This is a genomic window from Streptomyces sp. NPDC045678 (assembly GCF_056432085.1).
The window spans coordinates 57,672-282,206 of record NZ_JBWKJS010000011.1 but is presented as its reverse complement, the minus strand read 5'-3'; the positions used below and the strand labels follow the sequence as shown (position 1 = coordinate 282,206).

General features: G+C 70.9%; 201 protein-coding genes, 5 tRNA genes, 5 pseudogenes and 1 riboswitch (1 of these 212 cut by a window edge). Of the genes and pseudogenes, 66 read left to right on the top strand and 145 right to left on the bottom strand.

The annotated features are described in order from the left end of the window. Nucleotides 1-237: 237 nt before the first annotated feature. Together AC07DO_RS34090 and AC07DO_RS34085 are read right to left on the bottom strand one after the other, a co-directional pair. The gene (locus tag AC07DO_RS34090) at nucleotides 238-1,932 is read right to left on the bottom strand and encodes a PucR family transcriptional regulator ligand-binding domain-containing protein (RefSeq protein WP_479065309.1); all 1,695 of its coding nucleotides are present in this window, start codon (nucleotides 1,930-1,932) and stop codon (nucleotides 238-240) included. Between the two features lie 235 nt (nucleotides 1,933-2,167). Next, nucleotides 2,168-4,369, bottom strand: coding sequence for an ATP-binding protein (locus AC07DO_RS34085; RefSeq protein ID WP_479065307.1), 2,202 nt, complete (start codon nucleotides 4,367-4,369; stop codon nucleotides 2,168-2,170). A 241-nt stretch (nucleotides 4,370-4,610) separates the two neighbouring features. Here AC07DO_RS34085 and gabT point away from each other — a divergent pair, with 241 nt between their 5' ends. Both gabT and AC07DO_RS34075 read left to right on the top strand, forming a co-directional pair. Continuing rightward, nucleotides 4,611-5,945 (top strand): 4-aminobutyrate--2-oxoglutarate transaminase, encoded by a 1,335-nt coding sequence (gene gabT, locus AC07DO_RS34080; RefSeq protein WP_479065305.1) that lies wholly within the window; start codon nucleotides 4,611-4,613, stop codon nucleotides 5,943-5,945. A gap of 434 nt (nucleotides 5,946-6,379) precedes the next feature. Continuing rightward, nucleotides 6,380-7,063: a phosphatase PAP2 family protein gene (locus tag AC07DO_RS34075; RefSeq protein WP_479065303.1), complete on the top strand. Its 684-nt coding sequence runs from the start codon at nucleotides 6,380-6,382 to the stop codon at nucleotides 7,061-7,063. Here the strand turns inward: AC07DO_RS34075 and AC07DO_RS34070 are convergent. From AC07DO_RS34070 to AC07DO_RS34035, 8 genes and pseudogenes are all read right to left on the bottom strand, one after another. Next, nucleotides 7,017-8,024, bottom strand: a pseudogene (locus tag AC07DO_RS34070) (chitinase); the annotation flags it as partial. The gene AC07DO_RS34075 and the pseudogene AC07DO_RS34070 sit on opposite strands and share 47 nt — an antisense overlap. 357 nt (nucleotides 8,025-8,381) lie before the next feature. Then, the gene (locus AC07DO_RS34065; RefSeq protein ID WP_479065302.1) at nucleotides 8,382-8,858 is read right to left on the bottom strand and encodes a bifunctional DNA primase/polymerase; all 477 of its coding nucleotides are present in this window, start codon (nucleotides 8,856-8,858) and stop codon (nucleotides 8,382-8,384) included. Between the two features lie 118 nt (nucleotides 8,859-8,976). Next, nucleotides 8,977-10,395: an NAD(P)/FAD-dependent oxidoreductase gene (locus AC07DO_RS34060; protein ID WP_479065300.1), complete on the bottom strand. Its 1,419-nt coding sequence runs from the start codon at nucleotides 10,393-10,395 to the stop codon at nucleotides 8,977-8,979. A 20-nt stretch (nucleotides 10,396-10,415) separates the two neighbouring features. After that, a complete protein-coding gene (locus AC07DO_RS34055) occupies nucleotides 10,416-11,219 on the bottom strand; it encodes an ABC transporter permease (RefSeq protein WP_479065298.1) in 804 nt (267 codons plus the stop codon). After that, nucleotides 11,219-12,154, bottom strand: coding sequence for an ABC transporter permease (locus AC07DO_RS34050; protein WP_479065296.1), 936 nt, complete (start codon nucleotides 12,152-12,154; stop codon nucleotides 11,219-11,221). The genes AC07DO_RS34055 and AC07DO_RS34050 overlap by 1 nt, the downstream gene beginning before the upstream one ends. Then, entirely contained in the window at nucleotides 12,151-13,311 is a 1,161-nt protein-coding gene (locus AC07DO_RS34045; RefSeq protein WP_479065294.1) for an ABC transporter ATP-binding protein, read from the bottom strand. The genes AC07DO_RS34050 and AC07DO_RS34045 overlap by 4 nt, the downstream gene beginning before the upstream one ends. Nucleotides 13,312-13,349: 38 nt before the next feature. Next, a complete protein-coding gene (locus AC07DO_RS34040) occupies nucleotides 13,350-14,600 on the bottom strand; it encodes a polyamine ABC transporter substrate-binding protein (protein WP_479065291.1) in 1,251 nt (416 codons plus the stop codon). Nucleotides 14,601-14,669: 69 nt separating this feature from the next. Then, complete coding sequence (locus AC07DO_RS34035) at nucleotides 14,670-16,172, bottom strand: gamma-aminobutyraldehyde dehydrogenase (RefSeq protein ID WP_479065289.1); 1,503 nt, start codon at nucleotides 16,170-16,172, stop codon at nucleotides 14,670-14,672. 177 nt (nucleotides 16,173-16,349) lie between these two features. On the opposite strand from AC07DO_RS34035, the gene AC07DO_RS34030 reads away from it, so the two are divergent. Next, complete coding sequence (locus AC07DO_RS34030) at nucleotides 16,350-16,928, top strand: NADAR family protein (RefSeq protein ID WP_479065287.1); 579 nt, start codon at nucleotides 16,350-16,352, stop codon at nucleotides 16,926-16,928. Nucleotides 16,929-17,003: 75 nt separating this feature from the next. Here AC07DO_RS34030 and AC07DO_RS34025 read toward each other — a convergent pair whose 3' ends face one another. Continuing rightward, the gene (locus AC07DO_RS34025; RefSeq protein WP_479065285.1) at nucleotides 17,004-18,326 is read right to left on the bottom strand and encodes an MFS transporter; all 1,323 of its coding nucleotides are present in this window, start codon (nucleotides 18,324-18,326) and stop codon (nucleotides 17,004-17,006) included. A 90-nt stretch (nucleotides 18,327-18,416) separates the two neighbouring features. On the opposite strand from AC07DO_RS34025, the gene AC07DO_RS34020 reads away from it, so the two are divergent. Next, nucleotides 18,417-19,736, top strand: a complete 1,320-nt coding sequence (locus AC07DO_RS34020) for an aminotransferase class I/II-fold pyridoxal phosphate-dependent enzyme (RefSeq protein ID WP_479065283.1) — start codon at nucleotides 18,417-18,419, stop codon at nucleotides 19,734-19,736. Here the strand turns inward: AC07DO_RS34020 and AC07DO_RS34015 are convergent. After that, complete coding sequence (locus AC07DO_RS34015) at nucleotides 19,720-20,523, bottom strand: DUF4190 domain-containing protein (RefSeq protein WP_479065281.1); 804 nt, start codon at nucleotides 20,521-20,523, stop codon at nucleotides 19,720-19,722. The genes AC07DO_RS34020 and AC07DO_RS34015 overlap by 17 nt on opposite strands. Nucleotides 20,524-20,661: 138 nt before the next feature. Between AC07DO_RS34015 and AC07DO_RS34010 the strand changes: the two genes are divergently transcribed. The 4 genes from AC07DO_RS34010 (at nucleotide 20,662) to AC07DO_RS33995 (ending at nucleotide 24,427) form a co-directional block, all read left to right on the top strand. Beyond that, on the top strand, nucleotides 20,662-21,723 hold the full coding sequence (locus tag AC07DO_RS34010; RefSeq protein WP_479065279.1) for an adenosine deaminase: 1,062 nt from the start codon (nucleotides 20,662-20,664) through the stop codon (nucleotides 21,721-21,723). A gap of 39 nt (nucleotides 21,724-21,762) precedes the next feature. Continuing rightward, the gene (locus tag AC07DO_RS34005) at nucleotides 21,763-22,452 is read left to right on the top strand and encodes a glycerophosphodiester phosphodiesterase (RefSeq protein ID WP_479065276.1); all 690 of its coding nucleotides are present in this window, start codon (nucleotides 21,763-21,765) and stop codon (nucleotides 22,450-22,452) included. 182 nt (nucleotides 22,453-22,634) lie between these two features. Beyond that, nucleotides 22,635-23,843, top strand: coding sequence for a serine hydrolase domain-containing protein (locus AC07DO_RS34000; protein WP_479065274.1), 1,209 nt, complete (start codon nucleotides 22,635-22,637; stop codon nucleotides 23,841-23,843). Between the two features lie 95 nt (nucleotides 23,844-23,938). Beyond that, nucleotides 23,939-24,427, top strand: coding sequence for a hypothetical protein (locus AC07DO_RS33995; protein WP_479065272.1), 489 nt, complete (start codon nucleotides 23,939-23,941; stop codon nucleotides 24,425-24,427). Between the two features lie 49 nt (nucleotides 24,428-24,476). Here AC07DO_RS33995 and AC07DO_RS33990 read toward each other — a convergent pair whose 3' ends face one another. Then, entirely contained in the window at nucleotides 24,477-25,166 is a 690-nt protein-coding gene (locus AC07DO_RS33990) for a nitroreductase (RefSeq protein ID WP_479065270.1), read from the bottom strand. 107 nt (nucleotides 25,167-25,273) lie between these two features. Here AC07DO_RS33990 and AC07DO_RS33985 point away from each other — a divergent pair, with 107 nt between their 5' ends. Next, entirely contained in the window at nucleotides 25,274-25,969 is a 696-nt protein-coding gene (locus tag AC07DO_RS33985; protein WP_479065268.1) for a TetR/AcrR family transcriptional regulator, read from the top strand. Between the two features lie 6 nt (nucleotides 25,970-25,975). Here the strand turns inward: AC07DO_RS33985 and AC07DO_RS33980 are convergent, their stop codons facing one another. The 3 genes from AC07DO_RS33980 to AC07DO_RS33970 all read right to left on the bottom strand — a co-directional run bounded on the left by AC07DO_RS33980 (nucleotide 25,976) and on the right by AC07DO_RS33970 (nucleotide 31,525). After that, nucleotides 25,976-27,151 carry a polyamine ABC transporter substrate-binding protein gene (locus AC07DO_RS33980; protein ID WP_479065266.1) on the bottom strand — a complete coding sequence of 392 codons (1,176 nt, stop codon included), beginning with the start codon at nucleotides 27,149-27,151 and terminating at the stop codon, nucleotides 25,976-25,978. Between the two features lie 156 nt (nucleotides 27,152-27,307). Continuing rightward, complete coding sequence (locus AC07DO_RS33975; RefSeq protein WP_479065264.1) at nucleotides 27,308-29,911, bottom strand: MXAN_6230/SCO0854 family RING domain-containing protein; 2,604 nt, start codon at nucleotides 29,909-29,911, stop codon at nucleotides 27,308-27,310. A 174-nt stretch (nucleotides 29,912-30,085) separates the two neighbouring features. Then, nucleotides 30,086-31,525: a gamma-aminobutyraldehyde dehydrogenase gene (locus AC07DO_RS33970; RefSeq protein ID WP_479065262.1), complete on the bottom strand. Its 1,440-nt coding sequence runs from the start codon at nucleotides 31,523-31,525 to the stop codon at nucleotides 30,086-30,088. 165 nt (nucleotides 31,526-31,690) lie between these two features. Between AC07DO_RS33970 and AC07DO_RS33965 the strand changes: the two genes are divergently transcribed. From AC07DO_RS33965 to AC07DO_RS33940, 6 genes and pseudogenes are all read left to right on the top strand, one after another. Next, nucleotides 31,691-32,236 (top strand): Lrp/AsnC family transcriptional regulator, encoded by a 546-nt coding sequence (locus tag AC07DO_RS33965; RefSeq protein WP_479065260.1) that lies wholly within the window; start codon nucleotides 31,691-31,693, stop codon nucleotides 32,234-32,236. Next, complete coding sequence (locus AC07DO_RS33960) at nucleotides 32,221-33,600, top strand: aspartate aminotransferase family protein (RefSeq protein WP_479065258.1); 1,380 nt, start codon at nucleotides 32,221-32,223, stop codon at nucleotides 33,598-33,600. Before AC07DO_RS33965 ends, AC07DO_RS33960 begins: the two co-directional genes overlap by 16 nt. A 143-nt stretch (nucleotides 33,601-33,743) precedes the next feature. Continuing rightward, nucleotides 33,744-34,439 (top strand): annotated as a pseudogene (locus tag AC07DO_RS33955) (ABC transporter ATP-binding protein); the annotation flags it as partial. Nucleotides 34,440-34,750: 311 nt separating this feature from the next. Further along, nucleotides 34,751-36,016: a hypothetical protein gene (locus tag AC07DO_RS33950; RefSeq protein ID WP_479065256.1), complete on the top strand. Its 1,266-nt coding sequence runs from the start codon at nucleotides 34,751-34,753 to the stop codon at nucleotides 36,014-36,016. A 157-nt stretch (nucleotides 36,017-36,173) separates the two neighbouring features. Beyond that, nucleotides 36,174-36,578, top strand: coding sequence for a VOC family protein (locus tag AC07DO_RS33945; protein ID WP_479065254.1), 405 nt, complete (start codon nucleotides 36,174-36,176; stop codon nucleotides 36,576-36,578). A 37-nt stretch (nucleotides 36,579-36,615) separates the two neighbouring features. Then, on the top strand, nucleotides 36,616-37,800 hold the full coding sequence (locus tag AC07DO_RS33940; RefSeq protein WP_479065252.1) for an LOG family protein: 1,185 nt from the start codon (nucleotides 36,616-36,618) through the stop codon (nucleotides 37,798-37,800). A gap of 169 nt (nucleotides 37,801-37,969) precedes the next feature. Here AC07DO_RS33940 and AC07DO_RS33935 read toward each other — a convergent pair whose 3' ends face one another. The 9 genes from AC07DO_RS33935 to rpsB all read right to left on the bottom strand — a co-directional run bounded on the left by AC07DO_RS33935 (nucleotide 37,970) and on the right by rpsB (nucleotide 47,836). After that, nucleotides 37,970-38,998 carry an ABC transporter ATP-binding protein gene (locus tag AC07DO_RS33935; protein WP_479065250.1) on the bottom strand — a complete coding sequence of 343 codons (1,029 nt, stop codon included), beginning with the start codon at nucleotides 38,996-38,998 and terminating at the stop codon, nucleotides 37,970-37,972. Further along, the gene (locus tag AC07DO_RS33930; RefSeq protein ID WP_479065248.1) at nucleotides 38,998-40,689 is read right to left on the bottom strand and encodes an ABC transporter permease; all 1,692 of its coding nucleotides are present in this window, start codon (nucleotides 40,687-40,689) and stop codon (nucleotides 38,998-39,000) included. Before AC07DO_RS33930 ends, AC07DO_RS33935 begins: the two co-directional genes overlap by 1 nt. After that, complete coding sequence (locus AC07DO_RS33925) at nucleotides 40,665-41,750, bottom strand: thiamine ABC transporter substrate-binding protein (protein WP_479065246.1); 1,086 nt, start codon at nucleotides 41,748-41,750, stop codon at nucleotides 40,665-40,667. The genes AC07DO_RS33930 and AC07DO_RS33925 overlap by 25 nt, the downstream gene beginning before the upstream one ends. Before the next feature lie 217 nt (nucleotides 41,751-41,967). Then, on the bottom strand, nucleotides 41,968-43,074 hold the full coding sequence (gene rlmN, locus AC07DO_RS33920; protein ID WP_479065244.1) for a dual-specificity RNA methyltransferase RlmN: 1,107 nt from the start codon (nucleotides 43,072-43,074) through the stop codon (nucleotides 41,968-41,970). 92 nt (nucleotides 43,075-43,166) lie between these two features. Beyond that, the gene (locus tag AC07DO_RS33915; protein WP_479065242.1) at nucleotides 43,167-44,276 is read right to left on the bottom strand and encodes a phosphatidate cytidylyltransferase; all 1,110 of its coding nucleotides are present in this window, start codon (nucleotides 44,274-44,276) and stop codon (nucleotides 43,167-43,169) included. Nucleotides 44,277-44,313: 37 nt separating this feature from the next. Next, nucleotides 44,314-44,871 carry a ribosome recycling factor gene (frr, locus tag AC07DO_RS33910; RefSeq protein ID WP_150186465.1) on the bottom strand — a complete coding sequence of 186 codons (558 nt, stop codon included), beginning with the start codon at nucleotides 44,869-44,871 and terminating at the stop codon, nucleotides 44,314-44,316. Nucleotides 44,872-45,027: 156 nt separating this feature from the next. Further along, nucleotides 45,028-45,789, bottom strand: coding sequence for a UMP kinase (gene pyrH / locus AC07DO_RS33905; RefSeq protein WP_150215952.1), 762 nt, complete (start codon nucleotides 45,787-45,789; stop codon nucleotides 45,028-45,030). A 185-nt stretch (nucleotides 45,790-45,974) separates the two neighbouring features. Then, nucleotides 45,975-46,811: a translation elongation factor Ts gene (gene tsf, locus AC07DO_RS33900; RefSeq protein ID WP_471086568.1), complete on the bottom strand. Its 837-nt coding sequence runs from the start codon at nucleotides 46,809-46,811 to the stop codon at nucleotides 45,975-45,977. 101 nt (nucleotides 46,812-46,912) lie between these two features. Next, nucleotides 46,913-47,836 carry a 30S ribosomal protein S2 gene (gene rpsB, locus AC07DO_RS33895; RefSeq protein ID WP_479065239.1) on the bottom strand — a complete coding sequence of 308 codons (924 nt, stop codon included), beginning with the start codon at nucleotides 47,834-47,836 and terminating at the stop codon, nucleotides 46,913-46,915. A gap of 403 nt (nucleotides 47,837-48,239) precedes the next feature. Between rpsB and AC07DO_RS33890 the strand changes: the two genes are divergently transcribed. After that, nucleotides 48,240-48,875, top strand: coding sequence for a peptidoglycan DD-metalloendopeptidase family protein (locus AC07DO_RS33890; RefSeq protein WP_479065237.1), 636 nt, complete (start codon nucleotides 48,240-48,242; stop codon nucleotides 48,873-48,875). On the opposite strand, the gene AC07DO_RS33885 is transcribed toward AC07DO_RS33890, so the two are convergent. From AC07DO_RS33885 to proS, 18 genes and pseudogenes are all read right to left on the bottom strand, one after another. Further along, the gene (locus tag AC07DO_RS33885; RefSeq protein WP_479065423.1) at nucleotides 48,829-49,386 is read right to left on the bottom strand and encodes a TetR/AcrR family transcriptional regulator; all 558 of its coding nucleotides are present in this window, start codon (nucleotides 49,384-49,386) and stop codon (nucleotides 48,829-48,831) included. The genes AC07DO_RS33890 and AC07DO_RS33885 overlap by 47 nt on opposite strands. A 105-nt stretch (nucleotides 49,387-49,491) precedes the next feature. Beyond that, nucleotides 49,492-50,334, bottom strand: a complete 843-nt coding sequence (gene whiG / locus AC07DO_RS33880; protein WP_479065235.1) for an RNA polymerase sigma factor WhiG — start codon at nucleotides 50,332-50,334, stop codon at nucleotides 49,492-49,494. Between the two features lie 370 nt (nucleotides 50,335-50,704). Continuing rightward, a complete protein-coding gene (gene dprA, locus AC07DO_RS33875) occupies nucleotides 50,705-51,907 on the bottom strand; it encodes a DNA-processing protein DprA (RefSeq protein WP_479065233.1) in 1,203 nt (400 codons plus the stop codon). Beyond that, nucleotides 51,904-53,523: a YifB family Mg chelatase-like AAA ATPase gene (locus AC07DO_RS33870; RefSeq protein WP_479065231.1), complete on the bottom strand. Its 1,620-nt coding sequence runs from the start codon at nucleotides 53,521-53,523 to the stop codon at nucleotides 51,904-51,906. Before AC07DO_RS33870 ends, dprA begins: the two co-directional genes overlap by 4 nt. Beyond that, complete coding sequence (locus tag AC07DO_RS33865) at nucleotides 53,523-53,927, bottom strand: YraN family protein (RefSeq protein WP_479065229.1); 405 nt, start codon at nucleotides 53,925-53,927, stop codon at nucleotides 53,523-53,525. Before AC07DO_RS33865 ends, AC07DO_RS33870 begins: the two co-directional genes overlap by 1 nt. Nucleotides 53,928-54,048: 121 nt before the next feature. Beyond that, on the bottom strand, nucleotides 54,049-54,357 hold the full coding sequence (locus AC07DO_RS33860) for a DUF2469 domain-containing protein (RefSeq protein WP_055510545.1): 309 nt from the start codon (nucleotides 54,355-54,357) through the stop codon (nucleotides 54,049-54,051). Nucleotides 54,358-54,412: 55 nt separating this feature from the next. Continuing rightward, a complete protein-coding gene (locus tag AC07DO_RS33855) occupies nucleotides 54,413-54,901 on the bottom strand; it encodes an NUDIX hydrolase (protein WP_479065227.1) in 489 nt (162 codons plus the stop codon). Continuing rightward, a complete protein-coding gene (gene lepB / locus AC07DO_RS33850) occupies nucleotides 54,891-55,649 on the bottom strand; it encodes a signal peptidase I (protein WP_479065225.1) in 759 nt (252 codons plus the stop codon). The genes AC07DO_RS33855 and lepB (AC07DO_RS33850) overlap by 11 nt, the downstream gene beginning before the upstream one ends. 80 nt (nucleotides 55,650-55,729) lie before the next feature. Continuing rightward, nucleotides 55,730-56,584, bottom strand: a complete 855-nt coding sequence (lepB, locus tag AC07DO_RS33845; RefSeq protein ID WP_479065223.1) for a signal peptidase I — start codon at nucleotides 56,582-56,584, stop codon at nucleotides 55,730-55,732. 4 nt (nucleotides 56,585-56,588) lie between these two features. Beyond that, nucleotides 56,589-57,674, bottom strand: a complete 1,086-nt coding sequence (gene lepB / locus AC07DO_RS33840; protein ID WP_479065221.1) for a signal peptidase I — start codon at nucleotides 57,672-57,674, stop codon at nucleotides 56,589-56,591. After that, on the bottom strand, nucleotides 57,667-58,389 hold the full coding sequence (lepB, locus tag AC07DO_RS33835) for a signal peptidase I (RefSeq protein WP_479065219.1): 723 nt from the start codon (nucleotides 58,387-58,389) through the stop codon (nucleotides 57,667-57,669). The genes lepB (AC07DO_RS33840) and lepB (AC07DO_RS33835) overlap by 8 nt, the downstream gene beginning before the upstream one ends. Before the next feature lie 45 nt (nucleotides 58,390-58,434). Further along, the gene (gene rplS / locus AC07DO_RS33830; RefSeq protein WP_479065217.1) at nucleotides 58,435-58,785 is read right to left on the bottom strand and encodes a 50S ribosomal protein L19; all 351 of its coding nucleotides are present in this window, start codon (nucleotides 58,783-58,785) and stop codon (nucleotides 58,435-58,437) included. A 131-nt stretch (nucleotides 58,786-58,916) separates the two neighbouring features. Beyond that, a complete protein-coding gene (trmD, locus tag AC07DO_RS33825; RefSeq protein WP_479065215.1) occupies nucleotides 58,917-59,738 on the bottom strand; it encodes a tRNA (guanosine(37)-N1)-methyltransferase TrmD in 822 nt (273 codons plus the stop codon). Next, nucleotides 59,738-60,280 carry a ribosome maturation factor RimM gene (rimM, locus tag AC07DO_RS33820; protein WP_150215964.1) on the bottom strand — a complete coding sequence of 181 codons (543 nt, stop codon included), beginning with the start codon at nucleotides 60,278-60,280 and terminating at the stop codon, nucleotides 59,738-59,740. Before rimM ends, trmD begins: the two co-directional genes overlap by 1 nt. Before the next feature lie 110 nt (nucleotides 60,281-60,390). Continuing rightward, nucleotides 60,391-60,630: an RNA-binding protein gene (locus tag AC07DO_RS33815; RefSeq protein WP_014176063.1), complete on the bottom strand. Its 240-nt coding sequence runs from the start codon at nucleotides 60,628-60,630 to the stop codon at nucleotides 60,391-60,393. A 2-nt stretch (nucleotides 60,631-60,632) separates the two neighbouring features. Next, nucleotides 60,633-61,070 (bottom strand): 30S ribosomal protein S16, encoded by a 438-nt coding sequence (gene rpsP, locus AC07DO_RS33810; RefSeq protein WP_150186450.1) that lies wholly within the window; start codon nucleotides 61,068-61,070, stop codon nucleotides 60,633-60,635. A gap of 190 nt (nucleotides 61,071-61,260) precedes the next feature. Continuing rightward, nucleotides 61,261-61,857 carry a hypothetical protein gene (locus AC07DO_RS33805; RefSeq protein WP_479065209.1) on the bottom strand — a complete coding sequence of 199 codons (597 nt, stop codon included), beginning with the start codon at nucleotides 61,855-61,857 and terminating at the stop codon, nucleotides 61,261-61,263. A 262-nt stretch (nucleotides 61,858-62,119) separates the two neighbouring features. After that, nucleotides 62,120-63,550, bottom strand: a pseudogene (gene proS, locus AC07DO_RS33800) (proline--tRNA ligase). A gap of 216 nt (nucleotides 63,551-63,766) precedes the next feature. Between proS and AC07DO_RS33795 the strand changes: the two are divergent. Next, nucleotides 63,767-64,627 carry a class I SAM-dependent methyltransferase gene (locus AC07DO_RS33795; protein WP_479065208.1) on the top strand — a complete coding sequence of 287 codons (861 nt, stop codon included), beginning with the start codon at nucleotides 63,767-63,769 and terminating at the stop codon, nucleotides 64,625-64,627. 92 nt (nucleotides 64,628-64,719) lie between these two features. Here AC07DO_RS33795 and ftsH read toward each other — a convergent pair. The 6 genes and pseudogenes from ftsH to nsdA form a co-directional block, all read right to left on the bottom strand. Beyond that, a pseudogene (gene ftsH / locus AC07DO_RS33790) lies at nucleotides 64,720-66,655 on the bottom strand (ATP-dependent zinc metalloprotease FtsH). A 163-nt stretch (nucleotides 66,656-66,818) separates the two neighbouring features. After that, nucleotides 66,819-68,372 (bottom strand): signal recognition particle protein, encoded by a 1,554-nt coding sequence (ffh, locus tag AC07DO_RS33785; RefSeq protein WP_479065206.1) that lies wholly within the window; start codon nucleotides 68,370-68,372, stop codon nucleotides 66,819-66,821. A 170-nt stretch (nucleotides 68,373-68,542) separates the two neighbouring features. Further along, nucleotides 68,543-71,011 (bottom strand): [protein-PII] uridylyltransferase, encoded by a 2,469-nt coding sequence (locus AC07DO_RS33780; protein ID WP_479065204.1) that lies wholly within the window; start codon nucleotides 71,009-71,011, stop codon nucleotides 68,543-68,545. A gap of 74 nt (nucleotides 71,012-71,085) precedes the next feature. Further along, the gene (locus tag AC07DO_RS33775) at nucleotides 71,086-71,424 is read right to left on the bottom strand and encodes a P-II family nitrogen regulator (protein WP_150172692.1); all 339 of its coding nucleotides are present in this window, start codon (nucleotides 71,422-71,424) and stop codon (nucleotides 71,086-71,088) included. Then, nucleotides 71,421-72,788 (bottom strand): ammonium transporter, encoded by a 1,368-nt coding sequence (locus tag AC07DO_RS33770; protein ID WP_479065202.1) that lies wholly within the window; start codon nucleotides 72,786-72,788, stop codon nucleotides 71,421-71,423. Before AC07DO_RS33770 ends, AC07DO_RS33775 begins: the two co-directional genes overlap by 4 nt. A gap of 267 nt (nucleotides 72,789-73,055) precedes the next feature. Next, on the bottom strand, nucleotides 73,056-74,528 hold the full coding sequence (gene nsdA / locus AC07DO_RS33765) for a transcriptional repressor NsdA (RefSeq protein WP_479065200.1): 1,473 nt from the start codon (nucleotides 74,526-74,528) through the stop codon (nucleotides 73,056-73,058). Nucleotides 74,529-74,948: 420 nt separating this feature from the next. Between nsdA and AC07DO_RS33760 the strand changes: the two genes are divergently transcribed. Continuing rightward, entirely contained in the window at nucleotides 74,949-75,611 is a 663-nt protein-coding gene (locus AC07DO_RS33760) for a bifunctional DNA primase/polymerase (RefSeq protein WP_479065198.1), read from the top strand. Between the two features lie 94 nt (nucleotides 75,612-75,705). Here AC07DO_RS33760 and ftsY read toward each other — a convergent pair whose 3' ends face one another. Beyond that, entirely contained in the window at nucleotides 75,706-76,926 is a 1,221-nt protein-coding gene (ftsY, locus tag AC07DO_RS33755) for a signal recognition particle-docking protein FtsY (protein ID WP_479065197.1), read from the bottom strand. A 198-nt stretch (nucleotides 76,927-77,124) separates the two neighbouring features. Between ftsY and AC07DO_RS33750 the strand changes: the two genes are divergently transcribed. Next, entirely contained in the window at nucleotides 77,125-78,573 is a 1,449-nt protein-coding gene (locus AC07DO_RS33750; RefSeq protein WP_479065195.1) for a cytosine permease, read from the top strand. 114 nt (nucleotides 78,574-78,687) lie between these two features. Continuing rightward, nucleotides 78,688-79,671 carry an LLM class flavin-dependent oxidoreductase gene (locus AC07DO_RS33745; protein WP_479065193.1) on the top strand — a complete coding sequence of 328 codons (984 nt, stop codon included), beginning with the start codon at nucleotides 78,688-78,690 and terminating at the stop codon, nucleotides 79,669-79,671. A 52-nt stretch (nucleotides 79,672-79,723) separates the two neighbouring features. Here AC07DO_RS33745 and AC07DO_RS33740 read toward each other — a convergent pair whose 3' ends face one another. The 4 genes from AC07DO_RS33740 to AC07DO_RS33725 all read right to left on the bottom strand — a co-directional run bounded on the left by AC07DO_RS33740 (nucleotide 79,724) and on the right by AC07DO_RS33725 (nucleotide 86,062). Further along, nucleotides 79,724-81,148: a sugar porter family MFS transporter gene (locus AC07DO_RS33740; protein WP_479065192.1), complete on the bottom strand. Its 1,425-nt coding sequence runs from the start codon at nucleotides 81,146-81,148 to the stop codon at nucleotides 79,724-79,726. A 209-nt stretch (nucleotides 81,149-81,357) separates the two neighbouring features. Then, nucleotides 81,358-84,918, bottom strand: coding sequence for a chromosome segregation protein SMC (gene smc, locus AC07DO_RS33735; protein ID WP_479065191.1), 3,561 nt, complete (start codon nucleotides 84,916-84,918; stop codon nucleotides 81,358-81,360). A 256-nt stretch (nucleotides 84,919-85,174) separates the two neighbouring features. Then, nucleotides 85,175-85,378 carry a hypothetical protein gene (locus tag AC07DO_RS33730; protein WP_055551056.1) on the bottom strand — a complete coding sequence of 68 codons (204 nt, stop codon included), beginning with the start codon at nucleotides 85,376-85,378 and terminating at the stop codon, nucleotides 85,175-85,177. Nucleotides 85,379-85,780: 402 nt separating this feature from the next. Then, entirely contained in the window at nucleotides 85,781-86,062 is a 282-nt protein-coding gene (locus AC07DO_RS33725) for an acylphosphatase (protein ID WP_479065189.1), read from the bottom strand. Nucleotides 86,063-86,190: 128 nt separating this feature from the next. Here AC07DO_RS33725 and AC07DO_RS33720 point away from each other — a divergent pair, with 128 nt between their 5' ends. After that, nucleotides 86,191-87,078 (top strand): CAP domain-containing protein, encoded by an 888-nt coding sequence (locus tag AC07DO_RS33720; RefSeq protein WP_479065188.1) that lies wholly within the window; start codon nucleotides 86,191-86,193, stop codon nucleotides 87,076-87,078. A gap of 101 nt (nucleotides 87,079-87,179) precedes the next feature. Here AC07DO_RS33720 and AC07DO_RS33715 read toward each other — a convergent pair. Further along, nucleotides 87,180-87,949 (bottom strand): annotated as a pseudogene (locus tag AC07DO_RS33715) (helix-turn-helix domain-containing protein). Nucleotides 87,950-88,298: 349 nt separating this feature from the next. Between AC07DO_RS33715 and AC07DO_RS33710 the strand changes: the two are divergent. Beyond that, a complete protein-coding gene (locus AC07DO_RS33710; RefSeq protein ID WP_479065186.1) occupies nucleotides 88,299-88,646 on the top strand; it encodes a DUF7848 domain-containing protein in 348 nt (115 codons plus the stop codon). 149 nt (nucleotides 88,647-88,795) lie between these two features. Next, complete coding sequence (locus AC07DO_RS33705; RefSeq protein ID WP_479065184.1) at nucleotides 88,796-89,194, top strand: winged helix-turn-helix transcriptional regulator; 399 nt, start codon at nucleotides 88,796-88,798, stop codon at nucleotides 89,192-89,194. Here the strand turns inward: AC07DO_RS33705 and mutM are convergent. The 9 genes from mutM to AC07DO_RS33660 form a co-directional block, all read right to left on the bottom strand. Beyond that, complete coding sequence (mutM, locus tag AC07DO_RS33700) at nucleotides 89,167-90,027, bottom strand: bifunctional DNA-formamidopyrimidine glycosylase/DNA-(apurinic or apyrimidinic site) lyase (RefSeq protein WP_479065182.1); 861 nt, start codon at nucleotides 90,025-90,027, stop codon at nucleotides 89,167-89,169. The two genes, AC07DO_RS33705 and mutM, sit on opposite strands and share 28 nt — an antisense overlap. Nucleotides 90,028-90,095: 68 nt before the next feature. Then, entirely contained in the window at nucleotides 90,096-90,914 is an 819-nt protein-coding gene (gene rnc, locus AC07DO_RS33695; protein ID WP_479065180.1) for a ribonuclease III, read from the bottom strand. 7 nt (nucleotides 90,915-90,921) lie between these two features. Continuing rightward, nucleotides 90,922-91,095, bottom strand: coding sequence for a 50S ribosomal protein L32 (gene rpmF, locus AC07DO_RS33690; RefSeq protein ID WP_026165248.1), 174 nt, complete (start codon nucleotides 91,093-91,095; stop codon nucleotides 90,922-90,924). 2 nt (nucleotides 91,096-91,097) lie between these two features. Next, nucleotides 91,098-91,781, bottom strand: coding sequence for a YceD family protein (locus AC07DO_RS33685; RefSeq protein ID WP_150172663.1), 684 nt, complete (start codon nucleotides 91,779-91,781; stop codon nucleotides 91,098-91,100). A gap of 121 nt (nucleotides 91,782-91,902) precedes the next feature. Then, nucleotides 91,903-92,973, bottom strand: coding sequence for a cell division initiation protein (locus AC07DO_RS33680; RefSeq protein WP_479065177.1), 1,071 nt, complete (start codon nucleotides 92,971-92,973; stop codon nucleotides 91,903-91,905). 111 nt (nucleotides 92,974-93,084) lie between these two features. Next, on the bottom strand, nucleotides 93,085-93,564 hold the full coding sequence (gene coaD, locus AC07DO_RS33675; RefSeq protein WP_190329651.1) for a pantetheine-phosphate adenylyltransferase: 480 nt from the start codon (nucleotides 93,562-93,564) through the stop codon (nucleotides 93,085-93,087). Between the two features lie 26 nt (nucleotides 93,565-93,590). After that, the gene (rsmD, locus tag AC07DO_RS33670) at nucleotides 93,591-94,184 is read right to left on the bottom strand and encodes a 16S rRNA (guanine(966)-N(2))-methyltransferase RsmD (RefSeq protein ID WP_479065175.1); all 594 of its coding nucleotides are present in this window, start codon (nucleotides 94,182-94,184) and stop codon (nucleotides 93,591-93,593) included. A 53-nt stretch (nucleotides 94,185-94,237) separates the two neighbouring features. Beyond that, entirely contained in the window at nucleotides 94,238-96,439 is a 2,202-nt protein-coding gene (gene recG, locus AC07DO_RS33665) for an ATP-dependent DNA helicase RecG (protein ID WP_479065174.1), read from the bottom strand. Between the two features lie 50 nt (nucleotides 96,440-96,489). Continuing rightward, a complete protein-coding gene (locus tag AC07DO_RS33660) occupies nucleotides 96,490-98,166 on the bottom strand; it encodes a DAK2 domain-containing protein (RefSeq protein WP_479065172.1) in 1,677 nt (558 codons plus the stop codon). A gap of 238 nt (nucleotides 98,167-98,404) precedes the next feature. Here AC07DO_RS33660 and rpmB point away from each other — a divergent pair, with 238 nt between their 5' ends. After that, nucleotides 98,405-98,590, top strand: coding sequence for a 50S ribosomal protein L28 (rpmB, locus tag AC07DO_RS33655; RefSeq protein WP_016642993.1), 186 nt, complete (start codon nucleotides 98,405-98,407; stop codon nucleotides 98,588-98,590). Between the two features lie 82 nt (nucleotides 98,591-98,672). Here rpmB and thiD read toward each other — a convergent pair whose 3' ends face one another. Both thiD and AC07DO_RS33645 read right to left on the bottom strand, forming a co-directional pair. Beyond that, the gene (gene thiD / locus AC07DO_RS33650) at nucleotides 98,673-99,479 is read right to left on the bottom strand and encodes a bifunctional hydroxymethylpyrimidine kinase/phosphomethylpyrimidine kinase (RefSeq protein WP_479065170.1); all 807 of its coding nucleotides are present in this window, start codon (nucleotides 99,477-99,479) and stop codon (nucleotides 98,673-98,675) included. Next, nucleotides 99,476-100,444 carry a thiamine-phosphate kinase gene (locus AC07DO_RS33645; protein ID WP_479065169.1) on the bottom strand — a complete coding sequence of 323 codons (969 nt, stop codon included), beginning with the start codon at nucleotides 100,442-100,444 and terminating at the stop codon, nucleotides 99,476-99,478. Before AC07DO_RS33645 ends, thiD begins: the two co-directional genes overlap by 4 nt. Before the next feature lie 212 nt (nucleotides 100,445-100,656). Here AC07DO_RS33645 and AC07DO_RS33640 point away from each other — a divergent pair, with 212 nt between their 5' ends. Both AC07DO_RS33640 and AC07DO_RS33635 read left to right on the top strand, forming a co-directional pair. Next, the gene (locus AC07DO_RS33640; protein WP_016642988.1) at nucleotides 100,657-100,890 is read left to right on the top strand and encodes an Lrp/AsnC family transcriptional regulator; all 234 of its coding nucleotides are present in this window, start codon (nucleotides 100,657-100,659) and stop codon (nucleotides 100,888-100,890) included. A 20-nt stretch (nucleotides 100,891-100,910) separates the two neighbouring features. Further along, nucleotides 100,911-101,417, top strand: coding sequence for a DUF3515 domain-containing protein (locus AC07DO_RS33635; protein ID WP_479065167.1), 507 nt, complete (start codon nucleotides 100,911-100,913; stop codon nucleotides 101,415-101,417). Between the two features lie 24 nt (nucleotides 101,418-101,441). Here AC07DO_RS33635 and AC07DO_RS33630 read toward each other — a convergent pair whose 3' ends face one another. Genes AC07DO_RS33630 through AC07DO_RS33620 form a run of 3 tightly spaced genes read right to left on the bottom strand, consistent with a single transcriptional unit; the run spans nucleotide 101,442 to nucleotide 104,446 of the window. Further along, entirely contained in the window at nucleotides 101,442-102,599 is a 1,158-nt protein-coding gene (locus AC07DO_RS33630) for a D-alanine--D-alanine ligase family protein (RefSeq protein WP_479065165.1), read from the bottom strand. A gap of 45 nt (nucleotides 102,600-102,644) precedes the next feature. Then, nucleotides 102,645-103,652 carry an NAD(P)H-dependent glycerol-3-phosphate dehydrogenase gene (locus tag AC07DO_RS33625; protein WP_479065420.1) on the bottom strand — a complete coding sequence of 336 codons (1,008 nt, stop codon included), beginning with the start codon at nucleotides 103,650-103,652 and terminating at the stop codon, nucleotides 102,645-102,647. 17 nt (nucleotides 103,653-103,669) lie between these two features. Further along, nucleotides 103,670-104,446, bottom strand: a complete 777-nt coding sequence (locus AC07DO_RS33620; protein WP_479065163.1) for a lysophospholipid acyltransferase family protein — start codon at nucleotides 104,444-104,446, stop codon at nucleotides 103,670-103,672. 155 nt (nucleotides 104,447-104,601) lie between these two features. Here AC07DO_RS33620 and cofC point away from each other — a divergent pair, with 155 nt between their 5' ends. Both cofC and AC07DO_RS33610 read left to right on the top strand, forming a co-directional pair. After that, entirely contained in the window at nucleotides 104,602-105,237 is a 636-nt protein-coding gene (cofC, locus tag AC07DO_RS33615; protein WP_479065161.1) for a 2-phospho-L-lactate guanylyltransferase, read from the top strand. Nucleotides 105,238-105,251: 14 nt separating this feature from the next. Then, nucleotides 105,252-105,455, top strand: coding sequence for a hypothetical protein (locus tag AC07DO_RS33610; RefSeq protein WP_030787468.1), 204 nt, complete (start codon nucleotides 105,252-105,254; stop codon nucleotides 105,453-105,455). Between the two features lie 105 nt (nucleotides 105,456-105,560). Here the strand turns inward: AC07DO_RS33610 and AC07DO_RS33605 are convergent, their stop codons facing one another. The 4 genes from AC07DO_RS33605 to leuC form a co-directional block, all read right to left on the bottom strand. After that, on the bottom strand, nucleotides 105,561-106,250 hold the full coding sequence (locus tag AC07DO_RS33605; protein ID WP_479065159.1) for an HU family DNA-binding protein: 690 nt from the start codon (nucleotides 106,248-106,250) through the stop codon (nucleotides 105,561-105,563). 161 nt (nucleotides 106,251-106,411) lie between these two features. Then, entirely contained in the window at nucleotides 106,412-106,648 is a 237-nt protein-coding gene (locus AC07DO_RS33600; protein ID WP_150172638.1) for an SCO5555 family protein, read from the bottom strand. 247 nt (nucleotides 106,649-106,895) lie between these two features. Next, on the bottom strand, nucleotides 106,896-107,489 hold the full coding sequence (gene leuD, locus AC07DO_RS33595; protein ID WP_150172636.1) for a 3-isopropylmalate dehydratase small subunit: 594 nt from the start codon (nucleotides 107,487-107,489) through the stop codon (nucleotides 106,896-106,898). 5 nt (nucleotides 107,490-107,494) lie between these two features. Then, the gene (gene leuC, locus AC07DO_RS33590; RefSeq protein WP_479065157.1) at nucleotides 107,495-108,919 is read right to left on the bottom strand and encodes a 3-isopropylmalate dehydratase large subunit; all 1,425 of its coding nucleotides are present in this window, start codon (nucleotides 108,917-108,919) and stop codon (nucleotides 107,495-107,497) included. A 180-nt stretch (nucleotides 108,920-109,099) separates the two neighbouring features. Between leuC and ndgR the strand changes: the two genes are divergently transcribed. Continuing rightward, nucleotides 109,100-109,819 (top strand): IclR family transcriptional regulator NdgR, encoded by a 720-nt coding sequence (ndgR, locus tag AC07DO_RS33585; protein WP_055564460.1) that lies wholly within the window; start codon nucleotides 109,100-109,102, stop codon nucleotides 109,817-109,819. Nucleotides 109,820-109,931: 112 nt separating this feature from the next. Here the strand turns inward: ndgR and AC07DO_RS33580 are convergent, their stop codons facing one another. Further along, nucleotides 109,932-110,417 carry a DUF4188 domain-containing protein gene (locus AC07DO_RS33580; protein WP_479065155.1) on the bottom strand — a complete coding sequence of 162 codons (486 nt, stop codon included), beginning with the start codon at nucleotides 110,415-110,417 and terminating at the stop codon, nucleotides 109,932-109,934. A 106-nt stretch (nucleotides 110,418-110,523) separates the two neighbouring features. On the opposite strand from AC07DO_RS33580, the gene AC07DO_RS33575 reads away from it, so the two are divergent. Then, nucleotides 110,524-111,180 (top strand): MerR family transcriptional regulator, encoded by a 657-nt coding sequence (locus tag AC07DO_RS33575; RefSeq protein WP_479065153.1) that lies wholly within the window; start codon nucleotides 110,524-110,526, stop codon nucleotides 111,178-111,180. Between the two features lie 42 nt (nucleotides 111,181-111,222). Here AC07DO_RS33575 and AC07DO_RS33570 read toward each other — a convergent pair. The 9 genes from AC07DO_RS33570 to AC07DO_RS33530 all read right to left on the bottom strand — a co-directional run bounded on the left by AC07DO_RS33570 (nucleotide 111,223) and on the right by AC07DO_RS33530 (nucleotide 115,206). Further along, a tRNA-Glu gene (locus AC07DO_RS33570) sits at nucleotides 111,223-111,295 on the bottom strand. Between the two features lie 28 nt (nucleotides 111,296-111,323). Further along, nucleotides 111,324-111,395: transfer RNA gene (locus AC07DO_RS33565), tRNA-Gln, on the bottom strand. Between the two features lie 32 nt (nucleotides 111,396-111,427). Then, nucleotides 111,428-111,500: transfer RNA gene (locus AC07DO_RS33560), tRNA-Glu, on the bottom strand. 62 nt (nucleotides 111,501-111,562) lie between these two features. Continuing rightward, a tRNA-Glu gene (locus AC07DO_RS33555) sits at nucleotides 111,563-111,635 on the bottom strand. A 60-nt stretch (nucleotides 111,636-111,695) separates the two neighbouring features. Continuing rightward, nucleotides 111,696-111,767, bottom strand: a tRNA-Gln gene (locus AC07DO_RS33550). A gap of 87 nt (nucleotides 111,768-111,854) precedes the next feature. Continuing rightward, nucleotides 111,855-112,583 (bottom strand): HAD family hydrolase, encoded by a 729-nt coding sequence (locus AC07DO_RS33545; protein ID WP_479065151.1) that lies wholly within the window; start codon nucleotides 112,581-112,583, stop codon nucleotides 111,855-111,857. An 83-nt stretch (nucleotides 112,584-112,666) separates the two neighbouring features. Beyond that, nucleotides 112,667-114,145, bottom strand: a complete 1,479-nt coding sequence (gene gltX, locus AC07DO_RS33540) for a glutamate--tRNA ligase (RefSeq protein WP_479065149.1) — start codon at nucleotides 114,143-114,145, stop codon at nucleotides 112,667-112,669. Continuing rightward, nucleotides 114,138-114,926 carry a fumarylacetoacetate hydrolase family protein gene (locus AC07DO_RS33535; RefSeq protein WP_479065147.1) on the bottom strand — a complete coding sequence of 263 codons (789 nt, stop codon included), beginning with the start codon at nucleotides 114,924-114,926 and terminating at the stop codon, nucleotides 114,138-114,140. Before AC07DO_RS33535 ends, gltX begins: the two co-directional genes overlap by 8 nt. A gap of 79 nt (nucleotides 114,927-115,005) precedes the next feature. Next, entirely contained in the window at nucleotides 115,006-115,206 is a 201-nt protein-coding gene (locus AC07DO_RS33530; RefSeq protein WP_479065145.1) for a hypothetical protein, read from the bottom strand. Between the two features lie 574 nt (nucleotides 115,207-115,780). On the opposite strand from AC07DO_RS33530, the gene AC07DO_RS33525 reads away from it, so the two are divergent. The 8 genes from AC07DO_RS33525 (at nucleotide 115,781) to AC07DO_RS33490 (ending at nucleotide 126,416) form a co-directional block, all read left to right on the top strand. Further along, nucleotides 115,781-119,770 carry a sensor histidine kinase gene (locus tag AC07DO_RS33525; protein WP_479065144.1) on the top strand — a complete coding sequence of 1,330 codons (3,990 nt, stop codon included), beginning with the start codon at nucleotides 115,781-115,783 and terminating at the stop codon, nucleotides 119,768-119,770. Between the two features lie 9 nt (nucleotides 119,771-119,779). Further along, complete coding sequence (locus AC07DO_RS33520; RefSeq protein WP_030787430.1) at nucleotides 119,780-120,193, top strand: roadblock/LC7 domain-containing protein; 414 nt, start codon at nucleotides 119,780-119,782, stop codon at nucleotides 120,191-120,193. A 140-nt stretch (nucleotides 120,194-120,333) separates the two neighbouring features. Next, nucleotides 120,334-120,735, top strand: coding sequence for a DUF742 domain-containing protein (locus AC07DO_RS33515; protein ID WP_150172620.1), 402 nt, complete (start codon nucleotides 120,334-120,336; stop codon nucleotides 120,733-120,735). Next, complete coding sequence (locus tag AC07DO_RS33510; protein WP_479065141.1) at nucleotides 120,716-121,306, top strand: GTP-binding protein; 591 nt, start codon at nucleotides 120,716-120,718, stop codon at nucleotides 121,304-121,306. Before AC07DO_RS33515 ends, AC07DO_RS33510 begins: the two co-directional genes overlap by 20 nt. A gap of 339 nt (nucleotides 121,307-121,645) precedes the next feature. Next, on the top strand, nucleotides 121,646-124,741 hold the full coding sequence (locus tag AC07DO_RS33505; RefSeq protein WP_479065139.1) for a sensor histidine kinase: 3,096 nt from the start codon (nucleotides 121,646-121,648) through the stop codon (nucleotides 124,739-124,741). A gap of 10 nt (nucleotides 124,742-124,751) precedes the next feature. Next, nucleotides 124,752-125,165, top strand: a complete 414-nt coding sequence (locus AC07DO_RS33500; RefSeq protein WP_055564496.1) for a roadblock/LC7 domain-containing protein — start codon at nucleotides 124,752-124,754, stop codon at nucleotides 125,163-125,165. A gap of 95 nt (nucleotides 125,166-125,260) precedes the next feature. Continuing rightward, nucleotides 125,261-125,851: a DUF742 domain-containing protein gene (locus AC07DO_RS33495; protein ID WP_479065137.1), complete on the top strand. Its 591-nt coding sequence runs from the start codon at nucleotides 125,261-125,263 to the stop codon at nucleotides 125,849-125,851. Continuing rightward, the gene (locus AC07DO_RS33490; protein WP_030361923.1) at nucleotides 125,832-126,416 is read left to right on the top strand and encodes a GTP-binding protein; all 585 of its coding nucleotides are present in this window, start codon (nucleotides 125,832-125,834) and stop codon (nucleotides 126,414-126,416) included. Before AC07DO_RS33495 ends, AC07DO_RS33490 begins: the two co-directional genes overlap by 20 nt. Before the next feature lie 65 nt (nucleotides 126,417-126,481). On the opposite strand, the gene AC07DO_RS33485 is transcribed toward AC07DO_RS33490, so the two are convergent. Continuing rightward, the gene (locus AC07DO_RS33485) at nucleotides 126,482-126,871 is read right to left on the bottom strand and encodes a tautomerase family protein (RefSeq protein ID WP_479065135.1); all 390 of its coding nucleotides are present in this window, start codon (nucleotides 126,869-126,871) and stop codon (nucleotides 126,482-126,484) included. Nucleotides 126,872-126,987: 116 nt separating this feature from the next. Between AC07DO_RS33485 and AC07DO_RS33480 the strand changes: the two genes are divergently transcribed. Further along, the gene (locus AC07DO_RS33480; protein WP_479065133.1) at nucleotides 126,988-127,872 is read left to right on the top strand and encodes a LysR family transcriptional regulator; all 885 of its coding nucleotides are present in this window, start codon (nucleotides 126,988-126,990) and stop codon (nucleotides 127,870-127,872) included. A gap of 129 nt (nucleotides 127,873-128,001) precedes the next feature. Here AC07DO_RS33480 and AC07DO_RS33475 read toward each other — a convergent pair whose 3' ends face one another. The 7 genes from AC07DO_RS33475 to AC07DO_RS33445 all read right to left on the bottom strand — a co-directional run bounded on the left by AC07DO_RS33475 (nucleotide 128,002) and on the right by AC07DO_RS33445 (nucleotide 136,649). Further along, nucleotides 128,002-128,193, bottom strand: coding sequence for an acyl-CoA carboxylase subunit epsilon (locus AC07DO_RS33475; RefSeq protein ID WP_055564440.1), 192 nt, complete (start codon nucleotides 128,191-128,193; stop codon nucleotides 128,002-128,004). A gap of 21 nt (nucleotides 128,194-128,214) precedes the next feature. Beyond that, on the bottom strand, nucleotides 128,215-129,807 hold the full coding sequence (locus tag AC07DO_RS33470) for an acyl-CoA carboxylase subunit beta (RefSeq protein ID WP_055564439.1): 1,593 nt from the start codon (nucleotides 129,805-129,807) through the stop codon (nucleotides 128,215-128,217). A 184-nt stretch (nucleotides 129,808-129,991) separates the two neighbouring features. Next, entirely contained in the window at nucleotides 129,992-132,319 is a 2,328-nt protein-coding gene (locus AC07DO_RS33465; RefSeq protein WP_479065130.1) for a polysaccharide lyase 8 family protein, read from the bottom strand. Nucleotides 132,320-132,492: 173 nt separating this feature from the next. After that, a complete protein-coding gene (locus AC07DO_RS33460) occupies nucleotides 132,493-133,347 on the bottom strand; it encodes an ABC transporter permease (protein WP_479065128.1) in 855 nt (284 codons plus the stop codon). Then, nucleotides 133,344-134,348 (bottom strand): ATP-binding cassette domain-containing protein, encoded by a 1,005-nt coding sequence (locus AC07DO_RS33455; protein ID WP_479065127.1) that lies wholly within the window; start codon nucleotides 134,346-134,348, stop codon nucleotides 133,344-133,346. The genes AC07DO_RS33460 and AC07DO_RS33455 overlap by 4 nt, the downstream gene beginning before the upstream one ends. Before the next feature lie 723 nt (nucleotides 134,349-135,071). Continuing rightward, entirely contained in the window at nucleotides 135,072-135,917 is an 846-nt protein-coding gene (locus AC07DO_RS33450; RefSeq protein WP_479065125.1) for a DUF4097 family beta strand repeat-containing protein, read from the bottom strand. Nucleotides 135,918-136,088: 171 nt separating this feature from the next. After that, entirely contained in the window at nucleotides 136,089-136,649 is a 561-nt protein-coding gene (locus tag AC07DO_RS33445) for a hypothetical protein (RefSeq protein ID WP_479065123.1), read from the bottom strand. 299 nt (nucleotides 136,650-136,948) lie between these two features. Here AC07DO_RS33445 and AC07DO_RS33440 point away from each other — a divergent pair, with 299 nt between their 5' ends. Further along, nucleotides 136,949-137,554: a YceI family protein gene (locus AC07DO_RS33440; protein WP_479065122.1), complete on the top strand. Its 606-nt coding sequence runs from the start codon at nucleotides 136,949-136,951 to the stop codon at nucleotides 137,552-137,554. A gap of 40 nt (nucleotides 137,555-137,594) precedes the next feature. After that, entirely contained in the window at nucleotides 137,595-138,143 is a 549-nt protein-coding gene (locus tag AC07DO_RS33435; RefSeq protein WP_479065119.1) for a hypothetical protein, read from the top strand. A 1-nt stretch (nucleotide 138,144) separates the two neighbouring features. Here AC07DO_RS33435 and AC07DO_RS33430 read toward each other — a convergent pair whose 3' ends face one another. From AC07DO_RS33430 to AC07DO_RS33405, 6 genes are all read right to left on the bottom strand, one after another. Beyond that, nucleotides 138,145-139,044, bottom strand: a complete 900-nt coding sequence (locus AC07DO_RS33430) for an alpha/beta fold hydrolase (RefSeq protein WP_479065114.1) — start codon at nucleotides 139,042-139,044, stop codon at nucleotides 138,145-138,147. A 93-nt stretch (nucleotides 139,045-139,137) separates the two neighbouring features. After that, nucleotides 139,138-140,487 carry a hypothetical protein gene (locus AC07DO_RS33425; protein WP_479065113.1) on the bottom strand — a complete coding sequence of 450 codons (1,350 nt, stop codon included), beginning with the start codon at nucleotides 140,485-140,487 and terminating at the stop codon, nucleotides 139,138-139,140. 44 nt (nucleotides 140,488-140,531) lie between these two features. Then, the gene (gene cimA / locus AC07DO_RS33420) at nucleotides 140,532-142,136 is read right to left on the bottom strand and encodes a citramalate synthase (protein WP_479065111.1); all 1,605 of its coding nucleotides are present in this window, start codon (nucleotides 142,134-142,136) and stop codon (nucleotides 140,532-140,534) included. Between the two features lie 354 nt (nucleotides 142,137-142,490). Beyond that, nucleotides 142,491-143,753 (bottom strand): TolB family protein, encoded by a 1,263-nt coding sequence (locus AC07DO_RS33415; RefSeq protein WP_479065109.1) that lies wholly within the window; start codon nucleotides 143,751-143,753, stop codon nucleotides 142,491-142,493. Between the two features lie 140 nt (nucleotides 143,754-143,893). Then, entirely contained in the window at nucleotides 143,894-144,502 is a 609-nt protein-coding gene (locus tag AC07DO_RS33410) for a TetR/AcrR family transcriptional regulator (RefSeq protein ID WP_479065107.1), read from the bottom strand. Nucleotides 144,503-144,516: 14 nt separating this feature from the next. Further along, the gene (locus AC07DO_RS33405) at nucleotides 144,517-145,554 is read right to left on the bottom strand and encodes an agmatine deiminase family protein (RefSeq protein WP_479065105.1); all 1,038 of its coding nucleotides are present in this window, start codon (nucleotides 145,552-145,554) and stop codon (nucleotides 144,517-144,519) included. A gap of 172 nt (nucleotides 145,555-145,726) precedes the next feature. Here AC07DO_RS33405 and AC07DO_RS33400 point away from each other — a divergent pair, with 172 nt between their 5' ends. Further along, nucleotides 145,727-147,139: a cytosine permease gene (locus AC07DO_RS33400; protein WP_479065103.1), complete on the top strand. Its 1,413-nt coding sequence runs from the start codon at nucleotides 145,727-145,729 to the stop codon at nucleotides 147,137-147,139. 4 nt (nucleotides 147,140-147,143) lie between these two features. After that, nucleotides 147,144-147,314, top strand: coding sequence for a hypothetical protein (locus AC07DO_RS33395; RefSeq protein WP_479065101.1), 171 nt, complete (start codon nucleotides 147,144-147,146; stop codon nucleotides 147,312-147,314). 221 nt (nucleotides 147,315-147,535) lie between these two features. On the opposite strand, the gene AC07DO_RS33390 is transcribed toward AC07DO_RS33395, so the two are convergent. Together AC07DO_RS33390 and AC07DO_RS33385 are read right to left on the bottom strand one after the other, a co-directional pair. Further along, nucleotides 147,536-148,633, bottom strand: coding sequence for a branched-chain amino acid aminotransferase (locus tag AC07DO_RS33390; protein WP_479065099.1), 1,098 nt, complete (start codon nucleotides 148,631-148,633; stop codon nucleotides 147,536-147,538). Between the two features lie 246 nt (nucleotides 148,634-148,879). Further along, on the bottom strand, nucleotides 148,880-149,929 hold the full coding sequence (locus tag AC07DO_RS33385; protein WP_479065097.1) for a 3-isopropylmalate dehydrogenase: 1,050 nt from the start codon (nucleotides 149,927-149,929) through the stop codon (nucleotides 148,880-148,882). A gap of 128 nt (nucleotides 149,930-150,057) precedes the next feature. Between AC07DO_RS33385 and AC07DO_RS33380 the strand changes: the two genes are divergently transcribed. Further along, nucleotides 150,058-151,668 (top strand): purple acid phosphatase family protein, encoded by a 1,611-nt coding sequence (locus AC07DO_RS33380; RefSeq protein ID WP_479065095.1) that lies wholly within the window; start codon nucleotides 150,058-150,060, stop codon nucleotides 151,666-151,668. Between the two features lie 33 nt (nucleotides 151,669-151,701). Here the strand turns inward: AC07DO_RS33380 and AC07DO_RS33375 are convergent, their stop codons facing one another. Beyond that, nucleotides 151,702-151,830: a hypothetical protein gene (locus AC07DO_RS33375; RefSeq protein ID WP_263398816.1), complete on the bottom strand. Its 129-nt coding sequence runs from the start codon at nucleotides 151,828-151,830 to the stop codon at nucleotides 151,702-151,704. A gap of 203 nt (nucleotides 151,831-152,033) precedes the next feature. Further along, complete coding sequence (locus tag AC07DO_RS33370) at nucleotides 152,034-152,942, bottom strand: LysR family transcriptional regulator (protein WP_479065093.1); 909 nt, start codon at nucleotides 152,940-152,942, stop codon at nucleotides 152,034-152,036. Between the two features lie 99 nt (nucleotides 152,943-153,041). On the opposite strand from AC07DO_RS33370, the gene AC07DO_RS33365 reads away from it, so the two are divergent. Then, complete coding sequence (locus tag AC07DO_RS33365) at nucleotides 153,042-154,043, top strand: NADP-dependent oxidoreductase (protein ID WP_479065091.1); 1,002 nt, start codon at nucleotides 153,042-153,044, stop codon at nucleotides 154,041-154,043. Between the two features lie 26 nt (nucleotides 154,044-154,069). On the opposite strand, the gene AC07DO_RS33360 is transcribed toward AC07DO_RS33365, so the two are convergent. Further along, on the bottom strand, nucleotides 154,070-154,621 hold the full coding sequence (locus AC07DO_RS33360; RefSeq protein ID WP_479065089.1) for a GNAT family N-acetyltransferase: 552 nt from the start codon (nucleotides 154,619-154,621) through the stop codon (nucleotides 154,070-154,072). A 52-nt stretch (nucleotides 154,622-154,673) separates the two neighbouring features. Here AC07DO_RS33360 and AC07DO_RS33355 point away from each other — a divergent pair, with 52 nt between their 5' ends. The 4 genes from AC07DO_RS33355 (at nucleotide 154,674) to AC07DO_RS33340 (ending at nucleotide 158,152) form a co-directional block, all read left to right on the top strand. Continuing rightward, nucleotides 154,674-155,255, top strand: a complete 582-nt coding sequence (locus tag AC07DO_RS33355) for a CDP-alcohol phosphatidyltransferase family protein (protein ID WP_479065087.1) — start codon at nucleotides 154,674-154,676, stop codon at nucleotides 155,253-155,255. Further along, entirely contained in the window at nucleotides 155,252-156,127 is an 876-nt protein-coding gene (locus tag AC07DO_RS33350) for a phosphatidate cytidylyltransferase (protein WP_479065085.1), read from the top strand. The genes AC07DO_RS33355 and AC07DO_RS33350 overlap by 4 nt, the downstream gene beginning before the upstream one ends. A 167-nt stretch (nucleotides 156,128-156,294) precedes the next feature. After that, nucleotides 156,295-157,389, top strand: a complete 1,095-nt coding sequence (locus tag AC07DO_RS33345; protein ID WP_479065083.1) for a lysophospholipid acyltransferase family protein — start codon at nucleotides 156,295-156,297, stop codon at nucleotides 157,387-157,389. Between the two features lie 55 nt (nucleotides 157,390-157,444). Next, nucleotides 157,445-158,152: a nitroreductase family protein gene (locus AC07DO_RS33340; RefSeq protein WP_479065081.1), complete on the top strand. Its 708-nt coding sequence runs from the start codon at nucleotides 157,445-157,447 to the stop codon at nucleotides 158,150-158,152. On the opposite strand, the gene AC07DO_RS33335 is transcribed toward AC07DO_RS33340, so the two are convergent. Beyond that, complete coding sequence (locus AC07DO_RS33335; protein WP_479065079.1) at nucleotides 158,131-159,249, bottom strand: alkene reductase; 1,119 nt, start codon at nucleotides 159,247-159,249, stop codon at nucleotides 158,131-158,133. The two genes, AC07DO_RS33340 and AC07DO_RS33335, sit on opposite strands and share 22 nt — an antisense overlap. A 71-nt stretch (nucleotides 159,250-159,320) precedes the next feature. Here AC07DO_RS33335 and AC07DO_RS33330 point away from each other — a divergent pair, with 71 nt between their 5' ends. Beyond that, nucleotides 159,321-159,692, top strand: coding sequence for a MerR family transcriptional regulator (locus tag AC07DO_RS33330; protein WP_479065077.1), 372 nt, complete (start codon nucleotides 159,321-159,323; stop codon nucleotides 159,690-159,692). A gap of 22 nt (nucleotides 159,693-159,714) precedes the next feature. Further along, a complete protein-coding gene (bla, locus tag AC07DO_RS33325) occupies nucleotides 159,715-160,638 on the top strand; it encodes a class A beta-lactamase (RefSeq protein WP_479065075.1) in 924 nt (307 codons plus the stop codon). 79 nt (nucleotides 160,639-160,717) lie between these two features. Here the strand turns inward: bla and pruA are convergent, their stop codons facing one another. Together pruA and AC07DO_RS33315 are read right to left on the bottom strand one after the other, a co-directional pair. Next, nucleotides 160,718-162,349, bottom strand: a complete 1,632-nt coding sequence (gene pruA / locus AC07DO_RS33320) for an L-glutamate gamma-semialdehyde dehydrogenase (RefSeq protein WP_479065073.1) — start codon at nucleotides 162,347-162,349, stop codon at nucleotides 160,718-160,720. A gap of 57 nt (nucleotides 162,350-162,406) precedes the next feature. Further along, the gene (locus AC07DO_RS33315; RefSeq protein ID WP_479065071.1) at nucleotides 162,407-163,333 is read right to left on the bottom strand and encodes a proline dehydrogenase family protein; all 927 of its coding nucleotides are present in this window, start codon (nucleotides 163,331-163,333) and stop codon (nucleotides 162,407-162,409) included. A 201-nt stretch (nucleotides 163,334-163,534) separates the two neighbouring features. On the opposite strand from AC07DO_RS33315, the gene AC07DO_RS33310 reads away from it, so the two are divergent. Further along, on the top strand, nucleotides 163,535-164,695 hold the full coding sequence (locus tag AC07DO_RS33310; protein WP_479065069.1) for a PucR family transcriptional regulator: 1,161 nt from the start codon (nucleotides 163,535-163,537) through the stop codon (nucleotides 164,693-164,695). Nucleotides 164,696-164,790: 95 nt separating this feature from the next. Further along, the gene (locus tag AC07DO_RS33305; RefSeq protein WP_479065068.1) at nucleotides 164,791-165,141 is read left to right on the top strand and encodes a hypothetical protein; all 351 of its coding nucleotides are present in this window, start codon (nucleotides 164,791-164,793) and stop codon (nucleotides 165,139-165,141) included. Between the two features lie 60 nt (nucleotides 165,142-165,201). Here the strand turns inward: AC07DO_RS33305 and AC07DO_RS33300 are convergent, their stop codons facing one another. Further along, nucleotides 165,202-165,786 (bottom strand): TetR/AcrR family transcriptional regulator, encoded by a 585-nt coding sequence (locus AC07DO_RS33300; RefSeq protein ID WP_479065066.1) that lies wholly within the window; start codon nucleotides 165,784-165,786, stop codon nucleotides 165,202-165,204. A gap of 84 nt (nucleotides 165,787-165,870) precedes the next feature. Here AC07DO_RS33300 and AC07DO_RS33295 point away from each other — a divergent pair, with 84 nt between their 5' ends. Next, complete coding sequence (locus tag AC07DO_RS33295) at nucleotides 165,871-167,397, top strand: MFS transporter (protein ID WP_479065065.1); 1,527 nt, start codon at nucleotides 165,871-165,873, stop codon at nucleotides 167,395-167,397. A gap of 119 nt (nucleotides 167,398-167,516) precedes the next feature. Here the strand turns inward: AC07DO_RS33295 and serA are convergent, their stop codons facing one another. From serA to AC07DO_RS33265, 6 genes are all read right to left on the bottom strand, one after another. Further along, nucleotides 167,517-169,121, bottom strand: coding sequence for a phosphoglycerate dehydrogenase (serA, locus tag AC07DO_RS33290; RefSeq protein ID WP_479065063.1), 1,605 nt, complete (start codon nucleotides 169,119-169,121; stop codon nucleotides 167,517-167,519). A 224-nt stretch (nucleotides 169,122-169,345) separates the two neighbouring features. Beyond that, entirely contained in the window at nucleotides 169,346-170,347 is a 1,002-nt protein-coding gene (gene ilvC, locus AC07DO_RS33285) for a ketol-acid reductoisomerase (RefSeq protein WP_479065062.1), read from the bottom strand. Nucleotides 170,348-170,440: 93 nt separating this feature from the next. Next, a complete protein-coding gene (gene ilvN, locus AC07DO_RS33280; protein WP_055568881.1) occupies nucleotides 170,441-170,968 on the bottom strand; it encodes an acetolactate synthase small subunit in 528 nt (175 codons plus the stop codon). A gap of 29 nt (nucleotides 170,969-170,997) precedes the next feature. Further along, entirely contained in the window at nucleotides 170,998-172,845 is a 1,848-nt protein-coding gene (locus AC07DO_RS33275; protein WP_479065059.1) for an acetolactate synthase large subunit, read from the bottom strand. A 234-nt stretch (nucleotides 172,846-173,079) separates the two neighbouring features. After that, nucleotides 173,080-176,295: a putative bifunctional diguanylate cyclase/phosphodiesterase gene (locus AC07DO_RS33270; protein ID WP_479065057.1), complete on the bottom strand. Its 3,216-nt coding sequence runs from the start codon at nucleotides 176,293-176,295 to the stop codon at nucleotides 173,080-173,082. Between the two features lie 206 nt (nucleotides 176,296-176,501). Then, nucleotides 176,502-177,455: a 2-hydroxyacid dehydrogenase gene (locus AC07DO_RS33265; RefSeq protein WP_479065055.1), complete on the bottom strand. Its 954-nt coding sequence runs from the start codon at nucleotides 177,453-177,455 to the stop codon at nucleotides 176,502-176,504. A gap of 118 nt (nucleotides 177,456-177,573) precedes the next feature. Between AC07DO_RS33265 and AC07DO_RS33260 the strand changes: the two genes are divergently transcribed. Together AC07DO_RS33260 and AC07DO_RS33255 are read left to right on the top strand one after the other, a co-directional pair. Then, entirely contained in the window at nucleotides 177,574-178,608 is a 1,035-nt protein-coding gene (locus tag AC07DO_RS33260; protein WP_479065418.1) for an aldo/keto reductase, read from the top strand. A gap of 144 nt (nucleotides 178,609-178,752) precedes the next feature. Then, on the top strand, nucleotides 178,753-179,880 hold the full coding sequence (locus AC07DO_RS33255; protein WP_479065416.1) for a PQQ-dependent sugar dehydrogenase: 1,128 nt from the start codon (nucleotides 178,753-178,755) through the stop codon (nucleotides 179,878-179,880). Between the two features lie 9 nt (nucleotides 179,881-179,889). On the opposite strand, the gene AC07DO_RS33250 is transcribed toward AC07DO_RS33255, so the two are convergent. The 7 genes from AC07DO_RS33250 to AC07DO_RS33220 form a co-directional block, all read right to left on the bottom strand. After that, nucleotides 179,890-180,135: a DUF6191 domain-containing protein gene (locus AC07DO_RS33250; protein WP_479065053.1), complete on the bottom strand. Its 246-nt coding sequence runs from the start codon at nucleotides 180,133-180,135 to the stop codon at nucleotides 179,890-179,892. 81 nt (nucleotides 180,136-180,216) lie between these two features. Continuing rightward, entirely contained in the window at nucleotides 180,217-183,315 is a 3,099-nt protein-coding gene (locus AC07DO_RS33245; protein ID WP_479065414.1) for a helix-turn-helix transcriptional regulator, read from the bottom strand. Between the two features lie 67 nt (nucleotides 183,316-183,382). Then, nucleotides 183,383-183,562: a hypothetical protein gene (locus AC07DO_RS33240; protein ID WP_479065051.1), complete on the bottom strand. Its 180-nt coding sequence runs from the start codon at nucleotides 183,560-183,562 to the stop codon at nucleotides 183,383-183,385. A 196-nt stretch (nucleotides 183,563-183,758) separates the two neighbouring features. Then, nucleotides 183,759-184,442, bottom strand: coding sequence for a hypothetical protein (locus tag AC07DO_RS33235; RefSeq protein ID WP_479065049.1), 684 nt, complete (start codon nucleotides 184,440-184,442; stop codon nucleotides 183,759-183,761). 35 nt (nucleotides 184,443-184,477) lie between these two features. Beyond that, complete coding sequence (locus tag AC07DO_RS33230) at nucleotides 184,478-185,044, bottom strand: GNAT family N-acetyltransferase (protein ID WP_479065047.1); 567 nt, start codon at nucleotides 185,042-185,044, stop codon at nucleotides 184,478-184,480. Next, the gene (locus AC07DO_RS33225; protein ID WP_479065045.1) at nucleotides 185,013-187,274 is read right to left on the bottom strand and encodes an MMPL family transporter; all 2,262 of its coding nucleotides are present in this window, start codon (nucleotides 187,272-187,274) and stop codon (nucleotides 185,013-185,015) included. Before AC07DO_RS33225 ends, AC07DO_RS33230 begins: the two co-directional genes overlap by 32 nt. Nucleotides 187,275-187,487: 213 nt before the next feature. Then, nucleotides 187,488-189,617 (bottom strand): phosphocholine-specific phospholipase C, encoded by a 2,130-nt coding sequence (locus tag AC07DO_RS33220; RefSeq protein WP_479065043.1) that lies wholly within the window; start codon nucleotides 189,615-189,617, stop codon nucleotides 187,488-187,490. A gap of 227 nt (nucleotides 189,618-189,844) precedes the next feature. On the opposite strand from AC07DO_RS33220, the gene AC07DO_RS33215 reads away from it, so the two are divergent. Further along, nucleotides 189,845-191,128, top strand: coding sequence for an SMI1/KNR4 family protein (locus AC07DO_RS33215; protein WP_479065041.1), 1,284 nt, complete (start codon nucleotides 189,845-189,847; stop codon nucleotides 191,126-191,128). Here AC07DO_RS33215 and gatB read toward each other — a convergent pair. The 9 genes from gatB to AC07DO_RS33170 all read right to left on the bottom strand — a co-directional run bounded on the left by gatB (nucleotide 191,115) and on the right by AC07DO_RS33170 (nucleotide 201,910). Then, nucleotides 191,115-192,629, bottom strand: coding sequence for an Asp-tRNA(Asn)/Glu-tRNA(Gln) amidotransferase subunit GatB (gene gatB / locus AC07DO_RS33210; protein WP_479065039.1), 1,515 nt, complete (start codon nucleotides 192,627-192,629; stop codon nucleotides 191,115-191,117). The genes AC07DO_RS33215 and gatB overlap by 14 nt on opposite strands. Before the next feature lie 16 nt (nucleotides 192,630-192,645). Further along, a complete protein-coding gene (locus AC07DO_RS33205; protein WP_150216050.1) occupies nucleotides 192,646-192,885 on the bottom strand; it encodes a hypothetical protein in 240 nt (79 codons plus the stop codon). Further along, a complete protein-coding gene (gene gatA, locus AC07DO_RS33200) occupies nucleotides 192,882-194,375 on the bottom strand; it encodes an Asp-tRNA(Asn)/Glu-tRNA(Gln) amidotransferase subunit GatA (RefSeq protein WP_479065037.1) in 1,494 nt (497 codons plus the stop codon). The genes AC07DO_RS33205 and gatA overlap by 4 nt, the downstream gene beginning before the upstream one ends. Nucleotides 194,376-194,380: 5 nt before the next feature. After that, nucleotides 194,381-194,677 carry an Asp-tRNA(Asn)/Glu-tRNA(Gln) amidotransferase subunit GatC gene (gene gatC, locus AC07DO_RS33195; RefSeq protein WP_135333574.1) on the bottom strand — a complete coding sequence of 99 codons (297 nt, stop codon included), beginning with the start codon at nucleotides 194,675-194,677 and terminating at the stop codon, nucleotides 194,381-194,383. 109 nt (nucleotides 194,678-194,786) lie between these two features. After that, nucleotides 194,787-197,114: a putative bifunctional diguanylate cyclase/phosphodiesterase gene (locus AC07DO_RS33190; protein ID WP_479065035.1), complete on the bottom strand. Its 2,328-nt coding sequence runs from the start codon at nucleotides 197,112-197,114 to the stop codon at nucleotides 194,787-194,789. A 314-nt stretch (nucleotides 197,115-197,428) separates the two neighbouring features. Next, on the bottom strand, nucleotides 197,429-199,612 hold the full coding sequence (gene ligA / locus AC07DO_RS33185) for an NAD-dependent DNA ligase LigA (protein ID WP_479065033.1): 2,184 nt from the start codon (nucleotides 199,610-199,612) through the stop codon (nucleotides 197,429-197,431). A gap of 30 nt (nucleotides 199,613-199,642) precedes the next feature. Then, nucleotides 199,643-200,662, bottom strand: coding sequence for a methionine synthase (locus AC07DO_RS33180; protein ID WP_479065029.1), 1,020 nt, complete (start codon nucleotides 200,660-200,662; stop codon nucleotides 199,643-199,645). Beyond that, the gene (locus tag AC07DO_RS33175; RefSeq protein WP_479065027.1) at nucleotides 200,659-201,348 is read right to left on the bottom strand and encodes an SDR family oxidoreductase; all 690 of its coding nucleotides are present in this window, start codon (nucleotides 201,346-201,348) and stop codon (nucleotides 200,659-200,661) included. The genes AC07DO_RS33180 and AC07DO_RS33175 overlap by 4 nt, the downstream gene beginning before the upstream one ends. Before the next feature lie 16 nt (nucleotides 201,349-201,364). Beyond that, nucleotides 201,365-201,910 carry an LOG family protein gene (locus AC07DO_RS33170; RefSeq protein WP_479065025.1) on the bottom strand — a complete coding sequence of 182 codons (546 nt, stop codon included), beginning with the start codon at nucleotides 201,908-201,910 and terminating at the stop codon, nucleotides 201,365-201,367. 62 nt (nucleotides 201,911-201,972) lie between these two features. Between AC07DO_RS33170 and AC07DO_RS33165 the strand changes: the two genes are divergently transcribed. After that, entirely contained in the window at nucleotides 201,973-202,302 is a 330-nt protein-coding gene (locus AC07DO_RS33165) for a DUF427 domain-containing protein (protein ID WP_479065023.1), read from the top strand. A gap of 16 nt (nucleotides 202,303-202,318) precedes the next feature. Here AC07DO_RS33165 and AC07DO_RS33160 read toward each other — a convergent pair whose 3' ends face one another. Continuing rightward, the gene (locus AC07DO_RS33160; RefSeq protein ID WP_479065021.1) at nucleotides 202,319-203,314 is read right to left on the bottom strand and encodes a GlxA family transcriptional regulator; all 996 of its coding nucleotides are present in this window, start codon (nucleotides 203,312-203,314) and stop codon (nucleotides 202,319-202,321) included. A 116-nt stretch (nucleotides 203,315-203,430) separates the two neighbouring features. Here AC07DO_RS33160 and AC07DO_RS33155 point away from each other — a divergent pair, with 116 nt between their 5' ends. Further along, entirely contained in the window at nucleotides 203,431-204,366 is a 936-nt protein-coding gene (locus tag AC07DO_RS33155; RefSeq protein ID WP_479065412.1) for an NADP-dependent oxidoreductase, read from the top strand. Nucleotides 204,367-204,371: 5 nt separating this feature from the next. On the opposite strand, the gene AC07DO_RS33150 is transcribed toward AC07DO_RS33155, so the two are convergent. Then, on the bottom strand, nucleotides 204,372-204,872 hold the full coding sequence (locus AC07DO_RS33150) for an ATP-binding protein (protein ID WP_479065019.1): 501 nt from the start codon (nucleotides 204,870-204,872) through the stop codon (nucleotides 204,372-204,374). A 272-nt stretch (nucleotides 204,873-205,144) separates the two neighbouring features. Here AC07DO_RS33150 and AC07DO_RS33145 point away from each other — a divergent pair, with 272 nt between their 5' ends. The 4 genes from AC07DO_RS33145 (at nucleotide 205,145) to AC07DO_RS33130 (ending at nucleotide 206,768) form a co-directional block, all read left to right on the top strand. Further along, a complete protein-coding gene (locus tag AC07DO_RS33145; protein ID WP_479065017.1) occupies nucleotides 205,145-205,999 on the top strand; it encodes a helix-turn-helix domain-containing protein in 855 nt (284 codons plus the stop codon). Between the two features lie 13 nt (nucleotides 206,000-206,012). Beyond that, nucleotides 206,013-206,198 carry a DUF397 domain-containing protein gene (locus AC07DO_RS33140; RefSeq protein ID WP_479065015.1) on the top strand — a complete coding sequence of 62 codons (186 nt, stop codon included), beginning with the start codon at nucleotides 206,013-206,015 and terminating at the stop codon, nucleotides 206,196-206,198. A gap of 104 nt (nucleotides 206,199-206,302) precedes the next feature. Beyond that, entirely contained in the window at nucleotides 206,303-206,488 is a 186-nt protein-coding gene (locus tag AC07DO_RS33135; RefSeq protein WP_479065013.1) for a DUF397 domain-containing protein, read from the top strand. Between the two features lie 85 nt (nucleotides 206,489-206,573). Further along, entirely contained in the window at nucleotides 206,574-206,768 is a 195-nt protein-coding gene (locus AC07DO_RS33130) for a DUF397 domain-containing protein (protein WP_479065011.1), read from the top strand. Here the strand turns inward: AC07DO_RS33130 and mnmA are convergent. Further along, entirely contained in the window at nucleotides 206,765-207,895 is a 1,131-nt protein-coding gene (gene mnmA, locus AC07DO_RS33125; RefSeq protein ID WP_479065410.1) for a tRNA 2-thiouridine(34) synthase MnmA, read from the bottom strand. The genes AC07DO_RS33130 and mnmA overlap by 4 nt on opposite strands. A gap of 67 nt (nucleotides 207,896-207,962) precedes the next feature. Between mnmA and AC07DO_RS33120 the strand changes: the two genes are divergently transcribed. Continuing rightward, nucleotides 207,963-208,679, top strand: a complete 717-nt coding sequence (locus AC07DO_RS33120) for an N-acetylmuramoyl-L-alanine amidase (RefSeq protein WP_479065009.1) — start codon at nucleotides 207,963-207,965, stop codon at nucleotides 208,677-208,679. A gap of 14 nt (nucleotides 208,680-208,693) precedes the next feature. Here AC07DO_RS33120 and AC07DO_RS33115 read toward each other — a convergent pair whose 3' ends face one another. The 3 genes from AC07DO_RS33115 to AC07DO_RS33105 form a co-directional block, all read right to left on the bottom strand. Then, the gene (locus AC07DO_RS33115) at nucleotides 208,694-209,863 is read right to left on the bottom strand and encodes a cysteine desulfurase family protein (RefSeq protein ID WP_479065007.1); all 1,170 of its coding nucleotides are present in this window, start codon (nucleotides 209,861-209,863) and stop codon (nucleotides 208,694-208,696) included. Nucleotides 209,864-209,911: 48 nt separating this feature from the next. Continuing rightward, on the bottom strand, nucleotides 209,912-210,226 hold the full coding sequence (locus AC07DO_RS33110) for a hypothetical protein (protein WP_479065005.1): 315 nt from the start codon (nucleotides 210,224-210,226) through the stop codon (nucleotides 209,912-209,914). A gap of 82 nt (nucleotides 210,227-210,308) precedes the next feature. Beyond that, nucleotides 210,309-210,461, bottom strand: coding sequence for a hypothetical protein (locus AC07DO_RS33105; protein WP_190329448.1), 153 nt, complete (start codon nucleotides 210,459-210,461; stop codon nucleotides 210,309-210,311). A 119-nt stretch (nucleotides 210,462-210,580) separates the two neighbouring features. On the opposite strand from AC07DO_RS33105, the gene AC07DO_RS33100 reads away from it, so the two are divergent. Beyond that, nucleotides 210,581-211,219 carry a TetR family transcriptional regulator gene (locus AC07DO_RS33100; protein WP_479065003.1) on the top strand — a complete coding sequence of 213 codons (639 nt, stop codon included), beginning with the start codon at nucleotides 210,581-210,583 and terminating at the stop codon, nucleotides 211,217-211,219. A 53-nt stretch (nucleotides 211,220-211,272) separates the two neighbouring features. Beyond that, on the top strand, nucleotides 211,273-212,136 hold the full coding sequence (locus AC07DO_RS33095) for an alpha/beta fold hydrolase (RefSeq protein WP_479065001.1): 864 nt from the start codon (nucleotides 211,273-211,275) through the stop codon (nucleotides 212,134-212,136). Here AC07DO_RS33095 and AC07DO_RS33090 read toward each other — a convergent pair whose 3' ends face one another. The 11 genes from AC07DO_RS33090 to AC07DO_RS33040 form a co-directional block, all read right to left on the bottom strand. Next, nucleotides 212,137-213,024, bottom strand: a complete 888-nt coding sequence (locus AC07DO_RS33090; protein ID WP_479064999.1) for a thioesterase family protein — start codon at nucleotides 213,022-213,024, stop codon at nucleotides 212,137-212,139. 83 nt (nucleotides 213,025-213,107) lie between these two features. Then, entirely contained in the window at nucleotides 213,108-213,782 is a 675-nt protein-coding gene (locus AC07DO_RS33085; protein WP_479064997.1) for a trimeric intracellular cation channel family protein, read from the bottom strand. A 9-nt stretch (nucleotides 213,783-213,791) separates the two neighbouring features. Beyond that, the gene (locus AC07DO_RS33080; RefSeq protein ID WP_479064995.1) at nucleotides 213,792-215,192 is read right to left on the bottom strand and encodes a M1 family metallopeptidase; all 1,401 of its coding nucleotides are present in this window, start codon (nucleotides 215,190-215,192) and stop codon (nucleotides 213,792-213,794) included. 125 nt (nucleotides 215,193-215,317) lie between these two features. Then, the gene (locus AC07DO_RS33075) at nucleotides 215,318-216,541 is read right to left on the bottom strand and encodes an ABC transporter ATP-binding protein (protein WP_479065408.1); all 1,224 of its coding nucleotides are present in this window, start codon (nucleotides 216,539-216,541) and stop codon (nucleotides 215,318-215,320) included. A 23-nt stretch (nucleotides 216,542-216,564) separates the two neighbouring features. Next, nucleotides 216,565-217,662, bottom strand: coding sequence for an ABC transporter ATP-binding protein (locus tag AC07DO_RS33070; RefSeq protein ID WP_479064993.1), 1,098 nt, complete (start codon nucleotides 217,660-217,662; stop codon nucleotides 216,565-216,567). Continuing rightward, the gene (locus tag AC07DO_RS33065) at nucleotides 217,659-218,660 is read right to left on the bottom strand and encodes an ABC transporter permease (protein ID WP_479064991.1); all 1,002 of its coding nucleotides are present in this window, start codon (nucleotides 218,658-218,660) and stop codon (nucleotides 217,659-217,661) included. The genes AC07DO_RS33070 and AC07DO_RS33065 overlap by 4 nt, the downstream gene beginning before the upstream one ends. A 149-nt stretch (nucleotides 218,661-218,809) precedes the next feature. Beyond that, entirely contained in the window at nucleotides 218,810-220,564 is a 1,755-nt protein-coding gene (locus AC07DO_RS33060; RefSeq protein WP_479064989.1) for an ABC transporter substrate-binding protein, read from the bottom strand. 102 nt (nucleotides 220,565-220,666) lie between these two features. Next, nucleotides 220,667-221,671, bottom strand: a complete 1,005-nt coding sequence (locus AC07DO_RS33055) for an ABC transporter permease (protein WP_479064987.1) — start codon at nucleotides 221,669-221,671, stop codon at nucleotides 220,667-220,669. A 297-nt stretch (nucleotides 221,672-221,968) separates the two neighbouring features. Continuing rightward, on the bottom strand, nucleotides 221,969-222,745 hold the full coding sequence (locus AC07DO_RS33050; protein ID WP_479064985.1) for an enhanced serine sensitivity protein SseB C-terminal domain-containing protein: 777 nt from the start codon (nucleotides 222,743-222,745) through the stop codon (nucleotides 221,969-221,971). 87 nt (nucleotides 222,746-222,832) lie between these two features. Continuing rightward, complete coding sequence (locus tag AC07DO_RS33045; RefSeq protein ID WP_479064983.1) at nucleotides 222,833-223,615, bottom strand: enhanced serine sensitivity protein SseB; 783 nt, start codon at nucleotides 223,613-223,615, stop codon at nucleotides 222,833-222,835. 60 nt (nucleotides 223,616-223,675) lie between these two features. Next, nucleotides 223,676-224,377: an AAA family ATPase gene (locus tag AC07DO_RS33040; protein ID WP_479065406.1), complete on the bottom strand. Its 702-nt coding sequence runs from the start codon at nucleotides 224,375-224,377 to the stop codon at nucleotides 223,676-223,678. Between the two features lie 149 nt (nucleotides 224,378-224,526). Then, nucleotides 224,527-224,535: riboswitch (glycine riboswitch) on the top strand; it runs 101 nt beyond the window's last position.

The window sequence follows — 224,535 nt, the reverse complement described above, 5'->3', positions numbered from 1 at the left end:
CGCAGTTCCCCGCGCCCCTGGTAGGACACCCCCCGCCGCCTTCGCGGTTGACCTGCGCCGGGGCGGGTCTTCTTTCACCGCGGGCCGGTGGGGGCTGGTCGCGCAGTTCCCCGCGCCCCTGGTGGGGTGCCCCCCCCCGGCGCCTTCGCGGTTGGACTGTGCCGGGGCGGGTCTTCTTTGACCGCGGGCCGGTGGGGGGTGGTCGCGCGGTTATCCGCGGCCCTGGCGAACCGCGCCCTAGTCCGAGTTCGTCGTCGTTGCCTTCAGGGAGAGCCATAGCTCCATGCGGACGTCTGGGTCGTCCAGGGAGCGGCCGAGGATTTCTTCCACTCGGCGCATGCGGTAACGCAGGGTGTGGCGGTGGACGCCCAGGTCCGCCGCTGCCGCGTCCCACTGGCCGTGGCGGGAGAGCCAGGCCCGCAGGGAGGCCACCAGGTCGCCGCGGCCGGTCGCGTCGTGTTCGTGCAGGGCGCGGAGGAGACCGTCCGCGAACGCCCGCACCGCGTCGTCCGCGAGGAGCGGCAGGACGGATCCCGCGGCCAGTTCCTCGTGCTCGACGAGCGCGCGGCCGCGCCGCCGCGCGACGGACAGCGCCTGTTCCGCCTGCTTGTACGCCGTGGCCGCGGCGATCGGTCCGGCCGGCGCGGACAGGCCCATCACCAGTTCACCCTCCTCACCGGAGGTGGGCGCATCGCGTCCCGCCGTGGCACGGCCCGCCTCCAGCGCCGCCGCGTACTCCCCGCACGCCCGCACGCCCGCGCCCCCGTCCACGACGAGCAGCACGAGCCGCTCCCCGTACGGGACGACGAGCAGTGCCTCGCCGGAGCGCGCGGCCGCTGCCTCGACGACGTCGACGAGTCCGGCGAGCGGGTCACCGTTCCCGGAGGCGTCGGCCACCGCGGCGAGCACCGCGGCGGACGCGGTGCCCGGCACCGCGTCGCCCGCGCCCTCGCCGTTCCCCTCCGCGCCCGCCCGCACCCGCGCCGCGGACGCCGACGCCACCTGTGCGACGACGAGGCGAAACGGTGCGTCGAGGAGTCCGCCGTACAGCTCGCCGGCGACCGTTCGTGCGTGGTCGGGCTCCCCCGCGAGCAGCATCCGCAGCACCGCCGCGCCGATCCGCTGCTCGGCGGCGTGCAGGGAGCGGGAGCGCTCGGTGGTCAGGGTGAGGAGGGCGATGGCGGAGTGCACCGCGTAGCGCTCGGCGGTGCCCAGGGTCGACGCCGTGCCGACGGCGAGCGCGGCCCGCGGCCTGCGTCCCGTGCCGAGCGAGTGCAGTTCCACGCGGTCCTCGGCGCCCGCGACGACGGAACTGGCGGGCGCCGGACGCTCCCTGAGGCGTTCGACGTCGGCGGTGACCCGGGCGGCCCTGCGGTTGGCCCACTCCGGCGCGGCGGCGGCGACGGCGCCCGACGCGTCGTACAGCGCGGCCCATCCGTCGACCTGCCCGGCGAGCGCGCGCAGCAGTCCCTCGGGGCCGTCGCTCAGCGCCTGCTTGGTCAGCTCGCGCTGGGCGGCGAAGCCCGCCGTCACGGCGCGGTACTGCTCGGCGGCGATGGCGGCGGACACGGCCTTGCTGATGGCGAGGAACGGGGTGCGCCGCGGCACCTCGATGAGCGGCAGGTCCGCGTCGGTCGCGGCGTCGACGAGGGCCTTCGGGATGTCGGGGTAGTGCACGCCGACGGCGAAGCCGAGCCCGACGACTCCGGCGCCGGCCAGCCGCTTCACGTACCGCCGCATGGCGTCCGGGTCCTCCGCGTCCAGCTTGAGCGCGGTGATCAGGAGGAGCTCGCCGCCCTCCATGTAGGGGACGGGGTCGGCGAGCTCGCTGGCGTGCGCCCAGCGCACGGGGGCGTCCAGGCGTTCCTCGCCCGCGCGCACGGTCAGCTTGAGCGCGGAGTGGTGGACGAGCGAGGCGAGCGTGGGCGGCATGGGACCTTCAGGTCTGCGGCAGGTGGGGTGGGTGGGTTGCCCGGCCCCCGGTTCGCGGGCGCCGGATGTGGATCTTTTGGCCGGTCCGTATGAACGACCTGTGTCGATTCTGCCTCACTGTATGGTGCGCCAGAGACAGAACTCCCCGTACGTGTGATCCGGCGCCTTCCCGTTCTCCGCGCCGGAACTTCCGGGTGCCCCGTCCACGCCGCTTCAGGCCGGGCCCCGTGCCGCTTCAGGAGCGCAGGTCCACCAGGAGCGGGGGCGCGTGCTCCCCGCCTACGTCCGTCAGGGACAGCACCGCGTGCCCCGGCGGCACCCCGTGTGCCAGCTCGGAGGCGGACCACCGCTCACGCTCGACCTGACGGACGGTGACGGCGCGGGCCGTCGGCGCGTTGCCGGTGATGACGCGGCGCAGCATGTGCACGGTTTTACCGAGCGGGGTCTCGGCGATGATCTGCCGGTCGGTCACATCGCGCGCCTCTGTCCACTCCTTGCCCCAGACCTCGGCGAAGTCCTGGCCGTCCCACGGCGTGAGCCCGGAGAGCGCCATGCGGCAGCCGATCGCGCCGAGCAGCGGTGTGCGCAGCGGACGGGGTACGTCGTCGAGCGTACGCAGGGTCATGACGACGCCGGCGTTGGCGGACCGCAGCCGCTGGACCCGGCGTACGGATTCCGGGGTGATCGTGCCCGACGCGTCGTCCAGGACGAGGCAGGCGAAGAGCGAGCGGTCCTCGCGTCCGGCGGCGACCGCCGTGAACTGGGCGAGGACGAGGCGGGCCAGGATCCGCGAGGCGTCGGCGTGCCCGCGCTCGGGGAGGTCGATGCGGACCCGTACGGGATGGTCGAGGGCGCGCAGCGAGAACGGGGTGCTGCGGCCCGAGGTGTCGAAGAACGGCGCGAAGGCGGGGCGGTCCAGGAGCGCGATGCGGTCGGCGAGGACCGCGCCCGGGTCACCGGGGTGGCCCAACTGACGTTCGCGGGCGTCGAGTTCCCTGATCATCGCGTCCTGCCCCGCCGACTGCAGCGCCTTGCGCAGGGCGCCGAGCGGGCCGGGCGATCCGTCGAGCAGGGCGCGCAGCTCCGGCACCGAGGGGAAGCGCCGGTGGACGGCGAGGAAGGGGCCGAGGAGCTGGGCGAGACAGGTCGTGGAGCGGCGGCTGTCACCGCTGGGGTGCGGGTCGACGAGGTCCCCGACGAGGGCCTCGGCGAGCACGGCCGCGGCCTCGTCCGGGTCGTTGGTGCCGCCGTACAGGTCGAGGTCGTACACGGAGTCGGGCTGCCCGATCCGGACGATCACGTCGTAGTCCTCGGTGGGCCCGAGCCCCGCGCCCGCCGCGCCGACGACCACCACGGCCGCCTGCCCGGCGAGTGCTCCCAGGCACAAGGACTCGGCGATCGGCCACACCACGCGGCCCGTCTTGCCGGAGCCGCCGGGACCCACGGCGAGCAGGGAGGTGCCGAGCAGGTCGGGGCCGAGGGCGAGCCCGGTGCCGCGGTACGCGTAGGGGTTGCGGGGGTCGTCGGCCGTCGTCCCGAGGCGCACCTGCGCCGTGGCGAGGTCGTGGCGGGCGGCCCGCGCGGGCAGGTCCCGGTCCCCCGAAGGGTGCGGGCAGGCGCGGGCGCCGTCGCGTACGACGGCGTCGGTGAAGACGTGCAGCGGGCTGCGCCCGGTGCGCACGGACCGCCAGGCCCGCGCGATCCGCGCGTGGTCCACGTCCCGCATCAGTCCGGCCCGCGCGTCGGCGGCGAGCCGGTCGGCGGCGGCCTCCGCGCCGGCGGCCCGCAGCTGCGGCCAGCGGGCGGGGTCGTCCTCGGGGGCGGGCGGCGGCGGGGGCGCGTCGGGGCGGCGCAGCCGGGGGGCGACGAAGCGGCGCCAGACCTCGCCCCAGCGGCCGAGCCTGCCGACGCCGATCATGATGGCGAACGCGATGAGGGTGTAGTAGCCGTACCAGACGACGGCGTTGCCGACCTTGTCGCCGGTGTAGAGCCAGGCGTCGGGCAGGAACAGCTCGATCGGCAGCACCCACCAGCCGCCCAGGTACCCGTTCCACAGCAGCGACCAGATCAGCCAGCCGACCAGGAACGAGATCAGGGCGCCGCTCAGCAGTTGCCGGGTCGGCACGGTGTCGGGCTCCTGGGCGGGCCGCGGCTTGTGCGCGAACCGCCAGATGCCGGGCGGGGCGGCGGGGCGCGGCGCGCGCACCCAGGCGAGGAAGGCGGCCCCGTCGGTCAGCGGCGGCGCTCCGGGGGCCTGCGCGGGCCGGGGCGGCAGACCGGCCGACGGACCCCGCCCCCCCTGCGGAGGCGTCGCGGCCCCCTGCGCGGGCGGTACGGGCCCGTGCGGAGGCGGTACGGACCCGTGCGGAGGCGACGCCGGGCGCGGCACCGGCGTGGCATGGGTGCCCTGCGCGTCCTGCGTGCCGTCGGAATCCACGATTCTTGCCCCCTGGCCAGCCGCTCTCTTGTTTCGCGGGTCAATCTAGTGCCCCTGCGGGGCGAGCTCACCGGATACGCGCCCGGCGATGAGCGCTCCGCTATGTCCACCACGGACAACCGCCACGCCGAACGACTCCCCCATGGAGCATGCCCACCCCCTGGCCCCGCCCCTAACCTGCGAAGAAAGCAGTAGAGCGTCCGTACCGTCGCCCCACCCCCGTCAGCAACAGGAGCCCCTCATGACTGCCCTTCCGCAGGAGCGCCGCGTCGTCACCGCCATCCCCGGTCCGAAGTCGCAGGAGCTGCAGGCCCGCCGTACCGCCGTGGTCGCCGGTGGCGTGGGCTCCGTGCTGCCCGTGTTCGCCGCGCGCGCGGGCGGCGGCATCATCGAGGACGTCGACGGCAACCGTCTGATCGACTTCGGTTCCGGTATCGCCGTGACCTCCGTGGGCGCCTCCGCCGAGGCGGTCGTCCGCCGGGCGAGCGCCCAGCTGCAGGACTTCACCCACACCTGTTTCATGGTCACGCCGTACGAGGGCTACGTCGCCGTCGCCGAGGCGCTGGCGGAGCTGACGCCGGGTGACCACGAGAAGAAGTCGGCGCTGTTCAACTCCGGCGCCGAGGCCGTCGAGAACGCCGTCAAGATCGCCCGTGCGCACACCAAGCGCCAGGCCGTCGTCGTCTTCGACCACGGCTACCACGGCCGCACGAACCTGACGATGGCGCTGACCGCCAAGAACATGCCGTACAAGCACGGCTTCGGCCCGTTCGCCCCCGAGGTCTACCGCGTCCCGGTCGCCTACGGCTACCGCTGGCCGACCGGCGCCGAGAACGCGGGCCCCGAGGCCGCCAAGCAGGCGATCGACATGATCGGCAAGCAGGTCGGGGCCGAGAACGTCGCCGCGATCATCATCGAGCCGGTGCTCGGCGAGGGTGGCTTCATCGAGCCGGCCAAGGGCTTCCTGCCGGAGATCGTGAAGTTCGCCAACGACAACGGCATCGTCTTCGTCGCCGACGAGATCCAGTCGGGCTTCTGCCGTACGGGTCAGTGGTTCGCCTGTGAGGACGAGGGCATCGTCCCGGACCTCATCACCACCGCCAAGGGCATCGCGGGCGGTCTGCCGCTCGCCGCCGTGACGGGCCGCGCCGAGATCATGGACGCCGCGCACGCGGGCGGCCTCGGCGGCACCTACGGCGGCAACCCGGTGGCCTGCGCCGGTGCGCTCGGCGCCATCGAGACCATGAAGGAGCTCGACCTCAACGCCAAGGCGAAGAGCATCGAGGCCACGATGAAGGCCCGCCTCTCCGCCATGGCCGAGAAGTTCGACATCATCGGCGACGTCCGCGGCCGCGGCGCGATGATCGCCATCGAGCTGGTCAAGGACCGTACGACCAAGGAGCCGAACCCCGAGGCGACCGCCGCGCTGGCCAAGGCCTGCCACGCGGAGGGCCTGCTGGTGCTGACCTGCGGCACGTACGGCAACGTCCTGCGGTTCCTGCCGCCGCTGGTCATCGGCGAGGACCTGCTGAACGAGGGTCTGGACATCATCGAGGGCGCGTTCGCCCGTGTCTGAGCGCGGCATGTGAAGAAGGTGTGCGGGCCCCATGACGGGTTGCCGATCCGTCTGTCGGCCCGCCATCCACTGCCGTACGGTTTCTGCAGATGAGAGAAACACCCCGCCCACAGGGGACTGTGGGCGGCGCCACGGCGGAGCCTCCCCAGCCCCGTCCTGGCAGTGCCTTCGCGCACAGACCCGGAGCCCTGGGCTCCGGAACTCCTCACCGATCGGACGGCCGCTCGCCCCACACCCCCCGGGGCGCGCGGACCCCCGATCCGGAAGACCGCTTCGGAGACTCCCCCGACGGACCCGCGTGAGCAGGTCCCCTCGGACAGTCCGGGCCGGTCGGCCACCGAAGGGCCGACGCACTCCCCCCCCCTTGCGCCGGCCCTTCGGCATGTCCGGGCCTTCGGCATGTCCGGGCCTTCCGCCGTGCCAGGCTGTAGCGCATGTCCGCAACCCCGGCCCCGCGGCGGCCGGCCCTCACCCTCTCGCTGTGCGTCGCCCTCTTCGCGCTGCTGACCTGGCAGGTCGTCGCCGACGGGCCGCTGCGCCGCGCCGACGAACGCGCGGGGCGCGCCCTCACCGGGAGCCGGCTGCCGGACGGTGCCGCGGAGTTCCTCGCCGACCTCGGCAACGCCACGGTGGCCGTGCCGGTGCTGGTGGCCGTGGCCGCGTACACCGCCTGGCACGCGCGGCGCAGCGGTACGTTCCGGTGGTGGCTGCCCGCGGTCGCCGCGCTGGTCGCGATGGCCGCGGTGCCCGTGCTCGTCGCACCGCTCAAGGCGCTGATCGACCGCCCCGGTCCGCCGGGCACGGCGGGGGACGGCGGCTTCTACCCCTCCGGCCACGCGGCGACGGCCGCCGTCGCCTACGGAGCGGCGGCCCTGCTCCTGCTGCCGCTGCTCCGTGGCGCGTACGGCCGCCGCGAACTGGTCATCGGGTGCTGCCTGTTGAACGTGGCGGTCGGGTTCGGGCTCGTGCGGCGGGGCTACCACTGGCCGCTCGACGTGGTGGCGAGCTGGTGCCTGACCGCGGTGCTGCTGCGGGCGGTGGTGCTGGTGGTCAGCGGAAAGACGGCGCCGGTCAGCCGAAGTACCGGTCGAAGTTCTTCGAGAACTCCCCGTTGTTGAAGCGGTCCCAGTTGATCGACCACGTCATCAGGCCGCGCAGGTCCGGCCAGATCCCGTGGGTCTTGTACGAGCCGCAGTTGCTGCCCTGGGTGAGGCAGTCCAGGGCCTTGTTGACCTCGCCCGTGGACACGTGGCCGTTGCCCGCGTTGACGGAGGCGGGCATGCCGATGGCGACCTTCCTCGGCGGCAGCGGCGGGAAGACGTTGTTCTTGTCGCCCGCCACGGGGAAACCGGTGAGCAGCATGTCGGTCATCGCGACGTGGAAGTCCGCGCCGCCCATGAAGTGGTACTGGTTGTCCAGGCCCATGATCGGCCCCGAGTTGTAGTCCTGGACGTGCAGCAGCGTCAGGTCGTCGCGCAGGGCGTGGATGACCGGCAGGTACGCGCCCGCGCGCGGGTCCTGGCCGCCCCATTTGCCGGTGCCGTAGAACTGGTACCCGAGCTGCACGAAGAAGGTCTCGGGCGCCATGGTGAGCGTGAAACCGGCGCCGTACTTGGCCTTGAGGGTCTTGACGGCCGAGACGAGGTTGACGATCACCGGGGTCTTCGGGTTCTTGAAGTCGGTGTCGTCGGCGTTGAGCGAGAGCGAGTGGCCCTCGAAGTCGATGTCCAGGCCGTCGAGCCCGTATTCGTCGATGATCTTCGAGACCGAGGCGACGAAGGCGTCGCGGGCCTGCGCCGTCTTGAGCTGGACCTGTCCGTTCTGACCGCCGATGGAGATCAGGACCTTCTTGCCCGCCGCCTGCTTGGCCTTGATCGCGGCCTTGAACTCGTCCTTGGTCTCGACGTTCGGGCACTCCGTCTTCGGACAGAGGCCGAAGCGGATGTCGCCCGAGGTCGCGGAGGTCGGTTCGCCGAAGGCGAGGTCGATGATGTCCCAGCTGTCGGGGGTGTCGGCGAGCCGGGTGTAGCCGGAGCCGTTGGCGAAACTGGTGTGCAGATAGCCGACGAGGGCGTGGTCGGCGACCGCGGCCGGTCCCGCGGCCCGCGGTCCGGCGTCCCGGGGTTCGGGGGCCGCCGTCGCGCGGGTCGAGAGCAGGCCGGACGCGGCGAGCGCGCAGGCCGCGACGGCGACCACGGCGGCGCGTCTCACACGGCTCGCGGGGCTTATGGGGGGCAACGAAGAGCGATCCACAACTGCCTCCGGGCACGGGGGGATTGGAGGGCGGGTCGCGCATAACTTGGTCCAGACCAATCAAGTTGTCAAGGTTTCCGGCAGCGCACGGACCGCCGCCTCCGGCAGCGCACGCATCGCCGTCTCCGGCAGCGCACGCATCGCCGTCTGCGACAGCTCACCTCTTGCCGTCTCCGGCGGCTCTCACGTCTCACCGTCGTGGCCGTCGCCCGCCAGCCGCGCGGCCGCCTCGTGCATCGCGAGTTCGAGGACTCCGGGGTCGGTCAGCGTCCCCGAGCCGTCCGGCGGGACCAGCCAGCGGACGCCGCCCGCGGCCCGGCCCGGATAGGGCACGACCACCCAGGTGCCGCGGCCCGCGCCCCGCACCCCCGTGCCGAGCCAGCGCGAGACCGTGCCCGGCGGCACGAAGAACCCCGTGCGCGCGTCGCCGAAGTCGGCGAGCACGGGACCGGGGCGGTCGACGCAGCGGGCCAGCACGTCGAGGGTGGGACAGCCGAGTTCGCCGGGCAGGATCAGCACGTCCCAGCGGCGGCCCGCCGGCAGGAGCGCGACCCCCTGGGGGTTGCGCTCCCACTCCCAGCGGCAGGCCTCCGGATCCGGCGCCGCCGACACCAGCCATTCGAGCGCCGACCTCGCCCCCGAGTCACGCGAGCCAGTCATGGCACAACCTTCCTTCCCTGTGCGGCAACATGCGTGTCACAGGGGAGAGAGGCCACGGGCCGGAGCATTACGCGGGTTTCGGCGACGAATCGAAGCGGCGACGACGGCGCCGTACGCCTCAGCTGTCGAAGCCGAGACCCAGCTTGTCCATCGTCTTCAGCCACAGGTTCCGCCTGCCGCCGTTGGCGTCGGACCTGGCCAGCGACCACTTGGTCAGCGCCACACCGGTCCACGCGAACGGCTCGGGCGGGAACGGCAGCGGTGTCGTCCGCACCATCTCCAGGGCCGTACGCTCCGTCCGCTCGCCCGAGAGCAGGTCCAGCATGACGTCGGCGCCGAACCGGGACGCCCCGACACCGAGGCCCGTGTAACCCGCCGCGTACGCGACGCGCCCTTTGTGGGCCGTGCCGAAGAACGCCGAGAACCGCGAGCACGTGTCGATCGCGCCGCCCCACGCGTGCGTGAAACGGACCCCCTCCAGCTGCGGGAAACACGTGAAGAAGTGTCCGGCGAGCTTCGCGTACGTCTCGGGCCTGTCGTCGTACTCGGCGCGCACCTTCCCGCCGAACGGGTAGATCGCGTCGTAACCGCCCCACAGGACGCGGTTGTCGGCGGAGAGCCGGAAGTAGTGGAACTGGTTGGCGCTGTCGCCGAGGCCCTGCCGGTTCTTCCAGCCGATCGCCGCCAGCTGCTCGTCGGTCAGCGGCTCGGTCATCAGCGCGTAGTCGTACACCGGCACGGTGTACGGGCGCAGGCGCTTGACCAGCGAGGGGAAGACGTTCGTGGCGAGGGCGACCTGGCGGGCGAAGACCCTGCCGTACGGCGTGCGGACCGCCATGCCGGCGCCTGAGGAGGCCAGTTCCAGCGCGGGCGTGTGCTCGTGGATACGTACGCCCTTCTCCAGGCAGGCCCGCTTCAGGCCCCACGCCAGCTTCGCCGGGTGCAGCATGGCGACGCCCTCGCGGTCCCAGAGGCCGCCGAGGAAGGTCGGCGAGTCGACGTGCTCGCGCAGCGCGTCCGCGTCCAGGAGCTCGGAGCCTCCGGCGAGGCCGTGCTCGGCCATCTCCGCGTGCAGTTCGCGGAGTTCGGCCAGCTGGTGCGGTTCGGTGGCGACGTCGATCTCGCCGGTGCGCTCGAAGTCGCAGTCGATGGCGTACCGCTTGACGGCCGCCTCGATCCCGTCGAGGTTGCGGGCGCCGAGCTCCTCCAGCTTCTCGATCTCGCCGGGCCAGCGGGACAGGCCGTTGGCGATGCCGTGGGTGAGGGAGGCGGCGCAGAATCCGCCGTTGCGGCCGGACGCGGCCCAGCCCGCCTCCCGGCCCTCGACGAGGACGACGTCGCGGTGCGGGTCGCGCTCCTTGGCGATGAGCGCGGTCCACAGGCCGCTGTATCCGCCGCCGACGACGAGCAGGTCGCACCGCTCGTCGCCGGTGAGGGCGGGTTCGGGGGCCGGCCTGCCGGGGTCGTCGAGCCAGAAGGACCCCGGCTTGGCGTCGGAGAGGGACTTGGTGAAACGGGTCATGGCACCAGGGGCCATGATTTCCACTCCTTCAGGTGTTACCGGGACTGCTTGTTGCGGCGTTTGCCGATGAGCATTCCGGAGAGTACGAGCAGGACGGCGACGAGGAACATCGCCGTACCGATCACATTGATCTGAACGGGCGTGCCCCGCTGCGCCGATCCCCAGACGAACATGGGGAAGGTCACAGTCGAGCCCGCGTTGAAATTCGTGATGATGAAATCGTCGAAGGAGAGCGCGAAGGCGAGCAGCGCGCCCGCCGCGATGCCGGGTGCGGCGATCGGCAGCGTCACCCGCAGGAACGTCTGCACGGGACCGGCGTAAAGGTCCTGCGCGGCCTGTTCCAGGCGCGGGTCCATCGACATGACGCGCGCCTTGACGGCGGTCACCACGAAGCTGAGGCAGAACATGATGTGGGCGATGAGGACCGTCCAGAAGCCGAGCTGCGCGCCCATGTTGAGGAAGAGCGTGAGCAGCGAGGCGGCCATGACGACCTCAGGCATCGCCATCGGCAGGAAGATCAGCGAGTTGATGGCGCCGCGCGCGCGGAACCGGTAGCGCACGAGTGCGAAGGCGATCATCGTGCCGAGCACGGTCGCGCCGATCGTCGCCCAGGTGGCGATCTGCAGGCTCAGCGAGAGCGATCCGCACATGTCGGCGACGCCGCACGGGTCCTTCCACGCGTCGAGCGAGAATTCCTGCCACGAGTAATTGAAGCGGCCCTTCGGTTTGTTGAAGGAGAAGACCGTGACGACGATGTTCGGGAGGAGCAGGTACGCGAGTGTCAGCAGGCCCGCGATGACGACGACATTGCGCCGGAGCCAGCGGAAGAAGGCGGCCATCAGACGAGATCCTCCGTCCCCGACTTGCGGATGTAGAGGGTCACCATGAAGAGGATGGCGGCCATGAGGATGAAGGAGAGCGCCGCGGCCGTCGGGTAATCCAGAATGCGCAGGAACTGCGTCTGGATGACGTTTCCGACCATGCGGGTGTCGGTGGATCCGAGCAGGTCGGCGTTGACGTAGTCACCGGCCGCGGGGATGAAGGTGAGCAGCGTTCCGGAGACGACGCCCGGCATGGAGAGCGGGAAGGTCACCTTGCGGAAGGTGGTGGACGGCTTGGCGTAGAGGTCGCCCGCGGCCTCGTGCAGCCGGCCGTCGATGCGCTCCAGCGAGGTGTAGAGCGGCAGGATCATGAACGGCAGGAAGTTGTACGTGAGTCCGCAGATCACCGCGAGGGGTGTGGCGAGGACCCGGTCGCCGGCCGTGACGCCCAGCCAGCTGGTGACGTCGAGGACGTGCAGGGAGTTGAGGGCGCCCACCACCGGGCCGCCGTCGGCGAGGATCGTCTTCCACGCCAGCGTACGGATCAGGAAGCTGGTGAAGAACGGCGCGATGACCAGGACGAGGATGATGTTGCGCCAGCGGCCCGCGCGGAACGCGATGAGGTAGGCGAGCGGGTAGCCGAGCAGCAGGCACAGGACCGTGGCGGCGCCCGCGTAGAGCACCGAGCGCAGGAACTGCGGCCAGTAGTCGGCAGCTGCGTCCCAGTAGGTCGCGAAGTGCCAGGTGACCTTGAAGCCCTCTTCGAGGGAGCCGGTCTGCACGGAGGTCGACGCCTGGTAGACGAGCGGCAGGGCGAAGAAGACGATCAGCCAGAGGATGCCGGGGAGGAGCAGCCAGTAGGGGACGAGCCGCCCGCGCTTGCGCGGCTTCCGTGCGGGTGGCTCCTTCGGAGCGGGCGCTGTCGGCGGTGGTGCGTCGGTGACGGTCGTCATGCGGAGGCGTCCTCCTCGACCTTCTCGACGCCCGCCTGGACGTCCTGGGCGGCGTCGAGGCCGAAGGTGTGCGCGGGGTTCCAGTGCAGGACGACCTCGGCGCCGGGAGTGAGGCGGGTGTCACGCTCGACGTTCTGCGCGTACACCTCGAAGGACGGGCAGACCGGGCTGTGGACGACGTACTGCGTCGACACTCCGATGAAGCTGCTGTCGGCGATGCGTCCGGTGATGCGGTTGCGGCCCTCGGGGATCCGCCCCGCGTCGTCGGCGTGCGTGAGGGAGATCTTCTCGGGCCGTACGCCGACCAGGAGCTTGCCGCCGGTGGCGGTGGGGCCGGTACATCGGGCGACGGGCAGCGTCAGCTTGCAGTCGCCCGCCTTGACGACCATGTCGTCACCGCTCCGTGCGTCGACATCGGCCTCGATGAAGTTCGACGTGCCGAGGAAGTTCGCGACGAACGTCGTCCGCGGGTTCTCGTAGAGGTCGGCGGGGGCCCCGAGCTGCTCGACGCGGCCGCCGTTCATCACGGCCACGGTGTCGGCCATGGTCATGGCCTCCTCCTGGTCGTGGGTGACGTGCACGAAGGTGATGCCGACCTCGGTCTGGATGCGCTTGAGCTCCAGCTGCATCTGGCGGCGCAGCTTCAGGTCGAGGGCGCCGAGCGGTTCGTCGAGGAGGAGGACCTTGGGGTGGTTGATGAGGGCGCGGGCGACGGCGACGCGCTGCTGCTGACCCCCGGAGAGCTGGTGCGGCTTCTTGCGGGTGTGCTCGCCGAGCTGCACCAGGTCGAGCATGTCGCCGACGCGGCCCTTCACGGACTTGATGCCGCGGCGGCGCAGCCCGAAGGCGACGTTCTCGAAGATGTCCAGGTGCGGGAAGAGCGCGTACGACTGGAAGACGGTGTTCACGGGCCGCTTGTACGGCGGCAGGGCCGTGACGTCCTGGTCACCGAGGTGCACGGTTCCCGAGCTCGGCTCCTCCAGGCCCGCGATCATGCGGAGCGTGGTGGTCTTGCCGCAGCCGGACGCCCCGAGCAGGGCGAAGAAGGAGCCCTGCGGCACGGTGAGGTCGAGCGGCCGCACGGCGGCGAAGGAGCCGTACGTCTTGCTGATCCCGGAGAGACGGACGTCGCCGCCGGTTTCTTGAGCAGAGGTCATGGTGGGTCCAGGGGAAGTCGAGGGGATGACGAGAGGGACTAGGCCCCGGTGAGGCGCGCGAACTTCTCTTCGTACGCGGTCTCTTCCTTCGGCGTGAGCGACCGGAACGCCCGGGACTTCTCCTTCATCTCCTGGTCGGGGATGATCAGCGGATTCGACGCGGCGTCCTTGTCGATCCTCGCGAGCGCGTCCCGTACCCCGTCGACCGGGCAGACGTAGTTGATGTACGCGGCGAGGCGGGCCGCGGGCTCGGGCTCGTAGTAGTGGTCGATGAGCCGCTCGGCGTTCTTCTTGTGCCGCGCCTTGTTCGGGACCAGCAGGTTGTCCGTGGACGTGATGTAGCCCTGGTCGGGGATGTGGAAGCCGACGTCGGGGCTGTCGGCCTGGAGCTGCACGATGTCGCCGGCCCAGCCGAGGCAGGCCGCGATGTCGCCCTTGGCCAGGTCGGACGTGTAGTCGTTGCCGGTGAAGCGCCGGATCTGCTTTCGGTCGACGGCCTTCTGGAGGCGGGCGATGGCCGCGTCGAAGTCGTCGTCGGTGAAGTCCGCGGGGTCCTTGCCCATGTCGATGAGCGTCATGCCGACGGTGTCGCGCATCTCGGACAGGAACCCGACGCGCCCCTTCAGCTTCGGGTCGTCGAGCAGCTGGGACACCGAAGTGATCTCTTTGCCGCCGGTCGCCTTCTTGTTGTACGCGATGACGGTGGAGATACCGGTCCAGGGATACGAGTACGACCTGCCCGGGTCCCAGTCGGGGTCACGGAACTGGGCGGAGAGATTCGTGTACGCGTGCGGCAGGTTGGCCGGGTCCAGTTTCTGGACCCACCCGAAGCGGATGAGCCGGGCGGCCAGCCAGTCGGTGACGCAGATGAGGTCGCGTCCGGTCTCCTGGCCCGCGGCGAGCTGCGGTTTGACCTTGCCGAAGAACTCGACGTTGTCGTTGATGTCCTCGGTGTACTTGACCGTGATCCCGGTGCGTTTCGTGAACGCGTCCAGGGTGGGCCGCCGGTTCTCGTCCTTCTCGTCGACGTCCATGTACTCGGTCCAGTTGGAGAAGCTGACGCGCTTCTCCTTCGCCGAGTGGTCGTCGGACGAGACCTCGCCCCGGCTCTTGCCCGCCGCGGGGATGCCGCAGGCGCTGAGTGCCCCGAGGCCGCCGATCGCGAGCGCGCCGCCCGTGGCGGCGCGCAGCGCACTGCGCCGGGTCAGGGCGGCCCTGCCGTTCCTGTAGCTGCGGTGCACGGCGGCCAGTTGGGCCGGGCCGAGGCGGTGGGGCTCGTACTGCTCCATACGCGTGGTTGCCCTTTCGGGAGGAAGGCGGCCGCCGGTCACGCGGCCTGTGACGACGTGGCTGCGTGACTACCGGTCCCCGAAGATCGTGCGGTGCCAGTCCTTGCGGACGACCGCCGTGTTGTCGAACATGACGTGCTTGACCTGCGTGTACTCCTCGAATGAGTACGCGGACATGTCCTTTCCGTAGCCGGATGCCTTGTAGCCGCCGTGCGGCATCTCGCTGAGGATCGGGATGTGGTCGTTGACCCACACGCAGCCCGCCTTGATGTCGCGGGTCGCGCGGTTGGCGCGGAACACGTCGCGGCTCCAGGCGGAGGCGGCGAGGCCGTAGGGGGTGTCGTTGGCGAGCCGGATGCCCTCGTCGTCGCTGTCGAAGGGCAGTACGACGAGGACGGGTCCGAAGATCTCGGACTGCACGATCTCGCTGTCCTGCGCGGCGTCCGTGATCAGGGTCGGCTTGTAGTACGCGCCGGGGTGCTGGAGCGCCTCGCCGCCGGTCACCACGCGCGCGTAGGAGCGGGCCCGGTCGACGAACCCGGCGACGCGGTCGCGGTGCGCGTGCGAGATGAGCGGCCCCATGTCGGTGCCCGGGTCGAACGGGTCGCCGAGCCGCACGCTCTCCATGAGGTCGGCGACGCCCTGCACGAAGGCTTCGTAGAGCGGCCGCTGCACGTACGCGCGCGTGGCGGCCGTGCAGTCCTGCCCGGAGTTGATGAGCGCGCCGGCGACCGCGCCGTGCACGGCGGCGTCGAGGTCGGCGTCGTCGAAGACGACGAAGGGAGCCTTGCCGCCGAGCTCCAGGTGCAGCCGCTTGACGGTGGCGGTGGCGATCTCGGCGACGCGCTTGCCGACGCCGGTGGACCCGGTGAAGGACGTCATGGCGACGTCGGGGTGGCCGACGAGGTGCTCCCCCGCGTCCTTCCCCGCGCCCGTGACGATGTTGACGACGCCGTCGTGGATGCCCGCCTCGGTGGCGGCCTGCGCGAAGAGGAGGGAGGTGAAGGGGGTGAGCTCGGCGGGCTTGAGGACGATGGTGTTGCCCGCGGCGATCGCCGGCAGGACCTTCCAGGCGGCCATTTGCAGCGGGTAGTTCCAGGGGGCGATGGACCCGACGACGCCGATGGGCTCACGGCGTACGTACGAGGTGTGGTCACCGGTGTACTCGCCGGCCGACTGGCCCTGGAGGTGCCGGGCCGCGCCCGCGAAGAAGGCGGCGTTGTCGACGGTCCCGGGGACGTCGAACTCCCGGCTCAGCTTGATCGGCTTGCCGCACTGCAACGACTCGGCCTGCGCGATGTCCTCGGCACGCTCCGCCAGGACGCCCGCGAACCGGTGCAGGGCGTCGGAACGCTCGCCCGGGGTGGCGCCCGCCCAGCCGGGGAACGCCTCGGCGGCCGCGGCGACGGCGGCGTCGACGTCGTCGCTCCCGGCCAGCTCGTACGTGTGGACCTCGTCGCCCGTGGCGGGGTCGACCACCGCGTGGGAGATGCCGGACGTCCCCTTGGTCAGCCGCCCGGCGATGTACTGCGCACCGTCCGCGAAGTGGTCCCGCGCCTGGAAGTTGTGCATGACGCTCTCCTCCGCCGCCCGCCCCGTCCCGCGGGGGTCGGCGTAGCTCCGGATCGATTTGAGTGCCGATCCTGACAGAGCAGTGATAGTCCAACAAGTGATTCCGTTGTTGCCTTTTGGTTACGCGACGGAATCTGTCGACCAGGTGTCGAGTCGACCCGGAAAACCCAGGACGGAATGTCAGTGGTGCGTGCCAGACTCGCGTGCATGACGAAGATCGACTCGGTGGAGGCGCTGGTCGGCGCGGTGCGCGCGGGCGAGCAGGTGACGTACCTGCACTTCTGGGGCCACACCCCGCGGGGGGACGGCACGCTCGGCCGGAGTTGCCTGAGTCAGTGGTGGCCGTCGCCGTTCACGGTGGACGGCGTGGAGTACGCGACGGCGGAGCACTGGATGATGGCGGCCAAGGCCCGCCTCTTCGGCGACGCGGACGCGGAGCGGGCGATCCTCGCGGCCAGGACCCCGGCGGAGGCGAAGAAGGCGGGACGGCTCGTCCGGGACTTCGACGACGCGATATGGGCGCGCGAGCGCTTCGGCATCGTGGTCGCGGGCAGTACGCACAAGTTCGCGTCGGACCCCGCGCTGCGGGACTTCCTCGTGGGGACGGGGCGGCGCGTTCTGGTCGAGGCGAGCCCCATGGACCGCGTCTGGGGCATCGGCCTGGCGGCCGACGACCCCCGGGCGGAGGACCCCGCGAAGTGGCGGGGGCCGAACCTGCTGGGTTTCGCGTTGATGGAGGCGCGGGACCGGCTCTGACCGGCGGTGGGCTCAGGACCGGCTCTGACTGGGCCGGGGGGGGGCTCAGGACCGGCTCTGACTGGGCCGGGGGGCTCAGGACCGGCCCCGACCGGCCGGAGGTGCTCCCACCGCGTGGTCGGTCGGGACCTGCTCCGCCTCGGCACCCTGCCGGTTCAGCCGTCTCCGTACGAGACGGCTCTGCGCCGCGACCGTCACGATGACACCCGCCCCGAGGACCGGCCAGGCGAGCGGCCCCGCCGCGATCACGCCGGTGATCAGGAGCGGTCCGCCGCTGCGCTGGGCCGATGAGGACAGGCCGTGGACCCCGAGGTAGGCGCCCTGGGCGTCGCCGGACGCGAGCGCTATCGAGAGTTCCCAGGACGCGATGGCGTGGAGTATCTCCGCGAAGGTGAGGGCGATCGCGGCGACCGTGAGCGCGGCGACGGCGAGCCCCGTACCGCCGAGCGCGGAAACGGTCAGGGCCGCACACCCGACGACGAAGCAGGCCGCGAGGGGGACGAGGAGCGCGCGGGCCCGCTCCGGGGTGCTGCCGAAGCGGGACAGCGGGACCTGGCAGCAGACGACCAGCACGCAGTTGAGCACCATGAGGAGCGGCGCGAGACCGTGCGGGGCGTCGGTGGCGTGCACGATCCACAGGGGGATGCCGACCTGGAGCACCGCGTCGTCGAGGAAGAGGGCCGCCTCGGTCACGGTGAAGAGCAGGAAGGAGCGGTCGCGCCAGGGGTTGGACGGCGGGGTGCCGGGGGCGGCTTTCGGTCCGCGGGTGGTCGCGGAGGCGGTGACCACGCGGGACGGCGACGGGGGTTCGGCGCAGCGCAGGGTGAGGGCCGCGGCGGCGAGGAAGCTGACCACGTTGCCGAGCAGCAGCGCCTGGTAGGCGTGGGTGGTGCCGACGGCGAGGGCACACGCGCCGGCCAGCCCGCCGATGGCCCAGCCCGCGTTGGAGACGGTGCGCTGCACGGCCTGGTACCTGGTGCGGTCCGGGCCCGCGATGCGGGCGGCGTACAGCTTGGTGAGGACGTTGGCGCCGCGGTCGGCGACGCTGTTGACGGCCGAGTACAGCAGGAGCAGCGCGAAGTTGTCCGTCGTGAGCAGCGCCAACAGCGCCACCGCCTGCTGGAGTTGGGCTCCGACGAGGATGCGGGTGACCGGGAAGCGGTCGGCGAGGTGGCCCGCGAGCGGCGCGCCCGCGATGCCGACAGCGCCCGAAACCCCCAGGAGCACGCCGACTTCGGTGACGGAGAGACCGGTGATCAGGGTGAAGTAGAGGGCGGCCGCCCCCATCCAGAGGCCGGTCCCCATTTTGTTGATCAGGGCGATCCAGAGCATGCGACGGCCGTCGGCACCCCCTGGTATCCGTGCGTACAGCGCGGACCGCTTACGGCTCAGGCTCACCCATCCCCCTTGTCCGGCAGGCGTTCTGCCGAGGCCGGTCGACCGACGCCGGCTTGACGCGCTCTTTTGTACCGGTACATAATTCCTTACGTGGCAGCACAATATGTGATCAGCGGTTCGACCGCCAAGGGAATTACCGCATCGGTCGAACAGGCCGTCACCGACGGCGGATTGGCGCCGGGCGCCGCGCTGCCTCCGGTGCGCAGGCTCGCCGACGAGCTGGGGGTCAGCGCCGGCACGGTGGCGACGGCCTACAAGGAACTTCGACAGCGCGGAATCGTCGTGACGCGCGGCCGGGGCGGAACGGTCGTCGCGCAGGCCCCGGCGGTCGGGACCCGCAGGCCGCCGAAGGCGCCGCGAGGGGTGCGCGACCTCGCGGGCGGGCATCCGGATCACGAACTGCTGCCGGCCCTGCTGCCGCCTGCCCGAGTGGAGCCCGTGCACGGTTCGCACCGCGGGTCGCCGCGCCTCGCCGGTCTCGAGCAACGGGCCCGGGAGTGGTTCGCGCGGGACGGCGTGCCCGACGGCGGGGTGACCTTCGCGCACGGCGCGCTGGACTGCATGGCACGGCTGCTCTCGGTGGAGCTGAAGCCGGGCGACACGGTGGCCGTGGAGGACCCCGGTTTCCACCATCTCCTGGACCTCGTACCGGCGTTGGGGCTGCACATGGTGCCGGTCGCCGTGGATGACGAGGGCATCAGGCCGGAGGCGTTGCGCGGGGCGCTGCGGGCGGGCGCCAAGGCGCTGGTGTGCAGCCCCCGGGGGCAGAACCCGGTGGGCGGCCGCTTCACCGCGGAGCGGCGGGACGCGCTGCTCGACGCCCTCGCCGGGCACCCGGACGTGCTCGTCGTCGAGGACGACCACAACGCGGAGATCGCGGGGGCGGCCCCGCACTCACTGGCGACCGGCGGACTCCCGCGCTGGGCGCAGGTGCGCACCGTCTCCAAGCATCTGAGCGTCGACCTGCGATGGGCGGCCCTCGCGTGCGACGCCACCACGCTGGCCAGGCACGAGGGGCGGATGCTGCTCACCTCGGGGTGGGTCAGCCACGTCCTGCAGGAGACGGTCGAGCGGACGATGGCCGACCCGGCGGCCCGTGCGGTGGTGCGGCGGGCCGAGCGTGTCTACGGGGAGCGACGCGAGGCGCTGATCCGCGAGCTCGCGGGGCACGGGATCGCGGCGCGGGGGGCGAGCGGGATGAACGTGTGGGTGCCCGTGCGGGACGAGTCCGCGGTCGTCAACGGGTTGCGGTCGCACGGGTGGTGGGTGGCGGCGGGGGCGCGGTTCCGCATCGCCGCGCCCACGGGCGTGCGCATCACCACGTCCGCGCTCGGGCCGGCGGACGCGGGCCGTCTCGCCGCGGACTTCGCCGCGGTGCTCGGCGATTCGGAGGCTACGTACGGGGGGTGAGTCCGACGGCTGCGGCGGCCGGCGTGACCGACGCGGCCGAACGGCCCGGGTCGCCCCGCGTGGTCCCCGCGTCCGAGTCCTCGTCCGGCACGACGACGAGGATCACGAGCAGCGCCACGCCCAGGGCGATGCCCACGGCTCCGCAGATGATCCCGGCGAGGGCCTGCCCGCCGTTCGTCGCCTCGCCCCGCCGCGCCTTGCCGCGTCCCACCGCGCCGAAGACCACCGCGAGGATGCCGAGGACGATCGCCAGCGGCCACAGGCAGAAACCGGCGGCGGCGATGATCCCGAGGACCAGCGCGGCCACGCCCATGCCGTTCGCGGGGGCCACGGGCATGGCGGGCCAGCCGTATCCGGGATAGTTCTGATAGCTCTGATAGTTCTGATGCCCCTGGCCCGGGTACCCGTAGGGCAGCTGGCCGGGTGGCCCGTACGGGATCTGCCCGGGCCCGTCCGGCGAGACGGGCGGCGGCGGCACCGGCTCACCGGGCGCGGCGAAGGGGTTGCCGACGCCGGGCGGCACACCGACCTGCGCACCGGGCTGCGCACCGGCCGTCGGAGGCACGGGCGGCTGCGGCGCGGGAGCCGCGCCCGGCATCGACGTGACCGTCCACTGATCGTGCACGGAGGGCAGCGGCCCGGGCGCGTGCGCCGACCGGTTCTCCGACCGGTTCTCCGGCCGGCTCTCCGGCCGGCTCTCCGCAGGCGGCGCCCAAGGGTCGCGTTCCTCCGGCGCCCCCGCGCCACCCGCTCCGGGCACGGCGTCGTCCTCGGACTTCGCGGACATGACGGGTCACCTCTTTCGTACGTTCCGTCATGCTACGGCCCCCGCTTTCCCCGCGCCGACCGCCGCCTCCCCACCGCCGCCTACGATGATCCCCGACCCATCGATCAGCCGATCAAACCCGTTCCTGGGGAGGAAACCGTGACCGAGCAGCACACCGCAGCCGCGACCACCAGAGATGTACACGCCTTCATCGCCGGACTGCCCAAAGCGGAACTGCACGTGCACCACGTCGGCTCTGCCTCCCCCCGCATCGTCTCCGAGCTGGCCGCCCGGCACCCCGACTCCTCGGTGCCGACCGACCCCGAGGCGCTCGCCGACTACTTCACGTTCACGGACTTCGCGCACTTCATCCAGGTCTACCTGTCCGTCGTGGATCTGATCCGCACCCCGGAGGACGTGCGCCTCCTCACCTACGAGGTGGCCCGCGACATGGCGCGGCAGAACGTCCGCTACGCCGAGCTGACCCTCACCCCGTTCTCCTCCGTGCGCCGCGGCATCGACGACCGCGCCTTCATGGACGCCATCGAAGACGCCCGCACGGCGGCCGAGAAGGAATTCGGCACCGTGCTGCGCTGGTGCTTCGACATCCCCGGCGAGGCCGGGCTCGTGTCGGCCGAGGAGACGCTGCGGCTCGCCATCACCGACAGCCTGCGCCCCGAGGGCCTGGTCTCCTTCGGGCTCGGCGGGCCCGAGATCGGTGTGCCGCGCCCGCAGTTCAAGCCGTACTTCGACCGGGCGATCGCGGCGGGCCTGCACTCGGTCCCGCACGCCGGCGAGACGACGGGCCCCGAGACCGTCTGGGACGCCCTCGTCCACCTGGGCGCCGAGCGCATCGGCCACGGCACGACCTCCGCGCAGGACCCCAAGCTCCTCGCCCACCTGGCCGAGCACGGCATCCCGCTGGAGGTCTGCCCGACCTCGAACATCGCGACCCGCGCGGTCAGCACCCTCGACGAGCACCCGATCAAGCAGTTCGTCGAGGCCGGGGTGACCGTCACGATCAACTCCGACGACCCGCCCATGTTCGGCACGGACCTGAACAACGAGTACGCCGTCGCGGCCCGTCTCCTCGGCCTCGACGAGCGCGGCATCGCGGCCCTCGCGAAGAACGCCGTCGAGGCGTCCTTCCTCGACCCGGCGGGCAAGGCGCGGATCGCCGCCGAGATCGACACGTACACGGACACGTGGCTCGCGCCGTAATCCACGCGTCCGTCCGCATCCCGTGACCACAATGGGCCCATGCGCACCGTGACTGCTGTGGCCCACCGAGGCGATCCCTACCGTGTCCGCGAGAACACCCTCCCATCCCTGCGCTCCGCGTTCGACCGGGGCGCGGACGCGGTGGAGATCGACGTCCGTCTGAGCGGCGACGGCGTACCCGTCCTGCTGCACGACCCGACCCTCAAGCGCCTGTGGGGGTACGAACGGCCGCTCGCCGCCCTGTCCTCGGCGGAGGTCGACGGCCTCACCGAGGGCGGCGTCCCGACCCTCGCCGCTGCCCTCGCGGCCACCGAGGGGCGCCGGCTCATGATCGACCTGCCGGGCGCGACGTACGACGCCGTGCGCACGGTCGTCGGGGTCGTCGCGGAGTGCGGCGCGGCGGAGCGGGTGTACTACTGCGCGGGCGGGCGGACGATGCTCGCCGTACGCGAGGCGGATCCGGCCGCGGAGATCGCGCTGACCTGGACGACCCTGGCCCCGCCCCGCCCGGTCCTGCTGGACGCGGTGAAGCCGCGCTGGCTCAACCTCCGCTTCCCGCTGGTCGACCGCGAACTGACGCTCCACGTGCACCGGCAGGGCCTGCTCGTCTCGGCCTGGACCCCGGACACGCGCCGCTCGATGCGGCGCCTGATCGACGCGGGCGTCGACGCGATCACCACGAACCGCATCGAACTCCTGCGAAGCCTGCCGGGCATCCGGCCCGCGTGACGCCCCCTAGGGGGCTCCCCCAGCAACACCCCTGACTCCGAAGCCCGTTGACCCCTATGACTTCCCGGGGCCGAGCCCTCCCCGCCGACGATTCCCCGCGGCCGGGCGGACGCCAGGATGTGATCACCACACGTCGCACCACCGCGTCATCGCATCCCGTCGAAGCCGTCCCAGGAGTCACCGTGAAGGTTCCCGCCCGCGCCGCCGTCGCCGCGGCCCTCGTCCTCGGCCTGACCGGCGCGGCGGCCGCCCCGGCGCTCGCACACCCCTCGCACACCCCGGCCACCCCGGGAGCCACCGGAGCCACGGGAGCCACCGGAGCCACGGCCGGCGCTCCGTCAGCCCCCTCGTCGTCGAGCAGCCCGAACGGCAAGGCCCTGCGTGACGCGATCAAGGGGCTGCCGGACACCGACGCGACCGCCGCGCTCGTACGGGTCGGCGGCACGGACGGGTCCTGGCGGGGTAGTTCAGGCGTGCACGACCTGGTCACGCACCGCAAGGCCGACCCGCACGGCCGGCTCCGCGCCGGCTCCACGACCAAGATCGTGACGGCGGCCGTGGTGCTGCAACTGGCCGCCGAGGGCACGCTCGACCTCGACCGTCCCGTGCAGCACTACATGCCGGACCTGTTCACGGCGGAGTTCGCCCCCATCCCGGTCCGCAGCCTCCTCAACTACACGAGCGGTCTCAAGTCCGGCGACGGATTCGACGACGCGTTCGCCCACCGCTACGACACGTTGGACCCCCGGACCGTCCTCGACTCCGCCATCGCCAAGGGCCCCGAGCACGCCCCGGGCGCCGAACAGCACTACCGCAACATCCACTACACCGTGCTGGGCCTGCTGATCGAGAAGGTCACCGGAGACACGTACGCCCACCAGGCCGCCCAGCGGATCTTCCGCCCGCTCCACCTGCGCGACACCTACTTCCCCGGCAAGGACCTCCACATCCGCGGCCCGCACAACCGCGGCTACCAGAAGAGGGAGCAGGCGGACGGCACCACCCGCCTCGTCGACGCCACCGTGTGGACCCAGTACGACCGGTTCGCGGCCGGCGACATGATCTCCTCCACGGCCGACCTGGAGACGTTCACGCAGGCACTGTTCGCGGGGAAGGTCGTGCCGCAGCCGCAGCTGAAGGAGATGTTCACCCTCCCCCGCCTCGGGCCGGACGCTCCCGCGCAGCCCACCTTCGGAGCGGGCCTGCAGACCACGAAGATCAACGGAAGGACGTTCTGGTTCAAGACGGGTGCGCGGTACGGCTACACGAACATCATCGCCTCCACCGAGGACGGCTCCCGCACCCTCGTCTACTCGGTCAACGCGACCGACGCCAAGGGCGAGGACCACAACCCTGTGACGCAGCGCATCATCGCGGCCGCACTCGGCTGAGCCCGTCCGCCCGTCCGCCCGTCCGCCCGTCCGCCCGTCCGCCCCTGGCTACGATGGCCGCCGCTGTTCGAACACGCGCGAGTACGAGGTCACGCATGGCATCCACGTGGAACTGGGAGACCGCCGAGGGCCTGCTCGGCATGGACGACCCGGCCGAATGGGACGCCGCCCACGAACGCGGGGAGAGGTCGCTCGGCACCGCCGTCATCGGGCTCGCCCTCAACTGCACGCTGGCGGAGGCCTCGCCGCGCATCCTCAAGGGGATGCGGCTCGCGGACCGCGGACAGCGCGGGTTCGCCTTCACCGCGGCGGGCCACGCGGCGCGGCTCAACGGCGCGCTGACCCCGGAGCTGTACGCCGCGCTGCGCACGGAGGGCCACCGCGGCTTCGCCGAGACCGCCGTCGACGACACCCTGACGTTCGTGCCGTTCCGGGACCTGCCGCCGTGGTTCAGGTGGCGGAAGGTCGCGTCGCGGGTGGAGGACAAGCTGGAGACCTGGCGGCTGCGTCTCGCCTACGCCGCCGAGGACGTCCAGCAGGCCCTGCGCAGCCGCCGACGACGCGGCCGCCGTTCCTCCGACTGACGGACCGGAGGGGCTGGAGAGCATCCGCGAGGAGCGGTCGGCGGCTCACCTAGCCGTGGAAGGCGACGGTCGACGCGACCGGGGCCCGCCCGGTCCTCACCCGGTTCACCGGTGCGGCCTCGTCGGCATGGCCGAAGGAGATGCCGACCAGCAACTTGCCCGCCGTGACGCCGAGTTCCGCGCGGACGGTGTCGGCGTAGAAACTGAGCAGCCCCTGGGGGCAGCTGTCCACGCCGTACGCGGTCATCGCCAGGAGCAGCGTCTGCATGTACGCCCCGACGTCGGCGGCCAGCCGCGCCGACCCGTCCCCCTGGACGAACAGGAACGCCACGTGGGGCGCGCCGTAGAAGCGCAGGCTCTCCGCGTCGTAGGCCGCGCGAGCCGCGTGGTCCTCGCGGTCGATGCCCAGCGCCCCGTACAACTCGGCGCCGAACGCGGCCCGGCGCTCCTGGTGCGCCTGCTCGTACATCGCGTCGGAGTACGGGAAGTCCACGGAGGTGCGCCCGGCCGCGTGGGCCGCCCGCAAGGCGCCGGCCAGCCGCTCGCGCGCCGCACCGCTCGCCACCTCCACCCGCCACGGCTGCGCGTTGGAGTTGGAGGGCGCGGCACCGGCCAGCGAGAAGATGCCGCGCATCGTCTCCTCGGGTACCGCTCGCGGACCGAACGCGCGGGTCGTGTGACGGGCGCGCAGCAATTTCTCCGCGCTGCCACTCAGCTCGGTGAGGTCGGACCTGTCCATGGATGACTCCTCGACGAGAGACGCTCAAGTAAACGGAAACGTTTACCTGCGACCTCACCCTAACCACCACCCCCGCACGAAGTAAACGGAGGCGTATACTTGCTCGCATGGCGACGACCGCGAAGACGACAGCTGCGGGATCCCGGCAAGCAGGGCGCGGCGGGCGGGAGCGCATCCTCGCCGCCGCGGCCCACCTGTTCGCGGCTCGGGGCATCAACGCGACCGGCATGGAACAGATCGCGGACGAAGCGCCGGTCTCCAAACGGACCCTCTACGCGCACTTCCGCACCAAGAACGATCTGGTCATGGCCCACCTCCGGGGCCTCGCCGAGTCCGGAGCCACCCTGGAAGCCGTGCTGACCCGCGAGGACATCCCGCCGCGGGACCGGATCCGCAAGCTCTTCGACCCGCCGAGCGCGGACGCCTCACCGGCCCGCGGGTGCCCGTTCATCGACGCCGCCGTGGAGTTCCCCGACCCGGCCGACGCGGTGCACTCCTACGCCCGGGAGCAGAAGCTGCGCATGGTGGAGCTGATCGCCGCACTGGTGACGGAGCTCGGCTGCCGCGAACCCCTCGCACTGGCCGAACAGCTGGCCACCCTCGCGGACGGAGCGGCCAGCCGCGCCATGGTGCTCGACGAACCGGACTACGGCCGGCACGCACGCGCGGCGGCAGAGATCCTGCTCGACCGGGCACTGCCCACAACGGCAGGAACGATCAGAACGACCCAAGCACCCCAAAAGACCGAAACGACCGAAACCACTGGAACGACTGGAACGACTGGAACGACTGGATCGACCTGACGCCCGCTACAACCCCGCCAGCGCGTTCCACCGCTTCGCGAATTCCGTGCGCTCCTTCGACGTGATGTCCCGCGCGATGACGAGCCGCTCGCGCATCGCGTCGTCGGGGAAGATCAGCGGGTCCTCGGCGAGGGCGGCGAGCTCCTTGTCCTTGGAGGAGGCGAGGACGTCGCGGGCGGCCGGGACGGGACAGACGTAGTTGACCCAGGCGGCGAGCTCCGCGGCGACCTCGGGGTCGTAGTAGTAGTCGATGAGCCGCTCGGCGTTCTGCTTGTGGCGGGCCAGGTTGGGCACCATCAGGGACTCCGCCCACAGCTCCGCGCCCTCCTCGGGGACGACGAACTCGATGTCCGGGTCGTCGGCCTGGAGCTGGATGACGTCGCCGCTGTAGGCCTGGCAGGCGAGGACGTCGCCGCTGGAGAGGTCCTTGATGTAGTCGTTGCCGGTGAAGCGGCGGATGTGGTGGCTGTTCACCATCTTCTCGACCTTGTCGCACATCCGGTGGAAGTCGTCCGCCGTCCAGTCCCTGATGTCGACGCCGTCGCCCTGGAGGAGCAGCGCGAACGCCTCGTCGAGGCCGGAGAGGAGGGTGACGCGACCCTTGAGGTCGTCCGCCCACAGGTCGGAGACCTGCTTGATCTCGCGGCCGACCTTGCGCTTGTTGTACGCGATACCGGTGATGCCCGACTGCCAGGGGACGGTGTACTTCCGCCCCGGGTCGAAGTGCGGCGAACGCAGCAGCGGATCGAGGTACTTGGAGACGTTGGGCTGTCGGGCGCGGTCCAGCTCCTGCACCCAGCCGAGCCGGACGAAGCGCGCGCACATCCAGTCGCTGATGACGATGAGGTCCCGGCCGGTCTCCTGGTGGTTCATCAGGGACGGGCTGATCTTGCCGAAGAACTCGTCGTTGTCGTTGATCTCCTCCGTGTAGCGGACGTCGATGCCGGTCCGCTTCTCGAAGGCGTCCAGCGAGGGGCGCTTCGTCTTGTCGTGGTCGTCGGTGTCGATGTACAGCGGCCAGTTGGCGAAGGCCAGCGCCTTGTCCCTGCGCGAGCGGTCGCCCGCCGCCCGCTCCCCCGGCCCGATGTACGCGGCGGGCACCCCGCAACCGGCGAGCGCGCCGGCGGCCGCACCGCCGCCCAGGACGCGGAGCAGGGAACGGCGGGACACGGAGGAGGTCATGGGGTTCGCTCGCACCCCGGCAGCATGCGCCCTCGCTCCGCGGCGCGGCAATGGACGCAGCGTCGAGCCCCGACCCGAGGAGCCGACACCTTGTCGATCACCCCGGCGCGCGCACCCTTCCGGCTGCCACCCCCTCCGGACGACGCCCCGGCCACCTCACGCGGGCTCCAGCCACCCCGCGAGGTCCCCCGCGGTGACCCGCTCCAGCGCCCCCTCGTCGGCCGGCCCCGGGTAGAGGCGGTACGCCGTGCCGGACGCCGCGTCCCGCGCACCCGGCAGGTCGCCGTGCAGCAGCGCGAGCAGAGCCGCGCGGCCCGAGAGCTCCGGCTCGGCGCACAGCGCGTCCGGCTCCCAGCCGTCCCGTATGCGCAGCGCGAAGTCGGCGCGCGGCTCGCCCTCCGCACGGCGGTAGCCCCACAGGACGTGGCCGCGGCCGCGCACGTACACGTCGCCGTCGGTGCGGGCCGCCGCCGTCCAGCAGGCCAGGTCCCAGAGCGTGGCCCGGCCGCACGGCTGGAAGGTGTCGAGGAGGTCGTTGCCCATGCGGCCGATCTGCTTGCGGTAGCCCCACACGGCGTGGTGCGTGCCCGTCGTGGCGAGGGTGACGTCGGTCCACCAGGCGCGCCGCGCCCGGAGGTCGACGATCATGGGCACGGTCAGCTTCGCGTCGCCCGCGAGGTCGAAGCGCTGCCGGACCCCGCGCGGGTCGTAGACGGCCCGCTCCTTGCCCCGGACCGCCATGAACCCCGTGAAGGCGTCCCGGAGTTCCTCGAAGGGCACGTCGTTGTACGAGAACACCGCGGGCACCACGAACCGCACCCCGGTGTTCGCGAGCCGCGGCAGGTCGAGGTCCAGGTACTCGGTGGCGCCCTGCGGGGCGGGCGCGGAGGTCAGGTCCCCGGAGTGCCGGGCGGCGCCGCCCGCGTACTCCAGCTGTGTGTAGTCGCAGAGGCCTATGAAGCGCCACAGGTCGTCGTAGAGCGCGACGGACAGGTCGAGGTCGACGCGTACGCCCTTGGGCTGCGTCCAGTGCAGGAAGAGCCGCACGGTCTCGCTGTCCGTGGGCATGGGCAGGGAGCTGCCGCGCGGCACGGCGACCAGTGAGGCGGCCGACGCGCGCTCGGCGAAGGGCAGGGGCAGGTCGGCGAGCGCGGCGTCCAGGACGGCCACGTCGTACCGCTCCCCGTCCCGTTCCGTGAGGCGTCGCACCGCCTCGGCCTCGATCAGCTCACCGGCGCGACCCGCCACCCGGGCGGGCAGCGGCGGACGGTGGTCCTGGACCGCGTACGCCTTGGTGACACGGCCGCGCGGGAAGAAGACGCGGCGGTGCCCCGGCACGGCACGGATCTTCATGCGGCCGTACGCACCGAGGAGCGGCCCGGGGCCTGCGTGCGGCAGGGCGTCGGCGAGGGCCTCGCCGACGGTGTCCGGGAGCGTCGTCGAACCCGAGCGGGCAAGGAGCAGGTCGAGGCGGCGCAGGAGTTCGCCGGGGCGCTCGCGCAGCAGCCGCACCGCGGCCTCCACGTCCCAGCGGCCGAGGGCCTCCTCGACGCGGGCCTGCCAGGTCACGATGTGCAGTCGGTCGCCGGTGAGGCGGACGTCCTCGTGCCGTGCGGCCTCGGCGAGCAGGACCTCGCCGAGCGGGCCGTCGCCGACGCGGGTGCCGCGCAGGGCGGCGAAGGCGAGGGCCACGCGCGCGTGGCGGTGGGCCTGCTCGAAGGGGTGCAGGATTTCACCGACGTGCTTCCACGCGCGCGGGTGGCGTGCCATGTCCTCCGCGAGGCGCCGGAAGTCGAACCCGTCGAGCAGGGCGAGGAGTTCGCGGCGCACGGGACGTGGCAGGCCGCGCAGGCGCGGGAGTTCGAGCAGGTCGGGGTCGCCCCCGGAGCGTACGACGAGGATGCGCAGCACGTCGGTGGCCGTGTCCGCGTAACGCCCGACCAGCGGGCGCACCTCGGGCAGGTCGAGGAGCGGCGCGAGGGCGAGCGCCTTGCTCTCGCGCAGCGGGACGGCGGCCGGCAGCCACTCCGCGGCGGCGGCCGGGTCCAGGTGGCCGAGGAGCAGGACGAGGTCGTCGTGGTCCTGCGGGTTCAGAGGCGTGCGGCGGGCGAGCAGCGCGGCGAGTTCGGCGGCGGCGTCGCCGGGCGCGCCGAGGGACAGGGCGCGCAGGACGGGGCCGCCGTCACCGCCGAGGTCGGCGCCGGTGTCGAGCCAGGGGTCGACGGGGCCGTCGGTCTCGTAGCGCTTGTCGCAGATCGGGCACTCGTACCATTCGCAGCACTGGTCGCAGCAGTACCAGCGGTGCCTCTTCGCGCCGAGGCAGTCGTCACACAGGAGGTGGGCGCAGGGGGCGACCGCGCGGACGCTCGCCTTGGTGCCCGCGCAGTTCATGCAGGGCTGGTGCGGCTGGGCGGCGAGGTACTCGGCGACGACGGAGGTGTAGCGCTCGTACGCGGGCTGGTACGCGGTCTCGGCGGGGAACCGCGCGAACAGCGGCTCGTGGTGCCGGTCGGAGCCCATCAGGGCGTCGACGTCGGCGAGCAGCTTGCGCCCGGCCGTCGCGAGGTCGTCGGCGGACAGCGCGGTCAGCGCGCGGCGCAGCGGGGCGGTCAGCAGGTGCCCGCGGTCGGCGAGTTCGGCTTCGAGGACGACGACGCCGGCGTCCGTCACGGCGGACCGTCCGGCACCTTCGGGAACGTACACACTCTGCCGGCGGCGCAGCAGCATCCCCGTGAGGTCGTCGGTCGTTGTCGTCGCCATCAGGTCCCACCCCCGTCGTGCAGAAAAAAGGGCGGGGGCGGGGAGTGGGTGCGCTACGGATCTTTTGCAGAGAAGAAAAAAGAAGGAAGCACACCGCGGAGCCGCCCCCGCGTTCGCAACGGTACGCGGGGGCGGCGGGGCCCGGCATCCCAATTGGCCCGGGCCAAAGAGGTACTAACCCTCGATGGACGTCATGACGTGCTTGATGCGCGTGTAGTCGTCGAAGCCGTACGCCGAGAGGTCCTTGCCGTAGCCGGACTTCTTGAAGCCGCCGTGCGGCATCTCGGCGACCAGCGGGATGTGCGTGTTGATCCAGACGCAGCCGAAGTCGAGGACCTTGGACATGCGCATCGCGCGCGCGTGGTCCTTCGTCCAGACGGAGGAGGCGAGGGCGTACTCGACGCCGTTCGCGTACGCGACGGCCTGCGCCTCGTCCGTGAAGGACTGGACGGTGATGACCGGGCCGAAGACCTCGTTCTGGATGATCTCGTCGTCCTGCTTGAGGCCCGAGACGACGGTCGGGGCGTAGAAGTAGCCCTTCTCGCCGACCCGCTGGCCACCGGCCTCCACGCGCGCGTGCGCGGGAAGCCGCTCGATGAAGCCGGAGACCTGCTTCAGCTGGTTGGCGTTGTTCAGCGGGCCGTAGAGCACGTCCTCGTCGTCCGGCTGACCGGTCTTCGTGTCGGCGGCCGCCTTGGCGAGCGCGGTCACGAAGTCGTCGTGGATGGACTCGTGGACGAGCACGCGCGTGGCGGCCGTACAGTCCTGGCCCGCGTTGAAGAAGCCCGCCATGGAGATGTCCTCGACGGCCTTGGCGATGTCGGTGTCCTCGAAGACCACGACCGGCGCCTTGCCGCCGAGCTCCAGGTGGACGCGCTTGAGGTCCTTGGAGGCGGACTCGGCGACCTGCATGCCCGCGCGCACCGAACCGGTGATGGACGCCATCGCCGGGGTGGGGTGCTCGACCATGGCACGGCCGGTGTCGCGGTCGCCGGTGACGACGTTGAAGACGCCGGGCGGCACGATGGAGCCGATGATCTCGGCCATCAGGACGGTCGAAGCGGGCGTGGTGTCGGACGGCTTGAGCACGACCGTGTTGCCGGCCGCGAGCGCCGGGGCGAACTTCCAGACGGCCATCATCATCGGGTAGTTCCACGGCGCGACCTGCGCGCAGACGCCGATCGGCTCGCGGCGGATGATGGAGGTCAGACCCTCCATGTACTCGCCCGCGGCGCGGCCTTCGAGCATCCGGGCCGCCCCCGCGAAGAAGCGGATCTGGTCGACCATGGGCGGGATCTCCTCGGACCGCGTGAGCCCGGTCGGCTTGCCCGTGTTCTCGACCTCGGCGGCGATGAGGTCCTCGGCCCGCTCCTCGAACGCGTCGGCAATCTTGAGCAGGGCCTTCTGCCGCTCGGCGGGGGTGAGGTCGCGCCAGGCGGGGAACGCGTCGGCGGCGGCCTTCATGGCGGCGTCCACGTCGGCCTGGGCGGACAGCGGCGCGGTCGCGTAGGCCTCGCCGGTCGCCGGGTTGATGACCTCGGTGGTCCGTCCGTCGGCCGCGTCCCGGAATTCTCCGTTGATGTAGTTGCGCAGACGGCGCAGCTCGGTGGTCACTTCCGCGGCCCTCCAAGTCAGATGTCCAGTGGATGAGACACCCACCCTAGTCGCTGTACCGACGCTTTCAACATACCCAGCGGCCCAGAACTGCGGAATCCGTGAGGATCGGAGTCGTAGACAACGAATTTCATCGATTGAGCCTTGCGGAAGTGACGAGACGTCGTGCACAGTGAGTCTGTGGCCAGTCGCAGCGCAGACCCCAGCACCCCTCGCAGCTCCCGCACCGGAAACCCTGGCGGGAACGGCAGTGGGAACGGCACCCCTCCCGTGGACGCCGTATCCCTGGCGATCATCGAACAGCTTCAGGAGGACGGACGCCGTCCGTACGCCGCCATCGGCAAGGCCGTCGGCCTGTCCGAGGCGGCCGTGCGCCAACGCGTCCAGAAGCTGCTCGACCAGGGCGTCATGCAGATCGTCGCCGTCACGGACCCGCTCACCGTGGGCTTCCGCAGGCAGGCGATGGTCGGCATCGACGTCGAGGGCGATGTGGATCCGGTCGCGGACGCCGTGGCCGCCATGCCGGAGGCCGAGTACGTGGTGATGACCGCGGGCTCGCACGACCTCCTCGTGGAGATCGTCTGCGAAGACGACGACCACCTGCTCGAAGTCATCAACAAGCGCATCCGCGCCCTCCCCGGCGTGCGCTCCACCGAGAGCTTCGTCTACCTCAAGCTCAAGAAGCAGACCTATATGTGGGGAACCCGATAGCCGTGAGCAAGGACCTCAGCCAGACCGCGTACGACCACCTGTGGATGCACTTCACCCGCATGTCGGACTACGAGAACGCGCCCGTCCCCACCATCGTGCGTGGCGAGGGCACCTACATCTACGACGACAAGGGCAAGAAGTACCTGGACGGCCTGTCCGGTCTCTTCGTCGTCAACGCGGGCCACGGCCGTCACGAGCTCGCGGAGACCGCCTACAAGCAGGCGCAGGAGCTGGCCTTCTTCCCGGTGTGGAGCTATGCCCACCCGAAGGCCGTCGAGCTGGCGGAGCGCCTCGCGAACTACGCGCCGGGCGACCTCAACAAGGTCTTCTTCACCACCGGTGGCGGCGAGGCCGTCGAGACCGCGTGGAAGCTGGCGAAGCAGTACCACAAGCTCACCGGCAACCACACGAAGTACAAGGTCATATCCCGCGCGGTCGCCTACCACGGCACCCCGCAGGGCGCCCTGTCCATCACCGGCCTGCCTGCCCTCAAGGCCCCCTTCGAGCCGCTGGTCCCCGGCGCGCACAAGGTGCCGAACACCAACATTTACCGCGCCCCGATCCACGGCGACAACCCCGAGGCCTTCGGCCGCTGGGCTGCCGACCAGATCGAGCAGGAGATCCTCTTCGAGGGCCCGGAGACGGTCGCCGCCGTCTTCCTTGAGCCGGTGCAGAACGCGGGCGGCTGCTTCCCGCCCCCGCCCGGCTACTTCCAGCGCGTGCGCGAGATCTGCGACAAGTACGACGTGCTGCTCGTCTCCGACGAGGTCATCTGCGCCTTCGGCCGCCTCGGCACGATGTTCGCCTGCGACAAGTTCGGCTACGTCCCGGACATGATCACCTGCGCCAAGGGCATGACCTCGGGCTACTCCCCGATCGGCGCCTGCATCATCTCGGACAAGCTCGCCGAGCCGTTCTACAAGGGCGACAACACCTTCCTGCACGGCTACACCTTCGGCGGCCACCCCGTCTCGGCCGCGGTCGGCATCGCCAACCTCGACATCTTCGAGAAGGAGGGTCTCAACCAGCACGTCCTCGACAACGAGGACGCGTTCCACCAGACCCTCAGCAAGCTGCTCGACCTGCCGATCGTCGGCGACGTCCGCGGCAACGGCTTCTTCTACGGCATCGAGCTCGTGAAGGACAAGGCCACCAAGGAGACGTTCAACGACGAGGAGACCGAGCGCGTCCTGTACGGCTTCCTCTCCAAGGCGCTGTACGACAACGGCCTGTACTGCCGTGCCGACGACCGCGGCGACCCGGTCGTCCAGCTCGCCCCGCCGCTGATCTCCACCCAGGACACCTTCGACGAGATCGAGGGCATCCTGCGGCAGGTGCTCACGGAGGCGTGGACGAAGCTCTGACCTCATGACGTGATCTGGCGTGATCCAGTGTGATCAACACCGGCCCGGTCCGCCCGTATCCCTACCGTGCCCAGTGACCGATCGGCCCCGCCTTCGTTCCCCCGTACGGGGGAGTCGAGCTGATCTGAACCGAGGTGTACGCCATGGTGGCCCCGCCGGACAACGACGTGCTGTGGGCACGTGCCCTACATGTCACACACAACGGCTCTCCCGCCCTCACCGGCGTCTCGCTCGGTGTCCGCGAGGGCGAGATCCTCGCCGTCAACGGCCCCCGCGGCAGCGGCAAGACGACCCTCCTGCAGTGCCTCTCCGGCCAGCTGCTCCCCCAGCAGGGCGAGGTGTGGTTCAACAGCACGCCCGTCCACACGATGGGGCCGCTCGTACGCGAACGGCTGCGCCGCGACCGCTTCGGCTGGATCGACCCCGAGCCGCACCTCGTCCCGGAGCTCACCGCCTGGGAGAACGTCGCCCTGCCGCTGATGCTGCGCGGCGCCTCGCATCGGGTCTCCAAGCCCGCCGCCCAGGAGTGGCTGGACCGCCTCGACATCGGCGGCTGCGCACGGAAGCGGCCGCACGCGCTCCTCCAGTCGGAGCGTCAGCGCGTCGCCATCGCCCGCGCCCTGGTCACCACGCCGTCCGTGCTCTTCGCCGACGAGCCCACCGCTCCCCTGCACCGCGCCGACCACACGCTCGCGCTGCGCACCCTGACGACGGCGGCCCGCTCCCACGGCATCACGGTCGTCCTCGCCACGAACGACCAGGCCGTCGCCACGCTGGCGGACCGCACGGTCAACCTCCTGGACGGGCGGCGGGTCAGCACGGTGCATCTGCCGGGGGCGGAGGCATCGACGGCCGGGCCCGTGGGAGGCGAAGGGGCGACGGCCCAGAAGGCGGACGCGGAGGCGCGCGCGGCCTCCGCGGACCCTGCGACGCCCTCCCCGCGCCCCGCAGGGACCACGATCACGGCGAGCACGACGACCGCGCCGAGCACCACAACCACTCCAAGCACCGCGAGCACCCCGAGCACCACGAGCACGCCGAGCCCCACGAGCACGCCGGGCACGCCGAGCACGCCGAGCACGCCGGGCACCACCGCCGGAGCCAGTCGTTCCGTCGGCGTCACCTCCCCCACCCGGACGGAAGGGGCCGCGTGCTCGCTTTCCGTCTAGCCCGGGGCGCCCACCCCGTCGTCCAGCTCCGACGGCTCCTCGTCGCCGCCGCGTCCGCCGGCACCGGCTTCCTGCTCCTCTGCACCCTGGCGTACGCGATGGAGCACCCCGGAGCGGGTGCCGGGCTGCGCCTCGCGTGGTGTGCCGCACCGGTCGCCGCCACCGTCTACTTCGCCGTCGCCGTCGCCCGTACCGACCCCGGCACCCGCCCCCGCAGCGGGCTCTCCGCGGTGGGCCTCGGACCCGGGCGCCTGATGGTGCTCGCCGCCATCTCCACGGCCGTCGCCTGCACGCTCGGCTCCATGCTCGCGCTGCTCTTCTTCCTGCACCTGCGCGGCGACGTCGCGGGCCTCCCCTTCGACGGGGCGTCGGCCGATCTGCTCGCCGCCGGCCGGCCGCTGCCGGTCGCCGCCGCGCTCACGCTGCTCGCGCTGATCCCGATCGTCGCGTCCGCGGCAAGTGCCTTCGTACTGCGGCCGCGCTCCACGAAGACCACAGCCGCGGCCGGAGCCGCGGGCACCACCCGCGCGGCCAAGGCCGCCGCGACCGCGACCCGGCGGCCCGGCACCGAGGCGGACACCGGATCCGAGCCCCCGACCCGCCCGGAGCCCGGCACCGAACCCGCCGCCCCCACCCCGCCCCCGAGCGGACTCCCCTGGGGCGTCGCCCTGCTCGCCGCGGGCCTCGCCGTCGAGACGTACACGAGCCGCTCCGGTGCCACCCCGCGCACCGGCTTCCCCCTGCCCGGCAGCGCCGAAGGCAGCCCCGCGGGCGTGCTCGCGGGATGGGCGCTGACCGCGCTCGGCCTCGTCCTCGCGGGGCCCGGCCTCACCTACCTCTGCGGACGGCTGCTGCAGGCGGTCAGGCCCGGCGCGCTGCGCCTGCTCGCGGGGCGCGTGCTGCAGGAGGAGGCGCGGCGCATCGGACGTCCGCTCGGCGTGCTGTGCGCCGTGGCGTCGGGCGCGTACGCGTCGATCGTGCTGTACGCGGGGCCGCGCCCCGAGGCCGGTCCGCTGACCACGCTCGGCGCGCTGCTCGTCTCGGGCTGCGCGGTCCTGACCCTGGCCACGGCCTCCGTGGAGGCCCGGCAGGCCCGTTCGGACACGACGTCCGCGCTGCTGCGGCTCGGTGCGCCCGCGACGATGCTGCGCGGTTCGGCGGCGCTCCGCGCGGGCGCGCTGCTCGCCGTGTTCGGCCCGCTGACCTGGGTCGTCGCACAGCTGGCAGCCCTGCCGCTGACGCCGTGACAGGACATCGGGGAGAGTCCGCGGAAGTAGCTCGATGACGAGCGCGAAAAGAGATCGGAAGAAAGTTCGCGACGAGCGATGAGTTCCGAGTCGAACGGATGTCTATCCCCCTGTAAGCACACGCGCTGACAGCGCACACACACCGGGAGAGACACCCATGTACCAGCAGATGATCTTCGTGAACCTGGCCGTGTCCGACGTCGCCGCGTCGAAGAAGTTCTTCACGGAGCTCGGCTACACGATCAACGCACAGTTCTCGTCCGACGATTGCGCGTGTGTGACGATCAGCGACACCATCGTCGCGATGATGCTGAGCAAGGAGCACTACGCGAACTTCACGCAGAAGGAGATCGCGGACGCCACCAAGGTCAGCGAGACGCTGATCTGTCTGAGCGCCGAGAGCCGCGAGAAGGTCGACGAGCTCGTCGACAGAGCGATCGCCGCGGGCGGCACGGCGGGCAAGGTCCAGGACTACGGAACGATGTACGGCCGCGCCTTCGACGACCTGGACGGCCACACCTGGGAGGTCATGTGGATGGACCCGTCCGAGGTCCAGGGCTGACCGAGGCCCCGGTGTCCGCCCTGCTTAGCATGGACGGATGCAGCCCACTCCCGAACCCGCGTCGCCGTCGCCCGTGTCTCCCGCGACACCCGGGTCCGCCCCGCAACTCCCCGGCGAGGACCGTGAGATCGAGACCCTCGCCGAGTTCGACGAGGTCGCGGGACGCGGCGCCCTCGCGGGGTGCCGGGTCCAGGCCGTCGACCTGACGGAGCGCACCTCCGCCCTCCTCGCGGCCGACGTCGCGGGCGCCGTCTTCCTCGGCTGCCCGATGCGGGAGGACGCGGCGGCGAAGGTGCGGGCGGGCGGTGCGCTGGTCTTCCCGCCCGTCCCCGGACTGCCGTTCAACCCGTACCGCGGTCTGCTCTACTCCGCCGACGACCTGTTCGCCGGCCTGGCCGAGGGCGGGTACGACGCGACGCCGGACGCGCACGCGTACGACTGGTTCCAGCGGACCAAGGCCGACGGCGACGTCTTCTCGTCGATGCTGCGCGCCATACACGACGACTCCATCTCGGACGCCCTCGACGAACTCCTCGTCGGGGCCGGTGTCGTCGGCGTCATGGGCGGTCACGCGATGGCCCGCGGCACGGAGGCCTACGCGGGAGCGGCCCGGCTCGGCCGCGCGCTGGCCCGCGCGGGGTTCACGGTCGCGACGGGCGGCGGCCCCGGCGCGATGGAGGCGGCGAACCTCGGCGCCTACGCGGCACCCCACGGCGACACGATGCTGGACGACTCCCTCGCGCTCCTCGCCAAGGCCCCGTCGTTCACGCCCTCCGTCACGGAGTGGGCGCGGGCGGCCTTCGCGGTCCGCGAGCGGTGGCCCGACGGCGGCGCCTCCGTCGGCATCCCCACCTGGTTCTACGGCCACGAGCCGCCGAACGCGTTCGCCTCCCACCTCGCCAAGTACTTCGCCAACGCCACCCGCGAGGACGGCCTCCTGGCCCGTTCGAACGCGGGCGTCATCTTCCTCCCCGGCGCGGCGGGCACCGTCCAGGAGGTCTTCGACAACGCCACCCCCAACTACTACGAGTCCCGCGGCGAGCCCACACCCATGGTCCTGGTCGACCGCGCCCACTGGACCGACCACCTGCCGGTGTGGCCGCTGCTCAAGTCGCTCGCCCGCGACCGCTCGATGGAGTCCCGGATCGCCCTGGTGGACCGGGTGGAGGACGCCCCTGACGCCCTGCGAAAGCTCGGGGCGACGCCGTCCCCCACGGCCTGACGGGTCCGTACGGCCGCACGAGCCCCCGCACCGGCTCACCCGTCACCACACACGACTCACCCGCCACCGCACACGACTCACCCGCCACGTCACCGGCTCACCCGCCACGTCACCGGCTCACCCGGACGAGGCGACACCTTTAGGGCGCCGCCCGAGTCTCGTCGGGCACTCAGCCGAGGACCACCACATCCTCCGCGTCGAATCCGAGGCCCACCGTCTCCCCCACCTCCGGCGCCCGGCGCAACGCACACGCCGCCTCCAGGCGCGGCCCGTCCACCGGCTGAAGGTGGACGGCGACATGCGTGCCGCGGAAAGTGCGCGCCGTGACGAGGCACGGCAGCCCCTCCTCGGCGGAGACGAGCCGCACCCCGGCCGGCCGCACCAGGATCGTGCACTGTCCCGCCGGAGTGCCCTCGGGGACGGGGATCTTGCCCCACACCGTGTCGGCGGCCTCCCCCGCCACGGTCGCCCGCACCACGTTGTCGAAGCCGAGGAAACGCGCCACGAACTCGTCGGCCGGGTGCTGCCAGACCTCCAGCGGCGTGCCGGACTGGGCGATCCGTCCGTCCCGCATGACGACGACGCGGTCGGCGAGCGCGAAGGCCTCGCCCTGGTCGTGCGTGACGGCGAGGACGGTCGTACCCAACTCGTCGAAGAGTTCCCTGAGTTCGACGACCAGACGCTCCCGCAGCGAGCGGTCGAGCTGGCCGAGGGGCTCGTCGAGCATCAGCAGCCGGGGCCGCGGCGCGAGCGCCCGCGCCAGCGCCACGCGCTGCTGCTCACCGCCGGACAGCGCGGCCACCGCGCGCCGCTGTGCCTTCGGGAGGCCGACGAGTTCCAGCAGCTCGGCGACCCGGTCGGCCTGTTCGCCGCGCGACGCGCCGTGCATGCGCAGCCCGAAGGCGACGTTGCCCGCCACGTCCCGCTGCGGGAAGAGCTGGTGGTCCTGGAACATGAGGCCGACGCCCCGCTTGTGCGCGGGCACCCCGCGCTGATCGCGCCCGCCGAGGACGACCTGCCCCGAGTCGAGCCCCTGGAGCCCGGCGACCGCCCGCAGCAGCGTCGACTTGCCGCTGCCGCTCGGCCCGAGCACACAGACGATCTCGTGCTCGGCGACATCGAGGTCCACGGCGTCGAGCACGGCCCGCGCCCCGAAACGTACCGTCGCGTCCCGCAGGCTCAGCAGCGCGTCCGTCATCAGAACTCCCCCGTGGTGCGCTCGGTCCGTACGCGTTCCAGGAGCAGCAGGGACACCGCGCACACCACCATGAGAATCGTCGAGAGGGCCATCGCCTGGCCGTAGTTGAGGTCGCCCGCGCGTCCGAGGAGGCGGGCCACGGCGACCGGCAGCGTCGGGTTGTCGGGCCGTGCGATGAAGACCGTCGCCCCGAACTCGCCGAGCGAGACGGCGAAGGCGAACCCGGCGGCGATCAGGAGCGCCCGCCGCACCATCGGCAGGTCGACCTCGCGCCACGCCCGCAGCGGCGACGCCCCGAGCACGGCCGCCGCCTCGCGGAGTCTGCCGTCCACCGCGCGCAGGACGGGCAGCATGGTGCGTACGACGAACGGCACACCGACCAGGGCCTGGGCGAGCGGCACCAGGATCCAGGAGGACCGCAGATCCAGCGGCGGCTTGTCGAGCGTGATCAGGAACCCGAAGCCCACGGTGACCGCGGAGACGCCGAGCGGCAGCATGAGCAGCGCGTCGAAGCCGCGCACGAGACGGCCCGCGCGCCGGGTGAGGGCGGCAGCCGCGAGCCCTCCGATCAGGACGGCGATGGCCGTGGCCACCACCGCGTACCGCAGTGAGTTCCCGATCGCCTCGATCGGCGGTACGAGGAAGGCGCCGCCGTCCGCCGAGGTCAGCTCCTTGTAGTACGTGAACCCGAAGCCTTCAGGACCGTCGAAGGACCGCTGCACCAGCACGCCGAGCGGCAGCAGGATCAACAGCACGACCGTCACCATGACGAACGCGAGCAACGTCCACTGCCCGGCGCCGCGCGGCCTGCGCGCCACGGCCGAGGCGTCGACGAGCTTCAGCGCGCTCTCGCGCCGCCGTACCGTCCACGCGTGGATCGCCAGGATCAGGCCGACCGCGGCGAACTGCACGAGGGTCAGGACGGCGGCCGTCGGCAGGTCGAGGAGCTGCGCGGTCTGCCGGTAGATCTCCACTTCGAGCGTCGAGTACGCGGGACCGCCGAGGATCTGCACCACGCCGAAGGAGGTGAAGGTGAAGAGGAAGACCATGAGCGCGGCGGCGGCCACGGCGGGCGCGAGCGCGGGCAGCGTCACCGTCCGCCAGGCCGTCCACCGGGAGGCGCCGAGCATCCGCGCGGCCTCCTCCTGGCGTGGGTCGAGCTGCGACCAGAGGCCGCCCACGGTGCGTACGACGACCGCGTAGTTGAAGAAGACGTGCGCGAGCAGGATCGCCCAGACCGTGGTGTCCAGGCGTACGCCCCACAGCTCGTCGAAGAGCCCGCCCCGCCCGATCAGCGCGAGGAACGCCGTGCCGACGACGACCGTCGGAAGCACGAACGGCACGGTGACGACGGCCCGCAGCACTCGCTTCCCCGGGAAGTCGAAGCGCGCGAAGACGTACGCGCCGGGGAGCGCGATCAGCAGGGTGAGCGCCGTCGACGCGAGCGCCTGCCAGGTGGTGAACCACAGCACGTGGCGGATGTCGGACTGCCCGAGCACGTCCGTGATCCGCCCGAACTGCCACACGCCGTCGATGCGCAGCCCGCGCGCGACGATCGCCGTGACCGGATAGGCGAAGAAGAGCGCGAAGAACGCGACGGGCACGGCCATCAGGCCGAGCCGCGCCGCGCTCCCGCGACCGGACCCCGCGCGCGGGCGGGACTTCGCTACTTCAGTACGAGCGAGGTCCACGACTTGATCCACGGCTCGCGGTTGTCGGCGATCTTCTTCGGGTCCATGGTCTGCGGCGCGTCGACGGTCACGCCGTGCTCGGTGAACAACTTCGGCAGCTTGGTGCCCTCGCGCACCGGGTTCACGAACATGGTGAGCGGCATGTCCTCCTGGAACTCCCGGCTCGTGAGGAAGTCGAGGAGCGCCTTGCCGCCCTTCTCGTTGCCGGCGTTGCTGAGCAGGCCCGCGTACTCGACCTGGCGGAAGCACGTACTGGTCGCGACGCCGGTCGGCGCCTGCTTGGGCTGCGGCTCGCCGTACAGCACCTCGACAGGCGGCGAGGAGGCATAGGAAACGACGAGCGGCCGGTCACCCTTGGCCTTCTTGCCGCCCGCGGACCCGGAGAACTCCTCGTTGTACGCCTGCTCCCAGCCGTCGACGACCTTGACGCCGTTGGCCTTGAGCTTCTTCCAGTAGTCCGTCCAGCCGTCGTCGCCGTACTTGGCGGCGGTGCCGAGCAGGAAGCCGAGGCCGGGCGACGAGGTCGAGGCGTTCTCGGTCACGAGCAGGTTCTTGTAAGCGGGCTTGGTGAGGTCCTCGAAGGACTTCGGCGGCGCGAGCTTCTTGTCGGTGAAGTACTTCTTGTCGTAGTTGACGCAGATGTCACCGCTGTCGACGGGCGTGACCCGGTGCTTGCCCCCATCAACCCGGAACTCCGGCTTGACCTCGTCCGAGCCCTTGACCTCGTACGACTGGAAGAGCCCATTATCGAGCGCCCGCGAGAGCAGCGTGTTGTCGACGCCGAAGAAGACGTCGCCCTGCGGGTTGTCCTTGGACAGGATCGCCTTGTTCACGGCGGCGCCCGCGTCACCGTCCTTGAGGACCTTGACCTTGTACCCGGACCGCTTCTCGAAGTCCTTCAACACGTCCTTGGAGACATTGAAGGAGTCATGGCTGACGAGCGTGACGCTCTTCGAGTCGGCCGTCCCCGACCCGCCGTCGGAGCTGCCGCACGCGGAGACGGCGACGAGCCCGATGCCCACCGCCACGGCGGTGAACGTGACCTTCTTCGTGGTGCTCACTGACTTTCCTCCTGGGTGACCAGGAGAAGACGCGGCCCTGCCCGCGCACCGACGGCGCGCGGGCAGGGCGCTACAGCTTGAGTGATGCCCGAACTTCCTACCCAGAATGACCTGGGCGAGGTTCAGAGGGTCTGCGGCCCACCTGTCCAAGTGGCCGCACTCTCAGCGCTGTGGCGCTCCCCTGTCGGAATATGCAGATGTAGGTACGCCCGCCAGACTACCGCTCGGCGGCGGCGAGCTGGCCGCACGCCCCGTCGATCTCCTGGCCGCGGGTGTCCCGGATCGTGACCGGCACACCGTGGGCGGCGATGGCCTCCACGAACGCCTTCTCGTCCTCGGGCCGCGAGGCCGTCCACTTCGAGCCCGGCGTCGGGTTCAGCGGAATGAGGTTGACGTGCACAGGCTTGCCCTTGAGCAGCCGCCCGAGCCGGTCACCACGCCAGGCCTGGTCGTTGATGTCGCGGATCAGCGCGTACTCGATGGAGAGCCGGCGCCCGGACTTCGCGGCGTACTCCCACCCGGCGTCCAGCACCTCCCGCACCTTCCACCGCGTGTTGACCGGCACGAGGGTGTCGCGCAGCTCGTCGTCCGGCGCGTGCAGCGAGATCGCGAGGCGGCACTTGAAGCCCTCGTCGGAGAACCGGTGGATGGCGGGCACGAGCCCCACCGTCGACACGGTGATCCCGCGCTGCGACAGCCCCAGGCCGTCGGGCTCCGGGTCGGTCAGCGCACGGATGGCGCCGACGACCCGCTTGTAGTTGGCGAGCGGCTCGCCCATCCCCATGAAGACGATGTTGGAGAGCCGGGCAGGGCCACCCGGGATCTCCCCGTCCCGCAGCGCACGCATGCCGTCGACGATCTGGTGCACGATCTCACCGGTCGACAGGTTCCGGTCGAGGCCGGCCTGCCCCGTGGCGCAGAACGGACAGTTCATGCCACAGCCCGCCTGGGAGCTGATGCACATGGTGACCCGGTCCGGATACCGCATGAGCACCGACTCGACGAGCGTCCCGTCGAAGAGCCGCCACAGCGTCTTGCGCGTCGTGTCGTCGTCACAGCTGATGTGCCGCACCACGGACATCAGATCGGGCAGCAACGCCTCCCGCAGCTTCTCGCGCGCCCCGGCCGGAATGTCGGTCCACTCGGCCGGGTCGTGCGCGTACCGCGCGAAGTAGTGCTGTGAGAGCTGCTTGGCACGGAACGGCTTCTCGCCGATGGCGGCAACGGCTTCCTTGCGCTCGGCGGGCGTGAGGTCGGCGAGGTGCCGCGGGGGCTTCTTGGCACCGCGGGGCGCGACGAAAGTGAGTTCTCCGGGTACAGGCATGGTCCTTCCAGTGTCGCAGACATACGACAAGGGGCTCGCCGCCCTGTGGACAACGAACCCCTCACGCACGTCTACGCAGGTCAGACCCCGTGTCAGCTGGACCCGACGAACGCCACGAGCAGCAGCCACACCACCGGTGCGGTCGGCAGCAGGGAGTCCAGGCGGTCCATGATGCCGCCGTGGCCGGGCAGCAGCGTGCCCATGTCCTTGATGCCGAGGTCCCGCTTGATCATGGACTCGCCGAGGTCGCCGAGCGTGGCGCTCGCCGCGACGGCGAAGCCGATCACCAGGCCCTGCCACCACACACCGTCGTCGATGAGGAAGTGCAGGCACAGCGCCCCCGCGGCCATCGCGAAGGTGACCGCGCCGACCAGGCCCTCGCGGGTCTTGCCGGGGCTGATGCGCGGCGCCAGCTTGTGCTTGCCGAAGCGCCAGCCGATCGCGTACGCGCCGGTGTCGCTGACCACGGTCAGGAGGAGGAACGTGAGAACCCGCTGCGGACCGTCGTCCGCGGTGAGCATCAGCGCCACGAAGGTCGCGAGGAACGGAACGTAGAAGGTCGCGAAGACCCCCGCCGTGACGTCCTTCAGATAGCCCGCGGGCGGCTCGGTCATGCGCCAGACGAGGACGGCGAGCGCGGTGAGCGCCATCGCGACCCACGCGCCCTCGGTCCCGCGCACGTACCCGGCGACGACCATCGCCGCGCCCCCCACCGCGAGCGGCACGAGGGGCGCCTTGATGCCCTTGCGTTCCTCCAGGCGGGAGGTGAGCTCCCAGAGGCCGACCACGACGGCGACCGCTATGACGCCGATGAAGACGGCCTTCACGATGAACAGCGACGCGATGATCACCGCGCCGAGTCCCACACCGACTCCTATGGCTGCCCCGAGATCGCGACCCGCGCTCTTCTTCTGCGGTGCGGCCGGGGCGGGCTGCGGCTGTGGTGCGCTGGGCATGGGCTCCTGCGGAGGCTCGTCACGGAACAGGGGGCCGCCCATCCGAGTGGCCCCCCGGTCGTCGTCCTGGTCTCCGCCGGAAACGGGTACGTCGGGCACGATGGGCATGGGCTGCGTCTCGGACGGAAACAGCGCGTCCTGCGCATCGTACGCGGGACCCGGCGGGGTCGCCCCCTGGCCGGGGCCCTGGTCGGACGACCCCCAATACCCGGCTCTGGGCGGCGCCCCCCAGGAAGAGTCGTTCACGGATCGATTTCCTGCTTCCTCGGACTCGAGCCTGGGCTCAGACTTCGAGCAGCTCGGCTTCCTTGTGCTTGAGCAGCTCGTCCACCTGGGCGACGTACTTCGCGGTGGTGTCGTCGAGCTCCTTCTCGGCGCGGCGCCCCTCGTCCTCGCCGACGTCGCCGTCCTTGATCGCCTTGTCGAAGGCCTCCTTGGCCTTGCGGCGGATCGACCGGATCGAGATCTTGGAGTCCTCGGCCTTGGTCTTGGCGACCTTGATGAACTCCTTGCGGCGGTCCTGGGTGAGCTCGGGGAAGGTCACCCGGATGATATTGCCGTCGTTGCTCGGGTTGACGCCGAGGTCGGAGTCCCGGATCGCCTGCTCGATGTTGCGCAGCGCGCTCTTGTCGAACGGGGTCACCACGGCCATCCGCGGCTCGGGCACCGAGAACGAGGCCAGCTGGTTGATCGGCGTCAGCGCGCCGTAGTAGTCAGCCACGATCTTGTTGAACATCGCCGGGTGCGCACGGCCGGTGCGGATCGCGGCGAAGTCCTCCTTGGCGACCACGACGGCCTTCTCCATCTTCTCCTCGGCCTCGAGGAGGGTCTCTTCGATCACCACTTGCTCCTGCGTGTCTTGAGTGGCCCGGCTAGCACGGGGCGGCCGGCTGCGTCGCGTCTCTTTCCTGCACGGTGTCCGACCGGCAGGGCTTTGTCCATCCCCTCAAGGCCCGTCTCCCAGACGTTCCTCGAGGCTGGCCCAGGTCCCTCGGGGTCAGGCCCGGCTTCCCTGGTCGCCCACGAGTGTGCCGATCTTCTCACCCTTGACGGCCCGCGCGATATTGCCCTCGGAGAGCAGCTCGAAGACCAGGATGGGCAGCTTGTTGTCCCGGCACAGCGTGATCGCGGTCATGTCGGCGACCTTGAGGTCGCGGGTGATGACCTCGCCGTAGCCGAGGGAGTCGAACTTCACCGCGTCGGGGTTGGTCTTCGGGTCGGAGTCGTAGACGCCGTCCACGCCGTTCTTGCCCATGAGCAGCGCCTCGGCATCGATCTCCAGGGCGCGCTGCGCGGCGGTGGTGTCGGTGGAGAAGTACGGCATGCCCATGCCGGCGCCGAAGATGACCACACGGCCCTTCTCCAGGTGGCGCACGGCGCGCAGCGGGATGTACGGCTCCGCGACCTGCCCCATGGTGATGGCGGTCTGGACGCGGCAGTCGATGCCTTCCTTCTCCAGGAAGTCCTGCAGCGCGAGGCAGTTCATGACGGTGCCGAGCATGCCCATGTAGTCGGAGCGGGCCCGGTCCATGCCGCGCTGCTGGAGCTCGGCACCGCGGAAGAAGTTGCCTCCGCCGATGACGATGGCGATCTGGGCGCCGTCACGGACGACGGCGGCGATCTCCCGGGCGATGGCGTGCACCACGTCGGGGTCGACCCCGAGGCCTCCCCCACCGGCGAACGCCTCGCCGGAGAGCTTCAGCAGGAAGCGTCCGGCAACTTTGCCGTCATCACTCTTCGAGTCGGCCTGGGTGGTCATGTGCTTCTCGCTTCTCTTACTCGGCACAACATACGAAGAAGGCCACTGCCGGTGGGGTGTCGTTCGCAACCCATGCTCGGCAGTGGCCTCCTCGTCAGATCCTGCGGTCGTACGTCGCGCACGAGGACCGTACGCGGCGACCGCTGTCGACCCTATACGGGTCTACCGTCGATCGCGGTACGGACTCAGATGCCGACCTTGATGCGCGAGAAGCGCTTCAGGGTGACACCGGCCTCGGCGAGAACCTTCTCGACCGACTTCTTGTTGTCCAGCGCGTAGGGCTGGCCGAGGAGGGTGGCCTCCTTGAAGAAGCCGTTGACGCGACCCTCGACGATCTTCGGCAGGGCGGCCTCGGGCTTGCCCTCGGCGCGGGTGGTCTCCTCGGCGACGCGACGCTCCGACTCGACGACGTCCGCCGGGACGTCCTCACGCGAGAGGTACTTCGGCGCGAAGGCGGCGATGTGCTGGGCGATGCCCTTGGCGACGTCGGCGTCGGCCTTGTCCAGCTCGACGAGGACACCGATCTGCGGGGGCAGGTCGGGCATCGTGCGGTGCATGTACGCGGAGACGTAGGCGCCCGAGAACTGCGCGAAGCGGTCCAGGACGATCTTCTCACCGAGGTTGGCGTTGGCCTCGTCGACGTACGCCTGGACGGTCTTGCCGGCCTCGATCTCGGACGCGAGCAGCGCCTCGAGGTCGGCCGGGGAGGTCTTGGCGATGTGGGCGGCGAGGTTGTTCGCGACGGCCTGGAACTTGTCGCCCTTGGCGACGAAGTCCGTCTCGCACTTCAGCTCGACGATGACACCGGAGGTGTTGTCGTCGGCGATGAGGGAGACCACGGCGCCGTTCTCGGCGGAACGGCCCTCGCGCTTGGCGACGCCCTTCTGGCCCTTGATGCGGAGCGCCTCGACAGCCTTGTCGACGTCGCCCTCGGCCTCGTCGAGCGCCTTCTTGCAGTCCATCATGCCGGCGCCCGTGAGCTCACGGAGCTTCTTGACGTCAGCGGCGGTGTAGTTCGCCATGATCGAAAATTCTCTCTCGAAGTCTGAAAGATCTACGGAGGTCTACGGGTGAACGGCGGGGGCCGATCGGGCCCCCGCCGTCAACAACCGAACCTGGGAGGTCAGGCCTGCTCGGCGTCCGCGGCCGCGGCGGGGGCGTCGGCCTGCTCGGCGTCGGCAGCCTTCTCCGTCTCGGCGGACTTCTGAACCTCGGCCTCGGCCTCGGTCTCGGCCTCAGCCTCGGCGGCCTTGGGCTCCTCGGCCTTCTTCTCGCCCTCGAGCAGGTCGCGCTCCCACTCGGCGAGCGGCTCGCCGGCGGCCTTCTCGCCCGGCTTCGAGTCACCGGTGGCGACGCCGGAACGGGCGATGAGGCCCTCGGCGACGGCGTCGGCGATCACGCGGGTGAGCAGGGTGACGGAGCGGATCGCGTCGTCGTTGCCCGGGATCTTGTAGTCGACCTCGTCGGGGTCGCAGTTGGTGTCGAGGATGGCGACGACCGGGATGTTGAGCTTCCGGGCCTCGCCGACCGCGATGTGCTCCTTCTTGGTGTCCACGATCCAGACGGCGCTGGGCACCTTCTGCATCTCGCGGATACCACCGAGGGTCTTCTCCAGCTTGGCCTTCTCGCGCGAGAGCACGAGAAGCTCCTTCTTGGTCAGACCGGAAGCGGCGACGTCCTCGAAGTCGATCTGCTCGAGCTCCTTGAGGCGCTGCAGACGCTTGTAGACGGTCGAGAAGTTGGTGAGCATGCCGCCCAGCCAGCGCTGGTTGACGTAGGGCATGCCGACGCGGGTGGCCTGCTCCGCGATGGCCTCCTGCGCCTGCTTCTTCGTGCCGACGAACATGACCGTGCCGCCGTGGGCGACGGTCTCCTTGACGAACTCGTAGGCGCGGTCGATGTACGACAGCGACTGGAGCAGGTCGATGATGTAGATGCCGTTGCGCTCCGTGAAGATGAAGCGCTTCATCTTCGGGTTCCAACGACGGGTCTGGTGACCGAAGTGGACGCCGCTCTCCAGCAGCTCCCGCATCGTGACGACGGCCATGGCCGTTCTCCTTGAGAATCTCGGTTGTGCCGCGTGTGCCGGACGGCACTCGCGCCTGACGCCCGCTGTGCGCCTTGCCACTAGGGACCGAGGGGCGCTGACACCGGCTTTTTCATGGCCTGGTGTCGGGGCGTGCGAAGTCGACCCGGTGACCCGGATCGCCAAAAGAAGTGTACGGGACCCGCGGGGTGGCAGGTGACGCCGCTTCCCTTGACCGGGTGAGGACACTTTTCCTGCCGGGTGGTCGCGCCTCACCTGACAGGTGGTGGCGCTGCCCCTGCACCGGTGGAGGCGCTTGAGGCGCTTCCCCTGCGCGGGTGACGCGGTTGTCCACAGGCGACAGGTCGTCCACAGAAAAGGTCCATGATCCCCGCGGGCGGGCCCGGCGCGGGACCGTTCTCGCATGCGCCCGGAACTGCTGCTGCCCACGCTGGCGGCCCTGCTCGTGACCTTTCTGACTCCGCCCTCGGCTCCGGCCCCCGTGGCCTCGACCTGGCCGGTCGGCACCCGTCCCCCGGTCGTACGCGGCTGGAGCCCACCGGCGACCGCGTACGGCGCGGGTCACCGGGGTGTGGACCTGGCCGCCGCCCCGGGCTCCCCGGTGCGCGCGGTGGCGCCGGGCCGTGTCTCGTTCGCGGGCCGGGTGGCGGGCCGGGGTGTGGTCTCGGTGGAGCTGGACGGCACGGGGGATCCGCCGCTGCGCACGACGTACGAACCGGTGCGGGCGACGGTGAAGAAGGGCGACACGGTCACCGCGGGCGTTTCGGTGGGCTTCCTGGAGCGCCCGACGGGCCACTGCCCGACGAGTTGCCTCCACTGGGGCCTGCTCAGAGCGCAGGCCTACCTGAACCCGCTGGCACTCCTGCCACCGTGGCTGCTGCACCACGGCCCGTCCCGCCTGCTGCCCCTGTGCGACCCCCGGCCGGGCCACACACGGCCATCGCTGTACGGACCTCTCGCACGGCCGTCGGCACACGCCCACGCGCCAGGGCTCAGCCCCGGACGCCCCGCAGGGCCATGGCCACGGCTGCCTCCGTGATGGCTTGCGGCTGCTCCGCCACCCCGAGCTCGATGCGCCGCACCGCGGCGTCCACGATGCCCTGCAGCAGCATCGCCGCCATCCGGGGCTGCTCGTGTCCCAGCTCTTCGAGGGCCTCCACGATCATCGCGATCAGGCCACCGTGCGCGGCGCGGATCTTCTCCCGCGCCCCGGCGTCCAGCTCGCTCGCGGAGATGGCGACCACGGCGCGGTGCCGCCGGTCCCCGACCAGCGCCAGCTGGCGTCGTACGTACGCCTCCACCTTGCCCTCGGCCGACTCCTCGCACTCCATCGCCGCCGAGACCTCCGCCGCCCAGACGGGGAAGTCGACCTCGCACAGCTCTTCGACCACGGCTGCCCGCGACCGGAAGTACTCGTACACGGACGACCGGGCGAGACCGGTGCGCTCGGCGAGTGCGGGGAAGGTCAGTGCCTCCGTACCGCCTTCGGACAGCAGGGAACGCGCGGCGTCCAGCAGGGCGCCGCGCTGCATCGACCGGTGCTCGGCCACGGAGGCCGCTCGAATCCTTGGCACAGCTCCACTTTACGGACGGGACGCCGCGCGCGGGAGCCGCTCCCGCGCGCACGCTCTCGGGCAGGGACGATTCAGCGATGCTCAGCGCCCAAAACTCGCCAGCTTCGCGCGCAGCTGCAACACGGATTTGGTGTGGATCTGACTCACCCGGCTCTCGGTCACCCCGAGGACGTTGCCGATCTCGGCGAGCGTGAGTCCTTCGTAGTAGTAGAGCGTGACGACGGTCTTCTCACGCTCCGGCAGCGTGTTGATGGCCCGTGCGAGCAGCCTGCGCAGCTCACGGTCCTCGGCGACCTCCTCGGGGTCGTCGGCCGCGTGGTCCTCGAGCGTGTCCATCAGGCTGAGCCGGTCGCCGCCGTCGCTGCCCGCGTGGAGCAGCTCTTCGAGGGCCACGACGTTCGCCAGCGACAACTGGCTGAAAACCGCGTGCAGTTCCTCCAGCGCGATCCCCATCTCGGCGGCGACCTCGCCCTCCGACGGGGTGCGCCTCAACTGCGCCTCGAGTGTGGCGTACGCCCGCTCGACGTTGCGCGCCTTCTGCCGTACCGAACGCGGGATCCAGTCGAGCGCCCGCAGTTCGTCGATCATGGCCCCGCGGATGCGGGTGATCGCGTAGGTCTCGAACTTGATGGACCGCTCGATGTCGAACTTCTCGATCGCGTCGATGAGCCCGAACACGCCGGACGACACGAAGTCGGCCTGCTCGACATTGGGCGGCAGCCCCACGCTGACCCGGCCCGCGACGTACTTCACCAGCGGCGAGTAGTGCAGGATCAGCTGCTCCCGCAGCCGCCCGTCCCCCGTCTCCTTGTACGAGCGCCACAACTCGTCCAGCGACGAGGGCGCGGGGGGCCGCTCCCGCTCGCCGCTACGGGCGGCGGGGGGAACCGCTGCCCGATCGGACCCTGAGGTGTGCTGGGGCATTCGTCGCCTTGAGCCGTTCTGCCGTGAACCGGGGAGGTCGTGGGGGTCGCCTGAACTGGGGAGGTCGCGTGGGTCGATGAGGTCGCGCGAGCCGGTGGAATCACCGGTGTCGCCCGCGCCGGAGCGGTGGAGAGCGTGCGTGGAGTGAATGAGGTCGTCCGTCTGTTGCCTGTCCGCGTCGGAATCTGTGTGAGCGTAGCGTGACTGAAGTGTCGCAGTGAGCGAAGAGTATGGGATCGCGCGTGCGCAGATACGTTCCGCTTGACCCCTCAACGAGTCGGCGCCGTCGCTCTGTGTGATGACTCCGGCGCATCAACTGCACGATTTCCCAAGGTCGTCGGGGGTCATCCGTCCGGCGGAACACGCTCGGTCACGATTCCCCTCCATCGGCGAAGACGGACAGAAACGCCTGGCGTGTCAACTGCCAGCCGTCGCCGTGTCGTTCGACGAACCCCAACGACTGAAGTTCGTACAGCCGCCCGACCGCGTCGTCCTCGGTGGTGCCCGCACCGATCGCGATGTCCCGCGCCACCGCGAGCCCTCGCGCGGGCAGGGCGGCGAGGACGCGCCGGACCCCGGAAGCGAGCAGGTCACGCGGCACGACGGGCCCCCGCCGGGCCGGGGCGAGCTCTCCCATGTCACCGACCAGCTCGACGACTTCGGAGGCGTCGGTGACGAGGACTCCGTCACCCCTCAGCAGCTCGTGCACCCCGGCCGACAGGCCGCTGGTCGCGGGCCCCGGCACCCCCATGACGAAGCGACCCAGCTCCTGGGCTCCGCGCGCCGTGGCGAGCGCCCCGCTGCGGTACGCGGCCTCGACCACCACCGTTCCCCTGGTCAGCGCCGCGATCACCCTGTTCCGCAGAATGAACCGGCTCGGCGTCGGATGGTCCCCCGGCGGCAACTCACCGACCACGAGGCCCTGTTCCGCGATGCGCCCGATCAGCTCGGCGTGCCCGCGCGGATAGGGCCGGTCGACCCCGCAGGCAAGGACGGCCACGGTTGCACCGCCGGCGCCGAGCGCCCCTCGGTGTGCGGCGCCGTCCACGCCGTACGCCCCTCCGGAGATCACGACCCAGCCGCGCTCCGCGAGCCCCGCGGCGAGCTCGGCCGCCATGTGCGCGCCGTACCCCGAACAGGCCCGAGAGCCGACGACCGCCACCGACCGCAGCCCCCACATCCGCAGGGAGGGCCGCCCCCGCACCCAGAGCCCGACCGGACGCGCGTCCCCCAGGTCGTCCAGGGTGAGCGGCCACTCCGCGTCCCCCGGACACACGAACCTCCCCCCGACATCCCGCGCCGCCGCCAGATCCCGCTCCGGGCGCACCGCGGCGGCCCGCACCCGCAGCCCGTCCCACCGCCGCGCGGTCACCCCGGGCAGCCGCGCCTCTTCCTCCGTCCCGGTGAGGCGCCGCATCACCTCGCCCGGCCCGATCTCGCGCAGCCACCGCCCGCCGACCGCGTCCCCCGGTTCGAGGACCCGCGTCAGCGCGACGCGGGCCAGCCGCTCCCCGTCCGAGGGCGGACCCGACGGCGGACCCGATGACGAATCCGGCGGCGCATCGGGGTTCATGAGGACGCCCCGATGACCATCGGTACGCCCCGGGCGATTCCCGTGCGCAGTTGCAGCGCGAGGGCGACGTCCTGCGCGAGGGGCCGGTCGTGCCCCGCGAGGTCGGCGACGGTCCAGGCGACCCGCAGCACACGGTCCAGCCCCCGGGCCGTAAGGAAGCCGCGCTCGAGATCGATTTCGGCCGCCTGCAGCGCGCCCGGCGCCGCGGGCCAGCGCGTGCGCAGGGCGTGTCCCGCGACCTCGCTGTTGGTCCGCCATCCGGTGCCGGCGAGACGAGCGGCGGCTCTCTCGCGCGCGGCACGCACTCGGTCGGCGACGGTCCGGGTGGACTCCCCCGGCGTGCCGTACCCGGCCAGCTCGGAGCGGGTGACGGCCTCCACCTCGACCTTCAGGTCGACCCGGTCGAGCAGCGGCCCCGAGAGGCGGGCCTGATAGCGGCGGATGACGGAAGCGGGGCATTCACAGCCGTCGCCCAGCAGCGTGTGCCGGCCGCACGGGCAGGGATTCGCCGCGAGCACCATGAGGAACTTCGCGGGCAGCCGCACCACTCCCGCGCTGCGCGCGATGACCACATGCCCCGATTCCAGGGGCTGCCGCAGGGAATCCAGGGTCTTACCGCTGAACTCGGGCGCCTCGTCCAGAAAAAGCACCCCGCGATGAGCGAGGGAGACCGCGCCCGGCCGGGCGATTCCCTTGCCGCCGCCCACGAGCGACTGCATGGTCGCGGAGTGGTGGGGCGCGCAGTACGGCGCGATGTCCACCAGCGGTCTGCCCGGGGGCAGCATGCCCGCCACCGAGTGGACCGCCGTCACTTCCAGGGACTCCTCCCGCGTCAGCCGGGGCAGAACCGCCGGGAGCCGTTCCGCGAGCATGGTCTTCCCCGCGCCGGGTGGCCCTTGCAGGAAGAGATGGTGCGCGCCCGCCGCGGCCACTTCGACGGCTGTCCTGGCCGCCACCTGCCCGACGACATCGGCCAGGTCGAGCGCGTGGGCGTCGTCCGGACCGCCGCTGAGCCCCGTACCGACCCCCGTGCCCGGTACGCAGAGCCCGGCGAGCAGCGGATCGGGCCGCCCGGGCTCGTCCGTTTCCTCCTCCGGCACCGGCTCGTCGGTGAGCACGGCGATGAGCTGCCGCAGGCTGCGCACCCCGAGGACCGAGATGCCCGGCACCAGCGATGCCTCGGCGGCGGTGCACTCCGGGACGACCACCTGTTCGTACCCCGCGTCGGCCGCCGCGAGCACCGCGGGCAGTACCCCGAGGACCGGGCGCACCCGGCCGTCGAGTCCGAGCTCCCCGATCATCACGATGTCGGCGAGGACCCGGGGATCGATCCGCTCGGCCGCCCCGAGGACGGCGCAGGCGACGGCCAGGTCGAAGCCACTGCCGCCTTTGGGCACCGACGCCGGGCTCAGCCCGACCGTGAGCTTCTTCTGCGGCCACTCACCCCCGGAGTTGACCACGGCCGCCCTGACCCGGTCGCGGCTCTCGGTGAGGCTCTTGTCCGGCAGCCCCACCAGCGTGAAGGCCGCGACTCCGGGCTCCAGGTCGGCCTGCACCTCGACGACCACGCCCTCGACGCCGACCAGCGCCACCGAACACGTACGCGCGAATCCCATCAGGCCACCCCCCGCGCGTGCTCGACCACGGGGCCGCCGCGCCGCGGGATCAGGACTCCGACCAGGTCGATGCGGACGCCGCCCGGCGGTGGGCCACCGCGCTCCTCGATCCAGCGCTCGGCGAGCCTTCGCAGCCGCTCCGCCTTGGTCCGGCCGACGGCCGCCATCGGATGTTCGAAGGGAGGGGAGCCCGGGCCCCCTCTGCGCGTCTTGACCTCGCAGACGACGAGAGCCTCGCCGTCCATGGCCACGATGTCGATCTCACCGGTCCTGCCCGCGCGCCAATTGCGCTCCAGAACCGTCATCCCCGCGTCGATCAGCCGCCGTGCGGCCAGATCTTCGCCGTACCTGCCGAGTGCTCCCCGTGCGTTCATGTCGGCACCACCTCCGACATCCACCGTCACGGTTCAGCCCGCACCTATTGGATCTTGGTGCATTACTCGCCGGTTGTGGATAACCCCACCACTCCGCCGAGTAAATTCAGCTGGGCGGAGCCAGGGGCGCAGCGAGCGGGGACAGCCGCGCTCAGCTGCTCGGCAGCTCCAGATCGCTCTTGTTGAGCTCCTCGATGTTCACGTCCTTGAACGTGAGCACGCGCACCTGTTTGACGAACCGGGCGGGCCGGTACATGTCCCACACCCAGGCATCCGCCATGGAGACCTCGAAAAACACCTCACCCTGAACGGAGTGCACTTGCATCTCGTAGTCATTGGTGAGGTAGAAGCGGCGTTCGGTCTCGATCACGTATTTGAACAGCCCGACGACATCGCGGTACTCCCGGTAGAGCTTCAGCTCCATCTCGGTCTCGTACTTCTCGAGGTCCTCGGCACTCATGGCATGTTCCCCTTCAGCCGTGCGTCCCCCTATTGTGCGTCAGCCCCGCGAGCCCCTACACGATTTCCGTGTCGAGGATCTCGGGCCTTTCCGGGGGCCCCTCGTCGAGCAGTCTGCGAAGCAGCTCGGCGAGCCTGGTCGGATACACCGTCTCATGAGCCTCGGTCAGTTCTCGGCACGTCCACCAACGTGCTCCGTCGACGCTGCGTCTTTCCAGCTCCGTGAGGCCCTCCGCGGCGATCGTGGTCTGCGACGTACGGGCCAGGTAGTACCACTCGTCCTGGTCCCAGCGCCGCCCCGCGAAGGGGAACGAACAGACGCGCTGCCACAGGACAGGGCCGAGTTCCACCTCGGTGATGCCGGTCTCCTCCCGCAGCTCGCGCAGGGCCGCCTGTTCGCGCGTCTCGTCGCCCTCCACCCCGCCGCCCGGCGTGAACCACCAGTCGTCCGACGCGTTCCCCGGCTCGAAGCCGTGCATCAGCAGAATGCGGTCGCTCGGGTCGAGCAGGATCACCCGGGCGACCCTGCGCAGGTCAGCCGACACCGGCGGTCTCCTGCGCACCACTGCCGGCGCGGCGGCGGCCCGTGCGCCTGGCCACAGGACCGTAGGCCGCGCCACCCAGGACGAGGACCATGCCCGCCACGACGGCGATCACCATCAGGCGCAGGGGGCCCGGCTCGGAGGTGCCGCCCGGCATGGCCGCGAAGCCGTCGGGCCGCTCCAGCATGCCGAACCTCTCCATCGGCCAGGCCACCGCGTCGACCCGCGCCTTCACGGCCTTCCTCGACACCGTGCCGTTCTCCCCGTCGGTCAGGTGCGCGGTGGAGTCCAGCGATCCGCTGCGCTCGTCACCGAGCAGGAACAGGCGCCCCTTGGGGACCGTCGTCGCGGGGATGCGGGTGGCCACGGCGGCCTCGCCCTGATCCAGGAGATACGGTTCTGCGACGTCCTTGCCGTTGACGGTCAGCTTGCCGTTGCTGCAGCAGGCGATCCTGTCGCCGCCGATGCCGACGACGCGCTTCACCATGGGCAGGTCGCCCCACGTGGACTGCTCGAAGACGACGACGTCGCCACGGCGCACCTCGTCGCCGTCGATCCGCTGCGCGAGCACACGGTCACCGGAGCCGATCGTCGGCGCCATCGACCCGGTGGGGACGGTGTACGGCTGGTACAGGATCGCGCCCCAGACGAACCCTCCGAGGAAGAGCACACAGCCGAGGGCCACGGCGACACCCGACAGCACGCTGCCGAGCCGTCCGTGGCCCTCGTTCGTACGTTGTGTCCTGCTCATCCCAGTGCTCCCCCATCTCGGAGACGACCTCGCCGCCCGTGCGTACGGACGGCGGAAGATCGGCGATCTGGGACGGCACCCTACCCGGCGGTACTGCCGCCAGAAACCCTCGCGCCACGCGCGGCAGCCACCGTGAGACGGCGCCTGCGCCACAGCACGAGCGGCACGGCACCCGCGAGTCCGAGGACGCCCGGCGCCGCGCTGGAGAGCGCGTTGATGCCCGGCTGGTCGAAGGTGTCCGGCTTGGGCAGCGTCGCCCAGCGGGTGGGCGGCCAGGCGATCACGATGGCGCGGCCCACGACGTTGTCCACGGGGACGGCGCCGCCGCCGGGCTGCTTCTGGTGGTAGCGGGAGTCCAGCGAGTTCTGCCGGTGGTCACCCATGACCCAGATTTTGCCCTGGGGAACCTTGATCTTGAACTGGCCGCCCTGGTCGTCGACGCTGCAGGGGGTGTTGCCCGCGAAGACGTAGGGCTCGTTCAGCGCCTTGCCGTTGACCTTCACCGGGCCGGTGCCCTTGCACTCCACCGTGTCGCCCGCGACGCCGATGACGCGCTTGATGAGGTCCTTCTCGTCGGCGGACGGCATCAGGCCGACCCAGCCGAGGACCCGCTGAATCGCGTTCGGGTCGGGCGTGGGCTCTCCGTCCAGCCAGTGGCCGGGGTCCCTGAAGACGACGACCTCGCCGCGCTCGGGCTCGGAACCGAACCACGGCGTCAGCTTGTCGACGAGGACGCGGTCGCCCTGCTGCAGCGTGTTCTGCATCGAGTCCGACGGGATCGAGAACGCCTGGACCAGGAACGTCTTGATGAGCAGCGCCAGGACCAGGGCGATACCGATGAGGAGCGGCAGCTCCTTCCAGAAGGAGCGGGGCTTCTTCCTCGGCTGCTCGGGATCCTGTTCGCGCGTCGCGCCACCGTCGCCGCCGTCGCCCACGGCGTCACTCCCGGGGGTCGTACCGTCCGCGACGGGGTCGACGCCCGGCTCGTCGGATCGTCCCGGCCGATCTTCGGGCCCCTCGTGTCCGGATCGTGCGCCGACCGCCAAATCCCCCACATCCACTCCTCAGTCCGTGCCGCCGCCTGCCCCAGATGCGATGCAGGCCCACCACTCCCATAACGAGCGGGAGTTCCGCAGGGGTCGGGAGCCGGATCAATCCATATCGATCGTCAGGGGCCAGCCTATGCGACGCTCCTGTGGCGATGTCCGATCCCACACGCGCGTCGGGAACTGACGCATATGTGTCCGGTGCCTCCAGCTTGCGCCAGTGCCCGAAGGGCCATGCGATGACGACGGCACGTCCGACGACCTGGTCCTCGGCGATCGTGCCGCTGAACTTCTCGGTGCGGTGGAAGCGGGAGTCGGCCGAGTCGCTCCTGTGGTCGCCCATCATGAAGAGGCGGCCTTCGGGGACCTTCACCTGGAACTCGAAGGCGGAGGGCTTGTCCCCCGGGTTGATGTAGGGCTCGTCGAGCGGCACGCCGTTGACGGTGACCTTGTCGTTCTTGTCGCAGCACTTCACGGTGTCGCCGCCGACGCCGATCACTCTCTTGATGAGGTCGCGTTCGCTGTCGGAGGGCAGCAGGCCGATCTGGGTCAGGCCTTCCTTGACCTGCTTGACGACCACGGGGTCGTGCTTCTTCTTGCCCTGTTCCTCTTCGAGCCAGCTGCCGGGGTCCTTGAAGACGACGACGTCGCCGCGCTCCGGCTTCGAGCCGAACCAGGGGGTGAGCTTGTCGACCAGGACGCGGTCGCCGACCCGGATCGTCTGCTCCATGGAGCCCGACGGGATCACGAAGGCCTGCACCAGGAAGGTCTTCAGGACGAGGGCTATGAGCAGCGCCACACCTATGAGGAGGGGTATCTCCTTGATCGCCGAACGACGCCTGCGCCGTTTGACCTTCCTCGCGAGCTTGCGCCGCTCGGCCCGGCCCGGCAGGGCGGGGCCGTCGGTAGGCCGGGACCCCGTGGGCAGCCGGGTGTCGACGCGGTGGCCGGCGCCGCGGGTGCGTCCGCGGCTACCCATGCGCGCCGCCCGGTGCAGGCACGCGCGCGTAGCTGTCGGGGCGCTCCAGGGACGTCCAGCGGCCGATGGGCCAGGCGATCCAGTCGGCCCTGCCGATGACCGCGTCGACGGGGATCATGCCGCCGCCGGGCTCTCCGAGATGGTCGCGGGAGTCGCGGGAGTCACTGCGGTGGTCGCCGAGGAGGAAAAGGCTGTCCTCGGGGACGACGACGTCGAAGGGCACCTTGGAGGCGGTATCTCCCGGGTACAGGTACGGCTCGTCGATCGGCTCGCCGTTCACCTGGACCCTCCCCCGCTTGTCGCAGCAGACCACCCGGTCTCCGCCCGTGCCGACGACCCGCTTGATGTAGTCGGCTGCTCCGAAGTAACCGCTTCCGTCAAAGACGACCGCGTCGCCCCGTCGCGGCTCGGAACCGAAACGGTACGCCAACTTGTTGACGAGTACCCGGTCCCCGGAGCGGAATGCGGGCTCCATGGAGCCGCTCGGGATCTGGAAGGGCTGCACCACGAAGGCACTGACCAGGAGCAGGGCGCCCATGCACAGCAGGAACGACAGAGTGAACCCGCCTCCGGGCACGCGGTCGACGAGCGACGCAAAAACGGAGCGCGACCGTTCCTCCGTCTCCTCGGACGCTTCGGCGACGTCTGGGACGTCTCCGGAGTCGGAGGGTGGGGAGGAGCGGTCGCGCTCCGTGTGCTGCGCTTCGGTGTCCATCGGGGCCAGATGCTATCCGGCCCCGCTGTGGACCCGCGCGGGAGCTCAGCTCTCGCGCTTCTCCTTGATCTTCGCGGCCTTGCCGCGCAGGTCACGGAGGTAGTACAGCTTCGCGCGACGCACGTCACCGCGGGTGACGAGCTCGATCTTCTCGACGATCGGGGTGTGCACCGGGAAGGTGCGCTCGACGCCGACGGAGAAGGAGACCTTGCGGACCGTGAAGGTCTCGCGCACGCCGGCACCCTGGCGGCGGATGACTACGCCCTTGAACTGCTGCACACGGGAGCGGTTGCCCTCGATGACGCGGACGTGGACGTTGACGGTGTCGCCCGGGCGGAAGGCCGGGAGGTCGCTGCGCAGCGACGCGCTGTCGACGGAGTCGAGCAGGTTAGCCATGATCGTCTGCTTTCTTCACTGATGCCACAGGTCATCAGCGGAATGTGGTGATGAGGTTTCGGTAGCTGATCGCGTCGGGCGGGCGTCGTTCCCCCTGTGGCAGGGGCGCACGCTGGACGTACAGCAGCGGCCTATTCTTCCACGGCCTCGGGGTCTCGCCCAAATCGGCCGTCCGGCCCCGGCCGCCACCCCAGGATCGAGAGCATCTCGCGGTCCTTCTTGTCGAAGGCCTTGGGGTCGCAACGCTCAATGAGATCGGGCCTGTTGCGGGTCGTGCGCCGGAGCGCCTCGTCCCGCCGCCAGCGGGCGATCTTGCCGTGGTGTCCGCTGAGGAGGACGTCGGGGATGCCGTGCCCGCGCCACTGGGGAGGCTTGGTGTACACCGGGCCTTCCAGGAGGTTGGCCATGGCTCCGGGGGCGAAGGAGTCGTCCTGGTGGGATTCGGCGTTGCCGAGGACGCCGGGCAGGAGCCGGGCCACGGCCTCGGTGACGACCAGGACGGCGGCTTCACCGCCCGCGAGGACGTAGTCGCCGATGGAGACTTCGTAGACGGGCATGCGGGTCGCGTACTCGTCCGTGACGCGGCGGTCGATGCCTTCGTAGCGTGCGGGCGTGAAGACCAGCCAGGGGCGCTCGGAGAGCTCCACGGCCAGCTCCTGGGTGAAGGGGCGGCCGCTGGGCGTGGGGACGACCAGGACGGGCCCGTGGGCCCCGTTCTCGTACCCGTCGGCGAGCACGTCGTCGAGGGCCGCACCCCAGGGGTCGGTCTTCATGACCATGCCGGGGCCGCCGCCGTAGGGGGTGTCGTCGACCGTGTTGTGCCGGTCGTACGTCCACTCCCTGAGGTCGTGCACCTGGACGTCGAGCTGTCCACGCGCGCGTGCCTTGCCCACGAGGGAGACGTTCAGGGGGTCCAGGTACTCGGGGAAGATCGTGACGACGTCGAGCCGCATTACGCCTCGTCCCGGGTGGACGCGATCTCCGCGCGGTCGTCGATCAGCCCGGGCGGCGGGTCGATGACGGCCTTCTGCTCCTCCAGGTCGATCTCGACGACGATCTCCTGGACGAAGGGGATCATCACCTCGCTGCCGTCGGGCCGCTCCACGATGAAGAGGTCCTGCGAGGGCAGGTGCGAGATCTCGGTGATCCGGCCGATCTCCTCGCCGTCCTGGGTGACGACGTCGAGGTCCATGAGCTGGTGGTCGTAGAACTCGTCCTCTTCCTCGGGGAGCTCTTCGGGGTCCACCTCGGCGATGAGGAGGGTGTTGCGCAGCGCCTCGGCGCCCGTGCGGTCGCGCACGCCCTCGAAGCGCAGGAGGAGGCGGCCGCTGTGCACCCGGCCGGACTCGATGGTCAGCGGCCCCGTGGCGGCGGGGTCGGTGGCGAGCACGGCGCCGGGGCCGAGCCGCAGCTCCGGCTCGTCGGTGCGGACCTCGACGGTGACCTCACCCTTGATGCCGTGGGCACGGCCGATACGGGCGACTACCAACTGCACTGCGTTTCTCCTCATCCAACGACTACGGGCCGGGGAAGGTCCTGGAGCCCTCCCCGGCCCGAGCCGGTGCTGCTGTGGTTCTACGAACCCATCGGTCCTGGGAACCCGGTTCAGCGAACCTGGTCCACGTCGACGAGGTCGACGCGGACGCCACGGCCGCCGATTGCGCCCACGACGGTGCGCAGAGCGCGCGCGGTGCGGCCGTTGCGGCCGATCACCTTGCCGAGGTCGTCGGGGTGGACCCGGACCTCGAGGACGCGCCCGCGGCGCAGATTGCGCGAGGCGACCTGCACGTCGTCGGGGTTGTCGACGATGCCCTTCACGAGGTGCTCGAGAGCCTCCTCGAGCATGCTCAGGCCTCGGTGGACTCGGTGGACGCGGCCTCGGCCTCGTCCGCCTTCTTGTCCGACTTCTTGGCCTTCTGGGTGATGGCCTCACCCTTGGCGTCGTCGCCCTCGAGACCCTTGGTGAAGGCCTCGAACGCAGCGCGCTTGTCCTTGGGCTCGGCAACCTTCAGCGGCGCCGGGGCGGGCAGACCCTTGTGCTTCTGCCAGTCGCCGGTGAGCTTCAGGATGGCCATGACCGGCTCGGTCGGCTGGGCGCCGACGGACAGCCAGTACTGGGCACGCTCCGAGTTGACCTCGATGCGCGACGGGTTCTGCACCGGGTGGTACAGACCGATCTCCTCGATGGCCCGGCCGTCACGGCGGGTACGGGAGTCGGCGACGACGATGCGGTAGTGAGGCGAACGGATCTTGCCCAGACGCTTCAGCTTGATCTTGACTGCCACGGGAGTGGTGTCTCCTGGTCTTGACGTGGGTGGGCACAACGTGGATGCCGCGTGGGGTTGCGGTACTCGAGTGCCCGATGGACGCGTCAGCCGGAGGAGAGAGGGGTCCTGTGCGACTGTCGAGTACAGCTAGCCATTGTGCCATACGTCGGCGGGGCGCCCGCACCCGGTCCGGGCGCCCCGATCCAGCTCAGCCCACGCCCACCACGACCCCTTCCGGGATCCGGAAGGGCTTGCCGCAGCCGCCGCACATGATCGGCGCCTGCGCGAGGACGGAGGGCACGACGCGGACGTTGCGCCCGCAGTCGCAGACGGCCTTGACGCGCACGCCTCCGCCGGAGGAGCCGTGCCGCGCGGCCGGCCCCCGGAAGCTGCGCGCGGTGTCCGCCGTCGTCGCCGCGGTGTGTGCCTTCAGGGCCCGCTGGAGCCGCTCGATCGTCGGGCGGTAGCGCTTCTTTGCGTCCGGGTTGAGCGTGACCAGTGAGAAGCCGCTGCTGGGATGTGGCTCCTCGGGGTGGTCCAGGCCCAGCTCCTCGGCGATCGCGAGGAATCTGCGGTTGTGGTATCGGCCGGCACGTGAGGTGTCGCGTACGCCGCGCGAGGCGGCGATGCCATGGACTGCCTCGTGAAGCAGTCGCTCGAAGGAGAGCTCGGCGCCACAGGCGGACGACGACTCTCCGATCAGGGATTCGGGCGCGGCAAGGTCGGGCAGCTCGGGGTGGTGCCGCTGAATGTCGGCCCACGCCTGTGCCAGCTCTGCGGCGAGAACAGGTGGTGTCGTGCTCACGTCGTGAACAACGAGCCGGGAGCCTCGGGGGTTCCATTCCGGGGCATCCCAAATAATTTGCACGTACCCGTCAGTTGCCGTTGATGCGTCCGGACGAGGGCGGGTGCGCTGATCTGCGGAGAAGCCTCACAGCTCACACCAAGCCGGTACGTAGTGGCGCGTACGCCCCGGCGCGTAGATCGAGTCCTCGCGCCGGGGCTCGTGTTGCCTGGGCAGGCGTGCGAGCCGAGATCGAGCGCGGCCGTACCGGAGGCGCCCTCCCCTAGTAGGAGCGGGCGACGAGAGCGACGTTACCCGGGGTCTCGTCGGCGTCCGGCACCGCCCCGTCCTCCGTGACCAGACACCGTACGGTCACGGAGTGCTCGGCCAGCCTGGCCTCGCCTTCTTCGCCGAGGGCGGCCCACGGGACACGCGCCCAGCCGCCGGCGGCCGTCACCTCCACGGCCTCGTCGACCGTGCGGACGTCCGAGGTGCGGGACTCGCGGCGGGCGCGGGCCTGGGTCAGGAGCAGCGCCTGGTCCTCTTCGAGGACCGTGGGCAGCAGGGCGGCGAGGGCGTCGACGGCGACCGGCTCCTTGCTGCCGGGGCTGTGCTTGCCCAGGATGCGGCGGACCAGCATGGCGGTGCCGTTCTCCAGGTCGCGCGGGCCGACCTCGACGCGTACGGGGACTCCCTTGAGCTCCCAGTCCACGGCGCGCCTGCCGAAGGGGGTGTCCGTGCGGTCGTCGACCTGGACGCGGATGCCGGCGGCCCGCAGGGTGTCGCCGATCTCGTGGACCTCGGCGAGTACGGCGTCGTCGCCCTTGATGGCGAGGACGACGACCTGGACGGGGGCGAGACGGGGCGGTACGCGCAGGCCGTCGTCGTCGCCGTGCATCATCGCCAGCGCGCCGATCATGCGGGTCGTGCTGCCCCAGGAGGTCTGCCAGACGAGCTCCCGCGTGCCGTCCTTGGACAGGTACCGGGTGTCGAAGGCCTTGGCGAAGTTCTGGCCGAGCTCGTGGCTGGTGCCGAGCTGGAGCGCCTTGCCGTCGGCCATCATGCCTTCGAGGGTGAGGGTGTTGATGGCGCCCGCGAAGCGCTCCTTGGCGGTCTTGCGGCCCAGGACGAAGTCCATGGCGAGGACGTCGCGCATGAAGTCTCCGTAGACGTGGCGGTGGATGCGGGCGGCGAAGTCGCGGGCCTCCTCGTACGTCGCGTGGGCGGTGTGGCCCTCCTACCACAGGAACTCCGACGTCCGCAGGAACAGGCGCGGGCGCATCTCCCATCGCACCACGTTGGCCCACTGGTTGATCAGCAGCGGCAGGTCGCGGTAGCTCTGCACCCACTTGGAGAAGTACTCGTTGACGATCGTCTCCGACGTGGGGCGGACGACGACCGGCTCCTCCAGCTCCTTGCCGCCGCCGTGCGTGACGACGGCGAGTTCCGGGGCGAAGCCTTCGACGTGCTCCGCCTCCCTCGTGAGGTACGACTGCGGGATGAGGAGGGGGAAGTACGCGTTCTGCGTGCCCGTCTCCTTGATGCGGGCGTCCATCTCCTGCCGCATCCGTTCCCACAACCCGTAGCCGTACGGTCGGATCACCATGGTGCCGCGCACCGGGCCGTTGTCGGCCAGCTCGGCCTTGTTGATCAGGTCCTGGTACCAGCGCGGAAAGTCTTCCGCCTGGGGCGTGAGCACGGGTGTTTTGGCCATGGCGCGCATGGTAGAGGCGGGCCTGCGGAGAGTGCGCGGGTTTATCTCCGGGGGGCGCACGACGGTGGAACGCAAGCATTGGCCCACAACCTCTGGACTCCACGACGGATGCGCAGTTCTCTGGCATACGGGGGGAGTGCGAGCGCACTGCACGGGGGCGGACGAACCGTTGGATTACGTCACGGCACTAACTCTCGGCTGATTGGGGCGCATTCGATGACACCAACACTCGTGCAGTCGCACCATCCCCGCACGGGCGCGGCGCCCCGTGTGGACCCGGGTGCACGCGCGCGTGACTGGGCGGAGATCCAGGAACGAATGCTGGTCCCGCTCTATGAAGCGGTGTACGAACGGCTCGACGTGGGGAACGGCACCCGGCTGCTCGGCCTCGGCTGTGGCTCCGGACTGGCTCTGCTGATGGCGGCCTCACGGGGTGCCGCGGTCACCGGCGTCGACCCCTCGCAGCCCGAACGCCTTGCTCTCGCGCGTGAACGTCTGCTGCCGGAGTCGACGGGTGACGCACGCGCGCGTGCCGCCGCCCGGCTGGTGGAAGGCGGTCCCGCGGACACGGCGGACCCGGGCCTGCCCACGTACAACCTCGTCACGGCGTTCCAGCCGATCGGCTGTATGGCGGGCGACTCCGAAGGGCTCTCCGACCTCCTGGCGGCGGCGACTCCGCTGGCCGGGCACGGTACGCCGGTGGTGCTCGCCGGCTGGGGCCCTCCGGAGCGTTGCGCGAGCTCTTCGGTCCTGAAGGTGGCGACGAAGCTCTCGGACCCGCTCCGGAGCACGGGCACCTGGCGCCCCGCGCTCCGCGACGACCTGGAGGTGGTCGCCCACCGGGCGGGGTTGAAGCCGGACGGGTCGGGCCGGGTCGCGTGCCCCTTCGGGTACGCGGACGTGGAGAGCGCCGCACGCGGGCTGCTCTCGACGGGGCTGTTCGACGCTGCGGTGCGAGTGACGGATCAGTCTCAGGTCGACAAGGAGTTGACGGAGGCGTTGCATCCGCATCGGCGCGCGGACGGGACGGTGTGGATGCCGAACGTCTTCCGGTACTTGATCGCGCGTACGCCTTAGAGGGCGTCTTCGTAGGTGCCCTTTCCGAAGAAGGGGGCTTCTCCGCGTAGGAGGCCTCTCCATAGGAGACCTCTCCGTAGGAGGGGCGTACGTCAGCCGGCCTTGGTCATCCGCGTGATGCCGGCGATCCGGTACGCGTCCGCCTCCTCCAGCGTCTCGTTCTCCAGCAGCGCGGCGGACAGGGCGTCCAGCTGGTCGCGGTGGTCGCGCAGTTGGCGGCAGGCGCTCTCGTAGCACTCGTCCACGATGCGGCGCATCTCGCGGTCGATCGTGTCGAGGGTCTCCGGGGCGGCCGCCAGACCGTACGCCTGCTGGGCGTCGTTCGGCAGGGCGGAGAGGCGGCCGACGCGTTCGCTCATGCCCCAGCGGGCGACCATGCCGCGGGCGATGTTGGTGACCTGCTCCAGGTCGTTCTCCGCGCCGGTGGTGACGACTCCGTAGACAACGTGTTCGGCGGCCATGCCTCCCAGGGCACCGATGATGCGCCCCCGGAGGTACTCCTCCGTGTAGGCGTATTTGTCGGAGTCCGGGGTCGAGAGCGTGACGCCCAGCGCGCGCCCGCGCGGCACGATCGTGATCTTGCGGACGGGGTCGGCGCCGGGCTGGAGCATGCCGAGCAGGGCGTGTCCGCTCTCGTGGTAGGCCGTGCGCCTGCGCTCGTCCTCGGGCATCACCAGCGGCCGTTCGGCGCCGAGCTGCACCTTTTCCATAGCTTCGGAGAGGTCGGACTGCGTGACCGTGCGCTGCTTGCGCTTGACGGCGATGAGGGCGGCCTCGTTGGCGAGGTTGGCGAGTTCGGCGCCGGTCATGCCCGGTGTCGTACGGGCGACCTGGGCGAGGTCGACGTCGTCGGCCAGCGGGATGGGCCTCGTATGGATCCTGAGGATGGCCTCGCGTCCGCCGCGGTCGGGAGGCGAGACGTTGACGACCCGGTCGAACCGGCCGGGCCTGGTGAGGGCGGGGTCGAGGATGTCGGCCCGGTTGGTGGCGGCGAGCACGATCACCCCTTCCGCGCCCGAGAAGCCGTCCATCTCGGTGAGGATCTGGTTGAGCGTCTGCTCGCGCTCGTCGTGCCCGCCCATGCCGCTGCCGCCGCCTCTGGCGCGTCCGATGGTGTCGATCTCGTCGATGAAGATGATGGACGGCGCGACCTTGCGGGCCTCGGTGAAGAGTTCCCGTACACGCGAGGCGCCGACGCCCACGATCATCTCGATGAACTCCGATGCGGAGGCCGAGAAGAAGGGCACGCCCGCCTCGCCGGCGACGGCGCGTGCGAGCAGGGTCTTGCCGGTGCCGGGCGGGCCCGCGAGGAGCACGCCGCGCGGCATCTTGGCGCCCATCTCGCGGTAGGCGCCGGGGTTCTTCAGGAAGTCGACGACGTCGTTGAGCTCGCCCTCGACCTCGTCGATGCCCGCCACGTCCTCGAAGGTGGTCCGCTTCGCCCCCGGCTCCAGCTCGACGGGCTTGGGCGGCGTCTTGCGGCCGAGCATGCCGCCACCGCCCCCCCATGCCCGCGCTCATGCGCCGGGCGATGAAGATCCACAGCACGACGAGCAGGAGCATCGGCGCGAGCGAGATGAGGAGGTTCGACAGGAAGCTGCGTTCCTGTACGACGGGCTCCGCGGTGACGGTGACCTTGTGCTTGGTCAGGTCGTCCCAGAGCTTGTCGTCGGCGAAGGCGGGCCGCTGGGTGGTGAACTTGGTGTACTTCCCCTTGTCGCCGTCCGGCCTCGGCTGCTCCTTCTTGAGCTGCCCCTGGATCGCGTCGCCCTTGGAGTAGATCTTCGTGACGTTGCCGGAGTCGACCTGCTTGCTGAACTCCGTGTACGAGATGGTCGGCTCGTCCCCGTCGTTGAAGAAGGAGAGCACGAGGTTGGCGATGAGGTAGACGATCAGGGCCGTCAGGACGAGACCGCCCCAGCCGCCCGGCATCTTCTTCTTCGGCGGCGGTGCGGGGTCGGGCGAGGGCGCGCCCTCGGAGCGCCACGGCTTGTCGGGCGCCCGGTCCGGCGGCACGGGGTTGCTCATATCCGGACGTTACGACACAAACCAGCCCCAGGCACCCGCTCTCCCTCGCGGGACACCACCCGGAGACACCCTCGGAGACGCCTCCTGGAGAACGCCTCCGGAAAACGCTCGGGGCGCCCCTCTCCAGAGGAGCGCCCCGAGCGACATACAGCGAAGTCCGGGCTCAGCCCATGAACTTCTTGAACTCGTCCGGCAGCTCGAAGTCCTTGCCCGGCTGCGCACCCGGCATCCCGAAGGCGGAGCCCGCCTGGTTCGCGGCCTCGCGGCGCGCGGCGGCCTCCTGCTCCTCCTGCTTGCGCTTCATCGGGTTGCCCGACTTGCGCTTGCCCTTGGCCTGCTTCTGCTTCTTCTTCTGCTTGCCGGCGCCGCCGCCCATGCCCGGCATCCCGGGCATACCCGGCATGCCGCCGCCCTGGGCCATGCGGGACATCATCTTCCGCGCCTCGAAGAACCGCTCGACGAGGTTCTTCACCGCGCTGACGTCGACACCGGAGCCCTTGGCGATACGGGCACGGCGCGAGCCGTTGATGAGCGTCGGCTCCTGACGCTCGGCGGGCGTCATCGACTTGATGATGGCGGCGGTGCGGTCGACGTCGCGCTCGTCGAGGTTGTTGATCTGGTCCTTGATCTGCCCCATGCCGGGCATCATCCCGAGCAGCTTGCTGATGCTGCCCATCTTCCTGACCTGCTCCATCTGGGCCAGGAAGTCGTCCAGGGTGAAGTCCTGGCCCTTCTTGGACGCCAGCTTCGAGGCCATCTTCTCGGCCTCTTGCTGCGAGAAGGTCTGCTCGGCCTTCTCGATCAGCGTGAGCATGTCGCCCATGCCGAGGATGCGGGACGCCATGCGGTCCGGGTGGAACGCGTCGAACTCGTCCAGCTTCTCGCCGTTCGAGGCGAACATGATCTGGCGGCCCGTGACCTGCGCGATCGAGAGCGCGGCACCACCGCGGGCGTCACCGTCGAGCTTGGAGAGCACGACGCCGTCGAAGCCGACGCCGTCACGGAACGCCTCGGCCGTGTTGACCGCATCCTGACCGATCATCGCGTCGACGACGAAGAGGACCTCGTCCGGGCTGACGGCGTCGCGGATGTCCGCGGCCTGCTGCATCAGCTCCTGGTCGATGCCGAGGCGTCCCGCGGTGTCGACGATCACGACGTCGTACTGCTTCGTCCGCGCGAACTCGATGGAGTCCTTGGCGACCTGCACGGGGTCACCGACGCCGTTGCCCGGCTGCGGGGCGTACACACCGACGCCCGCGCGCTCGGCGACCACGCTCAGCTGATTGACGGCGTTGGGGCGCTGCAGGTCGCACGCCACGAGGAGCGGCGAGTGGCCCTGCCCCTTCAGCCAGAGGCCGAGCTTTCCCGCGAGGGTCGTCTTACCGGCACCCTGCAGACCGGCCAGCATGATGACGGTCGGCGCGGTCTTGGCGAACCGGAGGCGGCGCGTCTCGCCACCGAGGATGCCGACGAGCTCCTCGTTGACGATCTTGATGACCTGCTGGGCGGGGTTGAGGGCCTGGGAGACCTCGGCACCGGCCGCGCGCTCCTTGACCTGCTTGATGAAGGCGCGGACGACGGGCAGGGCCACGTCCGCCTCGAGCAGGGCGATGCGGATCTCGCGCGCCGTGGCGTCGATGTCCGCCTCGGACAGGCGGCCCTTGCCCCGGAGGTTCTTGAATGTCGCTGCGAGGCGGTCGGAGAGAGTATCGAACACGGCGGTCGCGAATCCTCGGGTCGGGGAAAGGGGGACAGGTCGCCTTCCAGAGTATCTGTCCGGGGCGGGTGCCCGGGGCGCTGGGCGGGACTTCCCCGGCGCCGTACGCTCCGCCGTCCCGCCGACGCCGTACGCTCCACCGCCCCACCGGCGACACCGCCCTCGCTCCCCTACCCCCGCAACACCCCCTCCACTTTCCGGGCCACCCCCGCGGCCGCCTCCCCCTCCAGCGGCGCCCCCTCCGCCCCTGTCACATAGAACGCGTCCACCACGTTCGCCCCCAGGGTCGACACATGGGCGCTGCGCACCGCTACCCCCGCCGCCTCGAGCGCCCGCCCGATGCGGTGCAGCAGGCCCGGGGCGTCCTGGGCCCGCACCTCGATCACCGTGGCGAGGCGCGACGCCGCCGGGGCCACCGCCACCCGGGCCGGGGGCGCCACCGTGCCCCTGCGGCGCGGGTACGCCGCCTCCCGCTCGGCGAGGCGGGCCTCGATGGCCAGCGAACCGTCCAGCACCCGCACCAGATCCGCCCGCAACCGCGCCGCCTGCGGCATCGAGCCGTACTCCGCCGCCACCCTCCAGCTCAGCAACAGCACCGAGTCCCCCGCACCGGGCCCGATGTCGGACGGCAGCGTCAGCGCCCTCAGCTCCGCCGTCCGCACGGCGAGCCGGTGCAGTGCCAGCACCCCGGCTACCGAGGACAGCACCCCCGGCCGTTCCGGGACCGCGACCACGAGCTCCACCCCGAGCGGCTCCGGCCCGTCCTCGGCGGGAACCCCGGAGTCCGCCCGCATCGAGAGCACCGGGCCGCCCGTGCGGAAAGCCTCCACCGCGAGCCGCTCCTGTTCCGCCGTCGGCGCCGCGTCCTCCGCGGCCCGTTCCTCGGGCGCCTCCCCGGACAGCACCGCCGTCACCCGCTTCACCAGGTCGGCGACCAGCGCCCCGCGCCACGCCGACCAGGCCGCGGGCCCCGTGGCCAGCGCGTCCGCCTCCGTGAGGGCGTGCAGCAGCTCCAGCGTGCCCACCGAGCCGACCGCCTCGGCGACTCCCCGTACCGTCGCGGGGTCGTCGAGGTCCCGGCGCGTGGCCGTCTCCACGAGCAGCAGGTGGTGCCGGACCAGGCGCGCGACGACCGCCACGTCGCCCGCGTCGAAGCCGATCCGTGCGGCGACGTCGCGGGCGATGGTCTCCCCGGCCGTGGAGTGGTCGCCGGGCCACCCCTTCCCGATGTCGTGCAGCAGCGCGGCCACGAGCAGCAGGTCGGGCCGCCCCACCCGCCGGGTGAGCGCGGAGGCCCGCACCGCTGTCTCGACCAGGTGCCGGTCGACCGTCCAGGTGTGGACGGCGTTGCGCTGCGGACGGCACCGGACCCGCTCCCAGTCGGGCAGGAGCCGGGTGATGAGCCCTTCTGCCTCCAGCGCCTCCCACACCTGCACGGTCGGCCGGCCCGCCCCGAGCAGCGTCACGAGCTGCTCACGCGCCTCGGCGGGCCACGGTGTGGCGAGGGGCCGCGCCGTGGCGGCGAGGCGGCGTACGGCGTGCAGGGACAGCGGGAGGCCCGCCTGCGCGGCGGCGGCCGCGGCCCGCAGGGGCAGCACGGCGTCCCGTTCGGGGCGTGCCGCGCGGGCGAGCACGGCCTCCCCCTCCTGCTCCACGACCCCCTCGGCCAGCGGCGACCGCTCGGCGGCCGATGTCCGGCCGCCGCTCCTGCCGCCGAGCATCGTCCGCAGCCGTGGCCGTGCGGCCCGGGCCCGCAGCACGCGCCCGACCTCGCGCCAGGTGACGTCGCCCGCGTAGGCGACGACGCGCGCGGCCTCGTACACCTGGCGCAGCAGCGTGTCCGCGTCGAGGAGGCCGAGTTCGGCGGCGACCTGGTCCTGTTCCTGGAGGGCGAGCCGGTCGGTGGCGCGGCCCGTCGCCAGGTGCAGTGCGTCCCGTACGTCGAGGAGGCGTCGGCGGGCCTCGTCGAGTCCCTCGCGGGGCGCGTCGGCGAGCCACGACGCGGCGACGGCGCGCAGCGCGGTGGCGTCACGCAGTCCGCCCCGCGCCTCCTTGAGGTCGGGTTCGAGCAGGTGGCCCAACTCGCCGTGGCGTTCGGCCCGTTCGTCGCAGAGCTCGCGCAGTTCGGGCAGCCGTTTGGGGGCCTGGTTGCGCCAGTCGGCGAGGACGGCCGTGCGGAGCGCTGTGGTCATGCCGAGGTCACCGGCGACGTGCCGGGCGTCGAGCAGCCCAAGGTGCGCCTTGAGGTCCTCGCCCGCGGTCTTCCGCGCTTCCGCGGGGGTGCGCACGGAGTGGTCGAGGGCGATCCCGAGGTCCCATACGGGGTACCAGAGGCGGTCGGCGAGTGTGGCGAGTTCCTTGGGGCCGGCGCTCCCGTCGTGCAGCAGGAGGAGGTCCAGGTCGCTGCGCGGCGACAGTTCGCCCCGTCCGTAGCCGCCCACGGCGATGAGCGCGGCGCCTCGCGGGGTGCCCGCGGGCCCTGCTCGGAAGAGGTCGGCCAGCCAGTCGTCCGTCAGCTCGGCGAGGGCGGAACGGCGCGGCGGCCCGGACCGCGACTCCTCGTGGAGGAGCCGCAGCCGGGCCGCCGCGTAGCCGCTGGGGCCGGAGTCTTCCGCTTCCGCTTCGGTCCGTACATCCATACTCGTCACCCGGCAGCTCCCGTTCGGTCCCGCTCAGTCCTGCTCAGTCGTCCCGTTCTGCCCCCCTGCTCAGCTCACAGCGCGTCGGGGCCGCGCTCCCCGGTCCGCACCCGCACCGCCGTGTCGACGGGGACGCTCCAGACCTTGCCGTCGCCGATCTTGCCGGTGCGGGCGGCCTTCACCACGACCTCGATGAGCTGCTCCGCGTCGTCGTCGTCGACGAGGACCTCGATGCGGATCTTCGGTACGAGATCGACGGTGTACTCGGCGCCGCGGTAGACCTCGGTGTGGCCGCGCTGCCGTCCGTAGCCACTGGCCTCGGTGACGGTCAGGCCGTGCACGCCGAAGGCCTGCAGCGCCTCCTTGATCTCGTCGAGCCGGTGCGGCTTGACGACCGCGGTGATGAGCTTCATGCGTCCACCTTCTTGTTCCGCTGAACCTGGGCCGTTGCCTGCGCGCCGTCCGCGCCGGGCGCCGGTACCTCCGTACGAGGAGCCCTGCCGCCGCCCGCTCCGCTGAAGTCGTACGCGGTCTCCGCGTGCTCGACCTGGTCGATGCCCGCGACCTCGTCGTCCTCGGAGACCCGCATGCCGATGGTCTTGTCGATGAGCAGGGCGAGTACCGCGGAGGCGAGCAGGGAGTACGCGAGCACCGCTCCGACGCCCGCGAGCTGCTTCCACAGCTGTTCCAGGCCGCCTCCGTAGAACAGGCCCTGCGCCTTGGACTGCCCGCCGCCGGTGGCGAAGAAGCCGACGAGAACCGATCCTGCGATGCCGCCGACCAGGTGGACCCCGACGACGTCGAGGGAGTCGTCGTACCCGAACCGGAACTTGAGCCCGACCGCCATGGCGCACAGCACACCCGCGATGGCGCCGATGGCGATGGCGCCCAGCGGCGAGCAGGAGCCGCCGGACGGGGTGATGGCGACGAGGCCCGCGACGGCGCCGGACGCGGCGCCCAGCGTGGTGCACGCGCCGTGGCGGAGCTTCTCGTAGAGGAGCCAGGCGAGCATGGCGGCGGCGGTGGCGACCTGTGTGTTGACGAACATGAGCGCGCCGACGCCGTCGTCGTTGCCGAGCCACGAGCCGGCGTTGAAGCCGAACCAGCCGAACCACAGCAGGGCCGCGCCGAGCATGACGAGCGGCAGGGAGTGCGGTCGCATCGGGTCCTTCTTGAAGCCGACGCGCTTGCCGATGACGAGGATGACGCCGAGGGCGGCGGCGCCCGCGTTGATGTGGACGGCGGTGCCGCCGGCGAAGTCGATGACGCCGAGTTCGAAGGCCCAGCCGCCGGTGCCCCACACCCAGTGCGCGACGGGGAAGTACACGATGGTGGCCCACAGGGCGATGAACAGCGCCCAGGCCGTGAACTTCACGCGGTCCGCGAGGGCGCCGCTGATCAGTGCGGGCGTGATGACCGCGAACATCAGCTGGAAGACGGCGAAGACGTAGACCGGGATGGTGTAGCCGTCCCAGAGCTGGTTGATGCCGAGCCCGCTGAGTCCTACGTAGTCGCCCTCCCAGCCGAAGAGGCTGCCGTGGTCGGTGCCGAACGCGACGGAGAAGCCGTACAGCACCCAGAGGACCGTGACGATGCCCAGGCTGATGAAGCTCATCATCAGCATGTTCAGGGTGCTTTTGACGCGGACCATGCCTCCGTAGAAGAAGGCCAGGCCCGGTGTCATGAGCATCACCAGGGCGGAGCAGATGAGCATGAAGCCTGTGTTGGCGGCAGACAGCTCGGGGGCGTCTGCGGCGATCGTGATGCCTGGGGGCATCGGCGTCTCCTCGCTGTGGGGCCGGTTGTGCGCCAGAGACTGGCTCAGCGCCGTTTCGGCGGGGGCCCCTCGGTGTTTCGCCGCAGTGACGAAGAGGTCGTGCGTGTTACGCGCCCATGAACTCGCGGGTCGCGCGGGGTGTGCGATGCACCCCTGTGCGCGCTACTGGAACCGGCCGCGGCGGCCATCCGGCTGACCTGGCATGGGGGAGCCGAGTCGGGCTGTAAGGGATGGCCCGGCCGCGGCCGGGGCAGGTGGTGCCGGGTGTCAGACCGCCTCCACGGTCTCCGGCATCTCGATGGCGAGTCGTTCGGTGAGCTCGACGACTTCGGCGACGTCCCCGAAGTCCCGCACGGCGGTGTCGACGGTCTTGCGCAGGCGGGTGTTGACCCGCTCGGAGCGCACTTTCTTGGCGATGCCGAGCGCCTGTCCCGCGAGGACCGTGCTCTGCTCGGGCTCGCGTTGGAGCAGGTGGACGGTTGCTTTGCCGATGAGGTTCAGCGCGTACGAACGCTGGTGCTCGAGGTCCTTCTCGAAGAGTTCCACGGCGCGGTCCATGACGGGTTCGGCCAGCGAGGCGTACGTGGGGCTGCGGCCCGCCACGTACGCCAGGTCGCGGAACGAGTGGGCGTTCTCGCCGTTCAGCTCGGCCTCGGAGAAGAAGCGGATCCAGTCCGGCTCGGGCTCGCCGAAGTCCTCGGCGTCGGCGAAGGTGTCCTCGGCCATCCGCACGGCCCGCTTGCACTTGCCGGGCTGGCCCATGCTCGCGTACGCCCTGGCCTCCATCGCATACAGCATGGCCTGGGTGCGCGGCCCCGCGCAGTCCCGGCTTCCGTACTGCGCGAGGTGGATGAGTTCGAGTGCGTCGTCCGGCCGGTTGAGGTGGATCATCTGGCGGCTCATGCTCGACAAGATGTACGACCCCAGGGGCTTCTCGCCCGCTTCCTTGGCGGCGTGCAGGGCGAGGACGAAGTACTTCTGGGCGGTGGGCTGGAGCCCCACGTCGTAACTCATCCAGCCCGCCAGTTCGGCCAGTTCGCCCGCGACCTTGAAGAGGCGCTTGGAGGTGGCCTCGGGCTGGGGCTCCTGCAGCAGGTCCGTCACCTCGTGCAGCTGCCCGACGACGGCCTTGCGCCGAAGCCCGCCCCCGCACTGGGCGTCCCACTGGCGGAACATCACCGTCGTGGACTCCAGGAGGTCCAGCTCCGGCCTGGAGAGCCGCGCCGGGCGGCGCGACGCGGCGGGCTCGGGGTCCTCGCGCGGCGTCGCGGGCGAGGGCACGAGCCAGCGCTGCATGGGCTCGATGAGGGCGGGGCCCGCGGAGAGCGCGAGCGAGGTGCCGAGGAATCCGCGGCGGGCGAGCATCAGGTCGCTGCGCGAGAACTCACTGATGAGGGCGACCGTCTGCGGCCCGGTCCAGGGCAGGTCGACCCCGGAGGACGCGGGCGTGCGGTGCGCGGCACGCAGGCCCAGGTCCTCGACGGCGACGACACAGCCGAACCGTTCGGAGAACAGCTCGGAAAGGATGCGGGGAATCGGCTCGCGCGGATTCTCGCCGTCCAGCCAGCGGCGCACCCGTGAGGTGTCCGTGGAAATGTGATGTGCACCCAACTGCCGTGCCCGCCGGTTGACTTGCCGGGCCAGCTCGCCCTTGGACCAACCGCTGCGCACGAACCACGACGTGAGCATCTCGTTGGGGCGCTTCTCCGCGTTCGCGCCGCCTCCGCCATTGCCGCTCACTGGAACGCCCCCATCCCTCAAGACATCTGCGCGCTGTACACGGCTAGCCCTAACAGAATGCCGCCACTCGCCGCCGTCCGTCCGGAGAATGTCACCCATCGAACAGGAAACCGACTTGCCTCCGGCATACCCACGAGTGCTCGAACTTCCAGGGCCGTGTACCGAAAGTAATCCCACGATCACCCGTCCGGCGAGGGCGATCGCGGAAACGCCACCATTCGCCACCCCTTCGAATGAACTCCCTTGCCCCCGCAAGCGATTCACTTGACATAGGACGGATGAAAGTGGGCGGAGAGAAGTGCGCTGGGGCGCGTACCACCGGGCGCACCACCCGCTGGGCCACTGGGCGCCGTCAAGAACAGAGGGTCACGATCCGATTCCGTCACGTAACCGCGGCACGCTCGACCCGTTGGAGGGGGCATGGGCTTCACGATCGGCGGCATCCGGGGAACCGACCGGCCCCGGACCGGATCACGGCGGCGCGGCCGCACATCGGACTGCACGGCGGTGGCGGAGTACACCGGACTCTGGGGCTGGGCCGCGGCGCCCGGCGCCCGTGCCCTGGACGACGTCTGCTCGTGCGGAGCCGCCGACTGCGTGGCGCCCGGCGCGCACCCGCTGAGCTTCGCCCCCGAGGTCCCGGCCGGGGCCACGCTCGACGAAGTGGCGGACGCGTGGGCCGAGTTCCCCGGAGCGGCGGTCATGCTGCCGGTGGGACGCGCTTTCGACGTGATCGAGGTGGCGGAGGCCGCGGGGCGGCGCGCCCTGGTCCGGCTGGAGCGGATGGGCCTCCCCCTGGGTCCCGTGGCGGTCACCCCGGACGGCCGCGCGCAGTTCTTCGTCGCCCCCGGCGCCGCGACCGAACTCCCCCAGCTGCTCTACCGGATGGGCTGGGACGACGCCGCCCTCGACCTGCACGGTCTGGGCCAGGGCGCGCACATCACCGCGCCCCCGTCCGACCGCGGCGGCCTCGGCCCGGTCTGCTGGCTCCGCGCCCCCGCCCTCGATTCGGCGACGAACCCGCCGCAGGCCCGCCTGCTGCTCGGCACCCTGGCGTACGTCGCACACCGGTCCCCCGCGTAACGGGCCGGTACAGACGGAAGGGCCCCCTCGCATCTGCACCGTGCGAGGGGGCCCTTCTCCGCGTACGAGAATCGCCGAAGCGGTCCTCGGTCGCTCAGTCGCCGATGAGCGCGTCGACGAACGCCTCGGGCTCGAACGGCGCCAGGTCGTCCGCGCCCTCCCCGAGACCCACCAGCTTCACCGGCACGCCCAGCTCGCGCTGCACGGCGACGACGATGCCGCCCTTGGCGGTGCCGTCCAGCTTCGTGAGGACGATGCCCGTGATGTCGACGACCTCGGCGAAGACGCGGGCCTGGATGAGGCCGTTCTGCCCGGTCGTGGCGTCGAGGACGAGCAGCACCTCGTCGAGCGGGGCGTGCTTCTCGACGACGCGCTTGACCTTGCCGAGCTCGTCCATGAGGCCGGTCTTGGTGTGCAGTCGGCCCGCGGTGTCGATGAGGACGACGTCGGCGCCGTCCGCGATGCCCTCCTTGACGGAGTCGAAGGCGATCGACGCGGGGTCGCCGCCCTCGGGGCCGCGGACCGTGCGGGCGCCCACGCGCTCGCCCCAGGTCTGCAGCTGGTCGGCGGCGGCCGCGCGGAACGTGTCCGCGGCGCCGAGGACGACCGTGCGGCCGTCGGCGACGAGGACACGGGCGAGCTTGCCGGTGGTGGTGGTCTTGCCGGTGCCGTTCACACCGACGACCATCACGATGCCCGGCGTCTCCAGGCCCGACTCGGTCTTCACGGTGCGGTCGAGGTCCGCGCCGACGAGCGTGAGGAGTTCCTCGCGGAGCAGGGTGCGCAGCTCGTCCGGGGTGCGGGTGCCGAGAACGCGGACGCGCTCGCGGAGCCGCTCCACGAGCTCCTGGGTGGGCGCGACGCCGACGTCCGCCGTGAGCAGCGTGTCCTCGATCTCCTCCCACGTGTCCTCGTCGAGGTGCTCGCGGGACAGCAGCGTGAGCAGTCCCTTGCCGAGCGCGTTCTGCGAGCGGGAGAGCCGGGCGCGCAGCCGGACCATGCGGCCGGCGGTGGGCTCGGGAGTCTCGAGCTCCGGCGCGGCCGGCTCCTCGACGACCGGCTCCTCGACGACCGGTGCCGACGCGGTCGGCTCGGCGAGCGGGAGTTCCACCTCCTCGATCGTGCGGCGCGTTTCGTCGCGCGGCGTCTCGGCCTCGTCGCCGACCTTCGGTTCGGCGGGAGGGGCGGTGATGGTGGGCGTGCTGGACGGGGCCTGCGGGGGCAGCTGCTTCTTCTTGCGGCTGCCGATCACGAGCCCGCCGAGCGCGCCGATCACGACCACGGCGATGACTACAGCAAGGATGACGATTTCCATAACCCGTCCAGTATCGGCCATGGCCCCGGAAGAGGCCCAGATTGGAGTTTCCTCCAAAGAACATATGCCCTGCGAGGGCACTACTCGGACTAAAGTACGATGGAGGTCTCCGCATCAACGCGCGTAGAGTCCATCGCGATCACCCCCACCGACGGGTCGCAGCGTTGCGAGCCGAGCGAGAGGCACGGACCCACCCCCATGAGCACCACCGCCGAAACCGAAGGCGCCCTCGAGACACGCGGCCTCGAGCCCGTTCCGGACGCCGAGCGCACGGGCCGTACCCGTGAGCTCTTCCCCACCTGGGTAGCGGCCAACATCAGCGTTCTGCTGCTCACCATGGGCGCGGGCCTGATCGTCTCCAACCGCCTGAACATCTGGCAGGTTCTGGTCGTCGCCCTCGTCTCGCCCCTGTTGAGCTACGGCATGGTGGGGTTGATCTCCATCGCCGGCAAGCGCGGCGGCTCCCCGGGCATGACGCTCTCCCGCGCGGTCTTCGGCCAGCGCGGCAACCTCTTCCCGGGCGCCCTGATCTGGGTCGCCCGCTGGGGCTGGGAGACGATCAACGCGGTCACGGGCGCGTACGCGATCATCACCGTCCTGAACATCTGCTTCGGCGTCGAGTCGAGCACCTGGCTGACGGTCGTCACGCTGGTCGCCTTCGTCGCCTGTACGTTCCTGATCAGCGGCCTCGGCCGCAAGATCCTGCACGTCTGCAGCACCTGGTCGACGTACGCCTTCGGCGCGTTCAGCGTGCTCGTGCTGATCTACCTCATCGCCGAGACCGACTGGTCCGCCGTCTTCGACAAGCCCGCGGGTTCCACCGCGATGATGGTCGCGGGCGTCGGCACGATCGCCGCCGGTGGCATCAGCTGGGTCCCCACAGGACCGGACTTCACCCGCTACCTGCCGCGCACGGCCTCCAACAAGCCGCTCATCGGCCACGCCATCGGCGGCGCCGGCATCGTCGTCGTCCCGATGGTCCTGATGGGCGCGGTCATGGCGGTCTCCGACCCGAAGCTGTCCTCGGCGCAGGACCCGGTCTCCTTCCTCGGCGAGCTGCTCCCGATGTGGATCGCGGTGCCGTACCTGCTGATGGCCCTGATCGGCATGCTCCTGATCAACTCGATGTCGATGTACTCCGCGGGCTTCACCGCCATGACGCTCGGCATCAAGGTCCCGCGCGCGTGGGCGGTCAGCGTGAACGCGATCATCAGCCTGATCTTCGGCTACATCCTGATGAACGTGGCGACGAGCTTCATGGGCTCGTTCATCTCCTTCCTCACCCTCCTCGCGGTCGCCTTCTCCGCCTGGATCGGCGTCTTCGGCATCGACATGCTGCGCCGCAAGACGTACGACGGCGAGGCGCTGATGGACACCAAGCGCACCAGCGCCTACTGGTACAAGGCGGGCTTCGCCTGGCAGGCGATGACGGCGTGGGCGATCGCCCTGATCGGGGGCCTGCTCTTCACCAAGGTCGACTGGTTCAGCGGTCCGCTCGCCACGTCCTGGATCGGCCGCCACGGCCTCGGCTGGCTGACCACGATCGTCATCGCGGCCGTGCTGTACGCGGTCCTGCCGAAGACCCCGCTGCCCGAGACGGCCGCCTCGGGCAAGGACAACGGCGAGACCGAGCTGGTCTCCGCCTGATCCCCGCCAACTTCCCGACGGACAACCTCGACTTCCGTACGAGGCTATCCATCTGACCCCCGGTCAACTACCGTCCCCCTTCGCCGCCCACGCACGGTGAAGGGGGACGTTCCCATGCCCACCACAGTCGTACGGTTCAATCTCGTCGATCCCGCCGCCACACCCGCCTCGTTGAGCGAGCGCTACCGTGCCGCCCTGGAGATGGCCACGTACGCGGACGACCGCGGCATCTCCACGATCCAGACCGAGGAGCACCACGGCGCGGAGAACAACTGGATCTCCTCGCCCTTCACGTTCGCGGGCGCGGTGTTCGGAGCGACCCGGCGCATCGCGGTGACGGTGTCCGCGATCATCGGCCCGCTGCACGACCCGCTGCGGCTCGCCGAGGACATCGCCGTGCTCGACCTGCTGAGCGCGGGACGCCTGGTCACGGTGGCGGGGATCGGTTACCGGCCCGAGGAGTACGAGCAGTCGGGCGTCGACTGGAAGAGCCGCGGAAAGCTCCAGGACGAGCTGCTGGAGACGCTGCTCGCGGCCTGGACGGGTGAGCCCTTCACCTTCCGCGGCCGCACGGTGCGGATCACGCCGCGCCCCTTCACCCGGCCGCACCCGCTGCTGCTGGTCGGCGGTTCCTCGAAGGCGGCGGCCCGGCGCGCGGCCCGGCTCGGACTGCCGTTCTTCCCGAGCGCCCATCTGCCCGACCTGGAGGCGTACTACCAGGAGCAGCTCACGGAGCACGGCACGGAGGGCTGGACGATGATGCCCGCCGCCGAGACCCCGCTGCTGCACGTCGCCGACGACCCGGACCTCACCTGGGCCAAGCACGGCGAACACTTCCTGCACGAGGCCCGCACGTACGCCTCCTGGCAGAACAAGGACATCCGCTCGGCGGTGAAGTCGACGGCCACGACGGTGGAGGAGCTGCGCGCCGAGGGCGTGTACCGCGTCCTGACGCCCGACCAGTGCGTGGAGTACGCGAAGAGCGGCGCGGGCAGCCTCATCCTGCACCCGCTCTCCGGCGGCATGCCGATCGACGAGGGCTGGCGCAGCCTGCACCACTTCTGCGAAAACGTACTGCCCCGGCTGAAGGACAAGTGAGCACGAGTCCTTCGGCCGGGGCAGCTTCCTGAAGAGGAGGGGGCAGCGGGGGTTAGCCCATCTCCTCCAGGGCCTTGCCCTTCGTCTCCTTGACGAACTTCATGACGAAGGGGATCGAGACGGCGGCGAACGCGCCGTAGATGATGTACGAGCCGGTCAGGGACCACTCGGACATGCTCGGGAACGTCTTGGTGATCGCGAAGTTGGCGAGCCACTGCGCGGAGGCGGCCACACCGAGCGCGGCGGCGCGGATCCGGTTGGGGAAGATCTCGCCGAGCAGCACCCAGACGACCACACCCCAGGACAGGGCGAAGAAGAGCACGAAGGCGTTGGCGGCGATGATCGCGGTCAGGCCCTGCGCGTTCGGCAGCGAGACGTTGTCGCCGGAGCCGGTCTTGTACGAGAACGCCCACGCCATGGTGAACAGGGCCGCGGCCATGCCCGCGGAGCCGATGATGGCCAGGGGCTTGCGGCCGATGCGGTCGACGAAGATCATCGCGATGACCGTGCCGACGATGTTCACGATCGACGTCTCGAACGAGTACAGGAACGAGCTGCTCGGGTCCTTGCCGATCGACTGCCACAGCTGGTTCGAGTAGTAGAAGATCACGTTGATGCCGACGAGCTGCTGGAAGACCGACAGCCCGATGCCGATCCACACGATCGGCAGGAAGCCGACCTTGCCGAGCAGGTCCTTGAAGGACGGCTTGTGCTCGCGGTGCAGGCCGCGCTCGATCTCGTCGACGCGCGCGTCCAGGTCGATGGAGGTGCCCTCGACCTCGCCGAGCACCTTCTTGGCCTCGGTGTGCCGTCCCGCCGAGATCAGGAAGCGCGGCGACTCGGGGATGATGAAGGACAGCAGCCCGTAGAGCAGCGCCGGGATGACCATGACGCCGAGCATCCACTGCCAGGCCTCGAGCCCGCCGACCTTGCCGCGCTGGTCGCCGTCGGCCATGTTCAGGATGCCCCAGTTGACCAGCTGGGAGACGGCGATGCCGATGACGATCGCGGCCTGCTGGAACGAGGCGAGACGGCCGCGGTAGGCGGGGGGCGCGACCTCGGCGATGTACGCCGGGCCGATCACCGAGGCCATGCCGATGCCGATGCCGCCGATGAGGCGCCACACCGTGAGGTCCCAGGCGGCGAAGGGCAGGGCCGAACCGATGGCGCTGGCCGCGAAGAGGACGGCGGCGATCTGCATGCAGCGGATGCGGCCGATGCGGTCGGCGATGCGTCCGGCCACGGCCGCGCCGACGGCGCAGCCCAGGAGCGCGGTGGCGATGATCCAGCCGAGCATGTTGGCGTCGACGTCGAAGCGGTGCTGGATGGCGACGGTCGCGCCATTGATCACCGAACTGTCATAGCCGAAGAGGAAGCCACCCATCGCGGCGGCTGCCGTAATGAAGATGACATGGCCGAGATGGTCCGGATGGGCCTCTCTGGCTCCGGACTGAGGCGCCTGCGATGTGCTGGTCACGTGTACTCCTCGGGCCACCGGCAACGTCGCCGGGGGTGGGGGCGAGTTCTTCAAGTGGCGCACAACTTCACGCCGCCCACCACCTGAAGGTAAAAGCAACGTTGCAGAGACTATGCCTTCAAGTTACGAAGTCAATAGGTGGGCTGCTGTGAATTTGAGGGCACTTTGAGGCCCAGTACGTTCAAGTCTTGAAGCCTTGGAAGGTGGGGCTAGCGGAGTCGCTGGCTGATGACCTTCGAGACGCCGTCGCCCTGCATCGAGACGCCGTACAGCGCGTCCGCGACCTCCATCGTGCGCTTCTGGTGCGTGATCACGATGAGCTGCGAGGCTTCCTGCAGCTCCTGCATGATGCGGATGAGCCGCTGCAGGTTGGTGTCGTCGAGCGCCGCCTCGACCTCGTCCATCACGTAGAACGGGCTGGGCCGCGCCTTGAAGATCGAGACGAGCAGCGCGACGGCCGTCAGCGACCGTTCGCCGCCGGACAGCAGCGAGAGCCTCTTGACCTTCTTGCCGGGCGGCCGGGCCTCGACGTCCACGCCGGTGGCGAGCATGTTGTCGGGATCCGTCAGGATCAGCCGTCCCTCACCGCCGGGGAACAGCCGCGAGAAGACGCCCTCGAACTCCCGGGCCGTGTCGTAGTAGGCCTCGGTGAAGACCTGCTCGACGCGTTCGTCGACCTCCTTCACCACCTGGAGGAGGTCGCTCCGTGTCTTCTTCAGGTCTTCGAGCTGCTCGCTGAGGAACTTGTGGCGCTCCTCCAGCGCCGCGAACTCCTCGAGAGCCAGCGGGTTCACCTTCCCGAGCTGCTGATACGCCCGTTCGGCGGACTTGAGCCGCTTCTCCTGCTCGCCCCTGACGAACGGCACCGGCAGGTTGCGCGGATGGCTCGGGTCGTCGGGCAGCTCCTCGCCCTCGGCGGCGGGCGAGGGCGGCACGGGCTGATCGGGGCCGTAGTCGGCCACGAGTCCCGCCGGCTCCACACCGAGCTCCTCCAGTGCTTTGGTCTCCAGCTGCTCGATCCGCAGCCTCTTCTCGGCTCCTAGTACCTCGCCCCGGTGAACTGAATCAGTCAATTTGTCGAGCTCGGCCTTGAGATCACGGCCCTGGCCCCGCGCGGCGAGCAGATCCCGCTCCCGCACCTCCTTGGCGCGCTCGGCCGCGGTGCGCTCGTCGTCCGCCCGTACGAGGGAGATCTCGACGTGGGCGAGCAGCTGACGCCCGCCGGACGCGACGGCCTCGGCGACGGCCGCCTCGTGGCGCAGCCGCGCCTTGCGCTGTTCGGCACGCGCGCGTGCCTCGCGTTCGGCGCGGGCGGCCCGGTCGAGGGAGTCCGCGCGACCCGCGAGCGCCTTCACCCGCTCCTCGTGCGTACGCGCCTGGAGTCTGGCCTCCATCTCGGTCTGCCGGGCGTTGGCCCCGTCGGCGGCGAGCCGGTCCCGCACGGAGGTGTCGGGCTCCTCGTCCTCACCGGCCGGGGACGCCTCCTCGGCGACGGCGAGCCGCTCGGCGAGCTCCTCGGCCTCCTCGACCGCCCTGTCCAGGGCGTCCTGCGCCTTCGCCGCGGCGGCGGTGCTGCGCTCCGCCTCGCCCGCGGCGCCCCGCGCCTGCCCGGCGAGCGCCCCCAACTGCTGCGCCACCGACGACTTCTCACGGTCGGCGGCCCTGCGCCGCTCCCCCAACTCCTCGACGAGCGCGGCGCACTCCTTGCGCCGCTCCCCCGCACGCTCCTGCGCCCGCGCCAACTCCTCGCACTGCGCGGCGAGTTGCTCCAGCTCCACGGCGGCTTCGTCGACGGACGCCTGCACTTCGAGCAGGCTCGGCGCCCCCGCGGAGCCACCCTGCGCGAAGTGCGCCCCGAGCAGGTCCCCCTCCGCGGTGACGGCGGTCAGTTCGGGGTGTGCGTAGACCAGGTCCTCTGCGTCCTCCAGCGTGCCGACGACGACGATCCCGCGCAGCAGTCGCCGCACCCCGGGCATCAGCTCGTCGGGTCCCCGCACGAGGTCGGCGGCGTACGGCGGCCCGCCGGGACGTTCCTGCGGTACGTCGTCGGGGGCGCCGCCGAGCAGCAGTGCGGCACGCCCCGCGTCCTGCTTGCGCAGCAGGCGGATGGCCTCGGCGGCGGTGCTCGGGCCGCTGACGGCGACGGCGTCGGCCGCGGCGCCGAGTGCGGCGGCGATGGCCACCTCGTGGCCGGGGGCGACGGTGAGCAGTCCCGCGGCCGGGCCGAGCAGCCCGGTGAGCTGTTCCTTGGCGGCGAGCAGCGCGCCCGTGCCGTCCTTGCGCCGCAGGCCGAGTGCGAGCGCCTCGTGCCGGGCGGCGACCGCGGCCCGCTTGCGTTCGGCGGCGGTGGCGGCCTCACGGGCGGCGGTGAGCGCGGCCTCGGCGTCGGTGAGTTCCCGCTTCGCCGCGTCGTGCCGCTCGCCGAGCTCGGCGTCGTCCGCGTCGAGCCCGTCGACCTCGGCCTTCAGCTGCTCGTACGCCTCCTGCGCCACGACCGCGCGCTCCGCGGCCTCGTCGCGTGCGACGGCGAGCCGGTCGATCTCGGCCTGGGCGGACGCCGCCCGCGACCGTGCCGCGTTGACCTGCCCGTGCAGCCGGGCGAGTCCCTCGCGCCGGTCGGCGATGGCGCGCGCCACGTCCTTGAGCCTGCGCTCCTCGACGGCCAGCTGCTGTTCGAGGTCGGAGCGGTGGGCGACGGTGTCGTCCAGGGCGTGTTCGGCGGCCTCCAGCGCGGCTTCGAGCTCGGCCTCCTGTTCGCGGATCCGGGCGGCCTCGCGCTCCATGTCCTCCGGATCGCGGCCGCGCCGCTCCTCGGGCGGTGCGGCGGTGGCGCTCTTGACCCGGGCGTCGGCCAGCGAGACGGTGCCGCGCACCCGCTCGGCCAGCTGCGACAGCTCGTACCAGGTCTGCTGGGCGCGCTGCAGCCGCGGCGTGAGGCGGCGTACCTCTTCCTCCAGCTGCGCCTCGCGCTGCAGGGCGGCCTTCAGCTCGGCCTCGGCGCTCTCCTTGCGCTCCTTGAGCGCGGCTTCGTCGGCGACCTCGGCGTTCAGTGCCTGGCGCATGCGGACGAGGTCGTCGGCGAGCAGGCGCAGGCGGGCGTCGCGCAGGTCGGCCTGGATGACGGCGGCTCTGCGGGCGACGGCGGCCTGCTGGCCGAGGGGCTTGAGCTGGCGTCGCAGTTCGTCGGTGAGGTCCTGGACGCGGGCGAGGTTGGCCTGCATCGCGTCGAGCTTGCGCAGCGCCTTCTCTTTGCGCTTGCGGTGCTTGAGTACGCCCGCGGCCTCCTCGATGAACGCGCGGCGCCCCATCGGGTCGGCGTGCAGCACTCCGTCGAGCTGTCCCTGTCCGACGATGACGTGCATCTCGCGGCCGATGCCGGAGTCGGAGAGCAGTTCCTGGATGTCGAGGAGGCGGCAGGTGTCGCCGTTGATCTGGTATTCGCTGCCGCCGTTGCGGAACATGATCCGCGTGATGGTGACTTCGGCGTACTCGATGGGCAGCGCGCCGTCGGAGTTGTCGATGGTGAGGGACACCTCGGCGCGGCCGAGCGGGGGCCGCCCGGTGGTGCCGGCGAAGATGACGTCCTCCATCTTGCCGCCGCGCAGGGATTTGGCGCCCTGCTCCCCCATGACCCAGCTCAGCGCGTCCACGACATTGGACTTGCCGGAACCGTTGGGTCCGACGACGCAGGTGATGCCCGGCTCGAACTTCAGTGTCGTCGCCGACGCGAAGGACTTGAAGCCGCGCAGGGTCAGGGCCTTGAGATGCACGCCGTCGGACTCTACCTTTCACTGACCGTTTCACCGATGAAGGTGCAGGGCACATCAGACGGTAAAGGAAGCAACGTACGACGAGACAAGAAAGAAGGGACGCCGAAGCGTCCCTTGGATGTCTTGCATACCTCTTGCATGTCTTGCATACGTGAGGGCAAGCGGCTGACTGACACTGACAGTCTGACCACTTGTTGGGTACTAAGGGCGCTTGTTCATCAGCTCAAGGCCCTGGTTGCTAGTGAGCGGACAGGGGTCAGGTGAGCGCAGGCTCCGCCTGGGGTACGTCGATGCTCTCCAGGAGCGATTCGTGAGAAGCGGCAGCCGCGAGCGCGTCGTTCTCGGCCTGGATACGGCCGAGCTCGGATTCGAGGTCCTGGACGCGCTGCTGGAGCCGTCGCATCTCGGCGAGAAGTCGCGGGTCGCTGCCGCCGACGTAACCGAGAAGCGCCTTTGCCATGATGGATGGTCCTCCACACTGAGTGACCGACCGAAGCGGTGTGGGTCGTGAGGGAATCGCACCCGCGGTGCTTGGCACTCATTGTTTCGCTGGGTCTTGCTGGCCGTTCTCACATGCCAAACAGCTAAGGTGCGCGGGGCTTCCAGAGTCTCACCAAAAAGTTTGACGGTCAACACGATCACACCCCGTATTGGCGGGCGACCCGGGGGCGCGCGGCCTGGAAACCGGCGGCGCTGCTACTCCTTCGGGGCCCTGGGGGCGTGGAGATCATCCTTACCCGGGGAGCCTGCCACGACAAGCCGTTCTTGGCAACCACCAGGCCTTTTCTGCCTCAGGCAGTTGCCCGGGACACTCGTCCGGCGCCCCGCCGCGCCGGCCCCACCGCGTTCGCCCGGGTCAGGCTCAGCGAATGGCGAAGGTCTCGTATATGCCACGCGGTGTGTCCCAGATCTCGGTGACCCCGTCGACGCGGCCGGGTGTGTCGCCGTCCCGGAGCCAGTCGAGCAGCGTCTGGCAGCCGGTCCGGGGCCCTTCGGCGACGACCTGGACGCGGCCGTCCTCCAGATTGAGAGCAAAACCACTCAGCCCGCCGATCTCCAGGGCCTTGGCCCGCGTGAACCAGCGGAATCCCACGGCCTGCACGCGTCCGCGCACCCAGGCGGTGAGTCGTACGTCTTCGTTCATGGGTGCACGCTAACCGGCCAATTGCTCTGTGAGCACTTCGTCCCCATGCGTCATCGCGTACAGTCGCGGATCGATGAGCCTCACTCATATGGGTGAGTCACGTTGATCTTAGGACGAAAGGCCAGGAGATGGGACGCCACCGACGCTCCGGCGCTGGACGGGCCGCCGCCACCCCTGAGGACCACCCGGGGACGGTGTCGCACCGCCGCAGGGGCCGCGCCTACACCCCCGTCCGCACGGGTCTGCTCGGTGTCTCGGCCGCCGTCGCGATGGGCGCCGTCGCGGTCGCCGCGGGCGTACTCCCCGGCAGCGACGGCTACCGCCTCGGCGGCGGTGACGACCCCGGCGAGGTGCGCTCCGCGGCCGTCCCCACCGAGGTGGACGCCCAGGGCGGCCGGAGCGGCGATGCCGACCGCGGCGAACCCACCCCGAGCCGCGGCACCGGACGCTCCGAGGCCCCGAATCCCACGCCCTCCAAGGCCGAGCGGAAGCCGTCCAGGACCCCGTCCGAGAAGCCGTCGTCCCCTGCTCCCGAGCGGGACGCAGACAAGAGCGGCAAGCCGAAGCCCGCTCCGTCCCACAAGCCCGAGAAGAAGCCCAAGGCTCCCCCGCCGGGCCGCTCCGAGTCGTCGTCCGACGAGAGCACGGCCGAGGCCGCGGTGCTCACGCTGGTCAACCAGGAGCGGGCCAAGGCGGGCTGCCGGCCGGTGCGGGCCGACGACCGGCTCGCCGCGCTGGCCGGCGACTTCAGCTCGGACATGGCCGAGCGCGACTTCTTCGACCACACCGACCCGGACGGCGCGACGCCGTGGGACCGCGCCGAGAAGGCCGGGATCACGAATCTGGGCGGCGAGAACATCGCCCGCGGCCAGGCCAACGCGCAGTCGGTGATGGACGCCTGGATGAACAGCGCGGGCCACCGCGCCAACATCCTCAACTGCGACTACAAGACCCTCGGCGTCGGAGCACACTTCGCGCCGGGCGGCCCGTGGTGGACGCAGGATTTCGGGTTCTGAGCGGTCCCCCCGTCCGAGCTGCTCGGACAGGGTCTTGCCCTAGCGGTCCGGACGGCCTGGAAGCGGTCCCCGGGCGGATTTTCGGGTGGTTGGGTGAGTAGTCAGGACGCGTCCGGCGCGCGGTCGTACGCAGCCAAGGTCGCCTTGCTGGTCGACGAGTCCATGAGTCGCAGCTCCCATGGGCCCGTGTTCACGTCGAACTCCTTGCCGAAGCCGCACCACTTGCCGGACATCCGGCGCCCCGTCGGATCTACCAGCATCTGAAGCGCACCGAAGTAACGGGCTCCCCTGTAGTAGCCCTCGGACGCCGTCTGCTCCGTCCATGTGCCGGTGACCGCGCTGCCGTCGATCTGGAGGTCCAGCGTCAGGGGGCTGTCCGGGTTGAGCGATGCGTTCGGCAGGCTGCGCGCCGTCAGTCGGTTGCCGTGCTGAAGCAGCACCACGAAGTGCTTGCCGGTGAAGACCTCGTTGTTCCGGCCGCTCGATACGAACTCGTACGTCGACAGCCACACGCCGGAGTAGTTTCCCCGGGGCGCCGCCTGGGGGGTCGGTGTCCCGCTCGCCTCCAGGACGCCGACGGGAGAGTCCTTGAGGTCGTGCCCACCCCGACCGTCCTCGGAGACGCGCGCCATGGGCGCGGCCGCGAATCCGAGCGCCTCGACGGGTAGGCCTGTCACGGATTCCAGAGCTCGAGCGTAGAGGGGGCGGGGGCAGCGATGATGCCTGCCTCCCAGCGCTGAACGAGCCGCTTGGACGCGTCGTTGCGCTGGCCGGCCCGCGTGCCGGCCTCACGGATGGCACGCGCGAACTCGTCCTGAGACAAGAGCAGCCCCATACGGACCGCCCGGAGGGTGCTGTTCGGTGTGGTCATGCGATCACGGTAGCTCCGTCACGTCGGTAATGACACCGAAATGACGCCCCCCGTGCCGCCCCTTTGACGCCCTTGCCGTCATCGCGCTGCCCGTTGTGACGGGGCCACGGTTGGGGGGCGACAGAGGCCACCGCGACGCGCGAACGTCCGGGGGCACGGCCACCTGAGAGAGCAGGCGACATGACCGAAGATGCGCAGCGGCCCACCACCGCGGGAACGGCGTCTCACGACGTGAGGCAGTACAGGATCGGCACCCTGGTCATCGACGAAGCGCGCAAGCGGCTGGGCGTCGTGATGGACCGCGTCGGCGGCCGTTACCAACTCAGGAGCCCGTCGGGGGGGGCCGGGAATGGGACTGCGCAGCCGAGTTCGCCAGGACCCCACGCCCGGGCGAAATCGTGCACGTGACCGCGACGGCCACGGGACGGCGCTCATGACCAAGGCGCTGATCCGCGAGGTTACGTGGCACCTCGCCCCGGACCGCGAACCGGATGCGGAACCTGTGACACGGCGCATGTGTTGCGTCGTCTGCGAGGACGACGGCAAGGGTTCGGATGCCATGTCGGCGCCGTTCGAAGACGGGGAAGACGGAGTCCTCGCTGGGCAGTCCTGGGTGTTCGGACACGTGGGGCGCCATCCCACGCACCACACTTTCAGGGAGATCATCTGCCGTCCGTGTCGGGCCGTCATGACGTAAGGGGCGCGGGACCGACCGCAGCCGCACCCTCACCATGTGATGCGCCCCGGGGCGGGGTGCGGCTACGCGGCTTCTTCCGGCTCCTGAGCCAGCGCCACCCCCGCCTGCGCTAACTATTCGAAAGCGCTGTGCGCGAGTAGGCTGTCCTCATGGAACCGATCGTCGGTGGGGAACCGACTGACCTGGCGTACGACGTGTTCTCCCGCCAGTGCCCCTCGCGGGGCACCCTGGAGCACATCACGGGACGCTGGGGCGGGCTCACCCTGGGTGCGCTGCACGACGGCACGTTCCGCTTCAACGAGCTGCGACGTCGCGTCGACGGCGTGAGCGAGAAGATGCTTTCGCAAACCCTGCACGCGCTGGAGCGCGACGGCCTGGTGCACCGAGACGCGCAGCCGACCAACCCGCCGCGCGTGGACTACGCGCTCACACCGCTGGGACGGGAGGTCGCCGAACGCCTGCTGGCCCTGATCCGCTTCGTGGAGAACCGGCAGGACGACGTGGCGCGCGCCCAGGAGCGCTACGACGCGACGCGCGGCGGCCGCTGACAGCGCGGGCAGAAGTAGCTGGACCTGTTCATCCAGGGGCGCCTGCGGATCGCGGCGCCGCAGCGGCGGCACGGTTCGTTCTCCCTGCCGTACGCGTCCAACGACCGGTCGAAGTAGCCCGACTCGCCGTTCACGTTGACGTAGAGACTGTCGAAGCTGGTGCCGCCGACGGCGAGGGCCGCGTTCATCACGTCCCGTACGTGACCGAGGAGTTCGGCCGTGCGCGGGCGTGTGAACGTGCCGGTGGGCCGTTCGTAGTGCAGCTTCGAGCGCCACAGCGCCTCGTCCGCGTAGATGTTGCCGACCCCGCTGATCAGCGACTGGTCGAGCAGCGCCCGCTTGATCGTCGTACGCCGGCGGCGCAGCGCGCGGTGGAAGGCGTCGTCGTCGAACGCGGCGTCGAGCGGGTCGCGGGCGATGTGCGCGATGACATCGGGCAGCCCGTCGGGGGTGTTGTCGTGGAGCGAGAGCCCGCCGAACGTGCGCTGGTCGACGAAGCGGAGCTCGGTGCCCTGCACGTCCGCGAAGCGCACCCGGATCCGCAGGTGCTTCTCGTCCGGCGCCTCATGAGGCTGCACGAGCAGCTGGCCGCTCATGCCCAAATGGGCCAGGACGGACTGCGCGGAGTCGGCGAGCGGCAGCCACAGATACTTGCCGCGCCGCTGCGCGAGACCGATCCGGTGCCCGGTCAGCCGGCTCCCGAAATCCTCGCCGCCCGCCACGTGCCGTCGTACCGCACGCGGATGCAGCACCTGCACGTCGGCGACGACGCGCCCGCTGACCCAGCGCTCCAGACCGCGCCGGACGACTTCGACTTCGGGCAACTCGGGCATGGGTCTCCTTCAGCACGATGCCGGCCGCCCCCCGGAGGGAGCGACCGGCAGCAAAGGATGGGCGGTGGTCAGACCGAGGGGGTGTCGGCGGTCCCCTCGGACCAGGCGGCAGCGGCGGCCTCGGCCGCCTTGATCCGCTCGTCCGCCGCGGCGCGGATCGCACGCCACGCGGACTCGGCGGCCTGCTGCTCCGCTTCCTTCTTGCTGCGGCCGGTGCCGGTGCCGTACGAGACGCCTCCGACGCGGGCGGCAGCAGTGAAAGTCTTCTCGTGGTCGGGGCCGCTCTCCGTGACGAGATACTCGGGCACGCCGAGGCTCTCCGTCGCGGTGAGCTCCTGGAGACTGGTCTTCCAGTCCAGGCCCGCGCCCAGGTTCGAGGACTTTTCGATCAACGGGTCGAAGAGCCGGTGGACCAGCTCTCCCGCGGCGTCCAGACCCTGGTCCAGATAGACCGCGCCGATCACCGCTTCGAGGGTGTCGGCGAGGATGGAAGCCTTGTCCCGGCCACCCGTGCCCTCTTCACCCCGGCCGAGCCGGATGAAGGAGCCGAGTTCGAGGCCACGGCTGACCTCCGCCAGCGCACGCGAATTGACCACCGCGGCCCGCAACTTGGCCAGCTGGCCTTCGGGCAGGTCGGGGTGGGTGCGGTACAGCGTGTCCGTGACGACGAGGCCGAGCACCGAGTCCCCGAGGAACTCAAGTCGCTCATTCGTCGGCAGGCCGCCGTTCTCGTACGCGTACGAACGGTGGGTCAGCGCACGCACCAGAAGGGCGGACTCGAGCTTGTACCCGAGCCGCCCTTCCAGAAGCGTGTGGGACGAGGCCGTTGTCTCCGCCAGTTTCTTGGCGTCTTCCGCCTTCTTGGGGCTAGACACGGTGCCTCTCACCAGCCGCTCAGACCTCGAGGACCTGGCGCTTGTTGTAGGTGCCGCAGCTCGGGCACGCGATGTGCTGCTGCTTGGGCTCCTGGCAACGCTCACACGAAACCAGGGTGGGGACCGCAGCCTTCCACTGCGACCGGCGGTGGCGCGTGTTGCTGCGCGACATCTTCCGCTTCGGAACAGCCACGGCTACTTCTCCTGCTTCTCGTCGACGCCCGCTTCCGCTTCGGCGCCGCTCATCTCGTCCTTCTCGCCGTCCTGGATGGTGCCAGCGAGTCCCTGCAAAGCCGCCCAACGGATGTCGACGGCGTCATGGTGGTGGTCCGGGTCGTCCGCGAGCCGCACTCCGCACTGGGAGCACAGGCCCGGACAGTCGTCCTGGCACACCGGCTGCATCGGCAGTGCGAGCACCACCGCATCACGCAGCACGGGCTCGAGGTCGAACATGCCGTCCTCGAGGTAGAGCCTGCTCTCGTCTTCCTCGGCGTCGTCGGCCGGCTCCGCGGTGCGGCCCCGGTCGTCGGCGTCAGGGTACGAGAACATCTCCTGGAAGTCCGCGTCGAGCTCCAGCTCGAGCGGCTCCAGACACCTTACGCACTCCCCCTCGGCCGATGCACGGGCGGTGCCTGTGACAAGCACCCCTTCCATGACCGACTCGAGACGGATCTCCAGCTCGACCGGGGCGCCCTGCGGCACTCCGATGACCCCTTCGATGCCGAAGGCGCTCGGCGGACCGGGCGCCTCGATCTCGCGGGTCAGCCGCTGCATGGCACCAGGACGCCGCCCCAGCTCGTGTGTGTCGAACACGAGGGGGTTTCGGTGGTCGAGGCGCGTGCTCAGGGCTTTTCCTGCTTTCGAATCCTGGGAGTTCAAGGGGGGCCGCCGCACCGATGCCGCTGAAAACGCCGCTCGGGTGGGCAGCCTGGATCGCGGACGTATGCGCGACCGAAGAGCCAGGATACTTGACCTTTCGCTCTCGGCCCAATCCGGTCCGTCAGGGCTGTTGACGCCCCTGTTCGTACTGGCGCAGCTGCTCGGCGCTGATCATGGTCGTGTCGAAGAGGCTGGCCTCTTCGAGCGTCGCGGCCGGCGTTTCGTAGCGAGGCTGTTCGTAGCCCTGCTGCTGGTAGCCGTACTGGTCCTGCTGCTGGTACGCGTACGGGTCCTGCTGGCCGTAGGGCTGCTGGTACGCGTACTGGTCCCGCTGCTGGTACCCGTCGTGCTGCGGGTAGCCGTACGGATCGGGCTGCTGCTGCGGCGGCGCGTAGGGCTGCTGGGCCGGGACCGGCGGGGCCTGGGCGGGCTGCGGCGGGGCGGGCTCAGCGGCGGGTGACGGCCTCGCCGCGGGCGACGGGCCCGCGAGGTCCGCCAGGTATTCGGCGTCGGTGGTGTGCCCCTGGGTGGCGGCGCCCTCGCCCAGGGTGCCGAGCTCGTCGGCGGGGGCCCGGCCGTGCAGGGTCTGGCGGCCGCGGCCGACGGCTTCGAGGGTCTTGGCGAGGACCGCCTCGAAGGCACCGAGCTTCGCGTCCACGTACGCGTCGGCGTTGCGGCGCAGCGTCTCGGGGTCGTGGCTGCGCTCGGGGGCGTCCTCGTCCTCGTACCCCTGCTCGTCGAGGCCGGGTCCGGTGCCGAGGAGCTTCTCGCGGCCGCGGCCGACCGAGCCGAGGGTCTTGGTGAGGACGACCTCGAAGTTGGCGAGCTTGCTGTCCACGTAGTCGTCGGCCTCGACGCGGACGTCTTCGGCGGCCTGGCGGGCCTCCGCGAGGATGCGGTCGGCCTCGCTCTGCGAGTTGCGGGCGACCTCGGTGTCGGAGATCAGGGAGCCGCGCTCGGCGTGCGCGGACTCGATGATGCGCTCGGCCTCCTGGCGGGCCTGCTCGACGAGCTGCTCGCGGCCGCCGATGAGCTCCTGGGCCTGGGCGAGGGAGCCCGGCAGGGCCTGGCGCACCTCTTCGAGCATCGAGAGCAGATCGGCGCGGTTGACCACGCACGAGGCCGACATGGGCATGGACCGGGCGCTGCCGACCGCCTGGACGATCTCGTCGATCTTCTTCTGCACGTCCACCGTGTGCTCGCCACTCTCTACAGCTGGTTGTGAGACGGACGGGACGACTGTAAGGCCAGTGGCCGCCCGCCCGACACCGGGTGACGAACCGTCAGCGATCCTGCCGACGGGTCACTTCTTGCCCAGGCGTTCGACGAGGGCCTCGTGGACCAGCGGCGGCAGCAGGTGCGCGACGTCGCCGCCCCAGGCCGCGACCTCCTTGACCAGCGAGGAGGAGAGGAAGCTGTAGGTGGGGTTCGTCGGCACGAACAGGGTCTCGACGCCCGAAAGGCCGTTGTTCATCTGGGCCATCTGGAGTTCGTAGTCGAAGTCGCTGACCGCGCGCAGGCCCTTGACGATGGCCGGGATGTCGCGCTGCTTGCAGAAGTCGACGAGGAGGCCGTGGAAGGACTCCACCTCGACGTTGCCGAAGTCGGCGGTGACCTGGCGGATCATCTCGATCCGCTCCTCGATCTCGAACAGGCCCTTCTTCGACTGGTTGATCATCACCGCGACGTGCACCACGTCGTACAGCTTGGAGGCGCGGGCGATGATGTCGAGGTGTCCATTGGTGATGGGGTCGAATGACCCCGGACAGACGGCGCGGCGCAACGTGAGTCCCTCGCTCTCCGGTCCGGTCATGGCGCGATCACTGAGTCGTCGCACGTAGAGGCGGCGCGACCGTACCAAAACGTCCCTTCGCCGTAGCGACGGGACCTGAGGGCCTCGAAACCCTCCGGCCAGCCGAAGACACCGCCTCTTGTACTGCGTTCAACGGTGACGAGCGCGTCGTCCGTGAGCCAGCCCTCCGAGCGGAGTGTGAGGAGGATCTCCCGAAGATCGTCATCACTGACGGCGTACGGAGGGTCGAGGAACACGAGGTCGTACGGGCTGGTGGGAGCCCCGCCCTGGACGATCTGGGCGGCTTTGCCCGCCCGTACGTCGGCGCCGGGCAGGCCGACCGCCTTCACGTTCTCGCGGATGGTGCGCGCGGCCCGCGCGTCGGCCTCGACGAGCAGGGTGTGGGCGGCGCCGCGGGACAGCGCCTCCAGGCCGACGGCTCCGGAGCCCGCGTACAGGTCGAGGACGCGGGCCCCGTGGAGCGTGCCCTGGAGGGCCTGCCAGGTGGAGAAGAGGCCTTCGCGCGCGCGGTCGGACGTGGGGCGGGTGCCGTTGCCCGGCGGGACGGCCAGGCGGCGTCCGCCGGCCGTGCCGGCGATCACGCGGGTCATCTGATTCCTTCTGGCTGGACGGTGGTCGTCCCACGATATGGCGTACTGCCCGGTCAGCCCTTGTCGAGGTACTGCTCGCGCTCCGCGTCGAGGAGGGCGTCCAGTGCGGTGCGCAGCGCGGGCAGCCGCTCGAGGTCGGGGTCGTCGGCGACCACGGCGACCGCTTCCTGGCGGGCTGCGGCGATGATCTCCTCGTCGTCGATGACGGCGAGCATCCGCAGGCTGGAGCGGACGCCGGACTGGGCCTGACCGAGGACGTCGCCCTCGCGGCGCTGCTCCAGGTCGATGCGGGAGAGCTCGAAGCCGTCGAGTGTGGCGGCGACCGCTCCGAGGCGGCCGCGGGCGGGGCTGGCCTCGGGCATGTCGGTGACCAGGAGGCAGAGGCCGGGGGCGGAGCCACGGCCGACACGGCCGCGGAGCTGGTGCAGCTGGGAGACGCCGAAACGGTCCGCGTCCATGATCACCATGGCGGTGGCGTTCGGTACGTTCACCCCGACCTCGATGACCGTCGTCGCGACGAGGACCTGCGTCTCGCCCGCGGCGAAGCGGCGCATCACGGCGTCCTTGTCGTCGGGCTGCATGCGGCCGTGCAGGACCTCGACCTTCAGGCCGCTCAGCGGGCCGCGGGCGAGCTGCTCGGCGACCTCGACGACCGCGAGCGGGGGCCGCTTCTCTGCGGTGGCCTCCTCCTCGGCCTTCTTCTTGGCCTTCTTGGGATCCTCTTCCTCGTCGCCGATGCGGGGGCACACCACGTACGCCTGGTGGCCGTTCTCGACCTCCTCGCGCACGCGCTCCCACGCGCGCGCCAGGAAGTGCGGCTTGTCCTCGGCGGGGACGACATGGCTGGCGATCGGCGAGCGCCCGGCGGGCAACTGGTCGAGGACGGACGTCTCCAGGTCGCCGAAGACGGTCATCGCCACGGTCCGCGGAATGGGCGTGGCCGTCATGACCAGGAGGTGCGGGGGCTGCTTGCCCTTGCCGCGCAGGGCGTCGCGCTGCTCCACGCCGAAGCGGTGCTGCTCGTCGACGACGACGAGGCCCAGGTCGTGGAACTGGACCTTGTCCTCGATCAGCGCGTGGGTGCCGATGACGATCCCCGTGTCACCGGTGACCAGGTCGAGCAGGGCCTGCCGACGGGCGGCCGCGCCCATGGAGCCGGTGAGGAGCGTGACCTTCGTGGCGTGCTCGGCACCGCCCAGCATGCCGCCCTCGGCCAGCTCGCCCATCATCTCGACGATGGAGCGGTGGTGCTGCTGCGCGAGGACCTCGGTGGGCGCGAGCATCGCGGCCTGCCCACCCGCGTCCACGACGGCGAGCATGGCGCGCAGCGCGACCATCGTCTTGCCCGAACCGACCTCTCCCTGGAGGAGGCGGTGCATCGGGTGTTCGGTCGCGAGGTCGTCGAAGATCTCTTTGGAGACCTTCTCCTGGCCGTCGGTGAGCGTGAAGGGCAGCTTGGCGTCGAACGCGTCGAGGACGCCACCGGGCTTGGGTCTGCGGGCCACGGCGGGGAGCTGGGCGTCCGCGTACCGCCGCCGGGCCAGGGCTACCTGGAGGACGAAGGCCTCGTCCCACTTGAGGCGGTCGCGGGCGGCGGTGATGTCCGCCTTGGAGTGCGGCCGGTGGATCTTCAGGAGGGCTTCGGGGAGCGGGATCAGGCCGCGTCCTTCGCGGAGGGAGGGCGGCAGCGGGTCCTGGGCCTCCTGGGCGCTGGGCAGGACCATGTCGACCGACTTGGCGATCTTCCAGGACTCCAGCTTGGCGGTGGCCGGGTAGATCGGCAGCTGGGCGCCGGCCCAGGAGCCGACGGTCTCGCCCGCCTCGTCGCCGTCGCCCCGCAGCAGTTCGTACGCCGGGTGGGCCAGCTGCATCTTGCGGTTGAAGACCGACACCTTGCCCGCGAACATCGCGCGGGTGCCGGGCAGCAGGTCCTTGTGCGGCTTGTGGATGCCGCGGCCGAAGAAGACGAGCTGGACCTGGCCGCTGCCGTCGGTGATCGTGACTTCTAGGCGCTGGCCGCGGCCGCCGTTGAACTTCAGGATGCGTGCGCTCGCGACCTGCGCGACCACCGTGACGTGCTCGTCCAGGGGCAGGTCGGCGAGGCGGGTGAGCTCGCCGCGCTCGGCGTACCGCCGGGGGTAGTGGTGCAGGAGGTCGCCGACCGTGTGCAGGTCGAGGTGCTCGGCCATCACCTTCGCGGTGGCGGGGCCGACCACTTTCTTCAGGGGTTCTTCGAGCGCAGGCACGAGATCCATTGCACACCACGCCACTGACAATGCGGTGCAGGTCCCCGGGATCCGCCCGGCTACTCCACGCCGATCAGCAGCAGCGCCGACTGGCGGCCGCCGCGGTAGACGACGGTGTCGACGGCCAGGTACGCCTCGCGCACGTGCTTCTCCAGGTGCTCCGCGACGTTGTCCGGCACGGATTCGCCGAGTACGAGCGTGACCATCTCGCCGCCCGCCGACAGCATCCGGTCGAGGACCGATACGGCGGTGCGGGCCACCTCGGAGCCGATCACGGCCACGTCGCCGTCGATCAGGCCGAGCACGTCGCCGGTCTGGCAGATGCCCGCCATGGTCCAGGACTGCCGCTCGGCGACGGCCAGTTCGCCGTACCGGGTCGCGCCGGCCGCCGAGGTCATGGCGACGACGTCCTCGTCGAAGCGGCGGTCCGGCTCGTGCACGGCGAGGGCCGCGATGCCCTGGACCGCGGAGCGGGTGGGGATGAGCGCGACGCGTACGCCTTCGGTGCGGGCCTGTTCCGCGGCGGCGGCCGCGGTGTGCCGCAGCTCGGCGTCGTTCGGCAGGAGCACCACCTCGCGGGCGTGGGCCCGCCGGATGGCGTCGACGAGTTCGCCGCTGGCGGGCGGCTCCCCCACGCGCGCGGGCACGGTGGTCGCCCCGGCCTCGGAGTACAGCCCGGCGAGACCCTCCCCGGGCACGACGGCGACGACGGCCCGCTGTGCGCGTTCCCGGGGCGGCTGGGCGGCGGTGCGCTGAGTGGTGGTGTGCGCGTCGTCCGCTGCGAAGTGGGTGATCCGGATGCGGTGGGGGCGGCCCGCCTCCACGCCGGCCTCGACGGCCGCTCCCGCGTCGTCGACGTGGACGTGGACGTTCCAGAGCCCGTCGCCGCCGACCACGACGAGTGAGTCGCCGAGCCGGTCGAGGCGGGCCCGCAGCCGGGTGACGGCGTCGTCGTCCGCCTCCAGGAGGTAGATCACCTCGAAGGCGGGGCCGCCCTCCTCGACAGGTGCGTCCTCGCACTCGACGGCCTCCACGCGCGCGTGGCCGTGGCCCGGGCCCTTGGCGTGTGCCGCGCCTCTCGGCGTCAGGGTCTCGCCGGACAGGGCGCCCGTCAGCGCCCCCAGGACCGCCACGAGGCCCCGGCCCCCGGCGTCCACCACTCCCGCGCGGCCGAGCGCCGGAAGCTGTTCCGGTGTCGCGTCCAGCGCCGCGCAGGCCCCGTCGTACGCCGCCCTGGCCACCGCCCCGCAGTCGCCGCCGGTGCCGGTCGCCGCGTCGGCGGCCGCGGTGGCCACCGTCAGGACGGTGCCTTCGACGGGGTGGGCGACCGCCTGGTACGCGGCTTCGGCGGCCTGCCGCAGCGCGCGCTCGAGGACCTGCCCGGCGACGTGATCTGCCTCACTGCTCGGCGCCCCCTCGGCGGCGATGACCTGCGCCATCCCCCGCAGCAGCTGCGACAGGATCGTGCCCGAGTTGCCACGGGCGCCTATGAGCGCTCCGTGCGCCATCGCGCGCACCGTCTCGGCCAGCGAGGGCAGCGCGGGATCGTGGCCCGTGAACGCCGCGTCCACCGCCTGGGAGGCGGATTCCACGGTCAGGTAGAGGTTCGTCCCGGTGTCTCCGTCGGCGACCGGATAGACGTTGATCGAGTCGATCTCCTCGCGGGCCCTGCCGAGGGCGTCCAGAGCCAGTCGGCACCAGGCGCGCACCGCGACCGCGTCGAGGTTCTGCGGCACCTGTTCGCCTCCTTGACCATCCGGAATGGACGCAGCGTAGACCCAGCGTGAACGGAGGGCCCGGGGCGGGGGCCGGGCCGTCCGTGGTAGTTTCGTTGTACCGAAGCAGTCGTTGTATGCTGCTCCGGTTGCCCGATACGCATCGGGCCATTCCTCCTGGCAACGCCACCTCGATCATTGCACTGATCCCGGCATGCCGGGATTAACCGTAAGTGCATCTGAAGTCTTGGAGTGACCCGTGGCTGCCAACTGCGACGTCTGTGGCAAGGGGCCGGGCTTCGGCAACAACATCTCGCACTCGCACCGCCGTACGCCCCGTCGCTGGAACCCGAACATCCAGCGTGTGCGTGCCGTGGTGAGCGGGACGCCGAAGCGCCTCAACGCTTGCACCTCGTGCATCAAGGCCGGCAAGGTCTCGCGCTGACGCCAGCGCGGCCACCTAGCTGGTTGCTGAAAGAGCCGGTTCCCCTTCGGGGGAACCGGCTCTTTCGTCTATCCGCGATCCGTCATCCGTTGGGCGCGTCCGCCCCGAACCGCCAGCCGTGATCCACCGGACCGATCCCGCCGCCGAGCGCGAACCCCTCGGCGATCGCCCCCGTGACGTACTCCTTGGCCGCCACGACGGCCTCCGGCACGCCCTGCCCCTTCGCCAGCTGCGACGCGATCGCACTGGCCAGGGTGCAGCCCGTGCCGTGCGTGTGGCGGTTGTCGTGCCGGGGGGCGCGCAGGACGTGCTCCTCGGAGCCGTCGGTGAGCAGGTCCACGGCGTCGCCACGGAGGTGGCCGCCCTTGATGAGGACCCACTTCGGCCCGTAAGCGAGGACGGCGTCCGCCGCGCGTCGCAGGCCGTCCTCGGAGTCGACTTCGACGCCGGTGAGCTGCGCGACCTCGTCGAGGTTGGGAGTCGCGACCGTGGCGGCCGGCAGCAGTTTCGTACGGACCGAGTCCAGCGCCGACGCGGCGAGCAGTGAGTCGCCGTGCTTGGAGACGCCGACCGGGTCGACGACCGCGGGCGCGTCCGTGCCCGCGAGCAGCTCGGCGACCGTCTCGACCAACGCCGCCGAGGCGAGCATGCCGGTCTTCACGGCCTGTACGCCGATGTCGTCGACGACGCTGCGGTACTGCGCCCGCACCGCCTCCACCGGCAGCTCCCAGAAGCCCTGCACACCCAAGGAGTTCTGCGCGGTGACGGCCGTGACGACGCTCATGCCGTGCGTGCCGAGGGCGAGCATCGTCTTCAGGTCGGCCTGGATGCCCGCGCCGCCGCCGGAGTCGGACCCGGCGACGGTCAGAACACGCGGCGGGGCGGTCACTCGGTGTCCCCGTCGTCCCCGAAGTGGTCCCAGCCCTTGCTGGTCCACGGGGCGCCGTCCACGGTCACCTGGGGCAGCGCAGAGGGGTTGAGGACCTCGCCGATGACCTTCCAGCGGGCGGGCAGTTTCACGTCAGGAGGGAAGGTCGCCACGATGGCGTGGTCCTCGCCCCCGTTGAGCACCCACTGGAGCGGGTCGACACCGACGGCCTGCCCGATGTCGTTCATCTGGGAGGGCACGTCGACGTCTCCGGAGCGGATGTCGATCCGCACCTTGCTGGCGTCGGCGATGTGCCCGAGGTCGGCGATGAGGCCGTCGCTGACGTCCGTCATGGAGGTCGCGCCGAGACCGGCGGCCGCGGGGCCCGCGTGGTAGGGCGGTTCGGGCCTGCGGTGCGCCTCCACGAAGGCGCGCGGGGAGCGGAAGCCGCGGGAGAGCACCGCGTGTCCGGCCGCGGACCAGCCGAGCCAGCCCGTCACGGCGACGACGTCGCCGCTCCGGGCGCCCGCGCGCGTGACGGGCTCGTGGTTGCGCAGGTCGCCGAGTGCGGTGATGGCGACGGTGATCGTGTCGCCGCGCACCACGTCGCCGCCCACGACGGCCGCGCCCGCGACCTGGCACTCGTCCCTGAGGCCGTCCATCAGCTCGGTGGGCCAGCTCGCGGGGAGTTCGGCGGGCACGACGAGGCCGAGCAGCAGCGCGGTCGGCACGGCGCCCATGGCCGCGATGTCGGCGAGGTTCTGCGCGGCGGCCTTGCGGCCCACGTCGTACGCGGTCGACCAGTCGCGGCGGAAGTGCCGCCCCTCGAGGAGGATGTCGGTGCTCGCCACGACCCTGCGGTCCGGGGCGGTCACGACCGCCGCGTCATCGCCCGGGCCGAGCCGTACGGCCGGCGTGGAGGTGAGCCGTGAAGTGAGCTCTCTGATGAGCCCGAACTCCCCCAACTCGCCCACGGATCCCTTCACCGAGTCTCACCATGCCCTTTCAAGCTGCCCGGCCCCCGGTCGCGAGCCGTCTCTGTCGTCGGTACGGTCGACGTGACCGTCAACTTCTGCTGTCCGTCCACCGCGATGTGCGCGCCACAGGTCGCCCGGGTCTCCCCGCGGCGAGCGGCGACGCGGTACCGTGGCGTCCCTTTCTCCCCCCACATGATCCTCGTGGCCGCCCTGGAGGTTCCGTGGTACAGGCGTACATCCTGATCCAAACAGAGGTCGGCAAGGCGTCGACCGTCGCCGAGCTGATCGGCAAGATCCCGGGAGTGATCCAGGCCGAGGACGTGACCGGACCCTACGATGTCATCGTGCGCGCCCAGGCGGACACGGTGGACGAACTCGGCCGCATGGTGGTCGCCAAGGTCCAGCAGGTGGACGGCATCACCAGAACTCTGACCTGCCCGGTCGTGCACTTGTAGCCCCCGTCTACCCTGGCCCGGTGAACTTCCCCCACCTCCGGCGCCGCTGCCTCGCAGGAATGTCCGTCCTCGCCCTGTCGATCACGACAGCTGCCTGTTCAGGTACGGACGACGAGGCGTCAGTGGTGGTTCCGTCCCCGGACGCGAAGGCCGCGAGTCTCTGCCGGGACCTGCACGAACAGCTGCCGGAAAAGGTCGACGGGCTGGGGCGCACCGACCCCGGGCCGAAGTCCGAGCTGACCGCGGGATGGGGAGACCCGGCGATCATACTGCGCTGCGGCGTGCCGCGGCCCCCCAAGATGATCGACCTCTCCTACGCACCGAAGAACGGCGTGAAGGTGAACGGCGTGGCCTGGCTCCTGGAGAAGCGGGACGACGGGTCGTACACCTTCACGACCGGTGCGCGCCTCGCCTACGTGGAGGTGACGCTGCCCGAGGAGCGGACGGCGGAAGGCCTCGGCCCGCTCACGGACTTCGCCGGCCCCGTCAAGAAGACGATTCCCAAGGGGATCGCCGCGTCGTCCTGACGGGGGCGGCGTACCGGTCCCGCGTCAGCGCAGGCCCGTGGAGCGGTCGAGGGCCGCCTGGATGAGGCGGTCGACCAGCTCGGGGTAGCTGACGCCGCTCTTCTCCCACATCTGCGGGTACATCGAGATGGGCGTGAAGCCCGGCATGGTGTTGATCTCGTTGATCACGAACCGGCCGTCCTCGGTGAGGAAGAAGTCCGCGCGCACCAGGCCCTCGCAGGACGCCGCCTCGAACGCCTCGACGGCGAGCCGCTGGATCTCCGCGGTCTGCTCGGGCGTCAGCGGGGCGGGCACGATCCCGGGCGCCGAGTCGATGTACTTCGCCTCGAAGTCGTAGTAGTCGTGCGCCTGCACGGGCGGGATCTCGGCCGGGACGCTCGCGCGCGGCCCGTCCTCGAACTCCAGGACGCCGCACTCGATCTCGCGGCCGCGCAGCAGCGCCTCGACGAGGATCTTCGGGTCGTGGTGCTGGGCCTCGGCGATGGCCTCGTCGAGGCCTTCGAAGGACTCGACCTTCGTGATGCCGATCGAGGAGCCCGCACGCGCGGGCTTGATGAACAGCGGCCAGCCGTGCTCGCCGGCGAACTCCGCGATGCGCCGGCGGGCACCCTCTTCGTCCTGCCGCCACTCGCGGGGGCGGATCACCAGGTACGGGCCGACGTTCAGCCCGAAGGAGGAGAACACCCGCTTCATGTAGTCCTTGTCCTGGCCGACGGCCGAGGCGAGGACTCCGGAGCCGACGTACGGCACTCCGGAGAGTTCGAGCAGACCCTGGAGGGTGCCGTCCTCTCCGTAGGGACCGTGCAGCATCGGGAAGACGACGTCGACCTCGCCGAGCGCCTTGGGCACGGAGCCGGGCTCGCTGTAGACGACCTCGCGGTTGCCGGGGTCCAGGGGCAGCACGACGCCGCCCTCCACGGAGTCGGCGAGTTCGGAGACGTTCGGCATCGTGCGGTCGGTGATGGCCATCCGCTCGGGCTCGTCGGCGGTGAGCGCCCAACGGCCGTCCGTGGTGATGCCGATCGGCAGGACGTCGTACTTGGTGCGGTCGATGGCGCGCAGCACGGCACCGGCCGTGACGACGGAGATGCCGTGCTCCGAGCTGCGGCCGCCGAACACGACGGCCACACGCGGCTTGCGGAGCGGCTGCTCAGGGCTCTGGGGGAGGTTCTCGCTGCTCATATCGCGTTGAGAGTACCCGTTGGTCCCGCAGTAGTCAGGCGTGCCTCAGCGGCGCTCGGGCTTGGCGCTGCGCGACATGAGGTCCTTGAGGGCGACCATCGGGGGCGTGCCCTCGTGCACGATGCCCACGACCGTCTCCGTGATGGGCATGTCGACACCGTGCCTGCGGGCCAGATCGAGCACGGACTCGCAGGACTTGACGCCCTCGGCGGTCTGCTTGGTGACCGCGATGGTCTCCTCCAGGGTCATGCCCTTGCCGAGGTTGGTGCCGAAGGTGTGGTTGCGCGAGAGCGGCGAGGAGCAGGTGGCCACCAGGTCGCCCAGGCCCGCGAGTCCGGAGAACGTCAGCGGGTCGGCGCCCATGGCGAGGCCGAGCCGGGTGGTCTCGGCGAGGCCGCGCGTGATGAGCGATCCCTTGGCGTTGTCCCCGAGGCCCATGCCGTCCGCGATGCCCACGGCGAGGCCGATGACGTTCTTCACGGCGCCGCCGAGCTCGCAGCCGACGACGTCGGTGTTCGTGTACGGGCGGAAGTACGGCGTGTGGCAGGCCGTCTGGAGGCGCTGGGCGACGGCTTCGTCCCGGCAGGCGACCACGGCCGCGGCGGGCTGCCGCGCGGCGATCTCACGGGCGAGGTTGGGTCCGGTGACGACGGCGACGCGGTCCGACGGGACCTTCGTGACGTCCTCGATCACCTCGCTCATCCGCATGGCGGAGCCCAGTTCGACGCCCTTCATGAGGGAGACGAGGACGGTCCCGGGGGCCAGCAGCGGTGCCCACTCGGCGAGGTTGCCGCGCAGCGTCTGCGAGGGCACCGCGAGGACCGTGAAGTCGGCGTCGGCGGCGGCCTCGGCCGGGTCGGAGGTCGCCCGGAGGTTCTCGGGGAGCCGCACGCCGGGCAGGTAGTCCGGGTTCGTCCGCGTGGAGTTGACGGCGTCGGCGAGTTCGGCGCGGCGGCCCCACAGGGTGACGTCGCAGCCCGCGTCGGCGAGCACCATGCCGAAGGCCGTACCCCAGGAGCCCGTTCCGAAGACGGCGGCCTTCACGGGGCGCACCGAGTTCACGGGGTTCGTCACTTGCTGTCCTCCGAGGTGCTCTCCGCGGAACCCCGGGCTCCGCGGTCTGCCTTGCGTCGTTGTTCCAGCCGTGCCCTGCGCGGGTCGTACGGCGTATCGGGGGCCTTCTCGCCCCGGACCTCCTCCAGGAGTTCGGTGATCGCGGCCATGATGGTCTCGGTCACCTCGCGCAGCACGTCGGGCGTCGGCTCCTTGTCGTAGAAGCGCGACAGGTCGACCGGCGGTCCCGCCTTCACCTGGAGGGTCTTGCGCGGGAAGAAGGCGGGCTTCTTGCTGTACGGCGCCAGGGCGAGGTTGGCGCCCCACTGGGCGACGGGAATCACCGGGCACTTGGTCTTCAGGGCGACCCGCGCGGCACCGGACTTGGCCGTCATCGGCCACATGTCGGGGTCCCTGGTGAGGGTGCCCTCGGGGTAGAAGGCGACACACTCGCCGCGCTCGATGGCGGCGACGGCGGCACGGAAGGCGTCGAGGGCGTTCGTGGTCTCGCGGTAGACGGGGATCTGGCCCGTGCCCTTCATGACCTTGGCGACGAAGCCGCGCTTGAAAAGGCCGTCCTTCGCCAGGAAACGCGGCACTCGTCCGGTGTTGTACTGGTAGTGCGCGTAGGAGAACGGGTCGATATGCGAGTTGTGATTCACCGCCGTGATGAATCCTCCGTCGGCCGGAATGTGTTCCATTCCACGCCAGTCCCGCTTGAACAGAACCACGAGCGGCGGTTTAGCAATGACCGCCGCCAGGCGGTACCAGAAGCCGATTCTGCGGCGGGACACTCGGACACCTTCCTCCATGAACCCGGACGGCCGCACAAGTGTCGCCCCAGGCTGCCTGTCTGTCGAGAACACCGTACGCCCACCCCTTCCCGGCCACCCCGTGCACCGGCCCTCCAGCAGGTCACAATGGGCGCGAGGCGAAGGACGGAGCTCTCGTGCAGTGGACCCTGGTGATCCCCCTGAAGCCGCTTGCGCGCGCCAAGAGCAGGCTCGCCGCCGCCTCCGGGGACGGCCTGCGGCCCGGCCTGGCCCTGGCGTTCGCGCAGGACACCGTGGCCGCCGCGGTGGCCTGCCCGGCGGTACGGGATGTGGTGGTCGTCACGGACGACGCCCTGGCGGGTCGTGAGCTCGCGGCGCTGGGCGCCCGGATCGTGCCGGACGAGCCGGGAGAGGGCCTGAACGCCGCCCTGGCGCACGGAGCGGCGTTCGTGCGCGCCGAGCGGCCGAAAACGCCCGTTGCGGCCCTGAACGCCGATCTGCCGGCGTTGCGCCCCCTGGAATTGGCACGGGCCCTCGAAGACGCCGCCCCATTTCCCCGCGCATTCCTTCCGGATGCCGAAGGAATCGGGACGACGTTGCTGTGCGCGGGAGCGGGTTCGGAATTGCGTCCCGTATTCGGTACGGCATCGCGGGCGCGGCACGCCGCGTCGGGAGCGGTGGAACTCTCGCTCGCCGGAGTCGATTCCGTACGCCGGGACGTGGACACGGGAGAGGACCTGCGCGCCGCTCTCCTGCTCGGTGTGGGACCCCGCACCGCCGAGACCGCGGCGGGCCTGCTCATCTCCGACTGAGTACGCTGCCTTCCATGCAGGCGACCGCGTACACGTACGACTCCGAGACCCGCAGCGGCAGTGTGCTGCTCGACGACGGGACTCCGGTGCCCTTCGAGGCCCCCGCTTTCGACGCGGGCGGGCTTCGGCTGCTGCGGCCGGGGCAGCGGGTGCGCATCGAGGTCGACGGCGAGGGCGAGGCGCGCCGCATCACCCTGGTGACCCTGCAGACGTTCTGATCCGTGGAACCGGTGGTCCTGAAGGCCTTCTGAAAGAGCCGACGCACGACGCGGGCCGGGCTCCCCCGTGGGAGCCCGGCCCGGCGCGTGAGTGCCCTCGTGCCCCTACTTCTTGCGGGCCGTGGTCTTCTTGGCGGTCGTCTTGCGCGTCGTGGCCTTCTTGGCGGGCGCGGTCTTCTTGGCCGTGGCCTTCTTGGCGGCGGGCGCGGTCTTCTTCGCCGTGGCCTTCTTCGCCGTCGGCGTGGCCTTCTTGGCGGTGGTCTTCTTCGCCGCCGGCGTCGCCTTCTTCGCCGTGGCCTTCGTGGCGGTCTTCTTGGCGGTGGCCTTCTTCGCCGTCGCCGTGGCCTTCTTGGCGGTGGTCTTCTTCGCCGCCGGCGTCGCCTTCTTCGCCGTGGCCTTCGTGGCGGTCTTCTTGGCCGTGGCCTTCTTCGCGGCGGCCTTCTTGACCGTCGCCGAAGCACCGCCGGAGAGGCTGCCCTTGGGCGCCTTCTTGACCGCGACGTCGTTCTTGGGGAGCTTCTTCGAGCCGCTCACCAGGTCCTTGAAGCCCTGTCCGGCACGGAAGCGCGGAACGGAGGTCTTCTTGACCCGCACGCGCTCCCCGGTCTGCGGGTTGCGGGCGTAACGGGCCGGGCGGTCGACCTTCTCGAACGAGCCGAAGCCGGTGACCGAAACCCGGTCCCCGCTGACCACGGCACGGACGACGGCGTCCAGGACCGCGTCGACGGCGTCGGCGGCCTGCTGGCGGCCGCCCACCTTGTCGGCAATCGCTTCTACGAGCTGCGCCTTGTTCACGTCTTCCCCTTCGGAGACATTGCCGGGAGCGAAATACTCCGGCTTTTTCGCACGTTAGGCAGATATATACCGCAAATCAAACACGAAACGGGCTAATCACCCTTGTGCCGCAACGAAGTGGCCCATCTCGGAGTTCCTCGAAGGCCCGTTGAGGCTGCGACTCAGCCGTCTTGGGGGAATCGGTCCTCGTCTGCTTCGTCGAGGGACGCCATCAATCGCTCCAGACGCCTTGCCGCATCGGCGAGATCGTGTTTGGCCGCGGCCGTAATGACCAGCAGCTTCCGGGTCAGCGCCATCCGTACGCCCTCCGGGACTTGCAGTGCGCGCACTCGTGAGTGCGCTTCCTTCAGTTGGTCCGCGACGAGCCCGTAGAGCTCGAGTTGGCTGTCACGTCCCATGCACCGATTGTGCCATCTGGGGCGAGTTGTCGCCTCCGCAGGGGGTAACTGCCGCCGTCCGCCGCCTTTCTGAGGGTACCCCGTCGCGCTGAGTACAAGGGGATTTCCGGCCTCTTCTTCCTTCACGAGCACGGGAGTTGAGACCACCCGTTCAGGTCAGCCGGTACCCAGAAGTGCCGCACACAGACGTACCCCCAACCGTTCACGATTGGGGGTACGTCGGGGTGTTGCGGGGTGTTGCGAGGTGTCAGACCTGCACGGTCCGCGGCTTGTACGAGGGGCGCCCGGACTCGTACGCGGCGATGTCCGGCTCGTTCTGCAGGGTGATGCTGATGTCGTCCAGGCCGTTCAGCAGCCGCCAGCGGGCGTTCTCGTCGAGCTCGAAGTCGGCGGTGATGCCCTCCGCGCGGACCTGGCGGTCCTCCAGGTCGACGGTGACCTCGGCCTGCGGGTCCCGCTCCGTCAGCTCCCAGAGCGCGTCCACGACCTTCTGGTCGAGCACCACGGTGAGCAGGCCGTTCTTCAGCGAGTTGCCCCGGAAGATGTCGGCGAAGCGGGACGAGATGACGGCCTTGAAGCCGAAGTTCTGCAGCGCCCACACGGCGTGCTCGCGGGAGGAACCCGTGCCGAAGTCGGGGCCCGCGACCAGGACCGTGGAGCCCTGTCGCTCGGGGCGGTTGAGGACGAACTCGGAGTCCTTGCGCCAGGCCTCGAAGAGCCCGTCCTCGAAACCGTCCCTGGTGACCTTCTTGAGCCAGTGAGCAGGGATGATCTGGTCGGTGTCGACGTTGCTGCGGCGCAGCGGAACGGCCCGGCCGGTGTGCTTGGTGAATGCTTCCATGGTTCTCAGACTCCGGCGGTCACGGGGGCGTCGGACAGGTCGGCGGGCGAGGCGAGGTGGCCGGTGACCGCGGTGGCCGCGGCGACCTGCGGGGAGACCAGGTGGGTACGCCCGCCCTTGCCCTGCCTGCCCTCGAAGTTGCGGTTCGACGTGGACGCCGAGCGCTCGCCGGGAGCCAGTTGGTCGGGGTTCATGCCCAGGCACATCGAGCAGCCCGCGTGCCGCCATTCGGCGCCGGCGCCGGTGAAGACCTTGTCCAGCCCCTCCTCCATGGCCTGCAGGGCGACCCGGACCGAGCCGGGCACGACCAGCATCCGTACGCCGTCGGCGACTTTGCGGCCCTCGACGATGGAGGCGGCCGCACGCAGGTCCTCGATACGGCCATTGGTGCACGAACCTACGAAGACGGTGTCGACCTTGATGTCGCGCAGCGGCTGCCCGGCGGTCAACCCCATGTACTCCAGGGCCTTTTCGGCGGCGTAGCGCTCCGAAGCGTCTTCGTACGAAGCCGGGTCGGGGACGCTCGACGAAAGCGGCGCTCCCTGGCCCGGGTTGGTGCCCCAGGTGACGAACGGCGCCAGCGACGCGGCGTCGATGTAGACCTCGGCGTCGAAGACGGCGTCGTCGTCGGTCTTCAGGGTCTTCCAGTAGGCGACCGCGGCGTCCCAGTCCTCGCCCTGCGGGGCGTGGGCGCGACCCTCGATGTAGTCGAAGGTCGTCCGGTCGGGGGCGATCATCCCGGCGCGGGCGCCCGCCTCGATGGACATGTTGCAGATGGTCATCCGCGCCTCCATCGAGAGCTTCTCGATGGCCGGGCCGCGGTACTCCAGGACGTACCCCTGGCCGCCGCCGGTGCCGATCTTCGCGATGATGGCGAGGATCAGGTCCTTGGCCGTGACCCCGTCGGGCAGTTCGCCGTCGACGGTGATGGCCATGGTCTTGGGGCGGGCCATCGGCAGCGTCTGGGTGGCCAGGACGTGCTCGACCTGGGAGGTGCCGATGCCGAACGCCAGCGCGCCGAAGGCGCCGTGGGTGGAGGTGTGCGAGTCGCCGCAGACCACCGTGGTGCCGGGCTGGGTCAGTCCCAGCTGCGGTCCCACCACGTGGACGACGCCCTGCTCGACGTCGCCCAGCGGGTGCAGGCGTACGCCGAATTCGGCGCAGTTCTTGCGCAGCGTCTCCAGCTGGGCCCGCGAGACCGGGTCGGCGATCGGCTTGTCGATGTCGAGGGTCGGGGTGTTGTGATCCTCGGTCGCGATGGTGAGGTCGAGCCGCCGCACCGGCCGGCCGGCCTGACGGAGGCCGTCGAAGGCCTGGGGGCTGGTCACCTCGTGCAGCAGGTGCAGATCGATGAAGAGGAGGTCGGGCTCGCCCTCGGCGCGCCGGACGACGTGGTCGTCCCAGACCTTCTCCGCGAGTGTCCTACCCATCGCTTTCCCTCCGACCGGCCGCTTCGCCGGCCCAACTAGAGAATCTGTTCGCAGACGCACGTACCCCTCGTGCCGTGCGTCGGCCGCCGATCCGTTGGTCCGCGGATCGCTCGTACAGAGTGGCGCGTCTCGCAGAAAATTGAACTTGCGTTTCACAGAGTGAGACGGGAGTATCGACGCATGGACAACTCTAGCGGCGTCGGCGTCCTCGACAAGGCGGCCCTTGTCTTGAGCGCTCTGGAGTCCGGTCCGGCCACCCTCGCGGGCTTGGTCGCGGCCACCGGGCTCGCACGACCCACGGCTCATCGACTGGCCGTGGCACTGGAACACCACCGGATGGTGGCTCGGGACATGCAGGGCCGATTCATTCTCGGCCCGCGCCTCTCGGAGCTCGCGGCGGCGGCGGGCGAGGACCGCCTGCTCGCCACGGCGGGCCCGGTCCTGACCCACCTGCGCGACGTCACGGGCGAGAGCGCGCAGCTTTACCGCCGCCAGGGCGACATGCGCATCTGTGTGGCCGCGGCCGAGCGCCTCTCGGGCCTGAGGGACACCGTCCCCGTCGGCTCGACGCTCACGATGAAGGCGGGTTCCTCGGCCCAGATCCTGATGGCGTGGGAGGAGCCGGAGCGTCTGCACCGCGGCCTCCAGGGCGCCCGCTTCACCGCCACGGCCCTTTCGGGCGTACGCCGCCGGGGCTGGGCCCAGTCGATCGGCGAGCGCGAGCCGGGCGTCGCGTCCGTCTCCGCGCCGGTGCGGGGCCCCTCGAACCGTGTGGTGGCCGCCGTCTCGGTCTCCGGACCGATCGAGCGCCTGACCCGTCACCCCGGCCGTATGCACGCCCAAGCGGTCATCGACGCCGCCGGACGCCTCTCGGAGGCCCTGCGCCGCTCGGGCGGCTGACGCTCCCGGCGCCGGGAGCGCCGACCCACGCACAGCGCCGGAAGGAGCTGCCTCAACGCCGCGGCAGCCCCTTCCGGCGCTTTTCTGTGCCCCGGCCCTCGGCCGGTGAAGGTCAGGCCGCTCCCAGGCGGTCGGCGGCCCGCTCCCCGCGACGGCCGACCGGGATCACACCGGTGGCGGCGGCCAGGCCGAACGGCGGCATGTTCACGTACACCTGCTCATGGGCGCCGGCCGGCACCACGAACGTCTCGTGCCAGAAGCCGACCCTGCCCCGGCCCTCCCTGATGCGACGGTTGAAGGTCGCCCACGCGGGCCGGTGGGTCTTGTCCGGTGCGGTCGAGTACGCCAGCAACTTCTCCCGCGACTCCCAGTACTGGACCAGGTACACCACGCGTGCCCCGCCGAACAGGAGCCGGTAGCCCAGCATTCCGCTCTCCCGGTCCCGCGACAGTTCCTTCAGCATGCGGGGCATCGCCGTGAAGACGGGCCACCAGCTGCGGACGGCACGGAAGGCATTGATGCGCATCCCGATGTGGAAGACGACCACGCCGCCCTCCGCCGCGGCGGTCATGCGACCTTCGATCGGCTTGCTGCTCATGACGGTTCCCCCTTGACGGAGCCTTGGCCGAACGTTGGATAGTTCCGCTATCCATGCTTGGATAGTGGCACTCTCCAAGGAGGAGTGCAAGAGGAGGCACGAACCGATGAGACTGGCGGAACTGAGCCGGCGCAGCGGGGTCCCCACGGCCACGATCAAGTACTACCTGCGCGAGGGGCTGCTCCCGCCGGGCCACCGCGTGACCGCGACGCGGGCCGAGTACGACGACACCCACGTGCAGCGGCTCCGGCTCGTGCGGGCGCTGGTCCAGGTGGGCCGGGTGCCGATCGCGTCGGCGCGCGAGGTGCTCACCGCGCTGGAGGACGACTCGCTGGACCACAACTCCCGCCTGGGGACGGCGGTATGGGCTCTGCCGCACGGCCCGGAGTCCCCTGCGGACGACCCGTCCCAGGAGGCGGCATGCCACACGGTGGACGCTCTGCTGGAACGCCTCGGCTGGCGGAACGCCCAGGAATACGGAGCCGGTTCGCCGGCCTACCGGATGCTGGTGACCGCCGTGGGCACCCTGGCCCGGCTCGGATATCCGTGCGGCGTGGCGGACTTGGCGCCGTACGCGCGCGCGGGGCGGCAACTGGCCGTGGCGGACCTGGACTTGATCGAGCGGTACGAGTCGCCGGACGAGGAGCTGGAGGCGGCGGTCGCGCTCACGGTGCTCTACGAGCCGGTCCTGCTGAGCCTGCGCCGCATGGCACAGGCCGAGGAGTCCCACCGGCGCTACGGGCAGGAGGCGCCCCGGTCATGACGAAAGGGCCCTCCCTCACGGGAAGGCCCTCTGTCGTTCTTGTACCCCCGACCGGATTCGAACCGGCGCTACCGCCTTGAGAGGGCGGCGTGCTAGGCCGCTACACAACGGGGGCGCGGACCTTGTGTCACCACACGATCCAGCTGGGCTACCAGGACTCGAACCTAAACTAACGGAACCAGAAACCGTCGTGCTGCCAATTACACCATAGCCCAATGTGGTCTAGACCAAGTCTAGGGACCTACAGTACCCCCGACCGGATTCGAACCGGCGCTACCGCCTTGAGAGGGCGGCGTGCTAGGCCGCTACACAACGGGGGCCCTAGCGATCCTGCATCAGTGACAGTGGGTGCGACCCGATCTGTCCCCGCGGGAAGGATCTGTACCCCCGACCGGATTCGAACCGGCGCTACCGCCTTGAGAGGGCGGCGTGCTAGGCCGCTACACAACGGGGGCATTGTGGATGTGCTCCACAGGTTGCGGATGAGATCCGCGGTTGCAGATGAGCTCTGCGAGCTGGCCTACCAGGACTCGAACCTAGACTAACGGAACCAGAAACCGTCGTGCTGCCAATTACACCATAGGCCATCAAAGCGCCACCCCTTGACGGGGTTTTGTTTGACTTGCGCTTCCCGGCCGGACCTTTCGGCCCTCTCGGGCGGCGCAGGAAGAACATTACCCGAAGGTGGACGGCGCTCCAAAACGGGTATCCGCCCGCAGCAGCGCGGGGAGCTCGGAGAGCGCCCTGATGCGGTGCACGCCCGTCGGGCAGTCCCCCGCCGAGCCGTTGCGGTCGAGCCAGATCCCGAGCAGGCCCGCGTCCCTGGCGCCCCTGGCGTCGATCTCCGGCTGGTCGCCGACGTAGGCGATCTCCGCGGGCGCGAGGCCGAGGTGGGTGCAGACGGCGCGGAACGCCTCGGGGGCGGGCTTGGAGACGCCCAGGTCGGCGGCGCACAGCACGGCCTCGAACCGGTCGCGTACGCCGAGGACGGTCAGCTTGCGGTCCTGGACGACCAGTGCGGAGTTGGAGAGCACGGCGTGGCGGTACTCACCGGCGAGCGCGTCCAGGGCGGGGAGGGTGTCGGGGAAGAGGGACCAGGCCGATTCGTAGTGACCGACGTAACGCTCGAACCAGGCGTCGGCGTCGGCGTCGGAGAGGTCCGGGGCGTCCATGAAGTCGCGCACGCGGTCGCGGCGCTGCTCCTGGAAGGTCACTCCCCCGGCCCCGAAGCGGGCCCAGTGGCGCTCGGTGAGCTCCCGCCACCGGTCGAGCGCGCGCTCCGCCGATTCGTACCGCGCCAGGAGGCCCTCGGCCGTGAGGTGCGCGTGCATGCCGGTGCTGTCGGCACGCGCGTAGTCGAAGATCGTGTCGTCGATGTCCCAGACCACGGCTTTGATCGGCATGTCTACGACCGTATGCGAAGGACCCGGGAGCCGTCAGGCTTCCCGGGTCCTTCGTTCACGTACGTCTGGTCGGCCGCGTCTGCCTACGCGGTCAGCTTCGCCAGGGCCGCGTCGATGCGGGTGAGCGCCTTCTCCTTGCCCAGGATCTCCAGGGACTCGAAGAGGGGCAGGCCGATGGTGCGGCCGGTGACGGCGACGCGGACCGGGGCCTGGGCCTTGCCGAGCTTGAGGCCGTGCTCCTCGCCGGCGGCCAGGACGGCCTCCTTGAGGGACTCGGGGGAGCTCCAGTCGGCCGCGTCCAGCTTGGCGCGGGCGGTACGCAGGAGCGCGTCGGAGCCGTCCTTCATCGCCTTCGTCCAGGACGGCTCGTCGAAGACCGGCTCCGCGCGGAACAGGAAGTCGACGTTGTCCGTGATCTCGGAGAGGACCTTGAGGCGGGTCTGCGCGTGCGGCGCGATGGCCTGCCAGGCGGCCTCGTCGAACTCCTCGGGCGCCCAGTTGGCGTGCGGGGCCCTCAGCCAGGGCTCGCAGGCCTCGGCGAAGGTCTTCACGTCCAGCATGCGGATGTGGTCGGCGTTGATCGCCTCGGCCTTCTTCAGGTCGAAGCGGGCCGGGTTCGCGTTCACGTCCGCGAGGTCGAACTTCGCGACCATGTCGGAGATCGAGAAGACGTCCTGGTCCGCCGAGAACGACCAGCCCAGGAGGGACAGGTAGTTCAGGAGGCCCTCGGGGAGGAAGCCGCGCTCGCGGTAGAGGTTGAGCGAGGCCTGGGGGTCGCGCTTGCTCAGCTTCTTGTTGCCCTCGCCCATGACGTACGGGAGGTGGCCGAACTCGGGGATCGCCTTGGCGACGCCGAGCTCGATCAGCGCCTTGTAGAGGGCGATCTGCCGGGGCGTGGAGGAGAGCAGGTCCTCGCCGCGCAGGACGTGGGTGATCTCCATCAGCGCGTCGTCGACCGGGTTGACGAGCGTGTACAGCGGGGCGCCGTTGGCACGCACGATGCCGTAGTCGGTGACGTTCTCCGCCTGGACGGTGATCTCGCCGCGGACCAGGTCGGTGAAGGTGGTGGCCTCGTCGGGCATCCGGAAGCGGATGATGTGCTTGCGGCCCTCGGCCTCGTACGCCTCGATCTGCTCCGCGGTGAGGTCGCGGCAGTGGCCGTCGTACCCGGACGGCTTGCCGGCGGCGCGGGCGGCCTCGCGGCGGGCGTCCAGCTCCTCGGTGGTGCAGTAGCAGGGGTAGGCGTAGCCGCCGTCGATCAGCTTGGCGGCGACGTCCTTGTAGATGTCCATGCGCTGCGACTGGCGGTACGGCGCGTGCGGGCCGCCGACCTCGGGGCCCTCGTCCCAGTCGAAGCCCAGCCAGCGCATCGAGTCGAGCAGCTGCTCGTACGACTCCTCGGAGTCGCGGGCCGCGTCGGTGTCCTCGATGCGGAAGACCAGGGTGCCCTCGTTGTGCCGGGCGTAGGCCCAGTTGAAGAGGGCGGTGCGGACCAGGCCCACGTGGGGGTTGCCGGTCGGCGAGGGACAGAACCGTACGCGTACGGGGGTCGCGTTAGCCACGCTTGATCACCCTGTTGGTGAGAGTGCCGATGCCTTCGATGGTGACGGCGACCTCGTCGCCGACGTTGAGCGGGCCGACCCCTGCCGGGGTGCCCGTGAGGATGACGTCGCCGGGGAGCAGCGTCATGGCCTCGGAGATGTGCACGATCAGGTCCTCGACGGACCGGACCATCTCGGTCGTACGTCCCAGCTGGCGCTGTTCGCCGTTGACCGTGCACTGGATGGTGAGGTCGGAGGGGTCGAGGTCGGTCTCCACCCAGGGGCCGAGCGGGCAGGAGGTGTCGAAGCCCTTGGCCCTGGCCCACTGCTTCTCGCGCTTCTGCACGTCACGCGCGGTGACGTCGTTCGCGCAGGTGTAGCCGAGGATGACGTCACGGGCGCGCTCGCGCGGGACCTCGCGGCACATGCGGCCGATGACGACGGCGAGCTCGGCCTCGTGGTGCACCTCCTGCGAGAAGGAGGGGTACACGATGGCGTCGCCGGGGCCCGCCACGGAGGTGGACGGCTTGAAGAAGGCGACCGGGACGTCGGGGACCTCGTTGCCGAGCTCCGCCGCGTGGTCCGCGTAGTTGCGGCCGATGCCCACGACCTTGTTGGGGAGCACCGGCGGCAGCAGCCTGACCTTGCTCAGCGGGACCTTCGTGCCGGAGAGCTCGAAGTCCGCGAACGGGATGCCCTTGATGATGTCGAGGACAAGACCGTCGGTCGTTCCGGGCGGGCTTTCGCCCTCGACCGCGCCGAAGGCGACGTTGCCGTCGATGGAGAACCTGGCGATGCGCACGTGTGCCTCGGCCCCTTGCTGGAATGGGTGGAGTCTGACGCTCCAGGCTAACGCGGCAAGGGGGTCCGACCTCCCGTGATCAGCCCGCCACGGGGGTGGTCTGCTCCGGCGCGTCCATCAGGATCGTGCGCTTGGGGTTGGCGGTCTGGGTCGGGAGCTCGACCGCGTGCTCCGGACGGTCGGCCGCGGTCTGGAGCTCGTCCGCGTCCGTGAGGTGCGCGAGAGTGGTGCGGCGCGGGTTGGCTATGTTGCGGAACATCGTCGACTTCACAGTCTTCATCTGCTGTTCGGACCTTGTCGGTTGTGCGTCGCGCGAACGGACGCGGCTTGTCGGATTCGCCATCCCTGTAAAGCGTCAGGCTAAACATCCAATTCCCGGCCAAAGTCCGGAAGACGCCATGATCTTCGTGTGAGTTTGCTCACGAGGCAGTGGGCAAAAGGGTCAATTCAGGCCCAGAGTCAGGCGGTTGGAAACGGACATTGCGCCACTGAAGGCATCATTCCGCTCCTGATCATGAAGACTGGGACACCCCCCACCGGCAGGAGCTTTGTGAGGATGGGTCCGTTTTCTACTAGATCACTTTCTACGTCTCGTGACTCCGCACTCACAACGCGTCACGTAGCTCGCGGCGCGACACACGGGCCTTGTTGGAGATCCTGCACTGTGCTGGAATTCCCGGGACCGCCGCGGGATCGAACCGGCGCGCAGGGGCGCAACGCAGCGCCGAGTGGCGGCGGGGAGGGGGAGCAAGCGCCGGTCACTCACGACCACCCATGGGGCGCTGCCGCCCCACGACGCCGACACCGTCCCGCCGTTACCCGGCAGGACGCCTGGTCCAGAGGTTGCGACGCTAGTGCAGGGACGTTTCAAGAGGGATGGCAAGGGGTCTCCCCAGGCCGACCGCGGCCGAGGGGATGCTCCGGCGGAGCCGGAGCGCGGCTCCTCGCCCCAGCACGCCCAGAACCCCGGCGCGGGCTCGCCCGGCGACAGCGGTCCCGGCGCCGCGCGCCAGGGTGCCGTCGGCAGCGGCCCGACGGCTGCCCCGGCCAAGGGCAAGAGCAAGGGCAAGAACGCGTCCGGAGCCGCGACGCCCCCCGGCCCCGGCTCCCGAATAGCCCTGCGCAACTGGCGCATCTCCACCCGCCTCGTCTCGCTGCTCGCGCTCCCCGTGATCACCGCGACCTCGCTCGGCGCGCTCCGCATCAACTCGTCCCTGGACGAGATCGAGCAGCTCGACAACATGAAGCTGCTCACCGAGATGACCAAGCAGGCCACGGAGCTGGCCGCCGCGCTCCAGGAGGAGCGCGACAAGTCGGCGGGCCCCCTCGCGCACGGCGCGAGCGCCTCGGACTACACGGTCAAGGGCGCGCGGGACAAGACCGACCGCGTCTACCGGAACTTCCTCCAGGGCACCCAGGACCTCAACGACACCGACGGCGAGAAGGGCCTCCTCGGCGTCCGGCACAGCGCGGTCCAGATCACCCAGCAGCTCCAGGGCATCAACGACGTCCGCAAGAAGGCCTTCCAGGACGAGAAGTCCACCTCGCAGACCGTCGAGGCCTACAGCCAGCTCGTCGAGCAGCTCCTGAAGCTGTCGCAGGACATGGCGCAGGCGACGAGCAACCCGGACATGATCCAGCGGACCCGTTCGCTGGCCGCCTTCTCCTCCGCCAAGGAGTACGCGTCCGTCCAGCGCGCGATCATCGCCGCGGCCCTGCCGGCCAACGACAGCGACTACGGCAAGATCTCCGAGACCGACCGCACCTTCGGCCTCAGCGCCAACGAGAAGGAGCGCTCGGAGCTCCAGACGTTCAGCAAGATCTACGCGGGCAACGCCGGTGAGCTGACCAAGCCCATCGACGGCGGCAACCCCGCGGTCAAGGCCGCCAACGAGTACGCCAAGCGCGTCCTCGAGCAGGAGGGTGGCATCAAGCTCCAGGACAAGCGGTCCTACAAGGACTGGGTCGACAACGACACGACCAAGATCGACGCGATGTCGAAGATCGAGCTGACGCTCCTCGGCGAGATGGAGCAGAAGGCTCGCGAGCTGCGCAACGAGTCGGAGCAGTCGGCCATCCTCAACGGTGCGCTGATCCTGCTCGTGCTCGGCGTCTCGCTCGTCGGCGCGTTCGTCGTGGCCCGGTCCATGATCCGTTCGCTGCGGCGCCTCCAGGACACCGCGACCAAGGTCGCCCAGGACCGCCTGCCCGAGCTGGTCAAGCAGCTCTCGGAGTCGGACCCGCAGGACGTCGACACCTCCGTCGAGTCGGTCGGTGTGCACTCCAGGGACGAGATCGGCCAGGTGGCCGCGGCCTTCGACGACGTGCACCGCGAGGCCGTCCGCCTCGCCGCCGAGCAGGCCCTGCTGCGGGGCAACGTCAACGCGATGTTCACCAACCTCTCGCGCCGTTCGCAGGGCCTCATCCAGCGCCAGCTCTCGCTCATCTCCGAGCTGGAGTCGCGCGAGGCCGACCCGGACCAGCTCTCCTCGCTCTTCAAGCTCGACCACCTCGCCACACGTATGCGTCGTAACGGTGAGAACCTGCTGGTTCTGGCCGGTGAAGAGCCCGGTCGCCGGTGGACCAGGCCCGTCCCGCTCGTCGACGTGCTGCGTGCCGCCGCGTCCGAGGTGGAGCAGTACGAGCGCATCGAGCTCTCCTCGGTCCCCGCGACCGAGGTCGCCGGACGCGTCGTCAACGACCTCGTGCACCTCCTCGCCGAGCTGCTCGAGAACGCGACCTCGTTCTCCTCGCCGCAGACCAAGGTCAAGGTCACCGGTCACGCGCTGCCCGACGGGCGCGTGCTGATCGAGATCCACGACACCGGTATCGGCCTCTCGCCCGAGGACCTCGCGGCGATCAACGAGCGGCTCGCGTCGCCGCCCACCGTGGACGTCTCGGTCTCGCGCCGCATGGGTCTGTTCGTGGTCGGCCGTCTGTCGCAGCGTCACGGCATCCGCATCCAGCTCCGCCCGTCCGACTCCGGTGGTACGACCGCGCTGGTCATGCTCCCCGTCGACGTCGCCCAGGGCGGCAAGAAGATGCCGGGCAAGCCCGGTGCGCCCGGTACGACCGGCGGTCCCGCCGCGGCTCAGGCCGCCGCGGGTGCCGCTGCCGCGCGACGCGGTGTCGGTCCCGGCGGCAACAGCGGTCCCGGCCAGGGCGGTGGCCCCGGTCGCGGTGGTCCCGCGCTCGGCGGCGGTCCCGGTGGCGGTGGCCAGGGCGGTCCCGGGCTGCTCGGTGCCGGTGCGCCGCGCCAGCAGGTCGCGGGCACGGGTCCGCGCGCCGCGCTGCCCTCCCGAGACACCGGACAGCAGCGTCCGCCCGGTGGCCCGCAGGTCGGTGGCCCGCAAGCCGGTGGCCCGCAGGTCGGCGGCCCGCAGGTCGGCGGCTCCCAGAGCGGTCAGCCCATGGCGCCGCAGGGCAACTTGCCGACGCGCGGGCAGGGCAACCAGTCGCAGGGCGGCCGGGGCGGCAGCGCGCCGCAGCCTCCCGTGCCCCAGCAGCGTACGAACGCCATGAACCCGCCGTCGGACGCCGGTGACCAGGGCCGCAGGCCCCAGCTGCCGCCCCGCGGGGGACCGCGCGCCGAGCTGCCCGGGGGTAACCCGCAGCCGCGCGTGCCCAGCTGGAGCGACGAGAACGCGCAGCCGCAGGTGTCGCGCGAGCCCTTCGACACGCCCCGGGGTCACGAGGAGCACGAGACCACCGGGCAGTTCCCGCAGCCCACCGCCGCCCCGGACGACCGGCAGGGCCCCGGCTCCACCGCCGAGTTCGCCCGCCCGGACTTCGACGGTCCGCCGCCCGGCACCTCCGCGCCGCAGGACGCGGGCTCGACCGGCCAGTTCGTCCGCTCGGACGTCTTCGGCGGTACGGGCGCGCCCCGGCGTGGCCAGCAGCCCGGCCGTCCGGCCGCGCCGCAGCACCAGAACCAGAACCAGAACCAGCAGCAACAGCAGAACCAGCAGCAGAACCCGAACCCCGGTCAGCAGCAGGACCAGGGCAACGGCTACGCGCAGCAGGGCGGTCGGGAGAACCCCGACTACACCGTGCCGCGCCCGCCGGCCCCCCGCCGCGGCCAGGGCGACCCCCACCAGGGCCTCCCGCAGCAGCCGGGCCAGGGCCAGGGTGTGGGCCAGGCGCCGCAGCAGGACCAGCAGAACCAGCTGAACCAGCAGCAGGACCCGCTGCATCAGCACGAGGACCCGCTGAACCCGCAGCAGCCCCTCCCGCCGGGCGGTCCCGGCGACGGGCGTACGCCGCTGTTCGACACGCTGGAGACCAACTGGTTCCAGCAGCAGCAGAACCAGCACGCGGCGCAGCAGCAGGCCGCACAGCAGGAGCAGCAGGAGCACCGGAACCGGCAGTCCGCGCAGCAGGACCAGCAGCTGGGCGGCCCGGCCGCCGACGCCGGTCCGCGCCGGGCTCCCGAGCCCGCGCGCCACCAGGCCCCCGAGCCGCCGCAGCGTCCGCTCCCCTCGCGCCCCCAGCGCCAGGACCCGGCCGCCGCACCCGCGGACCAGGGCGGCACGAACGGCGCGGGCATGCCCGGCGGCTGGCGCTCCTCCCCCAACGACGAGCTGGGCCGGCAGGCCGAGCGCGTCCGGCAGCCGTCCGCGGGCGGCGTCACCACATCCGGACTGCCGCGTCGCGTCCCGCGGGCCAACCTGGTCGCGGGCACGGCACAGCAGCAGCAGGACAGCACAGGTCCGCAGGTTTCGCGTGCACCCGAAGAAGTACGCGGCCGGCTGACGAATCTCCGTCGGGGCATCCAGCAGGGTCGCCAGGCCGGCACCGGCCAGACCGGTAGTTTCCCTCGCCCCACTCACCAGCAGGAGCGTTAGTTGAGTCCGATGAGCCAGGCGGCACAGAATCTGAACTGGTTGATCACCAACTTCGTGGACAACACCCCCGGGGTGTCCCACACGGTCGTGGTCTCCGCCGACGGCCTCCTTCTGGCCATGTCCGAGGGGTTCCCGCGCGACCGCGCCGACCAGCTCGCCGCGGTCGCCTCGGGGCTGACCTCGCTGACCGCGGGCGCCTCCCGGATCTTCGAAGGCGGCACCGTCACACAGACCGTGGTGGAGATGGAGCGGGGGTTCCTCTTCATCATGTCCGTCTCGGACGGCTCGTCCCTGGCCGTGCTCGCGCACCCCGAGTGCGACATCGGCCTCGTCGGGTACGAGATGGCCCTCCTCGTCGACCGCGCGGGTGCCGTCCTCACTCCGGACCTCCGCGCCGAGCTGCAGGGCAGCCTGCTCCACTAGCCCCGAGCACGCTCCGAAGCCTCACCCTTCGGCCGCCCCACCGACCGAACGTACTGACCAACCGTCCGGCCGCCACACTGCCCCCACCGGCTCTGTCAGACGGCACACGCAGATGACCTGCTGTCCCGCCCGGAGGATCCATGACCCCGCCCACCGCCTCTCACAACCCGTACGGCGATGCTTCGTACGGAATGGAGGGCGACCAGCCGCTGGTGCGTCCTTACGCGATGACCGGCGGCCGGACCCGGCCCCGCTACCAGCTCGCGATCGAGGCGCTGGTGAGCACCACGGCCGACCCGGCCCAGCTGATGGGGCTGCTCCCCGAGCACCAGCGGATCTGCCACCTGTGCCGTGAGGTCAAGTCGGTGGCCGAGGTCTCGGCCCTGCTCGCGATGCCGCTCGGCGTGGCCCGGATCCTCGTGGCGGACCTGGCCGAGGCCGGGCTCGTCGCCATCCACCAGCCCGGCGGCGACGAGAACGCCGGTGGCCAGCCTGACGTGACACTGCTCGAAAGGGTGCTCAGTGGACTTCGCAAGCTCTAGCGGTACGGGCACGGAAGCGGCCCGTTCCACCACCTCCGCGAAGATCGTGGTGGCGGGCGGCTTCGGCGTGGGCAAGACCACGTTCGTCGGGGCGGTCTCTGAGATCAACCCGCTGCGCACCGAGGCCGTCATGACGTCCGCGTCCGCGGGCATCGACGACCTGACCCACACCGGAGACAAGACCACCACGACGGTGGCCATGGACTTCGGCCGCATCACCCTGGACCAGGACCTCATCCTGTACCTCTTCGGTACGCCGGGCCAGGACCGCTTCTGGTTCATGTGGGACGACCTCGTCCGTGGCGCGATCGGCGCGGTCGTCCTCGTCGACACCCGCCGCCTCGCCGACTGCTTCCCCGCCGTCGACTACTTCGAGAACTCCGGGCTCCCCTTCGTCATCGCCCTCAACGGCTTCGACGGACACCAGCCCTACACCCCCGACGAAGTCCGCGAAGCACTCCAGATCGGACCCGGTACGCCCATCATCACGACCGACGCGCGACACCGTGCGGACGCAAAGAGTGGCTTGATCACGCTGGTCGAGCACGCACTTATGGCACGTCTCAAGTAGGCAGGTCCGTACGGTAGTTGCCGTAGTCGACCCGGAGCGGTCTGTGTCCTTTGACACGGGCGGTCGCCGTGTTCATAACGTTTCGACAGAGAATTGCCCGGTGACAGACACGCGTCGCGGTCACCTGGTGTCGCTGTGCTCACAAGAGCCCCGCCTTTTGGCGGGGCTCGCTCTTTATGACCGTTTTATCTGAGGCTTACACCACTCGGGGGTTGCGCTTCCCACTGTTTGGAAGAGCAGCCCCTGACGTGCTGGAATGCGCTGAACTGCCCAGTAGCACGGGCCTTGGAGACGACAGCGGCACGACGTGAGTGCCGCCGCCGAGAGGTTGTTGGTCGAGTGAGGCGAAGCAAGCCGAGTCCCGCGGCATCCCCCACCGGGGACACGCGGGGCAACTTCACCCCGCCGCCGCGCACAGCGGCGTCCCCCGCCGACATGGCCGCCGGGCCGGGCAACGAGCCCCCTGCGCCCTCCGGCGGACGGATGTCCCCCCGCAACTGGCGCGTGCCGACCCGCCTGAACGCGATCCTGCTCATACCCGTGCTCGTGGGCCTGGTCATGGGCGGTTTCCAGGTCAAGGGCTCCATCGACACCTGGGGCGAGGCCCAGGACGCCGAGAACACCGCTCGTCTGGTGCGGGCGTCGCTGAACTACGGCAACCGGCTCATCGAGGAGCGCGACCTCACCGCCGCTCCCCTGCTGAACGGCAAGCGGAACGACCCGACCGTCATCAAGGCCCGCAAGGCCACCGACAAGGCCGCCGCCGAGTTCAAGGCCGCCGCCGAGAGCATGCCGGACAAGGAAGGCCTCAACCGTCGTCTCGACGGCTTCCACAAGGTCGAGCCGAAGCTCGGTCCGCTGCGCCAGGCCGCGTACACGACGAAGCTCCCCGGGGTGAAGACCGAAGAGGGCTACGTCGCCATCCAGCACCCCCTGATGGAGTTCGCCAACGAGCTCGGTCTGGGCACCGGCAACATCACCAGCTACGGGCGCACCGTCTACGCGATCTCGCTCTCCAAGGCCGCGCTGTCGCTGGAGCGGTCCATCGGTACGCACCTCCTGGTGAAGCCGGGCCCCGGCACCGGCTCGCTGACGCTCCAGCGCACCTCCTTCTCCTCGTACGCCTACCTCGAGCGCATCGCCATCGAGGAGTACACCGGTGGCGGCACCCCCCAGGACGTCGCCAAGCTCGAAGAGGCCAAGAAGAAGCTGGCGGCCGACGCCGCGAAGCAGGGCGGCCGGACTCCCACCCAGGACCAGATGGTCGCGGCCCTCGCCACCCTGGAGAGCACGCAGCCGAGCGCGCGCGTCGCGCTGGCCGGCAAGGGCATCACGCCCGAGGCCTGGTGGGCGACCACCACCGCCAAGTTCGACGCCTACCGCACCATCGAGTCGGACCTCGCCGACAAGGCCGTGGACGAGGCGTCCGACATCGCCGCCAACGCTCAGCGCAACGCCTACATCACCGGCGCCATCGTCGTGGTCGCGCTGCTCGCCGCCTTCATCCTGGCCGGGATGATGGCCCGCCAGATGTCCCGCTCGATGCGTCAGCTGCGTACGGCCGCCTTCGGCATCGCCGAGCAGCGCCTGCCGATGCTGGTCGACCAGCTGTCGCGCACCGACCCGGGCCGCGTGGACACCCGCGTGCAGCCCATCCCGATCAACTCCACGGACGAGATCGGCGAGGTCGCCCGCGCCTTCGACCAGGTGCACCGCGAGGCCGTGCGGCTCGCCGCCGAGCAGGCCCTGCTCCGCGGCAACATCAACGCGATCTTCACCAACCTGTCGCGCCGCAACCAGTCGCTGATCGAGGGCCAGCTGACCCTCATCACCGACCTGGAGAACAACGAGGCCGACCCGGACCAGCTGGAGAACCTCTTCCGCCTGGACCACCTGGCGACCCGTATGCGCCGCAACGGCGAGAACCTCCTCGTGCTCTCCGGCGAGGAGCCGGGCCGCCGCTGGGACCAGCCGGTCCCGCTGGTCGACGTGTTGCGCGCCGCCTCCTCCGAGGTGGAGCAGTACGAGCGCATCGAGCTGGAGGGCGTACCGGAGGCCGAGATCCACGGCCTCGCCGTGACCGACCTCGTGCACCTGCTCGCCGAGCTCCTGGAGAACGCGACGACGTTCTCCTCGCCGCAGACCAAGGTGCGGGTCACCGCGACCCGTCTCCCCGACGGACGCGTCATGGTCGAGATCCACGACAAGGGCATCGGCCTCACCGCCGAGGACTTCGCGGACATCAACCACAAGCTGGCCAACCCGCCGACCGTGGACGCCGCGATCTCGCAGCGCATGGGCCTGTTCGTGGTCGGCCGGCTCTCCGACCGGCACGGCATCCGCGTGCAGCTGCGCCCCTCGGGCGAGCAGGCGGGCACGACGTCGCTGGTCATGCTGCCGGACGCGATCACGCACGGTGGCGGTGGCGAGCACGCCTCGCAGGACCCCGAGTTCACGGTCTCCTCGATCATCCCGGAGCAGCAGACGCTGGCGCCCGAGCCGATGCGCACCGCCGCCGAGCTCGGCTTCGACGACAGCCGCTACCACGGTGACGGCTCCGAGCCCCAGCACGAGCTCGACCCGGTCGGCCGCTCCCTGATGCGTGAGGAGCGCCGTGCGGCGCTGGAGGCGCAGGCCCAGCAGCCCGAGGGCCACCGCCCGCTCTTCCGCGACGAGGTCGAGCCGCGGCAGGGTGGCTACGAGCAGCAGGCACCGGCGTACGACGAGCAGCAGCAGGTCGCGTACGACCAGGGCGTGCGGTACGACAACGAGCAGTACGCCACCGGGCAGTACCCCACCGCGCAGTACGCCGATGACGGTTACCGCGAGGAGCAGTACCAGCCCGAGCAGTACCCGGCGGAGCAGCAGTACTACCAGGACCCGCAGATCGCCTATCCGGAGCGCTCCGGTCAGGACGACTGGCCCTCCGCCGACGGCTACCAGGCGGAGTACGGCCAGGAAGCGGAATCTGCGCAGGCGGGCCACACGGCCGACGCCGAACGCGTAGGCTTCGACCGGCCGGGTCCGGCGCCGTCCGTCGTCCACGACATGACCGACGCGGGCCTCCCCCGCAGGGGTTCCTCCGGCGCGAACGGCAGCGGCAACGCCGACGGCGGTTCTCCCGCCGCGGGCGAGGGCCGGGACGACTGGCGTTCGTCCAACGACGAGCGCTGGCAGCGAGCCGAGCGCCTCAAGGAGCCGAAGGCGGGCGGGGTCACCTCGTCCGGGCTCCCGCGGCGGGTGCCCAAGGCCAATCTGGTCGAGGGCACCGCGGAACAGACCCCACAGGGCGGCCCCCAGGTCTCCCGCGACCCCGAGGACGTGCGGGGCAGGCTGAGCAACCTGCGTCGCGGCGTCCAGCGGGGCCGCAGCGCAGGTAGTGACACGAATGGCCAGGGCTTCAGCCCTGATAGCACCTACAACCAGGAGCGTTAGTGTGAGCCCGATGAGCCAGGCGGCGCAGAACCTGAACTGGTTGATCACCAACTTCGTGGACAACACCCCCGGGGTGTCCCACACCGTGGTGGTCTCCGCCGACGGACTCCTCCTCGCGATGTCCGAAGGCTTCCCCCGCGACCGTGCGGACCAGCTCGCGGCCGTCGCCTCGGGTCTGACCTCGCTGACCGCCGGGGCGTCCCGGATCTTCGAGGGCGGCTCCGTGACCCAGACCGTTGTGGAGATGGAGCGAGGATTTCTCTTCATCATGTCCATCTCCGACGGCTCCTCGCTCGCCGTTCTCGCCCACCCGGATGCGGACATCGGTCTCGTTGGGTACGAAATGGCACTTCTTGTCGATCGTGCGGGCACGGTTCTCACTCCGGACCTGCGCGCCGAGCTCCAGGGGAGCCTTCTCAACTAACAGACAGACGGTGCGTTTTCGTGTTCCGTGCCCGTAAGGTTTCGGGACGCGGCTCCACAGTGATGGTGCCCGGCACAGTTGGAGGAGGAAGCAACGTGGCAACACCCCCAGACGGTTCGTCATCGGCGAACTGGTCCCCTGGTCACGGCCAGGGCGGCCAGCACGACGGCGGTCCGAACAGGTACAACTTCCCCTCCGCTCCGAGCCACCGCCGCCAGCCGTACGCGCAGCCCCAGCAGCCCGGGCCGCGTCCGTACGACCAGGGCAACCCGGCGCGCGCGCCCCGTATCCAGCCCGTGCAACCCCAGCGGCGCGCCCCCGAACCGGCGCCCGCGGGGTCGGCGAACAACCCCCTGGTGCGCCCGTACGCCATGACGGGCGGCCGCACCAGGCCCCGTTACCAGCTCGCTATCGAGGCGCTGGTGCACACCACGGCACAACCGCATCAGTTGCAGGGCCAGTTGCCCGAGCATCAGCGCATCTGCAATCTGTGCCGGGAGATCAAGTCGGTCGCCGAGATCTCGGCGCTCCTCTCCATTCCCCTCGGCGTCGCCCGGATCCTCGTAGCCGACCTGGCGGAGGCCGGACTTGTCGCCATCCATCAGCCCGGCGGCGACGAGACCGCCGGCGGCCAGCCAGACGTGACACTGCTCGAAAGGGTGCTCAGTGGACTTCGCAAGCTCTAGCGGCGGAGCAACAGCCCGCTCCACCACCAGCGCGAAAATCGTGGTGGCGGGCGGCTTCGGCGTGGGCAAGACCACGTTCGTCGGGGCGGTCTCTGAGATCAACCCGCTGCGCACCGAGGCCGTCATGACGTCCGCGTCCGCGGGCATCGACGACCTGACCCACACCGGAGACAAGACCACCACGACGGTGGCCATGGACTTCGGCCGCATCACCCTGGACCAGGACCTCATCCTGTACCTCTTCGGTACGCCGGGCCAGGACCGCTTCTGGTTCATGTGGGACGACCTCGTCCGTGGCGCGATCGGCGCGGTCGTCCTCGTCGACACCCGCCGCCTCGCCGACTGCTTCCCCGCCGTCGACTACTTCGAGAACTCCGGGCTCCCCTTCGTCATCGCCCTCAACGGCTTCGACGGACACCAGCCCTACACCCCCGACGAAGTCCGCGAAGCACTCCAGATCGGCCCGGACACCCCGATCATCACCACCGACGCGCGCCACCGCGCGGACGCGAAGAGCGCGCTGATCACGCTGGTCGAGCACGCACTGATGGCGCGGCTGCGATAGCGGTCCGTCCCACCTTTTTCCCGTACGCGGATGAGGGCCCGCACGCTTCGGCGTGCGGGCCCCTGTCAGTTTCCGCGGTAGTACGCGAGCTGGGTGACTCCTTGGTAGCCATAGCTTTCGGGGTGGAGTTCGTGCAGGGCGACGCCGCCGCGGGCGAGCGGGCCGAAGAGCTCCGACAGGAACGCGGCGGCTCCGGAGACAAAGGCGGCCTTCTCCGCCGCGCTGTTGGTGCCCGCGGTGATGCTGACCTCCAGGTGCACGTCGCGGGCGTCCTCGGCCAGGGGTTTTCCGGCCACGTAGTAGCGGTCGGCGGGGACGGGGTCGAGGTGGACGATGGTGCGCTCGGCGGACTTGCCGAGCGCGGTGACGGCCAGGCCGGTCAGGCCCTCGGCGAGGCCGCGGGCGACGTCGGCGGGCAGGTCGGGGCCGGTGACGGTGGCTCTGATGTGGGGCATGGCTCTCCTTGAGTTCGCTGCCGGTCGCCGCCTGGCGGGGCGGCACGGAGCCACCCTCGCCCGGCCTGGCACGATGGAGCCAACCCAGCACCCTCACAACCGTATGAGACCGCCTCATGACCGTGAACTTTCCGCAGCTCAGGGCCTTCGTCGCCGTGGTCGACGCGGGCGGCTTCGGAGCGGCCGCCGACGAGTTGGGCGTGAGTCAGTCGGCGGTCTCGCACGCGGTGGCGTCCCTGGAGCGGGAGTTGGCCGGGCCGCTGCTCGTACGCGCCGGTCAGGTCCGCACGACGGTGCTCGGGGAGCGCGTCCTGCCGTACGCCCGTGGCGCGCTGTCGGCGGTGCGGGGCGTCGAGGAGGTGGCGGCGGACGCGGTGGGCACCCTGACCGGCACGGTGCGGCTGGCCGCGACGCCCACGGTCTGCCAGGGCCTGCTGCCCGGCCTGACCGCGCACTGGCGGGAGAGCTGTCCACGCGTCACGGTACGGGTCTTCGAGGGCGACAGCGCCGAGATCGCGGGCTGGCTGGAGAACGGCACGGCGGACGCCGCGGTCCTGGTCGACCCGCCGCCGGGCCCCGGCGTCCGGCTGGCCGTCGACGGCTACCGTGCCCTGCTCCCCCGCGACCACCCGCTGGCGGGCGAGCCGGTCGTCGACGTGCGCGACCTGGAGGACGACGACCTCCTGATCTCGCCGGGCGGCTGCGAGGAGCGGGTGCGTGCGCTCCACGAGCTCGCGGGGCTGCGGTTCGCCCCGGCGCACCGGGTCCGTGATCTGGCGACCCTGATCAGCATGGTGCAGGCGGGCATCGGGGTGACCGTCCTGTCGGAGGTGTCCCGGCCGCTGCTGCCCCCGGATCTGGTGCTGCTGCGGGTGGTACCGCGCGCTGCGCGGCATCTGGTCCTGAGCGGCCCTCGGGAGCGCGTCTGGCACCCGGCGGTCCGCCCGCTGGCGGAGTCGGCCGTCGCCCACTTGGCGGGGAACGCTTTCGCACCGATGTGAACCGCGGGTCGCACGGGGCTGGTCGCGCAGTTCCCCGCTCCCCCGACGTGGCGCTCCTTCACCGCCGTCGCTACGCGGCGAGGCCCCGCCCTCCCGAAGGAGAGCGGGGCCTCGACCGATGCGTGTGCGTCAGCCCTGCCAGCTGTGCGGGGCGCGGAAGCCCGGGGTGCGCTCCAGGCGGCGCCAGCCCGCCTTGTCGCGGCCGCGGCGCGCGGGAGCGGCGGGCTGGGCGGCGGCGCGGGCCAGCAGGATCGCGGTGATGGCCGCGACCTCTTCGGGCTCGGCGTGGCCCTTCTCGACGCGGATGTCGGGGGTTGTCATCTGCAGCGTTCTCCTTGTGGGCTACTGCGGAGGGTTGCCGTGCTTGCGCGACGGCAGGTCGGCGTGCTTGTTGCGGAGCATGGCGAGGGACTTGATGAGGACCTCGCGGGTCTCGGCCGGGTCGATGACGTCGTCGACCAGACCGCGCTCGGCGGCGTAGTAGGGGTGCATCAGCTCGGCCTTGTACTCCTTGACCATGCGCGCACGCATCGCCTCGGGGTCCTCGGCGGCCGCGATCTGACGCCGGAAGATCACGTTCGCGGCGCCCTCGGCGCCCATGACCGCGATCTCGTTGGTCGGCCACGCGTACGTGAGGTCCGCGCCGATCGACTGGCTGTCCATGACGATGTACGCGCCGCCGTACGCCTTGCGGAGGATCAGCGAGATCCGCGGGACGGTGGCGTTGCAGTACGCGTACAGGAGCTTGGCGCCGTGGCGGATGATGCCGCCGTGCTCCTGGTCGACGCCGGGCAGGAAGCCGGGGACGTCGAGCAGGGTGAGGATCGGGATGTTGAAGGCGTCGCACATCTGCACGAAGCGCGCGGCCTTCTCCGAGGCCTCGATGTCGAGCACACCGGCCAGCGCCTGCGGCTGGTTGGCGACGATGCCGACGACCTGGCCGTCCAGGCGGGCCAAGGCGCAGATGATGTTGCGCGCCCAGCGCTCGTGGACCTCGAGGTAGTCGCCGTCGTCGACGAGCTCCTCGATGACCTTCGCCATGTCGTACGGCCGGTTGCCGTCCGCGGGGACCAGGTCGAGGAGGACGTCCGAGCGGCGCTCGGCCGGGTCCTCCGACTCGTGGACCGGCGGGTTCTCCCGGTTGTTGGAGGGGAGCATCGAGATCAGGTAGCGGACCTCGGCCAGGCAGGTCTCTTCGTCGTCGTACGCGAAGTGGCAGACGCCGGAGGTCTCGGCGTGCACGTCCGCGCCGCCGAGGCCGTTCTGCGTGATCTCCTCGCCGGTCACCGCGCGGACGACGTCCGGCCCCGTGATGAACATCTGCGAGGTCTCACGGACCATGAACACGAAGTCGGTGAGGGCGGGCGAGTACGCCGCGCCGCCGGCGCACGGGCCGAGCATCACGCTGATCTGCGGGATGACGCCCGAGGCCTTGGTGTTGCGCTGGAAGATGCCGCCGTAGCCGGCGAGCGCCGAGACGCCCTCCTGGATACGGGCGCCAGCGCCGTCGTTCAGCGAGACCAGCGGGGCACCGGCCGCGATGGCCATGTCCATGATCTTGTGGATCTTCGTGGCGTGCGCCTCGCCGAGCGCGCCGCCGAAGATGCGGAAGTCGTGCGCATAGACGAAGACCGTCCGGCCCTCCACCGTGCCCCAGCCGGTGATGACACCGTCCGTGTACGGCTTCTTGGCCTCCAGGCCGAAGCCCGTGGCCCGGTGCCGGCGCAGCTGCTCGACCTCGTTGAACGAGTCCGGGTCGAGGAGCAGCTCGATCCGCTCGCGGGCGGTCAGCTTGCCCTTGGCGTGCTGGGCCTCGGTCGCCTTCTCGCTCGGCCCGCGCAGTGCCTCGGCGCGGATCTCGTGCAGCTCGGCCACGCGGCCGCGCGAGTCGGTGGGCTCGCCCCCAGAGGAAGCGGTCTCGTCCAAAACGGTCATGTAGCGACCTTACGGAGGGCGCCCGGGGAAACGGACCGTCGACTATGAACAGTCTCCGGGCCGTTTTCCTGGCACCCCCGGACAGAAGCGGGCCGCGCCCATGAAGAAGTGACGGCTCAGACCCTCCGAAGTTGTAGGTTTCCTACAACACAGTCGGCGGATCCCGGATCGTCGGCGCTCTCCGTCAACTGAGAGACACCTCACATCCGTGGCTCGCGCAGGCCGTGCCCGGTGTGATCCGCAGCCGCAGCGAGCGGCCCGTGGCGAGGACCTCGACGGAGGGGTCCTTGGTCATCACCCGGGACACGGGTCGGTTCCAGGTGAATTCGAGGGATTCTCCGGTGCGCGATGGTTCGCTCACATGCACCGTAGCGCCTCTGCCCCGCTGCCGTACCAGCACACTGGCCGGCGCGGTCACGGCGAGCCGGCCCGCCTCGCCCGGCTGCCAGAAGTTGGCGGCCGTCAGACCGAGCGCGTCCACGGCCACGGCCTGCGCCTTCGCCGAGTTGGCGAGGACCGACAACCAGCGGCGGTCGGCGGCGCGGGCCCGCAGGGTGCGGTGGGAGGCGCCGGGCATCAGGACATAGGCGTACGTAGCGTCCACCGGGTCGATTCCGTGGTCCAGCCAGAGCGTCTGCCAGCGCCTGGTCCGCCGCTCGGTGGAGCTGCCCGTGTTGATGTCGGACCAGGCGCCGGTGCGGTCCTCGCGGACCGTCCTGAGCCGGGTCGTACCGCCGGGGAAGAGCCATCCGCCGTGCCCGTCGAGGTGGGCCCAGTGCGGGCGCGGACCGTCGTCGACGGTGAGGGCGGCGGTACCGGACTCGCCCAGGTTGCGGTTGTCGACGACCGTCTCGACGGGGGTGCCGTCGGCGGCGGTGATCCCGGCGCCGAGGCAGATCACGGCGTCCGCGGCGCAGAACCACGACGTGCGGGCGTCGAGCGTGGAGCCGAGCCCCTTCAGGTGCTGGCCGACGGCGGCGAACTCGCCGTCGGTCGTGCCGCCCACCCACTTCACCGCGGGCCTCGCGGCGCCCCACTCGCCGCCGGCCCGGTCGGGGAGCCGTTTGGCGGACACGGTCGTACCGGGCAGCCGGTACGGGTCGACGGTCGGCCAGAACCAGTCGGTGTACTGGTCGCCGTGGGCCCCGACGGCCCACCAGTAGACCATCCCGGCGCCGGTGTGCCAGCCGCGCGGATTCTCGCCGTTGCCGCATTCGTAGTACGCGATCCGGTCCGACGCCATCGAGAGGTTCACCGCGAATCCGGGGCGCCGGTGCACGGCACGGTCCATGGCCGGGAACAGCCGGTGCCCGACCGGTTCGGGCGCCGCCCGCACACCGGAGTCCGCCACGGCGTGCAGCCGCGCGAGGTCGGCGACGCCCAGCTGGCGGGCGGTGAGCAGCGGGGTGACGGTGTCCCGCTCGATCCACCCCTTGATCCGCGCGTGCCACCGCTCCCGTTCGGCGGCACTCGCGCCGCCCGCGAGCATCGCCATGGCGGCGATCAGACCCTGCCCATGGAAGTGGTCACTCCGCATGATCTTCCGGTCGTCGCCCTTGAGGTACCCCCGGCTGACGGCCCGCCCGTTGACGCTGTCCATCATGAGTCCGTCGAGGATCAGGGGTGCGTACGCCCGCTCGACGCTGTCGAGGATGATCTGCTTCTTGGGGTCGGTGACGGCCCAGGTCGACCCGGCGAGCAGCGCGAAGAGCCGGCCGAGCCCGTCGAGCATGACCTGACCGTACGTTCCCGAGTAGGCGACCCAGGTGTGCTGCACGAACGAGCCGTCCTCGTAGAGGCCGTCGCCCTTGGTGACGTAGGGGAAGACCGGTGAGAGCGCGTCGCGGGCGAGGGCGACCTTGGCCGGGTTCCTGCCGAGGATGCCGCGCAGGGCGACGGAGCGGCACAGGTCGACGCGGTTGGCGCCGGTGGAGGTGCCGGTGTAGTCGGCGAGCGCGGAGTCGGGAATGAAGTGGTCGACGGCGGCGAAGGCCTTCTCCCTGCGGGTGGCGCCGAGTTCGTCGTGGAGCGCGGCCACGATGTCCATGAGCAGCCGGGGGCTGCCTATCTGCCACTCCCACCAGTTGCCGTAGCGGGTGGTGGAGGCGTTGTAGACGGTGGCGGCGACGTGGTCGAGGCCGCGCAGGATGTCGGCGAGGAGCCCGGCGTCACCGGTGGAGCCCGTGCCTTCGCAGACGTACGCCTGGGTCATCGTCCAGAGCCTGCTGTGGCTGAGGGTGATACCGGCCGGTGGGTCGAACGGGGCGTCGGGCCAGAGGGACTTGGCGGCGGGGGCCATGGCGGTACGGAACGTGCGGGCGAGGTCGCCGGTCTCCTTCAGGCGGGAGGCGTACGGCTCGGTGGCGGGGTCGTAGCCGGTGCCGAGGGAGATCTCCAGCCAGCGGGCGCGGAGGGTGGCGAACTCGTCGTTGTTGTTTTCGTTGTCGTGGGCGGCTGCCGCCACGGTTGAGAAAGCGGTTGCGGCAAGGAAGGTACGACGGGTGGGGGTCATGCGACAGGGGTGTATCAGCGCATAGAAAGCGCTGTCTAGGGCTTTGGCAGTACTGGTGGCGATGGGTGGGCCACCTCGGCGTACCAACGCGGAAGACCGCGCGACGTTTCCGTCGCGCGGCCTGTCCCGCGAGACACCCCCGTGGCTCCGCGGGGTCTGTGGGAGGTGTGGGGTCAGCGCTTGGCGCCGCGCTTGAACAGTGCGCGCGCCCAGAGGAAGCCGAGCAGCGCGATTGCGACGCCCCAGCCGACCGCGAGCGGACCGAACTTGCCTATCTCCGTGCCGGTCAGCAGCCCGCGCAGGGTCTCGGTGAAGGCGGTGTAGGGCTGCCACTCGGCGAAGTGGCGCAGCCAGCCCGGCATCGAGTCGAGCGGCACGAACACGCTGCTGAGGAAGGGCAGCAGGAAGGAGAAGGGCAGAGCGACACTGCTGGCCGCCTCCGGTGCCTTGACGAGCTGGCCGAGTGCGACGGCGAGCCAGGTGAGGGCGGTGCTCATCAGGGTGAGCAGAGCGGCGGCCGCGAGCCACTCGACGGGTTCGGCGCCGGAGCGGAAGCCGATCAGGAAGGCGACCCCGGTGACGAAGACGATGGTGATCATCGTCTGGATGACGGCGCCGACGGCCCTGCCGGTGAGGATCGAGGAGCCGTTGATCGGCATCGTCCGGAACCGGGCCACGATGCCCTCGGTCATGTCGGTGCAGACGCCGACCGTGGTGGGCAGGACGCCGGAGCCGACGGCCATCAGCAGGATGCCGGGGACGAGGTAGTCGAGGTAGTCGCCGGATCCCTGGGCGCCCATGCCGGCGGACATCGTCCCGCCGAAGACGTAGTTGAAGAGCAGCAACATGGCGATGGGCATGCTGACCAGGCTGATCGTCATGGCCGGGTAGCGGCGGGCGTGCCGGAGGTTGCGGCGCAGCATGGTGAGGGAGTTCTGCAGCGCGGAGGTGGGGGCGGGGGCGGGGACGTGGGTCCGTGTGACCGCCGAGGTGGCCGTGGCGTCGGGGCTGGTGGTGACGGTGCTCATCGGGTCGTCGCTTTCTCCTGGTCGGGGTGGCCGGTCACGGCGAAGAACACGTCGTCCAGGTCAGGGGTGTCGATCGTGAGCCCCTCGACCTCGATGCCGGTGGCGTCGACGCGGTCGAGCACCGCCTTGACGGACTTCAGGCTGCCGTCGCTGGGGATGTGCAGGGTCAGGTCGTCCTCGCCCCGGCTGCCGAGGCCGAGCAGCCGCGCGGCGTCGTCCAGGCCGGCGGGGTCGGCGAAACGGAGCTGGACGTGGCCGCCGGGGACGAGGCGCTTCAGCTCGCCGGGGGTGCCCTGGGCGACGAGCTTTCCGCCGCTCAACACGGCGATGCGGTCGGCGAGTTGGTCGGCCTCCTCCAGGTACTGCGTGGTCAGGAAGATGGTCACGCCGTCGGCCACGAGCTGACGGACGATCTCCCACATGCCGTGCCGGCTGCGCGGGTCGAGGCCGGTGGTCGGCTCGTCCAGGAAGATCACGCGCGGGCTGCCGACGAGGGTCATCGCGATGTCGAGCCGGCGCCGCATGCCGCCGGAGTACGTCGCGGCGGGCTTTCGTGCGGCCTCGACGAGGTCGAACCGCTCGACGAGTTCGGCGGCCAGGTGCCGGCCCTGACGCCGGCCGAAGCCGTACAGGTCCGCCATGAGCGTCAGGTTCTCCTCGCCGGTGAGGAGGTTGTCGACGGCGGAGAACTGTCCGGTGACACCGATCGCGGCGCGCACGGCGTCCGGTTCGCGGGCCAGGTCGTGTCCCGCGATGCGGGCTTCGCCTGCGTCGGCGGAGATGAGCGTGGAGAGGATCTGCACGGCGGTCGTCTTGCCCGCGCCGTTGGGGCCCAGCAGGGAGAAGATCGTGCCTTGCGGGATGTCGAGGTCGATCCCGTCCAACACGGTTTTCTGGCCGTAGGCCTTGTGCAGGTTGGTGGCTGTGATGGCTGAGGGGCGGGGGGTGTGGTGGGGGTGGTGGGGGTGGTTGGTGTCGCGGAGGTCGTGGGGCGTTGGCATGTCCGGTCCTTTTCGGGGTCGGGGATGCGCTGGGCAGATGGGGGATGCGCTGGGTGAGTGTGGCGCCGGCAGGGAGCGCGCTGTTTGCGGGTACGACTGGGAGCCGCGCGGCGTGGCGGGGGGGGGCTGGGTGGGGTGGGGCTTCCGGTGCGATTCGGCCGGGGGCCAGGGGCCAGGGGCCAGGGGCCAGGGGCCGGGGGCCGGGGGCCGGGGGAGGCGCTGGGCTGTGAGCCGGGGCGGGTGCGGGGGTGGTGGGCTGAGGCCGGGGTCGGGGGCGCCTGTTGTCCGTCGGTGGGGGCGGGCCGGGGGGCGTGTGGCGGCTCGGTCGGGGGCTGCGCCTGTTGCCTGTCTGTGGGGCGGGGCCGCGGGGGTATGTGCGTACTCGCCATCCCTGCGCCGCGCCCGACATTCCTGACCGGGGTGGTGCGCTCGGTGCTCCGTGCGCACATACCCCCACGTCCCCTCCGGCGCGCTCGCGGCTGCGGCCCCGGCGGGGGCGCGGGCGGGTTCGGTGGGCCCGGGGGCCCGGTGAGTCGGGGTCCTGCCCGGTGGGCGGGAATCGTCCCGGGGCTCGGCGGGAGTCAGTAACGGCAGGCCAAGGTCAACCTCCGGGGGGCAGGAGGCAGTACGGGTAGGCCGGGGCTGGGCTCAATGGGGATGGGCTCAGCTGCGTCGGCGAGGGGTCGGGAAGGCCGGGCCGGGCCTGTGGATCCGCCGCGCGCATCACGCTCGGTGGATCTTGATGTCGCCGATTCCCGTGCGGGCGTGCACCTTCAGGGTTTCGGCCGGCTCGTCCGGCGCCGAAGGGCCCGACTCCTCCAGCGCCTGGCTGACCGTGCCCGCCTTCGTCCGTACGTCGAGCCACGCCGCCGTACCCTCGCGGATGCCGATCTCGACCTTGCCCGCCGCCGCCTCGACGACGGTCTCACCGCGGGCCACCTCCCCCAGCCGCACCGCCCCGTTGGCCGTCTTGACGCTGACGTCGGCGGCCGCGCGGTCGACGGTGACGGAGCCGTTGGACGCCTTCACCTTGACGTCGCCCTCGATGTCGCCCAACACCGTGATGCCGTTGGAGTTCTTGATGTCGACCGTCCCCTTGACCTCACCGACACGGACCTCACCGGAGGACGTGGAGACGTCGGCCTGCCCGTCCGCACGGCCCAGGGAGACGTCGCCGTACCCCGTGGTCAGCTTCGCGGCCATGGTCCGCTCGACCTGGATGTCACCCGCCGATGTCTTGATCTCGCAGTCGCCGAGCCTGCCCTCGGCGGACACGTGCGCCATGACGGTCGTGGCGTGCACCCCGGAACCCGTCGGCAGCACGATGTCCACGTCGACGGACGGGCCCTTGCCGAACATGGGGCGGTCCTTGGGCCCCTTGACCAGCAGCTGGCCGTTGGCGAACTCGACGCGGGTGCGCTCGGCCGCCTTGACGTCCGCTTCCTGCGTCGCGCTGCTCGGCCGTACGTCGACGACCGTGTTCGTACGGTCCCCAGCGGTGATCCGGAGCGTCCCGACCCTGAGGGTGACGGTGGCGCTGATGGGCTTCGGGCTGTCGAAAGAAGGCATGGCTGTCCCGTCCTAAGGGCTCGCCGAGTCCTCAAGGGCTCGGTCGGCGAAGGCTGTTGGGAAGTACTGGCTGGGCACTTGCTGAGTACTGCGTGAGTACTGGTGGGTATACGGAAGGGCAGTACGCAGGTGGAGCAGGGAGAGCGGACGCTTACGGAAAGCGCGTCCGCGCTACCGCACCCAGCCCGTGAACCCCGTCCCTGAGTTCCAGGTCTCGCGGCGGCCGCCCCCCGCGCCCGTCCGGCCCCCCCGGCTCTCGGGCTGGTCCAGCGCGCCGGACACCGCGCGGACGAGCCACGCGTTGACCGAGAGGCCGTCCCGGTTCGCCGCCTCCTCCACACGTGACTTGATGTGAGCGGGAAGGCGGAGGTTCACCCTGGCGGTGGCCCCGTCGTCCACAGCGTCGGGCGCGGCCGGCGGCGGGGGCGGCGTCGGCTGGACCGCCATGAGTGCCGCGTACTCGGCCTGGGCGTCGAACGGCTCGCCCGCGGGCGGCGGCGTCACCACGAACTCCGGGTCGAGGCCACGCAGTCGTACGTCCACCGAGCCGGGCGCCAGGTCGACGGTGATCTCGTCCGCGGCGGCGGAGAGCGCGTTCAGCAGGGTGAGTCGGGCGGCCGACTCGAGCGGGGCGGTGAGGCGCTCGGCCAGGGCCCGCGCCTCCTCCCCGCCCGCTTCGGCGGCCACGGCGAGTTCCTGCCGGAGCTGATCGACGTACTGCGTGAGGTTCATGACGCCATCATGGCACCACAATGGCGCCGCCGCAAGCGCCAATGGCGTTACCGGTGCGCCAACCATGTCCCCGAGCGCTTAATTCTGCAGGTCAGAGCACCAATGCCCGCGCGTGACGCCATCGCGGCGCCGCCGTGGCGCCAAGCGGTGCCCGCGCAGTGCCACACCCCCGCCACGCGACCGGACGCAAAGACACCTCACCCAGAGGTTGAATGTTGAACAGAATCGCGCTACCTTCGATCTCGTTGAACATTCAACAGAAGCTCCTCCTCCGGAGCTCGTCCCCCAAGGAGCACGTCATGGGTCTCTTCGGCCGCAAGAACGACACCGTCACCGCCGCCCCCGCCACGGTCAGCCCCGACCTCGCCGCGCTGACCGGCGAGTACACGATCGACCCGTCGCACACGACGATCGGGTTCGTCGCCCGCCACGCCATGGTCACGAACGTCAAGGGCTCCTTCCTCGACTTCACGGGCGCCCTGCACCTGGACGGCTCGGACCCGTCCCGTTCGACGGCCTCCCTCGACATCAAGATGGAGAGCATCGACACGGGCAACGCCGACCGCGACGGCCACCTGAAGAGCGCGGACTTCTTCAAGACCGACGAGTTCCCCGAGATGACCTTCCGTTCCACCAGGACGGAGGCGCTGGGCGGCGACGACTACCGCGTCACCGGTGACCTGACGATCCTGGGCACCACGAAGCCGGTCACGATCGACCTGGAGTTCAACGGCTCAGCCAAGGACCCGTTCGGCAACGAGCGCGTCGGCTTCGAGGGCAAGGCGGAGATCCTGCGCTCGGAGTGGGGCCTCACCTGGAACGCCGCGCTGGAGACCGGGGGCATGCTCGTCTCGGACAAGATCAAGCTGAACTTCGACATCTCGGCGATCAAGGCCGGTTCCTGAACCGGCCCCCGGCCCGCCCGCGCGCGCTACCGTTCCGCCTGTGCCCGAGTTCATACAGCAACTGCCCGCACTCCTCGGCGTGATCATCGGCGCGCTCGGGTCCTACGTCGCGATCACGCGAGGGGACCGGATCCGGTTCCGGCGGGAGCAGGCCGCCCGCTGGGAGGAACGGCGGCTCGCGGTCTACACCGAATACGCCCGGGTCCTGAAGCTGACCGTCAGCCTCACCTACCGGGTCGCCGCCCACCTCGGCAACGACCCGCACCCGCACCCCCTGTCGCCCGAAGAGGCCGTGCCGCACTTCACCCAGGCCGCCGAGGCACGGGACCCCGCCGGGGAGGCGCTGCTGCTGCTCGGCTCGCCGGAGGTCGTCGACGAGGCGCGGGAGTGGGTGCTCATGGTGATCCGGATGGAGCGGTTCCTGCGGGCGGACACGCACGACCCCGAGGCGTGGGCCGCACTCCTCGCACAGCAGCGGGCCGCACGTCACGCCTACTACGCGGCGGTGCGGCGGGACTTGGCGCTGCCGCCGGGCCACCCGGGGCAGTGGTCGGTGACCGTTCCCCCGGCCGACCCGCAGAGGTCATGAGTCAGCGCCCGTCCGGCGCGCCCTCGAGAGTGTGCTCCAGAATCGCCTTCCCCAGCGGCCCGTGCACCGCCGGCGGCAGCGCGTGCCCCATGCCCGGTATCTCCACCAGGCGGGCACCCGCGACGACTTGGGCGAGGTGCTGCGGATGCGGGACAGGGAACACGGGTTCCGCCGTGGCGGAGACGACGAGCACCGGCACCCGGTTCGCCGCGAGTTCGGACGTGCGGACCATGCCGGAACTGTCGGCGCGGGCGTGGGCCGACGATTCCAGGTAACGGCCCGCGTGGTCGATGATGCCCCGCTCCAGCTCCCTGAAGTAGGCGGCATCGAAAGGCAGTTGGTCGCCGCTCAGCAGGCGCCAGTGCTCCACCCGCCGGTCCAGTTCGGCCTCCGCGCCGCGGTCCTCCACGGGACGTGACCACATCTCCAGGATGTCGGGTGCGATGCCGGGCAGCTCCGCGACGGGGACCCGCACGCCGTCCTGCCGTACGTACGGCGTCTCGCTCAGCGCGCACGTGCCCACCAGGGTCGCGCTCAGCACCCGCTCGGGATGATCGGCGAGCACCAGCTGGCAGAGCATGCCGCCCAGTGACATCCCCACGATGTGGGCCCGCTCGACGCCGAGGCCGTCCAGGACCGCGATCGCGTCCCGCGCCAAATCGGTGACGGCGTAGGGGTTCTCGTCGAAGGGGCGGTCCGAGCGGCCCGTGTCGCGATGGTCGTAGCGGATGACGTGGTGACGCTCCGCCAGGGCCTCGACCAGCGGTTCGGGCCAGCCGAGCGCGGAGGCCTGGGCGCCCATGACGAGCAGCAGCGAGGGCGCGTCGGGCGCGCCGCGCCGCTCGGTCCACAGGCGGACCCCCGGCGCGACCTCGACGTACTGCTCATGGACCTGACTCATGACGGCCTCCCGCACTCGAACGACGAAACACTGCACTCCCAACAACAAGACGGACCGTATCGTCTCGTAATGAGTGCCGTCAACCGTCGAGCCTCAGAACCCGCCTCCACCTCCGAAGTCCCCGCCCCCGAAGTCCGAGGGGTCGAAGTCCGCGCCCGAGTAGTCGCCGCCCTCGTAACCGCCGCCGAAGTCCCCGTACCCGGAGCCGTGGTCCGCCGCGTACGCGGGGCTCGACATCATGCCGCCGAGCATCGTGCCGACGAGGAGTCCGGGCAGGATGCCGCCGCCGAAGTACCCGCCGGCCCACGGCCCGTACGCCGGACCGGCCTCCCAGTAGGGGCGCCGCTCCCCGGACTCCGTGGCCACGGTCCGCGCCATCGGGTCCTCGCCGTCCGCCAGGCGCGCCGCGTCCGCCGCGCACACCGGGACCGAGCGTTCCGCGCCGTTCGCGGGCGCCCACGTCGCGTCCTCGACCGAGGGGCCGTGCCGCGGGTCGAAGAAGCAGGGGGCCCGCCGCTCGGGCAGCTCGCGCCCCTCCCGGCGCGCGGCGAGCAGGGCCAGCGAGAAGCGGCCGTCCTCCAGCGCCTGGGTGACGCTCCGCACGTCCTCGGGGCGCGTCGCGGCCGCCATGTACGACTTCGCCTTCTCGTACGAGTCCAGCGCGCGCTCGTAGTCCGCGCGCATCGCGTCGTCCGCGCCGGCCTCGGCGGGGTGGAAGTCGAGCCGGTCGAGCTCCTCGCCGAACGCGGTGATGTCCTCGTCGACGACGACGGACAGCTTGCGCAGCGACTCGCGCTGCATCTCCTCGTGGCGCCGCTTCTTGCGCCGGACGATCGCGTACGCGCCCCCCGCGCCCGCCACGACGACCACACCGACCCCGATCAGGGCCCCCGGCGAGACGCTGTCGTCCGTGCCGCCGCCCCAGGACTCCGGGGCCTTGCCTCCGGCCTGCACGAGGGCCTGGCCGACGAAGCGGTCGAGCTGCCGCGGGGCGTTCTCGCCCTGGACTAGTGAGACGAGGTTGGTGACGGCGTTGCCGGTCAGCACGGACCGGTCGGCCATCGCGTTGAAGCCGTCGCCGAGCCGGACCGCGTACAGCCCGGTCACGCCGGTCTCCGTGCGCAGCTGCTGGAAGAGTGCCTGCTGCGGGAAGTCGTCCGGCAGCACCGCCACAAAGACCGGCTTGTCCGCCTTCTTGATCTTCTCCGCGAGGGCGTCGGCCTGCTTCCCGGAGAGCTGGTCCGACGCCGCGGGATCGACGTAGACCGGGCTCTTCTTCCAGGCGTCGGCCACCACCGACACGCTGGAGGCGTCCTGTGTCCCGGATGCCGCCGGGGTGCCGGATGCCGCCAGGGCCCCGGGCGCCGCCGTGAACGACACGGCGCCCAGGGCGAGCAGCAGTCCGGAGAGTCCCACAGTGATCCGCTTCGTCCGATTCCTCATGCTTCGAACGTAACCCAGACGGACCCCCGACGGGTGGGGGCGGACTACTCCACCGGTTCGACCCCGGCCCGCAGCAGTCCGTAGGTGTAGGCGTCCTCCAGGGCGCCCCACGACGCGGCGATGACGTTCTCGGCGACGCCGACCGTCGACCACTCGCCGACGCCGTCGGTCGTGGAGATCAGGACGCGCGTGGTGGAGGACGTGCCGTGCTTGCCCTCCAGGATGCGGACCTTGTAGTCCACCAGCTCCAACTTGGCGAGCTGCGGGTAGATCCGCTCAAGGCCGACCCGCAGCGCCCGGTCGAGGGCGTTGACCGGGCCGTTGCCCTCCGCGGTCGCGACGATGCGCTCGCCCTTGGCCCACAGCTTCACGGTGGCTTCGTTGGCGTGCGTGCCGTCGGGGCGGTCCTCGACGATGGCCCGCCAGGACTCGACGCGGAAGTAGCGGCGGGCGCGGCCCTCGGCCTCCTCGCGGAGCAGCAGTTCGAAGGAGGCGTCGGCGGCCTCGTACGTGTACCCCTGGAGTTCGCGCTCCTTGACGCGGTCCACGACGCGGCCGATCAGCTCGCGGTCGTCGCCGAGGTCGACGCCGAGCTCCTTGCCCTTGAGCTCGATGGAGGCGCGGCCCGCCATGTCGGAGACGAGCATGCGGATGCGGTTGCCGACGAGGTCCGGGTCGATGTGCTGGTAGAGGTCCGGGTCGACCTTGATCGCGGAGGCGTGCAGTCCGGCCTTGTGGGCGAAGGCGGAGACACCGACGTAGGGCTGGTGCGTCGACGGGGTCAGGTTCACGACCTCGGCGATGGCGTGCGAGACGCGGGTCATCTCGCGCAGCGAGCCCTCGGGCAGGACCTGCTTGCCGTACTTGAGCTCCAGGGCGGCGACGACGGGGAAGAGGTTGGCGTTGCCGACGCGCTCGCCGTAGCCGTTGGCGGTGCACTGGACGTGGGTGGCGCCCGCGTCGACGGCGGCGAGGGTGTTGGCGACGGCGCAGCCGGTGTCGTCCTGGGCGTGGATGCCGAGGCGGGCGCCGGTGTCCGCGACGACGGTGGAGACGACGGCCTGGACCTGGGCGGGCAGCATGCCGCCGTTGGTGTCGCACAGGATGACGACGTCGGCGCCGGCCTCGGACGCGGCGCGCACGACCGCCTTGGCGTACTCGGGGTTGGCGCGGTAGCCGTCGAAGAAGTGCTCGCAGTCGACGAAGACCCTGCGGCCCTGCGCGACGAGGTGGGAGACGGTGTCGCGGACCATCTCCACGTTCTCGTCGAGGGTGGTGCGCAGGGCGAGTTCGACGTGCCGGTCGTGGGCCTTGGCGACGAGGGTGATGACGGGCGCGCCGGACGCGAGGAGGGCGTTGACCTGCGGGTCGTCGGCGGCCTTGGCGCCCGCGCGGCGGGTGGCGCCGAAGGCGACGAGCTGGGCGTGCCGGAAGGTGATCTCCTCCTGGGCCCGCGCGAAGAACTCGGTGTCGCGCGGGTTGGCGCCGGGCCAGCCGCCCTCGATGAAGCCGACGCCGAAGTCGTCCAGGTGCCGCGCGATGGTCAGCTTGTCCGCGACGGTGAGGTTGATGCCTTCGCGCTGCGCGCCGTCGCGCAGCGTCGTGTCGAAGACGTGGAAGGAATCGTCGGGTGTGCTGGTTTCCGTCATGCTGATCTGGCTCCTGTGTCGGATCTCGGTCTACCGGAATGACCGGCTCCACCACCCCCAATGATCCCTCGCGCTCCGTGTCCGGCTGCAGTTGGGCCGGGAAACGAAAAAACCCCTCGCGGGTGCGAGAGGTCTGCGCGCGGGTCGAGGCGACGGTGTCCGCCCGTACGTGATGGATACGAGGCGGTCACTGCGGACCGGCGCGCCTGCTGCCAATAATCATGGCGAACGAGAGCACGGAGGCAGCTTGCCACGCTTTGCCGTGCCGTGGGGCGCCTGTCTCACGATGCGGGCGGCGTGTGGACGCGCCGCCCGCATGAGGGACCCGCACGAGAGATCCGCACGCCGGAGGCGTCAGCGCAGGTGGCGTACGAAGACGTCGTCGCCGTCGTTCGTGTCACCCGGAAGGAGTGTCGCGTCCGACGACGTGAAGGTGACGCGGGCGCCGTTGCGCGCGATGCCGCCGGGCAGGACGTCCGCCGTCGCGGCGCCGCCGCCGGCGTCCGGGGAGACGAGCGTGGTGGTGCCCTTCTTCAGGTCGCGGAGGTAGGTCGGCCACTCCTTGCCGTACTCGCTGCCGGCCTCGGTGAGTTCCGACATGTAGGTGAGGAAGCGGCCGTCGGCGCTGATCGCGGGCGAGCGGGTGTAGGCCTCGCCGGGGCCGCCCTGGGTGCCGTGGACGCGCTGGTTGCGGCCGGAGGCCACGTCGTGCACGAACACGTTCCAGGCCGCGTCGTTGTCGTCCGGCACGAGGTGGGTGTCCCGTGACTCGAAGACGACGGTGCGGCCGTCGCCGCTGATGGACGGCTTGAGGGACTCCTTCTCCGTCTTGGCGCCGTCGTGGGAGCGGTCGACCTGGGAGAGGCCGCCCGTGGTGCGGTCGCGCAGCCACAGGTCGCTCCAGTCGTCGCCGCGCGGTCCGTTGACGAAGGAGTTGGCGTAGACGACGTACCGGCCGTTGTCGCTGACGGTCGCCGAGTGGGCGTCGCGCTCACCGTCGCCGCCCGTGTACGGGTGGCTGACTTTCTCGGTGGTGCCGGTCCTCCGGTCGCGCAGGAAGACGGCCGTGCCGTCGAAGCGCGGCCCGTCCGTGTCGAAGACGGCGTAGCGCCCGTCGGCGCTGAGGGAGACGCTGCCCGCGCTGTCGCCGGGGTGGCCGTCGGGCAGCTCGACGTCGAGACGCTCGGTCTTCCCCGTCCTGCGGTCGTGGAGCCGTACGTCGCGGTCGGAGTAGGAGCCCGCGGGGCTGGAGACGAACGCGACGTAGCGGCCGTCGGCGCTCAGGGACGGGCCGCTGACCTGGCGCCCGTCGAGGGAGACGCGCTCCGTCTTCCCGGTGCGCAGATCCCGTACGAAGATGTCGCGCGCCCCGTTCGTGTCGCCGGCCACCAGGTCGGTCGCCTCGGAGTCGAAGGCCGCGAACCTGCCGTCGCGGCTGATCACGGCCCCTTCGGACCGGTCGTTCGCGGCGTGGCCCCCTGCGGTGACGCTAGCGCCCTCGGTGCGGGGCGCCACGGCCGCGTCGGCGGCGAAGGCGGCCGGCAGGGCGGTGACGGTGGCCGCGACGACGCCCGCGGCGGCGGCCAGCGCGATGCGCCTGCGATGGGTGCAGTACATGATCGAGTCCCCCGTTTTTCTGTTGCCTCGCTGTTCAGCGATGTTCGCGCTCCCCGGCCCGACACCGGGGCCCACCCGGATACAAGCGCACGGGAAAGAGGGAGGCAATCAGCCGGAGTGCGTACAACCTGAACGGGGGGCTAGGAGTCCGGGGCGAGCCCGGCGTCCAGGAACTCCTTGACGTGTACGAGGACTTGGTCCCGGCCCGTCCCCCGCAGCCCGATCGCCACGTGGATGGAGAACCCGTCGAGCAGCGCCCGCAGCCGGGACGCGAAGCGGTCGGGGTCGACCGTCCCGAACTCACCGCGCGAGACCCCCTCGGCGAGCAGCGCCACCAGGTCGCGGTGCCAGGCGCCCTCGATCGCGGCCTGCCGGTCGCGGCCCTCCTCGTCGGCGTTGAGGGACCGGTTCCAGACCTCCAGCCAGAGCGTCCAGTGCGGGTCGCCGACGGCGTCGGGGACGTACAGCTCGACGTAGGCGTCGAGGCGCTCGCGCGCCGTGCCCCGCCGTACGAGGAGCCGGCCGCGCTCGGCGCCGAGGCGGCCCTCGCTCCACTCCAGGGTGCGCAGGAGCAGCTCGTCCTTGGTGCGGAAGTAGTAGAGGAGATGGCCGGAGCTCATGCCGACCGCACGGCCGAGCGCGGCCATGGTCAGCTTCTCCAGGCCGCGCTCGGCGATCATCTCCATGGCGGCCGCCAACACGTCCTCACGCGGCGGGGCGTTCTTGCGCGCGCGGGCCTCACCGGCCATCCCGTACTCCTTGATCACACCTTCGGCTGCTGCTGGGTGATGCAGTGGATGCCACCGCCCCCCGCGAAGATCGTACGGGCGTCGACGAGCGTCACGGTCCGGTCGGGGAAGAGAGCGCGGAAGATGCCCGCCGCGATCTCGTCGTTCGGGTCGCCGAAGGCGCACAGGACGACGCCGCCGTTGCAGAGGTAGTGGTTGATGTACGAGTAGTCGACCCAGCCCTCGTCGTCCTTCAGGACGGTCGGCGCGGGCACCTCGACGATCCGCAGGGTGCGGCCGCGGGCGTCCTTCTGTCCGGTCAGGGCCGCGACGACCTCCTTGCTGACCTCGAAGTCGGGGTGGGCGGGGTCGCGCTGGGAGTGCACGAGGACGACGCCGGGCGCGGCGAAGGCGGCGACGATGTCGACGTGGCCGAGGGTGCCGAAGCCGTGGCCCGGGTAGTCGGCGGTGAGCCCGCGCGGCAGCCAGATCGCCTTGGTGGTGCCGAGGTGGGCGTGGACCTCCGCCTCCACCTGCTCCTTCGTCCAGCCGGGGTTGCGCTCGGGGCCGAGCTGCACGGTCTCGGTGAGCAGCACGGTGCCCTCGCCGTCGACGTGCAGGCCACCGCCCTCGTTGACCAGCTTCGAGGCGTACGTCCGCGCTCCGGCGAGGTCGGCGACGTACGCCCCGACCTTGGAGTCGTGGTCCCAGCGGGCCCACTCCTGGGCGCCCCAGCCGTTGAACGTCCAGTCGACGGCGGCGAGGCCGCCCTTGCCGTCGGTGAGGAACGTCGGCCCGATGTCCCGCATCCAGGCGTCGTCGAGCTCCCGCTCGGTCACCTCGATGTCCGGGCCGAGGAGCTCCGCGGCGTACGTGGACTGCGCGGGCCCGCACACGACGGTGACGGGCTCGAAGCGGCGTACGGCACGGGCGACGTCGGCCCACGCGAGACGCGACGCGTCGAGGCCCTCCGGGTCGTCGAACGTGGGGTTCGGGCACGGCCACGCCATCCATGTGCGCTCGTGCGGGGCCCACTCGGCGGGCATGCGGAAGCCGTCGGCGGCAGCGGTCATGGCGTACACCTTCAGTGAGGGGTGGGCGTGCAGGGGAACTATTTAGAGCATCACTCTAACGACGAAATCCGCATGCGGGAAGCGTTGACGCCAGCAGCACTTACACGTCACATTGAGCGCTGCTCAAACTTGGGGCAACCAATCGGGACCAGCGAGCGTCAGGGGCACCCTCATGCCGATAGAACAGCGCGGAGTCGACACCATCCCGGACGGGGAGCGCACCAGCGGCCCCCGCGATCTCGTGTCGATCCTCATCGGCTCGAACCTCTGCCTGGGGGTGATCGTCTTCGGCTGGCTGCCGGTGTCGTTCGGCCTCGGCTGGTGGGAGTCGGTGAGCTCGGTCGTGGCGGGCACGGTGATCGGCACGGCGCTGACCGCGCCGCTCGCCCTGGTCTCGCTGCGCACCGGCACGAACCTCTCCACGTCGTCCGGCGCCCAGTTCGGGGTGCGCGGCCGCCTCGTCGGCTCGGTCGTCGGCCTGCTCCTGTCCCTCGGCTACACCGCGCTCACCATCTGGATCGGCGGCGACGTGATGGTCGGCACGCTGCACCGCCTGCTCGGCCTGCCGGCCGGCGGACTCTCGTACTCCCTGGTCTACGCCCTGCTCGCGGCGGCCACCGTGACCGGCGCGGTCTACGGCTACCGCGTCCTGCTGCGCCTCTCCCGCGTCCTCGCCGTCGGCATGACGGCGCTGCTCGCCCTCGGCGTCGTCGCCTACGCCCCCGACTTCACGACCGCCGCGCTGCCCGGCGCCGGGGGCTACGCGCTCGGCTCGTTCTGGCCGACGTGGCTGCTCGCCCTGGTCGCCGCGGGCCTCTCGGGCCCGATCGCCTTCATCACGCTCCTCGGCGACTACACCCGCTACATCTCCCCGGCCCGGCACAGCTCCCGCGCGGTCCTCGGCGCGGCCTGGGCCGGCCTGCTCGCGGGGCTCCTGGTCCCCCAGCTCTTCGGCACGTTCACGGCGTACGCGGCCCGCGCCGCGCTCGACTACGCGGGCGGACTCGTCGACGCCTCCCCCGGCTGGTACCTGGTCCCGCTGCTCCTCGCAGCCTCCGCCGGGTCGGTGGGCAACGCGGGCCTGATGCTCTACTCCATGGGCCTCGACCTGGACGCGATCCTGCCCCGCGCGTCCCGCGCCCGCGCCACGTACACGGTCGCCGCCGTCGCCACCGCCTGCGTCTTCGTCGGCCACTACGCGTGGGAGGCGCAGGACGCGATGACGTCCTTCGTACTGCTCCTCACCGCGATCGGCACACCGTGGGCGGTGATCACCCTCATCGGCTTCGCGCGCTGCCGCGGGGAGTACGACGCGGACGCCCTCCAGGTCTTCAACCGCCGCTCCCGGGGCGGCGTCTACTGGTACCGCTCCGGCTGGAACACGCGGGCCACGACGGCCTGGGCGCTCGGCGCGACGGTCGGCGTCCTCGCCGTCTCGCTCCCCTCGTACGAGGGTCCGCTCCTCCCCCTGACCGGCGGGGTCGACTGCAGTTTCCTGCTCTCGGGCGTGGTGGGCGGCGCGGGCTACCTGGCGCTGACGGCACGGGAGCGGCGGGCTGTCGCACCCCTTGATCAAGTAGCCTGAACCCATGGAAGAACTCATAGGACTTGGTGTCCGCGCGGCGAAGAGCGCGGGTACGGCAGTGCTCTCCGCGGTGGACGCCCTGACGAGCGGCCCGCTCACGCCGGTGGGCTCGAACACACCGAAGCCGGAGGACGAGAAATCCGACGACAAGCCGGACCCGGAGCCCCGCTCCTAGGGTCCTAGGGACCAGCGAAGCCGCCGAGGGGCGCGGGGAACTGCGCGAACAGCCCCCACCGGCCCGGGGTTCACAGGGGCGCGGGGAACTGCGCGAGCGCCTCCCGCCGTGCCGGGCTTTACAGGGGCGCGGGGAACTGCGCGAACAGCCCCCACCGGCCCGCACCCGTCAGCGGACGGAGAACAGCCCCGCAGGCGCAAGCCGCGGGGCTGAAGTCGGAGTCACGCGCCGCCGAGCCCGTGCATCCAGCCGTGCTGGTCCGCGGCCTTGCCCCGCTGGATGTCGAGCAGCGCCTCGCGCAGCCTCAGCGTGACCTCCCCCGGCTGCCCACCGCTCTGCTGCCACTCCCCCGCGTTGCACTTGACCGTGCCGACAGGCGTGATGACCGCCGCCGTGCCGCAGGCGAAGACCTCGGTGAGGGTGCCGTTCTCGGAGTCGGCCTTCCACTGGTCGATGGAGACACGCGCCTCCTCCGACTCGTAGCCGAGGTCACGCGCGACCGACAGCAGGGAGTCGCGGGTGACGCCCGCCAGCAGTGAGCCCGTCAGCGTGGGCGTGACGATCTTGTTCCCGTACACGAAGTACAGGTTCATGCCGCCCAGCTCCTCGACCCACTTGTGCTCGACGGCGTCGAGGTAGGCGACCTGGTCGCAGCCCTTCGCCGCCGCCTCGGCCTGCGCGAGCAGCGACGCGGCGTAGTTGCCGCCGGTCTTGGCGTCGCCCATGCCGCCGGGCACGGCACGCACGCGGTCCTCGGAGAGCCAGATGGAGACGGGCTTCACGCCACCGGGGAAGTACGCGCCGGCGGGCGAGGCGATGACGACGAAGAGGTACTCGTTGGCGGGCTTCACGCCCAGGCCGACCTCCGTTGCGATCATGAAGGGCCGCAGGTAGAGGGATTCCTCGCCGCCGTGTGCCGGAACCCAGGCGATGTCCTGCTGCACGAGCAGGTCGCACGCCTCGATGAACGTCTCGACGGGCAGCTCGGGCATGCCGAGGCGACGCGCGGAGGACTGGAAGCGGCGGGCGTTGGCGTCCGGGCGGAACGTCGCCACCGTGCCGTCGGGCTGCCGGTAGGCCTTGAGGCCCTCGAAGATCTCCTGGGCGTAGTGCAGGACGTTCGTCGCCGGGTCCAGGGAGAGCGGGCCGTACGGCACGAGCTGACCGTCGTGCCAGCCGCGGCCCTCCGTCCACTTGATCGTCACCATGTGGTCGGTGAAGTGGCGTCCGAACCCGGGGTTCGCCAGGATCGCCTCGCGCTCGGCGGTGGCCAGCGGCGTCGATGAGGGCTTGAGCTCGATGCTCGGCGTCGTCGTCATGAGTACTTCGTCCTTCACGTGTGATGGTGACGGACCGCGCTCACATTCGTACGCCCAGTACTAGGACGTCCGAGTTTCCCTGCTGCTGTCACGGCCCCTCGTTCGATTATCGCTCGTGGGGTCCCGAGGGAGAAACGGCATGATTGCGGCCCGGGGGTCGATGGTGACACCCGGGGCCGCGTACGAGAAGCCGCCGGGGTGTCCCTTGTGGCCCGGCGGCTTCTCTTCGATCTTCGAGCTACCGGGTCAGCGTGCTACCCGTACGGCGAGCGCGTCGCCGATCTGCTCGGTGGTGCGGACCGTCTCGCCGCGCTCCGCGAGGTCGGCGGAGACCGCCTCATCGATGCGCGCGGCCTCGGCCTCGTACCCGAGGTGGCGCAGGAGGAGGCCGACGGAGAGGACCGTGGCGGACGGGTCCGCCTTGCCCTGGCCCGCGATGTCCGGGGCCGAGCCGTGCACCGGCTCGAACATGGACGGGAACTCGCGGCTCGGGTTGATGTTGCCGGAGGCGGCGACGCCGATGCCGCCGGAGACGGCCGCGGCGAGGTCGGTGATGATGTCGCCGAAGAGGTTGTCGGTGACGATCACGTCGAAGCGGCCGGGGTCGGTGACGAGGTAGATCGTCGCGGCGTCGACGTGGATGTAGTCGGTGGTGACCTCGGGGAACTCCTTGGCCACCCGGTTGAACACGTTGGTCCAGAGGTGACCGGCGTACGCGAGCACGTTGTTCTTGTGGACCAGCGTCAGCTTCTTGCGCGGGCGGGCCTGCGCGCGGGCGAAGGCGTCACGGACCACGCGCTCCACACCGAAGGCGGTGTTGACGGAGACCTCGGTGGCCACCTCGTGCGGCGTCCCGGTGCGGATCGAGCCGCCGTTGCCCGTGTACGGGCCTTCGGTGCCCTCGCGCACGACGACGAAGTCGATCGCGGGCTGCCCCTTGAGGGGCGTCGCGACGCCCGGAAGCAGCTTCGAGGGCCGCAGGTTGACGTGGTGGTCGAAGAGGAAGCGGAGCTTCAGCAGGAAGCCGCGCTCCAGGACGCCGGACGGGACCGAGGGGTCGCCGATGGCACCGAGCAGGATCGCGTCGTGCTGCTTGAGCTCTTCGACGTCGGCGTCGGTGAGGGTCTCACCGGTCGCGTGGTACCGCTTGGCACCGAAGTCGAATTCCCTCGTCTCGAGCTTCACATCCTGCGGAAGCACGGCGTTGAGGACCTTGAGCCCCTGGGCCACGACCTCTTGGCCGATGCCGTCTCCGGGGATGACTGCGAGATTGATGCTGCGAGAACTGGCCGACATGCAAGCACCGTACTCTTCGTCCCACGGGATGACATGGCGTGTCCGGCATGCGGACAGCCGCCTCATGGACGGCTTCTGTTCACCCGGGTGTGGGGCGGGAGTTGGGCCCCGCTGGGAAGTTCCCTGCCATGGACACTCCCGATGTCGGCATTCCGGAGCGGCTCGCGGCCCGGATGAGCATGCCCGAACAGCACGAGTACCTGCGCGCGAGGTTCTCCCGCCGCAAGGTCCTCGCCCGTTCGTTCGCGACGGCGGGGGCGGTGGGCGGGGTGGGCCTGCTGGCCGGCGGTTCCGGCGGTTCCGGCGGTACCGGCACCGCGAACGGCTCGTCGGGCGCCGCCGCCATGGGCACGAGCGGCGCGAACGCACCGGTGCGCGTGAACGGCGGGTTCGTGGCGCCGTTCGGCCGGCACCTCGCCTTCGGCGCCGACCCGAAGACGCAGATGCGGATCTCCTGGCAGGTGCCGCTCGCCGTCACGTCCCCCTACGTACGCGTGGGCACGAAGCCCTGGGAGCTCGATCGGAAGATCGAGGCGGAGGTGCGCGACCTGCACACCCCGTCGCTGTCGAAGAAGCTGCCCGCGGTCGAGCAGTACTACCTGCACGCGGCGCTCGACGGCCTGCGGCCCGGCACGACGTACTACTACGGTGTGGGCCACGACGGCTTCGACCCGGCGTCGCCCGAGCGGACGGCGACGGTCGGCACGTTCAGGACCGCGCCCGCGCGCCCGGAGAAGTTCGTCTTCACGGCCTTCGGCGACCAGGGCGTCAGTTACCACGCGCTCGCCAACGACCAGGTGATCCTGGGCCAGAACCCGTCGTTCCACCTGCACGCGGGCGACATCTGCTACGCGGACACCACCGGGCACGGCAAGGAGTCGGACACCTACGACGCGCGTGTGTGGGACACCTTCCTCGCCCAGACGGAGTCCGTCGCGAAGTCGGTGCCGTGGATGGTGACCACCGGCAACCACGACATGGAGGCGTGGTACTCGCCGAACGGATACGGCGGGCAGCGCGCCCGCTGGTCGCTCCCCGAGAACGGCTTCGATCCCGAGAACGCGCCGGGCGTCTACTCCTTCCGGTACGGGAACGTCGGCGTCGTCGCACTCGACGCCAATGACGTCTCGTACGAGATCCCCGCCAACAAGGGCTACACGGAAGGGAAGCAGACCGCCTGGCTCGACCGGCGCCTGCGCGAGCTGCGCGCGGACGACACCGTCGACTTCGTGGTCGTCTTCTTCCACCACTGCGTGTACTCGACGTCGACGCACGCCTCCGACGGCGGGGTGCGCGACGCGTGGCTCGACCTGTTCACGAAGCACCAGGTGGACCTGGTCGTCAACGGCCACAACCACGTGTACGAACGCACGGACGCCATCAAGAACGGCGAGGTCGGCAAGCCCGTGCCGGTCGGCGCGTCGACCGATCCGACGCGCGACGGCATCGTGTACGTCACCGCGGGCGGCGCGGGCAAGGACCTGTACGGCTTCGGTCCGGGAGTGAAGGACAGCTACGAGGGCAACGTCCACGATCACGACAGCATCGTGACCTTCCACTGGACGAGGTCACGCCGTCCCGACCCGGACACCGTGGAGTGGTCGCGGGTGCGCTACACCGGCTTCTCGTTCCTCGCGGTCGAGGTGACGGCCGGCGCGCGCCCCATGCTCTCGGTCTCCGCGCTCGCCGAGAACGGCGAACGCATCGACCACTTCGAGGTCGTACGCGGGAGGCGGTGAGTCGTACGCGGGACGCGGCGACCCGCTCGCGGCTCAGTGCCCCGTCTCGCCGCCGTTGTCCCGGCGGTCGAGGGCGCGCTGGAGGGCCGCGGCGGCGTTCCTGCGCTCGGCGTCGCTGGTGCGGGAGGTGTGACGGACTCGGCGGGCGGTCGTCTCGGCCATGGGAAATCCACTCCTTGAGGGAAGGGTGTGTTCGTTCGAGACGCCGGGGGCGGACGGCGGAGCGGCAGGGTTCGCCTGCGTGCGGCTCCGGCTCACGACCGCCATTCGCTGGATCGAGCGAGACGTTCGGCTTCTTCCAAGCTAAGGGAGAACGGAGCGTCTGTCTCCACAGTTACTCGGACTTCCTACTATCTGAGACGGCTTCACGCGCGTGCCGCTCTGAGCGCGCGGATCAGCGCCCGGACGGCTACCGAAAACGCCAGCTCAGGGGTGGTGACGTAGCCCACGGAGCGCGTCGGGCGCTCTGTTCCGAGATCGGTGATCTCCACGGTGTCCGGTGCTCCGGTCAGGGAGAGGGCAGGCATGATCGCCATACCGTGACCGTTGCTCACCATCGAGAGCACCGCTCCGTCGTCCTCGGTCAGGACGGTCGCCGGGGGGATCCAGTCCTGCCGGCGCCACCACTCCCGTGTGTAGGAGCCGCAGTTCTCGTGCCAGTCCACCAGCGGCAGCGAGCGCGGGTCGGGGTGGCCCGCCGGGTGCACCAGCGAGTACGGCTCTTCGAGGAGTACGTCGCCGACGAGTCCGGCCGGCACCGGCGAGGTGCCCCCGAACGTCGCGATCCCCACATCGGCGCGCCCCTCGGCGACCTCGCCCGCCGTGCCCGCGCCCAGCTCGCGCACCACCCGCACCTCCGGCCTGATCCCGGGATGGCTCGCGGCCAGGCGGTCCAGGGCGGCCGGCAGCAGATGCAGGGCGGCGCTGCGGAACGCGGCGATGCGCAGCGTCCCTTCCGTCGCGCTCCCCCCGGTACCGCCGTCGCCCCGGGCGGCCCCGCGCGCCTCCGCGACCAGCGTGTCGAGCAGCCGCAGCACGCGCCGGGCGTGCGCGGCCGCGGCGGCCCCCGCGGGGGTGGGCGTCGCGCCCTTCCTGCCCCGCTCGAACAGCACGGCTCCGACCTTGCGTTCCGTGCCGCGGATGGAGTGCGAGACGGCGGACTGGGTCAGGCCCAGGGCCTGCGCGGCGGCCGAGAACCCGCGCTCGCGGTCGACCGCGACCAGGACGCGGAGCTCGTGCGGCGCGAGATCGGCGGGCGTCGTCGTCCGGGACAATCGGGCTCACCTGCTTCTATGAGGACCCTTCATGGTCCGGGCCGTTCCATGAGCGCAACCCGCTCCCCGGTCGGCGCATTCCTGCCTACCGTCACGGACATGACCGACACCGCGCTCACCGTGCACCAGACGTCCCGGCCCCACGGCTTCCCCACCGCGGACCACTTCGCCTTCGTGGAGTCGCCGCTCCCCCGCCCCACACCCGGCACCGCCCTGGTCGAAGGCCTCTACTGGTCCGTCGACCCGTACCACCGCGAGATGATGGACGGCGACTTCGCGCTCCACGCCCCGCTGGAGGGCCGCACCATCGGCCGCGTCGTCGAGTCCCGCGACCCCGCCCTCGCCGAGGGAGACATCGTCGCCCACCGCCAGGGCTGGCGCACGCACGCCGTGGTCACCCCGGACGAGGTGCGCAGGCTCCCCCGCTTCGACGGCGTGCCCCTCTCCGCGCACCTGGGCATCCTCGGCGGCACGGGCCTCACCGCCTACGTCGGCCTCACCCGCATCGCCGAACTCCGCGAGGGCCAGGACCTGTTCGTCTCCGCGGCGGCGGGCGGGGTCGGCACGGCCACCGGACGGCTTGCCCGGCTCATGGGCGCGGGACGCGTGGTGGGCAGCGCGGGCACGGCGGCGAAGGCGGCGTACCTCACCGAACACGTCGGCTACGACGAGGTCTTCGACTACCACGCGGGCCCGGCCGCCGACCTCCTCGCGAAGGCGGCGCCCGACGGCATCGACCTGTACGTCGACAACGTGGGCGGCGAACACCTGGAGGCCGCGATCTCCTCGCTGCGCGAGCGCGGGCGGATCGTACGGGTCGGCACGATCGCCCAGTACAACGCGACGGGCGCGCCCTACGCGCTGCGCAACCTCCCCGACATCGTCGAGAAGAGCCTCCGCATGGAGGGCTTCCTGGTGCGCGACTACTACGAACTGCAGGAGGAGCTGTACGACGTCGTGGTGCCGCACCTGCGGAGCGGACGGGTCGGCCTCGACGAGACGGTGGCGGAGGGGTTCGAGGGGATCGTGGGCGCGTTCCTGGGGATGCTGCGGGGCGAGAACCTCGGAAAGATGATCGTCCGCGCGGCGACCGACCTGTAGGCGCCGCCCGTACACGTCACTGCACGTCAGTACACGTCCCCGTCACGCCAGTCGATGAGGAGCTCGTGCGCCGGATCGAGGTCCGCGCCCCAGAGCAGCGGGGGCTCCTCGTCGGGCATGTGGACCACGCCCGTCGGCCCGAGCGTGCCGACGGCGCCCTTCCACTCCTGCCAGCCGCGCGACAGATAGAGCCGCGCTCCGTCGTCGGACGCGGACAGCGCGCCGAGTTCGTACGCCGCGTCGATGACCTGTTCCAGGGCGCCCATGATCTGTCCGCCGAGACCTTGCCGTTGCCGGTCGGGCCGGACGGCGACCGCTTCGACGTACCCGATCCGCAGGGAACGCCCGTCGTGCAGGATCCGCCGCTGCACCACGGCACCGTGGGCGAGCAGTTGACCCGCTCCGTCGTGGATGAGGGCGTGGACGCCGCCGAGTCCGTGCTCCCAGTCGTGGTCGCTGAAGTCGCCGTCGAAGGCGTCGTCCATCAGGGCGCGCGCGTCCCGGAGCTCGGCCGCCGTCAGATCACTGGTGTGGGCTCTGCGCAGGGTGTTCACGTCCCCACGGTACTCAGGCCGCATCTGAGTACGCACCCCGATTTGCGCGCGCCCGGACAGCGGCAGAGTCAGTGCCATGAACGGCCTCTACGCTCTCAAGCCCTGGTACGCGGACAAGTTGTCCGGCGTGCGTGCGGCGCTCGTCCGCCGCGAGGTGTCTCCGGACACCCTGACGCTGGCGGGCGTCGCCTGCGCGGCGGGTGCCGCCGTCGCGCTCGCCACCCTGCCCGCCGGGTACGCGGCACCGCTGGTGGCCCTGCTCCTCGCCGGGCGCCTGGCCTTCGCGAACCTGGACGGCGCGCTGGCCCGTGACACGGGCCGTACGACGCGCAGGGGCGCGCTCCTCAACGAACTGGGCGACCGTGCGGCCGACTTGATCGTCCTCGCGGGCTTCCTGCCGCTGGCACCGCTGTGGCTGGTGGCGACGGCGGCCCTCGCGGCGACGCTCCCTTCCTGGGTGTCCCTGGCGGGTGCGGCGGCGGGCGCGGACCGCCTGAACGGCGGCCCGGTCGGCAAGACGGAACGCTGCGCGCTGGTCGTGGTGGCGGCGGCGTCCGGGTGGACGGTGCCGGTCCTCGCGGTCCTCGCCGCGGGCTCCGCGCTGACGGCGGTCCTTCGCCTGGCACGCCTGTGGCGCGAGCTGGGCGGTGCGCGATGAGTGCGGCGGTTGTCGTGGGAGGAGTGGTGGGGGACGTGGTGGGGCGGGCCGTGCCCGTCGTGGCCGGGGCACTCGGGGCCGGCGGGGTCGCTGTCGCCGCGTTGCCCTCACGGGTGCGGATGCGGGCCGAGCTGCGCAAGCGGTGGCGGACCTGGGCGCTTGCCGCGCCGCTGTTCCTCGGGGCGTTCCTCGTGGGTGGGGCGGGGGCGTTCGTGCTCGCGGCCGGGCTCGGGGTGGTCGCGGTCGGCGAGTACGCGCGGATGGCGGCGCTGCCCCACGGGGAGCGGGTGGTGCTCGGGGGCGCGGCGGTGGCCGTGCCCGGCATCGCATGGGCCGCGCCCGGCGCCCTCGGCCTGCGGGCGGTCTGCGTGCTCCTGATCGCGGCCGCCGCGGTGGCGCTGTTCTGCGGGGACGCGGACGAAGGCTTCACGCGCGCGTGCCGCACGCTGTTCGGGCTCCTGTGGATCCCGGTCCCACTGAGCGGGCTCGTCCTGCTCGGCGACACCGCGGTGGCCGTCGGCGTCGCCGTGGCCATCGGTGACGTGGGCGCGTGGTGCGGCGGCACCGCGCTCGGCCGCACCGGCCCGCTCGCCCGCGCGCTCTCTCCGCTCTCCCCCAACAAGACCTGGGCCGGCGTCGCGGGAGCCGCGGCCGCGACGGCGGCCGCACTGGCCGCGGTCGGTGCGTTCACCCCGGCCCTCTGGGCCGCCGTCCTCGTCGGCTGCGTCCTCGGCGACCTCCTGGAGTCGATGGTCAAGCGCGAGGCGGGCGTGAAGGACGCGGGCTCGTGGCTGCCCGGCTTCGGCGGCCTGCTCGACCGGATCGACTCGCTGCTGGTGGCGCTGTTGCTGACGATGGTGGTGACCCTGTGAGTACGTCTTCCGCAATTGGCTCTTCCTCACCTGACTCTTCCTCACCTCGCTTTACCCCAACTCGCCCCGCCCGCCCGGCAGCCACGCCCCGCGCACCGCGCCGCGCCGCCCTCCCCGCGCTCCTCCGCCGCGCCTTGTGGTGGACCCTGCTCACCCTCACCGGAGGCGTGGAGCGCCGCGGACGCCTGCCGCGCGGCGGCTGTGTCGTCGTCGCCAACCACTCCTCGCACGCGGACACCGCCGCCCTGCTGGCCGCCCTCGACGCCCGCCACTCCCCCGCGATCGGCGCGGCCGCCGACTACTGGTTCGCCTCGCCGTGGCGCCGCCGGATCTGCAGCCGCCTCGCCGCGGGGTTCCCGGTGCGCCGCACGGGCGGCGGCATGGACGACCTCCTGACCAGGGCCGACGCGCTGCGCGCGGGCAGCGCCGTGGTCCTTTTCCCCGAGGGCACCCGCGGGCGCGACGGCGAACTGGGCTCGTTCCACCGCGGCGCCCTCGTCCTCGCGGAGCACGCGGGCGTGCCCGTCGTACCGGTGGCCATCGCGGGCACGGACCGTCTGCTGCCCAAGCACGGCAGGCTCCGCCCCGCGCTGGTCCGCGTCGCCGTCGGCGCGCCGCTGCCCGCGTCGGCCACCCCGGCCGAGGCCCGCGACGCGGTGGCGGCGCTGCATCGGCGTACGACGGAAGAGCCGTTGGCGGACTCGGTGACGCGCAAGCGGGTCGCCGCGGTCGCGGGCTCCCGCTGGGGACTGCTCGCCGGTTTCCTCTGGGCGGGCGCGGAGGCGCTGAGCTGGCCGCTGATGCCGGAGCTGTTCCTCGCGATCGCGTGCGTCGCGGTGCCGCGCCGAGCGCTGAAGCTGTCGCTCGCGGCGCTCGCGGGCAGCCTGGCCGGCGGGCTTCTCGCGCTGCAACTCGCCGCGTCCGGCGTGCAGTTGCCACAACCTCTGACCACGGACCGGATGCGCGCCGAGGTGCGCCACGAGCTCGCCGTCGAATCCGCCGCGGCGGTCCGCCACCAGCCGTGGAACGGCATCCCCTTCAAAGTGTACGCACGCGAGGCGGGACGCGCCGACGTCGCCCCGTCCGACTGGCTGACCCGCTCGGCCCTCTCACGCGGCGCCCGCACCCTCACCGTGGGCCTCGCCTTCGGCGCCTTCGGCTTCCTCGCCCACCGACACCGCCGCCGCTACCCCCTGTATCTCGCCCTGCTCGGCACCGGTTTCACCGTGGGCCTCGCCCTGATCGTGACGGGCTGGAGCTGATCGCTATTGGTCTGCACCATGGCGCGGACACCGTCCCGCGCAGCAGAATCGGAGCATGTCTGACACCGAGCAGCAGCGAGAGTGGACCCCCATCCATGGCGAGCCCTACAGCTCCGTCCCGTACCGCCCGGACCGCATGCCCCCAGCCGAATCCCTGGCGCATTCCGCCGAGTTGAGGGAGCGGATGCGGGAGCGCCGCACCGTGCGGCAGTTCGCTCCGGACCCCGTGCCCGCACAGGTCGTGCGGGACGCCATCGCGTGCGCGGCGACCGCGCCGTCCGGCGCGCATCAGCAGCCGTGGACGTTCGTCCTCGTCCAGGACCCGGAGGTCCGCCGCCGCATCCGTGAGGCCGCGGAGCACGAGGAGCAGATCTCGTACGACGGACGCCTCGGCGAGGAGTGGCTCGCGGCCCTGCGCCCCCTCGGCACGGACGAGGTGAAGCCGCACCTGACGGACGCGCCCGCCCTGATCGTCGTCTTCCAGCAGCGGTACTGGCTGGGCGAGGACGGCACCAAGCACAAGCATTACTACGTCGACGAGTCGGTCGGCATCGCGGTGGGGATGCTGCTGTCCACCCTGCACCTGTCGGGCCTCGCCGCGCTGATCCACACGCCGAGCCCGATGCGGTTCCTGCGGGAGGTGCTCGGCCGCCCGGAGAACGAGAAGGCGTTCGCGGTGATCCCGGTGGGATATCCGGCGGCGGACTGCCGGGTCCCCGATCTCGTACGGAAGTCGCTGGATCAGGTGCTCGTGGAGGTCTGAGCGGAGACCAACAGCTCGGTGAGCGCCGGGTAGTCGGTGTAGCCCGCCGCGCCGTGCGTGTACAGGTGGGCTTCGTCGATGTCCTGGAGGGGTGCCCCGGCGGCGAACCGTTCCGGCAGGTCCGGGTTGGAGATGAACCCCCGCCCGTACGACACGAGGTCGGCGAGGCCGGACGCGAGGACGGCCTCGCCCGCCTCCCGCGTCGTCGGGTCGCCGTTCTCGCCGACGTTGCCGATGAGGACGCCGTGCCAGCGGGGCCGCAGGTCGGCGAGGGCCGGGTAGCGGTCGTTGTCGGTGAGGTGGAGGTAGGCGAGGCCGAGCCCGTCGATCTCGTCGAGCAGCGCGCGGTAGACGGGCCCGGGGTCGGCCTCGGCCATGCCGAACTGCGGGTTGCCCGGTGAGAGCCGCAGCCCGAGCCGTGCGGCTCCGATGGCGTCGGCGACGGCGCGGACCACCTCGACGGCGAAGCGGATGCGGTCGGCGACGGAGCCCCGCCCGTACTCGTCGTCGCGGAGGTTGGTGTTGTCGGCGAGGAACTGGTGGATCAAGTAGCTGTTGGCGCCGTGCAGTTCGACCCCGTCGAAGCCGGCGGCGGCGGCGTTGCGGGCGGCGTCCACGAAGTCCTGGACCGCCGTGCGGATGTCGTCGCGGGTCATCTCGCGCGGAGCGACGTAGTCGGGCTTGGTGCCGTCCGGGCCGTGCGCGTGGCCGGGCGGCGTGACGGCCGACGGCCCGAGGGGCAGGTCCCCGTCGATGCGGGCCAGGGGGTGGCCGTTGCGGCCGCCGTGCATCAGCTGGGCGTAGACGCGGCCGCCCGCGGCGTGCACGGCGTCGGTGACCCGCCGCCATCCCGCGATGTGGGCGGCGGTCTGCAGTCCGGGGTAGCGCCAGCCGCTCTGGCCGCGGCTGCTGGGCCAGATGCCCTCGGTGACGATGAGCCCGGCGCTCGCGCGCTGGGCGTAGTGGTCGGCGACGACCGGCAGCGGGGTGCCGTCGGCCGCGGCGCGTGCCCGGGTCATGGGGGCCATCACCATGCGGTTGGGGAGGAGGCCGAGGGGGCCTGCGGAATAGGGGGAGAGAAGCGAGGTGTTCGTCATGCCGGAACGGTAGAAGCTGACACCGGTGTGAGATTCAAGTACGGGATTCACGTACGAAGGGGCGCGGGCACATGAGGATCGGCGAGCTGGCGAAGCGTACCGCTGTGGGCGAGCGGTCCCTGCGCTACTACGAGGAGCAGGGCCTGCTGTACGCGGACCGCACCCCGGGCGGCCACCGCGACTACCCGGAGTCCGCGGTGGACCGCGTCGTCCACATCCAGGAGCTGTTCGCGGCGGGCCTGTGCAGCGCGAAGATCGTCCAGCTGCTGCCGTGCATGCGGGACAAGGACGGCGGGCCGTCGGAGAAGGCCACGCCGTGGCTGGTCGACGAGCTGACGAAGGAGCGGGCCCGCATCGACCGCCAGGTGGAGGACCTGTTGCGGGCAAGAGAGGTCCTGGACGAGGTCATCACGGCGGCGTCCCCCTCTCTCGAAGGCCGCTGAGGGCTCGCGTACCGTCGGGATCATGAACTCAACTCCCTCCCGCAGGACCCTCCTTGGCGCCACGGCCGCCGCCCCCGTGTTCCTCTCGGTGCCCGGCACCGCGCACGCGGCGCCCTCGGCGGATGCCGGGCGGCGGCTGCGCGAGCTCGAAAAGGGCTACCCGGGCCGCATCGGCCTGCACGCCCTGAACACCGGAACCGGCGCGACCCTCGGCTACCGCGCGGACGAACGCTTCGCGATCGCCTCGACGTTCAAGGTGCTCGCCGCGGCTGCGATCCTGCGCAGGGCGCGCGAGGAGGAGCCCGGCCTGCTCGACGCAGTGATCCGGTACGGGCGTGACGACATCGTCTCCGCCTCGCCGCGGACCGAGCTGCACCTGGCGACGGGCATGACGGTCCGGGAACTGTGCGACGCCACCCTCACGTACAGCGACAACACGGCCGCCAACCTGATGATGCGCAGGCTCGGCGGGCCGCGCTCCATCACCCGGTTCGCCCGCTCCCTCGGCGACTCCCGCACCCGCCTCGACCGCTGGGAGCCGGACCTCAACTCCAACGTCCCCGGTGACCCGCGCGACACGACCACACCCGCGTCGATGACCGCGAACCTGCGCAAGCTCGTCCTCGGCGACGCGCTGGCCCCGCTCGACCGCGACCAGCTCATCCGGTGGCTCCTGGAGAACACCACCGGCGACAAGCGCATCAGGGCCGGCCTCCCCCCGGGCTGGCGGGTCGGCGACAAGACCGGCACGCCCGCGTACGGCGGGGTCAACGACGTCGCCGTGGCCTGGCCCCCGCAGGGCGGCGCTCCCCTGATCGTCTCCGTCTACTCGACGCGTCTCGACCCGGACACCCCCGGTGAGGACCGCATCGCGGCGGACATGACCCGCATCGCCGTGGACACGCTCGTCCGAGACGGGGCCACGGGCATGGCACCCCGGACATGACACCGCCTCCGACCGGGGTGGGGCCCAGGTCGGAGGCGGGGTTCGGGGGCGGGCCGCGGGGGGGCCCGCCGGGAGGGCGTCAGCCCATGTGCGGGTAGCCGTACTCGGTCGGCGGGACCAGCGTCTCCTTGATGGCGCGGGTCAGCGTCCACCGCTGGAGGTTCTGCGGGGCACCGGCCTTGTCGTTGGTGCCGGAGGCGCGGCCGCCGCCGAAGGGCTGCTGGCCGACGACGGCGCCGGTCGACTTGTCGTTGATGTAGAAGTTGCCCGCGGCGTAGCGGAGCTTCTCCATCGTGTACGCGGCGGCGGCGCGGTCGCCCGCGATGACCGAACCGGTGAGCGCGTAGTCCGACGCCGACTCCATCTGGGTCAGCATCTCGTCGTACTTGTCGTCCTCGTACACGTGCACGGCGAGGAACGGACCGAAGTACTCCGTCGTGAAGACCTCGTTGGCCGGGTCGGTGCACTCGACGACGGTCGGGCGCACGAAGTAGCCGACCGAGTCGTCGTAGGTGCCGCCCGCGATGATCGTGCAGGTGTCGTCGGACTTGGCGCGGTCGATGGCCGCCTTGTTCTTGGCGAACGCGCGCTCGTCGATGACGGCGCCGATGAAGTTCGACAGGTCGGTGACGTCACCCATCTTGATGCCGTCGACCTCGGCCGCGAACTCCTCCTTGAACCCGTCGTTCCAGATGGAGGCCGGGATGTAGGCGCGCGAGGTCGCGGAGCACTTCTGGCCCTGGAACTCGAAGGAGCCGCGGGTCAGCGCGGTCTTCAGGATCGCGCGGTCGGCGCTCGGGTGCGCGACGACGAAGTCCTTGCCGCCGGTCTCGCCGACGAGACGCGGGTAGGTGCGGTACTTCGCGATGTTCTCGCCGACCGTCTTCCACAGGTGCTGGAAGGTCGGGGTCGAGCCGGTGAAGTGGATGCCGGCCAGGTCGCGGTGGTTGAGGGCGACCTCGGAGACGGCGATGCCGTCACCGGTGACGAGGTTGATGACGCCCTTGGGCAGGCCCGCCTCCTCCAGGAGCTGCATGAGCAGCACGGCGGCGTGCGTCTGCGTCGGGGACGGCTTCCACACGACCACGTTGCCCATCAGGGCCGGGGCGGTGGGGAGGTTGCCCGCGATGGCGGTGAAGTTGAACGGCGTGATCGCGTAGACGAAGCCCTCGAGCGGGCGGTGGTCCAGGCGGTTCCAGACGCCGGTCGCGTTGGCCGGGGGCTGCTCGGCGAGGAGGTCACGGGCGTACTTCACGTTGAAGCGCCAGAAGTCGACGAGCTCGCACGGGGTGTCGATCTCGGCCTGCTGCGCGGTCTTCGACTGACCGAGCATCGTCGAGGCGGCCAGCGTCTCGCGCCACGTCGTGGAGAGCAGCTCGGCGGCGCGCAGGATGATCGCGGCACGGTCGTCGAAGGACATCGCGCGCCACGCGGGGGCGGCGGCCAGGGCGGCGTCGATCGCGTCCTGGGCGTCCTGCTGGGTGGCGCCGCGGCCGGTGCCGATGACGGCCTGGTGGTTGTGCGGCTGCACGACCTCGAAGGGCTCGCCGCCGCCGAGGCGCTTCTCGCCGCCGATGGTCATCGGCAGCTCGATGGGGTTCTCGGCGAGCTCCTTGAGCTTGGTCTCGAGGCGGGCACGCTCCGGGGAACCGGGGGCGTAGCCGTGCACCGGCTCGTTGACCGGCGCGGGGACCTGGGTCACAGCGTCCATGAGTTCCGTATCTCCTTAAGGGGGGTCGGGGGAAAGGGAGCTCAGCCCTTGGTGAGGTCAGCCCTTGGTGAGGATGGAGCGGCCGAAGAAGAGGAGGTTCGCCGGCTTCTCCGCGAGACGGCGCATGAAATAGCCGTACCAGTCGGTGCCGTAGGCGGTGTACACCCGCATGCGGTGGCCCTCGGCGGCGAGCCGCAGGTGCTCGTCGCTGCGGATGCCGTACAGCATCTGGAATTCGTACTCGTCCAGTTTGCGCCCCGCGCGCCGCGCGAGCTCCTGCGCGATGGAGATCAGGCGCGGGTCGTGGGATCCGATCATCGGGTACCCGTCACCCTCCATGAGGATGCGCGTGATCCGCACGTACGCCTTGTCGATCTCGGCCTTGTCCTGGTACGCGACCTCGGCGGGCTCCTTGTAGGCGCCCTTCACGATGCGCACGCGGCTGCCGTTCGCGGCGAGGCGGCGGGCGTCGTCCTCGGTGCGGAACAGGTACGACTGGATGACGCAGCCGGTCTGCGGGAAGTCCTTCCGCAGCTCGTCGTGGATGGCGAACATCGAGTCGAGGGTGGTGTGGTCCTCGGCGTCCAGGGTGACCGTGGTGCCGATCGCGGCGGCGGCCTCGACGACGGGGCGCACGTTGGCGAGGGCGAGCTCGTGGCCGCCCTCCAGCGCCTGGCCGAACATCGAGAGCTTCACGGACATCTCGGCCCTGGTGCCGAGCCCGAGGTCCTTCAGGCGCTCGATGAGCTCCAGGTAGGCGTCGCGGGCGGCGTGGGACTGCTCCACGGTGGTGATGTCCTCGCCCACCACGTCGAGGGTGACCTCGAGGCCCTTGTCGGCGGCGTCGGCGATGATCGGGACGACCTGGTCGACACCCTCACCGGCGATGAACCGGGCCACGACCTGCTTGGTGCCGGGGGCCGCCGATACAAAACGGCGCATCTTGTCGCTGCGCGACGCGGCGAGGATCACGGGACCCAGCACGGGGCACCTCCACGGGTGTACGAAATCGGGGGCCGTACCGGCATAGCCCTGTGCGAAGGGAATGCGGTGGTACGGCACGGAGAACCACCGTGAAATTTAAGGATCCACCCGAACGTGGGCCATCGACAGCTGTCACGCATCCGTGCCCTGGATCTCAGACAGATGTATGAAGAATGTCCAGAGGCGCGCGAGAATGGGGTCATGAAGGGCGATTACCAAGAACTGGTCGACGAGATCTCGGCGCTGCTCGGCGCTCCCGCGACCCTGGAGAACCGGGATTTCGAGCTGATCGCCTTCGGCGCGCACGACGGCGGGGGCGAGAGCGGCTTCGACGCGACCGTCCTCGACCCGGTCAGGACCCGTTCGATCCTGACCCGGCGCTCCACGGCCGAGGTCCGCTCCTGGTTCGAGAGTTTCGGCATCACCCGCGCCACGGCCCCGGTCCGTATTCCGCCCACCCCGGAGGCGGGCGTCCACCGCGGCCGTATCTGCCTTCCCGTACGCCATCGGGGGTTCGCCCTCGGATACGTGTGGCTGCTGGACGGCGACCCCGGCCCGGGCGATCAGCAGCTGACCGCCGCCATGGAGGTGGCCACCCGTATCGGTGCGCTCCTCGCCGACGAGGCGCAGGCGGGCGCCGACCTGACCCGGGAGTTCCGTGCGGTCCTGACGGCCGAGCGCGGCTGGCAGCGCGACATGGCGGTGGCCGCGCTGCGCACGGCGCTCGGCTCGCGCGGCGAGGGTCTGCACGCCGTGGTGTGCGTGGCCCCCTGGCGCTCGGCGGACCCGGACGACGCCCCGGCGGCCCGTACGGTGCAGGGCGCGGCGGCGGTGTGCACGGTGCCGTGGGGCACGACCGCGCAGTCCCTCGCGGCGCTGGTGCGGCTGCGTTCGGCCGACGCGCTCTCCCCCGCGCACACGGCGGCGTCGCGGCTCCTGGACGCGGCGCCGGGGGCGGCGGCCGGCATCGCGGGGGCCCGGCACGGTCTGGAGGATCTGGGCGCGGCCTGGTGGGAGGCGGCGGGGGCGGCGCGCGCGGCGCTGGCGGAGCGGCGCTTCGGCCCGGTGGCGCAGTGGTCGGACGTGGGTCCCTACCGGCTGCTGACCGCGCTGCCTCCGGAGGCGGCGCACGACCCCGTGGGCACGGAGCTCCTCGGTCCCACCCACCGCGAACTCGCCCGCACCGCCGAGGTGTTCCTCGACTGCGCGGGCCAGGCGGGCCGTGCGGCCGCCGACCTCGGCATCCACCGCCAGACCCTCTACTACCGCCTCTCCCGCGTCGAGCAGCTCACCGGCCTCGATCTGGACGAGGGCGAGGACCGTCTGCTGCTGCACATGGTCCTGAAGTCGTCACGACTGTAAGAGCCGCGCAACGGATAGCCATGTCCATGATCGAGGGGCGATACGGTTCTCCGCGTCCGAAGATCCATCCCTCCATACGGGAGAACCCACACCTCATGAAGTTCAGGCTGTTGGCCCCCGCGGTCGCCTTCTCCGCCGTCGCCCTCGTCGGCGGCACCGTCGCCACCGGCGGCACCGCCGTCGCCGCGTCGAAGCCCGACTGCTCCCGGCAGATCGTCAACGTCCCCGCCAAGCAGGCGGTCAAGGTGCGCACCCACGCCAAGGTGAACGCCACCGCCGTCAGCCAGTGGAACAAGGGCAAGAAGGGCAGTCTCTGCAACGACGGCCACTTCTACACGGGCCAGAAGTACAGGCTGTGCGGCAAGACCAGCACCAAGTGGCTGTACGGCAGCGAGTTCGGCAAGAAGCGGGGCTGGATCCCCGCCGCCTGCATCAAGTGGTCGTAACCAGCGCCACCCCGAGGCCGGTCCGCACCGCGGGCCGGCCTCGGCCGGTTCCGGCCGACCTCAGCCGGTCTCGGCCACCCGGCCCATCACACGCCGCAGCCCCTCGGTGAGCTGCTCGGCGGTCGTCGCCGATTCCGGGTCGAACAGCCACTGCACCATCAGCCCGTTGAGAAGCGTGGTGTAGAAGCGGCCCTCGCTCTCGATGACGTCGTCGGGGAGCTCGCTCTCCTCGATGCCGGTGAACAGCGCGGCCATCCCGGCCGTCCCCTCCTTCTGCGCCCCGATCAGCAACTCGCGGATGCCCGCGAGGCGTTCGCGCTGCGTGATGACCTCCAGCGTCATCATCCAGATGGGCCGCATCTCCGGCACCGAGCGGATGACGTTCTCCCACACCCGCCGGAAGCGCTCCAGGCCGCTGTCCTCGGCGCCCGTCCCGGTCCGCGCCCCCTCGAAGTCGGTCCCCAACGGCTCGACGAGCGCGATGTACGCCTCCACCAGCAGCGCGTCCTTGGACCCGTAGTGGTAGCCGATGGACCCGAGGTTCGTCCCCGACTCCTTCACGATGTCGCGGGCCGTCGTACGCACGAACCCCTTCTCCAGCAGACAGCGCTTCGCGCCTTCGAGCAGATCCTCACGGTGTCCCATGCGAAGCACCTTACGCCGACCCCATACGAACGTCCCATACGTTCGTACTAGACAACCGTATAAGACGTCCGTACAGTCCTCGCCATGCAGACGAACCCGCGCGCCACCCGCAAGGAATGGACCGCCTTCGCCGTCCTGATGCTCCCGCTGCTCCTGGTCTCGATGGACGTCTCCGTCCTCTACTTCGCGATCCCCGAGATCAGCGCCGACCTGGAACCCGGCGGCACCCAACAGCTCTGGATCTTCGACATCTACGCCTTCGTCCTCGCCGGGCTCCTGATGACGATGGGCGCGGTCGGCGACCGCATCGGCCGCCGCAGACTCCTCCTGTTCGGCGCCACCGCCTTCGGCGCCGCATCCCTCGTCGCCGCGTACGCCAACAGCGCGGAAACCCTCATCGCGGCCCGCGCGGTCCTCGGCATCGGCGGCGCGACCCTCATGCCGTCCACGCTGGCGATCGTGCGCACCCTGTTCCGGGACGCCGGCCAGCGCGCCAAGGCGATCGGCATGTGGCAGGGCGTCCTGGTGGCCGGCGTGGCGCTCGGCTCGGTACTGAGCGGCGTCCTCGTCGAGTACTTCTGGTGGGGCTCGGTCTTCCTGGTCAACCTGCCCGCGATGGTGCTGCTCCTGGTCCTCGCGCCGCTGCTGATCCCGGAGTCCAGGGACCCGCACCCCGGCCGCTTCGACCTGCTGAGCGTGCCGCTGTCGATGGCCGCCGTGCTGCCGCTCGTGTGGGGTCTCAAGGAGATGCCGTCCGAAGGCGTCGAACTCCCCTACGTCGCGTCCGTCGCCGTCGGTCTCGCCTTCGCCGCCCTCTTCGTCCACCGCCAGCGCACCGCCGCGTCGCCGATGATCTCGCCGGACCTGTTCCGCGGCCATGGCCGCGCCTTCGGTGCCGCCGTCTCCCTGAACCTCATCTCGTCGCTGACGATGATGGGTTCGGCGTACTTCACCACGCAGTACCTGCAGTCCGTGCTCGGCAAGAGCGCGATGGAGGCCGCGCTGTGGGCGCTGCTCCCCTCGGTCCTCATCGGCTTCGCCGCCCCCGTCGCCACGGTGCTCGTGCGGCGCGGCATGGACCGCGCCCACGTCGTCGCCACCGGCTTCGCCGTCTCCGCCTGCGGCTACGGCTTGCTCGCCCTGACCGGCACGTCATCGCTCTGGCTCGTGCTCGCCGGGGCGGGCGTGCTGGCCTGCGGTGCGGTCGTCGTCGGCTCGCAACTCACCGACCTGGCGCTCGGCGCGGCCCCGCCGGAGAAGGCCGGCACGGCGTCCTCGCTCCTGGAGACGGGGCAGGAGTTCGGCGGTGCGATGGGCATGGCCCTGCTCGGCTCCATCGGCAACACGGTCTACCGGAACCGCATCCCGGACACGGCCCCGGCCGAGGCCCGCGAGACCCTGACGGGCGCGGTGGCGACGGCCTCCCACCTCCCCACCCGCACGGGCGACGCCCTCCTGGCCGCGGCGAGGGAGGCCTTCACCGCCGGCATGCACGCGGCGGCGGTGGCGGGGGCGGTCCTGCTGCTCGCGGCGGCGGGGCTGGCGGCGGTGGCGCTGCGGAGGGCGCAGGTCCGGGAAGAGGCGCCCGGTTCCGAGCGCGTACCAGCGTAAGAACCCCGCACACACGAACGCCGGACGGGCTGGTGAGTTCCAGCCCGTCCGGCGTTTGAGGACGGACTCGGCGAAGCCGGTGTCGTGCGGCGCCCGGAGGCGCGGAGTACTGGACCGTACTAGTCGGTCAGCTCGACCGCCCTCGCGGACTCCGCCCCGATCTCCTCCGCCAGCTCGTTCAGGACCGCCTGCGACACCGTGTCGTCCACGGTGAGGACGGCCAGCGCCTCGCCGCCCACGTCGGCACGGGCGACCTGCATGCCCGCGATGTTGATGCCCGCCTCGCCGAGGACACGGCCGACCGTGCCGACGACGCCGGGACGGTCGGCGTACCGGAGGACGACCATGTGGTCGGCGAGCGCCAGGTCCACGTCGTACTCACCGATGGAGACGATCTTCTGCAGGTGCTTCGGTCCGGCCAGCGTGCCGGAGACGGCGATCTCCTCGCCGCCGGAGAGCGTGCCGCGCACGGTGACCACGTTGCGATGGTCGGGCGACTCGGAGCTCGTGGTCAGCCGGACCTCGACACCGCGCTCCTGGGCGAACAGCGGCGCGTTCACGTAACTCACCGTCTCGTCGACGACGTCCTCGAACACGCCCTTCAGCGCGGACAGTTCGAGCACCTTCACGTCGTGCTGGGTGATCTCGCCGTACACCTCGACGTCGAGGCGGGCCGCGACCTCACCCGCCAGCGCGGTGAAGATCCGGCCGAGCTTCTCGGCGAGCGGCAGGCCGGGACGGACGTCCTCCGCGATGACGCCGCCCTGCACGTTCACCGCGTCGGGCACGAGCTCACCGGCGAGGGCGAGGCGCACCGACTTGGCGACGGCGATGCCCGCCTTCTCCTGCGCCTCGTCCGTGGAGGCGCCGAGGTGCGGGGTGCAGACGACCTGGTCGAACTGGAAGAGCGGGGAGTCCGTGCAGGGCTCCTTCGCGTACACGTCCAGACCGGCGCCGGCGACGCGGCCCTCCTTGAGGGCGGAGTGCAGCGCCTCCTCGTCGACGATCCCGCCGCGCGCGGCGTTGACGATGCGGACGGACGGCTTGACCTTGTGCAGGGCCTCGTCGCCGATGAGACCGAGGGTCTCGGGCGTCTTGGGGAGGTGCACGGTGATGAAGTCCGCGACCTCGAGCAGCTCGTCGAGGGAGAGCACCTTGACGCCCATCTGGGCGGCGCGCGCGGGCTGCACGTACGGGTCGTACGCGACGACCTTCATGCCGAAGGCGCTCATGCGCTGCGCGACGAGGGCGCCGATGCGGCCGAGGCCGACGACGCCGAGGGTCTTCTCGGCCAGCTCGACACCCGTGTACTTCGAGCGCTTCCACTCGCCGTTCTTCAGGGCGGTGTTGGCCTGGGGGATGTTGCGCGCGGTGGCGAGGAGCAGGCCGCAGGCGAGCTCGGCGGCCGTGACGATGTTCGAGGTCGGTGCGTTCACGACCATCACGCCGGCCTTGGTGGCGGCGGACACGTCGACGTTGTCCAGACCGACGCCCGCGCGGGCGACGACCTTCAGCTTCTTGGCGGCGGCGATGGCCTCCGCGTCGACCTTGGTCGCGGAGCGGACCAGGATCGCGTCGACCTCGGCGATGGCGGGCAGCAGCTCGGCGCGGTCCGCGCCGTTGCAGTGGCGGATCTCGAAGTCCGGCCCCAGCGCGTCGACGGTGGCGGGCGACAGCTCTTCGGCGATGAGTACGACCGGTTTGCCGGTGGCAGCAGTGCTCACGTGAGTCCTCACAAGTCCCTTGCGGACGGCCGTCCCGACGGCCGCAGGCGGAGTCGCTTAGCCGCGTGGAAGACGCACGACGCTGTGGGCCCGACGCGAATGTTGAACAGAAGTGTAGTGGCGCCATGGACGTCGTCGTGCTCCTCGATGGAAGGATCACTCGTCCGTGGCTGGACACGATGGACAAGGGCCGGGGCAGTCGCCCCGGCCCTTGTCGTCACGACTTACGCGTCGTCGTCGTTGACCCAGCTCATGAGCTTGCGCAGCTCCTTGCCGGTGGTCTCCAGGAGGTGGTTCTCGTCCTGGGTCTTGTACTCGTTGTACTTCTTCAGACCGCCGTGGTACTCGTCCATCCAGTTCTTGGCGAACGTGCCGTCCTGGATCTCGGCGAGGACCTTCTTCATCTCGGCCTTGGTGGCGTCCGTGATGATCCGCGGTCCGGTGATGTAGTCGCCCCACTCGGCGGTCTCGGAGACGGACCAGCGCATCTTCTCCAGGCCGCCCTCGTACATGAGGTCCACGATCAGCTTCAGCTCGTGGAGGCACTCGAAGTACGCGATCTCCGGCTGGTAGCCCGCCTCGGTCAGGGTCTCGAAGCCCGCCTTGACCAGCGCGGCGGTGCCGCCGCAGAGCACGGCCTGCTCGCCGAACAGGTCGGTCTCGGTCTCCTCGGTGAAGGTCGTCTTGATGACGCCGGCACGCGTGCCGCCGATGCCCTTGGCGTACGAGAGCGCCAGCTCGAAGCCCTTGCCGGTCGCGTCCTGCTCGACGGCCGCGATACACGGAACGCCGCGGCCCTCCTCGTACTGACGGCGGACCAGGTGGCCCGGGCCCTTGGGGGCGACCATGCAGACGTCGACGCCCTCGGGGGCCTTGATGAAGCCGTAGCGGACGTTCAGGCCGTGGCCGAAGAACAGGGCGTCGCCGTCCTTGAGGTTGTCCTTGATGGACTCCTCGTAGACCTGGGCCTGGATCGGGTCCGGCACCAGGATCATGATGACGTCGGCCTCGGCCGCCGCCTCGGCGGGGGTGACGACGCGCAGGCCCTGCTCCTCGGCCTTCGTCTTGGACTTGGAGCCCTCGTGCAGACCGACGCGCACGTCGACACCCGAGTCACGGAGCGACAGCGCGTGGGCGTGGCCCTGGCTGCCGTAACCGATGACCGCGACCTTGCGGCCCTGGATGATGGACAGGTCGGCGTCGGCGTCGTAGAACAGCTCGGCCACTGGGAATCTCCTATGTGTGCTGGTGTTGCGTCCCACCGTACGGCGGGCGGGGGAAGGGAAGTCTGCCGGTCTCGCGATGCGGGCCGGTTCTCGCTACGCGCTCCGGTCGAGCGCGCGCAGGCTGCGGTCGGTGATGGAGCGTGAGCCGCGGCCGATGGCGATCGTGCCGGACTGGACGAGCTCCTTGATGCCGAAGGGCTCCAGCATCTTGAGCATGGCCTCCAGCTTGTCGCTGCTGCCGGTCGCCTCGATGGTGACGGCCTCCGGGGAGACGTCCACGGTCTTGGCGCGGAACAGCTGGACGATCTCGACGATCTGGGAGCGCGTCTCGTTGTCGGCGCGGACCTTCGCCAGGACGAGTTCGCGGGCGACCGCGGCGCCCGGCTCCAGTTCGACGATCTTCAGGACGTTGACGAGCTTGTTGAGCTGCTTCGTGACCTGTTCGAGCGGCAGGTCCTCGACGTTCACGACGATGGTGATGCGCGAGATGTCGGGGTGCTCGGTGACGCCCACGGCGAGCGAGTCGATGTTGAAGCCGCGGCGGGAGAACAGGGCTGCGATCCGGGCGAGGATGCCGGGGGTGTTCTCGACCAGGACGGAGAGCGTGTGCTTGGTGGACATGACTCTTGGTCTCTCTTTCGCTCTCGGTCTCAGTCGTCTTCGTTGTCGCCGAAGTCGGGGCGGACGCCCCGGGCTGCCATGACCTCGTCGTTCGAGGTGCCGGCGGCGACCATCGGCCAGACCTGGGCGTCCTCGTGGACGATGAAGTCGACGACGACGGGCCGGTCGTTGATGGCGTTGGCCTCGGCGATGACCTTGTCGAGGTCCTCGGGGCGCTCGCAGCGCAGCGCCACGCAGCCCATGGCCTCCGACAGCTTCACGAAGTCCGGGACGCGGGTGCCCTTGTTGGGGCCGATGTCCTCGGGACCGCTGTGCAGCACCGTGTTGGAGTACCGCTGGTTGTAGAACAGCGTCTGCCACTGGCGGACCATCCCGAGGGCGCCGTTGTTGATGATGGCGACCTTGATCGGGATGTTGTTCAGGGCGCAGGTGGTGAGCTCCTGATTGGTCATCTGGAAGCAGCCGTCGCCGTCGATCGCCCAGACCGTGCGGTCCGGCCGGCCGGCCTTGGCGCCCATCGCGGCCGGGACCGCGTAGCCCATCGTTCCGGCGCCGCCGGAGTTGAGCCAGGTGGCGGGCTTCTCGTACTCGATGAAGTGCGCGGCCCACATCTGGTGCTGGCCGACGCCCGCCGCGAAGATCGTGCCCTCCGGGGCGAGCTGCCCGACGCGCTCGATGACGTGCTGCGGCGAGAGCGAACCGTCCTCGGGCTGCGTGTAGCCGAGGGGGTAGGTGTCGCGCCAGCGGTTGAGGTCGCTCCACCAGGCGGTGTAGTCACCCGTGTGGCCCTCGGTGTGCTCGGCCTGGACGGCCTGGACGAGGTCGGCGATGACCTCGCGGGCGTCGCCGACGATCGGCACGTCGGCGGCGCGGTTCTTGCCGATCTCGGCCGGGTCGATGTCGGCGTGGACGATCTTCGCGTACGGGGCGAAGCTGTCCAGCTTGCCGGTGACGCGGTCGTCGAAGCGGGCTCCGAGGGCGACGATCAGGTCTGCCTTCTGCAGCGCGGTGACGGCGGTGACCGCACCGTGCATGCCCGGCATTCCCACGTGCAGCGGGTGGCTGTCGGGGAATGCGCCGAGCGCCATCAGTGTGGTGGTGACGGGCGCTCCGGTGAGCTCTGCCAGGACCTTCAGTTCGGCGGTGGCCTGTGCCTTCAGGACGCCTCCGCCGACGTACAGGACCGGGCGCCTGGCCGCCGTGATGAGCTTGGCGGCCTCGCGGATCTGCTTGGCGTGCGGCTTGGTCACCGGGCGGTAGCCCGGCAGGTCCTGCTGCGGCGGCCAGGAGAACGTCGTCTGCGCCTGGAGGGCGTCCTTGGCGATGTCCACGAGGACGGGGCCCGGGCGTCCGGTCGAGGCGATGTGGAAGGCCTCGGCGATGGTGCGCGGGATGTCCTCGGCCTTGGTGACCAGGAAGTTGTGCTTGGTGATCGGCATCGTGATGCCGACGATGTCCGCCTCCTGGAAGGCGTCGGTGCCGATGGCCTTGGAGGCCACCTGGCCGGTGATCGCGACCATCGGGACGGAGTCCATGTGGGCGTCGGCGATCGGGGTGACCAGGTTGGTGGCGCCGGGGCCGCTCGTCGCCATGCAGACGCCGACCTTGCCGGTGGCCTGCGCGTAGCCGGTAGCGGCGTGGCCCGCGCCCTGCTCGTGCCGGACCAGGACGTGCCGCACGCGGGTGGAGTCCATCATCGGGTCGTACGCGGGGAGGATGGCGCCGCCCGGAATGCCGAACACCGTGTCGGCCCCGACTTCCTCGAGAGAACGAATGAGGGACTGCGCACCCGTGACGTGCTCGACGGGGGCGGACTGCTGTCCTGAGGATCGGGGCCGCGGCTGCGGATGGTGGGCCCCGGTGGCCTGCTCGGTCATCGGCATTCTCTTCTCGAAGCTGAGGGTTTTTGCGGGGTGTTTGCGGGGGTTTGGCAGGTGCCAGTGCAACAAAAAACCCCTCGTGCCGTGAGGCAAGCGAGGGGAGCGCGCCGGGTGCGGTCGCTGGGGGTCCGGTGTTCGGACCGGTCCGTCCCAGCTTCAGCCGACGCGCTTTCCAAGTACGAGAATTCGGGTGCGCATGGCATTGACCCTCCCCCCGGCACGCAGTACCTGTCAAGTAGGTGGGACGGGGGTCTCATTATGTGAACGCGCATAGGCCGCGGGGCCACCCGTGAGCGTCCCCGGAGGGCCGCCCGCGTACGTCCCGGGAGGCCCGACCGCGTACGGCGACGCACCGCCCGCGAACGCTCCCGCCGGGCCGCCGTACGCCGCCGCCGAGCCGCCCGTGTACGTCGCGGGACGGCCGCCCGCGAGCACCGGTTCGGCCGGGCCGCGCGGCACCGGGTACTCGCCGATCGTGAGCGCCCGCCGCAGCCGGTACTCGTCGAGCGCTCCGGCGAACGCCATCCCCTGCCCGTGGGTGCAGCCCATCGCGCGCAGGGCCGTCACCTGCTCGGGCAGGTCGACGCCGTCGGCCACGGAGTCGAGGCCCAGGTCGCCCGCGATGCGCAGCAGTCCGGAAGTGATCTTGTGCAGCCGCGCGGACTCGACTACGCCCTCGACGAGGCCGCGGTCCAGCTTCAGTATGTCGATGGGGAGCCGGCGCAGGGCCGTGATCGCCGCGTACCCACTGCCGAAGCCGTCGAGCGCGATGCGCACACCGAGCCTGCGCAGGGCGGCGAGCCGGCGCTCCAGGTCGTCGAGGGAGACCCGGGGGTCGGTCTCGGCGAGCTCGATGACGAGCGCGCCGGAGGGCAGTCCGTGCCGGGTCAGGAGCGCCTCGATGGAGCCCATCGGCATGGAGCGGTCCAGGAGGCGGCGCGCGCTCATCCGTACGGAGACGGGCACGGCGTGCCCGGTCCTGCCGCGCTCGGCGGCCTGCTCCACGGCCTTCTCGAACATCCAGCGGCCCAGCTCGGCCGCCCGCTTGTCCTGGCCCTCCTTGGAGTCAGCGACCCGCAGGAACTCGGCGGGCGTGAAGAGGATGCCCTGGGCCGAACGCCAGCGGGCCTGCGCGGCGACCGCCGTGATCCGGCCGTCGTCCAGGGAGACGACGGGCTGGTGGAGCAGCGCGAACTCGCCGTCGTGCAGCGCGGCGCGCAGCCGGGTGGCGAGCTCCGCCTTGCGGACGACGTCGGCCTGCATCTGGGGTGCGTACAGCTCGACGCGCCCCTTGCCCGCGGCTTTGGCGCGGTACATCGCGAGGTCGGCGTTGCGGAGCAGCTCGCCCGCGCCGATGCCCGGTTCGGCGAAGGCCACGCCGATGGACGCCGCTACGCGCACGTCGTTGCCGTCGATGGCGTAGGGCTGGGACAGGGTGATTCTGAGCCGGTCGGCGAGTTCGTAGATGTGCTGTTCTCTCGCGGCCTGGTCCCGGGTCCCGTCGCCGACGATGAGGGCCGCGAACTCATCGCCGCCGAGCCGGGAGGCGGTGTCGCCCGAACGCACCGCCTCCTGCAGTCTGCGCGCGGCCTGGATGAGGAGCTCGTCCCCGGCCTGGTGTCCGATGGTGTCGTTGACGGCCTTGAAGCCGTCGAGGTCGATGAAGAGCACGGCCGTGCCGCGGTCGGTGACTCTGCGGCCGGTCAGCGCCTGGCTGACGCGCCGGGTGAACAGGGCGCGGTTGGGCAGGTCGGTGAGCGGGTCGTGCTCGGCGTTGTGCTGCAACTGCGCCTGGAGCCTGACCCGTTCGGTGACGTCTCTGCTGTTGAAGATGAGGCCGCCCTGGTGGCGGTTGACGGTGGACTCCACGTTGAGCCAGTCGCCGTCGCCGGACTTGAAGCGGCACTCGATGCGGGTGGTGGGTTCCTCGACGGGGTTGGCGGCGAGGAATCTGCGTACTTCGTGGACGACCCGCCCGAGGTCCTCGGGGTGCATGAGGGAGGCGAGTTCGGAGCCCACGAGCTCTTCGGCGTCCCGGCCGTAGACCCCGGAGGCGGCGGGGCTCACGTAGTGGAGGATGCCGTTCGGTGCGGCGATCATGATGACGTCGCTCGAGCCCTGGACCAGGGACCTGAAGTGGTTCTCCTTCTGGGCCAGTTCCTGGGTGAGCGTGATGTTGTCCAGGAGCATGATGCCCTGGCGCACCACGAGTGCGAGGACCACGGTGCCCGCGGTGAAGAGCACGACGCGGTCCACGCTGCGGCCGTTCAGCACGTTGTAGAGAATCCCCAACGTGCAGACGGCGGCGGCCAGATACGGCGTGAGGGCGGCCAGCGATCCGGCGATCGGACGGGTCGCGGGCGCCGGTTCCTCGGGTCCGCTGTCGTACTGCACGCGCGTGCGGCCCGCGCCGTGCCCGTCGCGCGCGTGCCAGGGCGCGGCCCACGGGGCGTACGCGAGGAGGAGCGAGCCCGCGAACCAGCCGGCGTCCAGCATCTGGCCGGAGCGGTAACTGGTGTGCAGCAGAGGCGAGGTGAACAGCGCGTCGCACATCACGGTCAGGGCGAGCGCTCCGATCGCGGTGTTCACCGCGGAGCGGTTGGCGGACGACCGCCTGAAGTGCAGCGCCAGGACCATGCTGACCAGCGCGATGTCGAGGAGGGGGTACGCGAGCGAGAGCGCGGCGTACGCGACGCTCTGGCCCTCGAACTGCGCGGTGTGCGCGAGCGCGAGGCTCCAGGAGAGCGTGAGGAGCGAGCCCCCGATCAGCCACGAGTCGAGGGCCAGGCACCCCCAACCCGCCTTGGTCATCGGGCGCTTGGCGAGCACGAGAAGACCGATGATGGCGGGCGGAGCAAAGCAGAGGAAGAACAGGTCGGCGAAGCCCGGGCTGGGGACGGGGCGTTCGAGAACGACCTCGTACCAGCCCCAGACGCCGTTGCCGAAGGCCGCCATCGCGGAGGAGAGCGCGAACAGCAACCATGCGGGTCGAAAGCGGCTTCGGCGGGTGCGTGAGTAACGGAAGCAGGAGACCGCGGCGGTGGCCGCGGCGACGCTCAGCCCGAAGTCGCCCATGATCAGGGCCAGTCGCTCGGATCCCCAGCCGAGGGCCGAGCCGGTGGCGTACGCCCCGCAGACCAGCAGCAGCGCCAGCTGGGAGACGACGCCGCGGCCTCCCGGCAGCGGACGCCGGGCCAGCGGAATCCTGGACGGCAGTGCCGCGACTCCCCCGTCGAGGACGGGGGTGGAGGTCGCGCGGGCGTTCACCGCGCCGCCCCGGTCCGTGCCGCCCCCGTGTCCGTCCGGCCCGCGCGTCGGCCGGGCCGACAGGGGCGCTGTGGTGTGCGGCGGCGTCCGGTCGTGCGGCTCGCGGTTCGCCTGCGTCTGCGGGTCGGTGTGCGCCGGAGTCGTCGGCTGAGGTTCCGCCGCGTCGGATCGTTCACCCATAGGCCGTGCATCGCCCGTCGCCCCCCTCGCAGTCTGACTGTCTCGTCCCCGCGCCGAACGGTCCACGGCGCATCCCCTGTCGGGACGATACACCAGACTCGTCACTCAGGGACATAGCTCCTCTACGCTCCGTGACTGCGGGCGCGGAAGCGGGCACGGGGCGCGCACGGACCGACGCGGAGCGTGCACGAACCGCTGCGGGGCGATCAACTGCCCGTCGTCAGCACCACGTTGTCCAGCGGCTCTCCGGCGACGTGCTTGGTCAGTTGCGCGGCCAGCAGGCGCTTGGCGCGGGGCAGGAACGCCGAGGACGAGCCGCCCACGTGCGGGCTGACAAATGCCCCTGGAGCGTGCCACAGCGGGTGACCTGCGGGCAGCGGTTCGGGGTCGGTCACGTCGAGGGCGGCGGTGATGCGGCCGGACTCCAGTTCGGCGAGGAGCGCCTTGGTGTCGACCACCGGTCCGCGGGCCACGTTCACGAGCAGCGCGCCGTCCTTCATGCGGGCCAGGAAGTCCGCTCCCACCAGCCCGCGCGTGACCTCGGTCAGCGGTGTCGAGAGGATGACGACGTCCGCCCGGGGCAACAGGGACGGCAACTCGGCGAGCGGGTGCACGGGGCCGCGCTCCGTGGCACGGGCAGAGCGCGCGACGCGCGCCACCCGCGCGCACTCGAAAGGGGTGAGCCGGTCCTCGATGGCGGAACCGATGGATCCGTATCCCACGATGAGCACGGACTTGTCGGCGAGCGCCGGGTAGAAACCGGACCGCCACTCCTCCTGCCGCTGCCCCTCCACGAAGCGCGGGATGCCGCGCAGCGAGGCGAGGACGAGGGTGAGCGCGAGCTCGGCGGTGCTCGCCTCGTGGACACCGCGTGCGTTGCACAACCGCACGCCGGGCGCGAGGAACTCGATCCCCGGTTCCACGTGATCGATACCCGCGGTCAGTGTCTGTACGACGCGCACGGACGTCATGGCGGACAGGGGACGTACCGCGATCTCCGTGCCCTTCATATAGGGCACCACGTAGAAAGCGCAGTCGGCCGGGTCCGCGGGGAACTCCGGACCCCCGTCCCAGTAACGGTAGGTGAGACCGGCCTCGGCGGCCCCGGGCAGACCCTCGATCTCGTGCGCCTCAAACGGAAGCCATACATCTGTCGTCATGGTCTGGAGGCTAGTGCGCGCCGGAGTGCGCCGTCCCCGGGAGGGCAACGGTCGAGGCCACCGGGGCGAAAGGTTAGTTTGGATGATCTCCGAACGAGGGGCGGGAGGGCACGACCAGGTGGAGCGCAGGACGATCGGCGCGGGGGCGCTCGAAGTGGGCGCCGTCGGACTCGGCTGCATGCCGATGAGCTGGGCGTACACCGGCTCGCGGCAGCGGGGCGACGCGTCGGTGCGGACCGTGCACGCGGCGCTGGACGCGGCGGGTGCCGCCGACGGCGGTCGCGGCGGGGGAATGCTGCTGGACACGGCGGACATGTACGGGCCCTTCACCAACGAGCTGTTGATCGGCAGGGTCTTGAAGGAGCGGCGCGCGGAGGCGTTCGTCTCGACGAAGTGCGGGCTGCTGGTGGGCGAGCAGCACATCGTCGCCAACGGCCGCCCCGGCTATGTGAAGCGGGCCTGCGACGCGTCGCTGCGACGGCTCCAGACGGACACCATCGACCTCTATCAACTGCACCGCGCCGACCCCGAGGTACCCATCGAGGAGACGTGGGGCGCGATGGCCGAACTCGTCGCCGCGGGGAAGGTGCGGGCCCTGGGGCTGTGCGCCGTGGGGGCGCGCGCCCAACGGCGTTCTGCGCCGGGGCGCCCGGGCCCGGGACTGCACGATCTGACGATCCGGCAGCTGGAACGTGTGCAGCAGGTCTTCCCGGTGAGCGCGGTCCAGGCCGAGCTGGCGGTGTGGTCGCCGGAGGCGCTGGACACGCTGCTGCCGTGGTGCGTGGCGCGCGGCGTCGGGTTCCTCGCTGCGATGCCACTGGGGAACGGTTTCCTCACGGGGACACTGAAGCCCGGCATGGGTTTCGAGCCCGACGATCTGCGGGCCCGGCACCCGCGCTTCACCGCCGAGATGATGGCGGCGAACCAGCAGCTGGTGGTGGGGCTGCGCCGGGTGGCGGAGCGGCACGGGGCGACGCCGGCGCAGGCCGCGCTCGCCTGGGTGCTCGCGCAGGGGCGGCATGTGGTGCCGATACCCGGGGCCAAGCGGGAGCGGTGGGCGGTCGAGAACGCCGGGGCCGCGGCGATCCGGCTCACGGAGCGTGACCTGGCGGAGATCGCGGCGCTGCCGCCGGCGCTGGGCTCGTGGGACTGAGCGCTGGGGCCGGGGGGCTGATGTGTGACCGGGGGGTCTCGTGGTGGCGGATCGGGAACTTGCGGGGCGCGGGCGGTGTATGAACAGGAGAAGCGCTGCGTCGAAGGGATCCTGATCGTGCATCGACCTGCCAGTACGGCCTTGATGGCCGCCGCCCTCGTGTTCGCGGCCGGGTGCTCGTCCGGCGACGGCGAACCGGACCGGGCCGACAGCCCGCCGAAGCGGGACGGGACGAGCCAGTCCCCCACCGGCGGGGCGGGCGCCGACGCTCCGCCGGAGAAGGGCTCGGCGAAGGTCATCCGCACCCTCACCACCGGCCTCACATCCCCCTGGGGCCTGGCCCCGCTGCCCGGCGGCGACCTGCTGGTGTCCTCGCGCGACGAGGGGACGATCATCCGGATCGACGGGAAGACGGGCAAGAAGACGGAGCTCGGCTCGGTGCCGGGCGTCTCCCCCGGCGGCGAGGGCGGCCTGATGGGCCTCGCGCTCTCTCCGACGTACGCCTCGGACCACCTCGTGTACGCGTACTTCACGACGGAGTCCGACAACCGCATCGCCCGGATGCTGTACGACGAGGAGAAGCCAGGGGGCGAGCAGCTGGGCGCGCCCGACACGGTCTTCAAGGGCATCCCGAAGGGCTCGATCCACAACGGCGGCCGTATCGCGTTCGGCCCGGACAAGATGCTGTACGCGGGCGCGGGCGAAACGGGGGACACGGACCTCGCGCAGGACAAGAAGTCCCTGGGCGGCAAGATCCTCCGCCTCACTCCGGACGGCGAGCCCGCTCCCGGCAACCCCTTCGGCGACTCCCCCGTGTATTCGTTCGGGCACCGGAACGTGCAGGGGCTGGCCTGGGACGAGCAGAAGAGGCTGTGGGCGTCGGAGTTCGGCCAGGACACCTGGGACGAGCTGAACGAGATCAAGTCCGGCGGGAACTACGGCTGGCCGGAGGTCGAGGGCAAGGAGGGCGAGGAGGGATTCCGCGATCCGGTCGCCCAGTGGAAGACCTCCGAGGCCTCGCCGAGCGGGATCGCCTATGCCGAGGGCTCGGTGTGGATGGCGGGGCTGCGGGGCGAGCGGTTGTGGCGCGTCCCGGTGCGGGGCGTGGCGGGCGACCCGGAGCCGCAGGCGTTCCTGGAGGGCGAGCACGGCCGCCTGCGCACGGTGCTCGCGGCGGGCGGCGACAAGCTGTGGCTGGTCACCAATGAGACGGACTCGCGGGGCACGCCGGAGAAGGGGGACGACAAGATCCTGGAGGTGCGGGTGAAGTAGCTCGGCTCCTCAGCTCCCGGGCTCGGCGGAGTCCGTGGATGCCTCGGAGTCCGGAGTCGCGTCGAAGTCCGGGGACGCGTCGGCGCGCGGCGACGGCACGGATGGGCGTACGACCACCTTGCCCGAGGTCAGGTCTATCGGACCGCGCCCCGGGTCGCCGTCGGCGAGGTCGACGCGGGTCAGTTCCAGGCGCTTCTGCTCGTCGTCGGTGTGCTTGCGGCCCGGCGCGAACAGGGCCTCGATCGCGTTGAACACAGCGCCTCCCAGGAGCCGAGATTCCGCGGTCCAGCGTAGGCGAAGCCGCCGCGGTTCTGCCGGGGAGCGGGAACGTGCAGGTCAGCGCACCGCCTGCGGACTGCCGGGGGTCTGCGGGAACAGGCGCAGGCGGTGGGCGAGCGCCGCGGCCTCGCCCCGGCCGGTGACGGACAGCTTGGCGAGGATGTTGGAGACGTGGACGCTCGCCGTCTTCGGGGAGATGAAGAGCTCCTCGGCGATCTGGCGGTTGCTGCGGCCCACGGCGACCAGCCGCAGGACGTCCCGCTCCCTGCTGGTCAGCCCCAGCGCCTCGGCGGGGTCGACCGGCGTCTCGGGGGCGCGGGCGGCCTCGGTGGGGTGCAGGGCGAGGCGGGCGCGCTGGGCGAGTCCGGTGATCGCGTCGGCGAGCGGCCGGGCGCCGAGCCGGTCGGCCACCTCCGCGGCCTGGCGCAGGAGGCCCGCGGCGCGCTCGCGGTCGGTGGTGTCCGGGCCGAGGAGGGACTCGGCCAGGCGCAGGCGGGCGCGGGCGAGGTCGAAGGGGCGGTCGAGGGGTTCGAGGGCGGTGACCACGGCGGACCAGTCGGCGGAGGTGTCGCGGCCCTCGGCACGCAGGAGTTCGGCGCGGGTCCATTCGTCGTAGGCCCGCCAGAGCGGGATGGGGGTGGCGAGGGTCTTGGCTGCGCCGCGGATGCGGGCGAGGGCGGCGGGGCGGCCGGGTTCGGCGACGGGCAGGCCGCGGGCGTCGGCCTCCATCTCGGCGGCGGCGAGCAGGAGGGGCCAACCGTGCTTGTGGGTGCCGAAGGGAAGGCCCGGGGCGACGCCGCGTTCGAGTTCGGTGCGGCCGTCGAGGACGCGGCCCTCGGCGGCGGCGACGCCCAGGGCGATGCGGATGAGGACGAGGAGGTACTGGGGCTGGGGGTCGTGGGTGCCGAGGTGGTGGTGGGCGGTCTGCATGTGCCGGGTGGCGGCGGCGTACTCACCGCGGTGGAGGGCCATGCGTGCCAGACGTTCGGCGGCCGAGACGCGGGGTTTTGAACTCTGGACGCAGCGCTGGGTGTGGGCGACGGCGTCGGCGGCCTCGTCCCAGCGGCCGAGGGAGATGAGGGACTCGGCGACGTTGGCCCAGACCCAGCCCTCGGTGTCGACCAGGCCGTACTTGCGGCAGAACTCGATGCCCTCCATGCCGACGCGGACGGATTCGGCGGAGCGGCCGACGCCTTCGAGGGAGGAGGGGAGGTTGATGTGGACACGGCTCAGGTTGGTGACCAGGCCGTCGCGGACGACGCGGTCCCTGATCTCGTACATCTCGGCGAGACCGGCCTCGGGGTCGCCGGCCTCGACGAGGAGGGCACCGCGGGTGAGGCGGGCGTTGAGTTCGATGACATCGGCCTTGACCATGCGGGCGTACTCGACGGCGCGTTCGGCGGCGGCCAGGGTCTCGGGCCCCGGGTCGTGGAGCATGCCCCAGGAGGCGCGGTGGACGAGGACTTCGGCGTGCACCTCGGAGGGCGGCAGGCCGCGCATCAGCTCCTCGGCCCTGGCGATCTCGTCCCAGCCGTCGCTGCGGCCCAGGGTGGAGACCAGACGGGAGCGGGATATCCAGAACCAGGCGGCGCGGCGGGGGTCGTGGCCGTCCTCCAGGGTGCGCAGGGCACGCTTGGTGATCTTCAGGGCGCGCTCGCGCTCGCCGCAGAGGCGGCCCGCGACCGTGGCCTCGGCCATCAGGTCCAGGTAGTCCAGGGGGGTGGTGGCGGGGTCGCAGCCGCAGGGAGGGTAGCCCTCGACGTAGTCGGCGGGGCGGAGTTCCCGGCGGACGGCGTCCGGGGCGTCGTCCCACAGCTCCATGGCGCGTTCGAGGAGGCGCAGTTGCTCGCTGTAGGCGTGCCGGTGGCGGGCTTCGACGGAGGCGCCGAGGACGGCGGGCAGGGCCTTGGCCGCGTCGTGCGCGTGGTACCAGTAGGTGGCGAGGCGGGCGGCGCGCTGGTCGGCGGCGACGAGCGAGGGGTCGGCCTCCAGGGCCTCGGCGAAGCGGCGGTTGATACGGGAGCGTTCGCCGGGCAGCAGGTCGTCGCTGACGGCCTCGCGGACCAGGGAGTGCCGGAAGCGGTAGCCGTCGCCGTCCGGTGAGGCGAGCAGGATGTTGGCGCCGACCGCGGCCCGCAGCGCCTCGATCAGGTCGTCCTCGCCGAGCCCGGCGACCTCGGCGAGCAGTTCGTACTCGACGGTGGAGCCGCCCTCGGCGACGATCCGCGCCACCCGCTGGGTGTCCTCGGGCAGTTCCTCCACGCGGACGAGGAGCAGGTCGCGCAGGGAGTCCGTCAGGCCGGCGCAGCTGCCGCCGCCGTGGGAGGCGACGGCGAGCTCCTCGACGAAGAACGCGTTGCCGTCGGAGCGGTCGAACACGTCGTCCACGAGGGACGGTTCGGGTTCGGTGGCGAGGATCCCGGCCATCTGGCGGGCGACCTCGTCCTTGCTGAGGCGGCCCAGTTCGACGCGGCGCACGGTGCGCAGCCGGTCGAGTTCGGCGAGGAGGGGGCGCAGGGGGTGGCGGCGGTGGATGTCGTCGGCGCGGTAGGTGGCGAGGAGGACGAGGCGGCCGCCGCGCAGGGTGCGGAAGAGATAGGCGAGGAGGTGGCGGGTGGAGGCGTCGGCCCAGTGCAGGTCCTCCAGGGCGACGACGACGGTGCGGTCGCGCGAGAGGCGTTCCAGGAGGCGTGCGGTGAGTTCGAAGAGGCGGGCCGTGCCCTCGTCGGAGCGGCCGCCGGGGGTGTCTCCGTACGGGGCGGGGACCGCCAGTTCGGGCAGGAGTCTGGCGAGCTCCTCCTCCTGGCCCTCGGCCGCCGCGGCCAGTTCGTCGGGGAGCAGGCGGCGCAGGGCGCGCAGGGCGGTGGAGAAGGGGGCGAACGGCAGGCCGTCGGCGCCGATCTCGACGCAGCCGCCGACCGCGACGACGGCGCCCTGTTCCTCGGCGGCCGCGGTGAACTCCTCGACGAGGCGGGTCTTGCCGACCCCCGCCTCGCCGCCGAGCAGCAACGCCTGGGGCTCGCCCGGGCCCGGGCCCCCGGCTCCTTCGAGCGGGGTGCCCGTGGCGCGGGCGAGCGCTTCGTTCAGTACGCCCAGTTCATCGGTGCGGCCGACGAACACCGGGCTGACGGACCTGGTCTCCACAGCCGCGAGCATCGCACAGTGCGAGGACACCGCGGCACCCGTTATCCGCTGAGCGGACAGCGGTGCGGAGTGCGTCATGTCAGGCGGCCCGTGTGAAGCGGATCTTCCGGAAGGGCGTACTCACCGGCCCCTCTGCTTCGTGGCGGGCCGATCGGCGGGCGGCGGCGCGGCGCTTGCGGGCCTCGCCGACCAGACGGCGGTGGTCGGCCTGGCGGGCCAGCTCGGCGGCGCGCATCTGGTGCATCTCGTATTCGAACATCTCGTACCCCTCGGGTTGTCGGTGGTATCGCCGGTGTCGTTCTCTGCGATGTCTCCACTTTCGTCTCCCAGGGGGGTCGCCCACATCGGGCGGCTGCCGCATCTCCGGAGCGCGGGGGTCCTTAGACACGACGGAGGGCGGGGCAGGGGCCTTAGCCCCTGCCCCGCCCTTGCCTTAGGTGCCGCCGGCCGACGGCTCAGGAAGGTGCCGACGGGAGTCCGAGCAGCAGGTCGGAGTATTTGGCGATGGCGAGGACGAGCCCGATCACACCGAGCACGAAGCCCGCCCACGCGACGGACTTGATCCACGGCGCCTGCTCCTTGCCGGGGGCGCCGAACGCCGGCCTGACAAGCACGAGGAAGCCGACGACGAGCGCCGAGAGCGCGAAGAGGCCCGCGACCAGCGCGGTGGCCTGCCAGGAGTCGCCGTACATCGCCTGGAGCTGGTCGGAGACGCTGGCGGACTGCTTGGTCTCCAGCTGTCCCATGATGTTCGAGCGTGCTCCGGCGATCGTGCCGAGCCAGCCTCCGGAGAGGCCGATCACGCCGAGCGCGGCGGAGACGACGGCCGCGGCGCCCTGGCCGACGCCGACGGACTTGGCGGTGGCCACGGGTTCGGCGTCGACGTCGGAGTCGGTGTCGGACGCGTCCAGCGCCTCGTTGTCCGAGTCCCCGTCCGCGTCCGTGACTGCGTCCGAGCCCGTGACTGCGTCCGTGTCCGCGTCCGTCTTCGTGTCGACCGCGTCCGTCTTCGTGTCGGCCGCGTCGGACTTCGTGACGTCGACCGTCTCCGACTCTCCGGCCCCGGTCACTTCGTCGGCCTCGGCGCCGGTCCCGGCCGCGCCCTTGGCGGCGGCCGCGTCATCTGTCTTAGTACCCATGCTCCGCACCGTACGGACGGAGTCTGAGAGCTCTCTTAACGCGCGTCCCCCGCGGCGCGCAGCTCCCGCCACTCCGGCGCGAGGACGGACCAGACTTCCATGTCGTGCCGGATCCCCTGCCAGGGGAAGCTCTCCCGCAGCACGCCGTCCTTGGTGAATCCGAGCCGTTCGGCGGCCGCCTTGCTGCGCTCGTTGAGCGAGGAGACGAGCCACTCCACGCGGTGCATGCCGCGCTCGTCGACGGCCCAGTCGATGAGGACCCGGGACGCCTTGTTCACCAGGCCGCGCCCGGCGGCCGACGGCTCCAGCCACACGCCGATCTCGCAGCCGTCCACGCTGGTGTCGAAGATCCGGAAGAGGACGCCTCCGACGAGCGTGCCGTCCAGCCAGATGCCGTAGAAGCGGCCGGTGTCGGCGGCCTGCCGGTCGGCGAAGGTCTGGAGGTGCTTCCGCGCGGATTCCAGGTCCTTCACCGTCACGGTGAACGGTACCCACGCCTGCGCGTACTCCCGCGCCCGCTCGACGTGCTCGAGGAACTCCTGCGCCTGCCACGGCTCGATCGGCCGCAGCTCAGCGCCCTCGCCCAGCGATATCGCGAACATCCTGCTCCTTCGGCCCACTCACGTCGTCCACCGCGTCCCGCTCCCCGGGGATCTTCGCACGTGCGCCGCCCGCGTTCGAACGACATTCGGGCGGCTCGATGCTGATGCGCGGCAGGAGGCGGTCCAGGCGGCGCGGCAGCCACCAGTTCGCGCCGCCGAGCAGGTGCATCAGGGCCGGCACGAGCAGCGTGCGCAGCACGAAGGCGTCGAGGGCGACGGCCGCCGCGAGCGCGATGCCGAACATCGCGATGACGCGGTCGCCGCTCAGGACGAAGGCGAGGAACACCGAAATCATGATCACGGCGGCGGAGTTGATGACGCGGCTGGTCTCGGCGAGCCCGACGCGGACGGCCCGCCGGTTGTCGCCGGTCTCGAGCCACTCCTCGTACATCCGGCTGACCAGGAAGACCTGGTAGTCCAGGGAGAGCCCGAAGAGGACGGACACCATGATCACGGGGAGGAAGGGCTCGATCGGGCCCGCCCTGCCGAGTCCGAGCAGTTCGCTCCCCCAGCCCCACTGGAAGATCGCGACGACGACGCCGAAGGCGGAGGCGACGGCGGCGACGTTCATCGCGGCGGCCTTGAGCGGGATGCCGACGGAGCGGAAGGCCAGCAGGAGCAGGACGCAGCCGAGCCCGATGACCACGCCCACGAAGAGCGGCAGCTTGCCGACGATGACCTCGGCGAAGTCGTCGTAGCTCGCGGTGACGCCGCCGACGGACACCTCCAGGGAGCTGCCCGCCTCCTCCTTGGGAAGGACGTCGTCGCGCAGCCGGTCGACGAGTGCGCTGGTCCTCTCGGACTGGGGCGCGGAGTCGGGGACGACGGTGAGGAAGGCGGCGCGGCCGTTGTCCCCGTACGTCGCCGGGCTCACGGAGGCGACGCCTTCGGTCGACCTCAGCGTCGTGGCGAGGTCGTCGAGCGCCACCCGGTCGCCTGCTCCGTAGACCTCGCTGACGAGGGTCAGCGGCCCGTTGACACCGGCCCCGAAACCGTCGGCCAAGAGGTCGTACGCCTGGCGGGTGGTGGCCTTCGCGGGGTTGTTGCCCTGGTCGGACGTGCCCAGGTGCAGGCCGAGCGTGGGCAGCGCGAGTACGGCCATCACCAGGACCGCGACGGCGCCGAGCAGCTTGGGGTGGCGCTCCACGAAGGCGGCCCAGCGGGCGGCGAACCCGGTCGGCAGCTCGGGTTCGGGTCCGTGTGCGGCGAGCCTGCGCCGTTCACGGCGGCTGAGGGCGCGCGGGCCGATCCAGCCGAGGAGGGCGGGCAGCAGGGTCACGGACGCGGCGACGGTGAGGACGACGGTCAGCGACGCGGCGAGGGCGACGCCGTTGAGGAAGCCGAGCCGCAGGATGAGCATGCCGAGGAGGGCGATGCAGACGGTGGCGCCGGCGAAGACGACGGCGCGTCCGGTGGTGGCGACGGCACGTTCGGCGGCGACGGCGACGGGCAGACCGCGTTTGAGGCCCTTGCGATGTCTGGTGACGATGAAGAGGGCGTAGTCGATGCCGACGCCGAGGCCGATGAGGGTGCCGAGCATCGGTGCGAAGTCGGCGACGGTCATCAGATGGCCGAGCAGCACGATGCCGGCGTACGCGGTGCCGACGGACACCAGGGCGGTGGCGATGGGCAGGGCGGACGCGGCGAGGGAGCCGAACGCGAGGAAGAGGACGACGGCGGCGACGGCCACTCCCACGACCTCGGCGGCCTGGGCGCTCTTGGACTCGGTGAGTCCGATGGCGGTGCCGCCGAGCTCGACCTGGAGGCGGTCGGACGCGGCGGCCTCGGCGGTGTCGACGACGGCCTGCGCGTCGGCCTTGTCGATGTCGTCGGCCTGTTCGCGGAAGGTGACGGTGGCGTACGCCGTGCGGCCGTCCGCGCTGATCCGGCCCGCGCCCCCGTCGTCGTACGGTCCGGACACGGATGCCACGGCGGGCAGCTCGGCGATCCTGCCGAGGGCGTCGGACATCGTCTGCTCGACGTCGGCGGCGCGGACGGAGGTGCCGGGTCCGGTGTGCCAGACGACGGTGTCGCTGTCGCCGCCGAGGCCGTGGAAGTTCTCGTTCAGGAGCTGGGTCGCGCGACCCGACTCGGTGCCCGGCACTTCGTAGTCGTTCGAGTACGCGGATCCGGCGACGGCCGCGGCCGAGGCGGCGCCGCCGAGAGCCAGGAGCCACAGCAGGACGACGACGAGGCGGTGCCTGACGCACCAGCGGGCAAGTGCTGCCACGGACCGGCTCCCTGGTTGTTTTCGTGGATCTTCACCGGGAGCGGCAGTCGACGAACTGAACGGCCCGCAAAGAACGCATGAGTGGCGACATGTGCGCCGCAGTCACTTTGACAGCCCTTGATGATCGTTGGTCCGATTCGTGGCCATGCTCACAAGAGCACAAGGTGCGCGGAGGCACCAGAGGCACCTCCACGCACGCGTGCACGCCGTCGGTCAGCCCGAGACGCTCGCGCGGCCGTTCTCGATGTGCCCCATGAGCCGCCGCCGGAAGGCCGCGTCGCCGTCGGCGGTCACCTCGACGTCGTACCAGCCGTGCTCGTCGGCGGTGTGCCAGGCGACCGTACGGCTGCTGCGGGCCTTGACGCGGACGGTGCGCGTCCGCGACCGGACATCCGATGCGTCCACGTATCCGAGCGGCTTGACGGTGAAGACGAGGTCGCGGCTGCCGCGGTTGGCCAGCGTGAGGTGGATCTCGCGCCGGGTGATCGCGGAGGCGACCCGTGCCCCGCCGTCCTTGCCGTGCCCCTCCTTGCCCCCGCCGACCGCGGCCCCCGCGAACTCGCGCCGGAAGCCGTTCGGGCCGACGACGGTGAAGGTGTACGTGTCCCCCGGCACCGGCACGGTCCAGGTGCCCTTGCGGACGACGTCCTGATGCTGGGGGATCTTGAACTCGCCGGCGTACGGGTAGAGCGCGAAGTGGGCGCTGGAGCTGCCGCCGTTGCGCAGCCGCACGGTGAGCGTGCCGTCCTCGCCCGGCCGGGCGTCGGCGTCGGGCTGGTAGGGCAGCGGGCGGGCGCGGCGGACGCCGGGTTCCTGGACCGGCATGGACTGCTTCAGGGGCGGCTGCGGGGACCAGCGGCCGCTGAACGGGGGGATGGCGCCCGGCTGCTCGACGTCGGGCCGCCGGTGGCCGCGCCGGAAGTCGAAGGCTCCGGTGAGGTCGCCGGTGACCTTGCGCCGCCAGGCGCTGATGTTGGGTTCCCGCACGCCCGTCCACTTCTCCAGGAAGCGCACGACGGAGGTGTGGTCGAAGACCTCGGAGCAGACGTAGCCGCCGACGGTCCACGGCGAGACGACGAGCATCGGCACGCGCGCGCCGAGCCCCGTCGGCTTCCCCTCCCAGCGCTCCTCCCGCTCCTCGGCGGAGTCGCCGCCGGGCACGGGCGGCGGGACGTGGTCGAAGAAGCCGTCGTTCTCGTCGTAGTTGATGAAGACAGCGGTGCGGCGCCAGACGTCCGGGTGCGAGGCGAGGGCGTCGAGCACCTTGTAGACGATGGTCGCGCTGTGGATCGGCGAGGAGACGCTCGGGTGCTCGGAGTCCAGGGCGGACGGCACCAGATAGCTGACCTTGGCCAGCCTGCCGCGCGCGACGTCGTCGGCGAACTCCTCGGCCAGCCTGCCGGTGGGCACGCGCCGCAGACCGCGCTCGAAGAGGGACCGTTCACGCTTGTCCAGCGTGGCGACGCCCTCCTCCAGGGTGGCGAGCAGCTTGGCGCGCTCGGCCGCGTCCTTCGCGTCGCGCACCTTGGCGTAGAAGGCCTCCATGAAGGTGAGGCCGGTCTTGGCGAGGGCCTTGCGGGCGATCGCCTTGAAGGTGGTGAAGAACTCGATCTGGTTGTCGGTGAAGTTCTCCCACTCCGTGTACGTCTGCCAGCTGACGCCCGCCTTCTCCAGGCGCTCGGCGTACGTGCCCCAGCCGTACCCCGGGTGCGTGTCCTCGGCGTACGCGTCGTTGCCGACGGCCCGCTTGCCGTTCGCCTCATAGCCCGTCCTGCCGCTCCACAGGTGGTTGCGGTTGGGGCTGGTGGAGGTGTGGATGGAGGAGTGGTAGGCGTCGCAGACGGTGAAGGTGTCGGCGAGTTCGTAGTGCAGCGGGATGTCCTCGCGCGTGTAGTACGCCATGGTAGCCGCCGTCTTGGCGGTGACCCAGCCGTCCATCCAGCCGTCGTGCCAGGCCTTGGCGCCGCCGCTCCAGGAGTGGTCGAGCGCGCCGATGTACTGGAGGTCCTTCTTCTGTGTCTCGGCGGCCTGCCGCACGGGGAACGGCAGGATGGTGCGCAGGGCGCCCGGCTGCTCGAAGACCGAGGTGCCGCCGGGGAGGCGTATCGCGTTGCGGTCGCCGAAGCCGCGCACGCCGCGCAGGGAACCGAAGTAGTGGTCGAACGACCGGTTCTCCTGCATCAGGATGACCACGTGCTCGATCTTGTCGAGCCCGCCGTGGGCCGGCGGCTCGTGCGCGAGCGCCTCCTGCAGCGACGGCGGCAGGAACGAGCCGACGGCGGCGGCGCCGAGCGCGCCGCCGCCGATCGCCATCAGGCGTCTGCGCGAAATCTCCGGAGTCACGTGGGACCTCCCAGTAGTCCTGGCCGACATCCAATGGTTCCCTGCTGATCCATTGACCTGTACGGCGGGGACGCTAGTGACGCCCGGTTTCCTTGTGAAGGCTGCGGGACGAAGTCGCGGTGAACGTCCAAAAGTTCACCACGGCAGTCCATGGCGGACGGGGCTGCCGACAGCGGCGCCGACGGTGGCGGGCAGCGATGTCAGTGGCGGGTGTCATTCTCGGACACATGGAACTCGCCAACCGCATCGCCGCCTTCATGGAGCTGGTCGGACCGCCCGCCGACGCCGCGCCCGCCGTCGACTGGACCACGGTGGAGGCCTGGCTCGAAGTCCCGCTCCCCGGGGACTACAAGTCGCTGGTGACGGCATACGGCCCGGTTGAAATAGGCCACCCGGACACCGCTTCCATACGGCTGCACACGCCGTGCGTGAGCGCCGACGGGCGGTATGCGTACGGGGCGTGGGTGGTCGAGACCCACCGGCACTCGGCCATCAGGCCGGGCATGTTCACCCGGGAGCGGCGCCGCTTCCTGCCCGACGAGGGCGGCCTCCTCGCCTTCGCCACCACATCGGCGGGCGACCACCTCTTCTGGGACACCTCGGCCTCGAAGGACCCCGACGCGTGGCCGGTGGTGCTCCTGACCACGTCCGTCGCGGTCGGCGGCGCCGACCCCTGGGTGGCGTACGGCATGCCGCTCCTGGAGTTCCTGCACACCGCGGTCCGCGACGGCGTGCCGAACCCCGGCGAGCCCGGCGGGCTGCTCGGCCCGCTGCCGTGCGAAGCACGCACCTGGGCGCCGCTGGCCGGGGCCGCACCGTGGTCACCGCCGCCCCGCGGGACGTACGTCGACGCCCGCCAGCACGCCGCGCTCACCGAGGGCGAGGGCCTGGAGGCGATCACCGCGCTGATACCCCCGCCGCTCACCCCCCACCTGGGCAAGGGCAGTTGGGAGGCGCTCTTCGAACGGCTGGGCACCCGGCTGCCCGCGGACTTCGTGGCGCTGTCGGAGGCGTACGGCGCGGGGAACTGGAGCTGGTGGCTCGACATGCCGGCGCCGCTCGACCTCGACCACCGGCTCGGCCTCGCGACGAACACGGAGGAGATGCTGGAGGGGTACCGCAGCCTGCGCGAGAGCTTCCCCGAGTACTACCCGATGCCCGCCTGGCCCGAGCCCGGCGGCTTCCTGCCCGTCGCCTCGACGATCGACGGCGACCAGATCGGCTGGTGCGCCGAGGGCGACGACCCCGACCGGTGGCGCGTCGCGGTCAACCCTCGGCACGCGGATCAAGGGCCGCCCCTGGCGGGGAACCTCACCGAGACACTGCTGAACTGGCTGCGCGGCGGCCGCCCCGCCGGCGACGGCTTCTACTGGCTGCGCAAGGACCAGGACCCGCTGGAGCACATGTTCTTCGAGCCGTTCGGGGCTCCGCCGGGTACGGGTGAGGGCGGCACCCCCGCAGGGAGCACCGCTCTCACCAGGCCGGACGAAGAGAACCTCAGCCCTCGCTGACGCCCAGCTTCTCCAGGATCAGCTCCTTGACGCGGGCCGCGTCGGCCTGGCCACGGGTGGCCTTCATGACCGCGCCCACCAGCGCACCGGCGGCCGCGACCTTGCCGCCGCGGATCTTGTCCGCGACACCCGGGTTGCCGGCGATGGCCTCGTCGACGGCGGCCGTCAGGGCGCCCTCGTCCGAGACGACCTTCAGGCCGCGCTTCTCGACGACCTCGTCCGGCGAGCCCTCGCCCTTCAGGACACCCTCGATGACCTGGCGGGCCAGCTTGTCGTTCAGGTCGCCCGAGGAGACGAGCTCGGTCACCCGGGCGACGTGCGCCGGAGTGATCGGGAGCTCCTCAAGGGCCTGGCCCGACTCGTTGGCGTTACGGGCCAGCTCGCCCATCCACCACTTGCGGGCCGACGCCGCGTCGGCGCCCGCCTCGATGGTGGCGACGATCGGCTCGACCGCACCCGCGTTGAGGATCGACTGCATGTCGTGCTCGCTGATGCCCCACTCCTCGCGGAGGCGGTTGCGGCGCACGCGCGGCATCTCGGGCAGGCCGGCCCGCAGCTTCTCGACCCACTCGCGGGCCGGGGCGACGGGGACGAGGTCGGGCTCCGGGAAGTACCGGTAGTCCTCGGCGTTGTCCTTGATGCGGCCGGAGGTGGTGGAGCCGTCGTCCTCGTGGAAGTGACGGGTCTCCTGCACGATGGTGCCGCCGGAGTTCAGGACGGCCGCGTGGCGCTGGATCTCGAAGCGCGCCGCGCGCTCCACGGACCGCAGCGAGTTGACGTTCTTCGTCTCGCTGCGCGTGCCGAACTCCTGCTGCCCCTTGGGGCGCAGTGAGAGGTTCACGTCGCAGCGCATCTGGCCCTTGTCCATCCGGGCCTCGGAGACGTCGAGCGCCTTGATGAGCTCGCGCAGCTCGGCGACGTACGCCTTGGCGACCTCGGGGGCACGCTCGCCCGCGCCCTCGATCGGCTTGGTGACGATCTCGATGAGCGGGATGCCGGCGCGGTTGTAGTCCAGGAGGGAGTGCGATGCGCCGTGGATACGGCCCGTCGCGCCGCCCACGTGCGTGGACTTGCCGGTGTCCTCCTCCATGTGGGCGCGCTCGATCTCCACGCGGAAGACCTCGCCGTCCTCCAGCTGGACGTCCAGATAGCCGTTGAAGGCGATCGGCTCGTCGTACTGGGAGGTCTGGAAGTTCTTCGGCATGTCCGGATAGAAGTAGTTCTTCCGGGCGAAGCGGCACCACTCGGCGATCTCGCAGTTCAGCGCGAGGCCGATCTTGATCGCGGACTCGACACCGATCTCGTTGACGACCGGCAGGGCGCCGGGCAGGCCGAGACAGGTCGGGCAGGTCTGGCTGTTCGCGTCCTGCTTGAGCGCGGTCGAGCAACCGCAGAACATCTTGGTCTTGGTGCCGAGCTCGACATGGACCTCGAGGCCCATGACGGGGTCGTACGTCGCGAGGGCTTCCTCGTACGACACCAGGTCAGAAGTGACAGTCACGGTGAAACTTTCCCTCTCAGCCCAGCAGGACGTCGTCGTCGCCGAGGCGCTTGAGCTCGCGTACGAGCAGCGCGACGCCGGTGACGATGGCGGCAGCAGAGACGACGGCGTCCACGAGACGGAGCGTGTCGTGGTCAGAGCGGGCCATCCTGGCCTGCTTGAGCACGCTGACCGCGCCGAACGCGGTGGTGCCGATCGACAGGTACGTGCCGGTCTTGGACTTCTTGAAGCCCTTGGCCTTGTTCAGTGCACTCACAGCGACGGTGCCTCCTCAAGCAGCGGGTGACCCCACTTTTCCACGAAGGCGGCCTCGACGGCAGCGCCGACCTTGTACAGCCGGTCGTCCTTCATGGCGGGGGCGATGATCTGCAGTCCGACGGGCAGGCCGTCCTCCGGCGCGAGGCCGCAGGGCAGCGACATGGCGGCGTTGCCCGCCAGGTTGGTCGGGATGGTGCACAGGTCGGCGAGGTACATCGCCATCGGGTCGTCGGCGCGCTCGCCGATCGGGAACGCGGTGGTCGGCGTCGTCGGGGAGACGATCACGTCGACCTGCTCGAACGCCGCTTCGAACTCGCGGGTGATGAGCGTGCGGACCTTCTGGGCGCTGCCGTAGTACGCGTCGTAGTAGCCGGAGCTGAGCGCGTACGTGCCGAGGATGACGCGGCGCTTGACCTCGTCGCCGAAGCCGGCCTCACGGGTGAGCGCGGTGACGTCCTCGGCCGAACGGGTGCCGTCGTCGCCGACGCGCAGGCCGTAGCGCATGGCGTCGAAGCGGGCGAGGTTCGAGGAGCACTCGGAGGGCGCGATCAGGTAGTACGCGGAGAGCGCCAGGTCGAACGACGGGCAGTCCAGCTCGACGATCTCGGCACCGAGCTGCTTGAGCAGCTCCACCGACTCGTCGAAGCGCTGCACGACACCGGCCTGGTAGCCCTCGCCGCGGAACTGCTTGACGACGCCGACGCGCATGCCCTGGACGGAGCCGTTGCGGGCGGCCTCGACGACCGGCGGGACCGGGGCGTCGATGGACGTCGAGTCGAGCTCGTCGTGTCCTGCGATGACCTCGTGCAGCAGCGCGGCGTCGAGGACGGTGCGGGCGCAGGGCCCGCCCTGGTCGAGGCTGGAGCTGAACGCGACCATGCCGTAGCGGGACACGCCGCCGTACGTCGGCTTGACGCCGACCGTGCCGGTGACGGCCGCGGGCTGGCGGATCGAGCCGCCGGTGTCCGTGCCGAGGGCGAGGGGGCTCTCGTACGAGGCGAGGGCGGCGGAGGAGCCGCCGCCGGAGCCGCCGGGGATGCGGGTGAGGTCCCAGGGGTTGCCGGTGGGGCCGTACGCGCTGTTCTCCGTCGAGGACCCCATGGCGAACTCGTCCATGTTGGTCTTGCCGAGGATGACGACGTCGGCGGCCTTCAGGCGCTTGGTGACGGTCGCGTCGTACGGCGGGATCCAGCCCTCGAGGATCTTCGAGCCGACCGTGGTCGGCACGCCCTCGGTGGTGAAGATGTCCTTGAGCGCGACGGGGACGCCGGCCAGCGGGCCGAGCTGCTCGCCCCGGGCGCGCTTCTCGTCGACGGCGCGGGCCTGCGCGAGGGCGCCCTCGCGGTCGACGTGCAGGAAGGCGTGGACCTTCTCGTCGACGGCGTCGATGCGGGCCAGGTGGGCCTCGGTGACCTCGACCGCGGTGAGCTCGCCGGAGGCGATCCGCGACGCGATCTCTGCTGCGGTGAGCTTGATGATGTCCGTCATGACTTTCAGTCCTCCCCCAGGATCTGCGGCACCTTGAAACGCCGCTGCTCCTGGGCGGGGGCGCCCGAGAGCGCCTGCTCGGGGGTGAGCGACGGGCGGACCTCGTCCGCGCGCATGACGTTCGTCAGCGGCAGCGGGTGCGAGGTCGGCGGTACGTCTTGGTCGGCGACTTCCGAGACGCGGGCTACCGCGCCGATGATGTCGTCGAGCTGTCCGGCGAAGTGGTCGAGCTCCTCGGCCTTCAGCTCCAGACGTGCAAGGCGGGCGAGGTGGGCGACCTCCTCGCGCGTGATGCCAGGCATGCGGCGATCCTCAGGGGTGAGTGTGTGGGTTGTGACCCCAATCCTATGGGTCACCGAGCCGTGCCCGTGAAACGGTTTCCTCCCCACGGCTCCGGGGCGCCCGCGGGGGCTACTGCACCACGTGGCCCGGGGACTGTTCCGCGGCGGCGTTCGCCGCTTCCGCCGCTACGTCCGCCGGTCGGCGCCAGCCCCGGGAGCCGCGGGCGCGGAGCCACGCCGTCGTCTCCTCGGCCGGCATCGCGGCCGCGACGAGCCAGCCCTGGACCGCGTCGCATCCGAGGTCCCGCAGCCGCTCCCACGTCTCGTCGTCCTCGACGCCCTCGGCGACGACGAGCAGCCCGAGGGAGTGGGCGAGGTCGACGGTGCAGCGGACGATCTCCGCGTCTTCGTTGTCGACGGCGAGGCGGGCCACGAAGGAGCGGTCGATCTTGAGTTCGCTGACGGGGAGGCGGCGCAGGTGGACCAGGGAGGAGTACCCCGTGCCGAAGTCGTCGAGGGACATCTTGACGCCGTGGCCGGTGAGTCCCGCGAGGGTGTCCGCGGCGCGCTGCGGGTCTTCGAGGAGGACGTGCTCGGTTATCTCCAGTTGCAGGGCTCCCGCGGGGACCCCGTGGCGGGCGAGGCGCGCGGCGACCGCTCCGGCGAAGCCCGGCGTGTGGACGTCGCGCGGGGAGACGTTGACCGCGACGGGCACCTTCAGGCCCTGCGCCTGCCACTTCGCGACCTGGCCGAGGGCGGTCTCCAGGACGTACTCGGTGAGGTGCGGCATGAGGCCCGACGACTCGGCGATGGCGATGAACTCGTCGGGCGGCACCTTCCCCCGTTCGGGGTGCACCCAGCGCACCAGCGCCTCGAGGCCCGCGACCTTGCCGTCGAAGCGGACCTTGGGCTGGTAGTGGAGCTCGACGTCGCCCGCGTCGAGGGCGCGGCGCAGGTCGCCGAGGAGGCCGAGCCGGTCGGGGGTGTTGGAGTCCCGCTTGGATTCGTAGACCTCGACGCCCGTGCGGTCCCGCTTGGCCTGGTACATCGCGACGTCCGCACGCCGGAGGAGGCCTTCCGCGTCGAGTGCGTGGTCGGGGAAGACCGCGAGGCCCGCGCTGGCCTCCAGGACGAGGGTGAGGCCGTCGAGGTCGAGCGGGGAGCCGAGCGCGGCGACGAGCTGGCGGGCCACGCGCGTGGCCGATGTCGTGGAGTCGGCGACCGGCAGCAGTACGGCGAACTCGTCGCCGCCGAGGCGCGCCGCCTCCGCGCCGCGGGGCAGCGCGAGGCGCAGCCGGTCCGCGATCTGGAGGAGCAGCCGGTCCCCCGCGAGGTGACCGAGGGTGTCGTTGACCGACCGGAAGCGGTCCATGTCGATGAGCATTAACGCGGACCGTGCGCCGATCCGCTCGGCGTCGTCGAGGGCCGTCCAGGTCCGTTCGAGGAGCCACTGCCGGTTGGGCAGCCCGGTGAGCGGGTCGCGGAGCTGTTCCTCGGCCCGTGCCCGGGCGATCCAGAGGGTGGAGTCGAGGGCGACGAGCGGGATCGCGAAGAGGGGCAGCAGGATCGGCAGGGAGATCGCGACGACGCAGATCAGCGGGGCGATGCCGAGCAGCGCGATGCCGAGGAGGCCCTGCCGGACGAGGGCGGTGCGGGTGACGGTGGGCAGGGCCTCGGTGCGCGGCGCGTGGACGTACCAGAGCAGGACGCGGGTGACGACGAGGTACGCGACGGCGACCAGGGCCACTTGGGGCGCGGTGTAGAGGTCCCAGGTCTCGGGGAGCCAGGGCGACTCGGCGCTGGGTGCCGTGCCGAACGCGGCCAGGGTGAGTGCGCCCGCGCCGATGCCGATGATGTCGACCGCGCCGTGCAGCAGGCCCTGGCGCCAGCGGTGCCTGCGCGCGACGCCGACGAGGACGACGACGGTGAGGCTGACCATGCCGGCGGGCACCCAGCCGTAGAGGAGGAGGACGGCGACGGTGAGGGCGCCGCCGGAGCCGGTGCCGCCCCACCACCGGTCGCGGCCGAGGGCGACGAGGTGGCCGACGATGAGGCCGGTGAGGACGGCGAGGGACCAGCCCGCGGCGCCGGTGGGGAACAGGGCGTGGCGGCCCGTGAGCGCCTGGAAGAAGCCGGCGCCGAGCAGTACGGCGGCCGCGGCGACGGTCAGGAGGGGCAGCAGCGGCCAGGGGTCACGGGTGTCCTGCTCGGCCGGTGCGCCCGGCCCGGTGAGGGGCGCGGGGCTGTCGGTGCCGTGCGGCGGTGCGGCGGTCCAGGCCCGTTCGCGTGGTTCGACGGCGGTGCTCAGCGTGCAGGCTCCGGCGCCGGGGACCGGCTGCGGCATGCTGCCCGGGTCGGTGTTCGTCGCGGTCCGGCGGCCGCGCAGCCAGGCTCCCGGCGCGCGCCACAGGCGCGCGCGCAGCCGTGAGTCGGGGGCGGCGCTCTCGGTCGGTTCCATTCCCGTCCCTCTCACAGCCGGCGGTGCCCACGCCATGCGGACTCGGCCCTGATGCGGCCGCGCCCGTGAATCCGTTCCCGCACTCCGCTCGAGCGAGGAGACGCGGTTCTCCCGCACTCGCGCCGAGCAGGGGATGCCCCCTTCCAAGCCCTTGATGAGCAGGTGATACCCCGTTCGCTGCGGGGCACGGCAGGCGCACACCTCAACAGTAGGCCGCAGAAGGCTTCCACGGGCAGCGGTCGACTACGGTTGCCCGAATGCGACCCGGCCACCCGTATGCCTCTGGTATGCGCCGAACGGGTGGCCTTCAACCGCTACTCCTCGGTCGGAAGCGCGACTTCCCGCGCCGCGTCCGGTCCTTGTTCGAGCAGGACGGCGAAGCCTTCCTCGTTGAGAACCGGAACCTTCACCTGCATGGCCTTGTCGTACTTCGACCCGGGGTTGTCGCCGACGACCACGAAGGAGGTCTTCTTGGAAACGGAACCTGTCACCTTGGCTCCGCGACTCTGCAGCGCCTCTTTTGCGCCATCCCGGGTGTGGTGTTCGAGCGTTCCGGTGACGACGACCGTGAGGCCCGCGAGCGGGCGCGGGCCCTCGTCCTCGCCCCCCGCCTCTTCCTCCATGCGCACGCCGGCCTCCCGCCACTTGCGCAGGATCTCCCGGTGCCAGTCCTCGGCGAACCACTGTTTGAGGGAGGCCGCGATGGTCGAGCCGACGCCCTCCACCGCGGCCAACTCCTCCTCGGTGGCCTGATCGATGCGGTCGATGGAACGGAATTCGCGGGCCAGCGCCACGGCGGCCACCGGGCCGACGTGCCGGATCGAGAGGCCCGTGAGGACGCGGGCGAGCGGGCGCTCCTTGGCCGCCGCGATGTTCTCCAGCATGGCCAGGGTGTTCTTCTTCGCCTCGCCCTTCTGGTTGGCGAAGAAGGTGACGACCTTCTCCTCGCCGGTCTTGGGGTCGCGCTTGGGCAGGCCGGAGTCCTGGTCCAGTACGTACGACTTGATGGGCAGGAGCTCTTCGACCTTCAGGTCGAAGATGTCGCCCTCGTCGAGGATCGGCGGTTCGGCGGGCTCCAGCGGCCTGGTCAGGGCGGCCGCGGCGACGTACCCGAAGTTCTCGATGTCCAGGGACTTGCGGCCCGCGAGGTAGAAGAGACGTTCACGCAACTGGGCGGGGCACGACTGGGCGTTGGGGCAGCGGAGGTCGATGTCGCCCTCCTTCATGGGGCGCAGCGCCGTGCCGCACTCGGGGCACTCGGCGGGCATCACGAACTCCCGCTCGGTGCCGTCCCGCAGGTCGACGACGGGGCCGAGGATCTCCGGGATGACGTCTCCGGCCTTGCGGATGACGACCGTGTCCCCGATGAAGACGCCCTTCTTCTTCACCACGTCCTGGTTGTGCAGGGTCGCGAACTCGACCTCGGAGCCGGCGACGGTGACGGGTTCCACCTGCGCGTACGGCGTGACGCGGCCGGTGCGGCCGACGCCTACGCGGATGTTGATGAGTTTGGTGTTGACCTCCTCGGGCGCGTACTTCCAGGCGATGGCCCAGCGCGGGGCGCGCGAGGTGGAGCCGAGGCGGCCCTGCAGCGGGATCTCGTCGAGCTTGACGACGACCCCGTCGATCTCGTGCTCCACGGAGTGGCGGTTCTCTCCGAAGTACGCGATGAAGTCCCGGACGCCTTCGAGCCCCTCGACCACCTTGTTGTGCTTGGCGGTGGGCAGGCCCCACTCGTGCAGCAGCTCATAGGCGTGGCTGAGGCAGTCGATGTCGAGGCCCTCGCGGGCGCCGATGCCGTGCACCACCATGTGCAGCGGCCGCGTCGCGGTGACGCGCGGGTCCTTCTGGCGCAGCGAACCCGCCGCCGCGTTGCGGGGGTTGGCGAAGGGCTTGTCGCCCGCCTCGACGAGGCGGGCGTTGAGCTCCTCGAACTTCTCCATGGGGAAGAAGACCTCGCCGCGGATCTCCACGAGGGCGGGGACGCGGTCGCCCTCCAGGCGCTGCGGGATGTCCGCGATCGTGCGGACGTTCGGCGTGATGTCCTCGCCGGTGCGGCCGTCGCCCCTGGTCGCGGCGCGGGTCAGCTTCCCGTCCTCGTACGTGAGGTTGACCGCGAGGCCGTCGACCTTGAGCTCGCACAGGAGGTGGAAGTCCGGGGTGCCGGCCTCCTTGGCGACGCGGTCGGCCCAGGCGGCGAGCTCGGCGTCGTCGAACGCGTTGTCCAGGGACAGCATGCGCTCGCGGTGCTCGACGGCGGTGAACTCCGTCTCGTACGAACCCGAGACCTTCTGGGTCGGCGAGTCGGGGGTCCGGAGCTCGGGGTACTCCTCCTCCAGCGCTTCGAGGGAGCGCAGGAGCTTGTCGAACTCGGCATCGCTGACGACCGGCTGGTCCTTCACGTAATACCGGAAGCGGTGCTCCTCGATCTGCTCGGCCAGCTGGGCATGCTGATCCCGTGCCTCGGCGGGCACAGAGCCTTGCTGTTCGACAGCCACCGTTTCGTCCTCCCGTTACGTCATACCCAATTACTCAGGGTTGTCTGCGAGCGACCTCGCCGCTCTGGCGCAGTGGGCGAGCGCCGCACGCGCGTACGCGGGTGATGCGCCCGCGAGCCCGCACGACGGAGTGACCACGACCGACTCCGCGAGTGTTCCCGGATTCAGCCCCAGCCTGCGCCACAACGTCCTGACACCCATGACGCTACCGGCAGGGTCTGACAATCGGCCGTCCACGCCCGGCACGACACCGGCGAAGAGCTTCGTGCCGCCCTCGACCGCCTCACCGATCGCCTCGTCGTCACGCTCGGTGAGCAGGGCGAAGTCGAAGGAGACCGCGTCGGCCCCGGCGCGGCGCAGCAGCGCGAACGGTACGTCGGGCGCGCAGGAGTGGACGACCGTGGCGCCGTCGCCGTCGCCGTGGACGGCGAGGATGTCGCGCAGCGTGCTCTCGACGAGCTGCCGGTCCACGGCGCGGTGGGTGCGGTACTCGCTGGCGGTCTTGATCTGCCCGCGCAGCACGGCGATCAGCGAGGGCTCGTCGAGTTGCAGGATCACGTGGGCGCCGGGCACCCTGCGGCGGACGTCCGCGAGGTGCGTGCGCAGGCCTTCGGCGAGGGATCCGGCCAGGTCGCGGCAGGCGCCGGGGTCGGAGAGCGCGGCCTCGCCGTTCCTGAGCTCCAGGGCGGCGGCGAGGGTCCAGGGGCCGACGGCCTGGACCTTCAGCGGGCCCTGGTACCCCTGGGTGAACTCCTCCAGGGCGTCGAGGTCCTCGCCGAGCCAGGCCCTGGCGCGCCGGGTGTCCCGGCCCGGCCGGTCGCCGATCCGCCAGCCGCTGGGCTCCACGCGCGCGTACAGGTCGACGAGGAGCCCAGCGGTGCGGCCGATCATGTCGGCGCCGGGGCCGCGCGCGGGCAGCTCTGCGAGGTACGGCATGCCGTGTTCGGGACCTTCGAAGCTGCCGGTGACGGTCTTCGCGGCCTCGCGGGCGTCCCCGCCGGGCATGGACCCCACGCCGGTGGCGGGGCCCCAGGTGAACGCGTCGCTCATCGTCCCGGCCGCACCGTCAGGTCGTTGACCTCCGCGTCGCGCGGCAGGTCCAGGGCCATGACGATCGTCGTGGCGACCGACTCGGGGTCGATCCAGCGGGACGGGTCGTACTCCTTGCCCTCCTGCTGGTGGACCTTGACCTGCATGGCGCTCGCCGTGCGGCCGGGGTAGACGGAGGTGACGCGGACGCCATTGCCGTGCTCCTCCTGGCGCAGCGAGTCGGCGAGGGCCTTCAGGCCGTGCTTGGAGGCGGCGTACGCGGCCCAGTCGGCGTTGGCGTTGAGACCGGCGCCCGAGTTGACGAAGAGCACATGCCCCTGGGCGAGCCGGAGTTGGGGCAGGAAGTGGCGGGTCAGCTCGGCGGGGGCGATGAGGTTGACGTTGAGCTGGTGGCGCCAGGCCTTGGGGGTGAGCTCGCCGACCGGGCCGAGGTCGACGACGCCCGCGATGTGCAGGAGGGAGTCCACGCGCGAGGGCAGCGACTGGTGCCCGAACGCCCAGGACAGCTTGTCGGGGTCGGAGAGGTCTCCGACGAGGGTGCTCGCGCCCGGAAACTCGGCGGCGAGCTCTTTGGCGCGGCCCGCGTCCCGCGCGTGCAGGACGAGGTCGTCGCCGCGGGTGTGGAGGCGGCGGGCCACGGCCGCGCCGATGCCGGAGCCGGCCCCGGTGATCACATGTGTTGCCATACCCGCCATGCTCGCATCACTGGGTGCCCGCGGATTCTTCCAGGTAGGCCAGTGCGCCGACGGGCTCCTCCGCGAAAAAGACGAGGTCGGTGAGCGGGAGGGGCAGGAAGCCCTCGTCCTCCATGCGGCGGAACTGCTCCTTGAGGCCGTCGTAGAAGCCCGCGGAGTTCAGCAGGACCACCGGCTTGGTGTGCTTGCCGTGCTTCTTCAGCTCCAGGATCTCGGTGGCCTCGTCGAGCGTGCCGGTGCCGCCCACCATGATCACGATCGCGTCGGCCTTCTCCAGGAGCAGCGCCTTGCGCTCGGCGAGGTCGCGGGCGACGACCATCTCGTGCGGCTCGGCGACCTGCCGGGCCTTGGCGGCGAGGAAGTCCACGGAGACGCCCACGAGCCGCCCTCCCGCCTCGTGCACGCCGTCCGCCACGACCTTCATCAGGCCGCTCTCGGAGCCGCCCCAGACCAGCGTGTGACCGCCCTTGCCGAGCAGTTCGGCGAATTCGCGGGCCGGGCGGGTGTAGCGGTCGTCGAGGTCGGCGGCGGAGAGGAAGACGCAGATGTTCATGCGCCCACGGTACGTTCCGTACCTCAGGGCACTCGCAGAGCATCCGTCGAGGAGGGCACGACATGACCAACGGGCACCGGATCACCGTCGAGCAGGGCAAGGACCACGTGCGCGTGGTGCACGACGGGCAGGTCGTGGCGGAGAGCAGCCGCCCCCTGCTGCTGCGCGAGACGGGCTACCCGGTCCGTCACTACCTCCCTCCGGAGGACGTCCGCACGGACCTGCTGACCCCGTCGGAGACCACCACGTACTGCCCCTTCAAGGGCACGGCCTCCTACTGGTCGCTGCCGGGGGCGGCGGACGCGGTGTGGGCGTACCCGGAGCCGAAGGCGGCCGTGGCCGGGATCAAGGACCACTTCTGCTTCTACGAAGCAGAGGTCACGGAAGCGTAGGTCGTGAGAGCGGGAGTCACGACGCGGCGGTGAACGTCCGCCGGTAGGCGACCGGCGAGACGCCCAGCACGGCCCGCATGTGCTGGCGCAGCGAGTTGCCGGTGCCGAAGCCCGACCGGTGGGCGACCACGTCCACCGGCAGGTCGCTGGACTCCAGGAGCTGGCGTGCGAGTTCGATGCGCTGGGCGGTCAGCCACCGGCCGGGCGGCATGCCGACCTCTTCCTGGAAGCGTCGGGTGAAGGTGCGCAGGCTCATGCGCGCGTGGGCGGCGAGTTCGCCGAGGGGCAGCGGCTCCTGGAGCCGTTCGAGTGCCCACGCGCGCGTGGCGGCCGTCGTGGCGAGCGTGGGCTCGGGGACGGGCCGCTCGATGTACTGGGCCTGGCCGCCGTCGCGCCAGGGCGGCACGACGCACACGCGCGCGATGTGGTTGGCGACGGCGGCGCCGTGGTCGCGCCGCACGACGTGCAGGCAGAGGTCGATGCCGGCCGCGACGCCCGCCGCGGTCAGCACGTCGCCGTCGTCCACGAAGAGCACGTCCGCGTCGACCTTGATCCTGGGGAAGGACCGCTGGAAGTCGCGGGCGACGTGCCAGTGCGTCGTCGCGGGGCGCCCGTCGAGGAGACCGACGGCCGCGAGGACGTACGAGGCGTTGCAGAAGGACACGATGCGGGTGCCGGGCCTGATCCTGCGCAGGGCCGCGGCGACCGGCTCCGGCAGTTCCTCGCCCGCCATGCCCCGGTCGAAGCTGCGGGTCGGCGTGATCACCACGGTGTCCGCGGTGTCGAGGGCCTCGGGTCCGTGCTCGGCCGCCACCGTGAACCCGGAGTCCGTGCGCACCGGGCGGCCGTCCACCGTGCAGACGACGACGTCGTAGAGCGCCTCTCCGCGGTCGTTCAGGGCGTTGCCGAAGACGCGGGAGGGGATGCCGAGCTCGAAGGCGTACGCGCCGTCCAGCGCGATGACCGCGACGCGGTGGGCGCCGTCGCGGTCGCCGAGGCCATTCAGGTTCATGGCCGAATCCTGTCACATACTGGCCAAACAGCCAGCACCGCGCGGGTCGGCGCCGCCGCACTCTTGGTCCCACCAGCACTTTTACCCTCTGTACGAGAGAGACCAAGACCATGAAGATGCGTGCCGTCAGCCCCCGCGCCTGGGGCGCCCCCGAGAACCTCGTCCCGGTGGAGGTGGACCGTCCCGAGCCCGGCCTGACCGAGATCCTGGTCCGCGTGCACGCGGCGGGCGTCAACCCCGTCGACTGGAAGACCCGCGCGGAGGGCGCGTTCGGCACGTGGGGAGACACCCCGATCCTTGGCTACGACGTGTCGGGCGTGGTCGAGGAGGTCGGCCCCGGAGTGACCCTCTACCGCCCCGGTGACGCGGTGTTCGGCATGCCGCGCTTCCCCGAACAGACGGGCGGCTACGCGGAGTTCGTGGCGGCCCCGGCCCGCCGCTTCGCACCGAAGCCCGCGAGCCTCTCCCACGTCGAGGCCGCCGCACTCCCCCTCGCCGCGCTCACCGCCTGGCAGGGCCTGATCGAGACGGCGGGGCTGCGCGCCGGGCAGCGCGTGCTGATCCACGCGGCAGCGGGCGGCGTGGGCCACCTCGCCGTACAGATCGCCAAGGCGCACGGCGCATACGTCATCGGCACGGCGCGCGCGGACAAGCACGAGTTCCTGCGCTCGCTGGGCGCGGACGAGGTCGTCGACTACACGCGCGTGGACTTCACCGAGGCGGTCCGCGACGTGGACGTCGTCCTCGACGGCGTCGGCGGCGCGTACGGGGCCCGGTCCCTAGAGATCATCCGCCCCGGCGGCCACCTGGTCACGCTCCCCGACCCGGGCGGCCTCCCCGACCCGGCACGGGCCGCGGAGCTCGGCGTCCACACGGGCTGGACGATCGTCGAGCCGGACCGCGCGGGCCTCCTGGAGATAACCCGCCTGGTGGAGGAGGGGAAGCTCCGCGTCGAGATCGACACGGTCAACCCTCTGGAGGAGGCGGCGAAGGCCCACGCGCGCGGGGAGCAGGGCCGCACCCAGGGCAAGATCGTACTCAGCGTCGCCTGACCGGTTCAGGCCACGAGGGCGGGCGGCGTTGCCTGGCGCAGGGCCAGTTCGAACCACATGGTCTTGCCGCCCGGCCCGTACGACCCCTCCCCTATGGCGCATCCGCCCCAGCGATCAGCCACGGTGTCGAGGATCACCAGCCCCCGCCCACTGTCCGCGTGCACGCTCACCGGCGGGGGCGGGGCGAGCGGCGGCAGGTCCGGGCTCATGTCCCACACGCTGACCCGCAGCACGGGGCAGAGCCAGTGCAGGCGCACGGAGGCGGGGCCTTTGGTGTGCCGTACGGAGTTGGTCGCGAGTTCCGTGGTCAACAGCTCGGCGCGGTCCGCGAGTTCGGTGAGGTGGTGAGCCGCGAGGACGGCGCGGAGGGTGAGGCGGGCGATCCCCGGACTGCGGGGGTCGCAGGGGAAGTGGAGCTCGTACGCCCAGGGGGCGGTGAAGGGGAGGGGGTCGGGCCCCGGCGGGGAGTACGGGTCGTCGGGCTGGACGTCGAGGGATGAACTCACGCGGCACCTCCATTGGTGCGGGGCGCTCCGGGGAGCGGGGACGTGAATGACGGTCACGCAGGTTCAGTCCTGGCGTGGGGGCGGTGTGCCTGCCGGTGGTGTTCCGGTGCGCTTCCGCTGGGCGCGGAGCCAAGAGGTGACCTGACTCACACCGTAGACCAATAGCGACTCACATGTGAGTCAACTTCCACGAACGAGTGCACAGTTGCTGACTCACTAGACGGCATGAGAAGGCGCTGTGAAACTGTTCGCGCGCACGAGGAAGAGGACTCATGGCTGCACGAAACGCCCCGACAGGCCGTCATCGCCGACTGGCCACAGAGCTGCGCCGAATGCGCGAACAGGCAGGACTGTCCGTCCAGGAAGCCGCTTCGCTCCTCGGCGCGGACCGGACGATGATCTCCAACATAGAAGCCGGACGCACCGGCATCAGCGATGAGCGGGTGCGACAACTGGCCTGCCACTACGGGTGCCCGGAGCCAGCACTTGTCGATGCGCTGGCGGGGCTGACAGGTCCGCGGCGGGCCGGTCAGTGGTGGGACGAGTACCGCGGGAAGCTTCCCGATGGCCACTTGGAGGTCTCGGAGGTGGAGCACTACGCGACCCGCATCCGTACGGCTCAGACGGTGCATCTACCTGGCTTGTTCCAGACAGAGGAACACGCACGCGCGATCTTCGAGTTGACGGTCCCCAAACTCTCCCGCCTGGATGTGGAGCTACGGACTGCTCACCGGCTCAGACGGCAGGCGATCCTGACCGGCGAGCACCCCACCCCGTACGTCGGAATCATCCACGAGGCTGCCCTGCGCCTACAGTTCGGCGGCCCCGACGTAGCCCGCAAGCAGTTGACTCACCTCGCCGACTCCGCCGACCACGACAACGTGACACTGCTGGTCATCCCGTTCAGTGCTGGAGCGTTCCATGGGGCCGGCCAGTCGGTCTTGTACGCGGAAGGAGCACTGCCGCAACTGGACACCGTGCAGCTGGATACAGCCCTTGGCGCACACTTCGTTGATGCCCCGATCCCGTTGGCGAACTATCGTTCCCTTCTGGATCTGATGGAACGGTCAGCGCTGCCTCCGAAGGAGTCACAGGAGCTGATCCGCTCCATCGCGCGCGAGTGCTGAAGGGGCTTGGCACATGGTCAAGAGTGATTGGCAGCGTTCTTCGTTCTGCGGCGGCGGCGGCAACAACTGCGTCGAAGTCGCCGCCACCGCCAGCGACGGCATCGCACTCCGAGAGAGCGAGAGCCCGGCCGACGCGCTCACGACGGACCGGGCCGCGCTGGACGCCCTGATACAGAGCCTGCGGCAGCCAACCGTCTAAACGCCCGCCGCCGTCTGGACTCGGTCGAGCAGGTGGCGTTAGATCCGAGCGGGTCGAGGAATTGAATCCTTGGAAATAGTCGGAGAGCTGTAGAGGTACCCGCTATGCCGAACCCGAAGTGGATCAAGTCATCGTTCTCTGAGGCTTCGGGCAACAACTGCGTCGAAGTCGCCGCCACCGGCAGTGACGGCATCGCCCTCCGGGAGAGCGAGAGCCCGGCCGACGTACTGACGACGGACCGGGCCGCGCTGAACGCCCTGATACGCAGCCTGCGGCAGCCAACCGCCTAGACGCCCGCCGCCATCTGGACTCCGTCGAGCAGGTGGCGTTGGAGCCGAGGAGTTGCGTCCTTGGCAATCGACGAGATCTGGAGAGGTGCCCGCCATATCCAATCTGAAGTGGATCAAGTCGTCCTTCTCCGGGGACGGCGGCAACAACTGCGTCGAAGTCGCCGCCCTCCGCAACGACGGCATCGCACTCCGAGAGAGCGAGAGCCCGGCCGACGTGCTCACGACGGACCGGGCCGCGCTGAACGCCCTGATACGCAGCCTGCGGCAGGCAAGCGTCTAGACGGCCGCCTTCGCCCGTTCCGTCGTCGCGATTGTCGCCGAGCCCACCACGCGCGTGCCGTCGTACAGCACGATCGCCTGGCCGGGGGCGACGCCGCGGACCGGCTCGGTGAAGGAGACGTTCAGGGTGCCGTCGACCAGTTCCGCGCGCACCGGCGTCTCGCCGCCGTGGGCGCGTAGCTGGGCCGTATACGTGCCGGGGCCGGACGGGGCCGCGCCGCACCAGCGGGGCTTGATCGCGGTCAGGGCCGTGACGTCCAGCGCCGCCGCCGGGCCGACCGTCACCGTGTTGTTGACCGGCGAGATGTCCAGGACGTAGCGCGGCTTGCCGTCGGCGGCGGGGGTGCCGATGCGCAGGCCCTTGCGCTGGCCGATCGTGTAGCCGTAGGCGCCCTCGTGCGTGCCGAGGACCGCCCCGGACTCGTCCACGATGTCGCCCTCCGCCTTGCCCAGGCGGTTGGCGAGGAAGCCCTGCGTGTCGCCGTCGGCGATGAAGCAGATGTCGTGGCTGTCGGGCTTCTTGGCCACGGCGAGCCCGCGGCGCTCGGCCTCCGCGCGGATCTCCTCCTTGGTGGTGACCGTGTCGCCTAGGGGGAACATCGCGTGGGCGAGCTGGCGGTCGTCCAGGACCCCGAGGACGTAGCTCTGGTCCTTGGCCATGTCGGAGGCGCGGTGCAGTTCACGCGTGCCGTCCTCGCGGACGATCACCTGCGCGTAGTGACCGGTGACGACCGCGTCGAAGCCGAGGGCGAGCGCCTTGTCGAGGAGCGCCGCGAACTTGATCTTCTCGTTGCAGCGCAGGCACGGGTTGGGGGTGCGGCCCGCCTCGTACTCCGCGACGAAGTCCTCCACCACGTCCTCGCGGAAGCGGTCGGCCAGGTCCCAGACATAGAACGGGATGCCGATGACGTCCGCGGCGCGGCGGGCGTCGCGGGAGTCCTCGATGGTGCAACAGCCTCGCGCGCCCGTGCGGAACGATTGCGGGTTCGCCGAGAGCGCGAGGTGCACTCCCGTCACGTCGTGCCCGGCTTCTGCGGCGCGGGCGGCGGCGACGGCGGAGTCCACACCGCCGGACATGGCGGCCAGGACACGGAGGGGGCGCTGGGCACGCTGCGGGGTCTCGGTCAAAGTCATAGCCCTAACAGAGTACGGGGCGGCGGGAACCGGACGCCCGTGAGTAAGCGTTGACGATCACATGGGGGAACCTCGGCAGGACGGGCAGGGGCGCGGCATCAGCCGGCGCACCCTGCTGATCGGCGGCGGGGCGGCGGCCGCCGGGACCGTCGTGCTCGCGCGGGACGAGCTCGGCAGGCTGTGGTGGCGGATGCCCGGTGTGGTGAAGAAGCGGAAAGAGGGCGAGGTCGACGCTCCCGGCGTGCAGTGGATCGCCGCGTCCGATTACAACTGGCGCCGCGCGGACCGCCCCGACGACTACGAGATCGACCGCGTCGTCATCCATGTCGTCCAGGGCGGGTACCAGACGGCGCTGCGCGTCTTCAAGGACCCGGGCCACGGCGCCGCCGCGCACTACGTGGTGCGCAAGGACGGCCACATAGCCCAGATGATCCGCGAGCTGGACGTGGCGTTCCACGCGGGCAACAAGAGCTGGAACGAACGCAGCATCGGCATCGAGCACGAGGGTTTCGTCGACAAGAAGTCGTCGTTCACAGGACCGATGTACGCGGCGTCGGCGCGGCTCACCGCCGGGATCTGCAGGCGGTACGACATCCCGGTGGACCGCGAGCACATCGTCGGCCACGTGGAGGTGCCGGGCACGGACCACACGGACCCTGGGCCGTACTGGGACTGGGACCGGTATCTGCGCCTGGTGCGCGCCGAACGGGCCAGGCCGGCCGGACCGGACAAGCCCACGGGCTCCGCGAGTCCCGCGAGTCCCGCGAAGAAGGCCTAGCCCCGGCTCAGGTCCTAGCTCAGGCCCGCCGTCCGCGCCCGGTCCACCGCCGGGCCGATGGCCGCCGCCACCGCGTCGACGTCCGCCTTCGTCGACGTATGGCCGAGCGAGAAGCGGAGGGTGCCGCGGGCGAGGTCGGGGTCGGTGCCGGTGGCGAGCAGGACGTGGCTGGGCTGGGCGATGCCCGCCGTGCACGCGGAGCCGGTGGAGCACTCGATGCCCTGCGCGTCGAGGAGGAGGAGGAGGGAGTCACCCTCGCAGCCCGGGAACGTGAAGTGCGCGTTGGCGGGCAGCCTGCCCTCCGGGTACGGGTCGCCCCCGAGGATCGCGTCGGGGACCGCCGCGCGGACGGCGGTCACGAGGTCGTCGCGGAGCGCGCCGATCTCGGCGGCGAACTGCTCGCAGTGGGCCGCTGCGTGCTCCCCCGCGACGGCGAACGCCGCGATGGCGGGCACGTCCAGCGTCCCGGAGCGCACGTGCCGCTCCTGGCCGCCGCCGTGCAGCACGGGCACGGGGCTGTACTCACGGCCGAGGAGCAGCGCGCCGATGCCGTAGGGCCCGCCGATCTTGTGGCTGGAAACGGTCATGGCGGCGAGCCCGGAGGCGGCGAAGTCGACGGGGACCTGGCCGTAGGCCTGCACGGCGTCGGCGTGCAGCGGGACGCCATACTCCTGGGCGACGTCGGCCAGTTCGCGGATGGGCTGGATCGTGCCGATCTCGTTGTTGGCCCACATGACGGTGGCCAGGGCGACGTCGTCGGGGTTTCGGGCGATGGCCTCGCGGAGGGCTTCGGGGTGCACGCGGCCGTGCGTGTCGACCGGGAGGTACTCGACGGTGGCGCCCTCGTGCTCGCCGAGCCAGTGCACGGCGTCGAGGACGGCGTGGTGCTCGACGGGGCTCGCGAGGAGCCGGGTGCGGGCCGGGTCGGCGTCGCGCCGCGCCCAGTAGAGCCCCTTGACGGCGAGGTTGTCCGCCTCGGTGCCGCCGGAGGTGAAGACGGTTTCGCTGGGTCGGGCGCCGAGCGACTCGGCGAGTGTCTCGCGGGCCTCCTCGACGGTGCGTCGCGCCCGCCGTCCCGCCGCGTGCAGCGAGGAGGCGTTGCCGGTGACGGCGATCTGCGCGGTCATCGCCGCGATCGCCTCCGGGAGCATCGGAGTGGTCGCTGCGTGGTCGAGGTAGGCCATGGTGCGCACGATTCTACGAGCCGTGCGGGGCCCTTTGCCCCGGCGGTATCAGCCTGCGAGACCCCAGGACACGGTGTTGTCCACCGAGACGAGTGCGGCGAGCACGACGAGGTCGGCCACGCCGAGGCCGAGCCCGAGCAGCGCACGGCCCCTGCGGGCGGTGCCGCGCCACAGGGCGACGCTCGCGAGGACGATCGCGATGGGCCCGAGGACGAGGTTCAGGACGAGCAGTCCGACCAGGCCGAGGATGAAGGAGGCGACGGCCATGCCGTCGGTGTCACGCCGTCCGGTGGGACGGGGACGGGGCTCCTCGGCGGGGACCGGCTCGGTCCGGGGGCGGGTGGGCGTTGCGGTGCTTCCCATGGTGCGACTCCTGGCAGGTGGAGGTGTCGTACAAAGAGGAGTACGGAGTGGAGTACGGAGAGATGCCGTACGCCGGAGCGGGTCAGCGGTGGCGCGCGCGGCGCTCGCGCACGGCGAAGACCGCGAGCCACACGCCGATCACGGCGGCGGCGACGAGACTGACCGGCAGCGGGGCGTGTGCCACGGAACCCATGGCGACGCCCAGCAGCATCAGGGCGGCGACGATGAACAGCACGGAGATCCCTCTCTCGGTTCTCGGTTCGGTGAACGCTTGTGGTTACAGTTGTTCACTGACTTAGAGAGTACTCCCTCTCCGGCTTTCAAAACTCGGAGAACAGTTGTTAACTGCATGGCATGAGTCACACTCTCGGCGTCCGGCAGGCCCAGAAGCAGAAGACCCGGCAGGCAATCCTTGACGCAGCCCTCCAGCTGCTGGAGGAGCAGAGCCTCAGCAGCCTGGGCCTGCGCGAGGTCACCCGCGCCGTGGGCGTCGCCCCCACCGCCTTCTACCGGCACTTCCGCGACACCGCCGACCTGGGCGTGACCCTGGTCGAGGAGACCCTCGGCAGCCTGCACACGACGCTCACCGCGATGCTCGCGTCGGAGAAGGGCGACAGCGAGCAACGCATCGCGGGCACGGTCGAGTTGATAGCCGGATACGTCCGCGCCCACCCCGCGCACGTCCGCTTCATCGCCCGCGAGCGGCACGGAGGCGTGCGGGCGGTGCGGGACGCGATCGGCGCCCAGCTCGCCCTGTTCGCGAAGGAGGTGGCGGACCAGTTCGCCCACGAGCCGCCGACCTCGCGGTGGCCCGAGGACGATCTGCTGATGCTGGCGGGCATGTACGTCGACCACATGGTCATGACCGCGTCCGCCTTCCTGGACGCGGGGCCCGGCTCGGCGGAGGAGGCACGGGTGGCGGACGTCGCCCGCAGGCAGCTGCGTCTGGTGGGCCTGGGCCGCGACCACTGGACGGACGAGCGGCAGCCGTAGCAGTCCACGCGGAACGCTCGACGCGCCCGTAAGGAGCTACTAGCCTTACGGTCATGACGGCTGTACGCGCGAGCAGCGCAAGCGACGTAAGCGACTCCTGGTACCTCGACCGGACCTACGCGGGCCCCACCGGCACCGTCCGCTGGGCCGCCCTCGGCCCGGCCGACGCCCCGCCCGTCGTCCTCGTCCACGGCACGCCGTTCTCGTCGTACGTCTGGCGTGACATCGCCCGCTCCCTGGCGGTCGGACACCGCGTGTACGTCTGGGACCTGCCGGGGTACGGCGCCTCGGAGATGCGGTCCGGGCAGGACGTGTCCCTCGCCGCGCAAGGCCGGGTCCTCGCCGAACTCCTCGCCCACTGGGGCCTGGAGCGGCCCGCCGTCGTCGCCCATGACTTCGGCGGCTGCGTGGCCCTGCGCGCGCACCTGCTGCACGGCTCCCGCTACGCACGCCTCGCCCTCGTCGACCCGGTGGCGCTCGCCCCCTGGGGCTCCCCGTCCTACCGGCTGCTCGGCGAGAACGCCGACGTGTTCGCCCAGCTGCCGCCCGCGCTGCACCGGGCCATGATCCGCGCATACGTCGCCTCGACGAGCCCGCGCGGACTGCACCCGGCCGTCCTCGACCGCCTCGTCGAGCCCTGGTGCACGGAGGAGGGGCAGGCCGCCTTCTACCGGCAGATCGCCCAGAACGACCAGCGGTTCACCGACGAGATCCAGGGCCGGTACGGCGAACTGGAGCTGCCCGTGCTGATCTGCTGGGGCACGGAGGACCCCTGGATTCCCGTGGCCAAGGCCAAGGAGCTCGCGGGTCTCGTCCCCGGCGCCGAGCTGCGGCTGATCGAGGGCGCGGGACACCTCGTACAGGAGGACGCCCCGGCGGAGCTGGCCGGCGAGCTCACCCGCTTCCTCCAGATCTAGTCAGCTCAGCCGGGCGCGTGCCAGCTGGCGCGACTGGGCGACCAGGCGGTCCTCGCTGTCCCAGACCTCGGCGTCCTCCTCCAGGAAGCCGCCCGCGAGGTTGCGGGTGGTGATGGAGACGCGCAGCGGTCCCGGGGCCGGGCGGTGGCGGACGTGGACCGTCAGCTCCACGGTCGGGACCCAGCCGGTCAGGCCCATCTCGAAGGCGGTCGGCGGCAGCGCGTCGACGGCGAGCAGCAGCGAGAGCGGGTCCGCGTCGCGGCCGTCGGCGAGGCCGAACCAGGCCCGCATCTCGCCCTTGCCGGACGGCTGTCCGAGCGCCCAGCCGAGGGTGGCCGGATCGAGCTTGAGGAAGAGGCGGTCGGCGATGGCCGAACTGCCGGGCACCGGGCGGTGGTCGGGGGCGTCCTGCGCGCCGAAGCACTGGTCGAGCGGCGGGATGGCCGGCGGCTCGGCCGTGGTGCGCACGTCGTCGGGGAGCGCGTCGAGGTCGCCGTAGGAGGCGAGCACGCGGATCCGCTCGACCTCGCGGCCCTCCTCGTCGTACTGGAAGAGCGAGGCCTGCCCGGTGGAGAGCGAACGGCCGGCGCGGACCACGTCCGTGCGGATGACGGCGGGGCCGGGGCTCGACGCGGTGAGGTAGTGGGCCGAGACGGTGAAGGGGTCGGCGTGCGGGAGGGCGTCCGCGAGGGCGCGGCCGATGACGGCGAGGAGGTAGCCGCCGTTGACGGCGCTGATGATCGTCCATCCCGCGGAGAGTTCGGTGTCGTAGACGCCGGGTTCCCGCCGGGTGACCGCGGTGTCGCGGTCGAACTCGCTGTCGCCGATGCTCGCGCTCGCCGCCGAAGCGGTGGGGGCTGTCGATGCCGCCGATGCTGCCGTTGCCATGCCAGCAACGTACAACAGGTAACTACTGAGCGGTAGCTTTTTCTGCCGGGAGCCCCCCGCGAGACCCGGGAGGCACAGAACCGCTACGGCGTCTCCTCCGCCTCGGCCTCCACCGCCGTCGACCGCCGGTTCCACGCGCGCGGCGCCCGCCAGTGGTACCGCAGGGCGAGCAGCCTCAGCGTGAACGCCGTCACGACCGCGATGCTGCTGGTGACGGCCGTCAGCTGTTCGTAGTGGATGCACAGGGCGACCATCGTGGCGCCCACGATGGCGGGGACCGCGTACAGGTCACGATCCCAGCGGACCAGCGAGGGCACCTCGTTGGCGACGATGTCGCGGAGGACACCGCCACCGACCGCTGTCATCAGGCCCAGGGTCGCGGACGCGGTGAGGCCGAGCCCGTAGTCGTACGCCTTGGTCGTGCCCGTCACACAGAACAGGCCGAGGCCCGCCGCGTCGAAGACGTTCACCGCGAGCTGGGTGCGCTCCACCTCCGGGTGCAGGAAGAAGACCAGCAGGGCCGCGAACAGCGGGGTGATGAAGTAGCCGAGGTCGGTGAAGGCGGCCGGCGGCACCGCCCCGATGACCAGGTCGCGGAAGAGCCCTCCGCCCAGCGCGGTGACCTCGGCGAGGACGGCGATGCCGAAGACGTCGAAGTTCTTGCGCACCGCGAGCAGGGCGCCGGAGATCGCGAAGACGAAGATCCCCACGATGTCGAGCGAATGCTGGACGGAGGGAGTGAAGAGATCCAGGAGCACGCGCCATTCTTACCTGTGGGGAAGCGCCGGCTTGCCCTTCGTGAAGAGCCAGGTGGTGAACAGGTCGTCGAGCTGCTCCCCGGAGACCTTCTCGGCGAGCCGCACGAAGTCGGCGGTGGTCACGTTCCCGTTCCGGTACTGCTTCGTCCAGGCCTTGAGGAGCGTGAAGAAGTCCTTGTCGCCGATGCGCTCCCTGAGCACCTGGAGCGTCATCGCGCCGCGCTGGTAGACGGCGGACGCGAACATCGTGTCGCGCTGCGGGTCGCCGACGACGATCTGCCAGAAGGCGGAGTCTGCCGGGCGCGAGTTGTAGCCCGCGAGGAAGGCGTCATGAGCGCTCTGGGTGCCCTTGTGCTCGCTCCACAGCCACTGGGAGTAGGTCGCGAAGCCTTCGTTGAGCCAGATGTGGTTCCACTTCTCGGGCGTGACGGAGTCGCCGAACCACTGGTGGGCGAGCTCGTGGGCGATGGTCGACTCGCTGCGGATCGCGGAGTACACCGGCTTGGTCTGGGTCTCCAGGGAGAAGCCCGCCTGCGGCATGTCGTCGACGATCGCGCCGGTCTCCTCGAAGGGATAGGGCCCGAAGATCTTCGACCAGTAGTCGGTGACCTCGGCCGTGACGCCGTACACGTCGACGTTGTTGCTGTTCTCCAGGACGGGGTCGATGGCGACGTAGATCGGGGTCCCGCCCGGGGTCCTGCCCTTCTTCACGTCGAACTTGCCGATGGTGGCGGTCGCGAGGTAGGTCGCCATGGGCTCGGACTCGCGCCAGTGGGCGACGGTCTGCCCGCCCTTGTCGTACGTGCCGACGAGGCGGCCGTTGGAGACCCCGGTCAGGCCCTTGGGCGCCTTGATGCGGATGTCGAAGGCGGCCTTGTCGGAGGGGTGGTCGCTGGCGGGGAACCAGGTGGACGCGGCGTTCGGCTCGCAGGCGACGAAGACGCCGTCGGTGGTCTTCATCCAGCCGTAGTCGGAGCCGAAGACGATGGGGCCGCTCAGCGGCTCGGGCACGCCGCCGTAGGTGACCCTCACCGTGAAGTTCTTGTTCTTGCGCAGGGCGTCGCGCGGCGTGACGCGGATCTCGTCGCCGACGCGCGTGAACGGGGCCCGTCTGCCGTTCACCTCGATTCCGGTGACCGTCAGCTTCTGCAGGTCGAGGTCGAAGGACGACAGGTCATGGGTGGCGCGGGCGGTGATCGTGGTGCGGCCGTCGAGGCGGTCGGTGCCGGGGTCGTAGGCGATGTCGAGACCGTAATGGCGTACGTCGAAGCCGCCGTTGCCGAGCTGCGGGAAGTACGGGTCGCCGACGCCCTCGGAGCCGGGGTGGGGCGCGGGTGCGGCGGCGATCAGACAGAAGGAGAGCGCCGCGGTCGCGAGCGCGCCCAGACGTGCCGAACGGGAGAGTGCCATGAGTCTTCCCTTCGAACGCGATTCGATGGGGTGTCCGTCCGATGACACGGACACGCAGACTCTGCACTCTCCCGCCAGGGCATGTACATGACCCGGGACGCGTACTTGATCCGGGTCAACTTGCCTTACGCGTCAGTCGACTTCTGACCCGTCTCCTTCGTCTTCGAGACCTTCGGAGTCTTCGCGGCCTCCGGAGCCTTCGCGGCCTCCGGAGCCTTCGCGGCCTCCGGCTCCGCCTCGGCCGCCGCCGCGGTCTCCTCCGCCTTGGACACCACCGACACCACCTCGATCGCCTCCTTGGCCACCGAGAGCAGCTTCGTGTCCTCGGGCGCCTGGTCCTCCGCGTTCTCCGGGTGGTGGCACGCCACCTGGTGCCCGGTGGCCAGCGCGATCAGCGGCGGCTCCTTCGCCTTGCAGATCTCCGTCGCCTTCCAGCACCGCGTGTGGAAACGGCAGCCGGTGGGCGGGTCGATCGGCGAGGGGACGTCGCCGCGGAGCAGGATGCGCTCGCTCTTGACGCCGCGCCGCTTGGGGTCGGGCACCGGCACCGCGGAGAGCAGCGCCTTCGTGTACGGGTGCATCGGCGTGGAGTAGAGGTCCTTGCGGTCGGCCAGCTCCACGATCTTGCCGAGGTACATCACCGCGATGCGGTCCGAGACGTGCCGGATGACCGACAGGTCGTGCGCGATGATCACGTACGTGAGACCCAGCTCGTCCTGCAGGTCGTCCAGGAGGTTGACCACCTGGGCCTGGATGGAGACGTCGAGGGCCGAGACCGGCTCGTCCGCCACGACCAGCTTGGGACGGAGCGCCAGCGCCCGCGCGATGCCGATGCGCTGCCGCTGACCGCCGGAGAACTCGTGCGGGTAGCGGTTGTAGTGCTCGGGGTTGAGTCCGACGCGCTCCAGCATCTCCTGCACGGTCTTCTTCACGCCGCCCTCGGGCTTGACGCCCTGGAGCTTGAAGGGCGCGCCGACGATCGTGCCGATGGTGTGCCGGGGGTTCAGCGACGAGTACGGGTCCTGGAAGATCATCTGCACGTCGCGGCGGTACGGACGCATGCCGCCCGTGTTCAGGTGCGTGATGTCCTTGCCCTGGAACTCGACGCGCCCGCCGGTCGGTTCGAGCAGGCGCGTGATCAGCCGCCCCATCGTCGACTTGCCGCAGCCGGACTCGCCGACGACGCCGAGGGTCTCCCCGGGGCGTACCTCGAAGGTGAGCCCGTCGACCGCCTGGACGGCCGCCACCTGGCGCTGGAGCAGCCCCTTCTTGATGGGGAAGTGCTTCACCAGGCCGTCGACCTTGAGCAGCGGCTCGGGCGAGCTCTGCGTCTGCGCCGGGATCGTCATCTCCTGGCCCTTCACGTCATCGTTCACAGCTTCGGCGCAATCTCTTCGGTCCAGATCTTGGTGCGCTCCTCCTGCGACATGTGGCAGGCGGAGTAGTGCCCGTCGGCCACCAGACGCAGTTCGGGGCGTTCGGTGCGGGTGATCTGGTCCTTGGGGATGTCCGCGTAGGGGCAGCGCGGGTTGAAGGCACAGCCGCTCGGCAGGTTGATCAGGCTGGGCGGGGAGCCCTTGACCGGGATGAGCCGCTCGGTCTCCTCGCGGTCGATGCGGGGCATCGAGCCCAGCAGGCCCCAGGTGTAGGGGTGCTGCGGTTCGTAGAAGACCTTCTCGGCGCTGCCGCGCTCGACGCACCGGCCGCCGTACATGACCAGGAGCTCGTCCGCCATCTCGGCGACCACGCCCAGGTCGTGCGTGATCATGATGACGGCGGAGCCGAACTCCTTCTGCAGGTCCCGGATGAGGTCGAGGATCTGCGCCTGGACGGTCACGTCGAGGGCGGTCGTCGGCTCGTCCGCGATGAGCAGCTCGGGGTTGTTCACCAGCGCCATGGCGATCATCGCGCGCTGGCGCATACCGCCCGAGAACTCGTGCGGGTAGGAGTCGACGCGCTTGTCCGGCTGGGGGATCCCGACCCGGTCGAGCATCTCGATGGCGCGCTTGCGGGCGGCCTTCTTGTCGACGTTGTTGTGGACCCGGTACGCCTCGGTGATCTGCTTGCCGATGGAGTAGTACGGGTGCAGCGCGGAGAGCGGGTCCTGGAAGATCATCGCCATCTCGCGGCCGCGCAGCTTGCGCACCTCGTCGGCCGGGGCGCTCAGCAGCTCGGTGCCGTCCAGCCAGATCTCGCCGGAGAGCTGTGCCTTGCGGGAGCCGTACTGGCCGGCGGTGTGCAGGCCGAGGATGCCGAGCGAGGTGACCGACTTGCCGGATCCCGACTCGCCCACGATGCCGAGGGTCTTGCCCTTCTCCAGCTGGAAGCTGAGCCCGTCGACGGACTTGACCACGCCGTCGTCGGTCGGGAAGTGCACCTTGAGGTCGCGCACCTCGAGGAAGGCGGTGGGAGCGGACGAGCCGGCGACGGGCTCGCCCACCGCTGCTCCGCTCTTGGACAGTTCGGTCATCCCAGCCTCACTCGCGGGTCGATGACGGCGTACATAAGGTCGACGACGAGGTTGGCCACGGCGATCGCGAGCGCCGCAAACAGGGTCACGCCGAGAATGACGGGCAGGTCCTTGCTGCTGATGGCCCTGACCGCTTCGAGGCCGAGCCCCGGCAGGTTGAACGTGGACTCGGTGAGCACGGCGCCGCCCAGGAGCACGCCGAGGTCGAGTCCGAAGACGGTGAGGATCGGGGTCATCGCGGAGCGCAGCGCGTGCCTGCGGATGACGGTGGCCTCACCGAGGCCCTTGGCGCGGGCGGTGCGGATGTAGTCCTCGCCGAGCACTTCGAGCATGGTCGCTCTCGTGAGGCGGGCGTACATCGCCGCGTTGAGGAAGGCGAGGACGATCCACGGCAGGATCATCGTCTGGAGCCAGACGCCGACCGAGTCGTCGGTACTGAGACTGTCCGCGATCTTCACCCAGCCGAGCTGGTGGACGAAGATGCCCATCGCGATCATGCCGGTGAAGAAGACGGGGAGCGAGACACCGCCGAGGGCGATGGTCATCGCGGAGCGGTCCCAGATCGTGCCCCGCTTGAGCGCGGAGACGACACCGGTGGCGACACCGGCGACGAGCCAGAGGACACAGGCGCCGGCGGCGAGCGCGAGGGTGACGGGCAGGGCTTCCTTGAGGGTCTCCCAGACGGGGGCCTCGGTACGGAAGGAGTAGCCGAAGCAGGGCGCCGGGCAGTGCGTGACGTCACTGCCGTTGACGTAGTCGCGCCCCATCGGGATGCCCTTGATGAACTCCCAGAACTGGACGAGCAGCGGGTCGTCGAGTCCCAGCTTGGTCCGGATGCCTTCGATCTGCTCGGCTCCGGTGGCCTTGCCGGCGAAGAGGACGGCGATGTCCTGTCCCGCCCACTTGGGCAGCATGAAGAAGACGGTGAAGGTCGCGAGCAGTACGACCAGCACCATGATGATGACGGCGATCAGGCGCCGGATGAGATAAGCAAGCACTGTGCGCGGCCCGGCGGTGGCCGGGGCCCCCTTGTGAGGAGTCCCGGCCATCGCCCCGGGCCATCACCTGCCCTTCGGACTGGCGGGATTCGGCGGCGGTGGAACGAACAACTACTGCTTCCCTTGCGGGAGTGGTGTGACGGCGGGTGTTACTTGACGACGCCGAGCGAGGCGTAGTCGTAACGACCGTTGTAGCCGTCGGACATGTAGGCGTTGGTCAGCCGCGACCCGCGCCAGGTGATGTTCTTCTCGTAGAGGAAGGGCATCCAGTCGGCCTGGTCGAGGATCTTCTTGTCGAGTTCCTTGTAGACCTCGCCCGCCGCGGCCGGGTCGGTCTCCGCGATCGCCTTGTCGAAGAGCGCGTCGACCTTCTTGTCCTTGATCTGCGACTCGTTGTAGTTACCGGTCGGGTTCAGGAAGCGGCTGTCGAACAGCGGCTGCGCGTAGCCCTGGCCGGACGGGAAGTCCGGGCCCCAGCCGCTCATCGTCATGCCGTAGCCGCGCTTCTTCACGACGGAGGGCGAGCCGGTGATGCTGGAGGTGTCGGCGCCGTCGAGGGCGTCGACCTGGACCTTGATGCCGACCTTGTCGAGCGCCTGCTGCAGCGCCTCGGCGGCGTCGACCTCACCCGGGTTGTTGCTGCGGGCGGTGAGCTTGGTGGTGAAGCCGTTCGGCTTGTCGCACTGCTTCAGCTCGTCCTTGGCCTTGGCCACGTCGGGCTTGCCCTTGCGCTTCAGCACGCCGTACGGGTCGTACTTGCTGTAGCCGGGGATCGCCACCGGGAAGGTGCTGTTGGCGATGTCGCCGGCCGCGACCTTGCCGCCGCGGGTCTGCTGGAGGCTCGCGAAGTCGGTCGCGTAGAACACGGCCTTGCGGCAGTGCACGTTGTCGAACGGCTTGGCGTTGTGCACGAGCGCGACGTAGCGCACGAAGGACGTGTGCATGTTGTCGACGTTGCCGCGGTGGTCCGTGACGGCGCTGACGCGACCGGACTGGGTCATGCCCGTGCCGTTGATGTCGAGGTCGAAGTCCCCCTCCATCAGCTTCTTGTCGTTCTCCTCCTGGTTGGCGGAGATCGTCACGTCGATCTTGTCGGGCAGCGCGGCGCGGATCGGGTCCGAGGACTTCTTCCACTTGTCGTTGCGGACCAGAACGATCTTCTTGTTGGACTTGTACGTCTCGAACTTGTACGGGCCCGAGGAGAACGGCCGCTGCGTGTACTTGGCCTTCGTGTCCTTGGCCTCCTTCACCGGCGAACCGGTGGGCATGGCCAGGAACTGCTCGAAGTCACCGTTGCGCTTGGGCAGCTTGAAGATGATCGTCTGGTCGTCGGGGGTCTCGATCGCGTCGAGGCCGCCCTTGTCCTTGTAGGGACCCTTGTACTTCGTCTTGGGGTCCAGCGTCTGGCGGATGTAGCCGGGGCCACCGGTGATGGTGTCCGTCGCCCAGGCGCGCTCGATGCCGTACTTGACGTCCTTGGAGGTCAGCTTGGAGCCGTCCTCCCAGGTGAGGCCGTCACGCAGCTTGTACGTGTACGTCTTGCCGTCGTCGGAGATCTTCGCCGTGGAGGTGGCGAGGTCCGGGACCAGCTTCGTGCCCGCCTTGCCCGGCTTGGTGTCGTAGGTCACCAGCTGCCGGGTGTAGAAGCGCATGAAGTCCCACGTCATGCCGTAGTAGGCGCGCTGCGGGTCGGCGGAGTCCAGGTCCTGCTTGCCGACCATCTTCAGCGTGCCTCCCTTCTTCTTGGAAGGGTTGGCGATCTTGTTCAGTGCCGCGTTGTAGCCGGCACCCTTCGAGTCGCTGTCGCCACCGTCACCGCCGCCGCACGCCGTGGTGGTCACCAGCGCCGCGACGACGAGGGCCGCACCGCTGGTGAGCCGTCGTTTCGTGGAACCTGTGGGCATTTTCTCGTAACCTCCGAGATCGCGGTCCCTGGCCCATGTGCTGCCGGAGAACCATGGTGTGAGCCACCTGACATGCGGCAGGGGCAAGCCAGTTGGGACCTTCTAGCGCGTCCCCTTCGGGTCGAGCGCATCACGCAGCCCGTCGCCGAAGAGGTTGAAGGCCAGGACGGTGATGAAGATCGTGACGCCCGGGAAGACCATGAACATCGGGTCGTGCTCGTACGTCTTGAGCGCGTCGCGCAGCATGCCGCCCCAGGAGGCCGTCGGCGGCTTGACGCCGGCGCCGAGGAAGCTGAGGGCCGCCTCCGTGAGGATGTTCGTCGGGATCATCAGCGTCGCGTAGACGGTGATGGGGGCGACCAGGTTGGGCAGCAGTTCGCGGAACAGGATGTGGCGCTTGCCGCCGCCGAGGCTGCGGGCCGCCTCCACGTACTCGCGCTCCCGGAGCGAGAGCGTCTGGCCGCGGACGATGCGGCCGACGTACGGCCAGCCGAAGAAGCCGATGACCATGACGAGGATCGCGACGCGCACGCTGGTGCCCTGGAGGCCGAGCAGGTCGTCGGGGAGCACGGAGACCAGCGAGATGATGAAGAGCAGCTGCGGGAACGAGAGCAGTACGTCCATCACGCGGCTGATCAGGGCGTCGATCCAGCCGCCGAAGTAACCGGCGATGATCCCGAAGAGGGTGCCGAGCGCCACGGCCACGATGGCCGCGAGGAACGCCACCAGGAGTGAGATGCGCGCGCCGTAGACGATCCGGCTGAAGACGTCGCGGCCCTTGTTGGGCTCGACCCCGAAGAGGAAGTCGCCGCTCACGCCGCCGAGGGCGCCCTTGGGGAGGCCGGTCAGCTCGTCGAGCTCCTCCTGGTGGAATTCGTTGGGGTCGTGGCCCAACAGGTTCACGAGCAGGGGCGCGAAGATGGCGACAAGCACCAGGAGCAGCACGGTGATGCCGCCGGCCAGGGCAACCTTGTCCCGCTTCAGGCGGTTCCAGGCGATCTGCTTGAGGGACCGGCCCTCGACCTTTTTCACCCCTGCATCAACTGCGGGGGCGACGTCCTGGGTCGGGTCCGCGTCCGCAGGTGTGTCATGCAATGGTGCCGTCATCGTGGCAGGGACCCCTCTCAACCGGTGGTGACCGGCCCGCACTTGCCGCTGTAGCGACGTGATCAGTCCGTCGTACACAGGGGCGGAGGCCCCTGGAGCGGGAGTCTTCATCCACGTCGCGATCTGTTACCAGACTTGACGGGGAAAGGATGCGCAACCGTGATGCTGATCGAGGTGTTCCGTTATCCGGACGCCAGTGAACGACGGGCGAACACGGGGCAGTTGGGTCGCAAGGCGGCACAGGAGCCCATAGGGCCCCACCCGCACCACAACGGACATCACGTCCGTCGGCGCTGCTCAGTACTGCGCGGGGTAGCCGTATCCGCCCGCGGGCGCCGGGGCCGCCTGGGCCTCGCGGTCGTAGAACGGCCTGGCATTGGACCGTAGCCACATCGCGACCGGGTCGTAATCGTCGGACATCGCGACCGTCGAGACGGGCAGGCCCTCGGGGACGGCGGGGATGGACTGGCGCATCATCGTGCGGACCGCGTCGACCGACGGCGGCGACGTGTCGTACACGTCGAGGCCGATGGCCAGATATGGCGCCCCGAGGGCGGGCTGCACCCACGCGCGGCGCAGCGAGCGGACCACGGGGGTACGGTGGGCGTTCTGCGTCAACAGGGCGTAGAACTGGGGGATTTCGATGCTCGGCTCGGTGAGCCGGAGCGGGCCCGCGGGCAGGAGGTCCAGGCCCGTGGCGATGCGGCGCAGGTCCAGCCAGGGGATGCCGACGCCGCCGCCGGGCGCGTGCGGGTTCAGCCAGATGCCGTAGTGGTCGGGGTAGAGGGTGCGGGCGATGTCGATGCCCCGGACCACTTCGTAGCTGCGGTTCCAGCCACTGGCGGACAGCTCCTGGGCGGAGGTCACGCACGGTGCGTAGCCGAGCCCCTCCACTTCCATGTTCCCGTACTGGGCGTCGGGGGAGCCGGCCTGGCCGTGCCAGAGCAGCATCCACAGCTGGTCGGCGGCGAGCGCGCGCAGCAGCGCCTCGTACGCGTCGTAACGCCCCGGCGTCACCTGGCGCAGCAACTGCTCGACCTGCTGCCCGGCCGCGGCCGTGCCCGACGCACTCACCCGTAACCGCCCCTTCGCGACGAACTCGGTGACCCCATGGGAGGACGAACTGTGTGACCCCATGGAAGACAGAGGAATGGAACCAGCTTAAGCGTCGATGCGGTGGTAGAAGGGACGGACCTTCGCGCGCAGCCAGTCGCCGACGGGGTCCTGTGCCACGTCGAGCAGTACCAGGTTCACCGGCCACGGAATCGGCACCTGTCCGAGTGCCCGGCCGAGCGCTTCCATGGGCAGGTCGCGTGCGTTGCCGTCCCAGGTGGACAGCTCGACGCCGACGAAGAGCGTCGGGTCGTCCGTCTCCACGGCGGCCAGGCAGCGGCGCGCGGTGAGCACGACGCCCGCGGTCTCGAACTCGCGGCCCGCGGCGGCGAGGAAGTCGACCGGGTCCTCCTGCCAGTCCGGTTCGAAGAGGCGGACCCGGCCGCCGGTGCTCGGGCCGTCCAGCTCGGTTCGGCCGGTCCTGCACAGCTCGGCGACGGCGGGCGGCGGCAGCGGGGCGCCGACGGTGCCGTCCGGGTTCAGCGCGATGCCCAGCTGCGGGGGCAGGCCGCGGGCGAACTCCACGGCGGGCGCCACGGTGACGCCCATCCGGTCCGCCGCGTCGCCGAGCGCCTGGCGGAACTGCTGCTCGGAGGTGAAGACGGGGACGTATGCCTGTCCTTCGATCTCCAGGGTCGGCAGGTCCAGGGTGCCGCTGTCGGGGCCGCCGCCGTTGGGAAGCGGTATCCAGAGGTGGCTGCGGCCGAGCACCTCGACGATGCGGGCGCCCGCCGACGCGGGGGCGCCCAGTGAGGCCGCGAGGACCTCCTCCAGTTCATTGCCCGGCCATCCGCCGTACGGATGGGCATGTGCCTGCGCCGGAAAGTCCATCTGTCCAACCCCTGCTCGCGACCGCTCTGCCTGCGGCTCGAACCCTAACGCCGGGCCCGGTCACCGGTCGAAGGCGATCACCCGCAGGACCTGCGCGGCCGCGCGGTCGAGCAGCACCGCGGAGCGGCAGCCGCGCGGCAGGTCGCCGCGCTCGGTGGCGGCGACGAGCCGGCCGACCGTCCTGCGGTGGCGTGCGAACGCGTACCGGGAGACGCCGCGGCCGCGCTCGTGCTGGCCCCGCAGCGCGGTGTCCACCGGGACGTCGAGCATCAGGAGGTGCAGGGCCGTGCCGCGGCGGGCGGCCTCGCGGGCGAGCCAGCGGCGCACCCACGTCTGGGTGCCGCAGTCGTGCACGACGACGCCGGCCCCGGAGCGGAGGGCGCGGCGCAGCGTCGCGTAGTGCGCGAGGCGGACCAGGGGGCGGTACACCGCGTAGGGCAGCAGTCGCGGCATGCGGTGGGACCAGCGGTCGCGGGTGTCCTGGGAGTCGATGCGCGGGCCGGTGACGGCCTGCCGCATCAGGGTCGATTTTCCGCCGCCGGGCAGCCCGGAGACGACGACCAGGTCGCCCTCGCCGAACGTGAGGCGGCGCGGGCTGTGGCCGGCCCGCTGCCGCAGGTCGCGGACGACGGCGACGGGGAGCCGGCCGCAGCTCTCCGCGGCCGGGGCGGGGGCCTGCTCGGGCAGCGCCTTGGGCAGCGCCACCCCCGTGGAAGTGGCGTAGAGACTCGTCCTGCTGCGCACCGTGATCGGCCTCCCCATAGCGGTCACGTACTGCTTCCCCACCAAGTGTAAAGAGAAGGTAATGCGACACAAGAGCGTTCCGGGGTGACGGAACCCTCTGCCGGACACGGGTCCCCCTGAACAGAGTCGCGTGCAATGATGTGCGCGCCAACTCCATACAGGCCGTTCGAATCCGC

Excerpts from the sequence above, each read along its gene's own strand:
- AC07DO_RS33230 (WP_479065047.1), bottom strand. The coding sequence starts at position 185,044 with ATGTTCGCGATATCGCTGGGCGAGGGCGCTGAGCTGCGGCCGATCGAG.
- AC07DO_RS33235 (WP_479065049.1), bottom strand. The coding sequence starts at position 184,442 with ATGGGTACTAAGACAGATGACGCGGCCGCCGCCAAGGGCGCGGCCGGG.
- AC07DO_RS33425 (WP_479065113.1), bottom strand. The coding sequence starts at position 140,487 with ATGAGGAATCGGACGAAGCGGATCACTGTGGGACTCTCCGGACTGCTG.
- dprA (WP_479065233.1), bottom strand. The coding sequence starts at position 51,907 with ATGAACCCCGATGCGCCGCCGGATTCGTCATCGGGTCCGCCGTCGGGT.
- AC07DO_RS33135 (WP_479065013.1), top strand. The coding sequence starts at position 206,303 with ATGCCGAACCCGAAGTGGATCAAGTCATCGTTCTCTGAGGCTTCGGGC.
- AC07DO_RS33710 (WP_479065186.1), top strand. The coding sequence starts at position 88,299 with ATGGGACTGCGCAGCCGAGTTCGCCAGGACCCCACGCCCGGGCGAAAT.
- bla (WP_479065075.1), top strand. The coding sequence starts at position 159,715 with ATGAACTCAACTCCCTCCCGCAGGACCCTCCTTGGCGCCACGGCCGCC.
- AC07DO_RS33270 (WP_479065057.1), bottom strand. The coding sequence starts at position 176,295 with ATGGGTGAACGATCCGACGCGGCGGAACCTCAGCCGACGACTCCGGCG.
- AC07DO_RS33465 (WP_479065130.1), bottom strand. The coding sequence starts at position 132,319 with ATGACCCCCACCCGTCGTACCTTCCTTGCCGCAACCGCTTTCTCAACC.
- trmD (WP_479065215.1), bottom strand. The coding sequence starts at position 59,738 with ATGCGGCTCGACGTCGTCACGATCTTCCCCGAGTACCTGGACCCCCTG.
- AC07DO_RS33255 (WP_479065416.1), top strand. The coding sequence starts at position 178,753 with ATGGCCGCCGCCCTCGTGTTCGCGGCCGGGTGCTCGTCCGGCGACGGC.
- AC07DO_RS33985 (WP_479065268.1), top strand. The coding sequence starts at position 25,274 with ATGGCGACGACCGCGAAGACGACAGCTGCGGGATCCCGGCAAGCAGGG.
- AC07DO_RS34015 (WP_479065281.1), bottom strand. The coding sequence starts at position 20,523 with ATGTCCGCGAAGTCCGAGGACGACGCCGTGCCCGGAGCGGGTGGCGCG.
- rlmN (WP_479065244.1), bottom strand. The coding sequence starts at position 43,074 with ATGCCTGTACCCGGAGAACTCACTTTCGTCGCGCCCCGCGGTGCCAAG.
- AC07DO_RS33475 (WP_055564440.1), bottom strand. The coding sequence starts at position 128,193 with ATGACAACCCCCGACATCCGCGTCGAGAAGGGCCACGCCGAGCCCGAA.
- AC07DO_RS33440 (WP_479065122.1), top strand. The coding sequence starts at position 136,949 with ATGGGTCTCTTCGGCCGCAAGAACGACACCGTCACCGCCGCCCCCGCC.
- AC07DO_RS33330 (WP_479065077.1), top strand. The coding sequence starts at position 159,321 with ATGAGGATCGGCGAGCTGGCGAAGCGTACCGCTGTGGGCGAGCGGTCC.
- AC07DO_RS33040 (WP_479065406.1), bottom strand. The coding sequence starts at position 224,377 with ATGGGGAGGCCGATCACGGTGCGCAGCAGGACGAGTCTCTACGCCACT.
- AC07DO_RS33935 (WP_479065250.1), bottom strand. The coding sequence starts at position 38,998 with ATGACGGACGCGCTGCTGAGCCTGCGGGACGCGACGGTACGTTTCGGG.
- AC07DO_RS33095 (WP_479065001.1), top strand. The coding sequence starts at position 211,273 with ATGACGGCTGTACGCGCGAGCAGCGCAAGCGACGTAAGCGACTCCTGG.
- AC07DO_RS33750 (WP_479065195.1), top strand. The coding sequence starts at position 77,125 with ATGAGCACCACCGCCGAAACCGAAGGCGCCCTCGAGACACGCGGCCTC.
- AC07DO_RS33090 (WP_479064999.1), bottom strand. The coding sequence starts at position 213,024 with ATGGCAACGGCAGCATCGGCGGCATCGACAGCCCCCACCGCTTCGGCG.
- AC07DO_RS33870 (WP_479065231.1), bottom strand. The coding sequence starts at position 53,523 with ATGGGATTCGCGCGTACGTGTTCGGTGGCGCTGGTCGGCGTCGAGGGC.
- AC07DO_RS33610 (WP_030787468.1), top strand. The coding sequence starts at position 105,252 with ATGCAGGCGACCGCGTACACGTACGACTCCGAGACCCGCAGCGGCAGT.
- AC07DO_RS33245 (WP_479065414.1), bottom strand. The coding sequence starts at position 183,315 with ATGCTCGCGGCTGTGGAGACCAGGTCCGTCAGCCCGGTGTTCGTCGGC.
- gatA (WP_479065037.1), bottom strand. The coding sequence starts at position 194,375 with ATGACGGACATCATCAAGCTCACCGCAGCAGAGATCGCGTCGCGGATC.
- AC07DO_RS34045 (WP_479065294.1), bottom strand. The coding sequence starts at position 13,311 with ATGACCTCTGCTCAAGAAACCGGCGGCGACGTCCGTCTCTCCGGGATC.
- AC07DO_RS33705 (WP_479065184.1), top strand. The coding sequence starts at position 88,796 with ATGGAACCGATCGTCGGTGGGGAACCGACTGACCTGGCGTACGACGTG.
- gabT (WP_479065305.1), top strand. The coding sequence starts at position 4,611 with ATGACTGCCCTTCCGCAGGAGCGCCGCGTCGTCACCGCCATCCCCGGT.
- AC07DO_RS33430 (WP_479065114.1), bottom strand. The coding sequence starts at position 139,044 with ATGAGTCAGGTCCATGAGCAGTACGTCGAGGTCGCGCCGGGGGTCCGC.
- AC07DO_RS33600 (WP_150172638.1), bottom strand. The coding sequence starts at position 106,648 with ATGGGACGTGACAGCCAACTCGAGCTCTACGGGCTCGTCGCGGACCAA.
- AC07DO_RS33350 (WP_479065085.1), top strand. The coding sequence starts at position 155,252 with ATGAGTGCGGCGGTTGTCGTGGGAGGAGTGGTGGGGGACGTGGTGGGG.
- AC07DO_RS33190 (WP_479065035.1), bottom strand. The coding sequence starts at position 197,114 with ATGGAACCGACCGAGAGCGCCGCCCCCGACTCACGGCTGCGCGCGCGC.
- AC07DO_RS33100 (WP_479065003.1), top strand. The coding sequence starts at position 210,581 with ATGAGTCACACTCTCGGCGTCCGGCAGGCCCAGAAGCAGAAGACCCGG.
- AC07DO_RS33080 (WP_479064995.1), bottom strand. The coding sequence starts at position 215,192 with ATGGCACTCTCCCGTTCGGCACGTCTGGGCGCGCTCGCGACCGCGGCG.
- AC07DO_RS33060 (WP_479064989.1), bottom strand. The coding sequence starts at position 220,564 with ATGCCCACAGGTTCCACGAAACGACGGCTCACCAGCGGTGCGGCCCTC.
- AC07DO_RS34030 (WP_479065287.1), top strand. The coding sequence starts at position 16,350 with ATGTCAGTGGTGCGTGCCAGACTCGCGTGCATGACGAAGATCGACTCG.
- AC07DO_RS33140 (WP_479065015.1), top strand. The coding sequence starts at position 206,013 with ATGGTCAAGAGTGATTGGCAGCGTTCTTCGTTCTGCGGCGGCGGCGGC.
- lepB (WP_479065219.1), bottom strand. The coding sequence starts at position 58,389 with ATGGACACCGAAGCGCAGCACACGGAGCGCGACCGCTCCTCCCCACCC.
- AC07DO_RS34090 (WP_479065309.1), bottom strand. The coding sequence starts at position 1,932 with ATGCCGCCCACGCTCGCCTCGCTCGTCCACCACTCCGCGCTCAAGCTG.
- AC07DO_RS33340 (WP_479065081.1), top strand. The coding sequence starts at position 157,445 with ATGTCTGACACCGAGCAGCAGCGAGAGTGGACCCCCATCCATGGCGAG.
- rsmD (WP_479065175.1), bottom strand. The coding sequence starts at position 94,184 with ATGACCCGCGTGATCGCCGGCACGGCCGGCGGACGCCGCCTGGCCGTC.
- AC07DO_RS33115 (WP_479065007.1), bottom strand. The coding sequence starts at position 209,863 with ATGGCCTACCTCGACCACGCAGCGACCACTCCGATGCTCCCGGAGGCG.
- AC07DO_RS34005 (WP_479065276.1), top strand. The coding sequence starts at position 21,763 with ATGCGCACCGTGACTGCTGTGGCCCACCGAGGCGATCCCTACCGTGTC.
- AC07DO_RS33395 (WP_479065101.1), top strand. The coding sequence starts at position 147,144 with ATGGAAGAACTCATAGGACTTGGTGTCCGCGCGGCGAAGAGCGCGGGT.
- AC07DO_RS33295 (WP_479065065.1), top strand. The coding sequence starts at position 165,871 with ATGCAGACGAACCCGCGCGCCACCCGCAAGGAATGGACCGCCTTCGCC.
- AC07DO_RS33155 (WP_479065412.1), top strand. The coding sequence starts at position 203,431 with ATGCGTGCCGTCAGCCCCCGCGCCTGGGGCGCCCCCGAGAACCTCGTC.
- AC07DO_RS33575 (WP_479065153.1), top strand. The coding sequence starts at position 110,524 with ATGAGACTGGCGGAACTGAGCCGGCGCAGCGGGGTCCCCACGGCCACG.
- AC07DO_RS33360 (WP_479065089.1), bottom strand. The coding sequence starts at position 154,621 with ATGCGGCCTGAGTACCGTGGGGACGTGAACACCCTGCGCAGAGCCCAC.
- whiG (WP_479065235.1), bottom strand. The coding sequence starts at position 50,334 with ATGCCCCAGCACACCTCAGGGTCCGATCGGGCAGCGGTTCCCCCCGCC.
- AC07DO_RS33380 (WP_479065095.1), top strand. The coding sequence starts at position 150,058 with ATGGACACTCCCGATGTCGGCATTCCGGAGCGGCTCGCGGCCCGGATG.
- AC07DO_RS34065 (WP_479065302.1), bottom strand. The coding sequence starts at position 8,858 with ATGACTGGCTCGCGTGACTCGGGGGCGAGGTCGGCGCTCGAATGGCTG.
- pyrH (WP_150215952.1), bottom strand. The coding sequence starts at position 45,789 with ATGACCACCCAGGCCGACTCGAAGAGTGATGACGGCAAAGTTGCCGGA.
- AC07DO_RS33760 (WP_479065198.1), top strand. The coding sequence starts at position 74,949 with ATGGGCTTCACGATCGGCGGCATCCGGGGAACCGACCGGCCCCGGACC.
- AC07DO_RS33175 (WP_479065027.1), bottom strand. The coding sequence starts at position 201,348 with ATGGCAACACATGTGATCACCGGGGCCGGCTCCGGCATCGGCGCGGCC.
- AC07DO_RS33580 (WP_479065155.1), bottom strand. The coding sequence starts at position 110,417 with ATGAGCAGCAAGCCGATCGAAGGTCGCATGACCGCCGCGGCGGAGGGC.
- mutM (WP_479065182.1), bottom strand. The coding sequence starts at position 90,027 with ATGCCCGAGTTGCCCGAAGTCGAAGTCGTCCGGCGCGGTCTGGAGCGC.
- AC07DO_RS33305 (WP_479065068.1), top strand. The coding sequence starts at position 164,791 with ATGAAGTTCAGGCTGTTGGCCCCCGCGGTCGCCTTCTCCGCCGTCGCC.
- rpsB (WP_479065239.1), bottom strand. The coding sequence starts at position 47,836 with ATGGCCGTCGTCACGATGCGGGAGCTGCTGGAGAGCGGCGTCCACTTC.
- AC07DO_RS33265 (WP_479065055.1), bottom strand. The coding sequence starts at position 177,455 with ATGACGACAGATGTATGGCTTCCGTTTGAGGCGCACGAGATCGAGGGT.
- cimA (WP_479065111.1), bottom strand. The coding sequence starts at position 142,136 with ATGACGGAAACCAGCACACCCGACGATTCCTTCCACGTCTTCGACACG.
- AC07DO_RS33815 (WP_014176063.1), bottom strand. The coding sequence starts at position 60,630 with ATGCTCGAGGAGGCTCTCGAGCACCTCGTGAAGGGCATCGTCGACAAC.
- pruA (WP_479065073.1), bottom strand. The coding sequence starts at position 162,349 with ATGGACGCTGTGACCCAGGTCCCCGCGCCGGTCAACGAGCCGGTGCAC.
- AC07DO_RS33485 (WP_479065135.1), bottom strand. The coding sequence starts at position 126,871 with ATGCCCCACATCAGAGCCACCGTCACCGGCCCCGACCTGCCCGCCGAC.
- tsf (WP_471086568.1), bottom strand. The coding sequence starts at position 46,811 with ATGGCGAACTACACCGCCGCTGACGTCAAGAAGCTCCGTGAGCTCACG.
- rplS (WP_479065217.1), bottom strand. The coding sequence starts at position 58,785 with ATGGCTAACCTGCTCGACTCCGTCGACAGCGCGTCGCTGCGCAGCGAC.
- AC07DO_RS33720 (WP_479065188.1), top strand. The coding sequence starts at position 86,191 with ATGGGACGCCACCGACGCTCCGGCGCTGGACGGGCCGCCGCCACCCCT.
- AC07DO_RS33945 (WP_479065254.1), top strand. The coding sequence starts at position 36,174 with ATGTACCAGCAGATGATCTTCGTGAACCTGGCCGTGTCCGACGTCGCC.
- AC07DO_RS33775 (WP_150172692.1), bottom strand. The coding sequence starts at position 71,424 with ATGAAGCTCATCACCGCGGTCGTCAAGCCGCACCGGCTCGACGAGATC.
- AC07DO_RS33445 (WP_479065123.1), bottom strand. The coding sequence starts at position 136,649 with ATGAACCTCACGCAGTACGTCGATCAGCTCCGGCAGGAACTCGCCGTG.
- AC07DO_RS33725 (WP_479065189.1), bottom strand. The coding sequence starts at position 86,062 with ATGAACGAAGACGTACGACTCACCGCCTGGGTGCGCGGACGCGTGCAG.
- AC07DO_RS33860 (WP_055510545.1), bottom strand. The coding sequence starts at position 54,357 with ATGAGTGCCGAGGACCTCGAGAAGTACGAGACCGAGATGGAGCTGAAG.
- AC07DO_RS33120 (WP_479065009.1), top strand. The coding sequence starts at position 207,963 with ATGGGGGAACCTCGGCAGGACGGGCAGGGGCGCGGCATCAGCCGGCGC.
- AC07DO_RS33480 (WP_479065133.1), top strand. The coding sequence starts at position 126,988 with ATGACCGTGAACTTTCCGCAGCTCAGGGCCTTCGTCGCCGTGGTCGAC.
- AC07DO_RS33630 (WP_479065165.1), bottom strand. The coding sequence starts at position 102,599 with ATGAGCAGCGAGAACCTCCCCCAGAGCCCTGAGCAGCCGCTCCGCAAG.
- AC07DO_RS33795 (WP_479065208.1), top strand. The coding sequence starts at position 63,767 with ATGACACCAACACTCGTGCAGTCGCACCATCCCCGCACGGGCGCGGCG.
- AC07DO_RS33075 (WP_479065408.1), bottom strand. The coding sequence starts at position 216,541 with ATGACGATCCCGGCGCAGACGCAGAGCTCGCCCGAGCCGCTGCTCAAG.
- AC07DO_RS33975 (WP_479065264.1), bottom strand. The coding sequence starts at position 29,911 with ATGGCGACGACAACGACCGACGACCTCACGGGGATGCTGCTGCGCCGC.
- AC07DO_RS33745 (WP_479065193.1), top strand. The coding sequence starts at position 78,688 with ATGCCCACCACAGTCGTACGGTTCAATCTCGTCGATCCCGCCGCCACA.
- AC07DO_RS33415 (WP_479065109.1), bottom strand. The coding sequence starts at position 143,753 with ATGTACTGCACCCATCGCAGGCGCATCGCGCTGGCCGCCGCCGCGGGC.
- leuC (WP_479065157.1), bottom strand. The coding sequence starts at position 108,919 with ATGGGTAGGACACTCGCGGAGAAGGTCTGGGACGACCACGTCGTCCGG.
- AC07DO_RS33770 (WP_479065202.1), bottom strand. The coding sequence starts at position 72,788 with ATGCCCCCAGGCATCACGATCGCCGCAGACGCCCCCGAGCTGTCTGCC.
- AC07DO_RS33170 (WP_479065025.1), bottom strand. The coding sequence starts at position 201,910 with ATGAACATCTGCGTCTTCCTCTCCGCCGCCGACCTCGACGACCGCTAC.
- AC07DO_RS33520 (WP_030787430.1), top strand. The coding sequence starts at position 119,780 with ATGAGCCAGGCGGCACAGAATCTGAACTGGTTGATCACCAACTTCGTG.
- AC07DO_RS33180 (WP_479065029.1), bottom strand. The coding sequence starts at position 200,662 with ATGAGCGACGCGTTCACCTGGGGCCCCGCCACCGGCGTGGGGTCCATG.
- AC07DO_RS33500 (WP_055564496.1), top strand. The coding sequence starts at position 124,752 with ATGAGCCAGGCGGCGCAGAACCTGAACTGGTTGATCACCAACTTCGTG.
- AC07DO_RS33300 (WP_479065066.1), bottom strand. The coding sequence starts at position 165,786 with ATGGGACACCGTGAGGATCTGCTCGAAGGCGCGAAGCGCTGTCTGCTG.
- AC07DO_RS33310 (WP_479065069.1), top strand. The coding sequence starts at position 163,535 with ATGAAGGGCGATTACCAAGAACTGGTCGACGAGATCTCGGCGCTGCTC.
- AC07DO_RS33110 (WP_479065005.1), bottom strand. The coding sequence starts at position 210,226 with ATGGGAAGCACCGCAACGCCCACCCGCCCCCGGACCGAGCCGGTCCCC.
- AC07DO_RS33545 (WP_479065151.1), bottom strand. The coding sequence starts at position 112,583 with ATGCCGATCAAAGCCGTGGTCTGGGACATCGACGACACGATCTTCGAC.
- AC07DO_RS33160 (WP_479065021.1), bottom strand. The coding sequence starts at position 203,314 with ATGAACCTGAATGGCCTCGGCGACCGCGACGGCGCCCACCGCGTCGCG.
- AC07DO_RS33470 (WP_055564439.1), bottom strand. The coding sequence starts at position 129,807 with ATGACCGTTTTGGACGAGACCGCTTCCTCTGGGGGCGAGCCCACCGAC.
- AC07DO_RS33215 (WP_479065041.1), top strand. The coding sequence starts at position 189,845 with ATGGAACTCGCCAACCGCATCGCCGCCTTCATGGAGCTGGTCGGACCG.
- AC07DO_RS33165 (WP_479065023.1), top strand. The coding sequence starts at position 201,973 with ATGACCAACGGGCACCGGATCACCGTCGAGCAGGGCAAGGACCACGTG.
- recG (WP_479065174.1), bottom strand. The coding sequence starts at position 96,439 with ATGGATCTCGTGCCTGCGCTCGAAGAACCCCTGAAGAAAGTGGTCGGC.
- AC07DO_RS33990 (WP_479065270.1), bottom strand. The coding sequence starts at position 25,166 with ATGGACAGGTCCGACCTCACCGAGCTGAGTGGCAGCGCGGAGAAATTG.
- AC07DO_RS33400 (WP_479065103.1), top strand. The coding sequence starts at position 145,727 with ATGCCGATAGAACAGCGCGGAGTCGACACCATCCCGGACGGGGAGCGC.
- lepB (WP_479065221.1), bottom strand. The coding sequence starts at position 57,674 with ATGGGTAGCCGCGGACGCACCCGCGGCGCCGGCCACCGCGTCGACACC.
- AC07DO_RS33275 (WP_479065059.1), bottom strand. The coding sequence starts at position 172,845 with ATGACCGAGCAGGCCACCGGGGCCCACCATCCGCAGCCGCGGCCCCGA.
- AC07DO_RS33780 (WP_479065204.1), bottom strand. The coding sequence starts at position 71,011 with ATGGATGTACGGACCGAAGCGGAAGCGGAAGACTCCGGCCCCAGCGGC.
- AC07DO_RS33980 (WP_479065266.1), bottom strand. The coding sequence starts at position 27,151 with ATGACCTCCTCCGTGTCCCGCCGTTCCCTGCTCCGCGTCCTGGGCGGC.
- AC07DO_RS33045 (WP_479064983.1), bottom strand. The coding sequence starts at position 223,615 with ATGGACTTTCCGGCGCAGGCACATGCCCATCCGTACGGCGGATGGCCG.
- AC07DO_RS33240 (WP_479065051.1), bottom strand. The coding sequence starts at position 183,562 with ATGTTCGAATACGAGATGCACCAGATGCGCGCCGCCGAGCTGGCCCGC.
- AC07DO_RS34040 (WP_479065291.1), bottom strand. The coding sequence starts at position 14,600 with ATGGAGCAGTACGAGCCCCACCGCCTCGGCCCGGCCCAACTGGCCGCC.
- AC07DO_RS33455 (WP_479065127.1), bottom strand. The coding sequence starts at position 134,348 with ATGCCAACGCCCCACGACCTCCGCGACACCAACCACCCCCACCACCCC.
- AC07DO_RS33055 (WP_479064987.1), bottom strand. The coding sequence starts at position 221,671 with ATGACGGCACCATTGCATGACACACCTGCGGACGCGGACCCGACCCAG.
- AC07DO_RS34055 (WP_479065298.1), bottom strand. The coding sequence starts at position 11,219 with ATGGCCGCCTTCTTCCGCTGGCTCCGGCGCAATGTCGTCGTCATCGCG.
- AC07DO_RS34035 (WP_479065289.1), bottom strand. The coding sequence starts at position 16,172 with ATGCACAACTTCCAGGCGCGGGACCACTTCGCGGACGGTGCGCAGTAC.
- AC07DO_RS33890 (WP_479065237.1), top strand. The coding sequence starts at position 48,240 with ATGCGCCCGGAACTGCTGCTGCCCACGCTGGCGGCCCTGCTCGTGACC.
- AC07DO_RS33450 (WP_479065125.1), bottom strand. The coding sequence starts at position 135,917 with ATGCCTTCTTTCGACAGCCCGAAGCCCATCAGCGCCACCGTCACCCTC.
- AC07DO_RS33995 (WP_479065272.1), top strand. The coding sequence starts at position 23,939 with ATGGCATCCACGTGGAACTGGGAGACCGCCGAGGGCCTGCTCGGCATG.
- lepB (WP_479065225.1), bottom strand. The coding sequence starts at position 55,649 with ATGAGCAGGACACAACGTACGAACGAGGGCCACGGACGGCTCGGCAGC.
- AC07DO_RS33335 (WP_479065079.1), bottom strand. The coding sequence starts at position 159,249 with ATGACGAACACCTCGCTTCTCTCCCCCTATTCCGCAGGCCCCCTCGGC.
- ilvN (WP_055568881.1), bottom strand. The coding sequence starts at position 170,968 with ATGTCCACCAAGCACACGCTCTCCGTCCTGGTCGAGAACACCCCCGGC.
- AC07DO_RS34075 (WP_479065303.1), top strand. The coding sequence starts at position 6,380 with ATGTCCGCAACCCCGGCCCCGCGGCGGCCGGCCCTCACCCTCTCGCTG.
- AC07DO_RS33375 (WP_263398816.1), bottom strand. The coding sequence starts at position 151,830 with ATGGCCGAGACGACCGCCCGCCGAGTCCGTCACACCTCCCGCACCAGC.
- AC07DO_RS33385 (WP_479065097.1), bottom strand. The coding sequence starts at position 149,929 with ATGTCGGCCAGTTCTCGCAGCATCAATCTCGCAGTCATCCCCGGAGAC.
- AC07DO_RS33530 (WP_479065145.1), bottom strand. The coding sequence starts at position 115,206 with ATGAAGACTGTGAAGTCGACGATGTTCCGCAACATAGCCAACCCGCGC.
- gatC (WP_135333574.1), bottom strand. The coding sequence starts at position 194,677 with ATGCCTGGCATCACGCGCGAGGAGGTCGCCCACCTCGCCCGCCTTGCA.
- AC07DO_RS33730 (WP_055551056.1), bottom strand. The coding sequence starts at position 85,378 with ATGGCAAAGGCGCTTCTCGGTTACGTCGGCGGCAGCGACCCGCGACTT.
- leuD (WP_150172636.1), bottom strand. The coding sequence starts at position 107,489 with ATGGAAGCATTCACCAAGCACACCGGCCGGGCCGTTCCGCTGCGCCGC.
- AC07DO_RS33070 (WP_479064993.1), bottom strand. The coding sequence starts at position 217,662 with ATGACCGAACTGTCCAAGAGCGGAGCAGCGGTGGGCGAGCCCGTCGCC.
- AC07DO_RS33390 (WP_479065099.1), bottom strand. The coding sequence starts at position 148,633 with ATGACGACGACGCCGAGCATCGAGCTCAAGCCCTCATCGACGCCGCTG.
- ftsY (WP_479065197.1), bottom strand. The coding sequence starts at position 76,926 with ATGGAAATCGTCATCCTTGCTGTAGTCATCGCCGTGGTCGTGATCGGC.
- AC07DO_RS33405 (WP_479065105.1), bottom strand. The coding sequence starts at position 145,554 with ATGACCGCTGCCGCCGACGGCTTCCGCATGCCCGCCGAGTGGGCCCCG.
- AC07DO_RS33515 (WP_150172620.1), top strand. The coding sequence starts at position 120,334 with ATGACCCCGCCCACCGCCTCTCACAACCCGTACGGCGATGCTTCGTAC.
- AC07DO_RS33410 (WP_479065107.1), bottom strand. The coding sequence starts at position 144,502 with ATGGCCGGTGAGGCCCGCGCGCGCAAGAACGCCCCGCCGCGTGAGGAC.
- AC07DO_RS34050 (WP_479065296.1), bottom strand. The coding sequence starts at position 12,154 with ATGACGACCGTCACCGACGCACCACCGCCGACAGCGCCCGCTCCGAAG.
- AC07DO_RS34060 (WP_479065300.1), bottom strand. The coding sequence starts at position 10,395 with ATGGCCCCTGGTGCCATGACCCGTTTCACCAAGTCCCTCTCCGACGCC.
- ndgR (WP_055564460.1), top strand. The coding sequence starts at position 109,100 with ATGGACAACTCTAGCGGCGTCGGCGTCCTCGACAAGGCGGCCCTTGTC.
- AC07DO_RS33145 (WP_479065017.1), top strand. The coding sequence starts at position 205,145 with ATGGCTGCACGAAACGCCCCGACAGGCCGTCATCGCCGACTGGCCACA.
- AC07DO_RS33460 (WP_479065128.1), bottom strand. The coding sequence starts at position 133,347 with ATGAGCACCGTCACCACCAGCCCCGACGCCACGGCCACCTCGGCGGTC.
- AC07DO_RS33365 (WP_479065091.1), top strand. The coding sequence starts at position 153,042 with ATGACCGACACCGCGCTCACCGTGCACCAGACGTCCCGGCCCCACGGC.
- AC07DO_RS33355 (WP_479065087.1), top strand. The coding sequence starts at position 154,674 with ATGAACGGCCTCTACGCTCTCAAGCCCTGGTACGCGGACAAGTTGTCC.
- AC07DO_RS33940 (WP_479065252.1), top strand. The coding sequence starts at position 36,616 with ATGCAGCCCACTCCCGAACCCGCGTCGCCGTCGCCCGTGTCTCCCGCG.